This is a genomic window from Synechococcus sp. MIT S1220, from assembly GCF_047303025.1.
Lineage (GTDB): Bacteria > Cyanobacteriota > Cyanobacteriia > PCC-6307 > Cyanobiaceae > Parasynechococcus.
Genome location: NZ_CP138939.1, coordinates 1,856,675 through 2,084,201 on the forward strand (window position 1 = coordinate 1,856,675; position 227,527 = coordinate 2,084,201).

The window sequence follows — 227,527 nt, forward strand, 5'->3', positions numbered from 1 at the left end:
CGATGTCGGGCAGCACTGGTGAACGAGTGGTTAGGGCCGGATCAGTGAAAAGCGATTGCTGGGTCGGGGTGTACCCCCTCTCCATGAACCGTTCGCGCTGCGCACTTTCCGAGGTGAGAAAGCGGATCGCTTCAACCGTCGCATCCTGGTGAGGTGACCCCTTCAGCAACGACAAACCCCAGCTTCCCAAGGTTGCTCTTGGTTGTTGCCCAGGCTCGGCCACCATCGTTGTAATCCCGACCTTCCCTCGAACTGAGCTGTCATCCTTCTGCAGCTCGGCAAATGCATAGGGCCAGTTGCGCATCAAGGCAGCGTCTCCGGATTTGAAGGCCTGCAGCGTTTCTGACTCGGCAAAGTTGGTCACAGCCCTTGGGCTGATGCCCTTGGCCAGGAGAGATTCCATCCATTGAGCCGCCTGGTTCGCGGCTGCACTGTCGAGTTCCGGTTGACCCGTCACCGAATTCAACCAGTGCCCTCCATATCCACTGATGATTTCCAGGAAGTCGCAGCTAAGCCCCTCGTACTGGCGTCCCTGCCAGACGAATCCGTACTTTGCAGAACCATCGGCCTGTAATCGCTCGCTGATTTCAATCAGTTGATCAGGCGTGGTGGGTGGTTCCTCCATCAGGTCCGTTCGCCAATACAGCATCCCCACATCAGCCACAAGAGGCCAGCGGTAGAGATGGTCCTTGTAGCTGTTGCCCAGCCGTGCCCCTTTGATCAGGGCGTCTTCATCGCCACTGTCAAACCAGCGATCCAAAGGTTCAAGCCAACCCGCCTCGGCATATTTGGGAAGCCATGTGACATCCATCAGCAGACTGTCAAAAGGAGGGTCCCCGAGCAGCAGGCTGCTGATCGCTAGATCACTGATCGATTCCGTTTCGAGTGGGCCCCGCGTGATCGACAAATGGATCCGATCTTGATGATCGACGTTGAAGCGTTCCACAAGTGATGCCGTCGCATCAACAAACGGGGCAGGCATCAGGATCCTGACGTCTTCAACTGCTTGGCCACGGCTCCATCCCACCCCGAAACCAAGAACCATCAAAACAGTGAGAACCATGATCAGGAGCCGTCGCCCGATCGTCATGGGGCCACGGGCTCCTGAAGGCCAGTCATCTGTTCTTCCGCCCAGTCTTTGACGGTGTATCGCTCAACGGCTGTTGTCATCAGCCCCATGCGATCCCTCTGTTCATCCTCTGACATGGCCAGAGCACCCTCAATGGCCTCATCCATGCGCCGATTGGAATAAGGATTGGTGAGAACCGCACCATCGAGAACAACGGACGCCCCAGTGAATTCAGAGAGGACGAGGACACCCCCCCTGTTTCGTCTTGCAGCTGCGTATTCCTTCGCGACGAGATTCAAACCGTCTCTCAACGGAGTGATCCAGCAGATATCCGCGTGACAGAACCAGGCAACCATTTCGTCATAGGGAATTCGCCGTGTGGAGAAGCGCACAGGGACCCAATCGATCTGGCTGAAGCGTCCATTAATTCGACCCGCCATTTCTTCGATGGTTCTTTGGGTTTCCTCGTAGATCTTCATGCCGCTGGCAGCTGCGACGCAGGCCAACATCAGGACGACTTCACCATGAAGATCTTTTCGACGTTCCAGGAGACGTTCAAAGGCCAGAAGCAGGGCTTCGTTGCCCTTGGTGTAATCAACTCGGCTGGCGGAGAGGATCAATTTCCTGCCTTTTTTCGTGTCCTGCACGATCAGCTCACCGTGACTCTCAACGGAGGCGCTCCAGGAAAGTTCCTGGATCACGTCGGGTGAGGTTCCCACCGGGGAACTCAGTAGCTCAACTTTCTGATCCTTGTACTGCAGCCATTCCGTCACAGTTGCTTCACAAAGCGCAGATCCAACCGTGATGAACTTTGTGTCGACAGGTTGTTTGGGACCACGCTTCGCTCCGATCAATGTGCTTGCTGCACGAGCAAAGTTTTCGGTGTACCGGGGAATATGAAATCCGACGACATCACAACAAAGAAGACTTTCAAGGATCTGCTCCCGCCAGGGGAGAATCGCGAAAACGTCGTTGCTGGGGAAAGGGGTGTGATGGAAGAACGCAATCTTTAGATCGGGACGTTGTGCACGCAGATAACCAGGAGCAAGCCAAAGATTGTAATCGTGGACCCAAACTGTGGCTCCGGGTGCAGCCTCTCGGCAGGCAGCTTCTGCAAAACGACGGTTGACCTCCTCGAAGATCCCCCAGTCAGCATTGTTGACATTGAAGTGGGTTGGAAATGTATGGAGGATCGGCCAAAAAGATTCTTTCGAAGTAACGTGATAAAAGCTATTAATTTGATGTTCGTGTAATGGAATACGACGTAACGTAAACTCTGACGGGTTATCCATTGTAATCCTTTCGTCTTCAACGTTATCGGGCTCATCCACACGGCGCCAGGCAATCCACGTTCCATCCTTTGCTGTGCGGAAAAGATTTCTCAGCGTTGGGATAATGCCATTTGGGCTTTTCTGATCCATCCAGATCCGCTGCCCATGCTCACCTTTTCCCTCATCGAAAGGGGTTCGGTGATAAAGAATGATGAATGAGCTGCGCCCCTCGTCTACTGCCATTCAGTCCTGGAGCTGCAAGCTCAATCCACCCTTCACGAGTGGAGCGCATTTGTCAAATTGAGGTGTCGCTCTGCAGATTCCTCAGTGAGTCCATCACTTCCTGGGCGTGACCCGACGGTCGAACGGCCACCCAGCGCTCTTGCAGCACTCCCTCTGGGTCAATCAAGAAGGTATGACGCAATGAGTAAGGAGCCATCCACGATCCGTACTGTTTGCTCACATTGCCATCGGGATCGGAGAGCAATGGAAAACTCAGCTGTTCGCTGGAACAAAAAGATTCGTGATCGTCAACACTGTCAGCGCTGATTCCTACCACTTCAGCATTGATGGAGAGAAAATCCTCATGCGTGCTCTCGAAGCCCCTGGCTTCGATGGTGCATCCACCTGTGAAATCTCTCGGATAAAAATAGAGAACAAGCCACTTGCCGCGGAAATCGTCAAGAGTCCAGTGATTTTGTTCTGGATTGGTTCGGCTTGACCCAGGGAGGTCAAAGCTTGGCACCATGCGACCTGTTTCGAGGACAGGGCCGCCAAGGGCACTCAGTTGGTTTGGCCTGAACGTCAGGGCAGCGAGTAACCCGGCGGATCGGATCAGAAGGTCGCGTCGCTGCATGCGTCTGGATGGATCAGAGTTTGGCGAGATTGATGCCGAGGGACTTGGCATAGGCGCCAAGACCTTTCTTTTGAATCGTTTTGAGAGCCCGTGTGGTGACGCGAAGGTTGACCCAGCGTTTTCCTTCAGCCCACCAAAGGCGACGCTGTTGCAGGTTGGCTTGCTGCAGCTTCTTTGTGCGGATGTGGGAATGGCTCACGGCCATGCCGTTGTTGGCGCGAGTCCCCGTGAGCTGACACACCCGTGACATGACGTCGTCCTGTTTCTTGTGTAGTTGCTTGGTTCTTCAAGGAAGAGCCAAACAACGAGCTTAACAAAGCTGGGTCCTTTTCTTAGAGCGAACGCTTCATGAGTTCCCCCATCAATTCAGCACTGCGGGTTTGAAAGCCTGCCAGTTCGTTGGGCTCAAGCCCACCGACTCCTAAACGGGCCATGTCATAGAGGTGTCTGCTGAGATCCATGGCCAGCTGCTCGCTCGGTGACGCTGCACTCGTGCCAACCAGAACAGCCCCGGACTTCAGCTTGAGAAGGCCCTCCACCAGTGGATGACGTCGGTTGATCAGCAGAACATGGTGGTCTGGGAGTCCTGGAAGGCGTTGCTCCATCAGAGCACCCATATCGTTCAACCGTCTCATCTGCTCCGGCAGAAGAATCATGGCCGGTGGCGCATTGTCTGCTTTCAGGGATTGAACCTGAATGGTGACCTTGTCATTGGACAGAGCCGTTTTCACCAGGGTTCGCAAGGTTTCAGATTGCGTTTCGCCATCCTGATCGGCAAGTTCGGTCGGTTCATCTTTAAAGCTGTCATCAAGCTCGGCATCAACCCGTTGGAATTTCAGCTCCTCATGGCGATGCTCCAACCATGAAATGAATTGCGTGTCGATCACCGTCTCCAGTTTTAGAACTTCCGAGCCCTGGGATGTCCAGAGATTCAATGCGTTGGCCTGGGCGACATCATCAGTGCTGTAAAGAATGCGGCTGCTATTTTCCGAAGAAAGCCTCGAGCGATACCCCTCCAAGGTTGTGTAGGCCTTGCCTGCAGTTCCGATCGGGTCCGGAGAATCCTTATCTTCACGGGGTTCAGCCGTGGTGCCGAACAGAATCAATTCAGCAACCTGGTCGGCAAATTTTTCATCTTCCATGGCTCCGATCTTCACAAAAGGTGCCAATGCATCCCACGCTTCTGCGTAGGAGGCTGGATTGTCTTGCTTTAAGTTGCGCAAACGGTCGGCAACCTTCTTGGCAACGAAATTACCGATCGAGCGCACGCGTCGATCGGTCTGCAACGCACTCCTGCTGACATTCAAAGGTATATCTGGGGAGTCAATGACTCCACGAAGGGGCAAGAGATAGCGCGGAACGACCTCTTTGATGGAATCACTCACAAACACCTGATTGCAATAAAGTTTGATTTCGCCTTTTTCCCAATCGGCACGACCTGATTGCTTTGGAAAAAATAAAATTCCTTGCAAATTGTACGGATAATCTGTGTTGAGATGAACCCAAAGTAAGGGATCTCCCTGAAATGGATAGAGATAATGGTAAAGATCGATGTAGTCTTTGTCTGACAAATCGCGAGCGCTTTTGCGCCATGGTGCTTCGCGTTTATTAACTGTTTCGCCTTCGAGCTGCACCGGTACTGCCATGAAATCGCAGTAGGTATTAATCAGAGTACGGATCCGTGTCGGTTCTATGTATTCAAGCTCCTCCTCCATTAAGTGCAGAATGACATCAGTGCCCGGTTGTTCACGCTCTGCTCCACTCAGGTTGAAATTTGGTGAACCATCACAACTCCAGCGAACAGCTTCCGTATCCTGTTTGGCTGAACGGCTGATCAGTTCGACCCGCTCAGCCACCATGAAGCTTGAATAGAAACCAAGACCGAAGTGGCCGATGATGGCATCGTCTTCCTGCTTGTATTTCTCAAGAAAATCTTCAGCACTTGAAAAGGCGACCTGGTTGATGTAGCGCTTCACTTCATCGGCCGTCATTCCGATGCCGTTGTCGGAAATGGTGAGTGTTTTTGCTTCGCGGTCGATGCGGATGCTGATGGCGCCCTCCTCTCCTTCGCTGCAGTCACCGGCCATGGCGGCCATGCGTCGCTTGCTAATCGCATCAACACCGTTGCTGACCAGTTCCCGCAGGAACACTTCGTGGCCGGAGTAAACGGCCTTTTTGATAATTGGAAAAATATTTTCGGTGTGGATCTGAATCTGACCCTGCTCGTCCAGCACCGGCATGTCTGCAACTTGAAAGTACTGACCTTAGGAATGAAAGTGTGTCTTCCTCAATGGCGGGATCAGGGGGGGTCTCCGTACCTCAGTTGAACGGCCTGAACATTGCGATCAGAATGATGAATGATGCTATGGGCTAGTACAGATGAAACTTCAGGGATCGGCGATCACAACTTCGGTTGTTGTTCTTGTCCTTGCGTTTCTTGCGATTCACTTTGCAGTATCCGGCTGGAGTGCAGCCTCAATCACGAGCGGTATCGATGCCACCGGTCGATCATCTCTCATCCTTTTTTCGATCGCGTTCATCGCTTCCAGCGTTCATCGCCTTTGGCGATCTCCTCTCACCACCTGGACACTGCAAAACAGACGCTGGATCGGCCTGAGTTTCGCCGGCTCTCACTTCATCCACCTTGCGCTGATCCTGGCCATCTCCATCGGCTTCCCGGAACCATTTTTGAGTGAGCAGTCCATGGGCAAGTGGCTGTTCGGCGGTCTTGGTTATGCCTTTGTGCTGTTGATGGCTGTGACATCAACAAATGCAGCCCAGCGCTGGATGGGAATGAAAAGCTGGAAACGGCTGCATCTCGTCGGCAGTTACTGGCTCTGGGCTCAGTTCGTTCTGACCTATGTCCAACACACCAAAGAGGGGCCAAAGGGTTTTTACCTGCCGTTTCTCGTGTTCACACTCCTTCTTTTGGTAATTCGTCTTGTCGGTCATCGCGCTCAGAAGACTTCCCTTGCGGGGACGGCTCTGAGTTAACGCTCAAGCTGCTTTTTGAAGATCTGGCCTCTCTTCCGGCATGATCGCCCCGTCAACCGGGCAGACCTGAAGACAGATCCCGCAATCGATGCACGTGTCGAAATTGATCCAGTAGAAATCCGTCCCTTTTTTGTTTTTTCCAGATCCCTGATCAATGCATGCCACGGGGCATGCATCAACACAATCGGCAATGCCTTCGCAGACGTCCGTGACGATGGTGTGAGGCATTCCCTAAAACCTGGTTCCCGGATCCTACGGATTGATCCAGTCGAGCTGGAAGACACCACGCGCTTCAGCCATTTTTTCCGCCTCCGTTTTGCTTTCCAAAGGAGACAGTTCCACCATCGCGCGCATGCCTCGGGCATGCCATGTTCTCTGTCTCTGAAGGGCAACCTCCAAGGCGGTCCCTTTGGCAAAGGCCACCATCACGGCTGGATGCCGATCAACATCCTCGGCCGGATCCGTCAGTAATTCGCGGATCGGATCGATGGCCAAGCTGAATCCAACCCCTGCCGCTGCGCTGCCTTTGGCGCCGCAACGGCCGACGAGATCGTCGTAGCGCCCCCCACGGGCAATCACCACTGGTGCAGATTTCCCCTGGCAGACCAACTGGAACACCAAACCCGTATAGAGCTCAAAGACAGGTTGAAACGTTGGATCGAGCTGAAGGAGCACCCCCTGTTCAGAAGCTGAGGGCGCCAGGAGATCATTGAGCCGTTTCAGATCGGAGAACACCGGATGGGGTCCGAAACGCTCCTCCAACCTGCGCACTTCGTGTTCCGGTTCTCCCCGACTGTCCAGGAGCTGAAGCAAGCCGTCTCTCTCCATGTCCGCCAGTTCCATCTGTTCGATGGCGAGGCGATCGAATCGGGTCAGCGCTGAACGAATCGTGTTTTGTGTCTGCTGATCGAAGGACTGCAGTGCCAGGTTCATCAGCGCTGTATGCCCGATCAGCAATTTGGGTGGCTGACCATCCCCAAGCCTCAGCGTTTCTACGGCAGCGAGAAGAAGGGAGAGGAGCTCCATTTCAGCTTCAATCCCTTTCACACCAAAGAGTTCAACGCCGCTGTGGAGGTTCTCTTCGATCGACAGGCCTCCTTCATCGGCCGAGCGGCTCTGAAACACGGTTCCTGAGGCCCAAAGCCTCAGAGGTCGTGGTCTGGATGCCAGTCGGGTGCAGGCTGCCCGGGCAATGGAGGCGGTCATCTCTGGTCGCAGCCCGAGCGGTTCATCGGCCACCAGTCGGACCACATCCCCGCTGTCGATTGCCCCACCAGCCATCAGTGTGTCCAGACGTTCGACCCGTGGAGGAGACACCTCGTCGTATCCCCAGAGTCGATAAACGGTGGCCAGACGCTCACTCAAACGGCGATTGTTCTCGACTTGACGAGGATTCAGATCCCTTGCGCCAGCTGCAGGTTGCAGCGCCATATCAAGTAGTTGTCGTCCTTGATCAGGATCCCATGGCCGTGATCTCTGGGGCCCCGAAACAGTCTCCACTCAGGGGTCTGACATGGGCGAGCTCCTTCACCAGTTTTGGATGAAGATCTGGACCACTGGCCAAGACCCGGCCCGAGCTGATCGTGAACGGTCCGCCCCCATACCCCGTCACGACTCCCCCTGCCAATTCCACCAGGGCAACCCCTGCCGCCAGATCCCAGGGGGCCAGCCCCCTTTCCCAATAACCGTCCTGTCGTCCTGCGGCGACGAAGGCCAGATCTACCGCAGCTGCGCCACCTCGACGCACGCCGTGGGTTCGGTGCGTAAGCCAGCAGAATTCGGCGTAATTGTTGTCCAGGCGGGTCTGTCGGTCGTAGGCGAACCCGGTGACGAGCAAGGCTTCATCAAGGCTGCTGCATGCACTCACCTTGATCGGTGTGTCGTTGAGATGGGCCCCGAGTCCCGGTGCACCCCAATAGGTTTCCCGGAGAAATGGAACTGCGATGGCGCCGAGAATCGGCTGTTGTCGCCAAGTCAGCCCGATAGAGGTGGCGAAAAAAGGGTACCCATGGGCGAAGTTGGTGGTTCCGTCGAGGGGATCGACACACCAGCGCAGACCTTCCTGTTCGCCTTCTGGACCACTTTCTTCGGCCAATACAGCGACCTCCGGCGTGAGGCTTTTCAACCGCTCCAGAATCAATGCTTCTGCGGAGAGGTCGGCATTGGTCACCAGGTCTCCGACAGGACCCTTGTTATTGATCGAGGACACCCTGCCGTAGTGCCGCATTAATTCGGCTCCGCCGAGATCAGCCGTTGACCGAGCAATTTCGATCAGCTGGGCAATGCGGTCTTGGTTTAAACCCGCTGCCGCAGCGGCTGCTGCACAGGTTGTGGTATTCATCGTCACTCTTCATCGAGGGGGAGGCCAGATCGAACCGAACCACGGCCGAAGTGCCGTCCGAACTGCAGTTCATACACCTCGTCCTCATCCTGTGTCTCTGCTTCGAGTGGGCCTGTGGCTCTGGCTACACAGAGGAGGCCGTAGCCCTGGCGACGCAGTTCACGTGACAGGCCCATCGCCTCGCGCTGATCAATCGACCCATCCAGCACGCGAACCGCACAACTCGTGCAACAACCGTTTCGGCAGGAGAAGGGCAGAGGATCTCCTTGCAATTCAAAACTCCGCAGGATGTAGTCCCCCTCGGGCACGTCATGGCTGATCGTGCGGTTCTCCTGGCGCCAGTGAATGGTGATCCTGTGCCTGGGACGCATGCCGGCCTGATGGAAACGCCCTGCTACATTCGCATCTGCCCCACGTCCGCCGCTGGAGAGGTGGCCGAGTGGTCGAAGGCGCAGCACTGGAAATGCTGTATAGGGGCAACTCTATCGAGGGTTCGAATCCCTCCCTCTCCGTTAGCTAACTCCAAACCCCCCTGCATTGCAGGGGGGTTTTTATTATGAATAATGGCTGATGACGCACCCATCGAACCAGTTGTGCAGTTGAATTTTGAAGTGCCTTAGATTTTAATGATCACCCTCATTAGTACAATTTTTGAATGAGATCTGAGGCCATGGTTTGAAGTCGAAATGCTGACTTGATGGTCAAGGATTTATGACTGGTATGTCTAGATTGCGACCATAAAAAGAATTGCTCTTAAGACCAAGCGACCAATTGGTTCGTACTTCTGGCATGAACTCTCCTTTATAATTGCGCTGCTAGATCACAAAGTTTTGGGGTAGATTGTCATTCATCTGTTGAGCAAAATGCAACATTTTGATCGAGCTTTGATCATTGCCTTGTGAGGGGCTGGGGAGTGCATTGTTCAACAGGCAGGCGAGAACCGCTGAAGTTGCCACCATGCATCTGATCATTGTTCCCCGTGGTCCGTACATCACATTCAACTGCGGTCTGACCACGCGAGGTATGACCAAGTTGTTTTCATTTGTGACAGTCCGTGTCTCGTGATCGAGATGCTTTTGCAGGTTTGTCCTTAAACGTTGCCAGGTTGTGTCTACCTGCCATTATCATTTGATCCAGAGTGGCAAAGCTGAATAGTTGAACACCTCCGAGGTTGCTGAACGGTGACCGGCAATCGGTTCGTGGAGAACTTCAACGGCTGTAAACATCGATCAATATTCAACTCATTACTCGATGGCATGCCATCATTTCTCTCGGGGAAACTGTTTTGACAACGCCTCTTGATATTCCTGCAATTTTGCTCGTTCTGGCCACTCTTTTTGGTGCCCTGAACTACTGGTTCATCAAACTGCCGCACACCATTGGGCTGATGGTGATTGCATTGGTTGCCAGTTTGGGGCTGGTAGGGCTTGATCTCATTAATCCGACTTTAGGTTTAAGCGACTTAGTGAATAACTTTTTAGCAAATATTGATTTTAATGTCACGCTTATGCAAGGCATGTTGTCTTTCCTGTTGTTTGCAGGTGCTTTGCATGTTGATCTTGCTCAGCTGTTATCCCGCAAATGGATCATTCTGATATTAGCGAGTGTGGGTGTTCTTCTTTCAACAGCGGTGATTGGCACTGGTTTTTGGTTTGTAACGGGGGCCATTGGTCTATCTATTCCGATTCCGGTGTGTCTCCTGCTTGGAGTGATGGTGTCGCCCACGGATCCCGTTGCCGTTCTGGGAATCTTGAAAACTCTGCGGGTTCCAGCTGATTTGAAGGCAAAAATTGCAGGTGAGAGTCTGTTTAATGATGGTGTTGCTGTTGTTTTATTCAGCGTTCTTGCATCTTTGGCCTTCAGTAGTGGCGGCAATGCCGATCCTGTTGGATTTCAACTTTCGTCAGTTGGTGTTTTGCTTGTAAAGGAGGCTTTTGGTGGTGCATTGCTTGGACTGGCAGGTGGATTCGCTGCGTTCTGGCTGCTTCAGCAGATCGATGATTATGTCTTGGAGGTTTTGATCACTCTGGCTCTTGTTACGGGAGCCTATGCAGTGGCGCTTCATCTCCATCTCTCTGGCCCCATCGCCATGGTGATTGCGGGTCTACTGATTGGTAACCAAGGCACCTCGTTGGCGATGTCGGAAAAAACCCGTGAGCATGTTGAAACCTTCTGGGAATTAATTGATGAGATTCTCAATTCCGTGTTGTTTCTGCTGATTGGTTTGAAACTGGTTTTTGTGCTTCAGCACTCATCGAGTGATCTGCCCTTTAGCCATGTTTTTATTTTATTGGTTGCAACAACCTTCCTTTCGATCTTCGCTCGTTTTGCAGCTATCTCCTTGCCATTGCAAATTCAAGCAACCATGGCTGATGTTACCCCCGGAACAGTCCCGATTCTCACCTGGGCTGGAATACGTGGTGGTGTTTCGGTTGCTTTAGCCCTATCGCTGCCGAATACACCGGAAAGCAATATGCTTCTATTAGTCACATATTTTGTTGTCCTTTTTTCTGTCATTGTTCAGGGACTCACAATTGAACGTGTCATCAAGAAATATTTTCCTTAGTTGCATAGTTCTTAAAAAAAATCGGTCTGCGCTATATTTCTCGTTGCAAGGTTGATAATTCATCGGGGATGAAATCATCAACCTTGCATTAATCATAATTTAACACCAGTTTCCTGCCTTTAATTTGATTCTTAAGCGACATATGGCTTTCGGGTAATGTAATTCGTTGATTCTTGGATGGTCATTAAGGAGCCGTAGTATATTAAGCAATCATTCATGCGATCTATCAACGAATGCTGCATGGATTTGGGTGATTCCTTTAAGGTCGATATTCAGAATTCTTGGTGTTGATTAAAAATCGGTAGATATATGAAATCTGAATTCTCTTCTTGGCGTTCATTGATTCTGATTTATGTGTACATGTTTAGAGGCTGGAGGTCAGGAACTATTTATTGACTATTGGTCATCCCGCTCCAGCGGCTTAATGTTTCTAGGCTTTGCAGCCCCTCGAGGCGACGTCCATTGGGATGTAGCCAGGTTGGGATTGAGCGAATGTTCGCAGCTCGGCATGCAGTTAAGTCGTCAGGGCGTTCCTTCGGTTTGTCACACTCGACGTAGGGGAGCCTTGCCGCCTCCAGGCCGAATAAAATCTTTTGTTGTTTGCAGGCGGGGCACCAGTGGGTTCCAAAAAATTGGATGCCAACACGGTTCAGATGGCTGACCAAGCTTTTCGCATTGATCGATGATGCCTGAGCGAGTTGTGTTGATGTACTTGCGGCAATGGGAGAGGGAATGATCGTTGCTGTAAACAGGGTGCAACTCAAAAGAAAACTAATTTTGAAGCGTTCACTGTTGGTCATCATCTTACTTCAAACGATATAAATCCTAAAGCATCTCTATTGGAAGTGACATGTCATAACGAAGTTTCTGTTTGAAGCCATGATTTGACTCCTTGCTTACAAGCTGATGCAATGGTGTTAGCCAAACCTGCCTGATACATAATCTTGCGTCGCCTGTTGTTGTGGGTCATTGAAGATTTTTTCTGTTTGATTGAACTCAACTAAGTAGCCAACCTTGCCGTTGCCTCCATCCACTTCTTCAGCGTTGTAAAAGGCGGTCATATCACTCACGCGCAGGGCTTGTTGCATATTGTGTGTCACGATTACAATCGTGAAGCTTTTTTTAAGCTCATGCATTGTCTCTTCAATTTTTAAGGTGGATATAGGATCCAGAGCCGAACAAGGCTCATCCATCAAAATGACTTCAGGCTGAATGGCGATGGTTCTGGCAATGCACAAGCGCTGTTGTTGTCCGCCAGATAGTGAATAACCGCTATCATTCAATTTGTCTTTACACTCATCCCATACGGCTGCCTTGCGAAGCGAACGTTCAACAAGCTCATCCATATTCCCTCTGAATCCGTTGATTCTGGCGCCAAATGCGATGTTTTCGTAGATGCTTTTGGGAAATGGATTGGGCTGTTGAAAGACCATCCCTATCCTTCGCCTTACTTCAACCGGATCAACATTGGAACCGTACAGGTCAACGCCATCGAATAGTATTTTTCCTTGTAATGAACAGCCTTCGATCAAATCATTCATGCGATTCATCGAGCGAAGGACTGTTGATTTCCCGCAGCCAGATGGACCGATAAACGCAGTGACTTTGCCTTTTGGTATCTCACAATAGATATTTTTGACAGCCTCGTAGCCACCATATTTAATCGTGACATTCTGCATCGAAATGCATGTCTCTGTTTCTTTCTTGATGTCTTGACCCTTGAAGAAGCTTGCCATTGATTTAATTGAAGTGAATGGGGATCTGTAAGGTGAAAGCAAGAACACTTGGTCTTAAAGAATCATCAGCGTGTTGTTAATCTTGCTAGCCAGCGTGCGACAAGGTTAAGAATTAGAATCATAATTACCAACACAAAAGATGCCACCCACGCCAATTCCTGTTGCAGGTCATAGGGCATTCCGGCAAAGTTATAGATAAGAACAGAGAGAGATGAAATAGGCGACAACAAGCCTTCCGACCAGAAGTCACCAAATGATCGGGCAGGCCAAAAGTAGGAGAAGGAAGCTGTGAAAATTAATGGGGCGGTTTCGCCTGCAGCACGCGCAATTCCAAGCACAATTCCTGTAGCAATTGATGGAAATGCAGATGGTAATGTGATTCTCATCACTGTTATGAAACGCGATGCTCCGACGCCAAACGCTCCACGTCTAAGGTCTTCGGGAACCAACTTGAGCCCTTCATCAGTTGTTTTGATGATTGTAGGTATCATCAAAATAGATAAAGCCAATCCGCCGGCGATTGCACTGAATGACCGCTGGAACAACCAGTTTGATAGAACAACAACGGTTCCGTAAATGAAAACTCCCGAAATAATGGAAGGAACACCCGATAAGACATTGGTGCCGAATCGTACAAATTGTGAGAATCTTTTTCCTCTTGAATATTCTGCAAGATAAATACCTCCACCTACGCCAACTGGAATCGCCACCAATGCTGCGATGACGGTCAAGATCAATGTTCCCATTAATGCGCTACCGATACCTCCTCCCTCCAGTCCGGGCGGCGGGGGCGTTTCAAGGAACAGTTGAAGACTCAGCTTTGAGCCGCCTTTGATTATGATGTATGAAAGGACGAGAAATAATGGTAAGACGCTGATTATGGCAAAAAATCCTACTGAAATTGTTAGCAATCGACTTGTGATATTCCGTGAAATATTTGGCTTATAGCTTAGATCTGGCTGTCCAGAATCTGTTAGCGAGCGGGATAGATAGCCCATGGTTCAGTACTTTAATCTCAGACGCTTCACCATCAATTGAGCAAGTATATTTACTACCAATGTAAGGATGATAAGGACAAATGCTGCATACATCAGTGACGATACTTGAGAACCATCGGCTTCGCCGAATTGATTGGCAAGCATGGATGAAATCGTGTTTCCTGGTGCCAGGAGTGAAAAGCTGAAATTATTTGAATTGCCAATGATCATCGTGACTGCCATCGTCTCTCCCATCGCGCGACCCAGTGCAAGCATGATGCCTCCCACGATTCCTGAGATTGCTGCTGGAAGGATGATGTTTAGGATGGTCCCCCATCGTGTGGTGCCGACTCCATAAGCAGCTTGACGCAGACTTGTTGGAACCTGATGAAGTGCATCTCTTGAAATTGCCGTGATGATGGGGAGGATCATCACCACAAGAATTAGAACTGCGGGCAATGTGCCTGGACCCATCGGTGCTGTACTGAATATCGGTAGAAATCCAAGACGTTGATGAAGAATTTCCAGAAGCGGTCGGATGAAGGGCTCCATCACAAAGATGGCCCACAATCCAAGAACAACAGAAGGAATTGCTGCTAAAAGCTCCACCATCAGTCCAATAAGATTTCGAATCTTCAGAGGGATGATGTTTTCTGTGATGAATATTGCTGTTCCAACCCCAAGTGGCACGGCAATTGTGAGTGATAATAGTGAAGTAATTAGCGTTCCATATATTGCAGCTCCTGCACCATATTCGTCATCGACGGGATTCCAGCTTGAGGTCACCAGAAATCCCCATCCGTAACGTCCCATTGAGTCCAGTCCTCCCATGAACACCACGTAGAGGACAGCGAACAGCAGCAGAGCCACCACAGCCGCAAGGATGGTGAACAGATTTTTGAAACCGACGTCCAGAAATCGTTCAGACGGTCGTCGTCTTCTGAGTTCATAAAGCTTGTCCGATTTCGGGGACATGCTCCAGTGATCCAGGCATCGATAGGGTATTCGCCAAGCTCCCTCAGTTCACTAAGAGCCCATTAACGCTTTTGGGTGAGGCTTCAGGGCTGGAACATGCCGGTAGCGTGGGTCTCGAAAGAGTTCGGTTATGGGGCGGATCGTTGGGATCGACCTTGGTACGACAAATTCTGTCGTGGCCGTACTCGAGGCGGGTCGCCCCCACGTGATCGCCAACGCAGAGGGCAGTCGTACCACCCCATCCGTGGTTGGTTACAGCAAAGATCAGGAGTTGCTTGTCGGGCAACTTGCCCGTCGTCAACTTGTGCTCAGCCCGCGGAACACCTTTTCAAATCTCAAACGCTTCGTCGGACGCGACTGGGATGAACTCGATGACAGCACGCTGACGGTTCCCTACACCGTTCGCGCCAATGATCGCGGCCAGGTCCGCGTCCCCTGTCCAGTGACCGAACGGGAATATGCCCCAGAAGAGTTGGTGGCAAGCATCATTCGCAAGCTTGTCGACGATGCCTCCACTTACCTGGGTGAGCAGGTTGAGGCCGCCGTCATCACTGTGCCGGCCTACTTCAATGACGCCCAGCGGCAGGCAACGCGAGACGCCGGACGACTGGCGGGAATCTCTGTTGAGCGAATCCTGAATGAGCCGACGTCAGCAGCCCTGGCCTACGGTTTCGACCGCAGCGCCGTGCGACGCGTTCTTGTCTTTGATTTGGGTGGCGGCACATTCGACGTATCGCTGCTCCGCATCGCCAATGGCGTCTTTGACGTCAAGGCCACCAACGGAGATACGCAACTAGGCGGCAACGACTTTGATCAACGCATCGTTAACTGGCTCGCAGATGCCTTCCAGAGTGAGCACGAGGTGGATCTGCGTCGGGATCGCCAGGCGCTGCAACGGCTGACCGAGGCCGCTGAAAAAGCCAAGCAGGAACTCTCCGGGGTCTTGAGCACACCGATTTCTCTTCCCTTTATCGCCACGGGCAGTGATGGTCCTCTCCATATCGAAACGAACCTCAGCCGTGCAACCTTCGAGTCCCTGTGCCCGGATCTGCTGGACCGTTTGCTGAGTCCCGTTCAGACAGCCTTGCGTGATTCCGGGTGGGCCGCTGATGACATCGATGATGTGGTTCTCGTTGGTGGTGCGACGCGCATGCCGATGGTGCAACAGCTGGTTCGCACCTTGGTGCCCATGGACCCATGCCAGTCTGTCAATCCGGATGAGGTTGTGGCGATTGGTGCTGCCGTGCAGGCGGGCATTCTCACCGGTGAACTGCGAGATCTTCTTTTAAACGACGTCACGCCTCTGTCCCTAGGACTGGAGACGGTGGGCGGTTTGATGAAGGTGTTGATTCCGCGCAACACCCCGATTCCGGTGCGCCAGTCCGATGTTTTCAGCACCTCAGAAGCCAACCAGTCCTCAGTTGAAATTCACGTTTGGCAAGGGGAACGCCAGATGGCATCGGACAACAAATCCCTCGGCAAGTTCCGTTTATCCGGTATTCCTCCGGCACCAAGGGGTGTGCCCCAGGTTCAAGTGGCCTTCGACATCGATGCCAATGGTCTGTTGCAGGTGAGCGCCACAGATCGAACCACCGGCCGCAAGCAGTCCGTTTCGATTCAAGGGGGATCCAACCTCAATCAGGACGAGATTCAGGCCCTGCTGGCTGAGGCGGAAGCGCGTGCAGATGAAGACAGGCGCAAGCGAAATCAGATCGAGCGCCGACATCGAGCGCAGACGCTGGTTGCGCAAGCCGAGCGCCGACTCCGTGATGCTGCCCTCGAACTCGGTCCTTACGGTGCGGAACGCCAGCAGCGCGCTGTGGAAATGGCCATGCGTGATGTTCAGGATTGTTTGGATCAGGGGGATTTGCATGAGATCGACATGGCTGCAAGCAGCCTCGAGGAGGCTCTTTTCGGCCTCAATCGCCGCCTGTCTGCAGAACGACAAGGCGATGGCAGTCCCCTACAGGGGATCCGCAACACCCTTGGATCCCTCAAGGATGAACTCTTTTCCGATGATGACTGGGACGATGATCCCTGGGGAAACCCTGGTCGACCACCAGCCCGCAGTCCTGGCATGAGCCGACGCGACTTTGATCCCTGGGACGATGAATTCCGTCGCTGAACCGGATTACTGGTCGCTCCTTGGGCTGGACCCTGAGAGTGATGACCAACAGTTGAAACGGGCGTTTCGGCGCGAGGCGCGCCGCTGGCACCCTGATCTCAATGGCAACGATTCGGTTGCTGAAGAGCGTTTCAAACTTGTCAACGAAGCGTATGCGGTTCTCAGCGACCCCCGTCGTCGCTCCGCTTGGGAACGGGGTGAAGCTGCTCAACGGCAGATCCATGACCCGTTCGCCAGTGGATTTCCTTCTTTTGAGGATTATCTATACGTTGTTCTTGGCCGTGTCGAATCACCCCGTGATCAGACCCCCGCTGCAAGGGCCGTGGAGGATCACAGCCCTGTTCAGGAGTCACCGGCGACACAATCCACCAATCCACCACCCGTGCGTGCGGATCAGGATCTGGAATCTCTGGTGGAGCTCACGCCGGAGCAGGCGTTGGAAGGCACCCGTGTGGAGCTCAATCTCGATGACGGCACAGTGGTCGAATTGGACACCCCTCCCTTCGCTGGTGATGGTTGGCGGCTTCGACTGGAGGGTGTCGCGCCTGGAGGACGTGATCACTTCCTGCAGTTGCGTGTGGTAACTCCTGAGGGTCTGCGTATTGACGGACTCCGTGTCCATTACCGCCTTGAGCTGTTCCCTCCGGATGCAGCTCTTGGTTGCGCTGTCGATGTGCCGACCCTGGATGGCCCCGTCACCCTTCAGGTCCCGCCAGGGTCCTCCAGCGGCAGGTTGCTGCGTCTGCGGGAGCGTGGCTTGAGCTGGGATGACCGTCGTGGAGACCAGCTGGTTGAAATCGTGATTGTGATTCCTGCGGCACTGGGGGAGGCTGAGCAAGCGCTCTATCGACGTCTGCAGGAACTGGCACTCGAGGACGATGCGCTCTGATGCAGATCGATGAGAGACTCCACTGGTCGATGACGTCGGGATGAAGGTTCACGTTCTCCTCTTTGACGCCGGCAGTGACAGCGAGGGCATCCACTCGCTTGAGATGGCGGGTAAGACCGTCGTGCTGCTTTTCGAAAATCCGGACGACGCCGAACGGTACGCAGGGCTTCTGGAAGCTCAGGATTTTCCGGTGCCGAGTGTTGAGACCATGGCCCGTGATGATGTTGAGCTGTTCTGCAGAGATGCTGGCTATGAAGCCCGGTTTATCGAGTCAGGCTTCGTTCCCAGCTCGAAGGAGGAGCGGCAGTTTATCGCTCCTCCCGAAGCCAACCTGGATGTGACCAACTGGAAGACTGATGAAGCGATTTCTGAGGGGTCAACAACGCAGTCCGATCCAGAAGCCGCCCCATCCCCTTCCACGGCTGAATCCAGTGAAGAGTTGGACGCCCTCCGGAAGCGACTCGAGGGCCTGCTCTAAACATGGGCAGCTTTTCAGGTGATCTCCAACCATCCAACGACCGTGGCCATCTCCTGACGGAGCAACCAAATCCCCGCAGTTCTGAGCTCGACCAACTCCAAACAGACGATCTCGTCGGTCTGTTTATCGAGGAGGATCGCCGGCCACAGCAAGCTGTGGAGGGCGCCAGTCGAGAACTGACTGTTGCAGTCGATGGGATTGCGTCCCGCCTCCGCCGCGGTGGCCGCCTTTACTACCTCGGTGCGGGGACCTCCGGCCGCCTCGGAGTGCTCGACGCTGCCGAATGTCCTCCCACGTTCTGCAGCGACCCGGAAATGGTGCAGGGGGTTCTTGCCGGAGGTGCCCCTGCACTTCTACGCAGTTCCGAGGGATTGGAGGATCTCGAAACGGCGGGGCGGGATGATCTCGATGCCCTTGGCTTTTGTGCTGAGGATTGCCTTGTCGGGATCGCTGCTGGTGGAACAACGCCTTATGTGCGTGGAGGCTTGGCGTATGCCAAGGCGATCGGCGCGCTAGCAATCGCGATGGCCTGCGTTCCATCCGATCAGGCTCCGCTCCCCTGTGATATCGACATCCGACTGCTCACCGGACCTGAATTGCTGACGGGATCAACGCGCCTGAAAGCCGGAACGGCCACAAAGATGGCCCTCAACATTCTCTCGACAGCCGTCATGGTCCGGTTGGGCAAGGTTTACGGCAACCGCATGGTTGATGTGTCTGCCAGCAACAGCAAGCTTGTGGATCGATCACTAAGGATTCTTCGCGATCTGGCCGGTGTTGAGCGGGATGCAGGTCTTACGTTGCTGAAGCAATCCGATGGATCGGTGAAATTGGCGTTGCTGATGGCTGCTGGCCAATTGGGTGTAGACGATGCCGTTTCCCTGCTGCAGGCCCATGACCAGCAGCTGAGAGCAGCGCTGAGAGCCTGTGGGAGCGAGCTTCAGGTTGGGTTGTAGGGTCCCCAATAAGGCATGGTGAATAGTTCCAGACGCCGGCGCGTCTCCATTGGCACAACGGCTGCTGGTGTGATCAACGCATCGGAGAGGGCCGTGTGTGCAAGGGAGGTTGGCCGTTTCTCCTGAAGCAGCTGGATCAGGTGGCTGAGGATTGGTTCTGTGGCTTCGGCATTGGCCCTCAGATGGCCGATGACCAGCTCCACGCTGACATCGTCGTGCTCGTTGTGCCAGCAGTCGTAATCGGTCACCATGCTCAAAGATGAATACGCCATCTCGGCTTCCCGCGCCAAACGAGCTTCAGTGAGGTTGGTCATGCCGATCACCGCGCAGCCCCAGCTTCGATGAAGAGCGCTTTCGGCCCTGGTGGAAAAAGCGGGACCCTCCATGCACAGATAGGTTCCACCCCTGTGCACTTGACGGCTAGCAGGGAGACTGGATGCCGTCGCATCGGCCAACAGAGTGTTCAGCGCAGGACAGGTGGGATCGGCGAGGCTCACATGGGCAACACAGCCGTCGCCGAAGAACGTCTGGGGGCGCTGATGCGTGCGATCGATGAACTGATCCGGTACGACCATGTCCCGGGGGCGGATGCTGTCCTGGAGGGATCCCACCGCTGAAACGGACACCAGCCAGCGCACGCCGAGTTTGCGCATCGCCCACAGGTTCGCTCGATAAGGAATCTCACTTGGCAGCAAATGGTGCTGACGACCGTGGCGAGCCAGGAACACGATCTCCATCCCATGCAAACGACCCAAGCGCAGGGTGTCTGAGGTGCTTCCGAAGGGCGTGGGAAGCTCGATCTCTTCCAGGGGCGTCAAGCCAGGCATGGCATACAGACCGCTTCCGCCGATCACGCCCACGCGTGCTGGCAGCAGATCGGGTGTTTCGGTCATCAAATGCTTCATCCCTAAACTTCAGTTTTGCTCGCGCAGCGATGACCACGGCCTTGATGGACACGGAAGCAGGCCTGATCGAGCTCGAGCTGTTCGAGACCGATGCTCCGAACACCACTGCCAATTTCGTCAAATTGGTGAAGGAGGGGTTCTATGACGGTCTTGCCTTCCACCGGGTGATTCCAGGCTTCATGGCCCAGGGTGGATGCCCCAACACAAGAGCTGGAGCCAAAGGCATGCCGGGCACTGGCGGCCCCGGGTACATGATCGATTGTGAGATCAACAGCCAGAAACATCAGGCTGGGACCTTGGCCATGGCCCATGCCGGCAAAAACACCGGTGGATCCCAGTTCTACATCTGCTTTGAGCCTCAACCGCATCTCGATGGCGTCCATACCGTCTTCGGCCTGGCCGGAAGCATGGATGTCGTGATGAAGCTCAAGAACGGGTCCAAGATCAACAAAGTGACGATTCAGGACAGCTGAAAAGTCAGGCCGTCCCCCAGTGAATCAGGAATGGTGCGTTGGCTAACGCACCATTTGCTTCGTCATCGAGGAGCTCAGAAAGCTTGCGTTCGCTGCGTTCCAAGGTCTGCGGTGGATGCATTGCCATCTGCTCGTTGATGACCCGAAGCAAGCCCAGGCGGTTGGTTTCGTCCCAGGAGGCGATGGTCTTCAGCAGAAGCATCGGATCCCGTTCCCCCGGTTCGAGCTTCCAGACGAACTGAGGGCGCTCCCACAACGCCAGCAAGCGGGGTGCATGGAGGGAGACCAGCTCAAATCCATGATCTGCGGCAGTTTGTTCTGCTCTCCGTCGAAGCGATGACCATTCACCACTCTCCGTTTCGACAGCCAGTGCCAAAACGGTGCAAGGACCGGGTTGGTTGAACATATGGCCAAGCTTGTCGCGCTTGGTGGCCAGGTAGTCCGCGTTGTGGTCGCCGGCGTCCATGATCAATGGAACGCGCTCCTCAACCCTCAGGCCGTAGCCCCCAAGACCAGCGATTTTTCTCGGATTGTTGGTGAGCAGTCGAAGGTGATGAATGCCGAGATCGGACAAGATCTGAGCACCGACGCCGTAGTTGCGGAGATCAGCCGCGAAGCCCAGACGTTCGTTCGCTTCCACGGTGTCGAGCCCTCCGTCCTGGAGGCTGTAGGCCTTGAGTTTGTTGATCAGGCCGATTCCTCGTCCTTCCTGTCTGAGGTAAACAACAACACCCTCCCCTTCACGTTCGATTTGACGCAGCGCTGCTTCAAGTTGCGGTCTGCAATCGCATCGCAAGGATCCGAACGCATCTCCGGTGAGGCATTCCGAATGCATGCGCACCAGAACCGGCTCCTGCAGCGCAGAGGGATCTCCCTTGACCAGAGCAATGTGCTCTGAGCCATCCAGTTCGTTGCGGTAGCCGATCGCCTGGAATGAACCGAACTGGCTTGGCAAAACGGCATGCGCTTGGCGTTTGACGAAGCGTTCGTTCGCTAGCCGGTAGCTGATCAGATCAGCGATGCTGATCAGCTTCAATCCCCACTGTGTGGCGTACTCGCGCAGTTCCGGAAGGCGCGACATCGAGCCGTCGGTGTTTTGAATCTCACAGATCACTCCAGCGGGATTCAAGCCTGCGAGCTCGGCTAGATCGACGGCGGCTTCCGTGTGACCTGCCCGTTTGAGCACACCTCCCTTGCGAGCACGCAAGGGGAAGATGTGACCGGGACGGCGTAGATCCGCTGGCCGGGTGTTGGCATTGAGGGCGACCTGGATGGTTCGAGCCCGGTCGTCTGCTGAGATTCCCGTGCTGACCCCGTGCTCCCGTCCTGCATCGATGCTCACCGTGAAGGCGGTTTCGTTGACATCGGTATTGCGATCCACCATCAGGGGCAGATCCAGCTCATCCAGGCGCTGCCCCTCCATGGCGAGGCAGATGAGACCACGGGCCTCGGTCGCCATGAAATTGATCGCTTCCGCTGTTGCGAATTGCGCTGCACAGATCAGATCTCCCTCGTTCTCCCGTTGTTCGTCATCAACCACCACCACACAATCGCCATTGCGAATTGCGGCCAGGGCATCGGGGATGGTGTCGAAAGCGATCGGTTCCTGGTCGCTTGCTGGTTTTGAACTCTCCAGGGCTCCAGTCAAAAGTTGAGATTCCGTCATTATCGATACCTGTACGATCAGCCGCGGTTGTCGCCGCCCCCATGGAGAGCCGCAAGCCATCGATTTTGGCCGACATGGCAGCAGGTGGGCCCGCACGGGTTGCCGTGATTGGTGCCTCTGGATACGGCGGTCTGCAAACCATTCGGCTTCTGCGAGATCATCCTCGATTAGCAGTCAGTTTTCTGGGAGGTGAACGCAGCGCCGGACAGCGTTGGAGTGCCATCTGTCCGTTTCTGCCACTTCCAGACGATCCGCTCGTTGAAGCTGTGGATGCGGGTCGGATCGCTGAAGCGGCCGATTTTGCAGTTCTCAGCCTTCCGAACGGTCTTGCCTGTCAGCTGGCGCCCCAGCTGCTGAACCGTGGTGTGCGGGTGGTGGATCTCTCCGCTGACTTCCGTTACCGCTCCCTCGAGCAATGGAGTCAGGTCTACGCCCAGGAAGCCCGTTCTCTCGAACGGGATGACGCGACGCTTTGCCGCAGCGCTGTTTATGGCTTGCCCGAATGGCATGGCCCTGCCATCGCGGAGGCTCCGTTGATCGCGGCACCAGGATGTTTCCCCACGGCAAGCCTCCTGCCGATCCTCCCGTTTCTCAAGCAGGGATTAATCGAGACCGACGGAATCATCATCGATGCCAAAACGGGGACCTCTGGAGGGGGGAGGATTCCCAAGCAGGCAATGCTGCTAGCCGAGGCGTCCGAGTCGATCGCGCCCTATGGAGTCGTCGGTCATCGACACACCTCCGAAATCGAGCAGATGGCCGAGGAGGTCGCTGGTCGGAATGTGCATCTTCAGTTCACTCCCCACCTTGTGCCGATGGTGCGCGGCCTGCTGGCAACGGTGTATGCACGCTTACGGGATCCCGGCTTAACGGCAGAAGACTGCACAACGGTTCTCGATGCCGTCTACCGGCATCACCCGTGTGTTGACGTCCTTCCGGTTGGTACGTATCCGGCCACGAAATGGGTCCGACACACCAACAAAGCTGTGCTGTCCGTCCAGGTGGACACAAGAACGGGTCAGTTGGTCTTGATGAGCGCGATCGACAATCTGGTGAAAGGTCAGGCGGGACAAGGCGTTCAATGCCTCAATCTGATGGCTGGTCTCCCCCCTGACACAGGTTTGCCACTTCAGGCCTTCTATCCCTGACGCCAGCGTTGGCCGATGTGCATGAGGGCGATGGGCAGCAAGCGATGCTCCTCGCGATGGATTCGCTCCGCAAGGCTTGTTCGAGTGTCGTCAGCCATGACGGGGACCGCAGCCTGGGCCACGATCGGCCCCGCATCCAGATCCTCCGTAACGAGATGAACCGTGCAGCCACTGATCTGCACGCCCGCTTGCAGCGCTTGGCCAACCCCATCCAATCCCCGAAAACTCGGCAGGAGAGATGGATGAATGTTCAACAAACGGTTGGGATACGCCTGGATCAGATCGTCCGTCACGATGCGCATCCATCCCGCCATCACGATCGCTTCCGCGCCGGCGTCTTGGAAGCGTCGCACCAGCTCCAGATCAAGTTCACGGCGATCCTGATGAAGTCGGTGATCCATAACACTGCAGGGAATCCCGAGCCGTTCTGCCCTCCGCTGGGCTCCACAGCCAGGGTTGTTGACGACAAGCAATCGGATCGTTGCAGAGAGATCTCCACGCCTGATCGCCATTTCCATCGCCTCGAAATTGCTTCCGTTTCCGGAGGCCATCACGCCAAGTTGGAGAGGAGGATCGAAGCCTTGTCCATTCCATCCTGCTGGTTGCAACAAGGCCTGCTCAGAAGGGTCTTGCTGGCTAAGGTCTGAAAAAGCGGGCATCCGGTTCATGTCCCATCTGTCCATCCTGCCGACCGTCTTCACACGGCTCGATCTCCTCGAACAATCGCTTCGCGACGAAGGCTTTGAAGTGCGGGTGAATGCATGTCTCAACGACGTGACCGGTCCACCCCGTCCTGTTGACCTTCTGGCGCACTGGTCCGATTGCCGTCCGATTGGTTGGGTCACTGGTTCGGATGGAACCGTTGTGATGCATGGAGATCTACAGCGAATCAGTCTTTACGGGGGGCTGTCCCACCGTCTTCAGCGTGTGTCACGTCGCTACGCCCTTCTGCAGGCACTCGACGACGTTCAGCAGTTGTCACTCCCCACAGGTCAGGTGTCTGTGAGCTCGCTCTGACGTGACCGACCCTGTCTGCATCCAGCTTGACCTGCAGCACAACGACCGCCAGGTCATTCAGGTGCGTCAGTGCTGGTCGCCCACGTCACGACGCCTCAGCTTTCAGCTTCCTGTTTGGACCCCTGGGTCTTACACGGTTCGCGATCACGTTCAGCATCTGCACAGCCTGGGGCTCCTGTCGGGGACCAACCCTGTGGCTGTGAAACGAACGGGCCCATCGGCATGGTCAGCCGATCTTCCCGATCTCACGCCTCTCACCCTCACCTATTGCCTTGAGGCGAGGGATCTGACTGTCAGGACCTGCTACGTCGATTCCAGTTTTGCGTCTCTCTGCATGGCAGCAGTGGCGATGCATGTTGACGATCAGCGCTGGCATCCCCACCATCTCCAGGTGCTGGCCCCAGAACCCTGGAACGTGCACGTTCCGCTTGAGAGGGGGACCGATGGCTGGTTGGCAAGTGATTTCGATGCATTGGTCGACAGCCCGCTCCATGCGGGAGAGTTTGATCTGGAAGGTTTTGAAGTGGAGGGGCATCGGCATGATCTGCTGTTGATTGGCACTCCGCCGGGTGGATGGCCGGACCAACTCAGCTCTGATGTTGCTTCGGTGTGTTCGGGTGTCTGTCGATTAATGGGAACAGCTCCCCCAGCAGGTGACCGATACCAGTTGGTGATTCAGATGCTGGAACAGGGCTATGGCGGCTTGGAGCATGACCACAGTGCTGTTCTTCAGTTCAACTGGCAGGCTCTGGCCAAACCCGATGGACGGCGTCAGTTGCTTCAGTTGGTCGGTCATGAATATCTGCACCAGTGGAATGTGAGACGACTCCGTCCGGTGGAGTACCGCCCCTATGACTACGCTCGTCCAGTGGTCAGTGAAGGTCTCTGGTTTGCTGAGGGGATCACCAGTTATTTCGATCTGGCCACAACTCTGATCGCTGGTTTCAGTGACCGCTCCACATTCCTAAAGGATCTCGGCCAAGAGCTTTCGCGGGTGTTGATGACACCGGGACGATCACTACAAAGCCTTTCGGACAGTGCCAAGGAAGCATGGGTCAAGCTCTACAAGGCAACCCCCGCCTCCCGCGACTCGCAGGTGAGCTACTACGGGCTCGGTGCAGCCACAGCTTTTTGCCTTGATGTACGGCTTCGACAAGCCGATTCCTCTTTGGCGGAAGTCCTGCGTGAACTCTGGTTCAGCCATGGACCTCAGGGGCGTGGCTACAGCAGGCAACACATTCACGCCGCACTGGATGGTCATACCCCAGCATTGGCTGCTGAACTGACCACCTGGCTGGATCAACCAGCATCCTTGCCCTTGAAAGCAGTGGTTGCAGATCTTGGGCTTCGCCTCGATTCGGTTCCAACCGATCGTCCCCACCATGGACTGACCCTCAAGGATGAGCAGGGACAGGTGCTGGTGAAGCGTGTGGCCTCCGACGGTCCAGGTGCTGATTCTGCGTTGGTTCCTGGTGATGAACTTCTCGCGGTGAATGGTTATCGCCTCCGACGTGCAGCGGACCTCGCTCTCCTTCTTCAGTCTCGATCGGCCGCCTGCATCACCTATGTCCGTCGTGGCCGTCTCGCTGAGACTCATCTGAATCCTGACAAAGGTGTGGACCACTGGCTCTTGGATTGGGACCCTGGGGCGAATGCCGATCAACGAGCGCTGCGGGATCGATGGTTCCAGATTCTCTGAAGCAGGGTTTGCAATCGGGCTGGAGCTCGATGAGGCGTCATCCGCTGGTGTTGATCACGGCCATGTCTGCCGGGTCGCTCACCATGTTGTTTCTGGGGTGGGTCCTCTCCGATCAGCAGGGCTATTCCCATGCCAGCTCGCGCCGTTCCCTGTTGGAACTGCTGGATGAAGTCAGCGAGGAAAGCGGCAGGGCTCCTGAAAACAACCCAACAGGGGTGCCTCTTAAACCACCCAGGGCACGCTCATGGTCGTCCCCCCTGGCCCGACAGTGTTCAGGTCTCGATTCCAAGGTGCGTCAGCGGCTTCTCTCTCTTCAAAACAGCCAGGATTCTTGGCGCAAGGATCGGCCGATTGACCCAACCAACTTCGGTGAGCGGCATCGTCAGGATGCCTTTGGACGGACCCTCGACATCAACCCCCGTGTTGTTGTGATGCACGAGACCGTCTACTCGATGCAGTCGGCGGTCAATACCTTCATGACGCCTCACCCACGCGATGAAGATCAGGTCAGTTATCACACCCTGGTTGGTCTTGATGGAGCCGTTCTCGATCTGGTGCCACCCATCAACAGGGCCTATGGCTCCGGCAACTCTTCTTTTTTAGGTGAGTGGGCAGTCACCAACAAGAATTTGAAGGGCTCAGTGAATAATTTCGCGCTGCACATCAGTCTGGAAACCCCTTCCGATGGAGCCAACGCCAACAGTCGCCATAGCGGTTACACGGCAAATCAGTACGACGCGTTGGCTCTGGTGTTGTCGGGCTGGATTCGACGCTTTGATCTAGCTCCTGCTGCCATTACCACCCATCTCCATGTTGACAACGGAGGAGAGCGCAGTGATCCGCGCAGTTTTGACTGGTCAGCTCTTCAGATTCGTCTGGCGGCCTTGGGAGATCTTTGTGTGTCTTAACGCGGTGTGCTGATCACGGAGAATTTTTGATTGAGCTCTGATCCATTTCCAAAATTTTTCCCTTTGGATTGGATATCTCCCATCCATCACTTGATCAGTTTGGAGTAAACTTCGTCAGCATATTTCGGTTGTTCTGGTCTTCACTATTGATCGATCATGCCACAGATTATTGCTCAAATTTACAGCTCTTCCCTGTTGTCGTAAGTTAGATGATTTTCCCTTTCCAAAGGGATGATTTAAAGCGATTACAGAGGCCATCGCGTGGGTGCGGCAAGTTGATCTGGTGTATTGGTCGACGCTATTCTGTATGGGAATGATTCGATCGGGCGGCGAATCAAATCAACGGCGATTGAAATCATCCAGAATCAAATCAACGCAGAATCAGATTAAGATTGAGCTTGGTGTTGTCTGCGTGCTGTAGATGACTCCGTGCAGTTCAGGATCTTGCATATACCGCATTATGCGCGCTGGATAGTCAAGTTTGCCGTTATGCAGATACGCAAGGGTGGCGATTGCTTTGGCGTCGAAATAGCTTCGGCTCGCCTGGAGGGCTGAATCATTTGGCAATCCAAGTGCTCGTTTGAGGCGATGGATTTTTCCGCCCAAGATGATCACATTTTCGATTGGATCCAGAAGAATGTCCCTCGCCCAGGCGATGTCTTCATCGCTTGGATTTTCGGGAAGCATGTTCTGATGAATCAATTCAGTGATTCCGATCTGCGCTGGACCGTGGGTTTTAACGAAGCCAGAGTGAACGATGAAGGGAAGGTCTTCTCCGGGTTTTGAATGTTGAATTTCATCGAACAGAATTGCGGTCAACAGCATCGGATTCAGATGGCGCTGTCTTGCTTCGCGGACGATCACAGGTTTCAGAGCCCTGAGTTTGTTGAGCGTTTGCCTGCGTAGCGGCCGCAGCTGATCCACGCCGCGGGTGACCAGCTGGGCGATCGGTGTCTGGGGTCCGTGCACACCGAAACGTTGCTGCAGAAGGCGCAATTCCTCAGGGGAAAAAGCCGTGGGGTCAGCCTTGGAGCTCAGCGCCTTGGATCTCTCGGCGGGCAGGGTTTCGGTCTGGCCCTGAAGCTTCGGTGCGTCAGGCTTCACCAACACACCAAGAACAATCGCCAGGCCGAGGGCGGCGATGCTCTGGGTGGCGAGGATGCGCAGACCCTCAGGCATAAACCGATGTGGTTGAACAAGGTTTGACGACTGAACCTAACCGCAGTGCCGCCAACAATGGGCAACCCTCAAGAACATGGATAGTTTCGGCAGGAATGGTCCCTCCATCAACGATGAGCTTCCCGGATTTCAACGGCAGTGATGCTCAGGTTCAGTGGCAGCGTTTTTGTGACCTGATCTGGTATCACGACGATCTTGGGATCTGGCTGGATGTCAGTCGAATGCATGTCAACACCTCACACCTTGAGGCATTGCAACCGGGTTTCGAGAAGGCGTTTGCCGCGATGCAGGATCTTGAATCCGGATCCGTCGCGAATGCAGACGAGCAGCGGCAAGTTGGCCATTACTGGTTGCGGGCTCCCCAACTCGCCCCCTCGGAGCCGGTTCGTGAGCACATTTCCCAGGAAGTCGACCGGATTGAGCAGTTTGGAAAAGATCTGATTGGTGGTCGGATCAGGACGCCGAGTGGAGAGGCTTTTACCGACGTGTTGTGGATCGGCATCGGTGGCAGCGGTCTGGGACCGAAGCTGATGATCGAGGCCCTCCAGAACTCCGGACAGGGCCTGCCGTTTCACTTCTTTGACAATGTCGATCCAAATGGCATGAGCACCGTGCTTGCTCAGCTCGGTGAAACGCTGAAGACCACCTTGGTGGTGACGGTGAGCAAATCCGGGGGTACTCCAGAACCTCATCTCGGGATGGAACAGGCTCGCCATCGTCTTGAAGCCAACGGAGGCCAATGGGCTGGCCAGGCTGTTGCCGTCACCATGCTGGACAGCAAACTCGATCAGCAGGCCCAGCGTGAGGGCTGGCTTGATCGTTTTGACATGTTCGACTGGGTTGGAGGACGAACGAGCATCACCAGTGCCGTTGGTCTCTTGCCTGGTGCTCTGATCGGTTCTGATATCAGATCGTTTCTGGCTGGAGCGGCGCAAATGGATGAAGCCACGCGGGTGACGGACTTGCGCAGGAATCCTGCTGCGCTGATGGCCGCATCCTGGTTTTTGGCCGGAGAGGGCAAGGGCAGGCGCGACATGGTTGTGCTTCCTTATCGGGATCGCCTCGAAGTCTTTAGTCGTTACCTTCAGCAGTTGGTGATGGAGTCCCTTGGAAAACGCCTGGATCGTGACGGCAACACAGTGAATCAAGGCATTGCTGTGTATGGAAACAAAGGTTCAACAGATCAGCACGCTTATGTTCAACAATTGAGGGACGGAGTTGACAACTTCTTTGCAACATTCATCGAGGTTCTTCAAGACGCCGGTGATATTCCCGTTATCCAATCCGAACGTCCGGGTGACTTTCTTGATGGGTTTCTGCAGGGCACCCGATCGGCATTGACGGAAGGTGGCAGGCAGAGCATCAGCATTTCGATGCGTCGATTTGATGCCCGTCGATTGGGAGCTTTGATCGGGTTGTTTGAGCGCGCTGTTGGTTTGTATGGCGAATTAATCAACATCAATGCGTATCACCAACCCGGCGTTGAGGCCGGCAAAAAGGCTGCTGCTGCGGTTCTCGATTTGCAGAGCAGGGTGGAAGCGGTGCTCAATGACGGAGCCTCTCGCTCTGTCTCGGAAATTCGCCAGGCCTTGGGCGATGGAACCGACGAATCCGTGTTTTGGATCATGCGCCATCTCACGGGAAACGAGCGTGGCTACAGCGCGGTTGGAGATTGGTCCAGCCCTGCAACGATGCGGTTCAGCAAGGGTTGAGTTGGTGAATCGCCGCTTGTTTCGCTCTGAACGGCTGCCGCGTATCGGATCTTGCTGCATCGGCCGCGCCCAATTTCGATCCTCATGTCTTTGTTCTGGACATCGGCAAGGAGGCTGCTGTGATCTACTGCAACGGCTCCGACCTGAAAAGTTTCATGGAGGAGGAACGTTTCAGGCTTGATGCCGTGATGCCGTGATGCCGATCCGATATCCGTCTTGAACGATTTGGACCTTTCTCAGCACGACCAGAGTTTGAGGCTGCACAACGGATGTCTCGATCCCGTTGTTGATGCCTGTTCTCGACGAGTGAAGTGCATCATCCGGAAGTTTGCGCTGACGGTGCCCAGCCGCTCACAAAACGGCAATCAGGGAACGAGGTTGACCAATTTTCCCGGCACAACAATCACCCGTTTCGGTGCTGCTCCGTTTAACCACTTTTTGGCCACATCACTCGCCAGAGCGAGCTGCTCCAGCTCGGTTTTATCTGCGTTGGCGGGTACCTGCAATTTGCCGCGCACCTTGCCCTTCACCTGAATCACCAGCTCAACGCTGTCCAGAACCAGAGCCGTTGGATCGAGTTCTGGCCAAGGCTGTTGATGCACGCTGCCCGTCCCACCGAGACGACTCCAGAACTCTTCGGCTAAGTGCGGAGCAAATGGTGCAAGCAGACGGATGAGGCCTGAGAGGGCTTCTTGAAGCACTGCCGGATGCAGTGCATGAATGTCCGCTGCATTGATGGCATTGGACAGTTTCATCAGCTCGGAAATCGCTGTGTTTAGTTGAATTTCGCCGTTGAGGTCTTCACTGATCGCTTCAATTGCCAGATGGAGAGCACGGCGCACGCCACCATCCGCATCGCTCAGATTCACTCCCCGATCGATCGGGTCCATGGTGTTCAACTTCACCGACGCTGCGTCCACCAGTCGCCAGAGGCGCTGGAGAAAGCGGAACTGACCTTCCACATCAGCGTCATCCCATTCCAGATCCTTCTCCGGAGGGGCTTTGAACAGGATGAACATCCTCGCCGTGTCGGCGCCGTAGCGATCGATCACCGCAGCGGGGTCAACGCCGTTGTACTTCGACTTCGACATCTTCTCGAAAAGCACGTCTAGCGGTGCTCCGGTCGAAGGATCACGGGGGTTCTCAGGATCGCTTACATCTACCGGCGCCACGTATTTGCCGGTCTCAGGGTTGCGGTAGGTCACCCCTTGAACCATCCCTTGGGTGAGCAGCTGCTCGAACGGTTCGTCTACATCAATCAGGCCACGATCCTTCAGGGCCTTGGTGAAAAAGCGGGCATACAGCAAATGCAGGATGGCGTGTTCGATTCCACCCACGTACTGCTTTACCGGTAACCAGCGGTTGATTGCCTCTTTGCTGAAGGGCAGCGCGTTGTTGTGGGGGTCGGCGAAACGCAGGTAGTACCAGGACGAACACATGAACGTGTCCATGGTGTCCGTCTCCCGCTTGGCGGGTTTGCCGCAGTTCGGGCAAGGCACGTTCACCCAGTCGGATTTCTGGCCAAGGGGAGATCCCCCTTTGCCGGAAAGATCAATGCCTCTGGGAAGTTCCACCGGGAGTTGATCGCGGGGCACGGCCACGGCCCCACAGTCCGGACAATGAACGATCGGAATCGGGCAGCCCCAATAGCGTTGACGTGAAATCAGCCAGTCCCGCAGGCGATAGGTGACCTTGCTTCGGGCCCAACCAGCAGATTCACCATGCTCGGTGATGCTTGCTTTCGCTTCTGTGGACGGGGTGCCGTCAAAGGACCCAGAATTCACAAGCGTTCCGGCTTCAGTCCAGGCGTTGCCATTGGCGATTGCTTCCCTTGCCCCATCTCCATCAATGACCTGTTGGATCGGGAGGGCGTTGGTTCGGGCAAATTGAATGTCGCGCTGGTCATGGGCCGGTACACCCATCACGGCGCCGGTGCCGTACTCCGCCAGGACGTAGTCGGCAATCCAGATCGGCAGCGTCTCTCCGTTGAGAGGGTTGGTGACGTGGGTACCAATGGGCACACCACGCTTGGGCCTGTCGTCGCTGGTGCGTTCGATGGCGCTCAGGCGCCCGACCTCTTGTCGAAACAATCGAACCGCGTCGGCCTGTTCAGATGTGGTCAGCCCGTCCACCAGGGCATGCTCCGGGGCAAGCACCACGTAGCTGGCTCCCGCCAGGGTGTCGGGTCGTGTTGTGAAGACGGTGATTCTCTGATCCGTGGTTGTTTGATCTGTCGATTCCTTGACCTGAAACGTGATTTCAGCTCCTTCCGAGCGGCCAATCCAGTTGGCCTGCATCGTTCGCACCCGTTCGGGCCAGCCCTGAAGTTTGTCTAGATCGTCCAACAAAGCCTGGGCATAGTCAGTGATGCGCAGGAACCACTGATTCAGCTGGCGTTGTTCCACCAGGGCACCGGAGCGCCATGAACGACCATCGGCATCGACCTGCTCATTGGCCAGAACGGTCTGATCAATCGGATCCCAGTTGACGGTTGCGTTCTTGCGATAAGCGAGGCCGCCATCAAACAGTTCGAGAAAGAGCCACTGGGTCCAGCGGTAATAGTCGCCATGGCAGGTGGCCTGTTCCCTGTCCCAGTCGATGGACAGCCCGAGTTTGTCGAGCTGAGCGCGCATCTGGCTGATGTTGTGATCCGTCCAATCACCGGGGTCGACATTGCGCTCAATCGCCGCATTCTCAGCCGGTAATCCAAAGGCATCCCATCCCATGGGATGCAGGACGGCGTGGCCGCGCATCCGCTGAACGCGTGCAATCACATCCGTGATCACATAGTTGCGCACATGACCCATGTGCAGGCTCCCTGAGGGATAAGGGAACATCGACAGGGCGTAGAAGGCAGGTTTGCTGCTGTTCTCATCCGTGGCATCGAGCCCAACGCTGCGCCAATGGCTCTGCCAGCGCCCCTCCAACGCTGTGGGCTCATAACGACTTGGCTGTGCACCGTTGTCGGACGGAGAAGAGGCAGCGTTCACAGAACAGGCGCACAGCGAGGCAGCGATCGTGCCACATGCCTTGCTTTCATCCGAGTGTTCGAATCACGATGACGTGACGACGGCTGACAAGAACGGGTCGAACGGCCCCGGGTCGTTCGACGGCCAGAAATTCCGAGTCCTGCCAGACTAGCCGTCCTTCGATGCGCTCATTGCTCACCAGATCGATGCTGAGCGGCAACTGCTCCCTGATCCAGCTCTGCAACACCCTTACGCCGGGCAGGCTGGGATCGAGCGGAGTGGTCTCCATAGGGTCGGGTGGTCGACTGGACCCTCGCAGCAGTGCCGCATCAGGGTTTTCCTCACCCGAGCGTAGCCGGCACAATGACTGACCTCAGACCGGTGATCCCTTCTGGAGGTCCTGAAGTCGTGAGGTCTCGTTACCAGCAATGGGTGTTCATGTTGCGGTGATCGGAGACGCTGTTGAGGGTTGGATCCGAGCCATTGCCGGCGTGGTCATGGCTCGGTTTCAACGGCAACCAGAAAGGAGGATTTGACGGGTTTCGTAGCACACCAAACCAATTAATCCGCTTTGCTCTGTTCTGCGATCCGATTCACGATTGACAGGACGTGCAATCATTCGTTGATTGGCAAACTTCAGCCCTGAGAAAGAAACAATTGATTCATTTTTAAAATTAAATTTAGATGCAGATAATCCAAATATAGGACGTGTGAAATGAGGCGTCGTTCTCACTTCTTTGTTGCTGCGTCCTGGCAGAGTTGACAGCTTCCTGTCAGTTTTGCAGAGAAGCTCCTCCATGTTGTGTTGAAGAATTTTTCCTGGTTTGCTTCGGTTTTTGTGTTGCTGCTGTGCACCACAGTTTCGTTTCGACCGGTCCATGCACGCCAGCCCAAGATTGTTGAAGTGCCGGCCGGTCCGGCTTTTGTAAAACTGCCTGGCAGCTCTGAGACGAATGCGCTCAGTGGTCAGGCGTTGCAGGTCAACACCCTATTAAGGACGACCAAGCCGGGGCGCATGCAGGTGATGCTCGGAGACGGACGCCAGTTCAGAATGGGTGGGGATGCCGAACTGCGTCTCGGACGATCCACTGTTGAGCTTCTGAAGGGATCCATGATCGGTTGGATCAAGCCAGGAACACCGCAAAGCAGCCCTCTCAAAATCCGCACACGGTTGGCAACGGCATCGATTCAGGGAACGACAGTATTGGTTGAGTTAAACGACGAACAATTTGAGGTTTTCAGTTGGGAAGGGACTGTTCGAGTGGACACAGCGGATGGTCAACGCTTTACCTTGACCAGTGGACAGCAGTTGCTGCTTGACCTAAAGCGCCAAATGGATGATGTGAAGGGACAACTTGACAATCTAGAGGCTGTTCTTGGTCAGCTTGGAGCTAACAGTCCTCTTGTGCTGACTGATGAAGACAGGGTTGAAGGGCGTCGACCTTCCGGGAAGAATCAGTCACCTCAATGGGAACCACCCGAGCCTGTCTCAACGCAGGATGCGGAACGCCGGCTGCAGAAGAGTCTTCTCATCAATGGATTTTCCACGCCTCTGGAGACTCTTCCAGAAATTGAACGTGAACTTGGTGCTTACGAACCAGTTCTTTGACTGATGAATCCAAACTGCAAATGCGTTGATCATCTCGAATCAGATCTCCCCAAACTGGTTAGGAAAAATAATGATTCCGATGACTATGTTTATCGATTAATTTTTTGCTTATTAAGCGGAAATCTATGGTTAGTCAACAAAGAAATACTTGTTATTGGTGACGATTGCCGCAGAGCATATATGCAAAGTTTTTCTAACTTTATTTCCTTTTTTGGGTCAACGTCTAAAGGCTTAGCGACTAAAATTTGTTGTTTGAAACATTTTGCTTGCCCCGATCAGACTTTGCGGCAAGCATTACTAGATTATATAGCTTCATTGCATTTTTTTCTAGTGCTTTGAAATAGTTCAATCGATTGATGTTAAACGGGCTTGAAGTATCTGAACTCCTTTTGTATGCATTGTTAGATAAGGCTGCTGTGGTCTCTTCAAGCTCCTTGGTCGACAGCTCAAAGTCGTCATTTTCGTCTTGCATCGCATTGATGAATTCAACTAATAATGAATTTTACATGTTGGAGCACATCTCGGCTGTCAGGAAATATTAAGTTGATCAATATTTTGTTTATCTAAAGGATTTCATCAAAAATTTTTTTGAGCTGACGTTTTTTTGATTTCTGCAAATGTTCGTTTGGGTTGTTGCGAATGCGTTTATTTTTTAGTCTTTTGTTATTGTTTTGGATTGATGAAGAGCAAAGCTCCAGATGGCTGAATCAAAGCTGTTCTGGTGCTTTATTTAACCATTTCAGCCTTGCTTTTCGTCGTTTTGTGGATTCACTTGATTTTTGACGTGCAATGGAAGGATGCTGATCTTGTTGGATTTCGCATTTGCTTGATTGCAGTATTGCGCAATTGCGCGTTGCTGCTTAGGCACATATATTAATAGCGAGCTTGATAAATAACATTTTTTAAACCTTATTTGCCTTGTGTTCTGTGAGATGATGCGCCCCATATAGTTTTTCTATGAATAATTTGATTGTTTCTTATGATCCAAGTCAATATCGATTTCATGATTGGGCTTCCAGAGTGCTTGGCGTGGCATGCTTGGGGGTTGCCCATGAGTCGAGCGAAGTAAAAAAGCTGAATCGGAGCCCAACGATCAATCAATTGGCTTCATCTTTTTCAGACATCTTAGAAACTTACAAATTGTTTGTACTGAATGTTGTAGCCAAGGAGTTTGAAGGGATCTCGACTTATCAATGTCCGCCATCCTTCCGCTTCCACTATTGTGGAAGCGGAAGTAGTGTCTTTCATCGTGATCGTGATTTTGGTGTCGAGGATGGAAGAATTAATGTTTGGGTGCCATTGACCCAGGTTTGGGGAGATAACAGTCTTTGGATAGAAAGTGAAATCGGTTCCAATGATTACACTCCACTCAGTTTGGATCTTGGCCAAGCTTTGATTTTTGATGGTGTCAACCTTGGCCATGGATCAAAAATCAACACAACAGCTTCGACGCGCGTAAGCTTTGATTTTCGTTTTCAGCCAGGACCTGGCCCAGCCAAGCGATCCTCCTATTAACTTGACGGACTCTTTCATTTGCATGGGTTGACGTTGCGAGTATTTCAGGTTGATTGGTTGTAATTGTATGCATGCTTATTGATGTATTTAGTGGTATTGTTCAAACAATATGCCCATCACGGTTTGGTTCCAATATTATTCAATTCTTTTTTATTCGATCCAATTGGGGATGAGGGTGAAAGAGTTTTTAGCTTGCTAAAAGCATCAATCGATTCGCTCCTAATGCTGCTTTTGGTGAATGGTTTATTTGCGCATTTCAAGGACTATGTGTTTTAATTTATGGTCTAGATTGTCCAATACTCTTTCATCCATTGTGTATTCTATTGTTGCATTATGATTTATTTGATTCTGCTGAAATTCGATTCCCATTGCCGCAGATTTTTATAATTCCTTTACCGTCTAACCCGCTATTTGGAAATATAATTTGAAGCATAGACTGCATTTTGTGCCATTATTTCTACGCCACGGATCAACGCCCAGTCTCTTTTTGGGGCTGTTAAGTCAAGGATTAGGTCAATAAGTTTGAGTCATGGGTGATTTCTTGGTCTGTTCATGAAAATACCATTCTTTCTGTTTTCATCCTCTAGTGTACCTCTCAGCGTTTATGATGATTCAACGGAACTGATGCCAAATTCGAATGTGAGTATCACTTGTTAACGCTGTTAATGCTTTGAAGCGTTGCTTTAGTTGTAGGGACATTGTCTGGAATTGCAACCTTGTCTGCCAGTTAAATTCAATTTTTTGTTTTGCGAAGGATTCATGATTGAGGAATTCGGTTCTAATCTTTAATGCCTAATTTAATATGATGTGACCCGGCAAAATGATCTATTCTGCGAAGTTGTTGATCAACAAATCATAGGTTTGTCAGACTTAGTTTTTTTGGCCTCTACCACTGCAATTGCTAACATATTCAACGTTTAAGGCTTTTATGCGGTTCGGCTCACATGCTCGCATTCAGTAAGTATCAGGGGCTGGGGAACGACTTTCTCATTCTGGAAGGGCGCCAGGGTCAACTTCCTCGTTCAGTCTCTGAGCCTGATGCTGAATGGGTGCGTCTGATCTGCGACAGGCGTTTTGGCGTGGGTGGAGATGGGCTGATCCTGGCGCTCCCACCCGATGCGCAGGGAGATTTGCGGATGCGCATTTTCAACGCAGACGGAACGGAGGCCGAAATGTGCGGCAACGGCATTCGTTGTCTGGCGCGCTTTCTGGCGGATAGTGATGGTGACGCCCCTGGCCGTCGTTGGGCGATTGAAACTCTGGCGGGGATGATCCGACCCGAACTGATGCGTGATGGACAGTTGCGGGTTGATATGGGCAAGCCCTTCCTCGAGCCGTCAAGCATTCCCACCACTCTCAATGTGGTGGATGGTCTGCCTCAAGGGGTGTTGGAGCTTGCGAGTGACCAACTGAACGTGGCCTCAGTTGGCATGGGGAATCCCCATGTGGTGATCCCTGTCGAGGATCTCACCACGATTCCCTTCGAGGCCTGGGGCGCAGCTCTGGAGGTGCATCCGGTTTTCCCAGCCAAAACCAACGTTCATTTCCTTCAGGTCCATGGAAGCCGCCGCCTGGAAATCCGTGTCTGGGAGCGTGGTGCGGGCCCAACCCTGGCCTGTGGCACAGGGGCCTGCGCCACCCTTGTGGCCGCCGTGCTGCTGGGGTTGGCTGATACCAGCGCTGAAGTGATGTTGCCGGGTGGTCCGCTTCAGATTGAATGGAGTGATCGCAACGGTCCAGTCCTGATGACCGGTCCGGCTGAAGCTGTGTTCGATGGGGTGCTGACGCCTGAATTGATGCCTTCACGTCCCTCCCAGGACCGAATGACACGTGTTCAAGTTGTTGAGCTCGATTCATCAGCTGAGTCGAGTAGTCCTTCGGCGGACCCCAGCCCTGAGGAGGAGGCAGCTGCTCTTGAGAAGGTTCAGGACTTTTTGAACAACACCTCGCTCGATTCATTGCTCAATCTCGCCAGTGAGTCCCTTGAGCAGCGCACCAGAGCTCGGTTTGAGCGTGGCGGTGGGCTCTGAGCTTTATCTCGATGCCGCTGCCACAACACCGCCTTTGCCAGCGGTGCTTGATGCCATGCAATCGATTCAACAAAGGGCTTGGGCCAACCCCAGCAGCCTGCACGGGTATGGATTGCTTGCCGCAGAGGCCTTGGAACGCGCCCGGTTTGCCATTGCGACCCTGCTGACGGCAGCGCCGGACGATTTGATCGTCACCTCGGGTGCCACGGAATCGATCCATCTCGCTCTGCTGGGAAGTGCTGCGGTTCTGCCCGCTGGGCGGCTGGTGATTTCCAGCGTTGAACATCCCGCAGTCAATGCTGCTGCTCAACGGCTCGTCGGGCTTGGCTGGGAGCTCGAGTTTTGGCCCGTTGATGCTCAGGGAGTGATTCGTCTTGATCAACTCAAACGATTGATCGCCCCTCCAACGCAACTTGTCTCCCTGATCTGGGGACAGAGTGAAGTGGGAGCACTTCAACCGTTACTCCCGATCGCCCATGCCTGCCGGCAACGTGGAATTCGTTTCCACACGGATGCCACGCAGTTGATCCCTCAGGGTCGGGTCAATTGGGCCGATTTGCCGGTGGATCTGCTCTCGTTCTCAGCCCACAAATTTCAGGGCCCTCGTGGTGTCGGTTTCCTGCTCACCAGAGATGGCTTGCCATTGCGTGCCCTGCAGGGTGGGGGTGGTCAGGAACAGGGGTTCCGCAGTGGCACCGAACCCGTTGCCTTGGTTGCCGGATGTGCTGAAGCCATGGGCTCTCTCCCCCCTTTTGATGCTCTGAACAATCGTGTCCCCCCAGGTTCATGCGACTGGATCCGGCCCTGTCGTGATCTTTTACTCGAGCGGTTGTTGGCGATTCCCGGTGTCCGAGCGGTCGGACCGAACAGCGCAGCGCGCCTCCCCCATCACATCAGCCTCCTGATCGGCACGCCTGATGGGCGACCGCTTTCCGGGCGGGCCGTCGTGCGAGAGCTGGCCAGAACGGGAGTGGCCGCCAGCAGTGGAACGGCCTGCAGATCTGGAACGTCCACGGACAGCGCTGTGCTCGGTGCGATGCAGGTGCCTTCGATTTGGCGACAGTCTGGATTGCGTTTCAGCCTTGGTTCCTGGTTGTCGGATGCCGATCTCGGACCTGTGCCGCAGTTGCTGGAGCGGGCCATCCACCATGTCCAAAACGATTCCTGAGATGCTGGCGCGATGACCACCACCGAACCAGCTGTCCAGCCGCTCCCCTCGGATCTCGCTGCTGCAGAGCAAGCCATGCATGCCTCGCTCCTCGCAGCCCTTGATTCAGGCGATGGCAGTCGTTGGGGTGCGGCTCTGAAATTTGAAAATTTGCGCTTGTTGCCCGTTGCCCTTCGTTTGGCACGGGCCCTGATGGCTGGAGAACGCCCAGTCACTGTGCTCTGGCCCGATGCAGGGGCAGCAGCCCTGGCCCGTCGCGATGCTTCAGACCTGGCAGATTGCATCCTTGATTTTCGCCAGTGGATGAGGCGTTCGGCTGAGGAGCCCTCTGACGAACTGCTTCTGGCCGTGATGCCGACGCCTGCGGATTACGAGGAATTTCTTGGTATCTGCGAAGCCCATCACGGACAGGTGGCCATGTTGAACGGCCGGTTGGAGGATGCCGCTGTCGGCATCGGTAGTGTGGCCCGCGAACGACGCCGAGGTTTCGTCTCCTCCTGGAAGCAGGCCTATTGGCTTGAACCTCTGGACGGTGGCGCGCTGATGCGCTGTTTTCCTGCGGATTGGCGAATTTATCGGTCCGATCCGGATGGGTATCGCCAGGTTGCCGTTTTTGAAAGTCGTCCTGATCCAGACACCATCGCAACCTCGTTGGCGGGAGAGGCAGGAGATGGACTGAAGCAGCAGCTGAATCAGGTGGATCGGTTTATTGACGGTTTGCGCAACTAGGGGTTTGTTTCTTGATCACAGATCAAACAGTCCGTAAGGTTCGTGTCCGAGGTTGGGTTCCATGCAGCGTCCCCCATGGTTGCGACGGTTATCACCGGTTGATGGCATTGCCTCTTTGCTCGCCGTGACGGCGTTGGCTGGAGTGATTTGGTCCCCGAAGCTCAGCAACGCTGTCGCACGGGCAACCGGCTCCGTTCAGCCCGTTCAACTGACGGTGGATGTCCGGCACCTTGTCGCTGCAGACTCAGCCGTTTTGCTTAATTCGATTCGAGACGAGGGAGGGCTCAACTTCGTGATCCGGAACCAGCCTGCTGGTCGCGTTCGAGTTCTCGATGTTCAAAATGTCACTCAAAAATTGGTGGCTGTTCAGCCTGACGGCCGGGTTGTTTCGGCTGAGAACCCCTACCCAGGGACGTTGTTTCACATCCGTTTCTCCCTTGAAGCTGACGCAGAGGCGGGCCCTTCCGGCGTCGTCATTGGCGGCACCAAGCTCAAAATTGGTGTGCCAGTGGAATTGGAAGGTCGTCTGTACAGGCTGAACGGCGTCGTGAGTGGGGTGTCGCAGTCGTGATCAAAGTTCTGACCGGTCTGTTGCTCAGTGTCAACAGCCTGCAACCCTCCCTCGCTGCTGAGCCTCAACCAGCTCTGATCTCCCCACCTCCTCCGGTTGAACGCCAGGGACTGCCCAACCTCCAGTTCGGTCGGGTCTGTCCCGAGCTTCAACAGGCCATTAAAGGAGCTGTGGGCGGGCAGAGCTCCGCATGGAGCATCAGCGTTGTTGATGATCGCGGACAGCTGCTGGCCGATCTGAATGGGGGTTCACCCCGTGTTCCGGCCTCAAACCAAAAGCTGATCAGCAGTGCATTCGCTCTTGATCGTCTCGGGCCGGATTTCCGGCTTCGCACCCAGTTGCTTCGCCATGCCGATGGGTCCATGGAAATTGTCGGGGAAGGAGACCCTGACCTGAGCATCGTTGAGATGCAGAGATTTGCCATGGTCGTTCTCGGCCAGGGCGGCGCCAGGACTGCTCAGACGGCTGCAGGTCCAGTGCGTTTGATGGTGCGTGAAGAGCCACGCCAGCGATGGTGGCCAAACGATTGGCATCCTGCCGATCGCAGTTACGCCTATGGAGCCCCGATCACGCGCCTGGCTCTGACGAGCAATGCGCTTCATATGGCCGTGATGGATCCGGCGGCACGTCTGCAGCGGGTGTTGAAAACAAGTGTTCAGAAGCAGGGCGGCCAGATCCAGATGGTGATGGTGGATAACGAGGGACGTGAGGCCACCCTGGCCAGCAGTGAAGAGGAACCCCTTGTTCTTCACAGTGAAGACTCTGCACCGATGCATGCTCTGCTGAGCCTGGCCAACACAGAGAGCCACAACTTCACTGCCGAGGTGCTGCTGCGGGCTGCCGCTGATGACTGGGACGTGGGACGTGCCTCTCTGGCAAATACACGCTGGATGCAGGCGCAAGGATTGCCGATCACTGGAATGAAGATCCGCGACGGCAGTGGGCTTTCACGGGGGAACCGGGTCACCAGCCGCACGATTGCGGCTTTGTTGCTCCGCATGAGTCGTCACCCGCTTTCCTCCTACTACCAGGCCTCGATGGCGATCGCAGGCCAACGGGGAACGCTGCGTTATCTGTACCGGGGAACACCACTACAAGGCCGTTTCTGGGGCAAGACCGGCACACTCACGGGTGTCCGCTCGATTTCTGGGATCCTTGACACTCCAGACGGTCGGCGTTTCGTCAGCATGATTTCCAATGGAGCGTCAGCACCCAACTCGGTGATGGGTCAGGTGCTGACATCGGCTCAACGACTCAGCCGGTGCCCTTCATGGAGCGCAGGCGAGATGCAGCCCGGCGTGCCCGGTTGATCGGAACGGTCTTGGTGGTTTCAGCACTCGCAACGGGACGTTCGTCCTCGTGGCGAATCGTCTGAATTTTGACGAGTTCCTGCCGGCCGGCCATCACCACCTGAGCCATCTCCTTGAGACGCACTTCCAGTTCACCCAGGGTCTGTTCGGCGTAGCGGTTGGCACCCTCTTGGACGCTGCCGGCTTCCTGACGGCTTCGCTGGATTAGTCCCTCACATTGCTGTTGCGTTTGTTGCCGGAATTGCAGAGCATCGTTGTGCACGCGCTCGGCTTCCTCGCGAGCTTCCTTTTGCAGCCGCAGCCCTTCACGGCGTATCGACTCAAGTTCCTGCAGACCCTGTTGCCGATTGCCCTCGTGCTGCTCCAGGTATTGACGCTTAAGTTCGACCGCTTCCTGCTCGAGCTGTTGACGCCGTTGCAGAGCTTCTTGTTCCAGCTGCTGACGACGGGAAGCAAATTGCTGCTCCTGCTGAACGATCTTGGCCTGCATCTCCTGCTCCATAGACGCGCTTTTCTGGCGCGTGTTCTGCAGCAACTTCTCGCATTGCTGACGGGTTTGCTCTCGCAGCTCATTCACCTGGCGCTCGGCTTCTTGCCGGATCGCTGCATTGTTGACCAGCTGCTCGCGCTGCTGTTTGGCTTGTTGAACAATCTCTTCAGCCTGTTGCCGAGCGGTGTTGATGAAGTCATCACGCCGCTGCAGCAGCTGATCTGCACGCTCAACCTCTTTTGGCAGGGCATCACGAACAGCGTCGAGAACTTCGACAGCTTCACCTTCATTCACCAGGCGTCCCCCTGTGAAGGGAACCCGACTCCCTTCGAGAACGATCTCTTCCAGCTGATCCAGTTGATCGAGCACGGTGAACCGAGCTTCGCTCATGGCTGCAAGGGAGTTAAAGCCGAATTGAATAACCTGTTGAGGTCTTCCGCAACCTTTGCGGGGACCATGTGATCAATCGGCCCACCGAAACGTGCCACTTCCTTGACAACGGAACTGCTCAGAAAACTGTGATGGGCGGAGGCGGCCATGAAGATCGTTTCGAGCTCAGTCGCCAGTGACCGGTTGGTGTTTGCAATCTGAAGTTCATATTCAAAATCGCTCATTGCACGCAGGCCGCGAATGATCAAACCGGCATCATGCGTTGCTGCACAGTGGACGGTTAGCCCGTCAAAACTGACCACATCAATCCCTTCGAGATGGGCCGTTGCTGTTCGGATCTGGCTGATGCGTTGCTCGACAGAAAAAGCAGCTTTTTTGTTCGGATTGCAGAGAACCGCAACCACCACTTCACCGAACAGGGATGACGCCCGTTCGATCAGGTCCAGATGTCCATTTGTGAGTGGGTCAAAACTCCCCGGGTAAAGCGCCCGCATCACACATCAGGCAACAGCTCAATCCTATGCAGCGGACCCTGCCTAGATTTCATGGAAACCTCGAATCTTCCCCATGAGCCTGGATCTCGATGCCAAGAAGACCCTTCTGCGCAAGATCCCCCATGGGCTGTTTGTCTGTGGGGTGCGAGAAGGCGACGAGGTGAATGGTTTCACCGCCAGCTGGGTGACCCAGGGCTCCTTCGAACCCCCCTTGGTGGTGATGTCCGTTCGTTCGGACAGTGCCAGCCACGCCATCATCGAACGAACAGGCCGCTTCTCACTCAACGTTCTGCGTGCCGATCAGAAGGATTTGGCAGCAGTGTTCTTCAAACCTCAGAAGGCGATGGGAGGACGGTTTGAAGCGGCGCCGTTCCAGGAAGGTGAGCTTGGCCTCCCCCTCCTGGACGACGCTGTCGGTGGTGTTGAGTGCGAGCTGGCGGGCACTGTGAAACATGGCGATCACACCGTTTTCGTTGGGGAGGTCAAATCAGCACGGCTGATCGCCGATGGCGATGCGCTGAACCTGGCCAGCACCGGCTGGAATTACGGCGGTTGAGCGCATCTTGGCGTCTTCAGGATCGGGCGCTCCGCTGCTGACGCAGCCGGATCGCCTTGAACAGCGGCTGAAGGATATTCCCGCTGAGCCGGGTTGTTATCTGATGCGTGACGGGCAAGACCGCATTCTCTACGTCGGTAAATCAAAAAGCCTGCGAAGTCGTGTTCGCAGCTACTTCCGTAGCCGCCATGACCTTTCCCCGCGGATTCGCTTGATGACGAGGCAGGTCTGTGACATTGAATTCATCGTCACCGACAGTGAAGCGGAAGCGCTCGCGTTGGAATCCAACCTGATCAAGAACCATCAGCCCCACTTCAATGTGTTGCTGAAGGACGACAAAAAATATCCCTATCTCTGCATTACCTGGAGTGAGGCCTATCCACGCATCTTCATAACCCGCAGGCGCCGGTTTCGCAGTCCCCTGGATCGTTTTTACGGACCTTATGTCGATGTGGGTTTGCTTCGACGCACCCTGTTTCTCGTCAAACGGGTCTTCCCATTGCGTCAGCGTCCCCGACCGATGTATCCCGATCGCACCTGTCTGAATTTCAGCATCGGACGCTGTCCTGGGGTTTGTCAGGAAAGGATCAGTTCCGAGGACTATCACCGCACGCTGCGCAAAGTGGCGATGGTGTTTCAGGGGCGCAGTGATGAACTGCAGACCCTTCTTCACGAGCAGATGGGCCGTTACGCGGAACGGCTGGATTTTGAGTCCGCTGCACGGGTGCGTGATCAACTCCAGGGGCTGGATCAGCTGACGGCGGATCAGAAGATGAGTCTCCCGGATTCTTCGATCAGTCGAGACGTGTTGGCGTTGGCGATGGATGAGCGGGTGGCGGCCGTTCAGTTGTTTCAAATGCGTGCCGGCAAGCTTGTGGGCCGCCTCGGATACACAGCCGATGCGTCCGGCCTGGAGCCTGGGTTGATTCTTCAACGGGTGATCGAAGAGCACTACAGCCAGGTGGATGCCGTGGAGGTCCCTCCTGAATTGCTGGTGCAACACGCTTTACCCCAACAAAATCTGCTCGAGGAGTGGCTTGGTGAACAGCGAGAGCGCAAGGTGCACATTCATTGCCCGAAACAACGTCAGAAAGCGGACCTGATCGAGCTGGTGCAGCGCAATGCTGAATTCGAACTTCTCCGCGCAAAACAAGGCCAGGAGCAGCAGGCCCTGGCAACGGAAGATCTGGCGCAATTGTTGGAGCTTCCGATTCCTCCTCGGCGAATCGAGGGCTACGACATCAGTCATATCCAGGGGAGTGACGCTGTTGCCTCTCAGGTTGTGTTCATCGACGGTTTGCCCGCGAAGCAGCACTACCGCAAATACAAAATTCGAAGCAGCAGCATCCGTTCAGGACACAGCGATGACTTCATGGCCATGGCGGAGATCATGCGCCGGCGCTTCCGTCGCTGGGCTCGGGCCAAAGCAGAGGGTATCGACGTGGGTGCTCTTCGCCAGAAGGGAGGCAGTGCACTGCAGACCGATGGCCTGAATGATTGGCCTGACGTGGTGATGATCGATGGCGGGAAGGGTCAGTTATCGGCCGTGATGGAGGCGCTGCGTGAATTGGATCTCCATGAGGATCTGAATGTGTGTTCGCTGGCCAAACAGCGTGAGGAGATTTTTCTGCCGGGGGAGCGACAACCGCTCGACAGTGAGCCGGATCAGCTGGGCGTCGCCCTGCTGCGGCGGCTGCGGGATGAAGCCCACCGCTTTGCGGTGACCTTCCATCGACAGCAGCGGGGCGAGCGGATGAAACGGTCTCGCCTAAGTGATATTCCAGGTGTTGGCCCGAAACGGGTCAAGGATCTTCTCGCTCACTTCCACTCGATCGATGCCATCCAGCTGGCGAGTGTCGAGCGGTTAAGTGAAGCGCCTGGTGTGGGTCCGTCGATGGCACAGCAGATCCACGATTTCTTCCATCCCGAAGACGACCCTGCACTCGATCAGGAGCCATCCCAGGATGGATTCACGCCATCAGACCAGGCGATGACCTCACTGGAGGCGTCATGAGCGCACAATCCTGTCCCATGACCGTTCGCTTTGATTGCGGAGTCGATTGAGATGTGCATCTGGAGCCAGGCCGACGCGACGTTCTCCACCCATCCACGACGCGTTCAGGTGCGGAACCAGCGTGGCAAGGCCGTCGAACGTCGCGTCAAACAGGTGGATTACATCTGGGATCTTGATGACGGTGCGCCGGGGTTTTTGAAACAGACAAGGCGTGACCGCTTGAAGTTGTACGTGGATACTGATCGCAATGGCCTGTTCACCCGGGGAGATGTTCTGCTGGGCAAAACGAAGATCACCCGTCGGCATCGTCTTGACGTCGTAGCCGATCTTTTGCCCGATGAACAGGTCGGTCAGATTATTGCGTTCAACGCTGTCGAGTCAAACGCTGCAGATACCTCGCCGCTTCGGGACAAACCGCCTGGATCGTCAAATGGATCGAAGGATCACATCGATCTGCTTGCCGGGGTTGGGTTGCGCTTCATGCACCCCGATGGCTCGGTTGTTGCTGTGTTCGGTGATTTATCGATTTGATGCTTGAAGCGACAGTCTTAATCAAATGAGCTCAGGGCGCGTTTGTATGAATGGACGATGTCGTTACACGTTCGTATTCCTAAAAATTTAAATGTTTGGCTCAGTCATTGGAAACATGTCTTTGCTGCAAGTTGATTGCATTGTCGCTATAGTGATAAATATTCTAATTTTTTCCAATGACAGCTCTTGATTTTGGACCTTATCAATCAACATTAGGAACCAATAAAAAGGATGTCGAGGAGGTTGAGGGTGGATTTGGCTTTTATGCAGGTTCAGGCAAAGACATCTTGACCAATGGCAGCTATCAGATTGAAGACGACTCGGCTTCTGGAGGCTTTGCAACAGTTCCTTCCGTCCTGTCCGGAGGCCCAGGGAATGATCGTTATATGTTCATGACAGACCAGGAGTGGGGCTTTGTCGCTGATGCAGGCAGCGGCAAAGATATTATACAATTTTCGAAAAACAACATTCTCAACCCCAAGTTCAAAACTAGCGATTCCGCTATCAGCACTATCCTCATTAATGATCGTGACGTGATGATCGCTACCACCAATCTCGACACTGGCGTAAGGGATTTTGGTGTCCTATTCTCAGACCCTTTTGGATCCGAATATTCCGAAAATAAGCTTGAAAAAGTTAAATTCGGCAAGAAGAAATATTCGTTCAAAAAGTTCTACAAAATCCTCCAGAAAAACGCTGAACAAATGCCTGAAATTTTTTCATTCGATACGGCTACTTTTGCCGACTTGGGTGAGGCCGGCTTGCTGAACCTGACCGGCTTTCCCGACACGGACGTTCTCGACAGTGGTGAATATATTCAAATTGCTCTCTACAACAATTCGCTGCTTGCCTAATTTCTTCCTGGCCAATCGCAGTTGTACACACGTTGTCAAATAATTAGTCTATTTCATCGGCTTGCAAACTATTGCAGGCCGTATTTTGTTGGATCCTTTTTTTGGAAGATCTCATTACGTGGATCTCATGAGCCGTCATTCGTTCTCAGGTTGAGAAGACAAGGCGTCGTGCAATTCGTGTATTCCATTTCTGGCGACGCAGTTCAGCAGCACTGCTTTCACAAATTGGCGATGTTCCAGCCAGAGTGCGGAGCTTGACACGCGGAAGACATGGCTCGGTTTCTGATCAGCACGGTCGTCCTGATCTCGATGATCTTCATCCCCTCTGCAGTTGCTGCGCCGGGGCTTTGCACGGGGCCTGTCTGTGCTGACGGGATCACCCGAAGCGCCAAGAACCACTGGCAGCTTGTGCTGCGTCTCGATGACCAACAGGGGCATCGAGAAAAGGTGGTGATGGACTGTCGAGCGGGTGTGCTCAGCCCTCGTGCGGGACTAGTGGATCGCGGCTACGCCACGGCGCTTGGCCAGCGGGCTTGTCGACTTGCCGGTGAAACCGGTTGATCGCCATGCAGATCACGCTTGTCTATCCGCATCAGCTGTTCGCCAGCCATCCGGCTGTTCAACCGGGACGTGATGTTGCACTGATCGAAGACCCTCTGTTCTTTGGAACGGACCCGCAGTGGCCGCAACGCGTGCACTGGCGAAAGCTTTTGCTGCATCGCGCTTCGATGCAGGCCTATGCCGATCGGTTGCGGTCGGCGGGTTGCACGGTTCTGGTGCAACGTCATCACGAAGCGGCGGATACGACCGGCCATCTGGAATTGCTTTTGAGAGCCGGGTATCGAAGCTTCCATCTCTCCGATCCCGTGGATGACGTCCTCGAACGGAGGCTTCGTGCTGCGATCACATCCCATCAGGCCGTGCTCCAAGTGGTGCCGACCCCGATGCTCCTGACGCCCCTCGACGTTATCGACGAGCAGGTCGCGACCGGCAAAAAACCGTCCATGGCGCGTTTTTATGAAATGCAGCGCCGTCGTCTCGGGTTGCTTCTCGATCCGGACGGCGGGCCGCTCGGAGGCCGCTGGAGTTTTGATGCAGACAATCGCAAGAAACTGCCAAAGGGCATTGCAGTGCCGGCAGAACCTGGGCTCCCACTGACGGATGACCTCCAATCCCATCAGCGAGACCTGCTTGGCGAGGGCCTGCCAGGAATCGGGTCAACGGACGTTTTTGCCTATCCCGTCACCCATGAGCAGGCGGAGAGCTGGCTGGATGATTTCCTCGAAAAGCGACTCGTTGATTTTGGTGCCTACGAAGATGCGATCAGCCAAACCCATCGTGTGATGTGGCATGGCGTGCTCACACCGATGCTGAATATTGGCCTGCTCACGCCCCAGCAGGTTCTTGATCGAACCCTTCAGCGTGCCGATGCCGGTGATGTTCCTCTGAATTCGCTCGAAGGATTTGTACGGCAGATCGTGGGATGGCGTGAATTCATGGCCGTCATGTATCGCCGTTTTGGCGGCCGCATGCGCACCAGTAATTTCTGGAATTTTGATGATCAACCGATTCCAAACGCTTTCTACACAGCCACAACAGGTCTGGCACCGATTGACGATGCGATCGCCCATGCGTTGCAAACCGGTTACTGCCATCACATCGAACGGCTGATGTTGCTCGGCAATCTGATGTTGCTCTGTGGTTTCCACCCCAACCGAGTCTATCTCTGGTTTATGGAACTGTTTGTGGACGCCTACGACTGGGTGATGGTGCCAAATGTTTATGGAATGAGTCAGTTTGCTGATGGCGGCATTTTCACAACCAAGCCCTATCTATCCGGCTCGAATTATGTGCGAAAAATGTCTGATTATCGGAAGGGTGATTGGTGCAGCACCTGGGATGCCCTTTTCTGGTCGTTTATCAAACGCCACGAAACATTTTTCCGGGGTCAGTATCGACTGGCGATGATGGCGCGCAATCTGGATCGGATGGCACCGGAAACGCTTGATGCCCACCTGAAGCGCAGTCGAGAGTTTCTTGACGGCCTGGGATGAGCGCTTCGTAGGGTCGAGAGGGATCGACATTCGTCATGGCGCTAACTGCTGAGGCCTATCTCTGGTTCAAGACGCTGCACATCGTTGGTGTGGTGGTCTGGTTCGCCGGCTTGTTCTATCTCGTTCGCCTGTTCATCTACCACGTGGAAGTGGAGGAGCTTGATGCCGCTGTTCAGGGACCCTTTCGAGACCAATACGCCTTGATGGAGCGCCGTTTGGCGAACATCATCACCACCCCCGGCATGGCGGTTGCTGTGAGCATGGCCGTCGGATTGTTGGTCTGCCAGCCAGGCTGGCTTCAACAGGGTTGGATGCATGTGAAGCTCGCACTGGTGGCGGGATTGTTGGCTTATCACTGGCTTTGTTATCGCCTGATGGGGCAGCTGCAGCGTGGCGAATGTCAATGGTCGGGGCGGCAATTGCGTGCGTTGAATGAACTGCCGACGTTGATGCTCGTGCTTGTGGTGATGCTGGTGGTGTTCAAAAATCAGTTCCCCACTGGAGCAGCGACCTGGTTCATGGTGGCTCTGGTGGTGTTCATGGCGGGTTCGATTCAGTTCTATGCCCGTTGGCGACGCCTGAGGCGTGAAGCCGCTGCAGGAACTTGAAATGGGATCCTCCAAACACCCCCTTGCTGCAGTGTTGGAACAGGTCGGACCCCTTAGCTGTCCTGCCGACTTCAACTTTCACTGCCACACCGTCTGCAGCGACGGCAGCCTTGAGCCCCTCGAACTCATTGAACAGGCCTCAGACCGTGGCCTGAGTCATCTCGCCGTCACGGACCATCACAGTGTGCTGGCCCATGCTCCGATGCATGCCTGGTTGAAGCAGCGCAGGGATAACGGTGACAAGGTGCCCACCCTTTGGAGTGGGATGGAGATCAGTTGTCTCCTTTCAGGATGTCTGGTTCATGTTCTGGCCCTTGGCTTTGAGCTCAACCACCCAGCGCTCCAGTCCTATGGCCGAGGTGATGCGCCGGTTGGAGAGGCCTTGCGGATTGAGGCGGTGGTCTCCGCAATTCATCGCGCTGGCGGTCTGGCGGTGTTGGCCCATCCCGCCCGCTACAGGCTCGGCCATGCAGAACTGATCGCTGCTGCTGCCGATCTTGGTATCGACGGTGGTGAAGCCTGGTATGACTACGACATGCATCCCAGCTGGCGACCGAGTCCGTTGATCTGCGAAGCGATCGATTCACAACTTGCCGATCTTGGCCTTTTACGTACTTGTGGCACGGACAGCCACGGAATGGATCTGGGTGGCCGCTAAATTCAACCCACGATGTAACCGATCGGCATGGCCCTCTTTGATCGACTCCTCAACAAATTGATGAAGGGTTCTGAGAAGTCTTCGCCGATCCAGCCACGGAGTTCCAAGGAGGAGAAGCCTGAAGCGTTCTTCCTCGACGCTGATTCCTCCTCCAGCATGGGGAATGTCGATTACATGCGGGAATCAAAGACGATCCGCCGCACTTTCCCTGGTACAGCTGATTCCCCAGGCACGAAGGAACGGGTAATTGAGGTTGATGCTGAAACCCAACAGCTCACTCGCCGCACTGATGGCCTCGGAGGTGCGGTTCAGAAGGATGTGACGACATCCGTCACGGGTGGCGTTCCCAAGCCCGTGAAGAAGACCTTCGCGGAGCAGGTCAGCACCGCCGAGATGAAACAGCGTTTAAAGGGGGGTGCGGTCAGCGGTGTGAACGTTCCGATGCAGGCCAATGCAGCACCAATGGCTCGGAAAGAGGAACTGAAGCCTAAGCAAGCTCCCACATCCAATACATCCACGACCGCAAGATCCTCAGCCCCTGGTTCGATTGATCCATTCCGCGACATGGTGAAGGATCTCAACAGCTGAGGCCGCCCCGCTCAATCCGGGCTTCGCTGTCCTGCACTAGTTCGCGCAGACGCAGACATTGTTCGTTACTGGCCCCGGTCCATAAGCCGCGGCCACTCGCTTCGAGCAGGCGTTCGGCCATATCCCGCAGCACCCACGGGTTGTTGTTGATCAGAAACTCCAGGGTGACTGGATTGTTGAGCCAGATTTCGCAGAGTGCCCCGTAACACCAGTCGGGAACACGATCTGTTGCAGCGTCGTAGGCAAACAGGTAATCGAGGCTGGCGCCCATTTCAAACGCTCCCTTGTACCCATGTTGCTGCATTCCATCGATCCAGCGCGGGTTGAGCAGCCTGCTTCGCATCACCTTGTCGAGTTCCTTTTCGAGGCGATGCAGACGCGGCCGCTCGCGCCGGGAATGATCGCCAAACCAAAGGGCGGGTTTCGATCCTGAACTCTTCTCAACGGCTGCAGAAAGGCCACCCTGGAATTGGTAGTAGTCGTCGGAATCGAGCAAATCGTGTTCGCGGTTGTCCTGGTTGTGCAAGACGACCTGCACCGGTTTGAGCGCTGCTTCAAGCCCATGTCGGTCAGCTTTCGGCTCCGCTTCGCTGTCATAACGCCAGGCGCTCCAGCACAGGAAAGCTTCACCCAGATCGTCCCGGCTGTCCCAGGCACCACTGTCGATCAGGGCCTGTAGGCCGGCGCCATAAGCCCCAGGGGCGGATCCAAAAATCCTTCCCTGAGGGCCCTGCTCACGGGTGAGTGCGGCCAGAGGATTGAGCGAAGCGTCCTCTGGTTGTGCCGCCACCCGTTGCTGCGCCTGATCCACCCAGCCCACCAACTGGGGGAAGGCATCGCGAAACAAGCCGGAAATGCGCAGCACCACATCCACCCGAGGCCGGCCCAGCAGGCTCAGGGGAATCACCTCGAGATCCACCATCCGCCGCGTCGGGCCATCCCACACAGGGTGAATGCCCATCAAGGCAAGCAGCTGGGCAATGTCTTCGCCGCCGTTGCGCATCGTTGCGGTCCCCCAAACCGAAAGAGCAAGGTGGCGCAGCGGTTCTCCCTCCTCCAGCAGGTGAAGATCAAGCAGTTGCTCCGCGGAGCGGCGGCCCAGATCCCACGCGGCTTCGGTGGGCAAGCCCCTTAAGTCGACCGAATAGAAATTGCGCCCGGTGGGCAGCACATCTGGTCGCCCACGGCTTGGTGCTCCGGATGGACCTGCGGGGAGTCGGCCAGCGCCGGCCACCTTGAGAAACCCCTGGCGTTCCGCCTCAGCGCAGCGGCTCAGTGCTGGCCAAAGCTCCTTCTGGAGTTTTTCTAGCGAAGGATCCTGCGGTGCTTGCTGGATCCAATCCTGCAGCTCTTGATGTAGTTCGGCTGGATCCGACGTTGAGCCCAGCAGGGCTTCAACCAGAAGTAGAGCCTGCTCCTCCAGCCAGGCGGTGCCATCGCCGATGCGGCGGGTCTTTGGGCAGCCCAGTTGTTGCAGCCGTTGCTGATCTGCCTGGTCAAGCGGTTCGCCGTCTTCCTGCTGCCAGGGATCGAAGCCAAGCCCGAGTGCTGCGGCCATCGCCTGGGTTAGCCCGGCAGTTTCGCCCACCGGTGGCCGGGCCAGAGCGATCAGTAATTCTTGTTCCGCCTTGGGTTCTGGCCGTTGGCCCAAACGGTGCAGCCCGGTTCGTATCTGGGCTTCCTTGAGTTCACAGAGGTAGGTCTCCGCCGCATCAAGGCAGGCCTGACGCTGGTCTGGGCGTGCATCCAAGCCTTCCAGGGCGGGTAGCCCTGGCCAGTTCATCGACTGCAGTGTTTCGAGGATCTGCCGTTCCAACAACGCGGATCGCTGGCCACCCAACTCGCGCGCCTCCACCAGTTCATCCAGGAGTGCTTCAAGCTGTTGCAGCGGGCCGTGCAGTCCGGCTCGACCCAGCGGAGGCGTGAGGTGATCGAGGATCACGGCCTGACCACGCCGTTTCGCCTGGGATCCTTCGCCTGGGTCGTTAACGATGAACGGATACAGGTGAGGGATCGCTCCCAACGCCAGCTGTGGGCCGCACCCCGCACTGAGTCCTACCCCTTTGCCGGGCAACCACTCAGCGCTGCCATGTTTTCCCACGTGCACCAGCAGCTGCGTTCCATGGATCTCTCGCAGCCAGCGGTACTGGGCGAGGTAGCGATGCGGTGGTGGCAGATCGGGCGAATGTAGGTCGGCGATCTGATCAGGGTCGTAGCCCCGGTCGGGCTGAATCAGAACCACCACGCGTCCGAACCGCAAGCCGTGGATCGGAAAGCCCTGTGGATCACGATCACAGGCCTGATCGGGCGATCCCCAGCGGGCTTCGATCCGCGTGCGGGCCTGCAGCGGAACGCTTGTCCACCAGTGGTTGTAGGTGTCGACCGGAAGATGAGCCAGGGGTTTGCGATAGAAGCTTTCGGGATCGTTGGTGCGTCCGCTGAGCAGCTGTTGCATCAGCTCAGCTCCGTTTGCCGGTAAGAGCTCCTCGCCGAGATCGTGACCGGACGCTTGAAGCCAGTGCAGGATCGAGATGCAGCTGGCGGGTGTGTCGAGCCCCACGCCGTTGGCCAGGCGTCCATCACGGACGGGATAGTTGGCCAGCACCAGGGCCATGGATCGTTGGCCGGTTGGCGTCTGCTCCAGATCGACCCACCGTTCGCAGTGCTCCACCAGCCATTCGATGCCGATGGGGTCGGGCTCCAGCTGCGGCACGGCTGTCGACAACTGCATCTGGTCCGAGCGCCGTTGGCGAAAGCCGCAGGGCCGTGTGGTGATGCGTCCATCCAGTTCTGGCATCACTACCTGAAGCGAGAGATCCAGGGGATCCAGTCCGCGGCTGCTGGCGTGCCAACGCTCGCGCGGTTGGGAGCTGGTGAGCATTTGCAGCACGGGCCGATCAAGCTTCTCCCAGAGCGGGCTGCCGAGCCCAGCCTCCTGTTGGCGTACGGAGGCAAAGGACGTCCCCGCGATCACCACGCTGACCTGTTCAGCCTGCAGCAGGTCCGCAACACCTGACTGCACGGCAGGGTCGCGCAGGCTGCTGACCCAGAGCAGGCGCGGACAGAGGCCGTGGGCACGCAACGCCTGAACCAGGGCATGGGCCAGATGTTGATCGCCCGATTGGAGCAGGGCGCGATAGAGCACGACGCCAATCCGAGGGCCCGGATCGCGTTGCCAGTCCCAGGGAAGGGGGTCAGCCAGGCGATGCAGGCCCACTGCTTCGGGCTGGGGCTCCACCCCGCTCAGGAGCTGCTCGAGTGCGATCAGCAGTTCGCCCATGTTTTGTTCACCGCCTTCCCGAAGCAGGGCCGCCAGACGATCCGCCAGGGGAATGCTGATGGACCCGAGGCCATGCAGAACAGCGTTCTGATCACTGGTCCCGGCCAGAACCAGCAGGTGGCGTTTCGGTTGAGCCCTCTGCCACGCCTGAAGACGTTCGAATCCATAACTCCAGTGGCCTCGACTGCCGAGCAGGCGCACAACGATCAGCCGGGACTGCTGCGCGGTGCTGCGCAGATAGTGATCCACCTGGGCGGGGTGGCTGAGCTGTGGCAACTCCAATGCCCGGATGCGATCGACCCAGGCGTGATGCCGCGGTTCTTGCAGACAACTTTCCAGGGTGCTGAGGTCGGTGCCGGCGCTAGAGAGCAGCAACACGTCAGCAGGCGGTTGCTCGATGAGCACCACATCCTCTGGAGGGTCAAGCCCTGGGCAACTGGCGAGGCGGTGCATGCCGCCATTCTCCCCATCACGGGTCTGGCTGGCCGGACACACCTTGCCAATAACAGCTTGCTGAGGGCTCTCTGCACTGTTTCAAACTTGGTTGTTGCTGTAGTGAAAAATGGCCTTGTTTTGCTGTTCTCAAGTAGTGCTTCAGGCGTTGTTCAGCAGGATCAGTGCTGACGATGACCAGGTTCAATGCTTTGTTCGCTGATGCTTGACGGGTTTGCATCAGTGATCAGACATGTCAGCTTCAATTGGAAGTCTCTTGTCATTTGGAAGCACCTCTTCATCATCAATATCAAAATCCTGTTTGTTGATGGTTTGGTGATTGATGACTTGTCCGGTCACACCCGGATCAATTAAATGATGGGTAGGCGGATGGGTTTTCGTCGTTCCAAGGTTTTCGTCGTTCCAATTTAAGGAATTCTTGCTTGAAGACTTTGTATTCACTTTTAGGGGATGCTTGTTAGATTTGGTGGCAGTATTTTTTATGAGATACCTGTTTTTTGAGCCGGCTGCCAGTTGATCAATTCGTGATTCGATACCGATGATCTATTGGCTCTTAGCTTTGATTTCAAGCTTTTAGGTTCAAATGAACTGATTTGTAGTATTATTAAGACAATAGATAAACGTCGATGGCCCTTGTTCGCCAGGCAGCAGGATCTACATCTTCAAATTCAATTCCCAAAGCCTATCAGGCTTCTGTTTTTGAGTATGCATCGGCAACCTATGCCGTCGTTACCAAATATCAAACAGATCAGGCCTCAGGAGGATTTGTTGTTGTTGACATCTCTAATCCGAGCAGCCCAACTAAAATTGTCGAAAAAACTGATCTTCAGACTGGTGATAATGACAATCCTTCCAGTAACTGGGAATTACTAAACGGTTCTTTTGATGTCGCAACGGCAGTTGTCGGTTCTGTTCCCTATGCGGTGATTTCTCAAAACCTTGGTACTGTCAATAGCAAGGGCGGGATCACGATTGTCAAGCTTACAAACAACGATGGAAATATCACGGCCACATCCCCCAGCGTAATTCTGCAGATTCAGGATGGGGATGATTCTTTTCACGGTTCTAACAAAACACAATTTAAAAACGCGAGAGGCCTTGCTTTACAGCAGTTAGGTGAAAAAACGTATTTATTTACAACTGGTAATCGCAATACTGACGACAAAGGATTTCTGCAAGTTTATGACTTCGACAATCTCATTGATGGCAACAATGGAAACGATACATCTGCGCTGGTCTCCGAGATTGAGGATAGTGGTAATACCAACAAATTGAGCGATGCTTGGGACATCAAAACATTCTCTGAGAGTGGTAAGGCCTATGCTCTTGTTACATCGCAAGAAGCTGAAAGTGCTTGCAGTGGAACCTCAACATGGTATCAGCCCTTTGAATTTAATCCTTCAGAAAATTCACTTCAGAAAGCAAACAACCCAAATTGTTGGCCTGGGCGTGTAGCTTCAGGGGTTGCTGTTGGAACCTTAGGTACGAAGCGGTATGTGGCTGTTGTATCAACAGATGATGACCCCGGTCACACGCAGTCCCAACCTGCCCTTGCAATTTATGACTACACGGACCCTTCCAATCCTTCTGATTATCTGGATGCTTTGTTGCCGGATGACAGCAATTCGTTTCTTGAAGGGGTTAGTCAGATTGCGCTTACTGAGGTTGATGGCAAATATTATGTGATTCTACCCAACAGCAAAAGTGGATCGAACCGCGTTGAATTTGTTGAATTCAAACCAACAGAATTGAATCCTGGTACAGGACGATTAGGGAAATTTTATTATGACAGCAGCATTGCTGATGGCAGTCAGGATTTAGAAGGCGCGACCTTTTCAAGACTTGCCACAGCTGTTGATGCCATTCCGTTCACCATCGATTCGAAATCCTATGCGCTGATCACGTCCAATGGTGATCAAGCAATTCAGATCATTCAGTTATCGCAACCCGTTCCAACTCCCGCTCCCTCGCCAACACCAACACCATCTGGTGATGACGATGCTGATTCCACCCCTCCCGAGCTCCGATCCGCTGTTGTCTCCAGCGATGCTCTCTCCTTAATTCTCAAATTCAATGAACCCTTGGCTTCCACTTCAAGGCATGTATCAGCTGCCTTTGTTGTTGATGTGGATGGTCAATCCATTCCTGTTATCGATGCCACAACCCGTGGCGGCGAACTCACCCTCAGCCTGACGCGCAGCATCAGCAACGATCAAACCGTTGCTCTCGCCTACACCGATCGCTCCAGCAACAACGATCGCAATGAGCTGAGCATTGGGGATGCCTCCGGCAACGATCTCGCCTCCTTTGCACGCTTCCCCGTTCAGAACCGCTCCACGCTTCCCGGCACGCCACCATCGATCAACGCTGCGGTGACATCTGCTGATGGGCGGGTTGTCTCCCTCAGCTACGACCACACCCTCTCTCCTCTTGCTCCTCCCGCTTCCGCGTTTTCACTCGCGGTGGATGGGGTGCGCTCCGCTTTCTCCTCCCTCTCCCTAGCTGGCAGCACCGCACGCCTGGGCCTCTCTGCTCCCTTGTTTCATGGCCAAGCGCTTCTGCTCAATTACCGCGATCCCACCGTTGCCGATGACCGCTTCGCCATTCAAGACATCCATGGCAACGATGCCATCGCCATTCAAGGGCTGATCGTCGAGAACAACTCCACCGTGATCGATCCAGCCACGCTGCTGCCCGCTCCACTCCCAACACCAACACCAACACCAACAACAACACCCATTCCCGCTCCGCTCTCACCGGGTGCCGTTGCAGCCCTGAGCCAACCAACCAAGGAATCTCCCCGACCCACACCTGAACCAACAACACCAACACCACTACCAGCCCCAGCGGCGCGACCCGGCTCCGCCTGTGACCCCGAGGCAGGCAACGCCATCAGCGAATCCCAGCGCGATCGCTTCACGCTGCTGCTTGGTAGCTCCTGTTCCGATCAAATCATCGGCAGCCCAGCAGACGACATCCTCAAAGGTGTCGATGGTGATGACACCCTGCGGGGATTGGCCGGCGATGATCGCCTCCGCGGTGGCTCAGGCGCTGATCGCCTCAAGGGTGGCCTGGATCACGACAGCCTCAGTGGCGGCAGCGGCGATGATCGCCTCAAAGGACGCTCCGGCAATGACCAGCTCCTTGGCGGTCCGCAGCGCGACAGCCTCGATGGCGGCAAGGGCGACGACAGCCTCAGTGGCGGCAGCGGTGCCGATCTGTTCAGGCTTTCATCCGGCAACGATCAGATCCTGGATTTCAATCTGCTCGACGCTGATCGCATCACGCTGCCACCCACCAGCTCAGCAAAACGCACGATCAAGCTCAGCATCAGCCAGCCCCAGCCCGATCAATTGCTCCTCCTGGATCCCAGCAACGGCATCAACACCACTCTCCTCAACACCGACATCACACCAGAGCAATTGCTTGATGCACTCCCGAAGCTGGGATCTGAATAATCGGTCCATCGCTTCGGATCCTGTTTTTTGGTTTGATCCGCTGTTGCCCACGGTTCATGATCTCTTAGATCCCTTGCTACAACTGATGTTTACCCCCTGGTCTCTTATCCTCTGAAGCACAGAGCCACTGGGCCCGTCTGCGATGCATCAGTTCCTGCCCTACGCCTGGTTCCAGGGCCAGTGCGTTCCGTTTGAGGACGCCAGGATCTCGATTGCCACCCATGCTCTCCACTACGGCACCGGAGCCTTTGGGGGCATGCGAGCCATCCCCGACCCGCAGCACGACGACACCATGCTGCTGTTCAGAGCTGATCGTCATGCTCGACGTCTCAGTCAGAGCGCTCGGTTGTTGCTGACCGATCTGAGCGAAGTCACAATCCTTGAAGCGCTCACCTCAATGCTGAGGGCGAACAAGCCGGATCAGCCGATTTATCTCAGACCGTTCGTTTACACCAGTGATCTCGGGATTGCGCCCCGACTTCATCAGATTGAGACGGATTTCCTCATCTACGGCCTACCCCTGGGTGACTATCTCTCCCCCGAGGGTGTCAGTTGCCGAATCAGCAGCTGGACCAGACAGGAAGATCGTTCCTTGCCATTGCGCGGCAAGATCTCCGGGGCGTACATCACTAGTTCGCTTGCCAAAACAGAAGCTGTCCAGAGCGGTTTCGATGAAGCGCTGTTGCTGAACAGTCGCGGAAAGATCAGCGAAGCCAGCGGTATGAATCTGTTCATCGTCCGGGATGGAGAGTTGATCACCCCGGGTGTTGATCAGGACATCCTTGAAGGAATCACCCGTGCCAGCGTGATCGAGCTGGCCAAGGCGATGGATATTTCAGTGGTGGAACGGCCCGTGGACAAAACTGAGCTCTTCATCGCCGATGAGGTGTTTCTCACGGGCACGGCCGCCAAGATCACCCCAATTCGTCAGATCGAATCAACGGTGTTGAACAGCACTCGCCCCATGATGAAAGCCCTGAAGGAGCGGCTGGTGGCGATTACAGAAGGCCGTGATTCGGCTTATGAACACTGGGTGACGCGCGTTCCACTGAACTGAAGTTCAGTTTGAGCTTTTCTTAGGATTGGAGGACAGCTCGAGCTCAGGGTATTCATGACGGTGACGCAGTCGAAGGCACAGGTCACCGCCTCACGCTTTCTCGACTATCTCCATAGTCCGAAGCGACCCGTGCTCGTGTTTGACGGTGCGACGGGGACCAGCCTTCAAGGCCTGGAGTTGAGCGCCGACGATTTTGGGGGTGCTGATCTCGAGGGCTGCAACGAGAACCTTGCTGTTACTAAGCCCGATGCCGTAAAGGCGGTTCACAGGCAGTTTCTGGAAGTGGGTTGTGATGTGATCGAAACCGACACCTTCGGTGCCGCATCGATTGTTTTGGCGGAATACGGGCTCGAGGCCGATGCCTTCGAACTGAACAGACGGGCGGCGGAACTGGCTCGTGAAATGGCAGATGAGTACAGCACACCCGATAAACCGCGTTTTGTGGCGGGTTCGATGGGTCCCACCACCAAGTTGCCCACCCTGGGACACATCGATTTCGACACGATGCGCGCCTCCTTCCGCGAACAGGCGGAGGGATTGCTGGCAGGAGACGTCGATCTCTTCATCGTTGAAACCTGTCAGGACGTTTTGCAGATCAAGGCAGCGCTGCAGGGGATTGAAGAGGCTTTTGCGGTTGCAGGAGAACGCCGGCCCTTGATGGTGTCGGTGACGATGGAAACCACCGGCACCATGCTCGTCGGCACCGACATTGCAGCCGTGGTGTCGATCCTCGAACCGTTTCCGATCGACATCCTCGGCCTGAACTGCGCGACCGGCCCGGAGCAGATGAAGGAACACATTCGCTATCTCTCCGAGCATTCACCATTCACGGTGAGTTGCATCCCTAACGCCGGCCTGCCTGAGAACGTCGGGGGTGTGGCTCATTACCGGCTCACACCAATCGAGCTGAAGATGCAGCTGATGCACTTTGTTGAAGATCTCGGTGTGCAGGTGATCGGTGGTTGCTGCGGCACAACGCCGGCCCACATCGGAGCCCTGGCGGAGCTGGCCTCTGAACTCACCCCGGCGGAACGCTCCGCCAGGCGCCTGGCCGAGGCCGAAACAGTGCGGCCTTCACTGAACTATGAACCCGCCGCCGCCTCCATTTACGGCGTCACCCCCTACCAGCAGGACAATTCGTTCCTGATCATCGGTGAACGGCTCAATGCCAGTGGAAGCCGAAAGGTGCGCGAATTGCTTGCCGAGGAGGACTGGGATGGCCTGGTGTCTGTGGCCCGTGGTCAGGTGAAAGAGAACGCCCACGTGCTCGATGTGAATGTCGACTACGTGGGTCGTGACGGTGAGCAGGACATGCACAACCTTGTGAGTCGTTTGGTCACGAACGTCAATTTGCCGCTCATGCTTGATTCCACCGAGTGGCAGAAGATGGAAGCGGGCCTCAAGGTGGCCGGTGGCAAGTGCATCCTCAATTCAACCAATTACGAGGACGGCGACGAGCGTTTTTTCAAGGTTCTGGAATTGGCGCGCCGTTATGGCGCGGGCGTTGTGGTGGGCACCATTGATGAGGATGGGATGGCCCGCACAGCGGAGAAAAAGTTCGCGATCGCTCAGCGGGCCTATCGCGATGCACTGGAGTTCGGCATCCCGGCCCGTGAAATCTTTTACGACCCACTCGCTTTGCCCATCTCCACCGGCATTGAGGAGGATCGCCTTAACGGCAAGGCGACCGTTGATGCCATCCGGATGATTCGCGACAACCTCCCCGGTGTGCATGTGGTCCTGGGGGTGAGCAATGTGAGCTTCGGTCTTTCACCCGCAGCGCGGATCACTCTGAACTCGGTCTTCCTGCATGACTGTTGCGAGGCCGGCATGGATGCAGCGATTGTCAGTCCGGCCAAGATCTTGCCGCTGATCAAAATCAGTGACGACCATCAGAAAGTATGTCGTGACCTGATCAATGACAACCGTGGTTTTGACGATGGGATCTGCACCTATGACCCGCTCACTGAACTGACCAAACTGTTCGAGGGGGTCAGCACCAAAGAGGCTCGTGCATCAGGTCCTTCACTGGCTGATATGCCGATTGAGGAGCGCCTCAAGCAACACATTATCGACGGTGAACGCATCGGGCTTGAACCTGCTCTCGATGAAGGTCTCCAAACCCATCAACCGTTGGAGATCGTTAACACCTTCCTGCTCGATGGCATGAAGGTGGTGGGTGAGCTGTTTGGCAGTGGCCAGATGCAGCTTCCCTTCGTGCTGCAGAGCGCAGAGACCATGAAATCAGCGGTGGCTTATCTGGAACCGCACATGGAGAAGATGGAGGGGGAGAGCAGCAGCAAGGGCAAGTTCTTAATCGCCACCGTGAAAGGCGATGTCCATGACATCGGCAAGAACTTGGTCGACATTATCCTCACCAATAATGGATACGAGGTCGTCAATCTCGGTATCAAGCAGAGTTGTGACGCGATCATTGAGGCGCAGCATGAGCATCAGGCGGATTGCATCGCCATGAGTGGTCTGCTCGTGAAATCCACGGCTTTCATGAAGGACAACCTAGGAGCCTTCAACGATGCCGGGATTGATGTGCCGGTGATTCTTGGTGGTGCCGCCCTGACCCCCCGCTTTGTACAGAAGGATTGTCGAGCCGCCTACAACGGCAAGGTGGTCTATGGCCGGGATGCCTTCGCGGATCTTCGCTTCATGGATGCCCTGATGGAGGCCAAGAACCAGGACAGCTGGAGCAATCAGGCTGGTTTTCTGAACGGCGCACCCGCTGGTGTCGGGCTCGATGACGATCATGAGCCCAGCTCTCCAGATAACGACGCCAAGGGAGACGTCGCCGCCGCAGCACCGCCAACGGTGCCCGCTGTTGTGAGCACAGAACGCTCTGAAGCTGTGCCGGCTGAGCCGGCTGTCGTCCCACCCTTCCTTGGAGCAGCTCTGTTGGACGAGAAAGAGATTGCCCTCGATCAGGTGTTCCCCTATCTCGATCGCAATGCTCTGTTCGCCGGTCAGTGGCAGATCCGCAAGACGCAGAAGCAATCCCGGGACGACTACCAGGCCCTACTGGAGGAAAAGGCTGAGCCCGTCCTGCAGCAATGGATTGACAGGTGTCTCTCGGAGCGGTTACTCACCCCAAGGGTTGCCTATGGCTACTTCCCAGTCGGCCGTGATGGAAATTCCCTGCGCGTGTTCGATCTTCAAGGCTCCACGCAACTCGGTCGCTTTGATCTCCCGCGCCAACGCGCGGGGAATCGCTATTGCATCGCTGATTTCTTCCAGGACTTACCGGCTGACGATCGTCCGACCGATGTGCTGCCCATGCAGGCTGTGACGATGGGAGATAAGGCCAGTGAGGTAGCTCAGGAGCTGTTCAAATCCGATCAGTACAGCGATTACCTTTATTTCCATGGCCTAGCGGTCCAGATGGCAGAAGCGCTGGCGGAGTGGGTGCATGCACGGATCCGCCGGGAGCTTGGCTTCGCCGATCCTGCTGAGATGTCGCTTCGCGACGTTCTGGCCCAGCGCTATCGCGGCAGCCGCTATTCCTTCGGGTATCCAGCCTGTCCGAACGTGGCGGATTCTCGTCAGCAACTGGATTGGCTGGATGCAGGACGCATCGGTCTGACAATGGATGCCAGTGATCAACTCTCCCCAGAGCAGAGCACAACCGCATTGGTCGCCATCCACAGCAAGGCCCGTTACTTCAGCGCTTGATCGATTCTCAGTGCGGCATCCAGGCGCCATAGCCTGGTCGGTTTCAAAGGCTGTACATGGCGATTGCTGGACCCGACGGTGTTGATTCCGCCATTCAATCGGGGGTCGACCTTGATGGCTCTCCGATTCCTGCAGACAAGCTGGCCCTCTACAGGGAGGTGATGGAACTGGAGAGTCAGCGGGCTCGAAGCGGCGTTCTGAAATCAATGCGCAACAGAGTCGTTAAGACCGGCGCTAAGCACTTCGACCAGGCCACGCTGAACCAACGCTTGATTGAAGCCGGCTGGGACGGCCTCAAGGACAAAGAGATCGCCTTTTATTTCAGCTAACCCCGATGGAGAAGTTCTGCCTGTCAGTCCTGGCAGAGCTTCTCCATGGTTTCAATCACTTCCTGCTGAAACGATTCCAGTGCGCTGGATTCGCTGAGATCGAGGCCTTCTCCAGCCGCGTTCTGCGCCAGATCCTGGAAATGAAAGGCCCCTTCACCGTTGGCTAGGAACTCGATCGCTGACGTTTCGCCGCTCTCGCGAAACGCGTCGCAGAGCGCCAGAAAAGCGGCGTCTTCCGTGAACTCCCAATCCATCGGGGGGACATAACTCACTGACCTTTAACGCCTTCCCCTAGGGGTCCGTCAACCATCTGTCGTCAAAATGTGCCACTCCTTCGGCAGACTCCCCTGGATTTAGGCCTTCAGGATGACCAGCATTAATCAGGTCAGCGCCACCGCTCGCAACGTTTTCGGTGAGCCTCTTTTGGTGTGTGGATGTAAACCAATGACCGGTTGGCATCGCGATGGTTTTTGCGAAACGGACGCCGCTGATCGCGGCCAGCACAGCATCTGCTGCGTGATGACTGAAGCCTTTCTCCGCTACAGCAAGGCGCAGGGAAACGATCTCTCCACCCCCATGCCCGCTTTCCAATTTCCAGGGCTGAAACCAGGAGACCATTGGTGTGTTTGCGCACCTCGCTGGAAGCAGGCCTATGAGGACGGCATGGCGCCGAAGGTTCGGCTGGAGGCAACAGAAGACACGGCCTTGCTGGTCGTGACCCTGGAACAGCTCAGGGAACACGCTTACCAGGGAATCTCCTGACCATCCCAGGCCAGAAACCGACCTGTTTGCGCAGGCGTCTGCTCCAGGAGCAGATCAACCAGCTGGGTTGCGGCTCGGTCCGGGCTGAAGAGTTGTTCCGGAGCCACAAAGGATTGAAACGGCTTTGACAGGGCTGTATCCGTTGTTCCCGGGTGAAACAAGGTGACCGTGGCCGACGGCCAACGGCGTGCCCATTCGATGCTGAGGCAGCGAATCAGCTGATTCTGTGCGGCCTTTGCAGCGCGATACCCGTACCAGCCGCCACTGCGATTGTCCGAGATGCTGCCCACCCTGGCGCTCAGGCTGGCGAAGTGAAAAGCCTCGTGGCGGTTCAACATCGGTTCAATCGCCTTGGCCAGCAGCAGTGGTGCGATTGCATTGATTGAGAACTGCTCTTCAAGCTGACGACGGTTCACCTGCTGCAACCGCTTTTCCGGTTGCAGGCCTGGTCCATGAAGGCGACCGCTGCAGTTGAACACAAGGCGCAAAGGGCGAGCCTGTTGCCTGACGGCTTCGCAGAAGCGCGCAAGCGATTCGTCGTTTTCGACGTTCAGGGTCAAATCCTGATCTGGAGCTCCCCCGCGCCCACAGGTCAGAACCTGGAGAGCCGGGCAGCGTTGGGCCAGTTGTGTAGCAATGGCTGAGCCGATGCCACCAGCTCCAACGATTAGAGCCAACCCCTCCCATGACGCCTTGATGGTTGACGGTCTTGTCGGTGCCGTCATCGTTGATCTGCCACTTTGATCGGAGCTTTCGCCTCTGACTCCGTCATGATTCGGCGAGTTTGGACCTGATGTCGGTGGTTCCACCCCATCGTCGAGCTGTTGTTTTGCTTCTGGCGAGTCTGGCGACAACCGCTGTCCTTCTGGCGTCTCGTCGACCAAGTCCTGAGCTCCAGCTGGCGACCACTGCTGAATCACTCACGCTCCAGGAACTTCTTCAGGACACGCACTCGGATTCGGTTTCAGCTGATTCTTCTTCACCGGACGCAGAGGCCCGATTAGCGCAACCGCAGCCGTCCAGCGTCGGAGCGGTTGCACCGAAGGCGCTGGTTCCGATCATTCCTCCGGAAGCTGAGTCCGTGCCTCTTTCCGTTCGCGTGGCTCTCTTCAGCAAGGCGCCGGTCCAGACGGTTCGCGTTGCTCCAGGGACCACCTGTCGCCAGCTGAACGGTCCAGAGATTCCAAAAATGCGACTCCCTCTCGTGTTGCGTTCTCAGCCTCGCAGACCCATCCGTTGTCGGGGCGGATGGGTTCAGATCAATGGTTCCACCTATAGACAGGATGTTGATCTAATTCCCGCCGATCAGGGCTGGCTGGCGGTGAACCAACTCGATCTGGAACACTATGTGGCCTCCGTGGTTGGAGCGGAAATGCCCAGCAGCTGGGACCTTGAAGCTCTGAAGGCCCAGGCGGTTGCGACCCGCTCCTACGCGATGGCCCATCTCGCCAGGCCTGCATCCAGGGACTACCACCTGGGTGACACAACCCGCTGGCAGGTTTTTGGTGGCGAAGCAAGTCGAAGTCAGCGCACCCTGGAGGCCGCAACCTCGACCCGTGGCATCATCCTGAGTTACAGGGGCGGAATCGTGGAAAGCCTTTACGCAGCGAACAGCCAGATCAGCGCTGAAGCCCACGGCCATCTCGGTGCCAGCATGAGTCAGCAGGGCGCGCAGGATCTGGCCGCCAAGGGCCTGCGTTTCAATGAAATTCTGGGGCGCTACTACAGGGGTGCTTCCTTGGCACGACTGCGGCCTGATGGGGACTGAGCGTTTCTGGCAACAAGCGTTGGCTCAGAGCGAAGCAGCCCTGGCTGCATCAGCTCTCGTTCCGCTCGCTACACGGCTTGAATCGTTGAATGGAGAGGCGGGAGTGATCTTTGAGATCCGTCATCTCACGGGAGTTCCCCCCCGTCATCTGCGCGCTGCAGGGCCGAGGCTGAATCCTTTTCGGCCCTGGGATCTCAGGCTTCAGGTGGACCAGATCGACAAACATCATGTCTTGATCCTGAACAAATATCCCGTTCAGATCGGTCACATGCTGTTGATCAGCAGGGATTGGGCGCCTCAGATCGGCTGGTTGGGTCGAGTCGATTGGCAAGCGGTGGCACACGTCGATCAGGACACCAGCGGTCTGTGGTTTTTCAACAGCGGTCCCACCGCTGGCGCCAGTCAACCCCATCGCCATCTTCAGCTTCTGCCCCGTCGCGCAGATGAACCGATCTGTCCAAGGGCGAAATGGTTCCTGGAGCATTCCGGTCCGTCCGCAGATCGTGATCGCGACCCTCTGAGAGCAAGTTGTGTCGTGCAGGCCTTGCCGGGATCCATGCTGACGGCCGAGTGTCTTGGTGATGCTTACAGGAGTCTCTGCTCGAGGGCAGGACTTGGCACGCCGGAGCTGCTCGACCAACCCGCACGCCCTTACAACATCCTGTTCAACCGACAGTGGATGGCGTTGATCCTTCGCTCACAGGAGGGGGTCCACGGCTTCAGTGTCAACGCTCTTGGCTTTGCGGGGTACCTGCTGAGTACCAGCGTGTCGGATCTGCCGTGGCTTGAACAGGCGGGGCCAGAGGCTCTGCTCAGAGAGGTTGTACCCCTGATTCCGTGATTTTCCGGATGCAGGACGCAGTTCTGTCAGTCATCGCTTGTTAGAGGGCACAACTCTTTCGCCCCGATCAAGCCATGACCACAAACAACCTCTCGCAGCGAAATGCTCGCATCCGTCAACACCTGGAGCTCGTGCGACCGATCGCGTTGCGGTTTGCCCAACGCACTGGCCATGACGCTGACGATCTGCTCCAGGTCGGAATGCTGGGATTGATCAAAGCAGCACAGCGATTTCGGAACATGGAGGGGGTCCGTTTCTCAACGTTTGCAAAGCCTCACATCCGAGGCGCAATCCTGCACTACCTGCGTGATCACGTCGGACTTGTTCGACTTCCGCGTCGTGTCCAGGAGGAGGCTCAAGGCTTGATCCGTCGTACGGAAATGCTGAATTCAGCCGTTAGTTCTGATCAGGAATCGTTGCTTCTGGATTACAGAAACAAAAATCGCTGGGTTCCTCTGACAGACGAACTGCATGGAGAGGAACCCAACAACCTCGAGTTTGTGCAACAGCGTGAACGAGCTTCAGCTGTTCGGCATGCCCTCTCTGGATTGCCAGATCGGGAAAAGGAGGCGGTTCAGCACGTCATCCTCGAGGGGAGAAGTTTGAGACAGGCAGCAAACAGACTCAATACCTCTGCCATGACCGTGCAACGACGCCTGAAGCAGGGCTTACAACGGCTTGCTCCTGCGTTGGCGTCGTATCAACCAGCTGCATGAGAATCACGTTCGATTTGTTGTTCGAGCGTGCTGATTGCTGCATTGATGGCTGACAGCTGGCGTTCCAGACCATCGCGCCAGAACGTGAGCATGGCCATTTTGCGCTTCTGATGATGCTGTTTACGGCTATTGAGATCGCCAGTTTCGGAGCAGCAGAAGGGAGGAAGCATGAAGATGGGATCCAAGAATCCAATCCTGGCGAATTCTTCGTACCGCTGCGTCAGCTGGTGGTTTTGCTTGGCGCATTGAAAGGCGGCGATTAGGTTTGGAACTTGAAAGGGATTTCAAATCCAGTCGTCCGCAGCGACAGACCCACAGCCGCTCATGACGCGCAGCAGAGTCCCAATTCTGGTCCTGGCTGGAGTCTCGGTTGTTGCCGCCGAGATGGTGATCGCCCCCACAGCGTCGGCCTACGTCGCGCTGATGGCTGGTCAACGTGCGAGAGCTCTCAACGGCAACTTCAATAACGTTCCTGTCCTTCATTCCAATCAGCCGGAAATCGTCACTGGACCAGGAATCCTCGTGAATACCGCTGCAGGATCAGCAATTGCTGCAGAAACCAAGCGCCCCCTTAGAAATCCTGGTTACACCTTCAATGGTGAGTTTGGGGTGCATATGCACCACAAGTACTACCCAGACGACCGCAGCAAACTGGGTGGACGTCGGGCGCGGGGCCTGCTCACCCTGGCTCTGATTGCCAGCAACCCTGGTGGAAGCCCCGTCACCTTGAAATTTGACCGGGGTTCAGTCAAGAACAGCTTTCAGGCTCCCTATCACCCCAACAACCTCATGGGGGTGAAGCCCCTTGGGAAGCGTCCCTGGAACACCGGTCCCGGTGACGCTACGGCTGTTCAGATGCTTCGTAATGAGTTGGATCGTCAGCTCCCATCCAGTGTTGTCATCCCGCCCGGTGGACGGAAAGTTGTGGTGAGCACCGTGCTCCCTGCGCGCGGCATCGCCAATGGATTGTTGCGTGGCCGAAGTGATGGGCCCTTCTCCCTAGCGGTGGTTGCAGCGGAGGAAACCAAGAATGAAGCCGAACTTTTTTCGGTTCTTAATGCTGGACGACTGGCTCCAGGACGGATCTATTTAAACCGAATCCGTGAAATCCAGATGGGGCGTGTGTTTTCAAGAGTGGCTGGGGTGGCTCTTGGCGATGCGTATCGCGCCTCGATCAGCCACGATCTGCAGCAAGGTGCACTGCATGTGCCGTTGACCAGCACTGCACGACACAATTTCGGCACCCGTGATGTTCAGGTAAATCAGCTGGCTACACGCATGGTGGATTCAGCGTTGAACAACATCGGGACCTATGGCGTTCGTTACGACGTCACTCTCAACCTTGTCGGCTCTGGTGCGCACCAACTGGTTATGAGTCATCCTGTGGTGTCAGGAAAGAAGACCTTCACCGCTTTTCGAGGTTCGATCAGGATTGAAACTAAGGAGGGCTACCGCGAGGTACATGTTGGACTCCGCTCCGGTGAAAGCCTGGCATTAACCGATTTGAATCTGGTCCCTGGGCAGACCAATGCCGTCAAAGTGAGTCTGGTCTACCCAGCTGATGCCACCCCTGGACATCTCCTCAGCGTGGTTCCCGTTCAGCAGTTGGCAATGCTGCACCGCAGAAAAGAGCAGCAACGAGAAGCGCGCGAGCGCCTGGATCAACAGAAGGATCGCACGGTGCAACCCAAGACGCCGCCGCCGCCGATCAAGTCCGTTCCTGCATTAACTATCGCTCCGCCCGCTGCGGGCACGTCCACGATGCGGACAACACCACCGCCACCGCTGCTGCCCGTCATTCCCCAGCAGAACCAAGGTTATGACAATGCCATTCGTCGGCAACAAGAGTGGTTACGTCAGTTGCAAGGTCGATAATCTGCTGGCAGCGACGCAGTCCGATTGTCAGGCGAGGGCTCTAAAAAACGTCAGACATCGCTGACTCTGTCGGATGACCTGATCAGCGCGTTGGATGGCCTAAAGCCTGAATACGGTGTCCGTTCCCGTGGAGCGGTCATTGAGCATCTGTTGAGATATCTGCTTGAACCTGAGGAGGATGACAGTGACGAACAGCCTGAATCGGATCCGGTCTCCGTCAATCCCCAGGCAAGTGTCCATGAAGCCAGCAGCCTGGTTCTGATCAAGACGAAAGACAGTCGATCCGCTGAGGCCTCCGATCCTTCCGCATCACTGCCTGCGGGCCCTAGCGCAGACTCAGGAGGGGGGATCGATCTGCCCGGCTTCGTGCGTCGTCGCAGCAAAACGCTCAAACAGACTCTTCAAGCAGGATCATCTGTTCAAGCGTCGGAATCTGATCCGGTGGTTTCGGTGGTGTGTCATCAGGACCTTGTAGAAGCTGAACGTGCAGCCGACGCTCACTGGACTTCGCTCTACGGTCAACAACCCGGCAACACGGTTGTGGAGGCAGCGATCACCTGGCTTTCGCGGGATCTGTGGCCCAGCGTGGAGGCCAGTGAAGGGGAACCCTTCACGTGGACCGGAGCGAATTCGGCTGTTCAGCGACTCTGCTCGGAGTGGGGAATGGATCAGCCCAGTCTCGGTCGCGTGATGGTGGTTGCAGGAACGCTTGAGGATCCGTTTGCCACGAGCACCCTGGCCGAACGGATGCCAACGATGGTTCGACGGTTCGTGAATCGGTTCCGCCGCAGCAAGAAAGTCACCTCGTTTGAGACGCTTGAATCCACCATGACCGTGTTGGGCGCTCTGAAATTGTTAGGGATTTCCACCCAGCCAGGTGCTGAGGTGACCCTGAAATCCATCAAGGATGCATTTAAAACAGCTGCAAAAAATGCTCATCCTGATACTGGTGGTTCTCAGGAATCAATGCGTCGCGTCTCTGAGGCTTACCAATTGCTGAGCGGGGTGTACCGCCAGGGTTAATTCATTGGTCTCAGGCGAGACGCAGGCCAGGTCTCATCTTGCGTCTTGCATTGTTCAGTTGACTTGCATGTTGTTCTGTCCTGATCTTCCGACTTCATCGGCAAGGCTCTCGAAACTCACAAGCGTCTGTTGCTGCTTCAAGTCGCATTGAAACCGGATGAGACCTTAATTAAGTCTTTTTTTGCGTCTCATCCTGGGCGTGTGATTGTTTTGTTCGAATTGCTGTGTGGTGCTGTGGCTCCGCACAATTAACCATGCACTCAGCGCCAAGAGGGCGACACAGGTACAGAGGGTCAGCATCTCGGTGGTATTTTCCACCGGGAAGCCAATCATTTTCTTGAACGCTGAGACGATCAAGGCCACCACAATCACGTTGGTGAGGTTGTGTTTGAGGCTTTCAAGGCTTCCGACGGAAAGAAGATTGCGGTGTTGCTCCAGCTCCCCTTCATGGCGTGGATCAATGTCAGAGATCACGAGTTCGTAAATGCCGTAGCCAAAAATCAATAAGGCGATGCCGATGACGAAATAATCCACTCCACCAACGATTTGGGCGACACTTTTCTCGAGGGCGGTCTCATGTGCCTGGGCCGATGTGTGGAAGAGCAATTCATCGAGGGCCTGCAGGATTTCCCGCGCCCCGACGAGGAAACATCCAACACTCCCCATCAGACTGAGCAGAACTGGAACAATGCTGACCAGGCGAAAACGCCAGATCAGCCGTTCGAAGCGTCGCTCAAGGACGCTGTTGCTTGGCATGGAGTGGAATCAGATGTTTCGACCGTAAACCGAGGCATGGGAGATTCTGTCTTGCAAGTCTCGGCTGGCTCCAGGCTTAAGACCTAGAATTAGTCTCATACGAGACACTTGCACCATTCTCTTTTGTTGTTGGGGGCGATTTGCTGATGCCTCTTGATTGTTTGCCTTGATTGGCTCCCAGGCAGAGGCGGATCGATGGAAGATTCTTAGAGAGCTTGGCCTAGTCTTATGACTAGAATTGTTTTCGGTCTAATTTGCGATTTTTTAGAATATTAAATTGGCAATTTTTGATGTTTTTAATTGTGGGAAGCGCGTGTGGGGGGTGGGGGTTCGGCTTCCGTTTTGTCAGCATCAAATCAGTTAAAAAGCAGGATTGCGCTGTCCAGGTCCAGTCCAGAAGCATGGCATTGCAGTTGGACGACAGTCCTGGAAATGATTCTGCCCTTTGCGTACCTGTCTTAAACACAGGTACGCAACTTTATTGAAGCCTTCGATCGCTTTGTCTTGCTAGTCTTATCTGAATCTATTGATGTGTCTCATTTTGGTTCATGCGTGAGGCATCTGGGAAGGATTTCGCGGCTTGGTGTTGATTGAAAGCGGTGAGCCGATGCAGTTCATGATTTCAAGCTCCACAAACGGTGATCGGCTGATTGAGGCGATGTCGTACAAGAATTTGCAGCAAAGGCATCGGTTCGCGCGGCAAGCAGCCATCGTTCAGAAGTTTTTCTAGCTCCTCTGCTCGTTCCAGAACAGCGAGGAACGCTCGCCTGTGATCCTCTGGCTTCAGGTTGGATACATAAACTTCAGCCCGAGCGTTGTGCATCAATGTGGCGTCTTTTTTGAGGCCTAATCCTTGTCGAAAAAGTTTGGCGCTATACATGCCAAGCCCGGCAAGCATGCCCACCGCATCGGCCAGCAGTTCGTCGAAGAGATTGATGCGCATTTCTCCCACCAGTCGCTGGCATGCAATGTGGGTGAGTTCATGGGCTAGTCGCCATTGTTGCGATTGCTCAATCCATGTCGCCGCATCTGGTTCACCAGGAACCTGGTCTGCAGGGATGGAGCTGTAAGGGGCTCGATGTAGGAGCAGAATCTGGCAGCGACACTTGGAGTCGATTTCTCTTATCAAGCCCCAGTGGGGCAAGCCGCTAATGGCCTGGGAGTGAACCGTTGCTGGCAGATTGACGTCCTCACAACGGAAGGCCAGGCATCGCAGGGCCAACTTGAAATCGTCCTGCTTGTTGAAGCTGAGGACGGGCACCGTCCCCCAGGGTTGACTTGCCAGAAACATGTTGAATCCTCTGGGGTCTGCCAGCAGGGGGGCACATTCCCGATCGGCTGTATTTGGTTGTTTGCCTTGCAAGACAAGCCTCTTGTACCTCTCAGTTCGTCGCGTGTTGCGACCAGGTTGGATCCTGAGTTGAGGCAAATGTTTTTGAAGCTTCGACCAGCGCTGTTGTACCGGTGTTTGCTCCATCCATTTGACCCACCAGGTTTCGCGTCGATCGAGAGGGAGTGGAAGGGATGGCCAGGTTGTGTCTGCCCCCTTAAAACCTTTGCAATAAGAATCGAAGTTTTGATTCGACAAAACGATGTCCCCTGTCGCAGACCGCGCTCTCAGAGTTGTAGATCAGCGTTAGGCCATCCATCGTGCAACGAGCAACCAGAGACGTGCAGAAGTGTGGTCATAGTCTCTGGCAAGACTCGAAGTAAGACCAAGAGTGAGCCCTGCCTGGGTCAATGGATTCAAATTGACTTGCTTTTGCCGATTTGTTTAACGACGGGAAGCAAGGCCCTAGAAGCAATCCGATCAAGGGTCTTGCTTGAGACGCTGGATTGGACTCTTTAAGCGTCTCAATTGAGACGTTTGGTCAGGTGGGGGTCTGCATTCCTCGGATCAGGAAATCAAAGTACGGCGATGCCACTTTCACCTGTTGGTCGGAGAGAAGGGCAAGAGCAGCTGTTTTCATCGCCTTCATCGCTTCGACCATCCCAGGCATCGGGACGCCGAGGCTGTTGTACATCTCGCGAGCACCGATCAGACCGATGTCCTGGATCATCTCGGTGCTGCCTGCCAGAACTCCGTAGGTCACCAATCGGAGGTACCAGCTGTAATCGCGGAGGCATTGAGCCCTCTGTCGTTGTCCGTAGGCGTTGCCACCCGGAGCGACGTATTCAGGCTTGCGACTGAACAACTGCTTTGCGGATTCATCGATGATCTTCTTTTCGTTCTCCGTCAGCACCTTCACAACGGAGACACGCATGGCACCCTGATCGAGGAAATCGACCATGGTGCGAAGTTCACCACTGGTGGGATACCGCAGATCATCATCGGCCTGAAGGATGAGATCCCGGACGACACTCATGGAACTGGGCAGGCTTTGACGACTGTAGTGCTCATATGGGGTGGAGCCGCTTTGAGTAGCACCTGCTGTTACGCCATTGCAATGCCGAGACGGCGAATCCATGACCTCGATCACGTCAGCGACCGACGCGGCACCAAGACCAGGCCGGCTGATCGAGGTGGAAGCCGTGGATCTCGATCGAGATGGTCGCGGCTTAGCCCGATGGATGGGTTGGGTGATCGTTGTTCCGGATCTGCTCCCTGGCGAAAAGGCTCAGGTTCAGCTTCAGCAGCGTCAACGTTCGCGCTGGTTGAGCCGTCGCGTTCGTCTGATCAACCCCTCGGATGCCCGTCGCCGGCCGCCTTGCATCCTCGCGGCTGACTGCGGAGGCTGCACACTTCAGCATCTGGACGACCCGTCTCAGGCGCGATGGAAACATGCTTCCCTCGCTGAGACACTGCGCCGTCTCGGCCAGATCTGCACCGATCCGGAGCCCGTTCTCAGCGATCTGCATCGGTCGTTCGGGTACAGGAATCGGGCCCTAATCCCGCTCAATCGCGCAGCTGATGGTCGCCTGCGTCTCGGTTATTTCAAACGCGGAAGCCATCGCATCGTCAACCTGAATCGTTGTCCTGTCCTCGATCCGCGCCTCGATGCGCTGATTCAGCCACTCAAAAACGATTTGCAGGCCACCGGATGGCCCGCTGACCATGACTTGCAGACGGGCACTGGACTGCGGCACTTGGGTCTGCGGTTGGCCCATCATTCCGGTGAGCTGTTGATCACACTGGTTAGCAGCCATGAGGCTCTACCGGGTCTGAAGTCTCTCGCTGACCGATGGATGGCCCGATGGTCGGAGCTCCGCGGCGTGACACTCAACCTGCAGCCCAAACGGAGCAACCTGATTCTCGGGACGGAAACGCGGCTGGTCGCAGGATGCGAGACGGTTGAGGAACGCATTTGCGGTCAACGGCTCCAGCTGGCCACAACAACCTTCTTCCAGGTCAACACACTTCAGGCTGAGGCGATCGTGACCGTCTTGCGCCAGTGGTTTCTGCAGACCATTGGCAGCGGAAGGCTGGTCGATGCTTACTGCGGCGTCGGCACCATCAGTCTTCCCTTGGCTGCGGTTGGGTTTGATGTGTTGGGCATCGAACTGCATGCCTCTTCCGTCGATCAGGCTGTGTCCAATGCTGCGTTGAACGGTTTGGCCCAACGCTGTCGTTTCATCGCGGGAGACGTCGCCGATCAACTGGCGCAGGCGTTGCCAGGCACAGACGCTCTTGTCCTGGATCCGCCTCGGCGTGGACTGGACCAACGCGTCGTGGAGACCATTCTGGGCAGCCCTCCTCCCTTTCTGGCGTATCTCAGTTGCGATCCCGCAACCCAGGCAAGGGACCTCAAGGCCCTGATGGGCCCAGAGGGTGCTTACCGGTTGCATCGCCTTCAGCCGGTGGATTTTTTTCCTCAGACCACCCATCTGGAGTCACTGGCTCTGCTGGAGCGAATTAGCTGCGGAGTTCAGCCTTGAACTGCTTCACAAGCGCCGTCCTCACCTTGTCATGAACAGGTTGGACGTCCTCATCCTTAAGGGTGCTTTCGCCGCGGTAGCGGAGACGAAAGGCCTGACTGACTTTGTTCTCCCCCAGTTGTGCCCCTTCAAAGCGATCCAGCAGATCGACGTGCTCGAGCAGTGGTTTACCGGCTTTGCGGATTGCCTGCATCAACAAAGCTGAAGGACAGTTGCGGTCGACGACGACAGCCAGATCCCGTTCACTGGCAGGAACTGTCGCAAAAGGTTTGAACGCTGGGATCCAGCGGTTGCTCCGTGTTGCCGCCTCCAGCAACCGTTGAAAATCGAGCTCAAACAGATAGGTGGCTTCGGGGAGATCTCGCTGTTCGGCAATGGAGGGGTGCAACTGACCGAAAGAGCCGAGAGGACGGCCTTCGAGCACAAGGGTTGCAGCCCTGCCTGGGTGCAGCCGCTCATCATCATTGAGGACACGATCGCTGATCTCCAGATGCAGTCCTTGCATCACTTGGGTCAGGCAGCCACGGGCGTCGTAATAGGTTGGCAGCGCTGGTTTTCCACTGCTCGTCCAACGCTCCAGTCGACGTTCGGCGCAGATCATTCCCGACAGAACGGCATGCTGCGTTACGGCTGAAGATGTTCCCGCGTAGGTCTGGCCAATTTCAAAAATCCAGCAGCCGGGGCGTGAAGCCTGAATATTGCGGGCACAGATCTGGAGGTGTTCCTCCCAGAGATTGGTTCGGAGGTGGCTGGTTTCCGCGAGAAGTGGATTGCTGATCGCTATGCGATCCGGATCCTGATCTGAAGCGCCGACAAGGGAGAGCGTTGTGACTTCCTGCAGGCCGCTGGCGCAGAGAAGGCGTCTGAGTTGCCGTTCAGCCTGCTGTTTGGCGGTCAGGGCGCCTGGCTCAAGCGGAGCGGGCAGATGAGCGCCGAACTGATCAAAGCCAGTAAGTCGCGCTACCTCCTCAATCAGGTCAACCTCCCGATGAAGATCCTGGCGCCTGGAGGGTGGTGGCACCACCTGCCAACCTTCATCACATGGAGTGAGCTGGCAGCCCAACGCTGTCAGGGATTGTTCGATGGCCTGGTCGTTGAGTGTCTCTGGTCCCTGCTCGGTGGCGAGCGGCCCGAGCAGTCGCTGAAGCGCGTTCCGGCGAAGCCTGACAGGTGCGAGATCCGTCGGCACGTCTCCACAGACCCAACGTCCCTGTTCCGACCCCTCAAATTCATCGCAGAGCAAGCCGGAAGCCCGCGCTGAGCAGGGAAGGGTGAGATCCACCGGAAGTCCTTTCTCGAAACGGGCACTTGCATCTGTGCGAAGACCCACGGCCCGAGCGGTGTTGCGAACGGAAGCGGGGCTGAACATCGCCGCCTCAAGCCAGATTCGTCGAGTGGATGCAGTAACGGAGCTGGCCAGACTTCCTATCACCCCTGCCAAGGCGATCGGGAGGTCATGGCAGGTGACGAGCTGGCAGCGGTTGGTCAGCTTGAGTTCACGGCCGTCAAGCCCGGTGAAGGCTTCCCCATCACGGGCCAGCCGGACTCCGAAATCATCGGCAGATACTGATTCCCCCGTCAATGATTCGAGGGCATCGGCATCGAAGGCGTGTAGGGGCTGCCCTTGCTCGAGCATCACCAGATTGGTGATGTCCACAACAGCATTGACACTGTTAACTCCTGCTCGCTCCAGGGTTTGTCTGGTTGCTGGCGGTGAAGGCCTGGATCCGTCAACGCCTTCAATCAAGGTCAGGCTGTAGAGGCCGCCCTTTCGAATGGTTCTCGCACTCTCCTGATCACAGTTGAGTCCGTCGTGCGAAGGCCTCATGTTTAGCTCAGGCAGGGTGAGCGTTCCCCCCGTTAAGGCGGCGACCTCCCGAGCGATTCCGACCATCGACAGGCCATCGGGCCGGTTGGCGGTGATGGCCAGTTCCAACACCGCATCGTCCAGTCCCAGCATGGCTGCGACAGGCGTCCCAAGCTCCGGCATGGTCTCGGTCATCGTGTTGAGTTCGGCGATGCCTTCGGAATCGTTGGCGAGGCCGAGTTCGGACAAGGAACAGATCATTCCTTCGCTGGCCACGCCCCGGAGAGCGCCGGCCTTGATGGTGAGTCCGACAGCCGAAAGAACAGCGCCCACCGTTGCCACTGGGACATGCAGGCCGCTTCTGACGTTGGGGGCACCGCAGACGATCTGGAGCGGTGTTCCATCTCCAACATCCACCTTGCAGACGCTCAGCTTGTCCGCATCCGGATGTCTGTTTCTCTCCTGGACATATCCCACAACCACCCCCTGGGCCCGGCTGTTCAGATCGTCGACCTCCTCAACCTCGAAGCCCGCCATGGACAGCTGGTCGGCAAGCGTGTCCACATCGCTATCCAGCTGCACCAGTCTCTTCAGCCAGGAGAGGGACACCCGCATGGGTTGGTCGCGTTAAAAACAGGAGATCTTACGAACATCCATCGCACCCAAGTGCGTTTGCGGGAGCAATCTGCTCCAGAAGGTAAGATTGTTGTTTGTCAATTCGCTTCGCAACTGCGGCGCTACGTCCTTCATGGCTAAGAACAAGGGCGTCCGGATCGTTGTCACACTTGAGTGCACCGAATGCCGGTCCGTTCCCGCTTCCGAAAAACGCTCTCCCGGTGTGTCTCGTTACACCACTGAGAAGAACCGTCGGAACACCACTGAAAGGTTGGAACTGATGAAGTTCTGCCCACAGCTCAACAAGATGACTCTTCACAAAGAGATCAAGTGAGCCGTCACTGAATTCAGCCGACCAACCCTTTCTAAGCATTATGTCCAGCTCCTTTTTCAAGAAGCGCCTTTCTCCGATCAAGCCCGGGGATCCCATCGATTACAAGGATGTCGATCTCCTCAAGAAGTTCATTACCGAACGCGGCAAGATTCTTCCCCGTCGCCTGACCGGTCTCACCGCCAAACAACAGCGGGATCTCACCAACGCCGTGAAACGTGCTCGCATCGTTGCACTGCTTCCCTTTGTGAACCCCGAAGGCTGATCGGAACTTCTCAGAAATCTGGTTTCAACCCCCAGGATGTCGTAGGTGTTGTTCTGAAGGGACAGCCAATCCTTGGCAAAGTCAAATCCGTCAAGGGCAACCGGGTTGTCGTCGGTTTTGCCGGCTCCCGTCAGGACCAGGATGTTCCCGCAAGGGAGCTTTACCATTTTGCAGCGCTGAGTGATGACACCAAAGGCGATGTCTTGCCTGCGGTGGAAGTGCTTCAGGCCTACGCATTACCCGAACGTGATCTGGCAGCTGCCTGGTGGCTTTTCGCCTCAGACCTGAAGGCCTCTGCAACCCCAGATGAAAGTCCTGTCCTCTCTGTGGAGGATCTTGCTGAGCTCCTGCTCGATCAGGTTGGTTTGGTCGAGCTTGCGGCGCTATGGCGTTGGCTGCATGGGGAGCAGCAATGGTTCCGCTTGCGTCGTGACAAAACAGTTCAGCCTCGCAATCGCAACGACATTCGCCGTGATCGACAGAAGCAGCGGCACGCTCAACTGGCCAAGCAGGCAGCTCAGCACCAGCTTGACCTTCTTGCTAACGAAGGCCCGATCAGTGTCGATCGCTTGGCACAGCTGACGCCCCGGTGGCGGCAGACCCTGGAGCAGTGTCTTGATCTGGCGTGTCTTGACGACGCCAGCATTCGAGCCGATACGGAGATTCAGGACGATCTCAAGGCACTGGGGATTCGTCCGGAGCGTGGTGCTCTGCGTCAGTGGCTGATCAAGCGAGCCTTGTTGGACCCCCATCAACCCGCCGGGTTGCGAGGCAGCGTCTGGTCCGCAGGCTTTTCAGATGACCTCTGTGCTGAAGCAGACCGGTTGATTGAACACTCATTGCAGCTCTGCGACGGCGATGGGCTGCGCCTGGATCTGACTGGTCACAGCGTCTACACCGTCGATGACGCCGATACCAGGGAAATCGACGATGGCCTGTCGCTGGAAGTCGCCAACGATGGCCTCTGGATCTGGATTCACATCGCTGACCCTGCGCGGTTGATCGCCCCAGGCAGCCCGCTGGATGTCGAAGCCAGACGACGTGCCACAAGCCTTTACCTGGCTGATGGAACCCAACCGATGCTGCCGATGGCGCTCGCTGCGGGTGTGCTCAGCCTTCGGGCAGGTCACCGATGCGCTGCCCTGAGTGTTGCTGTTCGCCTCGATGATCACGGCGCCATCGCGGACCAGCGCCTGGAACGCACCTGGATCAAGCCTCGCTATGGACTGACCTACGAGGATGCCGACGACTTGATCGAGCTTGCCCCGCCTGGGGATGACGCGCTCTCTCGTCTGGCGTCCTTGCTTCAACATCGACAACGCTGGCGGGAATCCCAGGGGGCGTTGCTTTTTGATCGTTCTGAAGGACGCCTTCGGCGCAAGGACGACCAGCTGGACATTCAGATCATCGACCCGTGTCCGTCCCGCCTGATGGTGAGTGAGGCCATGTTGTTGATGGGGGCTGCTGTTGCTGAATTCGGCCGTGATTCCGATCTGCCGCTCCCCTTTCGGAGCCAGGCGCCGGCAGAACTTCCTTCAGCGGAGGAATTGCAGCGGATTCCTGAAGGACCAGCTCGGGACACCGCGGTTAAACGCTGTCTGAGTCGCGGTGTGCAGGGCACCACCCCCATGGCCCACTTCAGTCTTGGTCTCTCTGCTTATGTGCAGGCCACCTCACCAATCCGCCGCTATGCCGATCTGCTTGTGCACAGACAACTGATTGCCTGTTTGGACGAGACGCCAGCCATGACGGAAAGTCAGCTGAGTGAATGCATCAGCGATCTCGAGAATCCTTTGCGGCAATCGATTCAGATCAGTCGCGAAGATCAACGCCACTGGCAACGAATCTGGTTTTCTGAGCGCATGGACCAGCTCTGGTCGACGCAGTTTCTGCGTTGGTTACGCCCTCAGGATCGTCTTGCCCTCGTTCACGTGGATGCCATGGCGATGGCCCTTGTCGGGATTCTCGAAGAGGCTGATCCGATTGCCGGCGACGCCTTGTCCCTGCGTGTCATCGCCGATGGGGATGAGTCAGAGCAATTGCGCTTGATTGTCAGCTGAGAATCCGAAGCACCCGCAGCCACGGTCCCCAGGGATTGTGAGCAGCCAGGAGAGTGAGGGCTTGGCCGTCTCGGGTGTCCTGGAGTGAAGCCTGGACTCCCGGTTCGAGCGTGATCAAGGGGAGTGAAGCTTTCGTTGTATCGAGTGTCCAACTGCCCTCGGCAGTTGTGCGTAGCCGTCCCTTCACTGTCTCTGCGCGCGGCGAAGATGGCCCCTGATCTGGTGCTGGGAGCCTCAGTCCGGCCGCCAGTTCATGACTAATTTCCCCTTCATCCGTCAGCCCTTCTGGATCTCTGCAGGCCCGCAGTTGAGCGTCTCGCCAATCGGCATGCCAGGTGGGCCAGCTCCAAATCGGCATCACGGCGGCGGGCGCCTGCGGCTCCTGAATCAACGCCTCCTGAAGTGGTCGGATCGGCAGATCTGAAACCGCCATGCGCTGATCCACTGCCATGGCAGCAGCCAATCCAGCAGCTTGGCCGATGTTCATGATCAATGGTTGCAGCCGCGTTGCGCCATTGGCCATGTGGCTGACGCTGAAGGCTTTGTCCGCGATCAGAAGGTTGGCGGTGGATGGGCTGATCAGCGCCTTGTAGGGAATGCAAAAGGGGGTGCCGGTCCAACGCCCTCCCCAGCGGCAGCTTTTCGGTGCAAGGGGCCAGTTATCGCCTGGGTAGTGATGGTCATTGACGTAGGTGCCCACAGCGATGCTTGTGCACAGTCCACCTGCATCCAGGGGCAGGGGGCCACGTTTTGCCTGAGGGTGCAGCGGCAGGATGTCGCGTTCCGACACCACCTCCAGCCCTTTCAGTCGCCGGCCCTCACGCCAGTAGGGCATCAAGGCGAGTTCAGGATTCTTGCCTGGGAAGCCCTGGCCTGGCTGCAGCCAACCGCCACTGCAACTCTGCAAGGTGTTCAGAAAAGAGTTGCTGTGGGCTTGCATTTCGGCGTCAAGGTCAGCCCTGCGGTCGGGTTCGGCTGCGATGCAACGCTCCAAACCTTGATGCCAGTCATTGCCATCGATCGGCCAGTTCAGCATCACCAGACCACCGGGAAGGCGGCCGTAGGTGAGCATGCGTTCCAGACCGAATCCATCGAAGCAGTGTTCGAAGGGACCTTGAGGCGGGTGCAGAGGGTGCTCCGGTGCGTGTCCTTGACTGCATTGGCCCATCACAACCCAGGTTGGAGATTGAATCGGTTGGGCCTTGAAGAAAGGGTCCCGCTCCAGCCGGTGCTGCGATGGAGCGCTGGGTTCGTCCCAGACCTCCTGAGCTTCCCAGCCAAAACGAAAGGGAACCTCCGCCAGAGCCATCAGGTCGCCGAGGTCGCTGCCATCGATCAGCACATCAGCCCTCAGTTGGGTTGTGACCCCGTCGCGGCAAACGACCACTGCCTCGATGCGATCTTGGCTTCGCACCACGTCCAGCAGCTGGGTGCTGTTCCACCAACAGAGCTTCGTCTCACGATCCACCCAGTCCTGGAGGACCGCTTCCGCCTGATCGGGTCTGAAACCAAAACAGCTCACCCAGTTCTGGTCAAGGCCTTCGGGAACACGTCGATCCAGCTCCCTGAGCAAGGCCCCCCAAAGACCGCTTTGCCAGCAGCTGAGTTCATGTCCATCAGGAGCGCTGACACCTGCGGCACTGAGCATTCCCCCTAGCCAGATCCCTGGCGTGAGCAGCAGGGTCGCTGCCCCCGATCTGGCGGACTGGAGCGCTGCGGCGATGCCTCCGGATCCACCTCCCCAGACGATGACATCCCATGGCATGAGCCGATCCTTTCCTGACGACCGAGTGGAAATCCTGAAGGTTTCTCTGTTCTGCCGGCCTGATTCTTGACGTGTAAAGAGACAGCCAACGGTTGGGAAGAAAGTTGGTCGTTAGGATCCGGCGTCGCGCGGAGCTGTGGAGAGACCACATTCAGGATGACCTACACACTCACAACTCCGCTGTATTACGTCAATGCCAGTCCACATCTGGGAAGTACGTACACAACAATCGCCTGTGATGCCTTAGCGCGATTTCAGCGGCTGGAAAGCCAGCAGGTGGTCTTCATCACAGGTGTTGATGAGCATGGCCAAAAGATTCAGCGCACAGCGGAAGACCAGGGGGTCGGTCCCCAGGAACACTGTGATCGGATCAGTGCCACTTACCAGGACCTCTGGAGCCGCTGGCAAATCAGTCAGGACCGGTTTGTGCGCACAACGAACCCACGTCATCTGGAACTGGTCCAACAGTTTTACGGCCGCGTTCAGGCCTCCGGAGATGTGATCAAGGGACGGCAGACCGGTTGGTACTGCGTTGGTTGTGAGGAGTACAAAGACGATGCGGCAGATGCTGTCGAGCCGAACTGTCCGATCCATCAACGCCCACTGGAGTGGCGAGATGAGGAGAACCTGTTTTTCCGGCTGTCTCGTTATCAAAAGCAGATTGAGGAGCTCGTTGCCCGAGACGATTTCATCGCTCCGCCAAGCCGTCGCCAGGAAGTGCGCAATTTCGTTGCCCAGGGGCTGCGTGATTTCTCCATTTCAAGAGCGAATGTGACCTGGGGGCTTCCAGTGCCTGATCAGCCCGGTCATACGTTCTACGTCTGGTTTGATGCGTTGCTTGGTTACCTCAGTGCTCTCCTCGACGATGGGGGAACCGTGGATTTGGATCGACTCGTGCAGGCGGGCTGGCCGGCTTCGGTCCACGTGATCGGAAAAGACATCCTGCGATTTCATGCGGTGTACTGGCCAGCGATGTTGCTCTCAGCAGGATTGCCATTGCCGGAGAGGGTTTTCGGTCATGGCTTCCTGACCCGTGAGGGGCAGAAGATGGGCAAATCTCTTGGAAACGTGCTGGATCCACAAACGCTGTTGCAACGTTGTGGTCCCGATGCCGTTCGTTGGTACCTGCTTCGTGACATCCAGTTCGGCGATGACGGTGATTTTCAGCAGCAGCGTTTTGTAGATCTTGTGAACAATGATCTTGCCAACACGATCGGAAACCTTCTCAATCGCACGTCGTCGATGGCGAGAAAGTGGTTCGACGATGCTGTGCCCCCCTGCAGCGATGCTGCTCTCAATGGACATCCTCTCGCTGTGAGGGCTGATGACACCATCCAGCTTGTTCGCGATCGCCTCAATCAGCTTGCCTTCAAACCCGCGGCTGAGGCGATTCTGCAACTGGCGATCGCGGCCAATGGCCATCTGAATGAAACGGCACCTTGGAGTCGCATGAAACAACCCGGCCAGGAATTGGAGGTTGCCGATGATCTTTATGTTGTCCTGGAGGCGGCTCGCGTCGTGGGTGTTCTCCTGGCTCCACTTCTTCCCGATCTGAGTGGCCGAATTCTTTCGCAGCTCGGCTTTCAATCCAGCTCAGGCCCCTGGAGCGATCAGCTTGTCTGGGGAGTGCTCCAATCCGGTTCCGCTCTGCCAAAACCCAGCCCCGTAATGCAGCGTCTCGAGCTGGAGGAACCACTCTGAGATTCATGCTGTCTCCCTCCCCACGTCTGGCTCTGTTCTGCATTGCACTTGCACTTGCACTGACAGCCTGCCGCGATGGTCCACCTCAGCCCGTTGAGGCCCCCCGACCGTTTGTGCTGCGCGCCCTTGATCTCAATCAGCGTCATCCAGATGGAACGAAGGACTGGGATCTGAAGAGTCCAGAGGCCCGTTACGACTTGAACAGCCGCACGGTCCGCGCCCGGCAACCGAGTGGCGTGTTGTATCGCGACAACAAACCTGCTTATCGGATTCGTGCTGATCTGGCGGTTGTTCTCGATGACGGAGCCCTCGTTGTTCTCGAGGGTGGGGTGCGCCTGCAACAACTAAACCAGCGCAAGGTTTTGATCACTGGCGACCGTCTTGTCTGGACCCCATCAAATTCAAAGATGGTGATTGATCAGCGCCCGGGAGCCGTTGATCGCGATTCAAGCCTGATGGTGAACCACCTCACCTTCCATCAGGACAAGGACAAACTCGTTTTTCGTGGCCCAACCCAACTGAAACGGTGGTTGAAAGAACGAAAGCCAGATCTCCCTCCGCAAACTGTCGTTCGCAGTGGCGACGGCTCCTGGAATCTCGAGGATGGAAGGCTTGTGGCCTCTGGGCCGGTCCAGGCTGACCAGGATGATGGTCAGGTCGTGACGGCCTCCAGGATTGCCGGCAATACTCGTAATGGCTACATCGATCTGTTTGCTCCTGTGCGGATGACCCTGAGCGAGGGGAAGGGTCAAATTTCAGCCGGAACAACACGATGGAATTACGTGAAGCAGCAACTCAAATCCGATTCGCCCTTTGAAGCTGCGTTGAAGAAGGGTCGGGCGACTGGAACCGGCTTCGTCGTGAATCAGTTGAACAGCAACGTGATTGTTCCTGAGGACTGTTTCATTGAGCAGCCCGGCGAACAGCTGAAGGCCCGACGATGCAGCTGGAACTGGAGCAACGACCAGGTTATTGCCGATGGTGATGTAACTCTTCGCCGCGATGCTTTTAATCAAACAACCCAAGCTGGTCGGTTGGAGGGTCGGATCGGAGAGAACGGAGCACTCAGTTTTGGAACACCCGGCCAACGAGTGCAGTCAAGAATCAAGCTGGAGGAGAATTCAACCGGGGAGAAGCGGGATCAGCCTCGAGTGTCGTTCTGAGACGTTCGCTCCATCCCTGAAGCCAAAGCTCATCGGATCGACTGAAGCATCGTTCGGACCAGCCGCCGATGATCACGAGTCCCATCGATCCTGCCGGACAGACGATGACTGAAGGGAGATCCGGTAGGACTGGATCAAATTCCACTCGACCAGGGAAAAGTCCTGTATTGACTAATGAAATGAGCTTCTGCTGATCCAGAACTCGGCGACTGATCGGTCCTGGTTTGAACTCGCCTGTGCCAAGCAGACCTCGGCGGAGCACAATCTGGCCTTTCCATTGGACAAGAACCGTCGCTGCCGGTGTCGCCGTGAGAAGCATGTGGCTGCCCCAGGCCAGTTCCTGACGCTGGAGTGCGTCCAGATTCTCAGCCAGCTGCAGACCTTGCTCCCCTTTCAACTCCCGCCGTTCAGCACTACGAGGGTTGGCACGTGTCCAGAGGACAGACACCAACATCAGTCCAACTGCGGCTAGTCCGCTGAGCACTTCAGCCCGTTGCAGTTCAGGACTGATCGCCGAGGCCAAGGCGGCGTTCAGGATCGTGAGCACCAGGATCAACAGGGCAACGCCGAGTACAACGCGGGCAGGTCCTGGCATCAGATTTGATGGCTGTCAGATCGGACACATCCTGCTCAAATGTGAAAAAGAGGGGGTTGATCATGGATCGGAAGGAAGCTTTTGCGGCCGTTGCATTGGCTGCTGTGGCTTGTGATGGCACGTTGGGGCGCGATGAAGCCCATGCGCTTCGCCGTCAGCTGGAGTTTCGTTCGCTGTACAGCGCGTCGAGCGAGGCGGACATGGGAGATCTCTTCGATTTGCTTCTGCGCCGTCTACGTGAACACGGTGTGGATGGGTTGGTGAGTGAAGCTCTGCCTGTATTGACAGGGATTCAGAAGGAATCCGCATTGGCAGTTGCAGCCCAACTGGTCCACGCCGATCGAAAAGTGATGGCTGCTGAAGCGGAGTTTCTCCAGAAGCTGGCCAACCAACTTGATCTTGCCGATGGTCAGGCCCAGGCCATTCTTCGAGCAATCGAGGCTTTGAATCGCGACAGCCTGGACGAGTGAAGGCAAACTGGGGCTCATGTTCTGTGGATTAGCTCTCGATGTTCCTGAACCGCTTCAAACCGATCCTGCTGTCTCTGGTAGCTCTTGGGCTTGCACTGGGTTTGGGTGTTCAGGCTGCAATGGCGATCGCACCGGCCGACTTCTCTGCCCAACGCCCTGAAAATCGCATCGTTGACGAGGCTGACGTTCTGAGTCGCTCCAGTCGTGCGGAACTTGAACGGCGCCTTGAGGACTTCGGTGCTTACCGCCTCGATGCACGATTGGTGACGTTGAGACGGCTTGATTACGGGTTCACGTTGGATGGATTCGGTCGTGATCTGATCGATCAGTGGACTGTTGATGGTGATCCAAGCAACCCTCTGCTGCTTTTGCTGATTGAAACTCAGAACAAACGTGCCGTTGTTGTGGCCGATCCGACGTTGAAGACACAGCTGCCCGATTCGCTTCTGTCCAGCACAGGTCGCACAACGATGGCCATCCCGTTGCGTGAGGGTGAACGGTTTCGTCAGTCCTCCCTCGATGGTCTCAATCGCCTCTCAACCGTGCTGAACGGTGGTGAAGATCCAGGCCCTCCAGAAGACATGGTGCGGCCAACGATCCCCACCAATATTCCGACACAGGAGGAAACCCAGAGCAGTAATGCCACCACATGGATCATCGTTTTGCTCGTGTTGGGAACCATCATTCCGATGGCCACCTGGTGGGTGTTCTCCCGCTGATTGAGCCCACGCCATGAGTCGTCGCAACTGGATTGGATTTTTCGCGGACAGCCAGGCGTTCGACCTCACCAATGAACTGGAACGGGGATATGAAGCGGCGTTGTTGATTCAGAGCCTCGAACTTGAGTTTTACGACGATCGACCGATTCGTCCGGATCTTGAACTCACTGTGCCCCGCTCGGTTCAAGCCACAATCCTGAGGAGGTTTCGAACGGCACTGAAGATCTGCAGATCAGTCAGTGTGATTGTGGAGCCCAATCGCGGCCAACTCGACCCGCAAGAGTTGCGTCAGCTTCAGTTGATTGAAGCTGTGGTCCAGCGTTATTCCCCTGAGCGCATAGCCAATAGCCCAAAGCTCAGTCGGCCTCCTAACCCATTACCCCGTTCCTTGTTGGGGCTGTTCGATTCCGTTCGCAGTCAACTGGACCCAACCTCGGAAGAGACTTTGGTGGCTGGGTTCAGAAGACGTAGGGATTCCACTTTGGTGTCTCTGCGAATCCTGCTTCTACTTATTCTGATCCCTCTTCTTGTTCAACAGATTTCCCATACATATGTCTTTTCACCACTTGTGAATCGACTTTCCCCTGAGCTCACATTTCTGAGTTATCCGCAACCAAACCTTCAGGACAAAGCTGTTCAAAAACTTAGTTTATACAAGCAAGAAATTGAATTTGAGGCCCTCTTGCAGGGAAGCGCACCTCCGACGCAGGAGGAGTTGCGTTCCAAATTAAGCGTCAAGGCGGAAGAGTTAAAGAAGACATCAGAAGATGAGAGCTTGCATGCCGTTAAGAATGTGCTTTCGGACCTTGCAGCATTTTTTGCCTTTGTCTTTGTTTGCCTATTCAGTCGAGATGATTTAAGGGTCCTGCGTGGCTTTATTGACGAAGCTGTTTATGGATTGAGTGATTCGGCTAAGGCATTCGCAATTATTTTATTTACCGATATCTTTGTTGGATACCATAGTCCGGAAGGTTGGACTGTTTTATTGGAGGGAATTGCGCATCACATTGGTATACCAGCACAGCAGGGTTTCATCATGCTGTTTATCGCCACATTTCCTGTGATTCTGGCAACAATATTCAAATACTGGATTTTCCGCTACCTCAATCGTGTGTCGCCTTCTTCGGTGGCCACTCTCAAGGGGATGAATGGCGGAGGTTGATCACAAACCTCTCTGCGGTTCACTCGTACTCGTGAGTGGGCCGAGCCGCAGTGGGAAAAGCCGATGGGCTGAACATCTTGTTCATGGGGATCCCTATGTGACCTATGTCGCCACATTGCCCAACAGGCCTGATGATGTGTCTTGGCAGGAACGGATTGACCAACACCGCCGCCGCCGTCCAGAGCATTGGTGTCTCCTGGAGGCTGATCAAAACCTGACCTCCGCACTGACCAGCATTGAGCGGAAACACTCCGTTCTCCTGGATGCTGTTGGGGGGTTTGTGGCCTCCTGCCTGGATCAACCAACGGGTCAATGGCTCGACACCGCTGACACGTTCATTCACCAACTCCAGGCAATGCCTCAAACCCGTGTGCTGGTGGCTGAGGAGACGGGTTGGGGGGTCGTGCCTGCCACGGCTCTGGGAGGCCTGTTCCGTGATCGTCTTGGTGAACTCACGCAACGCATTCAGTCCATCGCCGATGACAGCTGGCTGGTTGTGCAAGGTCGTGCAATCAATCTTCGGGATCTCGGTCACGCCGTGCCATGAGCTTGCCTTGTCCTGAATCCCCTCTGAGGGTGGCGCTCTATGAGCCGAGGATTCCTCCCAATACGGGCAACATTGCAAGAACCTGCGCTGCTTTTCAGGTTCCACTCGCACTTGTTGAACCCCTCGGTTTCAGCATCGATGATCGTCACTTGCGTCGCGCTGGTCTTGATTACTGGCCTCATGTTCAGCTCTCGACCCATAGCGATTTCAGTGATCTGTGTGGGCAGCTGCCCGCCAGAAGCAGGATCATTGGCTGCAGCCGGTATGGAGGCATAGCGCTTCCCAGCTTTGATTTCCAAGCAGGGGATGTCCTCCTGTTCGGGCGTGAAGACACCGGATTACCAGATCCAGTCCGTGAACGTTGCTCGGAACTGCTCACGATTCCGATGCCGGGGGCTGCAAATGCTTACGGACAGGGAGGGGTCAGAAGCCTCAATCTCTCTGTTGCCTGCGCCATTGCGGTCTTCTCGGCTGGGTCTCGCCTTGGGATGTGGTGATCCCTTGACTGCCCCAGCTCGGCTTGCACCTGAGTGTTCTTGTCGTTACTTTTTGCCCGACTGAATTTGTTGGACTCATTCAGTTCGCACGTCGTGGTCTTTGTATGCAGCCTTCGCTGACCCTGGTTACTGCAGCCACTCCTCTTTTGGTGCTTTCCCTCTGGAGTGCTCTGCCAGGCCAGGCTGATCATCGTCGGCTTCAGATCGCCCAACTTCCTCCGCTTCCAGAGCTTTCCTCCCTCCCTGCCACTAATCCTGAACCTGTCTGGATCAAAGCCAGCGATCGTGTCGCCCTCGCTTCAATCGCACGGCGGCTTGAGTTGCCTGTATCTGATCTTGCTGCGACGAATAAAACAAGTGAGGGACGAGTCTTCAAGCGTGGTGAGTGGATCCAGTTGCTTGTTTCCGACCAGCAGATCGATCTGAATATCGCTGGTTTGGATGCCTCATCACTCCGGGATACAGCGCCTGTCGCACCCTTGCCCCCGCTCGAAGACAACGCCGAATTTCAAGCACAGGACACCCTTCATTCCTTTTTGAAGCGACACGGCATCACCGGTACTGAGCTTCGTGCTTTCAATCCAGGTCTTGATCTCGCGACCATGACGGCTGGACGGGAAGTCCGCATCACAAAGGCGTCCTCCACTCAGAAACTTCTTGCGATCCGCCCTTCCTTCAGTGGCGGTGCCAGCTGGCCCGACACGCTTCAGTTCCCGGGTGCTCCTCAATTGGATCGTCTCACTGACACCTATGTGTGGCCAACCAAAGGTGTGTTCACGTCTGGCTATGGCTGGCGATGGGGTCGCATGCATAAGGGAATCGACATCGCCAACAACACAGGTACTCCGATCCATGCTGCGAGGGATGGAATCGTGAGTTATGCCGGCTGGAGCAGTGGTTATGGTTATTTGGTTGAAATCGCCCACCTCGATGGTGAATCAACTCGTTACGCCCACAACAGTCGACTGCTTGTCAAGAAAGGCCAGCCGATTGCGCAAGGCACTCGTATTTCTCTAATGGGCAGTACTGGACGCAGTACTGGACCACACCTTCATTTTGAGATTCGTCGTTCCGGTGGTGCAGCCGTCAATCCTCTCAGCAAATTGCCTGCCCGAAAAGTCTGAACCCTGGTCGAGCGATCGTCTAAAATTTCGTGGTCTTAAGGCTCGGTAGCTCAGCTGGTTAGAGCGTGGGATTCATAACCCCAAGGTCGGGAGTTCAAGTCTCCCCCGAGCCATTTTTTAATCTGGATGTACAGGTGTCTTCAACACACCGATGACTTTATCTAGCGCATTTCAATGGCATCAAGGCGCTCTCTAAATGTTCTTGGACTCTCCTTGACGGATTCGGTCTGAGTTCTGGTTGTCTGCTCAATCCGCATTGCAGTGACTGGAGGGTTGATCTGTCGTGGGCTGCTAATCCGTGCAGGCCTGCCGGAGCCCGATACTCGAAGTTTTCCAGTCTGAGAATCACGATCCAGAGGCTTTTTGCGGAGATCACCTTTCAGCTGATTCAGGAGCCTGAAGTGACCTGTTGTACTGAACTTTCGCAGCAATGTGGGTTCCCAGTTCATTGTTGTCTTTGGCTGTGGCCAGTTTATGGGGTCGGCTGGTTGAGTATGTGATAAATTGAATTACTCAACTGGAAGTCGGTCCGACTACGTATAAGTCGCGCTCTGATTTCGGTTGATCACTACCGCTTCCTGAACATGCCTGAAAACGGTTGCCTGCGTGTGGGCCAGATGGCTCCCGATTTCACAGCCACTGCCGTGGTCGATCAGGAGTTCAAGGAGATCAGTCTGTCCCAATATCGGGGCAAGTACGTCGTCCTGTTCTTCTATCCGCTGGATTTTACTTTCGTATGCCCAACTGAGATCACTGCATTCAGTGATCGGATGTCAGATTTTTCCAGCAAGAACACGGAAGTTCTGGCGGTTTCCGTTGACAGCAAGTACAGCCACCTCGCCTGGATCCAGACGCCTCGCAATCAGGGCGGCATCGGTGACATCGATTATCCCCTCGTCTCTGACCTGAAGAAGGAGATCTGTGCTGCTTACAACGTCCTGAATGAGGATGGTGAAGCAGATCGTGGATTGTTCATCATCAATCCCCAGGGAATGGTGATGCATATGACGGTCAACAAGGCTCCTGTGGGACGCAACGTTGATGAGACCCTGCGCATTCTTCAGGCTTATCAATATGTTGAGTCGAACCCTGACGAAGTTTGCCCAGCTAACTGGACCCCTGGTGATAAGACCATGAAGGAAGACCCCGTTGGTAGCAAGGAATATTTCTCAGCTATTGGCTAGAACTCTTTAGGAATTAATCCATTTGAGCCCTCGTCCGACGCTTCCGTCGACGAGGGCTTTTTTAATAAATTGGCGATAGCCTCACGTAATGTTGTCCCCATCGTGATATCTCGTCCGTCACTGACAACGATGCGAGCCAGTGAAGGCAAACCGCCTTTTTCTGCCGTCAGATAGACAGGTTCGACATAGAGAAGACTGCGACCAACAGGAACAACCAAAAGGTTCCCTTGAAGAACTTCTGATCCTGCACGATCCCATAAACCAAACAATCGACTGATCTCAGGTTCTTGATTAATCAGGGCCTGAACCTGTTCTGGTCCGAGAATGGCTGTATCCCGTGGAAATTCAATCAGCAGAAGTTCTCCGTAATGATCGCCATCATTACGAGCTGCAAGCCAAGCATTCAGATTGGGTCGTGCCAGTGGTGTTAAAGGTTGAAGCAGTAAAAACTCAGAATCCTCACGACCTTCAACTTGTGCTGTGATGTGATACGGCTTAACAGGAACACGTTCACGTCCATACGTTTCTATTGGAACCTGCCACACATCATCACCACTGTAAAATTTTCTAGGCTCAGTAACGTGATACCTTTGCAATTGGTTGACTTGAACGTTGAAAAGATCCACTGGCACTCTTAAGTGTTCTCGCAAAGCAAACGGCATTGCATCAATTGGCTCAAACATTTGAGGAAAGACTTTGGCCCAGCCTTGAATTAGTGGATCATCGGGTTCACTGATATAGAAGTGTACGCTTCCGTTGTATGCATCCACTACGATTTTGACTGCATTCCGCAGATAACGCTCTGACTCACCCTCCTCAACAACCGAGCTGTAGGGGTAAGACGTTGAATTTGTGTAGCCTTCAACAATCCAAAATTGGCTTTGAGATGGTTCATATCCACGAACATCATCGTTCATTGGCACTGAAACAAGATACGGATCACCTCTAAGATCAAGAAAAGGTGCCAAAGCATGTACTCTCTGCCTCACCTCACGACGCATTAACAATTTGGTTTCTGCTTTGATCGCTGGTGTGGTTAACAACCTCGGCTCAAACAGATAGGTCGCGGCAGCTAGCCTCTGCCAGATCGAACCCACTGGAATTCCCCCTGATCCGTCATAGCGGCTATAAACATTGTCATCACCCTCGGGGTAGTCAAACTCAGCGACTTCTGTTGGGGCAACAATATAGGGCGATCGCAATGTTCCGAAGTACAGTGCGGATCGATCGACAGGAATAGCTGCTTTAACATCCTCTGTGGTGATCCCTAAGGTTTTGTTCCCTTCAATTGTGGTTGCAGAGCCTAGATCGCTGATGAAGTAAGCCGGTAATCCATCAGAGCTGAAAGCATTAACGGGGCTGACTGTGAATCCGTAACCATGGGAAAAGACAAAATGCCGATTTAACCATGATCGTGAACGCCATGGTAGTTCTGATTGATCCATCTCACGTGCAGCCAGGATCACTTGTTGTGACGTGCGTTCGTCTGGACGAAGCGGATATCGATCGACGGCTGCATTGGAAAATTTATAGAAGACCCGCAACTGTTGCAATTGACTATTGCTTTCCAGAAGGGGTTGCGTGTCCCATAGTCGTACATTGAGCAGTGTGCTTGCTCCTTTAAATAGATCATTTCTAGTGATTTCTTGGGATGGATTTTGAGTATTTTTGACAATCTTATCCAACTGAAAGGCGTGCCTTGTCGAGCGAATTGCTTCTTCTATGTAAGGGGTCTGCAGCGTTAATTCTTGAGGCCGAAGCCAAAGCCAGTTGATCAATGGAGTCATGGTGTACTCCAATGTGATCAGAACAGCAATACTGATTGGAATTGCTTTTTTTAAGCCTCTTACTCGCAATCCATAACTACTTGCCAAAAGATAACCTGCGATCGCTAAACACAAATAACTCCAGAATGTTCGAAAGGGCAATGTCAAATGCGTTTGAAGCCAACCCGCACCAGCGAGAACATCATTAGCGGTCCAGAGCAGTTGATGGCGCGATAACCAGATCCATCCTGCGCCCAGAATCAGGATTGTGGCTGACCAACGGCGCAGCTGATTGACATTTTCAGGTCCGAAGCCGTTAACACGCCAATCAGTGAGTGCATTGCGACCCGTCAGGTGCTCCCAAACTGCTGCTGAAAGATTGAAGACAACCAGCAACAAAATCAGTTCGACGGCAAGGCGCAAGGCTGCGAATTGTGCGAGCGCAAAGCTGGAGTCGGAGTGCAGCACTTCATCCCTGAAACCAGACGCAGGGATGTTCATGGCCAAGGCCCAAAGCCCCCAAGCCCTCGCCACGATGACGATCATCGCTAGACCGACGCTGGTGCCAAGCCAGCGCATTGATCTCCGTTGCAGAACCGCCATGGTGCAGAGCAGCCCACAAATAGGGATGACCAGATGCATTCCTGATTCGGGAACGGCGATGGCCTGATGCCAGTGTTCCAAGGCAAAAGGATCACTGATTGCCAAGAACATCAGGCATGCCATCAGCACACAGCTGCCGACCATCGCCGTAAAGCACACCAGCAGGACCACGCTGAAGCGTTTACCGGAAAGCCAAGGATGGCTCTGGGGATTCTCTGCATCGTTCCGACAAAGTTGCTCTCGGCAACGTTGAGCAATCCAAACAGGTAGGAGAGCGATAAACCCGAACAGCAATTGCAGCAGCCACCTGTCCAGAACAACTGCTTCCCATTCGAATTGGCTGAACCACATCCACTCCACCGTCATGCGTGCCGTCAGGTAAATGAGCGGCAGCAGGAAGAGGAGTGCCCGGTTCATGTGAGCCCGGCAAGAGCCATGAACCGGTCGCCCTGCAAGGTTTCCTCCTCGATCAATGCATCGACGAGACGGTCCATTTCATCCCGCCTCGATTGAAGAAGATCCACGGCCTGTTGCAGTGATTGTGAGGCAAGCTGCCGAACCTGTTGATCGATCTCCTGCCCAGTTGTTTCGGCGTAGGCCGGCTTCTGGTTGAACCAGTCGCGTCCAAGAAACACCTCACCACCACCGCCTGATTCCAGTGCGACGGGCCCCAGGGTCGAAAAACCGAATCGGGTCACCATTTCTCTGGCCAGTTGGGCCACCATTTGGAGGTCACCACTTGCACCTTGCGTGACCTCCTCCTTGCCGAACACCACAAGTTCGGCAGCGCGACCACCGAGGGTGACGACGAGTCTGGCCATCAGCATAGCTTTGGTCATCAGGCCTGAATCGAGCACTTCTTCATCGGGCCAGAGGCGCGTAAACCCACCAACACCGCCACTGCGAGGAAGAAGAGTCACCTTGTCCACGCGATCAGCGTCAGGAAGTAGGGCTGCCACAAGGGCGTGACCCACCTCGTGGTAAGCGATCAGTCTTTTTTTGGCACTGTCTTGAAGCGGGGCCGCAGTCAGCCCCATGGTGATGCGTTCAAGAGCAGCCTCGATATGAGAATTTTCGATAGCAACTTTTGATTGACGGGCTGTGAGGATCGCGGCCTCATTGATCAGATTGGATAGATCGGCACCTGAAAACCCAGGGGTGCGTTGGGCCCAATCCTCAAGGTTCACGCTGTCATCGAGAGGTCTTGTGCGTGCATGCACCGACAGAATTTCGCAACGACCGCGACGGTCTGGCAGGCCGACTTCGATGCGACGGTCGAACCGTCCTGGCCTTGTTAGAGCGGCATCCAGCACGTCAACTCTGTTGGTTGCCGCCAGAAGGATGACGCCTGAATTGTCTTCAAATCCATCCATCTCCGTCAGCAACTGATTCAACGTTTGCTCACGTTCATCGTTTCCGCCTCCAATTCCCGCACCGCGTTGGCGCCCTACGGCATCGATTTCGTCAATGAACACAATGCAAGGTGCTTTTTCCTTTGCCTTCTTGAATAGATCTCTGACGCGACTGGCACCGACTCCCACAAATAATTCGACGAATTCAGATGCGGCCATGGAAAAGAATGGAACCCCTGCTTCGCCGGCAATGGCTCGAGCAAGCAGGGTTTTACCGGTACCAGGAGGACCAATCAGCAGAACACCGCGAGGAATCTTGGCTCCGAGGCGGATGAATGACTCCGGTTGCTTCAGGAAGGTAACGATCTCCTGAAGTTCTGTTTTGGCCTGGTTGATCCCGGCAACATCCTCAAAACGGAAATGAAGGTCATCCTGTGGTTTGACCCTTGGCTGGCTGCGTCCAAACCCGAGGGCTCGATTGGCGACCTGTGCCGATCGCCGAACCAGAAATGTCAACCCAACAATGATCAGGAGGATCAACGCGAGGTTGCCAATCATTCCGGCCATCGCCTGTTCCTGGCGGATGTCCTTGGAGGTCAGGGGAATATTCGATTCCTCCGCTGCCCTCAGAATCTGCTGGGGTGTGATGTAGTACGGCACCGTTACGGAACTTCCGTCCTGATACACGGCCTTGACCTCCCTGCGTTGAGGGATCAGCTCAAGTGAACGTATTTTTTCGTCTTCGATCTGTCGAAGAAGCGTTGAATAGCTCGGTGGTTCCTTTCGTTTCTGCATTGGCAGCAAAAACGAAGGAGTTGCCTCGGGTTGGGCGGAAGTGTTCGAACCGTCGGTGCCTGAACTCACAACAACGCTGCTCTGCAGTGAGCCTAGCGATTTGACGCAAGGCCCATTCGGACGAGACAATCAGCGTTTGCAAATGTCGTAGCCGCAATGGCCGTCCCGAAGAAGAAAACCTCCAAGGCCAAGCGCAATCAGCGGCACGCGGTTTGGAAGGCGAAAGCTGCGGATGCAGCAAACCGAGCGATGTCTATCGGCAAATCCGTGCTGAGTGGCCGTGCCCAGGGCTTTGTCTATCCGGTTGCAGAGAGTGAGGACGCTGAATCCTGAATCAGCTCCTGACTTGGAGTTGCCGTAATCGACGCTCCAGGTCAACCGAGATCACAACATCGGCCTGATCGATCCGGAAGCAGTTCGCCGGAATCGATGCTGTGATCATCCGTATGAATCCTTTCAGTTCCTGATCCGGAAGGCCGACGCCCCGATCGGTTTTCTGGGTTTCGTTCTGTTGTCTCTTCCACAGAACGGGAGCATTCAGATCAGGTGCTGCCAGCTGCCAGAGCGTATCGATTGCATTCCAGATCGGTTTGTAATCGTGCAGTCGCGCCTGAACAATTTTTCGGTAATCGCGCTCATCAGTATTCAGTTCAGGATTGAGATGCTCAGAACCCGTGTCCAATGCTGAACCTTCGCTTAGTGGGTTGCAACCAAGGAACCAGCCTTCCAGCACAAGACACTCGGAATCACAGCGCCGCCAGCCACACCGATCTCCTTGACCATTGCGGAGAGTTTTGTCGAACATCGGTAGCTCAACACACTGTCCAGATTTCCAAGCCGCGATTCGATCCTGCATCAACTGGAGATCGTGACTTCCTGGCAGTGCTCTGGGTACAGACCATGGATTTCCCGCCATGGCAGGCTCCATCGCTGCTGCTTCTAGATAAAAGTCGTCGATTGAGACCACCGACAGGGAGATGCCAAAGCGGACAGCAGCAGCCTCCAACCAGTTGCCAAGCGTTGTTTTGCCACAGCCAGGCAGGGCACTTAGTCCGATCAACTGACGTTGTCCCAATGGTTGGGCTTGCGCGGACGAGAGCAGGGGCAAAGCGAGACACCACAGCCAGTCCGCCGCTGTGCCTTCTGCCCACAGATCACGACCGATCTCGGCTGCCCCTAGATCGCTCCAGCCAGTTTTCCAACGATCAAACTCATCGAGTTCCAAATAGTTGAGAAGAGCATCCAGCTCCGCTTTTGAAAGATCAAGGCAACGATCAGGATCCAACCTTGAAAGCCTCCAGCACCACGGAGTAGACGAACCCAACCCGGATGTTGTCCATCACCTGCCAGTGAAGGGGAAGGGGAACACGATCAACACGCGAGCGAAGTCGAACGAACATTTCAAAGAAGGTCACCAGGTAAAGCGCCACAATCGTTCTCACACTGGCTTGACTCAGCAGGTGAACCGTCGTGGTTTCACCAAGAAAGAATCCGGCCAACAAGGCAATCAAAACAGCACTTCGATGGGCCCAGGGACCAGAAATGCCTAGACGGAGGCGTTGCCCGACCCGTGTTTGAACACGTGCCAATCGTGTGTCCTGAACGGATCTCACCTGGTCAACTCTGGAAGCAACAACTTCAGATACTCCAGCGTCACTTTTCTCCCCGGGCAAGGGGGCCCTGACAACAACGCCGCGGGTTGAGACGGTTCGCCGAGATGGTCAAAGGCCGCTGCAGCCTTGGAAAGCAGCGGCTTCAGATCACCGTCCCACGGGGAAGGTGTCAACAGACAACGGATCGAGGCAGCGCAAGCTGCCAGAAGGCCCGCCGCCGAATCCTCAATCGCCAGGACGTTTTCGGGATCGCAGCAGCTCAGTTCTAACGCTCTGAAATATCCGTCAGGGGCGGGTTTTCCCTGGCGGACATCATCGGAGCTCACGATTCCATTGAAGCTTGGACGTTCGGCGCGACCGGCGTCCAGAAGCGCTGAGACCGATGCCTTCCCGCTGGAGGTGACAATCCACTGTTGAATGCCGTTGTCGCGCAGTTCGCGGAGCAGGCGCAGAACGCCTGGTCTCCAGCCGACGTGGCCGTCACGGACCCGCCGCAGGTAATGAAACCGTTTGCGATCTCTGAGCTCCAACAACTTGGATTCAGAGATGGTCAGCCCTAGTTGTGCGGCATGGGTACGGACGCGACGCAGTCCGCCGGGAATCGAAAGGAGCTCTGAATACAGCTTCGGATCCCAGACGATCGGTAGGCCGAGTTCGGCGAAGGCTGCGTTGAATGACGGCCGATGACCGTCCATTTCGGTGTCCGCAAGTGTTCCATCCACATCCCAAAACACGGCCCGAAGCTCCGCCATCGCTGATCAGACAACCGAATCGAGCCACAATGCTTGATTCCACTGTGCAATTGAAGCTTCCGATGCGTGGGCTCCTTGCTTGATCTCACCACCCGCTGGTCCTGGTCCCTGCCGAGGGTGTTGCACCACGATCCTTTGCCTGGGCTCGATCTTGCTCTCCCTTTGCGATGCCTGCTTTCGCGACGCGGGATCGCAACGACTGAGGCTGCGCTAACGCTGCTCGAGCCTGATGACCTTCCGGAGCCAAGTACACAATTTCCTGACCTGACCACCGCTGTCAAACGCGTTTGTCAGGCCTGTCACGAGCGTGAGTCGGTCGCCATCTGCGGGGATTACGACGCCGACGGCATGACCAGCACCGCTTTGCTGTTGCGTGCGCTCACCCCCCTTGGAGCAAACCCCATCGCCGCGATTCCATCCCGGATGGAGGACGGCTATGGCCTCAATCCGGGGATGGTTCAGGACCTCTTTGATCAGGGCATCCGCCTACTGATCACAGTTGACAACGGCGTCGCTGCCTGGGATGCCCTGGAGCTGGCCAAGCAGCTTGGCTTGGAAGTGATCGTCACGGATCACCACTCCATCCCGGATCCACGACCTCCGATGACGGCCCTGTTGCATCCGGCGGAAACGCCGGTGGAATCTCCATTTCGTGGGTTGGCAGGTGTGGGGTTGGCCTATGTGCTGGCACGAGCCGTCGCTGAGCAGCTGGAGCAGCCGGATGCGATTGCTGCAGCGAGAGATTTGTTTTGCATTGGAACCGTTGCCGACATGGCTCCCCTGAGCGGTGCCAATAGGCTCTGGTTACTGGAGGGGCTCCAGCAACTGCATCGAAGTGAGTGCGAAGGTCTGCGCGCACTGCAACGGCTGTCGGGTCTTGGTCAACACCCCTTGCGTGCGGAGGACATCGGTTTTCAACTCGCCCCGCGCATCAATGCCGTCGGCCGGTTGGGAGAGCCTCAACTGATTGTCGATCTGCTCACGGTTCAGGATTCGGAGGAAGCGATGCTTCTGGCGCGGCGTTGTGATGATTTCAATCGCCAGAGGCGTGATCTCTGCGATGCCATCGAGGCCGAAGCAATCGCGCTTGTTGAAGCGGATGAACAGGCATTGCCACCCTTCTTACTGCTGGCCCAGGGGCACTGGCATCACGGTGTGATCGGGATTGTTGCCGCAAGGCTTGTCGAGAAGTATCACCGACCCACAGCACTGCTCGCCGGCGAGGGCAATGGACGGATGCGTGCCTCGGTTCGCGCTCCCAACGGCTTTGCAGTTGATACTGCCCTTAAGCAGTGTGGGGATCTGCTCGATCGTTATGGGGGCCACCCTGCAGCGGGCGGGTTCACCGTCGATGCACCACAGGTGCATCGGTTGCATGAACGGTTGAACACCCTCGCGCTCTCATGGCTGTCGCAACAGGGTGACGGCATTCCTGTGCAGCCTGAAGTCTTGATCCGATTAAGCGATGTCAACTGGGACTTCTGGCATGATCTCGCTCGTCTTGAGCCCTTCGGTGCTGGCCACGCACAACCGTTGTTCTGGTGTCGGGATTGTCAAATTGTTGAATCCAGGCTCCTGAAGGGTCGGCACCTTTCCATCACCCTTCTGCAGGATGCGGAACAACGGCGTGCCATCGCATGGCGATGGCCGATGCATCAACCGGTGCCAGAACGCTGTGATGTCGCCTTTCAGATCGGGATGAACCGCTGGCAGGGAGAGAATCGTCTTCAGCTGGATGTGAAGGCGCTGCGTCAGCACAGCAGCAGTGTGGCGCTGCAGAGGGGACAGCAAAGTTATGTGGCCCAACGACTTGGCCCATCAGGGCTGAAGCTACGAAATGGCGACGGAGACGAACTCGAAGCGCAGCTGATGAACAACGGGCAATTGATCTGCAGCGACACGAAGGCGAACCATCCCCAGGTCAGACAGCTGCTGGAAGAAGCCTGTCTGGGGCTGGGCCTGCGTTCCTGACGATGGGTTCAGAGAGCTCCGCGCCGATAGAAAAGAATGAAAATGACAGCTGGACCAGCGATGGTGATCAGCGCCAGGGCGGCGAAATTGGCGATCAGATGGATGTCGAAGCCCATGGAAGTACGGCGCTCTCAGAAGGAGAATGGACCTACAGGCTACGGGGCTCTGATCCCTTCATGAACCATGCTCCTCAACCAATGTGACCGCTTGTTACAGCACCCGTGATGAATCATGCCCAGCAACACTGGCATTGCATCAGCCATTGCGGTGCCTGCTGTCGTTTATGTCCTGAAGAACGGCAGGAAGCCCTGCAGGCCCTGACTGACATTCAGCGGGCAAGATATCTATCAATGGTGGGTGAGGATGGTTGGTGCATCCATTACGACAGCGGCGGACGTCGTTGCCGGATCTATGAGGACCGGCCTGAGTTCTGCGATGTGAGTCAGCTCGGTGCTCTCTTTGCGGTGCCTGATTCCGAGCTTGATGCCTTTGCGATCAGCTGTTGCCGCCAGCAAATCCGCTCCCTTTATGGCGGTCGCAGCCTCGTGATGCGTAGGTTCAACCGTGCCCAGCGCCCTCCGTCGTGACGTCCACCGGTGCCGAAGAACGACCGGCCTTCACAGCCGTTCTGTTCAGCACGTTCACCACTGTTTTCGTTGCCGAACTGGGTGACAAGACCCAATTGGCCACTCTTCTCCTTTCGGCTCAGTCAGGTACTCCATGGCTCGTCTTCCTTGGCGCGGCAACCGCACTGATCGCATCAAGCCTTGTGGGCGTCCTTGTTGGACGCTGGCTGGCCAAGGTGCTTCCACCTGAACGCCTAGAGACCATGGCCGGCGTGCTGATGATCGGGCTGGGAATCTGGCTAGGGCTCCAGGCTGGTCGTTCGCTGCTGATCTCATCCACGGCAGCTTGAGGCATGGATTTCGCTCTTCTTCTCTCCACATTCGTCACCGTTTTCCTCGCCGAACTGGGTGATAAAACACAACTGGCCACTGTGGCCCTGAGTGGAACATCCGACCGACCCTTCGCCGTGTTTCTGGGATCGTCCTCAGCGCTGGTGCTCGCCAGCTTGATCGGGGCTCTTGCGGGTGGTTCGATGTCCACGGTCATCCCCTCAGATTTCCTGCAACTGGCTGCTTCCGTCGGATTTCTGATCATTGGTGCACGACTGCTGAGGCCTCTTTGGAGCACCAGGGAGGAATCGTCAGAATCCGACTGACTGCGCACTCCTAAAGTTTCAGAAGGAACGGAGTTCTCTACAGGTCCGCGGCATTGGTTCCGGATGCCTTCGTTCTCGGTTTCCCCCGATCTTGAAGATCGATTCCGCCCTCTACTCAAATGAAATTTACGGTTGCCGACCTGTTGGATCAGCTGTCCATCGATGCACCGACGAGCACAGCAACGCTGGCCAAAACGCTGAAACTTTCCAACAACAATGAAAAACAGACCCTTGATCTAGCCCTCAACGCATTGCAACGGCTTGGGGTCATCGACCATCAGGAAGACGACGGAATCAGGCTTGGTGGTCATCCCGACCTGATCGAAGCGCGTTTGCGATGCAGCAGCAAAGGGTTCTGTTTCGCTATCCGGGATGACGGCGGAGATGACATCTACATCCGCGACCATCAGTTGAATCACGCCTGGAACGGAGATCGTGTTCTTGTGCGGATCACCCGGGATGGTGGGCGGCGCCGTTCACCTGAAGGTGGCGTTCAATGCATTCTTGAGCGCTCCACTACAACCCTGATTGGACAGGTGGAACGACAGGACAATCAACTCTTGGCAATCCCACTCGATGATCGGTTGCTGACCACGATTCGGTTACCGGATCAAGATGCGGAACATCTCCCTGAGGACCCGCCCACATCCCTGGTGGAGGTCCGGGTCGACCGTTATCCGGTGGCGCAGTATGCCGCGGAGGGCCATGTGGCGCGTCCACTGCCTCTCAATGGTGGTGCAGCAGCTGATCGGGATCTGCTGCTGACCAAAGCAGGTCTGCATGACCGACCAGCTGCCCCAAGATCATCAGGTAAGGCACCCTCAGCCAAGGGACGGGTCAATCTCACATCGCAGCCCGCATTGATCCTGCGCAGCTGGTCGGTCATGGATGCCCCCGAATTGCCAGCGATCCACGTTGAAGCGCATGCGGGTGGGAGTCGATTGTGGGTTCATGCTCCAGCGGTCTCTGAACGCATCGGCGCTGGTAACAGTCTTGACCTCTGGCTCCGTGATCGTGGTGAAGCGATTTGTCTTGGTGAAACCTGGCAGCCTTTGCTGAGCGCCTCTGTCAACAAGGCATCCCGTTTTGGTGTTGGCAATTCTTCGGATGCCGTCAGCGTCCGGATGGATATCTCCGCTGAGGGAGACCTGACGGACTGGGAGTTCATGCTGAGCACGATTCAGCCGGCCGCTTCCATCCAACCGGATCACCTCAAGGCTGTTGCTCAACGCAAGCCGAAAGCCCGCACCGTTCCCGCTGTTCTCAAACCGATCAAGGATCAGCTCAGTCAGATCGAGACGGTTCTGTTTTGTGCCCGTTGTCTGACTGAGGGTGAGAAGCGCCGTGGTGCCATTCAGCTCAACCTGAAACCACCCGCCCTGGATGCATTGGGAGATTTGGTCTGGTCCGACCCTTCCGGGCTCCGGCATCGCTGGCTGGATGAGCTTGACGTCGCAGATCCACAGTCAATTCTCCAACCACTCCTGCGAGCCGCCCATCGAGCCTGGGGCCTCCATGCAACATCACTGGATTTACCCGCAATTCAACTTTTGCGAGGGCAACCGGATGATTCGGTTCTCACGGATGTGGCTAAAACAGCCGTTGCCCTCGACCTTCCCCTTGAACTGGATGACGACGGAAGTCCATCCGCAATTGAACTGCTGGACGTGATCGCCAAGGCTGATCATCGACGCGTTCTCGAACAACAGCTCAGTCATGCTTTCCCTGACAACTCTTTCGTCTCCGTTTCAGAGAAAGTTGCGGTTTCCGAGGATTCAGACAACGCCCCTGAGCCTCAGGAAGCAACGGAAGCAGTGTTAACAACAGCATCACAAACTCCCCTTACACCTTGGACTTGCGCTGCCCTTCGCTATGTCGATCTGATCAATCAACAGGTGCTTGTCTCACTACTGCAGGATGGCAAGGATCGTCCCACGGTGCGCCATAAGAACCGGTTGGCTCTCGGTCAGCATGGCTGTGCTGACAATCTGACTTGGCCATTGTTCACAGCCAGCCAGGAGGACAAGCTTCGGAGCGTCTGCACCGATCGTTTTGTTCAACGTCTCAATAGTCGTCGTCGTCAGGGGCAGGAACTGGAGCGCGATCTGATTGCGATGGTGAAGGCTCGCTCGGCTGAACCTCTCGTCAACAGTGAAGTCATGGGTCAGATCAGCGGTGTGCAGAGCTATGGCTTTTTCGTGGAGGTTGGTGACACCTCTGTGGAAGGTCTGGTTCATGTCAGTTCTCTCAACGACGACTGGTACGAATATCGATCGCGCCAGAATCGACTGGTCGGTCGAAAGAACCGCAGGACTTACCAATTGGGTGACGCGGTTCGGGTCAAGGTGATCAAGGTCGACGTGCTGCGCAATCAGATCGATCTCGAGGTTCTGCCAGATCTGACGTCTACTGATGCTGCCGGCGCCGACGGCCATGCACCAATCACCGTCATGCTCAGCGATTCGATCTAATGCGCCCCTATGTCCTGGGGGTTACTGGAGCTTCCGCTCAGCCACTCGCGGAGCGTGCTCTTCAATTGCTTCTCAATCGTGGTCGCACGGTTCACCTTGTTTTGAGTCGTGGCGCCCATGAAGTGTTCCGGGCTGAGCAGGGGCTTCGCATCCCTGTCGATCCCCTAACCCAGCAGATGTTTTGGAGGGAGCATCTTGGAGTAACACACGGAGAGTTGATCTGCCATCGCTGGAATGACCAGAGCGCCTGTATCGCCAGTGGCAGTTTTCGTTCCAAGGCAATGGTGATCGTGCCCTGCAGCATGGGAACGGTCGGTCGCATCAATGCTGGCCTTGCATCGGATCTAATCGAGCGCAGCGCCGATGTTCACCTCAAGGAGGGAAGGCCCCTACTCATCGTGCCCAGGGAGATGCCCTTCAGCCTGATTCACCTACGGAATCTCACTGCGCTGGCCGAGGCGGGGGCGTCGATCGCCGCACCGATTCCAGCCTGGTACACCCAACCCAAATCCCTCGATGAGATGGTGACCTTCATGGTGGTTCGGATCTTTGACGGCCTTGAAGAGGATCTGGCTCCGTTGGACCGTTGGACAGGTCCGCTCCTATGACGCTGCGTCAACTCTTACTAATCCCTTGCCTGGCACCAGTTCTTGCCGTGTTGATCCTCTCTGGGATCAACCCGGGACGATCGATTTCGATTCAGATTTTGATCTGGAAATCACCATTGTTGCCCCTGGGCGTCTGGACTGCGCTTGCCGTCTCCGCGGGAGCCTCGATCGGTGCGGGTACATCACTTCTCTTAGCCCCATCCGGCAAGTCGCTCCGACGCACACTCCGCCAACCCGTCGATTCAACGCCTGAAACCGATACCCCGCTCCCTCAACAATCGGATCCAAATCTTTTGCAGCGTGATATCAGGGATCCGGCTCCCACCGTTGCAGTCCCTTTTCGGATCATTCACCAACCCCGTGCCACTGCGTCGCGGCATCCATCCAGATCATCGGCCAGCTCGTCCGAACAAGTACGGCAGCCCGGGACTGAAAGCGATGACTGGGGGAATGACATCGATCAGGATTGGTGAATATGTGCTGGATCTGCGTACAGTTTGGGCAGAAAGCTAAAGCCAGTGAGCGAACCCCCTGCAGAGGTGTCGAAAGACCCCAAGCCTCAGGCAGAGGCGGAGCCAAAACCGAAGCCCAAGGCGAAACCCAAACCCCCCAAGCCTGAGGACAAACCCTTTGATCAATTCATGGCTGAAGAGTTTCTGCCGAGCATTGCCAAGGAGTTCAAGGGGCATGGATTAACAGCAGACCGTCTCGAGCTCTTGCAAGGTGAGCGGCCCGTAGTCGGAGGGCCATGCCCGATGGTGGTGGGAGAGCTGCCTGGCGGGCGACGCTTTTGGCTTTGTTTTGCCAAAGATGACATCGCCAGCGGCAAAACCATCACCCTTGCCGATCCAGGCAGTGAACCCACCCTGTTGGAATCGTTTCTGATCGATGAAAAGCGGATATCGCTTGCCTTGCTGGTCTCGCGCCTAATGCAACGATTAAACGGTCAGAAGTGGCTGGGGGGCAACTAAAGCCATCAAAACTCGAGGTGTCAGTCCTACATTAGTTGGCACCGTGAAACCGGAGCTGATGGTCCCTCCCACCGCCGTGGCCAATCAGACAGCAGGAAATGCTGTTTCCATCAAGGATCCCGTCAAGGACACGATCCTCACACCACGCTTCTACACGACCGATTTCGACGCCATGGCTGCCATGGATCTTCGTCCGAATGAGGCAGAACTGGAAGCCATCTGTGAAGAATTTCGTAAGGATTACAACCGTCACCATTTCGTCCGCAACGAGGAGTTTGACGGTGCTGCCGATAAGTTAGATCCCGAGACACGCAGGGTTTTCGTCGAATTCCTTGAGCAAAGCTGCACGTCGGAATTTTCTGGATTTCTGCTTTACAAGGAGTTGAGTCGAAGGATCAAACAAAAAAATCCTCTTCTTGCAGAGTGTTTTGCACATATGGCACGTGATGAAGCGCGCCATGCAGGATTTCTCAACAAGTCGATGAGCGACTTTGGAGTTCAGCTTGATCTGGGCTTTCTGACAGCCAATAAAAAATATACTTTCTTCAAGCCTAAATTCATCTTTTATGCCACATACCTTTCAGAAAAAATTGGTTACTGGCGTTATATAGCCATTTATCGTCATCTTGAGCAAAATCCAGACAGCAAGATATTTCCGATCTTCAATTTCTTCGAAAATTGGTGCCAAGACGAAAATCGTCATGGTGATTTCTTTGATGCTCTGATGAAGGCTCAGCCCAGCACAGTTCGCGGGCCCATTGCCAAATTGTGGTGTCGGTTCTTCCTGCTCGCTGTGTTCGCCACTATGTATGTGCGCGATGTGGCACGCAAGGAGTTCTACGAGTCATTGGGACTCGACGCTCGGACCTACGACCGGATGGTCATTGACAAGACAAACGAAACATCAGCCCGAGTTTTTCCGGTTGTTCTTGATGTTCGTAACGACAAGTTCTGGGACCGTTTGGAACGACTTGTCAGCAACAACGCTGCCCTCAGTGAGACCGATGCGAGTAACGCACCAGCCCCTATAAAGCTTGTTCGCAAACTTCCACATTGGCTTGGGAATGTTTCCATCATGGCCAAACTCTTTTTCATGGCTCCAATACCAAGCGACAAGTTTCAACCCGCTGTCCGCTGAGACGGATTTTCACCAGGAGATCTCTTGACTGCCTCGTTTACGTCGAATTGGAAGGATCTCCTGGAGGATCTTCTCCAGCGCGGATCCTGTGCCGGAGCAGACCTTGTTGAGGTCTTTCTCGAACGCACGGATCATCTCGGTCTCCTCGCTGAGCAAGACCGCATCACAAGTGTGAATCCGGCCTTTTCGCGTGGGGCAGGTTTGAGGGTGTTCCTCCACGGTCGTGATGGTTTTGTTAGCACCAATGATCTCAGTCGGGATGGGTTGACCCGTGCCCTTGATCAGGCCCTTGCCATGCTGGGGCTCGAGTCCCAGGCACTGCAGCAATCCGAAGCTTTCTCAGGTTTGCAGGCTCTCAACGATTACGGCTTGAGCAAGCAGGATTGGCTGCAGCGATGTCCCGATCTTGCATCGGCAAGTCTTCGCATGCTGGAAGGGACCGATCAGCTGCAACGGCTCGGTCAGCACCTGCAAGTGCGTCGGGGTAGTTACTCAAGGGACTGGCAGGAGGTGATGGTGGCCGCCTCGGATGGAACGTTCGCCCGCGATATCCGCTTGCATCAGTCCACCGGACTGTCTGTGCTGGCAGCCGATGGAGATCATCGATCCAGTGTCGGCCGACGGTACGGAAGCACAGACCGCCCCGATGACCTGGCCAACTGGAATTGTCAGGCCAGTGCTGCGGAGGTTTGTGAAAGCGCAGGAACCATGCTCCGTGCCGACTATGTCGATGCAGGACAGATGCCCGCTGTGCTGGCGAATCGCTTCGGTGGCGTGATTTTCCATGAAGCCTGTGGTCATCTTCTGGAAACCACCCAGATCGAACGAGGAACGACACCCTTCGCCGAAAGCGTCGGCAGCCTGATTGCGCATCCAGCTGTGACCGCGATCGATGAAGGCCTTAGTGGCGGTGCCTTCGGATCGTTATCGATGGATGATGAAGGAATGGCCCCGGAACGCACTGTCCTCATCAAAGATGGTGTTTTAGAGCGGTTTATCAGCGACCGTGCTGGGGAGCTACGGACCGGTCATCAGCGAACGGGAAGTGGACGACGTCAAAGCCATGCGTTTGCTGCTGCCAGCCGCATGCGCAACACCTACATCGATGCTGGCCCCCATCAACCGGAAGAGCTGATTGCTTCGGTGGACCGAGGTTTGTATTGCAAAGCAATGGGTGGTGGAAGTGTTGGACCGACAGGTCAATTCAATTTCGCCGTGGAGGAGGGCTACCTCATCGAAAACGGCAACCTCACTAAACCTGTCAAGGGAGCAACGTTGATCGGTGATGCCAAAGAAGTGATGCCACGCATCTCCATGTGCGCAAATGATCTTGAACTCGCTGCGGGATTCTGTGGATCGGTCAGCGGCAGCATTTTCGTCACCGTTGGACAACCCCACATCAAGGTGGATTCGATCACGGTCGGAGGCCGTTGAAAATGAGCAACACCAATTCACTTGATGCTGCAGCCCTAAGAGACCGTCTCCAGCTTCTGGCCAACCAGCAAGGCATCAAGCAATGGGATCTTGGTGCTGCCTGCAGTGATGACTGTTCTGTTCAGGTCGATCGGGGCGAAGCAAAGCAGATGAAGGCTGCCCAAAGAAGTTCAATCACCGTGAGAGTTTGGAACAGCGACGGACTTGTGGGCATCACCAGCACCACAGATCTTTCGAACGATGGACTGGAACAGGCTCTGGTGGGTGCCCATGAGGCAAGTCGTTTCGGTAACCCAGATGAGATCCCAGCTTTCTCCCCTCTGGCGACAGCACCACTGCCAGCGTTGGATCGCCCTCTCAAACAACGTCAAGGGATCCTGCCCCTTCTTGAAACACTGCGAGAAGCTGAAGCTGATCTGCTTGGACGCCATGACGCCATTCAGACCGTTCCCTACAACGGTTTAGCCGAATCACTGTCCCAAAGCCTCTATCTCAATAGTGAAGGGGCTTTGCGGCAAATGGAACGAACCCAGGCGAGCCTGTATCTGTACGCCCGGGCTGAACAGTCCGGGCGCAAACCAAGAAGTTCAGGGGCCGTTCGTCTCGCATTGGGCAGTTCCGATCTCGATGTACAGGGCTGCATTCAGGAAGCCGCCGATCGCACCATTAGTCACCTTGATTATCGCCCGATTGAAACGGGAACTTATCGGGTGTGTTTCACTCCTGAAGCATTCCTCTCCTTAATTGGAGCCTTCAGCAGCATGTTGAATGCACGAGCGGTACTTGATGGTGTCAGTTTGAGCCAGCGTGACTCCGTGGGATCAAAAGTGGCAGTTCCATTTTTCTCACTCCATGATGATGGACTTCATCCTGGAAATATCGGAGCCGCTGCATTCGATGGTGAAGGAACGCCGACTCAGAAGTTGTGTTTGATTGAGGGAGGAATTCTCAGCAGTTTCCTTCATTCAGAAGCAACTGCAAGAGCTTTCAATGTCAAACCTACCGGCCATGCCGGGCTCGGTGCAAAAGTGTCTGTGGGTGCGGATTGGTTTGTGGTTAGCACTACTGAAGGCACAACAAGTGGCTCTGATCTCGATCACCACACTGCAAGCGATTCTTTTGTTCTGGTCGAAGATCTCAGTGCGCTGCATGCAGGAGTCAAGGCTAGTCAGGGTTCGTTTTCCTTACCCTTTGACGGTTGGCTTGTTAAAGATGGAGTGAAATCGTCAGTTGAAGCGGCCACTGTTGCCGGTGACATCAGAACTCTTCTCAACACTATTCTTCAGCTTGAATCCGAATCAGAAGTTACAACCCGTGGTGTTTGTCCACATGTTTGGGTTGAAGGTTTGTCGATTACGGGCGAGGCGTGAGGATTCTCTTTTGGGGAACTCCACACTATGCAGTGCCAACTTTAGAGGAGCTACATCGAGCTGATCATCAGATCATTGGGGTTGTTACTCAGCCTGACAGGAGACGCGGTCGAGGCAAGCAGTTGGTTCCATCAGCGGTCAAGGTCGCAGCTGAACAACTCGGATGTCCAATCTTCACACCTAAAAAGATTCGCACTGATGCTGCTGTTTGCTCTCATCTAGCTTCTCTGGAGGCGGATCTTTCAGTTGTTGTGGCATTTGGTCAGATTCTCCCGAAAGAGATTCTCCAACAACCACCCTTCGGTTGTTGGAACGGACATGGCTCACTTCTACCGCGATGGCGAGGGGCCGGTCCAATTCAATGGTGTCTTTTGGAAGGAGATTCTGAAACAGGTGTTGGTGTGATGGCGATGGAAGAAGGTCTCGACACCGGCCCTGTTTTGATGGAGCGTCGAATCAAAATCGGTCTTCTGGATAATGCACAACAGCTCTCTGATCAATTAAGCAAGCTGACGGCTCAGTTGATGGTGGAAGCCATGCCAATCATTGAGGCCGCTGGACAAGGTCCTGAATCCGATCGGCTTACGCGTCTTAATGTGAAACCTCAGGCAGGAGAGTGTTCCTATGCGCGACTACTTAAGAAAGAGGACTTCACCATTGACTGGTCAGCATCAGCGCTGAAAATTCACCGCAAAGTGATGGGACTGTTTCCTGGTGTTGCCACCTTTTACCAAAAAAAACGTTTCAAAATACTGGATACTGAGCCATTAATAGAACGATTTAAAGACCAGTTGAGTCAAGATGTTATTTCTCTTGTGGGTCGTTGGGGTACTGGTACACATCAACCAGGACAAATTCTTCAAGTTATACATAATCTTGGTATTGTCGTCAGTACATCCGGATGCCCAATTTTGATCCGCGAAGGACAGCTAGAAGGCAAGAAACGAAGCCGAGGCCACTCCCTCGTCCAACAATTGACTCCTCAGATCGGTGAGGTATTAGGAGCTTGAGCCTAAAAGATAGCCAGGACATGTAAAACCCTTAGAAGTGATCTCAAAAACCAAGATTGATACTTAATTTGATTGCGCTGATCAACTCACAAAAGCCCTTCTATCGATTCGGCTTTTTATATCATTGCACGTATTTATCTTGGAATTATAATATTGAATTCTGTGCGAATATTCCACTCGCCAAGAAGTTGTTCCTCCATTGTCGACGGTCTCTTTGCATTGTAATAAGCCTGTATGGAAGCATTGACACGCGTCAAACCCATTCTGAATCTTCTGCCGACTCCACCGCCAAGCGGAAGCAACCATCCTTCCCCGCTTGGTTTCGTCCAATCGTTTGTGATTAAGGGGGAAGAGATGAGAAACCAATTTTTGTTGAGTCCATACTGAATATGGGGCCTTACAATCAATAGATTGACAGCATTCAGTTCTTGATTTCCTGCAAAAGACCACATGTTGTGTACACGCGCACCAACGAACCATCGTTCCTTTTGAAAAGCCGCGAACAGGGCAGGTCCAATGCTCCATTGTTCTGTACTGAGTGGGTACTTTCCTATTGGCGCAGAGAAGGATGGGCCGATACCCAAAACAAGGTTTGGCCCGGTCATCGGCGAGAGTACGAATGTAGGGCTGATGCTTGATAACCCTGTGCGAGTGGCTGGGTACCAGCCACTAAGGACCGGAACACCTGCTGGGCCCAGTGAAACCTCAGGTTCACCCCAGGGACGAGAAATGAAATTTAAAACTGTATAATTAAGAAGCGTCCAGTTATTGTTCAGTTTTATTGGAATAAAAGGTTTGACTTTGAGCGAGAAATAGTTTCTATTATGTCGTGCATATGGATCAACATTACGAGGCGCCCATTGTGTATCTGGGAACGCATTGAATTCAATTGGCATTCGTATGTTTTCGAGAATTTTATTGGTTTTATTCTGCTGTTCCTGCTGATCATGTGACGCAGGATCGCTCGCCATCACTTTTGGATGAGCGCACAAGGCGAGTCCCAGCAAGATATTTGTTGTTAACTTCAGTGGCACGTCAATTAATAATGACAATTTATTTTAACATTAAAAAACATTTGCGTCTTAAAGCAGTGATGCTGGTCAACCGTCTTGCTGTCAGGAATGATGATCACTGTGCTGATCTTCAACTCTCCGTGTACAGATTCCGTGCTTGATCCCACACCGAATTCAAGTCATTATCAGAGAGAGCAAGAAATTGAGGAGCCATATTAAACAGCCACTTCCGTTTTGTTAGACCTGATGTTTCCAAAAAAAATTGCTCTTGCGATGCCAACACTCGGAATTTCAAAAACTCTAGTAGCTGAAGACGTAGTCGAACACTGTCAACCAGCTGAAGGCGATTCTGAGGATCCATGATTTCGATGAACTCACCTGTCTGAACTCCCTCCAGATAGGGAGCCAGCAATTCAACCATGGTGTCTGGTTGCCAGTGCCGCTGTTTGGTTTCAGGGTGTGGTCTGTAGATCCATCCTGGGATGTTTTGCGAATCGCGAAAGCGCAATTGAATTTTCCAAAACGAAAATGTTTCAGGTGGATGAAGGTCTGTCCAGTGCAGTTGTTTGATGCAATGGTCTGGATGAGTGAGGCGGACTTCAAAAGGTGAAAAACTCAGATTGATGGTTCCATGCCAGCAATTGTGCAGATTGATTCCAGCAGCAGCAAAAAAAGGCTTCTGCATCTCAATGCTTCCAACTGGATATGGCGATTGATTCGAACGTCCAGAAGCCACTCCATGGCCGCGTTGAACAACACCCTTCAGAATCACCATCGTTCTCTCAGCGAGGCTCACGATGGCTGCATCGGTCGCAGGGGCCTGCAGGCAGAACCGCACAGCGAAGCAATGGGCTCCTTGCGTTGAAACGACAATTCGGATCCCCGATCACCCATCTCTGTCCCCACACCACAGCATCTTCGGGACGCCTCTGCCGCTTTACAAGCAGCGTGATCGAGGCCATCTGATATCGACCACCACGCAGCTGGTAGCGATGTCGCCTTTGAAGCACCAAGTAGCTCTCACCCTCAACAGTTATCCAACGTCCAGGCTGGGGTGGATCCTCAATCTGAACACGGTTCAGCAGTACAAGGCTTTCAGCCTGCCGAAGTTCAACCAGCATGTTCTGTATCTAGAGATGGGGCCAATCGCATCGAAAACCCCCAACTGAACAGAAAGGCAACGACCACCAAGATCACCCAATCCGGTTGCTGAAGTCCAGGCAAGACCACATGGATCATCAGTCGTAACCCTACAAATGCAACGGCTAAAAATCCGGCCCGTTCTAGCCGAGGAAAGATTTCAAGCCAACGGATAAACAATTCAGAGGTGAATCGCAAGGCAATGATTCCGATGACGGCACCAGTGGAGACCAGAATGATTTGATCGCTGATGGCCACCGCCGCGGCGACACTATCGATTGAGAACGCGAGATCTGTCAGGGCTAACAGAACAACCGTACGAATCAGAGACACGGCTGGTGCTGCGTCTTCCTGCTCAGAAAGCCCCGGCTGGAGCTCAGTGAGTTGTTTGGGTCGCACATGATCGATAAACAACCAGAGCAGATAGGAACCAGCCACCAATTGGATCAGAGGGTTTTTGAGAACCCACTGAGCCACAACGATCAATCCGATTCGGAGCACGAGCGCCAAGCTGATACCGATCGACAAAGCTTGGCGCTCCTTGTTGGCGGCTTTGCAGTTGCGGGCAAGGGCTGCCAACGCAATGGCGTTGTCAGCAGAAAGCACCAATTCCAACAGCACCAGTACAGGCAGAAGTGTCAACACTTCTCCCCACTGGTCAACGCCCTCAAACAGATCGCTGATCGAGGGCAATGTCGTGACGTCCATCATGGCAGCCTAGAAAGTGCAGAGCTGAGCCATGGCTATGCAGATCCAGGCCGTGCTTTGTCATGTCGACACGCTGAGATGTGTTGTCCGCGTGGAAGGCTGGGATGGGAACAAGAGCCTTGGTAGCGCTCTGGGTGAGGATCAGACCTGTGAAGCAGCTGAGGATCGCGCGATCAGACGCTTGAAGGCCCGTCTCGGCAGCGTGCACAACGACCAAGGGCATCGTCCTGATCATCCTTCCCCTGTGGTGAAGGCTCCACAGACGTCAACGGAACAGGAAGCGACAAGCTCTGACTCCTTTGTGCGGCCTACTGCTGAAGTGGCCCCTACAAGTTCTGCACCCAATGCAGGTACTCAACCATCATCAGATCTGCCGTCTTCAGAGGCCACTGAGCCGGATCTGCCCTCGGAAGCCCCAACGGATCCGGAGGACTGGAGTGAGGAACTGACGGCCATTGATCTTGAACTCCGCCGAATCGGATGGGACCGTTCGCTCGAACGCCTTTATCTCGAACGGGCCTTCGGGCATGGCAGTCGACACCGGCTAACCCGTTACGCCGATCTTGTGGCATTTCTGCGTCAGTTGCGCCAGATCGAGCCAGGAGAAAAACCTGAAACTGCATCGGTGCCGATACGACGCAGTGATCTCATCCAGCAGGGTGATCAGATGTTGCATCAGCTGCAATGGACGAGGGAACAGGCTCGGGATTTTCTGTTGAAACACCAACAGGCCAATAGCCGCCAACAATTAAGCGATGAACAGCTCCTGCAATTTAATATCCTGCTCGAAGACCAGCTGAACGCCAGTTAGACGTGATCAAACAATTTTGATAAATAAGTGTTGATCGCATCGACTAGCCAGGTTATCCGAATCGTTCTGTGTTGATCGCTTCACATTCACTTGTTGTTCAGCCGATTCATTACAGAATTAAATTGTAGAAATGTGCTGAATCAAGCTTGAGAACTCGTCATCGGCGATTGAATGTTCTAAGGCATGTATTTTCCGTACCAATCTATTCATTTCATATCACTTCTTCGCAGCTCCCACCATGCAGCATTACTTGATTGTCTGGACGTTCCCAACGGTAGAAGGTGCCTGGAATTCATCCTCTGGTTTTACGGAGTACATCAATGCTGGCTGTCCTGGTGATCGTTTTGAAGGATTTGAACTGAAATATCGCGTCTGTGAACCGATCAGTGGCAGTGGAGTTGCGATCGCCTGTGCGACCGATATTGGCAAGGTTTGGGCTCATCTTGCGCCTTGGATCAAGGGATTTGGCATTCAGTTTGAGGTAACGGCAGTTGTTTCTGATCAGGAATTTGCCGCCATGTGGCCGTCTGTGGAGGCCGCTGGCAGGTTGGATGAATAATTAACAACGAATCAACAGTCCACGTTTGGTTAAGGGCCCTGAATTGAGAATACTTAAGTTGCCTTGATATTTGCCGATCACACCGCGCTCTCGCAGCTTCTTGAAGACACGGCTTGTCGTTTCAGGTGACACCCCAGCCAGAAGCCCAATTTCTTGCTGGGCAATATCTGGAAGAGATGTACATTCTCCTTCCACTTGATCTCCTGACTTATTAGCGATATATGCAATAGCGTCCAAAATTCTTGTCAGCGCATCCTCCGTTCGCAGTGAAAATCTTCTGTTTAGATCGCGAAGCCTGCCAGCCTCAAGCTTTGCAATTTCCAGTGCCAAGTCTGGATTGGAATGCATCATATTCATTAGCATCTGACCTGGGAATTTGATGAGAGAGATTCCTGTTAAAGCGACGACATCTGCCGATCTTGCATGTCCATCGAGGAATGACATTTCACCAAAAATGTCTCCCGCACCAAGCAGACAAAAAACCCGCTCATCACCCTGCTCGGAATACGATCTGACCTTCGCAAATCCACTAAAAATAAGGTAAATGCAATCCCCCCAATCTTGTTCCATTGCAAGAAGTTGATCCTTGTCGTGATCTGATCGGTACACGCGGGTTGTTAAACAGTCTGCTTCTTGATCTGATAACGACTGAAAAAGCGGAATCGATTGCAATTCCTCACGCGTTAGAAAATGCATGATCTGCAAGGGTTAATAGCTCCCAATGGATCCTGATTGTTATCAGAATCACTGAATGCTTTGAGGTTGACATCCAAAGCATTCCGCATTCTCAGGTATTTCTCATTGTTGCGAGACACAATCATCTGTGACGCTGCTCACATCACACGATGGAGTCAGTTGTTGGTTGCTGGTCAGGCTCCGGAGCTGGACTCGGCACCATCAGACTTGGAAATGATGAAAGGACAAGAACGGTTCCCACACCCAGCAAAACAAGCAAGGGGATCAACCGAACCGTCGGTTGTTTTTCGAGCGGAGTGTGGCACTGGGCACAGATCGGCACTGCGCCCGGGGGTGGTCGTAAAACGATCGCTGGTCCACAACAACACGACGGACAGCGGTATCGCGGCATCTGTTCAAACGCGGTTTTTTGATTATGCCGATCACCACTGACGTTGGTGCATTGTCACAGTTTATTCCGGACTCTTTTCAACAGAACTCTATAGGCCTCCAGTCCATCAATCACTCTTTAGCCCTAAGCATCGAATCAATCCTTTGCATTGATTCGATGAGCATCTAAAAGTTCTCTTCGAGCTGTGCTCGTCACTCTAAAAGTTGTTTGAACTCTTCGGCACTGCGTTCAACGAGCCACAATCAACCATCGATTCCAACAACCTGCAGCTGATCATTGGCGAGATCCACTTGGGTGTGCAATGAGCTTGGGGTCTGGTGGCTTGTTGATCCGCTGTTTGAGCTCGATCATTTGCAGCGCTTCACAGTCGTTCGTCGGCGCTGCAAGGATCAGGGACTGCAGAACCGGACTGGATGCCGTTTAGATCCCTCGTCAAGAAACTCCAGGATTCCCCTCTGACTGGAGAGCTTCTTGAGCGATCGGGTCGTTCAGATCGTCTGATCTTGCGAGGTGCCGGTCGGGCAGCGAGAGCCTTGATCGCCAGTGCCCTGTCCCGGCGGGACGGTCGTCCGATTCTGATTGTGGTGCCAACCCTGGAGGAAGCGGGGCGATGGACCGCACTACTGGAGTTGATGGGGTGGAAGAACACCAGCCTCTACCCCACCAGCGAAGGGTCTCCCTACGAGCCTTTCGACCCCACTAGTGAAATCATCTGGGGTCAACTTCAGGTGCTCAGTGATCTGCTCTCCGATCCAAGCTGCGCCGACCGCGCCATTGTTGCGACAGAACGCTGTCTGCAACCCCATCTCCCACCTTCGGAAGTCCTCGCTGAACAATGCAAGACCCTGAAGAAAGGGGACGTCATCGATCTCGAGAAGCTGGCGGAACGACTGGCGCACCTGGGGTATGAACGCGTGTCCACCATCGATCAGGAAGGAACCTGGAGTCGTCGCGGAGACATTGTCGATATCTATCCGGTGAGCAGTGAACTGCCGGTGCGTCTTGAATTTTTCGGGGAGGAGCTGGACAAGCTGCGGGAATTTGATCCAGCCAGTCAACGTTCCCTTGACGGCGTTGATCAGCTTCGTCTGACCCCTACGGGGTTCAGCCCACTGATTGCCGACAGCCTGCGTGAGCGCATGCCTGAAGGCCTTGAACTACTTCTCAGCGATCAGGCTACCGACGAATTGCTGAATGGGGGAACGCCTGAGGGCATGCGTCGCCTGATGGGTCTGGCTTGGGATGAGCCCTCAAGCCTTTTGGATTACCTGCCATCAAGCTGCTGTGTCGTTGTCGACGAACGCCGGCAGGGTTTGGCCCACGGTCAGCAATGGCTGGATCATGCCCGCGACCATCACCTCGAAATGGCTTCTGAGCTCGGGCTATCAGAAGTGGAACGGGATCAATTCTGGCCGCCGCTGCTGCATCGGGAGATCGACGTGGCGTATGCCGCTGCAGCAACCTTCAAGGGTTTCGATCTGGCGGAACTGCTTGAAGAGGATCAGCATCCCAACAGCTTTGACCTGGCGAGTCGGCCGGTACCGTCCCATCCGAATCAGTTCGGAAAACTTGGCGAACTGATCAAGGGATGGCAGAAGGATCGCATTGCGGTGTGGCTGGTTTCAGCGCAGCCCAGCAGGGCTGTTGCGCTACTGGAAGAACACGACTGCATCAGTCGATTCGTACCCAATGCGGCGGATTCCCCTGCGATCAGCCGCCTGATTGAACAGAACACCCCCGTGGCGTTGAAGGCCGGCGGCACAGCGGAACTGGAAGGCCTGCAACTTCCGGCATGGCGCATCGCTCTGGTGACCGACCGCGAGTTCTTCGGACAACAAACACTTGGCTCCAGCGGCTATGTGCGGCGTCGCCGCAAAGCCGCCAGCAGAACGGTCGATCCCAACAAGATGCGTCCTGGCGATTACGTGGTGCATCGCAACCATGGAATTGGCCGGTTCAAGGCGATGGAAAAACTGGCAATTTCCGGGGATGTGCGCGATTACCTCGCCGTTCAGTACGCCGATGGCATCCTGCGCGTGGCCGCCGACCAGCTCGGAAGCCTCGGCCGGTATCGCGCCACCACTGAAAAACCTCCTCAGCTCAGCAAGATGGGAGGAACAGCCTGGTCGAAAGCCAAGGAGCGAACCCGTAAAGCGGTCCGCAAGGTCGCCCTTGATCTGGTGAAGCTTTATGCCCAGAGGCAGCAAGCGAATGGTTATGCCTTCCCAGGTGATGGTCCATGGCAGGGAGAATTGGAGGATTCATTCCCATATGAGCCCACGCCGGATCAACTGAAAGCAACCTCGGAGGTGAAACGGGATATGGAGAAAGCCGAGCCAATGGATCGGCTCGTCTGTGGTGATGTGGGTTTTGGGAAAACAGAAGTGGCCATTCGCGCCATTTTCAAAGCGATCACGGCGGGGAAACAGGTCGCGATGCTGGCCCCAACTACTGTTCTTGCCCAACAACACTGGCGAACCCTCTCGGAGCGTTTTGCGCCCTATCCGATCAAGGTGGCCCTGCTGAATCGATTTCGAACCGCCACGGAGCGAAAAAGCATCCTTGATGGCTTGAAGGCCGGCACCATCGATGCCGTTGTCGGCACCCACCAATTGCTAAGTAAGGGTGATGCCTTCGATCAACTGGGCCTTCTGGTTGTTGATGAAGAACAACGATTCGGTGTGAATCAAAAGGAGAAGATCAAGGTGCTTCGCAAGGACGTTGATGTTCTGACCCTTTCAGCAACACCGATTCCAAGAACCCTTTACATGAGTTTGTCGGGGGTACGTGAAATGAGTTTGATCACGACTCCACCCCCTCTGCGCCGTCCGATCAAAACCCATTTAGCGGCCCTTGATCCCGAAGCGGTTCGCAGTGCAATTCGCCAGGAGTTGGACCGCGGTGGCCAGGTGTTCTATGTGGTGCCGAGGGTGGAGGGCATTGAAGATGTGGCAGCGCAGTTGCGCGAGATGTTGCCCGGTTTGAAACTCTTGGTGGCCCATGGGCAGATGGCCGAGGGCGAATTGGAAAGCGCGATGGTGGCGTTCAATGCCGGCGAAGCGGATGTGATGTTGTGCACCACGATTGTGGAGAGCGGCCTCGACATCCCCCGCGTTAACACCATTTTGATTGAGGACTCCCATCGCTTCGGCCTTGCGCAGCTTTACCAGCTGCGCGGACGCGTGGGACGCAGCGGCATCCAAGCCCATGCCTGGCTCTTCTATCCCGGCAATGCTTCCTTAAGCGATAACGCACGGCAACGGTTGCGGGCGATTCAGGAATTTGCCCAGCTGGGAAGTGGCTATCAGCTCGCGATGCGAGACATGGAAATTCGCGGTGTCGGCAACTTGCTGGGGGTGGAGCAGAGCGGCCAGATGGAGACGATCGGATTCGACTTGTACATGGAAATGCTGCAGGAGTCCTTGGCCGAAATCCAAGGACAAGACATCCCCAGCGTTGATGACACCCAGGTTGATCTGCAGGTGACTGCCTTTGTCCCAGCAGACTGGATCACCGACCCCGACGAGAAGATCGCCGCCTACCGTGCTGCTGCCGATTGCGGCACAGCCGAGGCGCTCGTGGAACTGGCCGCTGGCTGGGCAGATCGCTACGGCGCCCTACCTGCCGCTGTGCAGTCGTTGCTGCAGCTGATGGAGTTGAAATTGATGGCGAAGCGCTGCGGCTTCTCAAGGATCAAGCCTGAAAAACCAAACATCGTGCTGGAAACACCGATGGAGGAGCCCGCCTTCCGCCTGCTGCGACAGGGCCTGCCGCAGCATCTTCATGGCCGTTTGATTTACCAGGCTGGCAATGGAATCCAGCACAAGGTGATGGCCCGCGGGCTCGGCGTGTTGCCGATGGAGAAGCAACTGGAACAACTGATGGACTGGCTGCGGCTGATGGTCGCCCAGATCCCAGATCCCGACGGAACAACCCAGTCCCAGAGGGAGGAGACGCAGAAGCAAAAGAATGCTGAGGTGCTGCGGGTGTGACTGCGTACTCTCATTTCTGAGAATTTTCCAACAGCGGCGCAATTCTTCGTTACATTGGTCCTAGTCATCGGGCGCGCATGGGTGAATTCATTGAGGTCAGCGCAGGTCCCAGCCTGTTCAACCTGATCAGTGGTGTGTTCTGTGTTGGAGCGTTGGGCCTGTTTGCCCTATTCCAAACCGACCAGAGTGATGACGATGATTCCAACGGCGGTGGTGGAGGTGGGTTGATGCAACCAATCAGCTGATGAAAAGAATGTTGACTTGAACGAATCAAATTATTATTTAGAATTACTCCAGCGAATTTTTTGCTTACCTTCTATAACGTTCTATTTTGTCTTTTATAATTTCAACTTTTCAATTTTTTTCTTTGTTTCAGTGTGCTTTTTTTGATTATTTCAAGTTTCATTAATAGTGTCAAAGCAATCACTTGTTGAACATTGTTCATCATGAATCATGTTTACTCCATTGCTATTTGCTGCAGAAAAAATCCAAAATCTTTGCAGCTGATTAAAAAGCAATTTGCCGATGCAATACCCATTAGAAAGTATTCATAGCGATAACCTCTCCTCGATAACATTGCATATATATCGTTGTCCTTCGATTTGCCACGTTCCATCCTGAAATCTCAATGCCAAATCCATCGCCTCAACATCCCCTTCTCGGGTTTTAAAGCATCCCTTTTTGTTCAATAATGTATCTAACGAATCCAATAATTCATCACATAAATCTGGATCATCATTGCTAGAACCGTCTCTCCAATACAGGGTTAATCCACGATTCGCCGTGTACTCCACCTCTAGGTCAGCAGGGTCTGCGTTGATGGCTTCAAGGATTTCAAGCAGACTGCGTTTCTCACCATGATTATGGACAGGCGGCCCTTGCTGAGAAGGGATCTGCCATGCTTCTAGTAGAGCCTGGTAATAAGGAAAGTAATCAGGAGTGCCATCTTGCTTGGAATAACCCGCCGCCAAGGTCATTTCTTCCTTGGAGACATGATTGAGTTCGGTAATCAAAGTAATAAGATCCTGACCTGTATGTCGATGTGTTGATGTGAATGTCATGAATGTCTTTGCCTATGGTTGATTGATTCAAAACGATTAATGCATTAATACTAAGTCGAGAATTTGACTGGATTCTGAGAATAACTGAAGGATTACCTGAGAAGTTGGAAAATAGGGCAAAAACGTGGTGCCCGCCTTGCCTTTATGCCTCCTCAGAGATGGACCAGACTTTAATCGTTTCATTCACCTCGTAATTTGGTGGTCATTGCATCCAAAAGATAGGAATTTGCTTAAAGTTATTCATTATTTTCGATTAATTGAGTTGCGATGAATGAATCTTGATAGGCCCTCACTTGCACAATTTTTCCGTCTTTCCATCGAACCAGCCAACAATAGCAATTAGTAAAGGGTACGTTATTATTCGCGACCGCCGTTGACTTCAGCTCAACAACAGCCCAATCACCAGAAATTAGAATATTTGTTGTCTTCAACTGAAGTGAGCCATGTACCAATTTACTAACACGCCTTATTGTATGGTTTAGGAATTCTTCTTTTGACGTGTAGTGACCCGCTGTTGGATGTGTTGGCATCACCAACCAATCAACATCATCAGCTACGGCATCGAAAAAACGATCTCCTTGCCCTGTCTCAAGATAAGAAAACAATTCCATTGCCTGCTGTTGAGTGACCGTCATGCTTCATTGGAGACACGAATTGCATTTTATATTCTTCTCAAGATTTTGCAGATACAAATCATTCATTCATTATAATACATAAAATCCTATGATATTTCAAGATCAATTTAAATGCACTCTGTTGTGAAAAGCTGTTTTGAGGATTATCTATTCCTATTATTTCATTTTGATTGCCACATGGATCTTGGTGAAAGCATTCGGGTATTACCATTCAGACTCAACAAGGATTTCACTTAGACATGTTCGAATTTATGCCCAAGTAAATGATTCTCATGATCGAGTATGGAGGTTGGGTTCATGTTTGGTCACACCTCTACAACACTTTAGTGATGAGTCTTGCGAAAGTTAAATGGATAGTGAGTACAGCTAATCAATTCATGATGCGAGTTGGGTATGCCTTGTTGTTTCTAATTATGGCCACCCTTTCGAACGGTGCAAAAGCAGGAACATGGTCGGATGTTGATGCACTTCGAGAACGGCTGGAACAAAACGGTGTTCGCGTCACGCAGCGTGATTGCCAAAGGGGTTTGCAAGGGGCCTACGACGCACGACGGAACAACCTCATTGTTTGTCGATCCCATCGCACCCCCAGGCAAGTTTGGAACACGTTGGCCCATGAAGCAGCGCATCGGATGCAGGATTGCGCAGGTGGAATGATTTCCAGGCCCGAACACCTGCAATCCATGGTCAGGACCCTCGCTAAATATTCTCCTGAAGACATCGCTTCACTCAGAGCCTATCCACGCTCCCAGCACAACATTGAAATCGAAGCCCGATACACCGCCAAATTACCGCCCAATCAAGTCCTGCAGCTCTTTGATCGCTATTGCGAAGGAATGCAACGTGCCTGACAATTTCAAATCAACGTTTTTTAATTGTGATCAACATCACAGCTTTTGACGACCAGCATCTCAATCGTGAAGGTCAAGCAGTGACATCATTGAACGATCTGGGTTCATCCCCCTTCCCTTTACTTTTTTAAAGACATGGAATTCATGATTCAAGAGTGGTCTCTCCACGTCGTTTTGATCGGCAGTGTTGCCGTCCTGGAAGCTGTCCGTGGGCCTGAACGGATCAGCACCGATCTCAATCCCTTGGACTCTCCCCGTGAGATTGCCTACCAGTTGATTGATCAGCCCAGTTGTTCATTGAGATGTCATTAATCTGCATGCCTTGATATTGCCTAAGCTAGTTCATCTTGACCGATCGCCTTAAGTTTGTCGACTGTCACTCAGTTTGATTTGGTCATAGGTCTGTTGCAGCTGATTTGCATAAGACGCAATTCCTGATGTCAGACTTTTTCGGTAATTTAAACCACGAGAACACTTATTATGGAATCACTGTTACTCCAAATTGCGATGGTAGCGATGAGTCAATTTGGGGGAGTGATGCACGCGCCAATGGCGATGAATCCTGGTCTTCCAAGTCGTCCTGCCATACCTATTCGGTACCCACAAGTCCCTGTTATGTCTGCTCCAAGGCCAAGGATCCCTGCATATCCGCAACAATCATCGACGATGCAAGCAGGCACTCTTGCTGCGACAACATGTTTGTTACGGTCTGGCCAGATTGATCGCGGACAGGCCATTTCAATTCTGAACCGTCAAGGTCAGCGTTTGGGTTGGTCTCCAAATTGGGGTCGCAACATTCCTCTCCAGGTGGTTGATCGGACGATTGCATCATCAGGGGGATGTGCAGCACTCTTAGATCGAGTTCAGGGGGAAGCGACAAGTGGAATAACTCAAATTTCCGGCACGTCTGTTAGTCGTAGTGAACAGGAAGGATTTGGGCTTTATCCCTACCGTTGAACGGTTGAGATCGTCGGCAGTTAATGCCTTTAGACCTTTGGCTTGAAAGCTTTCTGAACGCTTATTAAGTGAACGACTCCACTCGTATCAAGATCCATCAAGAGATATCAACTCATTGATGCAAAGTGGTAAAGAGTATAAACATCAACTGTTTCTGCCAGGTAATCACGACAAACTATGGCAGGGCTTGCAATGCCCTGCTTTGCCGGGTGATCGGGACCTCGGCTCTAACCCTCTCTTGCGGGAGAGGGCTTTATTGTTCTTTGGCATACAGGGGGTCTGGCCTGTTGCGAGACAAATTTGCAGTCAGCGTGGCATCTTGATTCCGACATTTTTGTTTCGTGCATTAGGATCCGGATTGGATCAGACCAACGGACTTCTGTTGATTGATTTAATGTTATCTAAAACGTTCATACATTGGCTCTTCGATGACGACCGAGCTGTTTAATTCATTGGCCAATTGAATATCAAGATTGGTTCTTATTAATGAGAGCCGAATTTATGTTGCTTGACTTGGGGTTATAAGTTTGTGCTGAATTTGCCTTGCGCAAAACATTGATCAGTGTTACTTCAGCGACACGATATTGGCTGTCTTTACCAGTGCCAAGATCATCTGCTGTGATCGAGCGAATTTCCTCTTCACTCATCTCAGCTTGAACGTCTGGCTCAATGCCGTTCTTGTGGATGTCGCGACCACTGGGTGTGAGGTATTTTGCAATGGTGACCGTTAATCCAGAACCATCAGCCAGACCCCGCACGGATTGCACAAGACCCTTCCCAAAGGTTTTCTTGCCGACTAGCTGAGCTCGATCATTGTCCTGAAGTGCCCCAGAAAGAATCTCACTGGCACTTGCAGATCCTTCATTCACCAAAACAACCATTGGCTTATCCGTGATCGCGCTGCCGGTGGCACGTCGAACATCGCGAATCCCTTCACGCGTTCTGGTGCTAACAATGGTGCCCTCATTTAGCCATTGACGAGCAATATCGACGCTGGCTTCTAGCAAACCGCCAGGATTACTTCTTAAATCGAGCACATAACCCTGCGCTCCCTGCTCCTCCAACTCACGAATTGCATCACGCATTTCACGCGCAGCATTGGCATTGAATTGTTTGAGTCGGATATACCCAACCTTCCGCCCATTTGGAGCAGAATTAAGGGAGGTTTCAACAGCATTGATCTCAATGCGTGCCCGCACCAACGGCACGTCCAACAACACACCTTTCCGCCGGAGCCCAAGCACCACTTTTGTGCCCTCTGGACCACGAATGAGCTTGACCGCATCGGCCGTAGTCATTCCCTTTGTGCTTTCTCCGTCGATGCTGACTATCACATCCTGAGGTTGAACACCCGCCTTCGATGCTGGTGTCCCCTCAATCGGAGAAACAACGGTGAGTTCTTTGGTGTCTTTGTCCAGACTCAATTGAATGCCGACACCCCGCAGTTCTCCGGAGGTATCGATCTGCATCTCTTTGAATTCCTTTGGATCCAAAAAGCGTGTGTATGGATCTTTCAGGCTGGCGAGCATGCCACGTATTGCTTCGTAGGATTCACCCGTTCCCGCATAAGATTTTGATAACAAATCTCGCCGTAATTGTTTCCAATTGTCTGGGGTGTAACTTCCGTTTGAGTCAAGAAAGTCACGATAAACGATTTGCCAGACTTGATCAATGACTTCTTTTGGACTGTCAGTGATTGATCCACCCGATGCACTCGGAAGACTCAGGCTGGGCTGAACAATGTTGAAGGCTGTAGCAACACCTCCGATCCCTAGGAAGAGAAGCAGAGGACCCGACCGCAGAATGGAACGCAACTGGAACGGTCTGGGCATGAGCCCTCAGCAATGTCTTTACATTAACGACATCAAGCTGGATCGACCCAGCGACCGTCATCCTTGATCAACTGGATCAGGGCTTCGACTCCTTCCGACTCCGGCACACGCCGAATCTCCTCTCGCCCCCTGTACAGAGAAATCACTCCCGGTGCACCTCCCACATAGCCGTAATCCGCATCGGCCATCTCTCCTGGCCCATTGACGATGCAGCCCATCACGGCAATGTCGAGACCAGTGAGGTGATCCGTGGCGATGCGCACCTGCTTGAGCACCTCCTCGAGGTTGAACAGCGTTCGTCCACAGCTGGGGCATGCCACATACTCCACCATGGTTTTGCGGAGTCCCAATGCTTGGAGAATCGAGTAGCAAACCGGAATTTCTTGTTCAGGTGCTTCCGTCAATGAAACCCGAATCGTGTCCCCCAGGCCCTCGGACAGAAGCGTGGCGATTCCAGCTGTACTTTTGATCCGTCCGTAATCACCATCACCCGCTTCAGTGACCCCGAGATGGAGTGGGTAATTGAATCCTTCGCGATCAAGTGTGTCAGCCATCATGCGATAAGCGGCCATCATCACCGGGGCCCGCGATGCCTTCATTGAAATCACGATGTTGTGATAATCCAACTCATCACAGATCCGTACAAATTCCATGGCGGATTCGACCATCCCCCAAGGTGTATCTCCATAGGTGAACAACATGCGCTCAGCCAAGGAGCCATGATTCACTCCAATTCTCAAGGCCTTGTTCTGGTCGCGCAACACAGTGACCAGCGGCGCAAATGTTTCACGAATTTTCAGACCGATCGAATCAAATTCTTCCTTTGAAAATTCCTGGCGATCCGGATCTGGCTTTCCAAAGACAAACAAGCCAGGATTAATTCTGACCTTGTCAACGTGTTTTGCCACTTCGATGGCGATCTTCACCCCGTTGTGATGCACATCTGCGACGAGTGGAACATCACAGCCTTCCGCCCGAAGCCGCTCACGGATCTGACCCATGGCCACGGCATGGGATCTGGATGGCGCCGTAACACGCACAATTTCACAGCCTGCATCGGCCAGGCGTCTGATCCCTGCAACAGCTCCGTCGATATCGAGCGTGTCTTCATTGATCATCGATTGCACGACCACTGGATGGTCACTGCCGATCGGCACCTTCCCTACCCAGACGGTCCGCGTCCGGCGTCGATGAATCTGCGTGTCGTAACGACGGTTGAGATCAGCCTGAGTGGTCTGAAGAGTGGCCGTCATGGCGTGTGGCGACGCAATCGAGTCAACGTTCGCACAGGCGCCGTCGAACGGTGGCCAGGTCATGTCGGGTCAGATCCCATGGACCGCCCTTCGCATCAGGGGAGTGGCGGAGCAGATAGGAGGGGTGAAAGATCGGCATCACCAGCCGGTTCTGCCACGTCGTCCACGTTCCACGCAACATCGTCATTCCACCTTTCAAGCCAAGGATGGCTTCCACCGCTGTCGCCCCGGCGAGCACGATCACCTGCGGGTCCACCTGAGCAAGTTGCAGATCCAACCAGCGTCGACAGGCTGAAAGCTCACCGCGTTTGGGGCGTCTGTTGCCAGGCGGCCTGCACTTGACGGCATTGCAGATATACAGATCACGATCGAGCTGAAAGCCAACGTCCTGCAACAGCCGATCGAGGGTCTTCCCTGAACGCCCCACGAAGGGTTGCCCCAGAGCATCCTCCTTCGCGCCTGGGGCTTCACCGATCAACATCAAACGGGCCTCTGGGTTCCCTCGTGAAATCACAACGTTCTGACGTGTATCCGCAAGGGGACAGGCGGTGCAGTCGCGGCACTGTTTCAGCTGTTCAGGATCCATGCCTATCCATTGCGATACCGGAGCTGGGCACAACGATCAGGAACGGGTTCTCTTCTGGATCAAGAAGCCAGGCCTCTGCACCGAAGGGTTCGGAGCGTGGTGCTTCCAGCACCGTTGCGCCTTTCGCTCGGAGATCAGTCACGACAGTCTGGAGTTGTTTGATGGGTTCTTCGTGTTCTTGAAGCCTCAGACAGGGTGCTAAGCAACGACCTTTCGAAGGGAACGGACGCGTCCTTGAGGGCCTGTAGAACTCGATCCGAAGGTCTTGCGAAATGGTGAGGATCCAATGGTGTTGCGCCAAACCCTGATGCGGCTGACCCGCCAACAGCTCCGCGTAAAAAAGGACCAACTGCGCTGGATTGTGTGATGCAAGGACCCAGCTGAACTGCGTTGTAGACATCCTGAAAGCATGAACACAGGTTGTGCGGGGCACCAGGCAAGGCAGGATGAGATTTTTAAGCGCACCTGGGGTGGTGCGTCGCCGATGCCCCGTCTGCCTGTTCTCTCAGATCGCGCCAACGCCCTCAAGCCATCCTTGACGCTCGAGATCTCGGCTCGGGCCAGAGTCCTTCAGAACCAGGGGCATGACATCTGCAGTCTCAGCGCTGGTGAACCGGATTTCAATACTCCAAATTTCATTATCGAGGCCGCTCAGAATGCACTGCGTGATGGGGTGACCCGCTACGGACCAGCAGCGGGAGCGCCAGAGCTTCGGGCGGCAGTGGCTGAAAAGTTGACTCGGGAAAACGGAATTCCGACCCAGCCCACTCAGGTGCTGATCACCAACGGTGGCAAACAGGCGATCTACAACCTCTTTCAGGTCCTGCTGAATCCTGGGGATGAGGTTCTGCTGCCAGCTCCTTACTGGTTGAGTTATCCCGAAATGGCTCGTCTCGCCGGAGCCAAGGTGAATGTGATTCCGACCTCATCAGCGGATGGGTTTCGCCTGGATCTTTCTCTGCTTGAAGAGCACATCACAGAGAAAAGCAAACTGCTGATCCTCAATTCCCCTGGCAATCCCACCGGCCATGTGATGTCACGTGCTGATCTGGAGGGTGTCGTTGCACTGATGCATCGCTATCCGCAGGTCGATGTCATGAGTGATGAGATCTATGAATATTTGCTGGCAGATGGTCAGGAACATTGCAGCTTTGCCTCCATTGATGACGATCTTCTCGAGCGCTGTTACACCGTTAACGGATTCGCCAAGGGATGGGCGATGACCGGTTGGCGGCTCGGATATCTCGCTGGTTCTGAGCCAGTGATCAAAGCAGCTGCTGCATTGCAGAGTCAAAGCACGAGCAATGTCTGCAGCTTTGCCCAGCGAGGGGCCCTGGCGGCCCTTCAGGGATCCAGGGATTGCGTCAGAGCGATGGCCGAGACCTACAACGTCCGTCGCAAATTGCTCAGTAAGGGTTTGCGTTCCATTGATGGGATCACGCTGTCTGAGCCACAAGGTGCCTTCTACGCGTTCCCTGAGCTCCCCGATATCAAAGGTGGATCAATGGAGTTCTGCCGACGGGCCCTCGATGAAAAAGGATTGGCTGTGATTCCTGGGATTGCTTTCGGCAATGACAGGTGCATCAGGCTCTCCTGCGCTGTCTCGCATGAGACGATCAGCGAAGGCCTTGAACGTCTGAGTGATTTCCTCAGAACGTATTGATTTGGCCCAAGTCATTACAAAACGCGATGCCCATTCGAGAAAACAAGGCCGCAGTTGTCGCTGGACTTCTCCTCAGCCTTGCAACCGCGGCCACACCAACCCCTGCAGCACCAGTCCTGCGGGTCGGTGCGATTCCTGACCAAAATCCAGAAAAGCTCAACAGGCTCTACGGGGCGCTCTCCAGCGAGTTAGGTGAACAACTCAAGGTCAAGGTGCGTTACGTACCGGTTAGTAATTACACCGCAGCGGTCAGCGCTTTTCGAGCCGGGAGCCTCGACCTTGTCTGGTTCGGTGGCTTGACCGGAGTCCAGGCGCGCCTGCAAACACCTGGTGCCCGTGTTCTTGCCCAGCGCGATATCGATGCTCGGTTCACGAGTGTGTTCATCGCCAATGGCAGCAGTGGTTTACGCCCTTTGAGCAGCCAGGATCAGCTCATCCAGTTGAAAGGAAAACGATTCACGTTCGGCTCTGAGAGTTCGACCTCAGGTCGCCTGATGCCTCAATATTTCATGCAACAGGTTGGTGTTCTGCCAAGCCAATTCGCAGGCGGTCGCCCTGGATTCAGTGGAAGCCACGACGCCACCATTGCCCTGGTTCAGAGCGGTGCTTATCAGGTTGGTGCTCTCAACGAACAGGTCTGGAAGAGCAACGTCAAAAATGGCCGTATCGATCCAGCCAAAGTGCGTGTGATTTGGCGAACACCTTCCTACGTCGATTACCACTGGGTCGCACGACCTGGCCTTGATCAGCGGTTTGGGGCTGGGTTCACCCAACGGATTCAGACCACTCTGATCGGGTTAGAACCCGACACAAGCCGACGTGAGCTTGTGTTGTCACTGTTTGGTGCCAAGCGATTCATTCCAGCGAACGCCAACGACTACGCAGCAATCGAGAAGGTGGGCCGTCAGCTAGGAAAGATCCGTTGATCGGTGTTCTCGAGTTGGAGGAGGTGGCCTTCACAGGCCGTCTCCGTCCACTCAGTCTCCGAATCAATCCGGGAGAACACATCTGCCTGCTCGGCCGCAGCGGCGCTGGCAAGAGCACTCTGCTGCGGTTGGCCAATGGCAGTCTCAAGCCAGATCACGGCCTAGTCCGTTGGAACGGTACTGCGCTTCCACAGCTCTCGCGACGACGACGATGTGACATCGGCACCCTGTGGCAGGACCTGCTGCTTGTCGAAGAACTCAATGTCGTTCAGAACATCAACGCAGGGGCGCTGGGGCGGCATTCCCTGTTCTGGGCGCTTCGCAATCTTGTGGGCACTCTGAATGAGGGCGCCTGCCACGAGGTGATGCTCCAAGTTGGATTGGAGAGCGATCTGCTGTTCACGTCTGTGGCTGCGCTGTCGGGGGGGCAACGCCAGAGGGTTGCCCTCGCGAGGTTGCTCCGCCAGGAACCATCGTTGGTTCTCGCTGATGAACCCTTATCAGCCTTGGATCCAGCGCTCAGTGAGCTGGTTCTCGACCGACTCCTGATCCAGAGCAGCTGCCTCGTGAGTCTGCATCGTCCCGACCTTGCTTGCCGCTTCGATCGGGTGATTGGCCTGGTCGATGGAGAGCTGGTGTTGGACGAACCGGCAACGGGACTCAACCCGGACGATCTGACATGGCTTTACACAACGATCTGAGGCCAGCACTGCCATTGCTGCCGCTTTTGCCAGGAGTGGTCATACCAGTGCTCGCAGGGAAGGTCGCCCTGGATCTGCATGGAGGTGGACTGGATCTGCTTGCTGGTTTTTTCGGCGCAGCGCTGCACCCTTCATGGGATCTGACTCTGATCGAAGCCCTGTGGCGCGGGCTTCAAATCACCGTCTTCACGGCGATGTTGTCCTGGAGCGGGAGCTGCTTGTTCGGCTGCGTTCTCGGCTTCCTCAGTTCCGAAAAAATCTGCACATTGTTGATCAGCTCAGCCGCGCCTTCCCGATGGCTTCGGCGGGTTCTCGCTCCACTGCGATCGCTTCATGAACTGATCTGGGGATTGCTGCTGCTGCAGCTGTGTGGATTGAACGCCTGGGTTGCAGTTGCCGCCATCGCCCTCCCCTACACATCGTTAATGGCAAGGGTTGTTGCTGATCAGATCGACAGCCACGACACCCCAACACTGATGGCGCTTCAGTGCATGGGAGCCGGCTCTCTTGCCAACCTGCTGACAGCGCTCTGGCCTGCCGTCAGCACGTCTCTCGGTCATCACATGGACCATCGACTGGAGTGCGCGTTGCGCTCGGCACTGTTGTTGGGTGTTTTCGGCTTGGGGGGCCTGGGAACAGACCTGAAACTCAGCCTCCAGTCGCTGCAATTCCGTGAACTCTGGAGTGGACTCTGGTTGCTGGCGATTGTGATGGCGATGCTCGAACTGCTGGTGCACCGCAGCCGCTCGAAGCTTGTTCTACCGGCGATGGGCCTCGCACCCCTCATCGCCATCCCCTGGGGACGATCCCTGGATCTGGATCTTGCGATTCCAACGATCCTGCTGCCAGCGAATCCGCTGTTCACTGGCACGGTTCGAGAGTCCCTCGCTTCGGCACTGGCTTCCGCGCCCTGGGCTGATCTCATGCTGTCCACGCTCGGACTGACCCTGCTGGCCAGCGCCATCGCGATTGCTGGCCCCCCCCTGGGCTTGTTGCTCCTCCCAGGACGCTTGAGCAACATCACACAACGATTCGTCTGGGGCGGCCTGCGTTTGCTCCCCCCCCCACTGACGGCTTTGCTTTTGCTTCTACTGGCCAAACCCAGTCTCAGCCTTGCTGCCCTCGCTCTTGGTCTGCACCATTTGGGAATGATGGGGCGGGTCCTCCAAGATGATCTGGACTGCTCAACCGATCAGAATCATCTCGCCGTTCAGGCGATGGGGGCGGGGCCTCGCATCGCATGGCTCTACGGAAAACTGGCGATGAGCTGTCGCAGCTATCTGGCTTATTCCGCATACCGGGCCGATGTCATCCTGCGCGACACGGCGGTTGTGGGAATGGTTGGAGGTGCAGGACTCGGTTGGCAACTGATCGAATCACTAACGTCTTTTCATTGGGCGATGGTGTTCTGGCTGGTAATCGCCTACGCCTGCCTGACCAGTCTTGGTGAAGGACTGAGTCATTGGATGCTGGAGCGATGGGCCTGCAAAGCTGGCCAGCTGCAACAGGGGTCGAGTCGATGGCGATAGCTCCCAAGCAACTGGTGGTCCTGGGAGACAGTGGTGTCCACGGATGGGGAGATCGCGAAAGAGGTGGTTGGTGCGAGCGTCTCAGGCTGGATTGGATGGGGACGCCAAAAGGACCGGTGGTTTACGGCTTAGGTGTCCGTGGTGATGGTCTTGAGCGTGTTGCTGCCCGTTGGGAGCAGGAATGGACCTGTCGTGGTGAACTACGGCGCAAAACACCCGATGGGGTGATCCTGAGCATCGGATTGAACGACAGTGCCCGTGTCGGTCGTCCTGACGGCCGACCCCAGCTGAACCTCGATGGCTACAGCTTCGGAATGGGGCAGCTCCTTGACGAAATCAAGAGCCAGACCTCCGTTTTGGTGCTTGGACTGACACCGGTTGATGAACATGTGATGCCCTTTGCGGACTGTCTCTGGTACAGCAATCAGGAGGTTGCCGCTTACGAAAGGGCTCTTGGAGAGGTCTGCCAGGAGGTCGACGTTCCGTTTCTGGCCCTCCACGAATCGATGCGTGCACAGTCGGAGTGGCTCAGCTGGATCGAACCGGATGGGATCCATCTCAATGCCAGTGGCCATCACTGGATTCATCAACAGTTGGTTCAATGGGATGCCCTGCTTGGCTGGGCAGGACTGGAGCCACTCGCTAATGTGTGTGTTTCCTGATAATGGCCGACGGTATGGGACCGGAGCAAACCCCACAACCAACGAATCGCCAGGTCCCCGCACAGCGCAAAACGACGCTCAAATGGGATGCGAACGGCGAGCTAACAGCGGTTGATATGGCGAGGATCATTGATCGGCTCACCCATCCCGACTTGAACCGCTGTGATCTCGAATCAGCCTGATTCCCCTTTGTGGAGCTTGCTTTGATTCATGACATCGGAGGTCTAACAATCTCCAGTGAAACTTTTTCACTGATCTTGTCCGCAGCGCTGGTGTGAGTGGGTCACGACACGACACCTTGGTGTCGCTCAATGACACCTGAGTGTCCTGGCAAAACAACAGGAACAAAGCAACTTGTGGGGGTCATGCAGAACCCCCTTATGAGCGCAAAGAACGACCAAAAAACACATGAAAAGCACCGGAGATTGCCCGAATCAATTCGACGTCGCAACATCACATTTCTCGACCACCTTGGTTTGGTCCATCTGGTGGCACAACGTCAGCTTCAAAAGAGCACAGACTCCTATGACGATCTGGTGCAGGAATCGGCGTTGGGTGCACTGGCTGCTGTCGAACGATTTGATGAAGAACGAGGTTGTCGACCAAGCACCTACATCGTCAGTCGAGCCAATGGACAAATTCTTCACTATCGCCGCGATCGTTCCTCAATCATCAAGGTGCCATGGCGACATCGTGATCTCGCGATCAAAGCTGAAAGGCTTCAAAAACAGCAGACAGTCCGTGGCTTACCAGCCTTGAGTGAGGCGGAATTAGCCATGCATCTAGGTGTGGGTCTTGAGAAATTGCAAGCTTGTTGCCGAGGCGTTCAGAACTGCAAAACCTTGAGCCTTGACCAACCCCAACACCGGGGAAATCACGAGGTTGATGATCCACTCATGGGGTGCATCAAGACAGGCGATCAAAGCCATGATGATGAACACGCCTGGCTGATCTCAGCCCTAAAGAAACTTGACCCTTTCGCTCAACACTGGCTACTGGCTCACTATGTGGATGGATGTTCACTCCGTGATCTAGCGGGTCATTGCGGGATGAATACAGGACAGATGCGCATCCTGCTACGTGATGCCGTTCAACTTTTGAAAGCATGGGCTAAGCGAGATGGAGTCCTGAAGCCAATGCCATTGCCAGGAGTGCCGCGAAAAGGGTCTGAATCCCATTCACCGCTTCATTGCTGAGCCAATTGATCCGATGTTGCGCTAGTGCTCCCAGCAAGCTTTCGGCCAAGGTGGCAATCAAACCAACCACACTGATCAACAACAATTCAGATGTCGTTGTGATCAATCCGAAGAGCAACATCACCATTGACATCACCACACTTCCAACGGCACTCGCCAATGTTCCTTCCAGACTGATGGCTCCTTCGGTCCCTGCGGGTACGGGTTGAAGCGTTGTGATCAGCAATGTGGTCCGGCCCCAGCGTTGCCCGATTTCACTACCAAACGTATCTGCCAGTTTTGCCGCGAAACTGGCAGCAAATCCAATCATTAGCAACTTTGCGGGCTGGAGACCGCCTGCGACCATCAGAGCTAGCCCTGCGCCCACAGCTGCAGAACCCCAAACATTCTCTGGGCCGCGTCGTCCCCCACGACCTTCCTCCAAACCCCGCTGCTGCTTCACGGCCCAACCGAGTTTGGTCACAAGACTTCCCAGAACGAGATAAGCGACAACGGCACTCCAGCCCTGCCATCCCAGGGATCCCCAAAGAACAGTGCCCAAAATTCCAGCATTCACCCAACCTGCTGGAGTCAGCAGTGGAATCCGCTGTGCAAGCCCAATCAGCACTGCATTGACAAGAAATGCCGTTACCCAGATCACGGGAGTTGCGCTGCAACGGTGAGACTAAGAGAATGATCAATCATCCAAGAGGCCAGTGATCAAATTGAGGTCAACAATGAAGGAAGGGTCAAATCAAAGCTGTTATGTATCTGATTTTTCCCGTTTCAATTTAGAAAAGATGCTTGCTTCAAAAAAACTGAAACCCAGAAACAGAATTACAGGGTAAATCGGTGGAATCGAACACGAACCTCCCCAGACAAGGGGCAACCAGATCGCGGTCGACACCATAAAAAAACATGCCTTAACCAACAAGCTTCGTCGCAATTGACTGACATGAGAGGAGAGTGTCTGCGGTTGGCCGATACAAAAATGGATGTACATCAGAAAATACATGGCACTGATTAACAGAAAGGCCATGATCCAGTACAAATAATGCAAATTGGCCCACTCCATAATCACGGAATGAAATCCACTTATTCCCTTGCGACCATTCATTTCACCATTCATCATTTGAGCAAACGTTCCTGACTTCACCTTGATGATTAAGATGACATCTCCAGCCCCTAGGCATGTAAACGCCAAAAGCAATCCATTAATAAAATTCTGCAGCTGACGGTTCAATCCCCCGATTTTTATGATGCATTTTTGAGTCGACCAAAGCTCATAAAGAACCATAAAAGTAATGACATAGGCAGCAAATAAATATGCAATCACAATGACTTTCATCGAGACATCGATGGCTCCTGGGGGAACACTTACCAATTTGTTGACAAGTTCTGGCAGCTCAACCGCGATCAATGTCATCGCAACGGCATAAACGGCATCGATTAGTCCCATCCAGGCATCTGAATTTTCACTCTGGAGGTGATGAACCGAATGCCGTAATGCCATCTCAGAGGTGGAGAGAAGCCTGTCGTGGTTCTAGCTTGAATGCGATGCACAATCGAGCGCCTGACACGGTTTGAGCGATCCAATCGCTGCTTGTAATGAAGACAACAGAGCGTTCCCTATTCGTGTGGGCACCTCTTCGGCTGCGGGGTCACCCGCCGTTCGATCGATCGACACGCCTTCCTCATGTTGCACTCCCCTAAGGAAGGCTCAGCTGCGCGGCGTTGCACGAGAGAATTCAACCTATATGCAGTGCAGGCAACGTCATGGTGTTCAGCAGTAAGAGAAACAAATTCTTCCTGGTGCTTGAGAAGAGCGGCGCAACTACTCCCGTCGATCTCAAGCCAGAGGGAGATGCACCCTCCGTTGCTGAGCAGGCCAGTTCATCAGAACAAGCTGAATCGAAGCCGCCCGTTCTCCTGATTTCGGCACCAGCCTCAGGCCAAACCATTTCCTCAACCGAAACCAGCACCCCAGCCACCACATCGGTCGATCCTTCACCAGACGAGGTGAACACTGCAGCAACCACCGCCACCGGGGCAGAGTCAGTCCCAGCAGGGGCAGAGCCAGCAGAGCCAGCACCAAGTGTGGTGATAACCACCGCTGAATCGATCGCTGCCGAGCTCGCTGCTGCAGAGGCCGAACGCCCTGCGCTCACCTTCACCACATTCGCTCCTGAGAATCTGCTGCCAGGGCAAGCCCTGGTTCAACGGCGCAGACGGCCTGGCGCCAGCATGAAATCGTTCAGCGGGATGGCCGAAGAACTCTTCAAGAGCTGAGTGAGCGCCAACTCACCAAACTCACGGCAGCCCGAACTGCTGCTGTTGAAGTCCTGAGGATGGTCTGCCCCATCGCCACAGGTTCCCAACCTTTGTTGAGGGCTCGGTCTACTTCTGTTTCGGTCCATCCACCTTCCGGTCCCACCACCAACCAGGTCTCAAGGGGATCCTGGGACTTCAACAACCATTCATCCAAACGCTGTCTTGCGGCTGCCCGCGACACCGCAAACCCGATGCGCACGGATGGTCCAGGATCCCAGTGCTCCAGCGGGCAAGCGACCCTCAGTTCGGGCTTCCACAATCGCTCACACTGTTCGGTGGCTTCTCGGACCACGGTCTGCCAACGCTTTGGACGTAGTTCGGCCTGGGACGTGCAGCGATCCGCATGAAGCGGTTGAAAAACATCAACGCCTAGCTCAGTGGCCATCCTGAGCCAATCGTCCGTGCCTCGCCGGACAAGAGCCACAGCAAGCCCCAGCTTGGGACTTGGCATCGGCTCCTGATCGCGTGGATTCTCAACATCATCGGAGAGTCGCAGCGCTTGGCCTCGCACAAGCTGGGCGTGCCAGAGGTGCCCCCGCCCATCGATCAAGGCAACTGAATCCCCCACTCGCTTTCGCAATACCCTTCTTAGGTAGTGACCTTCCTCCTGATCAAGGGGCAACAGCTGCTCGTCGGATCTCAAATCCTCCAAACGGGCTGGGTCAACCAACAGACGACGCAGTTCAGCCACTTGGGGGAAAAATGCTGTCGGGATGGTCTTCCACCGGCCAGTCGGTGTTAACACCTCCCACAACCAGTTCCTCGATCTGGACAACATCCGTATCGAGCTGCCGCAGGGCATTGATCAACACATCAATCGCCACTCCATCGCTGGTCCCAAGATCCAACCAGCAACGTGCCCAATCCCCCTGGTATTCGAGCTGCCCCATGTTGTGCATCAGGGCAGGTATCACAGACTCTGCCTCTTCGTTGTCGTATCCCATCCAGCTGAGATCAGCACCTTCATCGTGAACCTGAAGGTTTTCAGCATTGAAACCCCCAAGGCGACCAATCACGTACCAACTGTCGAAGACTCCATCGACGTAATTGCGTTCACCTTGACTCGGAACTTCGGAGAAACGAAGCCACAACCAGCAGTTGAACGGATCGACTTCGCGGAATCGGACGTCCATGGGACCAAGGGTCAGCCTTCATCATGAGTCAAGCTGAAACACATGCTTCAACTCCAGCAGATCCACTACGCACCGGCCACTGCCAGCGAGCCCATTCTCCGCGGGATCGAGTTGTATGCAGCGCCGGGACGGCCCGTCCTTGTGGCCGGTGAAAGTGGATCCGGTAAATCCAGTCTGCTGGAGGTGATCAGCGGGTTGGCATCCAACAAGTCGGGCACAATCCGCTGGAACGGTTCCATCCTTAATCAACGCCAGAGACGGGCCTTGTGCGGAATGGTGTTCCAATTTCCCGAGCGATATTTTCTGGGATTAACCATTACTCAGGAACTGAAATTGGGGCATCGTCGTCTTTCAACCGACAGGATCAATCAGATTTTGTGCCGCGTCGGTCTTGAACAGATTGATCGAACCATGGCTCCAGAACGCCTGAGCGGTGGACAACAACGACGCCTATCCCTTGCCGTTCAACTGCTACGTGGTGCCCAGGTTCTGCTGCTGGATGAACCCACTGCAGGCCTCGACTGGTCGGTTCGAGACGATGTGTTGTCTTTACTGGCGGATCTGGCCCGCGATCAGGTGCTGATTGTTGTTACTCATGAGCCTGAACTGTTCCAGCGCTGGGCCTGTGATCGTCATCGTCTTGAGGCCGGCCAACTGACCTCTCTGACTACATTGCCCTGAAGAAGCAAATCAACGATGGCCGATCGGCTGGTCAGGGCAACGGCAGCCGGCGGTGGGATCCGTCTTGTTGCAGTCTCCACGACAGCTTCAGTGCAGGAAGCCAGAGACCGTCATGGGCTCTCGTACATCACAACAGTGATGCTTGGACGTGCCATGAGTGCCGGACTGATGTTGGCCAGTTCGATGAAAGTTCACCATGGCCGCGTGAACCTGCGCGTGGGGTCCGATGGCCCCCTTGGTGGGCTCATGGTGGACGCAGGACGAGACGGCTCGGTACGCGGTTACGTGGGAAAACCCGATCTGGAATTGGATCCGGTCGCCGATGATCTCGGGAACTACTGCTTTGATTTCCAGGCCGCTGCGGGGACCGGATACCTTCACATCGTCCGGGATGATGGTCAGGGCGAGCCCTTTACCAGCACGGTTGAACTGGTGAGTGGGGGTATTGGTGAGGACGTGGCGTCCTATCTGCTCCATTCTGAGCAGACACCATCCGGTGTGTTCGTTGGCGAGCAGATCAGCAGCACGAACCTGAGCTGCTCGGGTGGACTTCTGGTTCAGATTCTTCCCAAGGCGGCCGAAGAACCGGCGCTCGTGGCATTGATCGAGGAACGCTGCAGGGAGATCCAGGATTTCAGCACTCGACTCAGAGATTGTCAGGGGAATCTGGAAACGCTTCTGATGGATGTTTTTCCTGATCTAGATCCACAACCCCTCGAAGATGCTGATGCAAGCCAGTCAGTCAAGTTTCATTGTCCTTGCACGCGTAAGCGCAGCATTAATGCTTTGAAGATGCTGGGACCGACCGAATTAACCGACATGCTGGAAGTGGATGGAGGTGCTGAATTGACCTGCCATTTCTGCAACACGCAATATCAAATATCAGCAGAAGAATTGCAAGATCTGATCGCCGAATTTCCAAGCGTAGCCTGACTTAGCAGTCTGACTTAGAAAAGTTTAAGCAAGAAAAAGGATCGATATCCAGAGCAGCAGCAATGCAGGCAGAGCCTGAATTTGATCAGAACCAAGGTAAATCGGTGGAAGGGACACCGATGCGGTGATGGACGTACAAATCACCCCGATTAAGAGACCGGCAACCAAGAAGAACAGGCTCCAGCCCAGGGCAGGAAGGGCACGGCGTCCTCGGCGGACACTGCTGATGAAAGCTCCGATCACCGCCAATGACAGGATCAATTCCGTACTGCCTCTGGTGAAGACCAGAAAGAGCAGGCCAAGGGAGCCGCCAATCAGTCGAACGATCAGGCCCTGACCTTCGGCAAGACTCCATTGGGGGGTCAGCCCTGTGAACGACTGGGTCGGATCCGGCAGCTTGGCCCGAAGGCGCTGAACCACCCCAACTCCTGGAAGCCCCTGCGCAGGTCCTGGCTCAACCGGAGCCACCTCTTCTCTGGCCGATGCCCGTGCTGCCGCCTGGCTGAGCTGCCCGTCCTGCCGGTCCCGGAGCCGAGACATCAGGACAGCGTCATAGGCCGCCTCAATCTTCGCTTGAAGTTGCGGATCACCTCCCGCCTCAGTGATGCACCGCTCGCGGGCATCTTGAACCGCTTCAAAGCTCGCACCAGGCTTCAAACCAAGCCGCTGATAAGGGTCGTTGGCCCCAGACTCTGGACTCGGCTCGCTCACCGCAGCCATTGAGGTTCAAGAACAAACTTCAGTAGAGCGTATCGACGACAGTTCAAAAGAGGGGGGTGCCATGACAAAAACCCTCCGAACTTTCCAATCTGAGCCTGCAGCTGATTGCATCCTTCTCGTTCACCCAGCGACGTCTCTTCAGCAATGGCATCTGGGGTGGGAGGTGATAGGCCTCGATGATCTCGATCGGGTCTCCTCCGCCACGAAAGCAGACGTAGTCCGTGCCACCGTCTGATCGCGTTCGATGCAGCCAGAGAGTGTCCACAAAACGTCCTATTTCTTAATCCATCTTGGCGAGGCCCTGCTGCAGGCGCGAGGAAAAGCGTGTGTTGATGCGAACAGACATCCGGACTTCACAGCCCGAAAGGTGAGGCTTGACAGGGTTTAAGAAGAGGTTAAAGGTGGGTTATCGGGAGCTGAATGATGAAAACGATTCATGCATTGGTGGATCTCCTGCGCACTGAGGAGCAGGCTCGGACCTGCCTCACACGCAAAGATGCTCAGGAATGCATCCGACATGCCGAGCAAATGCGTCGACAGATCTGGGGACCGAATCGGCCCATGAGTTTTGTGAGCAACTGACCCCCGATGCCAACGGGTCAGTTTTTGGCCTGTTCCGGAGCACAGCTCATCATCAGAGGCTGATGGGTTCCACTCCGCTCACCACCGGTGCAACGTTGCTGAGTTTCAGTTCGGGGTGGTCCTCCTTGAGTTGATTGAGATTCCATTCGTTCTTGAACAGCAACACCGGTCGGTTCCAGGCATCACGCACTGTTTTGCAGTTGAAAATTCGACCAACCTTGTCGAGGCAAGACCAGCCACCTGACACCCACCGTGCCACCTGAAAACCAAGGGGTTCGAGGCGTGTTTCGACGCCGTACTCGTTTTCAAGCCGGTGCTGGACCACTTCAAGTTGAAGCTGTCCGACCGCAGCGAGGATGGGATCCCGTTTGCTTTCGTCGGTGTCGTAAAGAATCTGCACGGCACCTTCTTCGCGCAATTCGTTGACACCCTTGCGGAAGTTCTTAAACGCCGAGGGATTGGGATTCCGAAGCCAACTGAAGATTTCAGGACTGAAGCAGGGGATGCCTTCGTATTCCACCTTTGGACCCACATAAAGGGTGTCGCCGATCGCAAACATCCCTGGATTGTTCAGTCCAATCACATCCCCGGGATAGGCATCTTCAACCACGGCTCGATCTTGTCCGAACAACTTCTGGGGACGGGAGAGACGAATCGCTTTGCCTGTGCGGGCGTGCTTGACCGTCATGTCCTTCTCGAAACGACCGCTGCAGACCCGAACAAAGGCAACGCGGTCCCGATGGCGAGGATCCATATTGGCCTGCAGTTTGAACACAAATCCGCTGAATCCCTCGCGCAGCGGATCAACGAGCCCCTCAATGCTGGAGCGAGCTATCGGGCGCTGTGCCATCTCTAGGAAAGCATCAAGGAAGGGACGCACACCGAAATTGGTCATCGCTGAACCAAAGAACACCGGCGTGAGTTCGCCGGCATGAACCATCTCGAGATCCAATTCAGCACCCGCGGCCTCCAGCAGGTCCATCTCCTCAACAGCCAGATCCAGCAGGTCCTCTTCAACAAGGTCCCGAAGAGCTGGATCATCGAGGCAAAGACGCTGTTCGCTGGCCTGCTTGCCACGCTCCGCTCTGCTGAACAACACCACCTCTCGTGTGCGTCGATCGATCACGCCACGGAACTGCTCACCGCTACCGATCGGCCAGTTCACGGCCCAAGGGGTTAGATCTAGCTCCGATTCGATTTCATCGAGCAAAGCAAGCGGTTCCCGCCCAGGCCGATCCATCTTGTTGATGAACGTGAAGATCGGAATCTTTCGCATCCTGCAGACCTCGAACAACTTGCGTGTCTGCGGTTCAAGGCCTTTGGCGGCATCCTCAAGCATCACCGCGTTATCGGCGGCGGCGAGGGTTCTGTAGGTGTCCTCAGAGAAATCCTGGTGACCTGGTGTATCCAGAAGGTTGATTGTCGTGGTGTCGTAGTCGAACTGGAGAACGGTTGAGGTGATGGAAATACCGCGCTGTTTCTCAAGTTCCATCCAATCGGATGTCACCTTGCGCTGTTCACCTCTTGCCTTGACCGCACCAGCCTGCTGAATGGCACCGCCGTAGAGCAACAATTTTTCGGTCAGTGTCGTTTTGCCCGCATCTGGGTGGGAAATGATCGCGAAGTTTCGGCGGCTATCGACCGCGGCAGCCACGACCTGGGCCAGGTCAGTTTCCTTTGCTGTTGAACTGCCGCTCATCAGTCGTCCTCAATCCACCAAGCCTGACACCACCAGATAACGATCTCCCTCCTCCTCGACGGAGAGGGAGGGGAGCCCGCACTGCTGAAGTTGTTGCTTCACTTCCTCCGCGGTGAATGCCGCCACGAGCGAGGCCAAGAAATCACGGATCAGAACATCCGGTGCGTCGGGGAGATGACGCTGCTGAAGTTGATGGGCATTCGCCATGCTGCACGGACGTCTGAGGTCGCGATGCAGGGTCAGACATCCAGGTGCGGCGAGATGGCGTGTGACCCGCCAGAGCAATTCAGGTTCGTGCAGATGATGCAGCAGGCTGTTGCTGATCACCACATCGGCCCTGTGTTGAAGATCGGAGCACGGTCCGCGGTCCAGACAATCCTGCAGCCTTAGAACGCGGAAATCAAAACGGCTGTTGCCCTGGCCAGCCTTCGCACGAGCACGCTGGATCATTGGAGCCGAGCCGTCGATCCCCACAATGCGGGCCTGGTCGAATTGACTGGCTAAGCGCAGGGCAATGTTTCCAGGACCACAACCGAGATCAACGATGCAGAGATCGGATCGTTGTTGAAATTCGGAACTCAACATGGACATCACCAGGTCCACCAGATGGGCATCTCCCTCGTTGAAATCCGCTTCGGCATAGGCCTGCACCTGGATCTGATCATTCATCAGCTCGGGTTCTGGCTGCCGCTGCATCGAAAGCTGCTGTCTGGACCATCAGTCTGAACAAAGCGCTGCCGATAGTGGGAATGAAACCTTGCTGACCCCATCTATGGCGTTAGGGTTCGGTCAATCCCTGTGCCCAGCCGCACGTGACCCTGACACCGAGTCGCACTGAGGTCGCCGCCAACGACCGCGCCCGTTTCGGCGATTTTCCGATTACTGCACCAGCAGCCAACCCGGTGTTCTACCGGACCTACAGCCGCCGCACTCCCGAGGGCAGAGAAAGCTGGTCACAGGTCGGTGAGCGCAATCTGAATGGCTTGCGCCGACTGGGCCATCTCAACGACGAGGAAGTCGCTTTTCTGGCTCGGATGCAGGCAACAAAAACCGCCTTGCCCTCCGGCCGCTGGCTCTGGATCGGGGGCACGGATTGGATTGAACAACCCATCAATTTTTCAGGCGCTTACAACTGCACCTCAACCAATCTTGTCGATTGGGATGCTTTTGGTCTGATGATGGACCTGGCGATGATGGGGTGTGGCACCGGCGCCATCATCGAACCGCATCTGATTGATCGGCTGCCGCAGATCAGGAATCCGATCACGGTGTTGAACGTGTCGGACATCGGCGTTACCCCAGCCGGCTCCCGTCAGGATGCCTGCACGCACTCAATCGAAGGCAACCAGGTCAAGATCAAGGTCGGCGATACCCGGCGCGGTTGGGTGGACAGCTATCAGCTAATGCTGGAGCTGAGCAGCGATGCGCGATTCAAGGGACAAACCGTCGAAGTTGAGGTGGATCTCTCCGACGTGCGGCCCGTGGGAGAGACCCTCAAGGGTTTTGGCGGGATGGCCAATCCCGTGAAACTGAAGGATCTCTATCACCGGGTCTCAAAGCTGCTGAACAAAGCGGTTGGGCGACAGCTGAGCTCAGTGGAGTGCTGCCTTCTGATCGATGAGGCAGCGGTCACAATCGTTGCAGGCAACATCCGCCGAAGCGCGGGAATGCGTCAGTTCGCTGCCGATGACCAGGCAGCGTCTTCGGCGAAGGACAATTTGTGGCAGCAGGATGATCAGGGCAACTGGCGGATCGATCCCGACCGCGATGCCCTGCGAATGGCCAACCACACCCGTGTGTATCACACGCGACCCTGTAAAGAGGTTGTGCTCGCGGCGGTCACCAAACAGTTCCATTCCGGCGAGGGGGCCATCCAATTCGCCCCCGAAGCGATTGCCAGATCGAATGCAGACCTGCTGTCGACAGCGGAGTTACGTCGGGAATTCATCGAGATCTACTGCGATCAGGGGCGAGAAGAAGCTGGTCGCTGGTTGCAGCTGAATCACGGCCCCATGGATGAGGCCGAGCTGGCGCACCGGCTCGGGCGCTACGGGCTCAATCCCTGTGGGGAGATTCTCGGTGCGGACTTCCACTGCAACCTTGCGGAAATTCACCTCAACCAAATCGACCCGAGTGATCATCAAGCACAGGACGATGCCTTCCGAGCCGGTGCATTGTCCGTGGCGTGCTTACTGAACCACCGCTTCGAGGTCGAACGCTATCGCCAGAGCCGTGCCTGGGATCCAATCGTTGGAGTGAGCTTCACAGGCCTCTTTGACTTCTTCGTCCATGCCTTTGGCAGCGATTGGTTGCGTTGGTGGGAAGCGGGTCGGCCTGACACCGCGCAAGGCCAGAAGTTCAAGGAACAAGAGGCCTCCTATCTGAGCCGCTGGAAGACGGTGGTCAACGAAACAGTGTGGGATTACTGCGACCGGCATGGCCTGCGTCGACCCAACCGGTGCACCACAGTTCAGCCGGCGGGGACGAAAAGCTTGCTAACCGGAGCCGCTCCTGGCTGGCACCCACCAAAGGCCCAGCGCTTCATTCGTCGGATCACCTTTCGTAAAAATGACCCTGTAGCGATGGCCTGTATGGACTACGGCTACACAATTGTGCCGTCTCAATCCGATAAGGATGACGAAGGTCGTCTGCTGAACGATCCGTTCGACCCACGCTGCACCGAATGGCTGGTGGAAATTCCCACAGAAGTGAGCTGGGCCAATCTTCCAGGAGCAGACGCAGTCGATATCAATGGCTTTTCAGCCATGGCGCAATTCGACTTCTACATGCAGGTGCAAAGCCACTACACAGCCCACAACACCTCGGCCACCATCGAATTTCGTGAGCATGAGATCGAGCCACTCGCCGATGCCCTTCACAAGGCCATGGACGATGGTGAGGGCTATATCTCGGCTGCACTGCTGGCGCGTTTCGACGCCAATGCGACGTTCCCACGCCTGCCATTCGAGCCCATTGATGCAGAAACCTATGAACAGCTTCAGGCGGACGTTGTCAAACGGCGTGTCAGCAACGAATTCTTCGACGCCTTGAAGCGTTACGACCAAGGAGAACTCACAGAAGCCGGTCCGGCCGGCTGCGACTCAGACAAGTGTCTGCTGCCACTGGCAAAACCGGAAAGCTGATCGAAGCAGGGGCCCTGGATTAGATTGGCCCAGGTTCAACAAGGTTGGGCCTGGACCCCCTGGAGAGGTGGTCGAGTGGTTTATGGCTCTGGTCTTGAAAACCAGCGTGGGTGCAAGCCCACCGTCGGTTCGAATCCGACCCTCTCCGCTTTCTAAAATCAGTCACCGACTTAAAGCCCTGTCTCTGACGGGGTTTTTTATTGTTTGCGCTGGGACGTGGAGTTGCGCAGCCCTTGGCGGCATTGCAAGATCTGGCAAGGCTTTGGACCCCAAAACGGTCCACTTTCGGTCCACCGGTCCACCTGCCTGATGACCCTCGATCTATTGATCACTGCAACCAATGCCAGCCTCAAGGCAAGAGGGATTCGCTTGGTGGTTGAGCAGCGCAAGGAGTCACTCTGCCTGCGTGGGACATGGACTGATGGCACTGGCATTCGTAAACGGCAGCGCCTGCCTCTCGGAATTGCTGCAACCCCGAAAGGGGTAACCGAAGCAGATGCAGCCGCAGCAAAGGCATGGGTCGCGATCACTGCAGGAGTTGATCCAATCAACGTGTTGACACCAGTGGTGAAAGCTGGCCCAGGGGGTGAAGGTCCAGACCGGTCCACCGTTGCGGAGGTGGTGGACCGTTTTGAGCAGGACTTCTGGTCATCGAGGGCGAGGACCGCAGCAGCCGAACAGACCTGGCAACGGATCAGGAATGAACTCCAGCGCCTGCCGGCCCAGGCAGCACTGACAATTGAACTCCTCGAAGCGACGGCATCAGCAAAAACCGAGCCCGACACGCGGAGCCGCCTCGAAGCTTGCAAGGTTTATAAGCGACTGGCCGTATTCGCAGGGATAGGGGAGACAACACGTCTCGATCGACTCCGGGGTACTTACGAACCCGAGGAACGTGAGCTGCCGAGTGACGAGCAATTGATCGCGCTTTTGGATGAAGTGCGAGACAGCAAGTGGGGCTGGGTGATGTGTGCGGCGGCCACCTTCGGGGTGCGGCCGGCCGAAGTGCCCTCACTGGAGCTGAATGGGGATGGGACAGCTTCGGCAATCACCCTGAAACGTCACGGGCGAAAGCCAACACTCCGGACTTGCATGGCCTTGCCGGGCGATTGGGTGGAGCGGTGGAATCTGCAAAACGTCGACATCCCCGGTGAAGCCCGCTGGATCAGGCCGGAGCACTACAGCAGCGATGAAGGCCGCCGCTGGGTCAGTGCCTGGAGGCATGGATTGCGCACGAAGAAGAACCAGGCGTTACTTCAAGAGCACCTCACGGAGGGATTTGACAACGTGACCCTGCGGCACTGCTGGGCGGTGAGGTCGATTAAGGCCGGGCTGCCGGTGTCATTGGCAGCGAAGGCGATGGGACACGCCATTCAGGTTCATGAGCGGCAATATCACCGTTGGCTTCAAGCAACTGACCTGCGTGAAGCGATGGCACGCCTGGCCTTGTGACAGTTGGGTCTAGTTCAACCACTGAGTGGTGGTGAAAAAGCTTCGCGAATAATGCAAAAAGCATGCCGATAGGCGAAGGATGTGTAGCAACTGCGAACGAAAGTATCTTGTTTGGGTCAGTTCTTGTCTCATTAGTGAAAAAGTTGTGATCACAGTCACTCAGGCAGGGTAACAATTAGTGGCACAAAGATATTGTCAGCAATTGCAATGTCGCCGTACGTTGTGGTCATGCGGTGATCCGCAGAACACTTTTTTCAAAAACACATGACCCCCACCGAAAAGGGTGCGGCGGGAAGTTCTGTCTTGATGCAGCTTCTTTTATCGCGCATGGAATCAATGGAGGCGGCGATGAGAGATCTCGCCAGAAAAGTCACACCTCCAGGCAAAACATGGATGGATCCGTGTGAGTTTGCTGCAATCATGGGAGTGACAACGCAAACCATCCGGGAATGGGTGGCAAAGGGACGTTTCTCTGAGCGTTCCCATCGCACCCACATCACATCGGGTGGGAAGAAGATCAATCAATTCCACTCCCTCCACGCACCCGCAGAAGTTGGAGGCGGGCAGTGACACCCGGACAGATCCATCAGCACGCGGAGGCGATTGCAGAGCAGTTGGCTGAGGCGAGGGAAAAGCTGGATCAGGCAAGCGATGAGCTCTGGCTGCTCAGACGGATTGCGCTGGATCAGACCCAGGCGAAGTCAGCAATACATAAGAGGCGTAAATAGATGGGGCAAGATATACGCTCAGCGCATAATCGCTATCCGTTGTGGTTAGCCGGCGTTAGGTTTCTATGTATCCACCTAGAGCGCAAAAATGATGGCGACGGCTTCTCTCATCCCTGGCAAGTTGCTTGATACCGAGGCCGGGCGTTTTTGCTTTAAAGCGCAAACACGCCTGGGAAGGAATGAAACGCAGCTGCTGGATTCTTTGGCGGCTGAGTTTGGGATCAGCAGGTCGCATCTCGTGCGGCGACTGTTGGTGGAGCGGTTGCTTGAACTGAAGCGATTTGGCCACTGATTAATAGGCACAAAAAAAGCCTGGACGGACGCCACTCCGAACCCGGCTAAGTGAAAAACACTTTCTGAGGACATTTTAATGGCAAGCGCTGCGAAGAAAGGGAGAGGTGGATCCACGGCCGAGTTGATTGAATGGCCATTGGCTTTTCGCTTCTTTGATCAGATCGGAAGAGCCGATGACCACGTAGTTCTGGTGGTCTTTCCTCCAGACCAAGGTCCCTGCATCCACTTCCCCATCGAGGTGATGGAGGACTTTAAAACCATGCGCCCTTACCTCGCAGAGGTAAAGAGGGCTCTGCGAAACAACCCAGACCACGGTCTGGGAGTCATTGTGAACCCAGCAGGTCCACGGCCTAAGGGGTGGGGAAGGCTTCCTGAGCAGCAAACGAAGAGAGGAAAGCCCAAGGCTTGGGGAGCTTCCAATGCTCACATCTCTGGATGTGTTGCTGTGTTCGGTGAATGTGATGGAGCTTTGTCCATGGAGGAGCAGCAGGAGCTGCCCCTCAAAGTTGGACTGCCTCCGGCGTCGTTCTCCGTCACGACTTCAAACCGGTCCCTTCATCACTACTGGCTGGTCAAGGGGGAGCGGCTAAGGCCAAATGAATTTCGCACGCTCAATCGCCGTATTGCTCGCTATTTGGGGAAGGTGGAAGAAGCGGGCGCGGATCGGTCCATTTGCAATCCAAGCCGTGTGATGCGATTGCCGGGATCACTTCATCCCAAGTCTGGGGGGCGCGTTGAGATCTATCAGAATGGTGGACCTCATTACACCGCAGCTGAATTACTGGAGGCCATAAAGCCACTTGATGAGGAGTTGGCAAAACCGCAGCTGCTGGAGGGGGAACAAAAACATGAAGGGTGGTTTGGACGACTGTCGCTCGATCAACAGCGGATTTTGGCTGTGGAGATGGTGCAGAAACTTCCTTTACGAACTCAAGAGGGGAAGGGGTTGTATCACCCCTCGCAGAAAACTCTCGCCGGAATGGTTCACCACTTCGGAGCAGAGCTGGCCGTTGAAATTTGTCTGGAAGCTGGCTGGGTAGATCCAGAACATTGGCGAGTGGAAGAGATTGCTGCCTCCATTACCGATCACGGTGATGAAGCGGCGGGTATTGGCTCTCTTATCCATTGGGCGAGGCAGAACGGCTGGCGGCATCCCGATGAGGAATGGGAAGCATCTCTGGAGGAGATGATCAAAAAAATTGGGAGCACTGCAGGTGGGGGGTCCGTTCTTAATGCGCTGGAGCAGGAAGATGCTGAGGAGTTGCAGCGGCGGTTTAAGGAGCTGAGGGACAACATCAGCACAAAGTTGGATCTCAAAACTGTGTTGCCGCTGCAGGTCGCTGAGCTTCTTGAGGAGACGGCTGAGGCGATGGAGGTGGATCCGGTTGGTTTCGTAGGGCCGTTGCTTACAGCCGTTGCTTCGATCGCTGGAACAAGGGCTGAGGTGAGAGTCAAGAAAGGGTGGTCTGAACCATTGGTGTTGTGGCTCGCGAATCTCATGCCGGCGGGCTCGATGAAGTCACCGATCGCAGCTGTGGTGACAAAAGCACTGCAGTCAATGGAAAGGGATTGGCGTGAGGAGTGGGAACAAGCGAAACGGGAACAGGAGACTTTTGAGGCTGGGGATCCGAATGATCCAGGTCTTCAGCAGCTCCCCCCCGCTAGGCGGGCGATGGTGGTTGATTGCACTTATGAAAAGTTGCTCGCTATTCACAACCAGCCAAATGTGGATGGGCTGCTGTCGATGCGGGATGAATTGGGGGGGATGTTCTCCCAGTTGGAGAGAGATCCCAATTTGCGGGCGAATTGGTTGAGTCTTTGGTCTGGTGGTGTGGGGACAGTGGATCGGAAGGTGGCGGAGTCGACTTATGTACCGAAGACGGGGGTTTCACTGTTCGGGAATTTGCAGCCGGACCGGTTGGAGACGCTGCTTCGCGAAGAAAAGGGCGAACAAGGACAGGGGGGTGATGGATTGTGGTCTCGCTTCCTTTGGTGCAGACCTGAATGCCGTCCATGGAAGTTCAATCGCTTGGAGGTGGATGCGACACCACAGGTGAAGGAGCTGCTGGTCCGGGTTGATCGAGAATTAGGGAAGGGGGGTCTGCAGCTCCAGGTGGATTTGGATTTGATGGAGGAGCATGTCGCTCCCATGTTGGAAGATTTCGCAGTGTTGGCTGAGAAGGAAGGGGGAACGCGGGCGGCCTTCCTTCAGAAGTTGAGGGGGTATTACGTCCGGTTTATGGGGGTGCTCACCCTGCTGGATTTCGCGACAGCTGCAGAGAAGAAGGATTCTTGGCAGTGGCTGCAAACATCCGAGGCAGAGCTTATTGAAGAGTTCCCGAGTACATACAACGTGGATTTGCGGGTGATGCTGCGGGCGGTGACGTTGACGCGTTTCTATCTGGCTCAGTGGGACTTCACCCATGAAGAAGTTGCACCGGGGGCGGGGATTCCGAAATGGGTGACGACGTTCCTCAAAAAGGTGGGGGATAAGAAGTTGGAGAAGGTGAGCCCAAGAGACTTGGTCAGCTGGAAACTGCGGGGCATCAAGACCTCACGGCAGGCGTTGGGCGCTTTGAAGGAGCTGCAAGAGAAGTGGGGATATGGGGAGGTGCAGCAGGGCAAACGGAAGGATCAGTTCTTCTGGGTGCCAGGGGAGTGCTGAAAATTCAGCAGTTGCGCGAGTGACTGCTGAAGCCAAGATCGACTGCGCTGCAGGCGATTTGCCCTAGTGCTGAAACTGCTGAGTGCTGAAAGGGCCCTATGGGGATATTGAAGGAATACACATCAGCAGGTCCCGGTTTTGTCTTGTGCATTTGAAAGGGGTGGGGGGTGTCAGCAGTTTCAGCAGTAGATAGATATATGTATATATATATATAAACCCTTACTACTACTGGGATTTGGGCCGAGAGGGAACTGCTGAAAACAAGTGCTGACGAACTGCTGAAAAAGAGGCTTTTCAGCACTTGCAGGGGGTGAGAGCTGCGAGAGGGACCTGCTGTGGATGGTTGAGCCCTTTCCAGCCTCGGCAAAATTGAGGGGTGGTAGCAATAAGAAGGAGTGAGCCCGTTAATCAACCAGGCAAACCGCTTGTCGGCAGATGAAAGACGGTCCGAAGCCATCATTCTTCGAAGGTCTGTCTGACGCTTCAGGCAATTGCCGACAAGCTCGGTGTCTCCTATGCGCTGATTCAGCGAGACATCGCGAAATACATGAAACGCCTGGATCAGGAGAATATGCAGGGCGTTGCTGCAATCCGAGCGGCAGAGTTTGAGCGCTTAGAGCGGATGTCTGCTCATCTCGATCAGCAGATTTTTGAGGAGGGGGAGACCGGCCGGATCGATTCCGCCCTCAAGGTTTCAGCTGAAAAGCGACGGCTTTACGCCGTCGACGTTCAGCCGGTCAAAAAGGCAGAGGTGGTGCATCGAAAGGAGGTGGCGGTTCAGCTGATCACCACCCTCCGCACCGAACTCCAACCATCCACATTCTCGGAAGTTCTCAATGTCCTCACGCGCAGCCAAGAATTCAACTATCTGGGCGGAGCTGTTGAGGGAGGCAGCGAAACAGGAGATCCGCCGGATCGAGCGCTCCTCAACGGATACAGCGATTCGCAGAGCACTGAGCAGGGTTGATCTAAAGACCTATCGCAGCACAGAAGAGCAGCCGCTAATTGAGTGGCGGCCATCAGATGAGGCGGAGTTTTGGGCCTGGCATCGGAAGCCGGCACCACCTACCCGGCGATGGGATGAAGCGACAGGCTTTGAAATGTGGGAGCCGGGGCAGGAATTTCTGCTGCTGACCGAGGGTGAGCTGCTCTCGATGTTTGTCCCGATTAATGGTTGCAGTGTGCGGCCGAGGTGGCTGGGCTTCACGCCTGGAAGTGGCAGGTTGCGGTTGGATCAGTTGACGACCCGCAATCCGCGAGAGGTATGGCATGACCCTTGGCTCCTCCAGCTCGCCAATGCCTTGGTAAAGGCTGATCGAGGTGACCCGGCATACGCCTGGCTGAAGCCAGGGCTGGACCCGGCCAAGCCCAAGAACTTGGGGTTGATCGGGGTGTTGTGTGATGCGCTTTCGGAGCTGCGGTGACGCCGCTCCGGCCCATAAAGCAATATTTGCTGCGTGTCTGTGATCGAGACAGTTACGCAAGTAACGGATGTGCCGGTTTAGCTAGTAGCGGTAGGGATCTAGTTGTCTCAGAAGCTGAGAATCAAGCTCGCACCGCGTCCAGAAATGCGCGTGTCTCAGTCCAAGACCGTTCTCTGTTTTGACGGTGTGCCAGTTGAGTTGGCCTGGGCCTGCCTTCGTTCTGAGACTGCTGAAAAGAGCCTTGGGGTGGGGCGCACGGGTAGACCCTTCAGGATCAGCGCCTGTCTGAGCGGCTTCTAGGAGGCTCTCAGCGCGCTTTTGAATCGATCTACCGGATTCCGTGGGGTACAACATTTCTTAGATCGAAGAACTGATTGGTAGTTTGTTCAGTCAGGGGCGCATCTAAGTAATAGAGTGAAATTTAAGTAACACTTTGTTTAACAATTAATCTCGTGACCGAAAACCTTTTTGATCAGCAAAGTATCAACAGTTACACAACTAAGCAGAACTTAGAGTTAATTAGCAGTGACTCTTGGATCGAGGGCCTTTACGATGCATTTGGTCGCGAAAAAACTATAAAATATTATGTTCTTAGCGATGAATTGCTAAGAGCTACTGGAGACCAACGAAGGTTTCTTGCTAACAGCTCGGAGATGAAAGATGCGCTAAAAGTATGGACAGAGAAGTCTCTAATTCCTGAAAAATGGCAATTAAATTTTATTAAAAAAACATTTAATTTTCTCAAATCTGTTATTGATTTAGATTTCAAAAAAGTCAACAAACTTGAAAAAGCCGACATGCCAATAGTAATCACCGGAATCCCTAATTCAAGCTCAGTTTCTGGCAAAAACGACAAGATTAGAGACCATGTTCTGTTTATGTCGTACCAAGATGGATTGCCCTCCCCTTATCACAATAGAGAAGCTTATAGCTACAATCACGATGCTATTAGTAAGAAAGCATGGAATAAAACATTGATGCATGAAGTTGCACATTTCATAGGCCTTGAGCACCCCTGGGACAAAAATGATGGCGACAAAGATTTTGCCAAAAACTATACTGAAGATACGATAAATGAAAATGCTCCATTTAAAACCATAATGGGATACAACAACGGATACGGAAAATATGATACGGATGAATATATTGATATTTTTGAATCATATCAAGACAGGGATATAGCTGCTTTGCAGCAAATCTGGGGCACTAATTCAAGACCAAATCAAACAATAGACAACATAATAGGCACAAAAGAAATCATAGGTTCAACTAAAAATAACGTATTGAAGGGGGGCGATATAGCTGCTCATCTCAAAGGAATGAGCGGCAACGACAAATTAATCGGAAGCATTAAAGACGACATCCTTGACGGGGGTGATGGGAATGATGTCTTGACTGGGAAGAAAGGTGCAGATAACTATATTCTTTCATCTGGCAAAGACAAAATCCTTGGCTTCAAGCTAAAAGAAGGCGACACTATCGAGATTGATTCCGATATTGTTTATACACTTGTACAAAAAAAGAAACACACACTCATCCAGCACGATTATGGGATGACAACTGTGCTCAAAGTCAATAAATACGAGCTAGCTGGCGTAATTGAAATGGTCTAACGGCAATATAAAAAGCCAAAGTCAACTATTTAGGGGATCGACGCGGAGCTTTTGAATACTGGGCGCATCGAAGACATAGATGCCTCTGGAGCCTTGTCCAAGGCGTCAGGCGGCAATGTCATGCCATTCATTCGTCTACACCGGTGCTGTTGGAACGGTGGGCGTGGTTTGATTTCAGATTTTGGGATGAACTGCCTTCTTTCACGGGTCGCCCTGCTGGAGCGAAGCAACGTGCAGCGTGGTGGTGCGAGATTCCGCGAGAGACCAGCGGAGATAGTCAGGTCAAGTTGCGGTTTCGTTCAATGACGCCCGGCATTGATTACCGCCTGGCCCACGGCCGGTTCACCAAGGCAGAGGAGGCAGCAACGGCATACTGGGTGCTGTGGAACCGTGACCCCATCGTTGAGCTGGGACGGCTGCAGTGATTCGAGTCAGAGGCCCAAACCCAGATCGACAAAATCGCGGAGGAGCAATTGGAGCTTCGTCGGCTTCGTCGTGCTGGTGATCTGAACCAGCGTGATTTCGAGGCCGACGAGCGCGACAGCTACATGCGGTTGGAGGGCTGGCAGGAGATGCAAGCTGCCGTGAGAACTCGATGGGATGAGCTGCTGGCGGAGATGGTGGCCTCCTTGCCCCGCCCTCGTCGTGATGAGCTGAAGCCTCGGATCGTGATGCTGGCTGATCGACTGCAAAGCGACAGCAGGCAGCTACAGAAATGGCATGACGACCACTGGGTAGACAACAACCATGAGTGGCGGGTCTGATGGTGCAACGCAGAGAGGTGCTGCCTTGTTCTGAGAGCCCCAAAAGTCAGTTGTGAACAGCGATCTGGATGGCACTGTCCATGCTGTCGGTGTGCTCCTTAACCAAAGTCATAAGGCGTTACGAGAGATTTTCGGGATTCATAAAATGACCAAATGATCCGTTGCGGATCGCTTTGCTTCGGCCCATATTTGTCCTACGCGGATATGGGGAGTTCTTCCACACGCGACGGCTTCGGGAGAGCGACCCGACGGCTGGCAGAACCCCTGTCTCCTGCGTGAGCGATCGCGGGAGACAGGGGTTCTGCGACAAAAAATCAGTAGAAATTTGGTGTGTTTGCCGAAGATTTCTGTTTCGTGGCAAACGTGCAATTACAGAGATCGCATCGCTCGGGAAGAACAGCGTTCTTCTCGCGGTCCTGTAGCTCCCTTCTCGCGAGTCGTTAGACCGCCAAGAAGGTGCTGCCTAGAGAGATACTAATTTCATGGGTCGTCCATAGAGCTTCAACGCACAGGTGGTGAGCAGCGTTCCCAACCCGTCTTGAGCATCGTCTCCCATGCCTCGATGGCGTTATGCCGCACTGGTAGGCGCGGCGGAGCGCTCAAAGCATGAATGTCATTTGGACAAAACGGTTGTCGGCTGCCCTTGGCTACCTGCATAAAACACACTGAGCTCAACATCTTCAGATCCCACAGCCTTACCTGCGTGGACTGTATTAACAACTTCGATCAGAGCCTCACCTGGCCCAAAAGCCTTCGTCATCCCATCCTTTGAATAAAGCTCTAATCGGCCTTTGAGGATGACTGCCGCATTTATAACAGGGTGAAAGTGCCATGGCAGTGTCACACCTGCAGGGATCTTGATGCGCAATACTTTGATTTCCGGAAGGCCAGCTGGGTAAGAAGGAAGAGATTGTCCGTCCCATTCTTTCGTTGAATTCACTAATTCTTTAATCGTGACACCAAGTTTCTCAGCCCCATGACCGTCATCAGCACGGACTTCTAGCGGACTTAAAGGCAAAGCCAAGAGCATATGAAAAGTCAATGCGACTTGCTTCATAGGGCTCCAGAAAGATGATTCACACCCTCAAAATAATGAAAGCATTTCAACGTCAACTCACCCACAACGCCACACGCGAAGCCTTAACAGGCGAGGCATGCCTAGTGACCATCAGGATTACCGGCCGATAGGCATGAGCTCGGACCCACCAAGGGCACTTCCTTTGGTCGCTAAATCGTACATTTCCTGGTGAATATTCTCCGATTCCTTACTAAACCAGTTGGCTAACTCTGGCTGCATAATTATTTTTGGGCCAAGGTCAACGAATGAATACTCAAGCGTAATAAAGTCACTTCCAACAGTTCGATAACCAAGCTCAAGAAGAACCTGGCCGCTTATAAATGGTATATCAATCTGTGCTTTTGTTGCGTTGGGGCCGAGTTCCACCACCTTTGTAGCAACAGTGCCATCACCGGATGCATCTCTGATTCTGATCATCAACGCTGCTTCTTTACTTTGGCTCAGCAAGACCTGAGTTTGCTTCCTTAGGCCCCATTGGCACGCGATGGCATTTGAGCAAACCGAGGTCTTAAAAAACGAGAGATCTTGCTTCAGGAGCTGGGTCTTCTTGTCCTGTCTGAGCAAACCAAGTTTCGAAAACAGCCATTTCATCGCATTGATTTCAAACGAGATTGTTGATAATCCATTTTTGGGCTGGCATGAGAGATTCTTCTTAACGCTTAATCCGAGTATCTGTTAATACCACGGAGCTTGAGCGGTTCTTCCTGCTCAACCATGCGGCTGGGCTAATGAGCGAGAGACATGTTTGGCAATACGACTTGCCGCTAATTATTGCTGGGTTGTGAGTTGGGAAGCCTGATGCCAAAGCAGAGCGGCTGAGAGTTATACAAAACCCGCAAGGGAAAGACAGGGCAGTTTGATTGTGCTGATCGATCTCCCGACAAAACCTCACGCACTCCACCCCGTCAGCAATGGCGGAGGTTGTACTCTCTGGCGAGACAGCACCGTTCACTGTGCATCACGGTGATTGGAAAGGCACAACCAACACACCGCCTTGCCTGTCTTTGACAACCAAACCAAGACTGGGAACAAGATTGGCGCTGACCGGTTCTGATGATTGACGACCATTTCGGTCTGTCAGGTAAACGCGCTGTTGTTCGATGCTGTAACTGTTTTTATTGCCGTTGATGTAAACATTCCAGTTCAGGGCGTTGATTGTGTGCTCCACTGTGCAGGAGATTGGGGTGCCGTTCCACAGGCAGTCCACTGTTTTTTGAGCGTGCACCGATGCAGAAGCTGACATCAGCAGGGCTGTTGCCGCTGTGAAGAGTGCTGTTCTCATGTTCGGGTGATTCCTGCGTTGATGCGTCGTATCAGTGTGACGAGCGTTGGCTTTGTGGCGGGGTTCAAGACCTTGGGAAGCCTGCAGTGGAGGAGCTGCTTCTGGACTGGCTTGCCCCGTTTCTGACTGAAACAGAGAAGGACAGGCTGATTGCTTGGCACTTGGGGGTGAGCCTTTAGTTCTATTGGGGGATTGGGATAAAAGAAATAATCCCCCGAACGGGTGATGTGATCTGAAGGAAGAACGGCGATTGTGTATTTGTCCGGGGGCTCTAGCCGCACACATCGAACGCATCAAATGGTTGTAAGTGACTCCGTTACTAAATCTCCAATGGGCTATAGCCCACGTTCAAATCAATTCTGCTGGATTACATGGCTGTCTCCATACCTGTCTGGAGACAGGCACTGCCTAATGTATCTGCATCAAAAGATTAATTATCAAACCCCTAGGGCATCAGCAGATTTTAGTAGCTGGATTGAAGAACATAGTAGGCTTGTCAATAAGATAAGTAGCGAGTATCAAGATGAAGGAGGCACAGTAACAGTAGAAGATGAAAACTCTTTCAAGTTTAACTCGAAGACGGGTATTTGCCTAAGCGGTAAGTGTGACGTTGTCGTTGGCCAAGATAGATCTGGGCATGAAGTTGGTTTAGTGATTGATGTAAAAACAGGGGCAAGAAAACCTAAAGATCGGACTCAGGTCATGCTTTATATGGCATTACTTCCTTCGATCAAAGATATTCCTCACATTTCTCGTACACCTATAGGGATTGTGCAATACAAGGATGGCACTACTCACGAAATAGATCCTGAAGAAATTACGCCTGAATTCAAGGAGCAAGTAGGGAATCTTTAGTCTCTAGTATCTGGCCCTCTACCAGAACCAACACCTTCATTTCAAGAGTGCAGGTTTTGCGATTTAAAAGACGATTGCCCATGCGCCCAGACCATGGCTCCATCAAGCAATGAGGTTGATTGGCTCTAATCAAAATTTATGTCGGGGAGCCTGAAGCTAATTGACTGAGAGCTACAGCCTCCCGCAAGGAAAAGACAAAAGCCTTTGACGACCTCTATCTATCCTCCAACACAAAAGGACAAACACAACGTTCACCTCACCTAAATCAAAATGAACTCCTTTGCCAACGAAAAATTACATCAAGCGTTTGAGCTAATCACGGATATTGATAAAGAAAAAGTCAGGAATGCCGTAAAAAACGCTCGAATGGCAAATCCCTTAATGAGTGATTTGGAGCTAGCCACCAATTTCTTTGATCAGTCCAGGCTGAAAGCAGCCGCTGCAGGTTTTGGGCTTGGGGTAGCAGGCAACCCTTTAGCAATCGTTCCTTCCGCCATTGCTGATATAACAATAACAACAAAAACAGAAGTTTTTGCTGCAGCATGTGCAGCCGAAACCTTCCACGAAGGTTTCCTTGACAGTGAGACCGCAAGGATGGAATTGCTCGTTCCTGTCTTTGGTATGGGAGCAATGGATCAGCTCGCCGCAGAGCTCGGCATTAGGGCAGGCAAAGAACTAACCAAGGACTTGATAAAGAAGCATCTATCGAAGGAAACACTTAAGCAATTCAAGAAAATAATGTTGAAGTATTTTGGCATAAAGGCCACTCAGAAAGGTATTATTACCAAGACATTGCCGATAGTGGGCGGATTCATAGGCGCCAGCTGGAACGCAATTGAAGTCAGTGTGATGAAAAACAGAGTGATTAAATACCTCCAGGCCGACTCCCAAGAAGTTGAGGTAGTTTCAGTTGTGGAAGAGCCAAATTGACAATTTATTGTTCAACGCTTTTACAAAAGACATTCGTATAAATCCTCTTCTTTACATCAGTCAGTAGCACCTCATCAAAGTAGTGACCTCCCGGATACCTTCATTCAGGCAATGGGAGTAAAAAGTCTCAAGATGCGGGTATCAGGTTGAATTTGACCTCATACCGATAGAAATCGATGCCTTGAGCAACCTGTAGTGCTCTTCTAATCCGCTTGTCATCGTCCAAAGCGATGATCACGCCTCGCACCCGCTGGTGGTCTTCAGCAACGTCCTCTTTGACATAACCCATATATCGCTGGATCTGTCCAACCACCGCATCGCTCGCACGTCCCTTCTTCAACTCCACAACAAGCAACTCCTGCTTGTCCTTGCTGATGGCGAGTAGGTCAATCGGACCAGTATCTGTTGGGAACTGCTGTCCACTCGATTCCTCTGTTTCATAGAGGTCATGAGTCTGTCCAAGAGGCGTGCTGGACCAGTTGGCAACGAGGAAGTCCTCAAGGTGCTTCTCCAGAGCAAAGACAGTGGCGTCCTCAACTGTTGGGTCCTGACTAACGAGCACCTGGGTCTTCACCTCTCCCTTGATCAGTTGCTCTAATTCCTCCCTGTATTTGGAGATGTTGCTGACCGTTCCGATCGACCCTGCGGAGTGCCGCAGCGATTCACTCATGTCGGATCGATCAACGAGTTCCTCATGCCAGGAGACAGACCGTTGATGCGGTTGGTCGCTACCAGGGACGAAGCGGTATTCACCCGTCACTTCACCGACGAAATAACGCCCCTGCCCGTTTGGGGACAACACGATGTCGCCTACCTGTATCCCCTTTGAGATCGTGTGGAGAGCACCACAACTGAGACCTGCTGCGATCTTGCTCTTACTCGGATTCACCTCCAGAAAATTCGGGATGAATTTCTGGTTGAACTCACGCCAATTTTCAGGGAGAGAGTTGCTCAGGTCTTGCTTGATGTCGAACCCAGCGCCGATAAACCCCTGCTGTCGACAGACATCGGCATACATGCTTCCTCTGCCCAGCATCACTCTGTAGTACTTCCTCATGCCGCCTCTACTAGCTCTTCTCCCAAGGTCTCTGCCTGTTGAAGCACTAGATCAATGGCAGTGACCTGCTGATCTGGCGGGTACTTATATCGCTTGAGCAGAGTCTTGATCTTGAGGCGGAGTTTCGCCCTGACGTTCTCCTTGAACTGCCAGTCGATGGTGGCGTCACGTCTAAGCATCTCCGCCAGTTCCCTTGCCATGGTCGCCAGCACGTCTTCCTTCATCAATTCCTGTGCTGAGGGGTTGTCTGCCAGGGCGTCGTAGAAGGCAACCTCGGCATCGGTCAGACCGAGGGCTACGCCACGCTCCAGTTCCTCTCGGAACTTCTTCGCCATCTCGATCAGTTCAGCGATCACCTGTGCCGCCTCAACAGCACGGTTGGAGTATTTGTTCAGCGATGCCGTCAGCAGTTCACTGAACCGCTTCTGCTTGACGACATTGGTCTTGAACTTGGTCTTCAGTTCGTCCTTGATCAGGCGCTGGAGCAGTTCCACCGCCAGGTTCTTCTGGGGGATCTTGGCAACCTCTGCCAGGAACTGGTCCGACATGATGCTGATGTCGGGGTTCTTCAGACCAGCGACCTTGAAGACATCCATGACGCCCTCTGCCACCAGCGACTCAGAAAGCAGTTGCTGGAGTTCGTAGTTCACGTCCGTGACACGACCAGGACCATCACCCTTGATCAGGGGTGCTCTCACTGCCTGAAGAAACGCCACTTCATCCATAACTTCGACCGCTTCATCAGTCGTGCCACAGAGAGCGAATGCCTTGGTCACCTTCAGAACGGTGTCACAGAAACGCTGCTTGCCATCGGCAATGCCAAGGATGTGGTCGAGGCAGTTGGAGATCAGTTCAAGTGCTTTGCCCTTCTCCCTGAACCCGCTCCAATCCACGGGGTGAAGGATGTCCTTGGCGATCTGGAGTTGCTCCTTGAGGATCCGAATTGCCTCGCTGGTGTCGAGGGTGGGTTTGCCTTTGCCCTTCGCTGCTGTGTAGGTCGCCAATGCCTCCTTCAGTTGAGGAGCGATGCCGATGTAATCGACGATCAGACCGCCTGGTTTGTCCTTGAAAACCCTGTTCACACGGGCGATTGCCTGGGCAAGGTTCGCCCCCTTCATGGGTTTGTCGACATACATGGTCGCCATACACGGGGCATCGAATCCCGTTAACCACATGTCCCTGACGATCACGATCTTCAAGGGATCGGCAGGGTCCTTGAACCGCTTCTCCAGATCCTTCTTCTGCTGCTTGCTGGTGTGGTGAGGTTGGAGGTGCTGCTCGTCTGATGCCGATGCCGTCATCACGACCTTGATGGCACCTCTGCTCGTATCGGTGTCGTGCCAATCAGGGCGTAGAGCAACGATGGCGTCATAGAGACGGGCACAGATATCCCGACTCATCGCCACAACCATTGCCTTGCCTGGTTGGGTCTTGGATCTCTGCTCGTAATGAGAGACCAGATCTGCTGCCACTTGCTTCAGGCGAGGTTCAGCACCCACCAGTGCCTCCAAAGCTGCCCAACGACTCTTCGCTCGCTCAGCAGCAGGGATGTCGTCCTCATCGCTGAAGAGTTCATCGACTTGGTCGTCTACGCCAGAGAGGACGCTTTCCTTCAACCCCAACTTCGCCAATCGGGACTCGTAGTAGATCGGCACCGTGGCACCGTCTTCCACTGCCTGCTGGATGTCGTAGACGGAGACGTAATGCCCAAAGACCGCCTGGGTGTCACGGTCGTCTTGGGAGATGGGTGTTCCCGTGAAGGCAAGGAAGGTTGCTTCAGGAAGGGCGTCCCTTAGTGCCTTTGCCAGTCCGTATTTGATCTCCCCCGTCTTGTTGTCGAGGCGACCCTTGAATCCGTATTGGGTCCTGTGTGCCTCGTCACAGATGACTACGACGTTGTGGCGGTCGCTCAGGGTTGGGAACTTGTCTTCCCCGTCTTCGGTGCCGAACTTCTGGATCGTGGTGAAGATGATGCCGCCGCTGGGTCGGTTGGCGAGCAGGTCCCGTAGTTCCTGCCTGCTATCTGCTTGTTGAGGGTTCTCACCCAGCAGATCTCCTGCTCCAGCAAAGACCCCAAATAACTGCCCATCAAGGTCCTGGCGGTCGGTGACCATCACCAGCGTTGGGTTCTGGAGACGCTGGTCGGCGAGCAACTTGCCTGCCAGACATGCCATCTCGATGCTCTTGCCAGCACCTTGTGTGTGCCAAACCACGCCACCCTTTCGGTCGCCGCCTGGTTTGCTTGCTTCTGCCACCCGCTCCACTGCCGCTCTTACGGCGTGGAACTGGTGATAGGCAGCGATCTTCTTGATGATCTTGGCGTCGTCCTCAAACAGGCAGAAGTAGCGGATGAAGTCGAGTAGGCGCTTCTGATCGAAGAGACCACGGATCAAGGTCTCCAGTTCACGGAACTTGCCGAGAGGGTCCAGGTCCTGCTCGGCATCGATCACTCGCCACTGCTGGAAGCGTTCCTTTGAGGCGGATAGCGACCCCACACGGGCATAGGTGCCATCACTGATCACCATCAGCACGTTGGAGGTGAACAGGTCTGGGATGTTGTCCTTGTAGGTCTGGAGTTGGTTGAACGCTGCCCAGATATCTGCCTTCTCGTCGGCAGGGTTTTTCAGTTCCAGGACTGCTATCGGGAGACCATTCAGATAGACGACAACGTCAGGACGGCGCTCATGCTTTGGACCTTTAACGGTTAGCTGGTTGACCACCAACCAGTCGTTGGATTTCGGGTCATCAAACCCGATCACCTTGAGGCGGATACCGACCTCTTGGTTCCCATCCATGTAGGTGATGGGCAGACCCGTCGTCATCCAGCGGTGGAACTGACGGTTGGACGCCAGCAAACCAGGGGTGTTGGGGTTCGCCAGTTGGAGCACTGCCGACTCGATGGTTGCCGCTGGCACCCCTGGGTTGAGTTTCGTCAGTGCCGAACGAAGACGACCAGTGAGCACCACCTGGCGGAAGTCATCCCGCTCAGGCGTCTCTCCATCAGGAGCAAGTAGTGGTCCATGGATGAAGGTGTATCCGATCTCCTGGAACCACTCCAGGGTCATCTGCTCCAGATCGTCTTCTGAGATGAATGCCATCAGATGCCAACCTCCTCAAGCATCTTCTCGGCATCAAGGACTCTTAGTTCGCCTGAGATGAGGCGGGGTAGAAGGACATCTCTAAGTTCTCCAAGAGAAAGTATTTCCTTTTGAATGCTTTGGATTCTGCCGAAAATAGGTCGAACCATTTCGCCGAACAGGCAAAGGAGTTTTTCGTCAGCAAGTGGAAGTTGGATCATATTCATCCTCCCTTGAGACAACTTCAACTGGACAGCACCAGTCACATAAGGAGTCACCCGAGCAAACTGAAAAAAGCAATAAAGAAACTCGGTTGTAACAGGCAATACACCTTCAAGAACATGGGCATGGTTATTCACCCAGATCTTCCCAGAGACATACTGAGAAAAAGCAGTTCCATCCTCCTTGGCGACGGATCCATCCTCCCCGATCAACAGATAGTCGCCATCGAAGAGGAAATCGTCAACATAATCAAAAACGCCAGTTGCCCCGTAATAAGGAAATGACCCCTGCTTTTCACTTCTCTGCTTTTTTGAGAGAGGGACTCGTAATCGATCAAGATTTTTACTTATTTCCCCAACGGAGGATGGTGACCACCCAGTCGGAATCTCACCCAGTTCCGACTCCTCAAAAGAATCTGGGAACAAATCACTGATTTCATTAGGCAATCCAGTCGGTCGCCCTTCTGCCTTTGCTCTTACAGGATCAAAGTCCACAAACCAGGACTTGAACAGCGCCTTCGCTGTGTCTTCAAGGGTTTCATTGGTCTTTCGGTTGAGTTCGATCTTGTCATCAAGGGCAGAGGCAAGTCCACAAATACGGTCTTGCTCACTTATTGGTGGCAGAGGGAATACGAGACCCTGAAGGAATGGGGTATCTAACTTCCCCGCCCCGATTCCCGTAAACTCAACCGAAGAAAGCAAAAGATTTTCGCTCCCCTTCAAGAGGTGGTAAAGATAATCTTGTTTCAGATTCTCAGTGCTCGTTCTGATCGCTTTGACGTCTTGGTTGAAGGCAACTTGGCAATCAGCAACACCTATGGGAATCCTTTTGTGAAGTTCGCTGCCTCTCACTAAAAGCAAGACATCACCTTTCTGACAGAGACGCCCCCCGTTGACAACTCCCTCCTCAGTGAGCATCTCGTCGGACGAGGTGAGTGCTTTTTGCTTCATTGAAGAGGCACTGATCCAGGGGACTGTTCCACCCCAAAAGGACTCATTCTTCTTTGATGGGGTTGATCCAGAGGACCAAGAAGTGAGGTCTCCGAGGCGGAAATCTTTCCATTCAGAATCCATATCCAATCCTCCTCAGATTTTCAGAAATCTGCTGATCTAACTTCGCCCCTTCTTCCTTCTGCTGCTTGAGCAGAGAAGTGAGACGCTTCATCTTCTGATCAAAGGGTTCATCGTCTTCTTCCTGATCTGCTGCTCCCACATAGCGACCAGGAGTCAATACAAAACTGTTCTTTTCAATCTCGTCGAACTTGGCGGAGTAGCAGAACCCAGAGACATCCTCATAGGGGTTCTCAACCTCGCCATCACTACGCCAGGCATGAACCGTGTCAGCAACCTTGGCGATGTCCTCATCGGTCAGCACCCGCTCCACACGACTGACCATCGAACCCATCTGACGGGCATCGATGAACAAGGTTTCACCTCTCCTGTCCCGACCACGTTGTGTCTTGTCATTCGTCAAGAACCAAAGGCAAACGGGGATCTGAGTGTTTAAGAACAACTGTCCAGGCAATGCCACCATCACCTCCACTACATCGCCACGAACCATCGCCTCACGGATCTGCCCTTCACCGCTTTGGTTGGAACTCATCGATCCATTGGCGAGCACCACACCTGCTTCACCACCAGGGCGAAGTTTCCAGAGCATGTGCTGTAACCAGGCGTAGTTGGCATTCCCGGCAGGAGGACGCCCAAAGGTCCAGCGGGGGTCGCTGTCGTATTTCTCGCCGCCCCAATCGGAGATGTTGAACGGTGGGTTGGCAAGGATGTAGTCGAACTTCTGGTCGGGATGCTGATCACGGGCAAAGGTGTCAGCAGGTTCCTGTCCGAGGTCAGCAGCAAACCCACGGATCGCCAGGTTCATCGCTGCCAACCGCCAGGTGGTGGGGTTGCTTTCTTGCCCGTAGATCGAGATGTCGTCACGACGCCCGCCGTGACTTTCGACGAACCGCTCGCTCTGGACGAACATGCCGCCCGATCCACAGCAGGGGTCATAAACACGACCCTTATGAGGTGCCAGCACAGCAACCAGGGTCTTCACCACATGGGCAGGCGTATAGAACTGCCCGCCCTTCTTGCCCTCAGCACTGGCGAACTGACCGAGGAAATATTCGTAGACCTCACCCAGGACATCGCCTGACTTCTTGCCCTCGTCGAATCCGATTCGTGAGATGAGGTCCACCAATTCACCCATCCGTCCTGGTTCCAATTGGGCAGCACCAAACCGCTTGTCCAACTTCCCCCGAAGCGTGGGGTTCTCGTTCTCGATCGCGACCAGTGCTCGGTCGATCAGTTGTCCGATGTCGGGTTGCTTTGCCTGGTTCCTCAGGGATTCCCAGCGGGCATCAGCAGGCACCCAGAACACATTCTCCTGGGTGTAGTAGTCCCGATCTTCCAGTGCTTCCTGATGATCTGCTGGGTCATCGCCCAGGTAGTAGTCGGACTCTGGGTTGCTCACCGTCGCCAGCACCTTCTGCTGCTGCTCCACGAAGGTGTCGGAGATGTATTTGAGGAAGATCAGTCCAAGGACCAGATGCTTATATTCAGCGGCATCCATCTGGGCACGGAGTTTGTCCGCTGATGCCCAGAGCACTGCTTTGAAGTCCTTGGCGGGTGCCTCTTTCTTCTTGCGTCCTCGCTTCTTGGGTTGCTCGTCTTCGCCTGAGATGACGGATGCCAGCAAGTCATCCAGACCAGCAGGTGCTTGGTCTGCATCGTTAATCAGTGGGGTATTGGCCGAAGACGTCACTGGTGCATATCGCCTAAATGGATTTTGCGGCGGATTGGTGTTGTTCGCCTCCCCCAAGCGAGGGAACTCAACGGGCAATTAGCGAGCGCTGGATCCATGAGCTCGACATACCAATGGCTCAGTATCCAAGGCATAAAACGGTCCACTACTGGTCCACCCGTCTTTGCCTAAACCCGCAGAAGCCTTATCAGGACTAGAGAGAGCCTGGGTCTTGAAAACCAGCGTGGGTGCAAGCCCACCGTCGGTTCGAATCCGACCCTCTCCGTTCATTCAATGGGCCACTTCCCGACACCCCGTCTACGGCGGGGTTTTTTGTTGGAACAGCATCAAGACAAGTAAGGGCGATGCCCGTCCCCGATGAAGAGCATCCAGCACAGTGAGCGATAGAACTTCAATCTTTCACAGGAATTCCGATCGTGCCTGCTTGACGAATTCGAGGACAGCTTGAGGAGCAGCTGCATCCCGGCTTCCAGAGGCAACGTCTCGATAGAGATCAGCAACCTTCCATGCGGTTGTTGCTGCATCACTGCCAAAACGCGGGATGAGATGAACATGGAGGTGAGGCGCACCCTCGCCAAATGCAATCGTGTAAACACGATCACAACCTGTTCTGCGCCGAACAAGATCGCAGGCGTCCTTCAGCGCTCGACCCCAGTCCGCCATCTCACGATCAGTGAACTCCCATGGGCCGGCACAATGACGGACGGAATCAAGAAGAAGCCAACCGAGTAGTGGCGCAGGATTGCTGTGATGCCGAATCATCCAACAATCTGAGTGCAAGATCACATGGTCCTGACACTGAATTGGGTCTTGATGCAGTGCACAGATCGCACATTCGCTGAAGGAATCGAAAGCCACAGAAAGCCGATCAAGTTCTAGAGAGTGAATCGAAAACAATAAAAAGGCTTAAACTCATGCCATTTCCCCGCATCCTGAAGAGCAGTGATACGTGAATCGCATCCAATGCCATCAGTCGAAGCACAATGATCTGGCGCTTTGCGATAACAATAGCAATCAGTTGGTTCGGCACCATTTTACCGATATTAATGCTCGGATTGATCAAAAACTTAAGTTGGGCAATCCGTTTAGTTCTACCAAACTGGATTGTAAATGGATCATTAGTTGTTATTTTAATCCTATGGATCGCTGTCGTGTTAACTGCGATTCAGAGAGTCTGGTCCTTCGAAAAGAGAAATATAACCAGGAGTCTCGAAGATCAGCGCTTGGCCAAACCCCGTCCGTTCCCAATTAAGCCCAGGTCAATAATGACACCAATGGCAAGAATCAACATTCCACTAAAGTTTGATAAACCACCAAAAGATGCCGACGCCCAACAATAAGCAAGTGTTGTTGTTGGCAAAAAAATCAAACCAAGAATTGGTGCGACAGGGCTGGGTAGATCCAATCCATTGAATGGCAAGAATACAAAACCGCTGTTAAAAATCCAAGCCAAGATCAATACAAGTCGGGGCGCAAGCAAACCAACCGCAGCAAAAAGACACACAAGACGATGGCAGCAGCGTATTTTTAGCAATCTAAACAGCGCTAGCCAATATTCATGAAGTTGCTTGAACAAGCTGGAGAAAATCTATTGCCAAGTGGTCTTCTTGGACAAGCAGGTCTAATAAATAGAAAATTGGATTGATGGAATGCTGTCAACACAGACGCGCCTTCGTCTGCAAAACATCCTCCAGCGCTTGGCAGCTGGGAAAACTGTTAGTTTAAAAGAAAGAATCGAACTTCAAAAATATTCAGACCACGATCCGACGGTCGCTGCATGGTTGCGACGGGCAAGGCGACAACAGCGCAAAGAACGGGAAAAGCACGCCGGAGATCCCTTGCTGAGCGCTCTAGACCTGGATCCCAGTGAACCCCATTCCGAATATTGTCCGGATCAGGATGATCTCGGGGACTGGTTCCAAGGTGCCCCTTACTGGTTAAGACGGAGTTGATTGACTGCGACTACACCGTCTCGAGCCCGCAATTGAGCTTGATCTCAAAGGGCACTGAGGAATTCGGAAGACCCAGAAGGTTACTGGCAAGAGTTGCGATCTCCTCTGGCTGACTCATCGCAACGGGATTGACGGAGCTGATCGATCGTGCCATCTCCGTATTGACCCAACTGGGACAAATCGCTGTCACGCGAAGACCTGAGGACCAACCTTCATTTCGCATGGACTGACACAACCCCATCAGGGCAAATTTGCTGGCGGAATAACCAGCAAGCCGTCCCTTCACCCGTTGACCACTCATCGAGACCAAGACCTGTATGCGGCCGTGGCCGCTCTGGCAGAGCTGAGGCCATGCTGCACGTGTTAACCACCAAGGTCCCATTACATTGATTCTCCAAAGATCATCAAGTTCGGAGACCTGTTCATCACGAAATAGAAGAGGTGTTGTTCGAAGAATGCCCGCACAGTGAATCAGTGTGTCCACTGTTTCAGCCCAGTCAAGTGTTGAAGCAACCCACCTCTCCCCAGACTGAGGATCCGCAGCTTCGTAAGAATGCAGGAGTGCCAGATCCGAAGCCTGAAACGCAGAACTGGCCACAGAGGAGCGAAATTTATGAGGATCACGCATTCCAAGACTGATGCGGTGGCCATCGTTCAACAGCTGACGCGCAATTGCGTAGCCAATACCGCGGTTCGCACCACTAATCATCACGACGCGCTTTGACACTGGATGGGTAGTGGAAAGTGAAGCTGAATCTATCGAATCTGTTGATCAAAGTGGACGCACAACCAAAAAAATTGAAAGTAGAGGGAAATTTCAAAGTTGACAACGATAATAAAGACAAAACATTTGACTCTGCATTGGAATCCTCTCCAGTGTTATTGAATTAAATTTATCCTTATAAGAATAAGTGGGAATGATTCTCTATCCTGGGTTCAACAGGGGCGGCAAAAGCGTCGATCCAATCAATCAGTTGGAACGCAATTAAGTTGGTGCATGGCGCTCTGCTAATCAACGATCCAGATTTTGGACATTATTGCTCTAAGATCAATGGGTGAGCCAAGTCTTCCCTCATACCAATTCACTCGCGTCGATTCTGAAAGCATGGTGGCCGCACACAACAATCTCACACTCGAATTGGTGGATATCAATTCCATTGGTGATCAAGCAGCTGGCCTGAATGAACCTTCAGGCCTAACATTGGATGCTGAGGGCAGGTCGCTGTTTACGGTTAGCGATGATACAAAAGCTATTTTCCGCATCGATCTCAAGGGGAAGTTATTGATCACTGACTGCTTCTTTGTTGAAGTGAGTGATCTTGAAGGCATTGCATGTTCCCCCGACGGAAGCGAATTATTAGTTGTTGAAGAAGGAACGAACGCAATCATCTGTATTGATCCAAAGCGTCGTCTATCACTCCGACACTGCCCACTCTCCGGTATGAAAAATTATAAAGAGATAAAAAAATACTTTTCAGATGGCATCACGAATAAAGGCCTCGAAGGGATAACCATTGATCCGCTGAGCCTCAAAGTCTACGTCGTAAAGGAGGGACAGCCAGGTTTGATCATCGAAGTATCGGCAGATCTAAAGACCATTCTCGACGCAAGAGTCTTGGATCAATCTAACGGATTTGAGCATCCTAAACTAACGGAAAAGAAATTAGATTACTCTGGCTTAAGCTTTGATTGCTCTCGGAATTTGATCTGGATTGCCAGTGATAAGGGTGAATGCATTTATCTCTATGACTGGATACAAAATCGCGTTGTACAACGTATTGACCTGCAGAGGAGCTTGCAAAGCAAAAAGAAACTAATACGAAAAATAGAAGGTGTTGCCGTGGATTGGAAGGGTGAATATCTCTATGCAGTAAGTGAACGCGATTGCACGCTCTACTCCTACAAAATAACCTAAAGTAATTACCAAAATGAAGACTATTCTGATCACAGGTGCGAGTTCCGGAATTGGACTTCAATCGGCATGCAGCTTGGGTCGATTGGGCCACCATCTGATCCTGACGTGTCGTTCAGAACAACGAGCCCATCAAACAAATTTGGCCTTAACACAAGCTGGAATTGATGGTCGAAAGCTCAGAATCCTAGTGATGGACCAAGCAGATTTGACGAGTGTCGATCGTTGCTGCATGACAATCATGAACTCAGATGATGTGATTAGCCATATCATTTTAAATACTGGAATGCAGTATGCAGGCTTAAAAAAACCACTTTTTTCTAATCAGGGATATGAATTAACTTTCGCTGTAAATCATCTTTCCCATCAATTGATCCTTATGAGATTAATGTCGCTATGGACCAAAGACCATGACTTAAGGGTGATCATCACAGCTTCCGATGTCCACAATCCCAGCAGTGGAGGGGGAAGAGTCGGCCGAGCCGCTGGATTGGGAACCATGCAGGGATTACGAACAACCGATTCTGAACCCATGGTTGATGGCACAACACCGTTTGATCCTGATAAAGCCTACAAAGACAGCAAGCTCTGCAATGTGCTCTTGGCCAAGCAGTTATCAACGCGTTTGAAAACCATTAATCCTCGAATTCCCGTTATCGCTTGGAGCCCTGGTCTTGTGATACCTCGCTCTGGCGAAGGTTTTTTTCGGACCAGTCGACAACAAAATCCACTTGGCATGATGCTTTTTGCATTCTTTGCCCGTGACCTGCTGCGAGTGACAGAATCTCTGAAGACTGCTGGACAATTGCTGGTCGATCTAACTCTTGACGACAAATATAATTGTGCTGGATTTAGATATTATAGCAACCAGTTGGTACGCCCTGGCTTGCATCAATTTGAGGAAATATCGCCAAGTGATGAAGCTTTAGACGACTCTAAAGCCAGGGATTTATGGGATTTATGTGAAAACCTAATTGAGCATTCACTGAATCAACGCCTGGAGACACCCTTCTTGGAGAATCCCTCCCAGGAGGTTTCCGAGAAAGCTGCTGATTGAAAGCAAAAACGTCGATTTGGAATAACACTTATAGTTAAGATCACATCGTGCCGGACAGACTGTTTCGACCTGTCTGGCCTGTGACAACAGAACGGCGCATTAACCTGCCATCTGATACGACAAGCCAATAAAAGAGATTGAGAATTGGATCCAGCAAAGGTACAACAACCATCGCTCTAATGGTCACTGCTGTGCTATTTGAACTCAGCTTGAAGGTGGCAATGATTGACAAACTGATCAACAGATCAAAACATTCAAAAGATGGGCATGATAATGCGATGCGCTTTTTGCAGAGCAGAATTTTTGAAAGTTTTTTCAAAATTCAGCTTCCATTGCCTCAAAATCATCTCAAAGAGGTCCAGAACAAAGTTGTTCATGCGCGATAACACCCAACGCAATTCGTTGAGTCCTCTTCGACAGAATTACAGAATTCAAACGCTCATACCATGACAGGTGTTTTAGCGGCCCTGGGGGCAGCGATTGCTTGGACTGCCGCCAGTGGGTTGTGGCGGTCTCTATCGACTGTCGGACCTGCATGGTTGCTGAATATCCTGAAAAACAGCCTGGCAACCCTGTGTTTCCTGCCCGTGTTGCTCTCAATTCCCTGGGGAGGATCCGGCTCTGGGTTGATCTGGCTTCTCTTGAGTGGCGCTGTTGGGATAGCCGTCGGAGACACGTTTTATCTTTTGGCACTACGCAGGCTTGGCACCCGCCGCACCCTTACCGTCGAAGCGATCGGTCCCGTCCTCGCGAGCATCGGTTCGGTCAGCTTGATGGGAGAGGTCCTCGAACCCTCAGCCTGGGTTGGAGCTTGTTGCGTCACAGCCGCTGTGTTGTTGGTCGCCAAGAACGGAGCATCGATGGGTCCAGCCGACCCGACTGGATTGATCTGCAGTTGTTTGGCTGTGTTGTGTGGCCTGGCTGGTGCCTTCCTGGCGCGTCACGTCTTGACCAGCAGCTCGCTCTTACCGGTGCAATCAGCGGCCGTGCGTCTGCTCGGCGGTTGGTTATGCCTTTTGCCCTTCTGCGGCCGAGCGCTTAATCAGCTCCGGCTGACAAACCGGATGCAAGGCGGTGCTGTAGTCGCTGCGGTTTTACTTGGCACCAATCTCGGCATTGTGCTCCAACAGATTGTCTTCAAGTCCTTGCCGGTTGGCCTGGGGGTCAGTTTGATGAGCACGGCGCCAGTGTTTGCACTGCTCATTTCACCGATTGAGCGTGAAAAGATTCAGATTCTCGACGCATGTGCTGCGGCTCTCGCTGTCACTGGTGTGGCGTTGACCGTGATGGCTGGTTCCACCGGCGCCTAAACAAGCTCCAACAACAAGAAACCTGGGTCATTTCAATTCCAGCTGATCTCGGTCAGAGGTCAACAGCGCACAGCTTGCATCAGAGGACTGAGGCTTTGTTCAAGTTGCTCGGCTGCATCGGGTTGAAAAGAAAGAACAACCAAATCCAAGCCCTGAGCTTGGCTTGGCCTCCAGGCGGAATTGGGAGCTGATTCAAACCAACTGTTCAAACGAGGACCGACCATCTGGATTTGCAGAGGAAGACTCTTGTCTGGCAACCAGACCCGACCTTTCAGACGCACCACCTGAAGCCGTTGGATCAGTTGCGGGAGCTGCAACTCGAGTTCAGTGCGATCAAACAGACCCTCCAGCTGCACCACGCCACTGGCGATGTCCACATGCGTGTGGTCGTGATGGTGGTCATGGTCCTGACTGTGGTCATGGCCGTGGTGTTGGACATGATCGTGGTCTTGCTCTGAGCCCTCAGGTGACGGATGGTCCAGCCCGAGCACCACATCCGCATCCACAGAACCTGCGGCGATCGGAAGCAGTGCAGTCCCTTCGCGAATTTGCGCTTTCAAGGACGTGGCCACAGCATCGATCGCGCTCTCCGACAACAGATCAGCCCGACTGATCAAGACAAGATCGGCTGCCTGCAGTTGGTCCCGGAAGAGATCAGTGACGGCCGTGAGGTGGTCGAGGCTCGGATCATTCCGGCGTTGTTCTTCAAGAGCTTGCGGATCGCTCACAGGACTCCCTTGGGACAGGGCCTCCCCATCAACGAGGGTGACCACACCATTGACGTGAACACGTCGGCGGATTTCAGGCCAGCTCAGGGCGTCAAGCAACGGCTCCGGCAGTGCAAGACCACTCGTCTCCACCACAATTCCATCGAGACGATCACTACGTTCGAGCAATTGCTCCATCGTCGGCAGGAAATCGTCCTGAACGGTGCAACACAGACAGCCGTTGTTCAGCTCAACCAGGCGACCATCAAGCTCGTCGTCGGGACAAAACCCGCAACTGCGGATCAGATCTCCATCGAGGCCGACACTGCCGAACTCATTGACCATCACCGCCAGCCTTTGCCCACTGCTTTTCAGCAGGTGTCGCAGAACGGTTGTCTTGCCGGAACCCAGAAATCCGGTGATCACTGTCACTGGCAGGCGTTTCTGCATTGACATCAGGGGCGACAGCCCAGGCTCTCTCGGGTGATAGCACCGCTGTGAGGATTGACACCGTCGGCAGTGGCGCAAAGAGCCCGCTGCTGGGGAAGATCGAGAACGGCATCGGTGAAATCAGCGCCTTCGATGCGCGCATCCGTGAACCGGCTCTGCATCAACATCGCATTGGTGAAGACGGCCCCTCTCAGGTCAGCCCTGTCAAAGCGACTGGCGAATCCAACAACATCGGACAGATCGGCATCACGCAGATCAGCACCTTGCAACGAAGAGGTGTTGATCACTGCTCCCCTCAAATCGGTGCCGCTGAGGTTGACATCGCGAAGATCGGCTTTGAGGAACTCTTTCTCTTTGAGATCCAAACCGTGCATGTCGGCCGTGATCTCCTGAACAGCCCGCTGTCCTCGCAATTCGGGCGCAGTGATGGCACTGACCGATTCGGAGAGACCGCAGACCGCCAGAAACAAAAACGTCAAACACACCAGAAAAGAAGCAAGACCTGCTCTAGATCGCATCAGGGAACTGAACACCGACGGTTAATTTGTCCGCTCACGATATGGCAGCTGCCAGCGGAGCGAGTTCCATGGCCATGAGCCTGAGGGTGGTCGTCCCCCCCCACCCCTTGATTGGACATTGGCTCACAGTCCTGCGGCAGCGGCAGACCCCATCAGCCATATACGCCACTGCTTTTCAGGAACTGGGGAAGTGGCTGACCTATGAGGCCCTGAGGGACTGGCTCCCACACCAACAACAAACCGTTGATTCCGAACAGGGACCGACGCAAGGGACGGTGATCGCACAGGGCATCCCATTGATCAACATTCCTCTGCTCCCCACCGCCCTCGACCTCTGGCAGGGGGCGAGAGGACTTGTGCCGAACGCCATCCTTTGCCTCGAGGGTGTCCCCGATCAGATCGAAGCCAATGCAGGTGTTCTGGTGTACATCGACCAGATCACCGATGGAAAACGGCTCCAATCGGTTCTCATTCAACTGCAGGAGAAGGAACTGGATGGTCGACGCCTGAGGGTGATCTGCGCTGTTGCATCGAATCCAGGACTCAAAGTTCTGGGTGAATCCTTTCCGGATCTGACGGTCTACACCGCATGCATCGACGCAGATTTGACGGCATCTGGACTGATCAGTCCTGGGATTGGTGACCCGATGCAACGTCTTGATTTCAGATCTACAGCTCGTAACTAGCATCAAGACAGGGATTTCGTCACAGATGGGCCAGCATCACGACACCGCTCCCGCCACCCTGGTCACCTTGATCACCGGTGCAGTGATTGGTGCAACAGGACTTGCATGGTGGCTGCTGAATGAGACGGAACGGCGCAGACGTCTGGGGAAGCAGCGGGCCATGCTCTACGCACCCCGGATGCAGGACGGCTCTGAGGTTCTCGAACCACACCCCAACGGAGATCACCGCGACAAACAACTTGAAGAGCGGGTCGAAAAACTCAACGCAGCGATTGCTGATGTCAGGCGTCAACTGGAGAGCATGGGGGGAGGCAGCTGAGCGAGGGGGGATCGGTAGGTTGGCAGCTACGCACCAGAGGCTGATCGAACCATGCTTCGTTCCGATGCTGTGACGAAAGGGATCCAGCGTTCACCCAACCGAGCGATGTTGAGAGCCGTCGGTTTTGGTGATGCGGATTTCGGCAAGCCCATCGTCGGTATCGCCAACGGTTACAGCACAATCACACCCTGCAATGTTGGTCTGAACGATCTCGCTCGTCGCGCCGAGGACGCTGCACGACAAGCAGGTGGCATGCCGCAGATGTTTGGAACCATCACCGTGAGCGATGGAATTTCGATGGGCACGGAAGGGATGAAGTACTCGCTGGTGAGTCGCGAGGTGATCGCCGATGCAATTGAGACGGCGTGCAACGGCCAGAGCATGGATGGTGTGCTGGCGGTGGGTGGCTGTGACAAGAACATGCCGGGGGCCATGTTGGCCATGGCGCGTATGAACATCCCATCCGTCTTCGTCTATGGCGGGACGATCAAACCTGGAAAGCTCGGAGGTTGTGATCTCACTGTCGTTAGTGCCTTCGAAGCTGTCGGTCAGCTCACAAGTGGAAAAATCGATGTGGAGCAGCTGACGGCCGTTGAAAAAAATGCCTGTCCAGGAGCAGGAAGTTGCGGAGGGATGTTTACAGCCAACACGATGAGCGCGGCCATTGAAACCATGGGCCTAAGCCTGCCCTACAGCTCAACAATGGCAGCGGAGGATGAAGAGAAAGCCGACAGTGCTGCTCGGTCTGCTGAAGTCTTGGTGAATGCTGTTCAAGCCAATATCCGGCCCTTGGACCTGCTCACAAAAGAAGCCTTTGAAAATGCTGTAAGCGTGATCATGGCGGTGGGAGGTTCAACGAATGCAGTCCTGCATTTGTTGGCCATCGCCCGTACAGCGGGAGTGGAACTCAGCATTGATGACTTTGAACGAATCAGGCAGCGTGTTCCCGTGATTTGTGACCTCAAACCAAGTGGGCGTTACGTCACGGTTGACCTGCACAATGCCGGCGGCATACCCCAAGTCATGAAGTTGTTGCTGAAGGCTGGCTTGCTGCATGGGGAATGCCGAACTGTTGAGGGTAAAACTCTGCGAGAGGTTCTGGCCGATGTGCCCTCAGCACCTCCGGCAGATCAGGATGTAATTCGAACAATGGACAAACCGCTCTATTCAAAAGGGCACCTGGCCATTTTGAAAGGAAATTTGGCAATCGAGGGTGGGGTGGCGAAGATCAGTGGAGTCAAAAAGCCTGTTCTCACCGGACCAGCCAGGGTTTTTGAGAGTGAGGAGGATTGTCTCGCTGCAATTTTGGACAAACAGATCAACGCAGGAGACGTGGTGGTGGTCCGCTACGAAGGACCTGTTGGGGGACCAGGAATGCGTGAAATGCTGGCACCGACCTCAGCGATCGTTGGTCAGGGACTTGGAGACAAAGTGGCATTGATCACTGATGGACGTTTCAGTGGTGGTACCTATGGATTAGTAGTAGGCCACGTGGCTCCCGAAGCAGCGGTCGGAGGCAACATCGGACTTGTCGAAGAAGGTGACAGCATTACTGTCGATGCCAATCAGTTGTTGTTGCAATTGAATGTGAATGAAGTGGAGTTAGTCCGCAGGCGTGCAAAGTGGGTCAAGCCAAAACCTCGTTATCGGACGGGGATCCTTGGCAAATATTCACGTTTGGTTGCCAGCGCAAGTCGTGGTGCCGTCACTGATCAACCTGATTGAAACCATGAAAAACTGGATTAACTTCAAACAAAAACAATATTCTTCAGCAATAGCTCTAATGCCTGCAAATAACAAAAATCACTGTGTCAAATCTGGCTAAAATTACTAAAAAATATCCAAAGAATTTGCATTATCGGATCAATGGCCAACAACCAAAGGAAAATTACGAAACAAGCCCAGCAATCTATACTTCAACCTAAAATTGCATGGTGCAAATTATCTCAATGAATAATAATCAGAAACAAGTAGGCTCGCTGCTGGCGCGAGAGAGAAGAAATGGAGAACAACAAACGTCAAATTAATCGAATATTTTCTGCTTAAACAACTGCATAGTTCAATAACTTACGGGATTTTTTTGAAACAAAAAACAGACAAAGTAGTCACAGAGCATCTCTACCTGCAATCACCAAGGTGAATTCGAAGAACAAATAATATATGTTTGCAATGCAACAGCAACCTTGACGACACTGCTGGCAGGGTTAGAATAATAAGATCAAGAGTAATGCATGGACTTGGCTCCGGAAAAAATTCAACTTATCCCAATCTTTATATTGATGGTTATTGGCTGCTTTGGGCTTTTAACTTCAAAGTCCATTTTGCGTTCATTGTTCGCGCTTGATGTTATTGATACTGCGACAATCAGCATCTTTGTGTTAATCGCAGCCAGCAATGGCACGCAAACTCCAATTATTTCTGAGAATTTGTATAGCAACTATGCAGACCCATACCCACAGGCGATAATACTAACTGCCATCGTTATCGGTTTCGCGACTCAAGCATTACTATGTGCCATTGCATTAAGGCTTGGCAGAGTCTCACCAATGCTTCGATACCGCGATTTAGAGAAATAAGATGAATGAAGCGATTATTCTTGGGTTTCTGATTTTTCTACCCGCAACACTTGGATTCATTGGCTGTGTTTTCCCAAAAATAACGTTCCCTCTGAGCATTACGATGCTCGCAGGGTATGCATTGTCTTCTTTGTATGCATTGAACCACGATATAAATTATGCGTTCACACTGATTGGCGAAGGTGGCATACAATTTTCAATTGACCGCTACAGTTTTCCACTTATCTTTGGAAGCTCACTAACACTTTTAATCGTATTTGGTTTGTTCTCCAAGAGGTTTTCTCACTATTACTATCAAGTATGCCTGGTGCTGCTTACAGCATTATTGGTATCTTTTAGCACTGTTGATTTAATTAGTTTGTTCATTGCCCTTGAACTGCTGGGCTTTACGGCTTTTTTACTTATTGCAGATAAAAACGACAAGAGAGCTTTGTTCCTATCTTTCCAGTATTTAATCGGTGGCGGCCTAGCCATGCTGATTTACTTGATAGGTGTTATTCAAGCATTCACATTTACAGGTACTTTTTTAATTGCTGATCTTGGTAATGCACCTGAGACAGCCTTGTGTTTGATCATCGCTGGACTACTTACGAAGGCAGGCGTCTTTATTTGCGGTCTATGGGTCCCCAACGTCTATTCCCATGCCAACTGTCAATCAGCAGCTGTTTTATCAGGGTGCGTGACATGCGCAGCAATCGCTCCGATTGAAAGAATGAGTGTCACACTGGCGCCGATTGGTGAAACATTAAGTGTTCTGGGTGTCTTGAGCGCGGTAATCGCAGCAATTTATGCAGTGTTTGAACGTGATAGTGGTCGTGCACTTGGATGGAGTTCAGTATCACAACTTGGCATCGCAATACTTAGCCCAACTTACGGATGTCTTTATGCCATGCAACATGGAATCTGTAAAACGCTTCTTTTTTCAACCTTGCATAACGATATTGATGAGGCCCAAATAACGAAAAGTGATGGGGCAAGGAATAATATTAGAAACCATGAGGAAACAACAAGAGAAATTGTGAGGGTCTTAACATTTATCATGGCAAGCTTATCAATCATGGGATTCCCACTCTTAGCAGGATTTGTTACAAAAGCATGGATTAAAAATGATTTGGCAGATGAAGCAAAAATCATCTTTACAACAAGCGCACTATTGACATCGACCGTATACGCAAGATTGATATTTGACAGAGTCAATACACTTAGAACAAACTATGATCTACCAAATTACTTCGCCAGCCTCAAATTACCGAATGAGCTAAAAATGAGCATCTCTGCATCGAGATCGTTGATACTAATATTTTCGATAATCATGCTTGTGATTACTTCTTTATCACAAATTGATTTATACACAAGTTACAGTATTCGCTCAGCCATTTTGTCAGCGTTTTTGGGCGGGATCCTCTTCACATCAGTTGTTGGGATCCAAGCCGACCAATGGGTGAAACCAGTCACTCGAACACTTGATTTAGTTGGAGCACCATTTCTCGTTGCAGCTCTACTGCTCGCAAACCTCCTCTATTTTAAAATCTAGTGAAAAATCTTATCCGGCTTTTTATTATTATCTCATTCAGGCTCCTATTATGGTGCCTAATGACATCATCATTTGATGCAAAAAATATTGGTTTTGGGTTAATTATCAGCTGCCTTATTCCATTTGGCCAATATAAAAACTTGCAGCTGCGATCTGTTTTACCAGAACTATTGTTGACACTAAAGCTACCGATAGATATGCTGATAGAAAGTATAAAAGTGATGGCCATCAAGAATCCTCGTGATAAATTTACAACCATAGAAATCAGTCCGATGGCAAAGAAAAATTCACAATTATCCATTTTCATGGATATATTTCGAATAACGTTTACGCCGATGAGCATGGTCGTAGGACGTGCTGATGATGATCATTGGAAAATTCATACTATTGTCTCATCTAAATCTGATCAATATGGAGAACATAAATGATTGAATTCCACACACCAGAATGGTACACCTATGTATTCATCTATGTGATGTTAGTGATTAGCCTTGTGCCTATTATTGCAATTTCAAGATCGAATGATCCTGCTGCAAGAATTGCTTTCGCAGCCAGTTTCAGTACAAAACTTGCATGTTTAATTATTGCAGCAGGCATTTTCAGGCAGGACTGGATGATCGGCTGTATTGGAGCCTTTATTTTAATTGTTGGTGATGCAGGCATGCTTTTACTATCACTCTTGGAAATGAAGTTAAGATCATGATTATATTATCTAATTTTCTCATTATTCTTGGTCTTTTATTCTGGCTGTGGGGTACTTTGCCAATCGTAAACAAACAGCATTCACTCTTGTACAAATTGCATACTTTAACAGTGTCTGATAGTGTTGGATCATTGATTCTTCTCTTCGGATTATTATGTCGTGTTCCAGACTACTGGCCACTTCTTGTTGTAACTGCGATTTCACTATCAATTTGGAACACAATTTTTAGTTACATAATCGCAAATATTGCGGAGAAAAAGCTTTGAATCAATCACTTTTATCTACTGGTTTTTTGCTTCCATTTGAAGTTCTACTTCCCGTTTTGGGAGTTTTATTAATTCGATCAGTTTCACCGATTAATACATTAATTTATAGATCTTTTCTTGGAAGTATTGCAGCATTGCTCTATGCATTGGTTGGTGCCCCCGACGTAGCTTTAACAGAAGTCATGGTGGGAACATTACTTTCTTCGCTGCTTTATATCGTAACGATTCGATCATGCTATACAGTTGTGGTTATACGCGACAAAAGAAGTCAGCCTGAAGATAAAACTGATGAAGCACTGAAAAATATTTTTGAAGAACTAAATTTAAGTATTGATTTTCAGCTAGAACAACTCTCATCAAATATTTTACAGGATATTAAATTCTTACATTCATCATCAATGTCTGGATCACCACATGCGATTCTGTTGGATAAGAATTTGTATGTTGAAGTTGAAAGTTTAAAGCAAGACATCATTAATACAAAAACCTATATCTCTTCAGATCAATCAATTACTGTCAGTCTTATTCCCGATCATCAACAATCGTCACAACCGATTTCATCATGAAGCCATCTTTAAAGCTCACAATTAATTCAGATGTTGCCAAATCTGCGGTCTATCTGGTGGCAATTAGCGTTGTTATGTTAATGGTTTTATTTACAAGATCAGATTCATTCGCGCGTGATACAAATCTGATTGTTAGTCAACTCAGCGAATACACTAAGATACCAAATGTAGTAACTTCTGTAATACTTGGTACGCGACTTTTTGACACCATTGGCGAGGTAACGGTCTTTACAGTAGCTGGCTTAGGAGTAAAAATATTACTTGGCCACGAACAAACGGAAGCTGAACAATTCGGAATTAAAGACCAATCGATTCGTATTCTATTAAACTTTGCAGCTCTTTTAAGCTTTATTCTTGCAATAGATCTAGCACTCAAAGGGCACCTCACTCCTGGCGGGGGTTTTGCTTCAGGTGTTGCCGGAGCCACTGCTGTGACGATCTTGATGCTTACGGGAGAGCTGCAACGTATTGAGCGGCTTTACTTCCAGGCAAACGCTGCAGCAATGGAAAAATTTGCTGTTGTTTGTTTTGTTATCGTTGCATTTACAACCTTCGCATCATTTTTAATCCCTGACTCGATTGCTGCATCAATATCACCACGTGTTTATATCCCCTTACTTAATGTTGTTGCGGCATTTAAGGTGACAATTGGATCTTGGTCGATCCTGCGATTGTATATCCTTAAGAGAGGGGTGATTTAGTCGAGTATCACGAGAAAAAAATTACACATGCAATACAAAAAAATTATCTGTAAATTCATACGATCAAATATAATTTATTGGAAATTGCTTTTGTTACCAATTCAATTCAACCCTATAAGGAAGCAAAAAATAACAACTTTGCAAACTTGCCATTAGGGATAGGAAATGAGAAGGTAGTAATGAGAAAATCTCAATAGGATGATAAAGATGGATAAGTTCAGAATTCTCCTTTACGATAATGGCACTTGTCATCATGCTGAATGAACGGGGACTGCCTCCATGCAGTGAGTCGTATGGCAATCTTCAGGTGGTTGCTTGGTTGCCTAATTATCTGCACCTTCCTATTGATATATCCGAGCATGAGCATGGCCGTTGAAAATAATTTTATAAATGGAATTCAGGAACGAGGATACATTAAAATAGGATTGCCACCCTATAACACTCCGCCAGCTTATTATATTGATCCGAAAACAAAGGAACTGAGTGGTTATGACGTCGATTTCGCACGAAAACTAGCCAGCGAACTAGAAGTTGATGTTAAGTTTTATCGAAACTCTAAAGATTTTAATGATCTTGTCAGACGTGTAGGAGCTAAAGAATTTGACCTCGCGATGGGCAAGTTAGGTACAACTTATGAACGCTTGTTCAATGCGTTTCCAGTACAGTATATGAAACTTCGACATGCGATTCTGGCGAACCGTCAGTCGCTTGAAAAGAATGATTTGAGGAGTGGGCTTCCAGATTTTGGAGACAGGCTCAAAAACTCGTCAATTCGAATCGGTAGAATGGGTGGTTCAATTTGGGATACGGAAGTAAGGCGTGTATTTCCAAATGCTAAAATTATCAAATTTAAAGATTGGGGGGAAGTTAAGGAAGCATTATTTGAGGGTCGTGTTGATGCAATTTATAGAGATGCAACTGAAATCAAGGCCATTGTTTACCAAGACCCCAACCTTGCGATTCAATATGTACCTATACTTTTTGAGGATGAATTAACAATGACATCGATATTTATGTCTGAATCTGGGAAATTTGGCTTTAGCGATTTTCTAAAATTTTTTATTGATAGAGAATGGGGTGAAATTAAAAATGACAGCGCAATCTTTGAAGAGTTTCAAGATTACTACAACTCGCTTTCTAAATTTCAACCATGAATTACATTTCAATTGTCTTCAATTGGCTAATCGCAACCCTACCTAAGCTTCGTAGACCCAAAAATTTCTTTTTAATTATTCTGCCACTTTCCCTACTTTTGGGAAGACTTGCATCTGACTATTCGGTTCTACTTAATGAAATTAGTGAAGGATTAATCAATTTAATTGCATTCCCCGCTATACCTCTTGTACTTTCAGCAGTGATGGTATCAATTGCAAATATTTTTAGTGTTGAAGAACGTTCGAAACCAGATCGATTCAAATTTGCCAGCAGATTTGGAGTGGCATTGACCTGCGTTGTTCTTTTTATATCAATCCTTGCTCTTCTTCTCTCGATATATCAATCACCTGGAATATTATCTCCTGAAGGCAGACTAAATATTGGCCGTTTTATGCTTGATGAATTAGATATTCGTATTGGTGGTTCAATTGTAGAAAGCGAGCCAACATATTGGTTTGACAGCATCATTCCTACCAACATTCTATTTGACGCGTCAAATAATAACACACTGAAAGTAATTAGTGGTTCAATAATTGCAGGTTTGGCGATGTCACGTCTCAGCTCTGAGAAAGTTAAACCTCTAATCAATCTGCTTCGGAGTATTAATTCGATTTCGGTTCAAGTTTTAAACATTGTCTTGAATCTTGCGCCATTGGTGCTGATTTTCGTGATTGCATCGGCCGTAACAAAAATAAATTCTCAAATAATAGTCACTTTATTAAATTTCTCAATCTGTGTTTTCTTTACAGCTGTTATATCCCTTGGTATTTCGAGACTGATATTCAAACGTTTTACGACTAGAGATGAGCGTCTTTTGTTTGCTACGAATCCCATCGACAAAATCTTCTTGCTGGCTTTGTCTACAGGAAGCAGTATGTCAGCCTACTCATTGATATTCGATACATTAATGAAATTAAAAAGAGATCAAGCTGAGGTTGAAGCATCAGTCTCTTTAAGTTTGCTAGTCGCGAGACTTGGCAATGTCACCTACAATGTTATTGCAATCATGTTCGCACTTAATTTATACGAAGTCCAGTTGAATCCCTTGATCATGATTGAGGTTCTATTTTTCGGAATTGCAACAGGTTTCTCAACCGCAGGCTTAACAGGAGTAACAACAATACGGACAATCAGTCTGGCATTGTCGAGTTTCCAAGTACCAACGCAACCTGTAATACCACTTCTCATGGTGATCGATCCCATACTTTCACTTCCAAGGGCTGCGACAACAGCTGTACTTGCCACAGCAATCGGATTGATCGCATCTGTAGGCTCGACACGGGCTGGGGAAACCGTCGACGCAGGAGAACAGATTCATCCCATCGGGCTGGATCCAGGCATCATTGGGGCGGACTGAAATTAATTAAGGCACATCGACTTTGAAGGCGATTAGAGCAATGATTCTTGCTGAGTGGCACTGATGACTCCCTTCCATAGAGCCCCATCAAGATCGACCATCCGTCGTTGTTGAGTTGCTAGTGCAATTGGAACATGTGTGAAGAAGTTGTTCCAATGTCCAATCACAACATCGGTCTTTCCTGCCATTCCAGCATGAACAGCATGTTCAGCAAGTAAATAGCAAAATACAGCATCAGCCGCATTAGCCTTCACACTACGAATATGATAACTTGGGTCAATATATTTCATCGTAACGCTCTGATTCATCCGACTAAATCTGGAACTAATTTCGTCTTTTAGAAAAACTCCGATATCGTCTTTTAAAATATTGCCAGACGGGTCTGTCTTCTGAACACGTTCGTTAAACAACCTCTGTCCTGCTCCTTCTGCTACAACGATGACAGCATGCTGGTTGTGTTCAAGCTTTTGTGTTAAAGCTGATATCAACCCTTTCTCTCCATCCAATTGAAAATCTATTTCTGGTATCAAGCAAAAATCAACAACGGAGTTGGCCAAGGAAGCAGTTGCAGCAATGAAGCCAGAATCACGACCCATCACTTTGACAATACCAATCCCACGATCCGCACCCTCTGCTTCACAATGTGCTGATGTAATGATTTCAGAAGCAACCTGAACTGAAGTTTCGAATCCAAACGTCTTCTCAATAAAACCTAAATCATTATCAATCGTTTTCGGGATTCCAATCACGCTGATCGGCAACTGGCGCTGCTCGATTTCTGAAGCGATAGCACTCGCTCCTCGTAGGGTTCCATCACCGCCAATACAGAACAATAGATTGATCTTATTCTTCACCAATTGATCAACCATTTCTTTTGGGTCTTGATTACCACGGGAAGAACCAAGAATTGTTCCACCCCGAGTATGGAGCTGATCAACAGCCTGAGAGTTTAAGCTAAAGGGCCGATGAGCAGCCTCCGCTGTTAAACCTTTATATCCATAGCGAATTCCATCGATGTGCTTTACCCCGTAGTCGCCTTCTAACGTTCGTACAACTCCCTTAATCACATTGTTCAATCCTGGACATAGTCCACCACAGGTAATAATGGCAGCTCTAGATTCAGCTGGATTGTGAAAGATTGACTGCCTGGGGCCGGCCTTTTCGAAGCTTGGAAAAGTGTTACAGCTTTCAATTTGCTGAAAAATATTGTGAACCTGACTGGAAAAGGCGATCCGATCTGAATCAGAAACAAACTGATGATTTATTCCAGGTGCTTTCAGTAGGGAGGGTCCAAGATTTTTGATGTTGAAGTCAAAATCATCTGGACGACTGAGAACATTTTCATAAATCATTGAGATTGAGCAATAAAGCAGAGTTCATTTTAGTAGTGTGATGGATTAAGGTAATCAGATTAGACTCTATTCATTGAACGAAATAAATCGTTTTAAGTCAATAAAGACTCCTTGATCAAGTGAACTTAAAACAGCGGTTTAATGCTCGGATTTAAAAAAGAAAAGTACATTTTAAATCAATTACAATGCCTTCAAAGAAAAAACATCAGTCGCATTATCAACCACATCGCTGCTTAGAGATTGTTTGTTGCTTCCGCATCTGCAAGAACCACGATCTCTTTGCTTGAATTAACAAGTTTTGCTGGGGTGCGATCCGGTGATTCATCGGGATCTAACAGCCTTTTCAGGGCAACCTGTTTCGCTGCGCCACTAACCAAAAACACAACCTGTCTGGCAGCACTCAGCACAGGAGCTGTCAGCGTGATCCGATCCAACCCTTTGCCCCGTCCAACGGTGACCCAGCGGTCCGTGGTTTTAGCTGCCTGCGTTCCAGGAAACAACGAAGCAGTATGTCCATCGTCTCCCAAACCCAGCAGCATCAGATCAAAGATCGGTGGTTCTCCTTCGCAAAGCTCCGCAACGGATCGACCAAAGGCATCAGCACTCGCCTCAGCATTGGCCAACTCCACGGTGGGAACCGGATGAAATGCTGCCCTTGAACCAGGTTCAGCCGCAAGAAGCGTTGTTCGAAGCATTCTGGCGTTGCTGGATGCATCATCAGGATCCACCCAGCGCTCATCACCCAGCATCACGTCAACTCTGTCCCAGGGAAGACGTTCCTTCCCCAGGAGCGCGTAAGCCCGGGCTGGAGTGCTGCCTCCCGAGAGTGCGATTTGGCAACGCTCACGTTGATCGAGCGTCAAGCTGATCTGAGATGCAATGAAATCAGATGTCTTTCGAGCGAGATCATCTGGATCACTTGCTCGATTAATGCGATAAGTTGTCATTTCTTATTGTGAATTAAGCAAGCCATTCAGTGTGGAACGATCCTTCTTTATCAACACGTTTGTAGGTATGTGATCCGAAGCAATCACGCATGGCCTGGACCAGGTTCTGAGGTAACCGACCGGTGCGATAGCTGTTGATGTAATCCAGTGTGCTGCTGAAGCATGGCACTGGAATACCTGACTGGGCTGCCCCTGCAACGACCTGAGCCAACCCTGGCAGCCTTCGATTGATTTGATCCGCAAACCAAGGATCAACCATCAGGTTCTCAAGCTGTGGATTCAGGTTGTAGGCATCTTGAATCCTCTTCAATAGTTTTGCGCGAATAATGCAACCTCCTTTCCAAATCTGGGCGATCGACGGCATGTGCAGCTCATAATCAAGATCTTGGGAAGCAATACGCAGTAATTCCATCCCTTGGGCATAGCTGGCGACACAGCTCAAGACCACTGCATCCATGAGCGGTGACATGGCGTCAGAAGGGGTGCCCAGGTCGAAATCTTTGATGGCAGGTCCTTTCAGAATCGATTCAGCTGCTACACGTTGCTCTTTCATGGAACTCATCACCCGTCCATTCAAGGAGGCATAAATCGTCGGAACAGACGCTCCCATCTGGAGTGCGGTGACAACCGTCCAAAGACCTGTGCCTTTCTGCCCTGCCTGATCCATGATCTTTTCAACCAGATCAGCACCATCGTCCGGATCTTTTGTCCTCAGACAGACTTCCGTGATTTCGACGAGGTAAGAAGACAGCTCCTCTGTGGCATTCCATTGAGCAAGGACATCGGCCATCTGTTCTCCGGACATCCCCTTGACGCGCTTCATCAGGTCATAGGACTCGGCCAGGATCTGTTCGATGCCATATTCGATGCCGTTATGAACCGTCTTGACGAGGTGGCCTGATCCACCAGGACCGATGTAGGTGACACAGGGGCCGTCCTCAACCTGGGCCGCCATTTTGTTGACCAGACTCTCGATCGCCTCGTAAGAGGTTTTGGTACCACCCGGCATCATGCTGGGTCCCTCCAAAGCGCCCTTGGCTCCGCCTGATACGCCCATGCCGATGAAACCAAAACTCTTGCTTTCCAGTTGCTTCACCCGGCGCTCGGTGTCGTGATAGTCGGAGTTGCCCCCATCAATGAGAAGATCCCCCTCATCGAGGTAAGGAGAAATCTGGTCGACGACAGCGTCAACAGCCGGCCCAGCCTTCACCATCATCAGAATGCGTCGCGGACGCTCAAGTTTTCCAACGAAATCTTTGAGATCGGTTGCGCCTTGAATGTTTTTTCCCTGGCCACGACCATTCAAAAAGTCTTCTGTTTTGGCGTAGGTGCGGTTGTAGACAACACTTGAAAAGCCATTGCGTTCTGCGTTCAGGACAAGGTTTTCGCCCATTACACCGAGACCGATCAGACCGAAGTGAGACTTAGACATGGTCGACAGGACCACCAACAACTGACGTCAGTGTGCGCATAACAACGGCATCCGTCCGCAAACAACACGAATCTGTCAGGAATGAAGGATGCCGTGAGCGTGAAGCATCAGTGCGCGTGAGATTGAATCAGATCACCATTCCATCAGGGATCGTTGCATTCTTCACAACAACAACGATGCCATTTCGGATGTAGAAGCCTTGATCTGCACGATCAGCTTCTTCAACGTTGTCTTTATTGACGATCGTCACATTCGAACCAATCCGAGCATTCTTATCGAGGATGGCGCGCTTGACCGTTGTTCCCTGGCCAACACCAACAGGTGTCCCTCCACGCTCGCGCAAAAGTGCGCGCTCGTCACTTGATTCAAAGAAATCAGCACCCATTAATAAGGTGTCCTGCAGGACAACATCCATTTCGACTCTGCTACGCACTCCGAGAACGCAGTGGTGAATACTGCAAGATTTGAGGATTGATCCTTCACCGATGACAGAATTCGTGATCTGAGCATCGACGAGTTTGCTGGGTGGAAGATAACGAGGCCGAGTATAGATTGGAAACTTCTCGTCGTAAAAACTAAATGCTGGCTTTGGTTGCTGGGTTAAGGCGAGATTGGCCTCATAGAAGGCACCAATCGTTCCAATATCCTCCCAATAATCGTCGAATACATAACTTTGAAGTTTGTCACCGCGTGCAAGAGCGTCCGGAATAACTTCTTTCCCAAAATCCTTGAAGCCTGGGTTTTTATCAAGAAGATCGAATAATGTGTCTCGACTGAAAACATAGATACCCATTGAAGCAAGATAGGGTCTCTCCTTTGCCGATTCAGCACTGAGTCCAAATCGTGAAGTATCAACGGCCATTTCCAACAAGGAGTCACCCTTGGGCTTCTCGCGAAATTCGAGAATATTGGCGTCGCCATCGGTTCGCATCAGGCCGAAGGCTTCCGCCTGGGCAGGATCAACTGGCAGAGCAGCCACAGACAAATCGGCACCCGAGCGACGGTGATGTTCGATAAATAAACTATAATCCATTCGATAAAGTTGATCACCTGACAAAATCAGATATTCATCAACATCCCATTCCTGAAAGAGCCATTGGTATTTACGAACAGCATCAGCAGTTCCCTCAAACCATGACGGACTGTCGGGAGTTTGCTGGGCGGCGAGGACTTCTACGAAGCCCTGTCCAAAGGAGGCGCTGAGATTGTATGTCTGACTTAGATGACGGTTTAAGGACGCGCTATTGAACTGCGTCATCACGTACATCTTGTTGATGTTCGAGTTAATGCAATTGCTGATCGGAATATCGATCAGACGATATTTACCTGCAAGAGGGACAGCCGGTTTGGCCCTCATTTTTGTGAGTGGATAGAGCCTTGTACCAGCTCCGCCACCAAGAATGATGGCTAAAACACGCTTCATGCCGCTGACCGATTTCGGCGTTGCCGAAAGAACTTACTGGACTTTGCGTCCCCGCCAGCGAATTCCGATCAGATCCGACGAGATTGCTGCGAATCAGAACGCGACAGATCTTCAACCATCCGCTTGAGGATCAAGGCTGAACAGCCGTTCGACTGTCCTGAGGGACTGTTGACGTTCCTGTCGTCCCTGCGGCGCCCTGAGTTGCGTCACGGGGGTGTGGAGGATCTTGTTGATGATTCCTTTGCTGAGGGCCTCCACAACCTTGCGTTCCCTGGCGGAAAAATCGGGTCCCATCCGACTCAGAGCCTTCTGTAGCTCCTCATGGCGAATCGCTTCCATGGAGGAGCGAAGCCGGTTGATCGTTGGAACCGCTTCAAGGCTGTCCCACCAATCAAGGAACTGCTGCGCCTCGTTCCTGAGAAGCTCTTCAGCTTCCCGTGCAATCGCCTGTCGAGCTTCCTGATTCCGGGCGACAACCTCCTGCAGATCATCGACGTCGTAGGACTCGACACCGTCGACGTCGCCCACATCTGCGGCAATATTTCGAGGAACTCCGATATCGATCAGTCGCAGACAGCTGCGACGATTCAGTGGAGAGAGCCTTGCAGCCGTGATGATGGGGTCATCAGTGGCCGTGCTCGTAAAGACCAGAGAGCACGTACTCAGAAACTGATCGAGATCGCCCAGTGGACGACACTGCACTGGAAGTTCGGGGAAGTCGGCTGCCAATTGTTCAGCGCGAGCCACTGTGCGGTTCAACAGAACAACCCCGGCAGCACCCTTAGCTTGTAAGTGCTGAAGCAGCAATCTGCTCATCCGCCCGGCGCCGACAACCGCTATTTGCTCACTGTCCAGGCTGACAAGCTGATCCAAACCTCTGGACTGACCTAACTTCAGTTGAGCCAGTTCAACGGCAGCTGAACTGATCGAGACGGCACCAGTACCGAGGTTCGTTTCACTCCTAACCCGCTTACCGGTGCTGACAGCCTGGGTCAACAATCTGTTCAAGATGGGGCCGAGTGACTTGTGCTCTTGGCCCAGGCGCATCATTTTCTTCACTTGAGAAAGGATCTGTCCTTCCCCAAGAACGAGGCTGTCGAGCCCCGCTGAGACGCGCATCAGATGGTCGACCGCGTCTTCGTGGTGGTAACTAAAGAGATGGGGAGAAAGTTCACGCGTCTCCAAACCGGAGTGGCCGCTTAGGAAATCACTGACAGCGGAGACACCAAGATCGGGATTTCTGACCAAGGTATAGATCTCAAGACGATTACAGGTGCTGAGGATGGAGGCCTCAAGCACCTGTTCATTGCCCTTCAAGGACTGAAGGGACGTCTCCATCGTCTGCTCAGGGATACTGAGTCGCTCCCGGATTTCGACCGGTGCCGTGCGATGACTGAGGCCGACGACGGCAATGTGCATGGAGACGTTCCTCTAGACCTGTGAATAACGATCAGCTCAAAGCAATGCTCTGAGCACCGTCCTTGATGTGCACGGTGTTGGTGAAGCGGCAGGTGTTGTCCAGGTTGCTGATCACCAAGCTGCTTGTGCGGGTGCAGTCCTGCTCGAACTTAACTCCATCGAAGAGAAGGCCATCAGTGATGCCGCTTCCTGCAAAGACAACATGTTGCCCACAAGCAAGCTCAGCAGCTTCATAGACCTTGTCCGGATCAGAGATACCCATTTCAGCAAGCCGAGCAAGGTTGCCTTCCTTGGTCAGATCAGCCCACTCCTTGGTTTGGGCAACAGCAGGGTCATAGACCAGCTGACCTTGGAAGTGACCGCCCAAAGCCCGCATAGCGGCAGCGGAAATGACGCCTTCAGGAGCTGCACCAATGCCCATGAGGCAGTGGGTTCCTGAGCCGGCAAATCCACAGGCGATGGCTGCTTGGACATCACCATCGGAGATCGGCTGAATACGTGCACCCGTAGCCCGAATTTCAGCAATCAAGTCCTTGTGGCGAGCACGATCCATGACAACGATCGTGAGTTCATCGGCCGAAAGGCCCAGACAATCGCTGAGAATCTTGATGTTTTCGGTAGCACTTTTGCGGATATCAACCTTGCCCTTGGCTGCTGGTGGTGCAGCCAGCTTTTTCATATAGAAGTCAGGTGCGTTGAACAATCCACCACGGTCGGATGCTGCAAGGACGGCCATGGAACCGCGCTGGCTGAAGGCACAAAGATTGGTGCCTTCGCAGGGGTCAACGGCGAAGTCAACTCCGGGACCAGTTCCACTTCCCACCTCTTCACCGATGTAGAGCATCGGTGCCTCATCGCGCTCGCCTTCGCCAATCACGATGCGACCTTGCATCTGGATCTGACCCATACGCTTACGCATGGCTTCCACAGCAGCGGCGTCTGCCTCGTTCTTCAGGCCTTTGCCGGAGAGCTTGGCGGAAGCGATAGCAGCTTGTTCGACAACCTCGAGAATTTCTTGAATGAGGGTCTGATCCACGGGACTCCGGTTGTGGGGTGAAGGGGTATGCAAGTCCATCAGGGAGGGCAGTCTGCCCTTGCCGCAGTGGATCTCGACGACTGAGCGCGGCTAAGTGTATCAGTGTCATCTGGTCATCCCAAGCCAACAGGGCTTCACTAAAATTCTGCGGTTTATTTGGACTCGTATGGCAGGGCCTCATCGTCCGATTCAGATCATTCCATCAGTCCTTCCAGCGGACTGGGCGGCCATGGGGCAATGCGTCAAAGATCTCGAAAATGCAGGGGTTGACCGTATTCAATTCGATGTCATGGATGGGAATTTTGTACCCAACCTCACCTTTGGCCCCGAACTCATCAAAGCGTGCAGGCGCTATTGCAGCGTTCCGTTCGAAACGCAGCTCATGGTGAGTCAGTACAACTGCGAAACCATGCTCGAGGATTACGTCGAGGCCACCAAAGGGGCGAACGGTGAACCAGGTGTCGTGATCGCACACGTTGAAGCCAACACCCATCTGCATCGGGTGCTCGGACGAATCCGGCAACTAGGGGGCAGTCCATCGGTGGCCATGAACCCACACACACCAATGGAAATGGTGAAAAATGTCCTCGACATGGTGGACCATGTTTTGGTGATGACCGTCAATCCAGGATTTGGAGGTCAGGCTTACATTCCGACCATGCTGGACAAGATTTCAGAGCTGAGAACAGCAATCATTGAACGGAATCTCGATGTTGATATCGAAGTTGATGGGGGGATTAAGGCTAACTGGACCATTTCCCAGTGTTGTGCTGCAGGGGCCAATTGCTTCATCGCCGGCAGTGGCATGTTCGCGTACCCAACCTTGAAAGAGGGATGTGACGACTTACGCCGAGTCGCAACGGAAGCGCAAGCAGGAACAGTTCTGCCAACACCGAACTGATCGGTGTAACGGATGTAACATCACGGAGTCATCAACCAATGGTCCGTGATGTCAGATCGCTCGCTAGTCGTATCACCATCCATCCTGTCAGCGGATTTCTCGCGCTTGGGGGAAGAGGTTAAAGCTGTTGATGAGGCAGGGGCAGACTGGATACACGTCGACGTCATGGATGGACGGTTTGTACCCAATATCACGATTGGCCCCCTGATTGTTGAAGCACTACGCCCCGTGACTAAAAAACCACTGGACGTACATCTGATGATCGTTGAGCCAGAAAAATATGTAGAAAACTTCGCAAATGCAGGCGCTGATATTATTTCAGTACAAGTAGAGGCTTGTCCTCACCTGCACCGCAACATTGCACAAATCAAAGATCTTGGCAAAAAAGCCGGAGCAGTGTTGAACCCTGGAACACCTCTAGACACACTTGAATATTGCCTCGAATTGTGTGATTTAGTCTTAATTATGAGTGTCAATCCTGGCTTCGGCGGACAGAGCTTTATTGAAAATCAAATTAAGAAAATCAGAGATCTACGCAAGATTTGTAACGAAAGGGGACTCGATCCTTGGATAGAGGTTGATGGAGGGATTAAAGCCAATAATGCATGGAAAGTGATTGAAGCAGGTGCAAATGCAATTGTAAGCGGCTCAGGCGTCTTTAATCAGCCGAATTATGCGGAGGCGATCAGAGGAATAAGGAACAGTAGCGCTAACAAAGCAATACTTGTTTAAGCGGAAAACAAGTCAAACCAGACAACAGAGACAAGTCTGCAAAACTAAATCGAGAAAAACATAAGGTATCAGATAGACAAACAAGAGTGATACGATTGTTCGCCATGACGGCAACAAATAGAAGCTGTTACCGCAAAACGATAAAATAAAACCCAAAAGAATTAATCATCTCTGAAAGTTGGCCTGACAAACAGAAAAACACGTAATTATTGAGAAAAGAAACAAAGCCAAAGCGGGTCAACACACGCTTAGAGAGCAATTCAGCACTCTAAAAGGATGAGTGCAAAAATAGCTTGTGCCGAGAATCATAGAATAGACATCAAAAAACATCACAGCGAACGAATTAAAGAAGAAAGATAGGGCATTGTGCTCACAATCAATGCAAGAGCAAACATGCTGATTCTGCATTTTTTTGGATTTGGCGATTCTCTGAGACAATTTGAACTAGAACAATTCACAGGCCTGAGTATTTCAGGATTTAGACCACTCGGCCTAGACGACATGCTTGGATGGTCTCATCAAATAGCCGAAAAAAAACAGTGGAATAAACTAGATGTGAATAGGATCATCATTCGAAGCTGGGTTAAACAAGCAGAGGAGATTCATCGCTGGCAAAATACATTAAGAACAATGCCAGAAGAAATGGGCTTGGTCGCAGGGATAGGTGATCGATTGCAATGGCAGAATCACTTGGAATCGATGTTACGTCAACAGGGAAGGGACAGAGACGAAGAGGCATAAAATAGAATTACGATATGAGCCAAATAATTAAAAACTAGATAGGAAAATCGAAGTGACAATTTCAACCAATTGCGACAAAAACCAATAAGTTATATATCTTCTTGCAATATGAGAAAGAAAATAACAGAAGTCCCAAAAACAATACTGCAGCTTCAGGGATGTACAAATTGATCGTGATCAGCAAGAATAGAGATCAAACCGATCAGGCAAGGCAATTGACGAAGTGGGAGTACACACAGCTGAGGTTTGTTCCACGTGGCAAGTCCTGGACAGGGGAAATCGAAGAGCTATGGCTCGATGATCAGCAGATTATCTCAAGACGACACCCGCAACGCAGCGTCACTCTCGTGGGGCTGATGAATGAGCTTGGCTCACAAGGGTGGGAACTAGCAACTTATGCTCAGCCATTTACCGGATACCACGGTGGCTGCTACACATTCAAACGGCTGAAGTCGGAGTAATAAAAATAACATTATTGCAACAATTGCGACCCAAAATACAATCTAAAACTCTGAAAAAGCATTTAAAATTCAATTGAGACAATAGACGACCCTGCCTTAAGAACCACCAGCGCATAAATCCAAAAAAGAAATAAAAAGTGAAAAGAAATAGTATCAAAAAATTGATATAAACAATATGGGACTATGAACGCTTCAATTCATTTGAGTAAACACCCGTTAGACCCATGACTCCCATAGCAGATGGATGATATTCATTCAAAGTCGTTAAAACTGAAGCGATGAACATCGTAATCGCAAGTGAATTTTCATTATTAGAATTTTCCGTGAATTCAGGAACAACAATTTGATCAAGAATTGACTGACTTTTCAGTAAAGCATATTCTTTTTCCTGCTTGTCATCAGGAATATTGGTAGTAAATTTTGATGCAAGGTCAAAGATAAAGGCCGACCTTTCAGGATCGAGAGTTTGAAGATGACACAACAATGCGTTTATAACAAGGTATAGCTGGGGTCGTTGAAGAGTTCGGGTTGAATCGCCTGCTAATTCATTGATCAGCTTGACATTTAGCATAGAAACCAAAACATAGGCCATCAAAAAGAAATCTAGTGAAATTCAGTGAAACGTCAAGCAGAGATAGGCAAAAGCGTGAATTGCTCAGGATTGAAGTGATCTGATTCGTAGATGAAAGAAAATCATTCATAAGCGATGAGTGTAACGTTAAAAGCAACGTGAAAATAAAACAGAGCCTAAAACAATCGGCATCAAAACCACAGGCTCAGATAAAAAAAGAAAGAGTGAAGGATTTGAATATATTGCCGAATCGGAAAAGTAAAGTTCTAATGCCTAACAATTTTCGGAAGGGGAACAAAGAAACCCATGTAGAAGTATGTATAAAAAATTACTTTGCTTAAGCTGGTCGTATAGGGTAGTGGAGTCGAGCTGTGTCATCCCATCTACTGAGAGGAGGTACCCAATGGAGCTCAACGATGATTTGAGGCAACGTGTTCGAGAATTAATGCGACAAAAATGGGACCAACATCCGCAGATGAAAAGACTTCAGTTTCAGGGAAGACATCCACATTTGTATCCATCTCTTACACAACATCCTCATCCTCTGGTTTAGATAAAGTAGAGAGAATAAATTACCAATAGAAAAAATAATGTTGAAATCAGACTATATCTATTGCGCAAAAATATTTTACTAAATCCACAAGAAAGAGTAAAGCCGAGCAAAAACAATCAAACCAAAGTCATTGACACAACGAAATAATAGAGAGACTTTGAATTGTTATGCAGATGATATATCGCTACAGGCCAGATGATCTAGATAAGTAAATATATAACAGCAAGAAAGAATTCAATTACTCATAAATATTGAGACATAAAATCGATATGATCACAAAAAATTTGAAGTTACTCCTTGAAGCGATCTATCAACCAAGAAACAAGAATCAAAAAAGGAGGGTGGGACGAAGGGTCGTCCTGTAGACGCCGTCCAAATATCACAGTGGTATGGTGCATTAGGACGCCAGACAAACGTAATAATCTGTTACAACATACATGTTCCGAAATTTTCTCATGGACAACGCAAAATTCGGTTTTTCCTCTTTCGCTGAACAATGGAATGGCCGCTTGGCCATGATGGGATTTGTGATCGGTTTAGGAACCGAACTCTTAACGGGCCAAGGCATCTTGTCTCAGGTTGGTCTGGGGTGACATCGAAGTCAGAACAAGACCTCTGGGTCCCTGAAGACAAGAGTGGGTATGCTTCGCTCTTTTATCTTGGATTAATGATGGCTGCCCTAGGGATTGGTGGAAACATTGCTATTCAATCCCTGTGGGAGACCCTCCAAGATTTGACCGAATTGATCTGACTTTGACACTGCGGATTGGTCAATTAGATGCATCTTATTTAATGACGAAACCATCAATGGCACAACACCATGTAACATTCTTCATTCAAATATGATTAGCATCATCTTAAATACCCACGATTTGTTCGGTTAATCCCCACAAATCCCCGATGACAGGGCAACAGGAGGGAGACCTCCTGTTTTTTTGCGTAAATTCAAATTTAAGAAGAATCACAGCAAAACAGATTAAAAACATTCAATAAGCACATCATTCAATATCCTATGCTTATTGAAAGGGAAGAGGAACAATTTAATCCTGACCTCTAGCAAGAATCTTCAATACACAGATTCGTAAAATAAAATCAAAGAGAAGGTCGAAGCCAGAAGATGATTGGTTAGATCGACTAATAATCAAATGAATTATTATGAGCTAACAACCTTTGACAAAAAATTCCTTAACTTATGCTGTTGTGTTATACACTTTGCAGATAATTTATCGCATTTAAAAGAATTACAAGGAGTAATTAGATTTCTAAATAAAAGACCTCTATCGGAAGTTTACTCATTTGCAAGAAGAGTTGAAAATCTACTAATTCCATCCCTATTGATAGAAGACGAAACCTGGAAGGTTGACAGCTTGGCCTGGAAAAAATTGCTTGTAATAATGGAGACATACACCTCATTCCATTAAAAATAGAGAAAGGAGTTATAGACAATTGATATATAGGGCCTAAATATGAGAGAATAAACTGGCATTAACAACACAAAATAGACAAGTGGACAAAAGAGAATAAGGTCATACATGAACATCAGTTGTAGCGGATATTTGGACACTGATGTAGGCGAAAATCCCTAAAGAATGATCAACAAAAAACATAAAAATTAGTTTTATAACTAAATACAATTAGACAGCCCTAATCAATTGAGAAAAATAAAGTTGAAAGGGTATGGATTAGAAGAAAACAAAAGAATACAGGTGATTGAAGTTTTTCAGCCACACAACTTCAACTGATCTGTTATAACCTATGAGGCTGCAATTCAATTGTAGTCAAAAATTCGTAACGAGTAAAAACGATGATTCAAGTACGTGCTCCAAAAAGATCCCTAATAGGAATCGTAATGGCAATTTTTGGCACGCTAGGGCTCGCCGGATCTGGTATTTTATGGAACTTCCAGGGAAGGGAATATGGCCTAACCGGCACAATAACTTCCATTTTGGCTTTGGTTTTTGGTTTCTTGTTTCTTTGGCCGCTTCAGCAAGCTGTAGTCAAAACTCAGACTTTATCAAATAATACTGACAAGGATACAGATAACATTCAAGAAGATAATGAAGTTAACGATGAACTATCGATGAATGATGAGGATATGGCGAAGAATAAAATAGAGGAAACAACTGCGGAGTCGATAGCAAGAGAGCTACAGGAAAGTCTTAAATCAATGCCGGCTGTTGAATTAACTAATTTTTCATGCACACATCTTCTGCCTGGGCAAACGATTAACACGAAACTGAGGAAACCAGGTCCGTCAATTCAGAAGTATCGTACTATGGTTAAAGATATCTTTTAACATCTACATGACATAACCCATTCTCTTGTCGTAGAGAATCGACTCTAGAAATTCTTTGCGTAAGAACGACAAGTTGTAACACAGTATTATTCTTATGATAGGAAATACCCTCTCCAGTCTTTATCCGAAAGCAATGTTTTAATGCGATTTAATATATCCGATTTTGGTTGACTTAAACCATCATTACTGATACTTAGCAGATACTCATGTTGACGACCATCTCCCCTTGGGCGCGAGCAGATAATTGTTATATCATCGTATGTGATTGGGAAACAATCAATCAATGATTGTTCGAGGACATGTTCAGATATGAACAAAAGAAAATCTAAAATAACAGGATTGAAATACTCCTCAGAAATACTTAAAGCACCAGATCTTATCATTTTCTCGCGCGTCTGTGGAGTGTAGGTAACAAATGAATAACAACTACGATAAGCAGTAAGGTGTAAATACAGTCCTTTAAATTCTTTTCTCGTCATCTAGGAAACAATGAATAACATTTGAGCTAAGAATAGGTATTTTCAAAGAGATTAATACAACTTACTATACAGTAAGCCAGTAAAGACGTTAAATGATAAATTTAGTTATGACAGACCACTACAAGATCAAGCGCAGTTATGGAGCTAGAAACGAGTAATGGCATTCTCGGCTTACTTATCACATCAGGGCTTTTCATGGCATTGCAAATCTGGTGGATCACGTCCCTCTTACATAGAAATAGGCGACAGACATTCGGGCAACCACTGAACTCCAAAGAGTTTCGTAAAGAGCTGGAGCGAATCATTAATCGATAAAATCTACAATCTAACAATTAAACATTAAAATCAAAAATGACTAAAATAATTCCAGCCTTGACCTTTAAATACTGCATAAGAATAGAAAAGATAGGCCACCGCCAATGATGCATATAGACTAAATTGATAGGACAAAATTGCTAGTAGCACTTGATTGCTGGAAAGGGTCAAGAACTAGGCATAAATAAACCAAGCTTGATAATAGAGACAGCAATAGTCTCGGGAGGATAAACGGAAGTATTCTAGAATAGCCGTTTAAATCAGTCGAAACAAAAAGTATTGGATAAAAGAAATATGTATAACAAAATAGAAAACGCGAGTTTAAACCGAATCAAAAGCGAAAAATAGTCTTTTACAAACGAAAAAGTGTTATTGTAAAAAGGAGTAAAAATGTGTTGTTCTATCAATGTCATTCATTCTCTCAAAAGGAAAATCATTACATGGAAGTCTCCAGCCTGGAGACAACCAGCAAATATTTCAAATCGACAAAAAACCTGGGCATTTTTTTTCGATTAAATTGAGGTCAAGGAGCATCTCGCCAAGAATCACAGTAGAGAACAGTACAGAAATTGTTGAACAATCGACATGCTATAGCAATCAATGCAAAACAGGAACAATTGATGGTGAGCGCTATAGAGAAGATTCCCTGGTCGCAAAAGTATTAACAATGAGTGGCGGAGGTGATTACAAGATCAAAATGATTGATCATGGCGATCTTGATGACATCACCTCGAATGTTATACGCTTCACGAATCGGATGAGACGACGAAATGATGTCAAACCTCTGAAGAGAAGTCAATTGTTGACCAAAGCGGCGCAGGCGCATGTCGATGATATGGATACGGTGGGCCGCTATCTCGGACATGACAGCAGTGATGGTCGAGAACTACGGGACCGAATTAATCAAGTGGGGTACAAATGGACTTACATTGCTGAGAATGCTGCCTCAGGCCAGGGTTCACCAAAAGATGTTGTTAAGTCCTGGATGAACAGCACAGGACACCGTGCCAATCTACTGAATAAAGAGATAAGTGAAATTGGAGTAGGTTATGCAATCGATGATTTATCTGGAGCCACATATTGGATTCAGAAATTTGCAGCTCCTGCTTGAAACTTACGAAAAGAGCTAGTAATTATTTTAATTAATACAAATAAGTATTGAAATTTAAGCATCTCGATCAATCAAAAACACAGCGAAGAAAAACAAAGGGTTGATCTATGTTCCCCTTACATTCATTGCATAACATGTTAGAATGATGTACTTATAATTTCACACATGAAATTTGAATTAGATAGTCGTTTAATTGAACCAAATAGAAGAAAAATAAAAGAGGCCTTAGTGGGCAAACGTGTTTACGTCTGCATGGGGAACTACTTACTCCTTAACGCATTCTGTCTATCTCGAGCTATAAATGATCGATTAGTCGGCCATTCGACGACTGAACAGGAATGTATATCCGACTTAGTAAATTTAAAACCAGATTTATTATTTATAACGGAATATTTAGAGTCAGGGTGTGCGGCTTCATTGGTAGAAAAAGCAAAATCTATTCTGCCTGGCTTGAAAACACTCGTATTCATTGATAGTAAAAATGTTGGATTGGTCGATAAGTGTGTTGACGCAGGCTCAGAGGGTATAATATTTACAACATCTATCGGCACAATTAATGGTAATTATGTAGAAGCAATAGTGAATATATCTGAAGGCAATACCTATTTTCCTATAGATGTGCGGCAGGAAATTACACCTGATAATGCGGAACGATTGAATATAAGTGAATTATCGCAGCTAGAGTTAGATGTTTTGAAATTAGTGACAGAGGGGAATTCAGATATACAAATAGCAAAAGTACTCTCATTGAGAGAGGCCTCTATCAAAAAGCATATAATAAATATACTTCAAAAGCTTGGTATAAAACACAAAACTCAATTGATGGTTGCACGTTTAAAAAATAAGATTCATTTTGAAACCACAAGTTAATAAAACACAGTGACAATTGAAAAATAAATCAGCTTAATGAATAAGATCATCCACCATTTTCTCAGAGTATAGGAGAGTACTTATATATTATCGGTACTAACAATACTGAAAATGCACACTCTATTAAGAATCAACCAACACCTTTCGTCGCTAGCTACGAAAATACATGTCATGACGACGCTCAAGGGAGACATTTCTATCGTTTATCTTTCACTCAGATCATTTGGCCATTAGCTATGCTCACAATATAAAACAATGGACATGGATGAGTTGATATTAACGATGAACTCTTCTGAAATATTTGGTTTCGCAGCGGCGACTCTTTCAACAATTGCATTTGTACCGCAAGTCATCAAAACATGGAGGTCGCAATCAGCAGATGATGTTTCTTATGCTCTTCTCTTAACATTCAGCACAGGATGCCTTTGTTGGGTGGTCTATGGATATCAGGTGGATGCAAGACCGGTAATGATCGCAAACACATTCACCTTGGCACTAAATCTAGCGATACTGGCTATGAAAAAGGTTTTTGAAAAAGAGCTATAAATCATTCATTATTTAGTCAACAATTGTTTTTTATGATTAGAGGTAAATCCTCAAAATTGTCAATCTGGAAAGGTCCGCTTTGATTGTTGATGAAGATAACTTCAAAGCCGTCCCAATTTTTAATTAGATCAATTTCTATAAATTCATCATCCATTGTCATCCTAATATTCACACCCCAATCAGCAGAATCAACCAGCAGACCCTGTACGAAGCCAAGCTCCGCATTTTCGATCAGTTGACGAATTTTAGCTTCCATTAACACGTTGACTCCAGTAATATTCTAATTTAAATAAACTGCTAGTCAAATGATATTTAATCACATAAAAAGAGGGCATTTGATTCACTCTTTACTAGCGTTTGATTCACCATATGCCAATCTCTCTGCAGGGCGTAGAATATAGTTAAAAAAAGACATCTTAGTAAGTATACTCTAAAGAACGATAAAAGCAAGATTGATAGAATATTTATTTTGTTCAATATGAAAAATAGTTCAATGGAGTAACGGTGATGTTTAAGATAAATCGAAACTTTCAAATTAAAATCGTTGAGAATTTTACCAAGAAGAAAGTTGTTATTATTACTCAGTGTGGGAGTGATCTCATCAACCAACTCTCATACACGAAAAATAAAAGAAAGAAGGCAATGATTCCAACAACAAGGAGTTTGCCACTCATTCCGTACCTTGATGCTAGAACGTCTCCTAAATACTTTAGCTCGATCAAGAGAAAATTCCATGTCTTATCAACAGATCACAACCAATAACAAGATATTGTTATATAGGGGAACGTCATTCCGTTGTTATTGAAAAAACAACCTGATGATGAAAGATGAATAGATACCTAAAGAATAGCTATTATGTTTAATCAAAAATCTACGGTCTCTTGAGTGAATCTATCAGTTGCTTGCGCTCTAACAGTTGTGCTCCTCATTCTTTCATCTATTGAAAACACATATTAGACGGTGAAGGTTGTAGAAAGGAGACACTCCTCGGTGGCAGCTGGGATGATGGAGTTTCCAACGGAAAAGCATCTATTGACTTGGACTTAGAGAGGATGATGTGAAACAAATTGAGCTCATTCCATGGTTTAGATCTTCGAACTTCTATCGGTCATCAACCGGATAAACTCAGGAAAACCACGAACCATGAACAAAATCATTTAATATAACTCAACAATTTTCTAAACTACCATGCTTTCAAGTCTATTCCCTTTGATCTATACCGCTGGCATTGTCTTGACGGTGATCAAGGTCATCCAATGGATGGCTTCTCATGGCCATGGTACCTCCACAGCCAAGAACAGAGACGTTGACAGAACAGGGCTGAAAACAATTCACCCTGAGCTCCTTGATGAGAACGGAGTTGTAACCGAGGAGGAGCTATGGGCAGTACGTTTTGAGGACTTGGATGGCTTCTCCATCAAAACCAAGGTCTAACCAACCCGCATAAGCCAGCATTAAAAGCCTCCATTGATTCCAGTGCGAGTGGATTGGCCAGTATGTAGATCAGGAACTACCTGCAATCAAATCGAACATTCGTTTCCCGCAGTGCATACCGAACGTTTCTCCCGATCGATCACGAGAAACGTGCCCATAACATCATGAACATCACCAGTGGTAGCTGAGAGACCATCGTTCATAAGACAGTTAACGACGAGTGGGATTATTAATAGGAACTTCATCCCTGAATCATCATTGTTTAGAGACAGCGTGATTCCATGCTGCAATTACGTCTAAGGGCCCTCTCAACGCTAGCTGAAAACTCTATGAGAGCAGCATCTGGATCCTTTAAGCAGCGAAGGCATTGTCCCCCTCAACCGACCTGATATGTGTTCCTTAGAGATTGGGATTACTCCCATACCGAGATCAATGAACAGACAGAAGCGTTCTCAGATAATTCCAAGTCTTTTTCATGCTAACGCTTTAATACCCGCTTGACAAAACAATTAAACCAGATCAAGACAGATCTTTTTCGTATGACACGCTTTATTTTTCGCCAACCCAAGCGGCACATGAAGATCAGTCACTGGTTTGCTGTTGTCACAGGAATGTTGACAGCATCGCTCTGTTTGGAATTTCAATCTGGAATGAAGCCTGAACCGCAGAAAAGTCATGCACATTACTCCTATATCAAAAGCTGATTTGAAAAGCAAAAATTTGACTCGACAGCACTGAAGAAGCTGAGCATTTGAATAAATAAAAAAATCGCATCGTCTTCATAATTATTTGATAGGATTGAATTTAGTTACATATCATTTATGAAAAACCAATCACTATTTATTCTGCTAATTGGAGCCGTGGCAATTGGCAATCTTCCCGTACATGCCCTATCTGATCAACAACGCTTTGATCTTTGTCGATCGGTAATGGAAAATAGACCGCACAATCCAAGCCAAGACGGTCCTTATGCTAAATCCACGAATTCGATCGGCTATGGAGCCTATCCACCAACTGATCAGAAGGGAATTTGGATTGAAATGAAGTGCTGGGAAATACCGGGCATCTACGACCCTTTCTGATAAAGCAATACTGAACACAAAAAAATCAACCATTAGGATCAGCTCAAATATGTGAATCATTTGAATGGCGACTTGAGTAATACATCTTTAATATGCACTAAAGATGGCGGAGAAGATGATTGCTTGTGTTCACACTATTGAACATGATTGGTTTTCATGAGCACGGGAAAAAACGCACTGAATATTTTGAAAACCCAATGCACATCAAGCTTGAGGATCAGGAAAATACTAGAATGAATATGAGGTTGACCCTGAGTTCTGCTAGTAACTAAAATAGCTTAATGAAGTCTTTGGTCTGTCTGCAGATCATTTTCGTATTTGAGTGGACTGACATCCTGACAGGGCCTTCCTGATAGACATAGGTTCTCTTAGGTTGGTGTGGTGCGATGAGTCAACCAAACCACATCCAGCTCTAAAGGTATTCTTGGCACAATTGATTTACATTATTTGCAGCTGTTTCAGCAGCGTTGTGAGTCATCCCAAGCTTTGAGCGAAGGTCCCGAGGCATCGAGGAGTAAAACTTCTCCCATAGTGTTGTTGGAGTCCAGAGCTGGGCTGCCATTTTCCAATCAGTACAGGCTCTCATTGGATTATTATCCATCGCTTTTTTGGAAATCCCTCGCCAGTAATAGGCTTCGAATAGTCGAGGGTTGATTTCAATTGCAATTGAATAGTCATCAATAGCAGCTTGAAATTTGTCTGATTGATGATTGACTTGTCCACGGCCCAAAAAGGCATCGGCCTTATAAGGTTCAAGCTTAAGTGCCTTATCAAAGTCAGAAATTGAAGAATTTAAAATTGCTTGATTCAAGACTGCAATTGCAGGATTATTTTCATCATTATATTGAGTTGAATTGGCCTTTGCGTGGCCACGTTGCACGTAAGCTGTAACATTACCAGGATCATTCTCAATTATTTTCGTGTAATCAACAATTGCACCTTCATGATCATAATCATTGACTTTATATCTTGCCAAGATAAAATAATAAGAATTTGATATCGGCGTGCAGCCCAATGTAGCCAAACAAACCAATACTATAACCAATCCCGACATTGCCCTGTTGATCGACATTCGCATTCGAATTTGGGAATCAATGGAACTGTTAGATGTGTAGCATAGAAAGATTTCTGACAAAAATCAAAGGGTTAGGCGTACTGGTCAAGAGGGCATAAGTGTCAGTTGTAGGCGGTTCATCTTATTTATCAAGTGGATTGGTATAAGTTCGGAAGTGTGAGGAGTTTCTTTTACTGATAAGAAGTGAATGGTTTGAATTCTCCTGAGGCAAATCAAAAATTTTCTGCATCCACAAGGTTGACAACTGCCCCAAGAAACGAAAATGTGATCTGAACTCTCCTGTTTTATCGCGAATCTTGCAGTTAAACAGGTTGGTTGTAAATATTTAAAAGAGCAGATCCATGGAATCACTGGTTTTCAAAGAAACCAACCGTAACTATGTAAACCGATACCGAGTAAATTAACGCCGATGTAGCAGATAGCAATTACAGCAAGGCCAATCACAGCGACAAACGCAGGTCGTCGACCCTGCCAACCGCGACTGAGACGACTATGAAGGTACGCCGCATAGACGAGCCAACAAATCAAAGCCCACGTTTCTTTTGGATCCCAACTCCAGTAACTTCCCCATGCTTCATTCGCCCAAACTGCACCGCTGATAATGCCAACAGTCAACAGCAGAAATCCCACAGTGATGGTGCGATAACTAAGGCTGTCGAGCTGCTCTACCGGACTTAGTTGGATCGATTTGAGATTGAGAATCCCCACATCACCCATGGCCGTTGCTTGTCGGTAACCGCCGGTTCCGATCGAACTACTCCGCAATTGCAGTGCTTCGCCTCGATCCGTGAGCAGAACAGCCAACGACAATAAAGATCCAACAAGCAGAGCGGCATAACTCACCATGATCACGCTCACATGCATCACCAACCAACTTGAACGCAGGGCCGGAACGAGGGGCGCTGCGCTCTGAAGCGTGTCGGGTAAAGCAAAGCTTGCGAAAGCGATGCAACCAAGACCCATAGGAGTAGCTGCCGCCGCAACATGGGGAGATGGCCAGCTCCGTTCCACAAGAAGCTGGGTGAGAGTGCAGGCCCAGGCGAGAAAACAAAGCGACTCATACAAGTTGCTGATTGGGAAATGGCCGGATTGCCACCAGCGCAAGACCAGTTGAGCTGTAAGGAGAAGGTTGGCCATAGCGACCAGGCTCCTCACCGCCGTTGACGTTTCACGACTGGACACCGACCAGAACGCCACGGGCATCGCCAGAAGCAACAGGACGAAGGCCGTGAAACCAAGGGTGGTCACCACGTTGGCGGCGTCAATCAACACGGCATCCGTCCAGTCCATACAACCCAATTCTGCCTGGCTGAATCACCGACTGGCTTGACACAGCAGAGCACTACCACCGCCAATGCCAATCAAAACCGGGAGCCAAGCCGCGACAACTGGAGGGAGGGTGCCCTTGACGCCCAATGAACTGAAACTGAAACTGATGACGTAATAAACAACAATGATTCCAAGAGTTAACACAAATGCAAAACTACGACTGGTTCGATAGCTGGGTTGAGCACCGAGTGTTGCACCGAACAACCCGAACACAACACAGGCCAAGGGAAACGTAAATTTCTCTTGTATTCGAACACGAATTTTGCGTGCGTCTTTGTTATTTCCTGCTTCTACATAAAGCCGTTCGGCTTGCCTTGCCTCCGCAACCGTCATGTTGACCGCATCTTTCTGTATTCGCGTTAACCGCAGTGGGCCCGAGCCAAGAGGATAAACATAACGGTCAAATTCAACTTTTGTTGAACTGCCATTAGGACTCAAAGTTAAATTCTGGCCATCAAAAAAATCCCATTGAGCCTGCGCTTCATTCCAGATTGCTTTTTCTGCAACAAGCATCTGAGTAAAACCAACGCGAGAGAAATCCAAGACTGTGACATTCAGCATCTCTCCATTGGCAAAACTGCGCGCATAAAACAGCTGTGTTAAACCGCGTCTAGACTCCTCATCAGCATCAGAACTTAAACGTCCAAATTGTGGATAAATGATATCTTCTCCCTTCTCTGTTGCCAGAGAACGCCCCAAAGCGCGTTGCAACGTCACCTCAGCAAAGCGGTTGCTTCTTGGAACAACAACATCGTTCAAAAAGAAGGTAAAACCCGTCATCACGATCGAGAGGACCATGGCAGCCGTGATCATTCGGATTGTCGTAACCCCAAGACTGCGCAGAGCTGTCAGTTCACTATTGGCAGATAAACGGGTAAAAACAAACAGGCAGGCCATCAATGTTCCCATCGGAACAGAAAACGCCAACCATCGCGGCATGCTGAATAGAAGAACCTGTACTGCAATTGCAAGTGGAAGATTCTTATCCACCATCTGGCGTACCAGCTCAAACATCACGCCGCCAGTGAGCAGGAGAAGCGTGAACAGCGCGATAAAAAACAGCAAAGGACCAATCACTTCGACCACCATCCACCTGTCCAACAGGGGCAACCGCATCCACGTCAATCGCTTCAGTTGTTTCATCACAGCTGGAATGCCTCTCCGAGGTAATGGCGTCGAACCAGGGGATCGGCAGCCACCTCATCGGACCGACCGGAGGCCAAAATTGCACCATCGTTAAGGATGTAAGCCCGATCAGTGATCGCGAGTGTTTCGCGAACATTGTGGTCCGTGATCAGAATTCCCATGCCACGGGACCGTAAATCCTGTACAAGTCCCTGGAGGTCTGCAACGGCAAGCGGATCGACGCCGGCGAAAGGCTCATCAAGCAGGAGATAACGCGGGCCATTGGCACCAACTGCAAGGGCCCGCGCCACTTCGCAGCGCCGCCTCTCTCCTCCGGAGAGTTGAAAGCCAAGCCGGTCCATGAATGCCGTCAAATGGAAATCGTCGATGAGCTGATCCCGCCGGTCACGCCGTTCAACCGAACTCAGTGTTGTTTGATCCAGGGCGAGTTCAAGATTTTCTCGAACGGTGAGATGGCGAAACACACTGGGCTCTTGAGGTAAGTAGCCCATACCAAGACGGGCCCGTTGCGGCATGGACAAGCCTGCGACATCGAGATCGTCGAGCAGGACCTGGCCGGAATCCGGACGGAGCAAACCGATCACCAGATTGAACGTGGTGGTTTTACCAGCGCCGTTCGGCCCGAGTAGACCAACGATTTCTCCAGGAGGCAACTGAAGCGAGACACCCTTGACAAGCAACCGGCCACCCAGGCCGATCGAGACCTCATCCAGCGAAAGACTCATGGAAGAGTTTGCTCTGAGCCGGTGGTTTCAAGCTCCAACTGCCATCGACTGAACACCTGAGCACCCTCCTCGGGTGTTGCAACCGCACGCTCATCATCAAGATTGTATGTCACACGATCTGCGCGCAACAAATTTCCATTCTCCTGCACAACATCAACATCGCCGCTGAGAACAATCCTGGCTTCTTTCGTAAAATATTGGGCCTGGCGACTGGTTGCCACCACGCCACGATCAGCGTGAACGAGTCGAACATTCCCGCTGGCTGTCACCACCCCTGTGACATTGTCCGCGGATTGAACATCAGACTCAATGGTAATTAATCCATCCGAGGATGGATCGGCAGCTTGGGCTTCAGCTGAACCCAGCACAACAGTGGCCAACACTGTTAGTAACAATCCAAAACGGCGGATTACCGGCAGCACATTCGCGGCCACAGACAGCCTTGCATCATTTGAAGCGGACCCTACTGCCATCTCAATCAACGACACGAAGGCCTGGGACAGTGCAGGACTCGGGATCTTGTTCTGATTGAAGGCAACGAAGTCGATCGCCGACGCTCTGACAAAGGAAATCAAGATCCAGCCCTAGATCTGGCGTGCCTGGTCTTTTCAGCCGACCAAGAGCCTCACCGAAAAGGATCGTTGCGCCACGCCTGTTGCCCCTCTGCAAATGCAATTGAGCCACAGCAACCTGAAGAATTCCCTGCAGACTGCGACGCTCTGGGTCGGCCGTTTCATGCCATAGCTCTTCAAAAACATCATGGGCGGCGTACCACTCAGCTGAATTGAAAAGATCTACAGCCTGCTGGAAGCGGGGATCCCCCTCAACCATCAGCGTTTTGCCATTTTCTTGGCAGGAAGTTTGCGCAGGCGAATCGATTCGGGAGTGACCTCCAACATCTCATCCGGTCCGATGTACTCCAGAGCCCTCTCAAGGGTCATCTGAATAGGAGATTGAAGCGTGTCTAATTCATCGGCACCAGCAGAACGCATATTGGTGAGCTGCTTCGACTTACAAACGTTGATTTCAAGATCCTGGGGGCGATTGTTTTCGCCAATGATCATCCCCTTGTAAACCTTCGTTCCAGGTGTGATGAAGAACTGACCACGATCCTCAGCATTCTTAAGCGCATAGAACGTTGCTGTGCCTTCTTCAAAGGCAATCAGAACACCATTGCGCCTTGTATCGAAATCACCTGTCATTGGGCGGTATTCGAAAAAGGAATGGCTCATGATGCCCTCACCGCGGGTTGCGCGGATGAATTCACCTCGAAAGCCAATCAACCCACGGGCAGGAACAATAAATTCCAACTGGGTGCGTCCATCCTGACCGGTTTCCATGTTCTGCATCTCACCCTTCCGAGACCCCAGTTTTTCGATGCAGGCACCGACAGCCTCCTCAGGAACATCCATCACGAGAGTTTCAACGGGCTCACAGGGCGTTCCATCAATGGTGCGGAAAATCACCTGAGGCTGGGAGACCTGAAATTCGTAACCCTCGCGGCGCATCGTTTCGATCAGGATGCCCAGATGCAGCTCACCACGGCCACTCACGGCAAAACGATCAGGCGAATCGGTTTCCTCAACGCGTAGTGCCACGTTGGTCAGCAATTCACGTTCAAGACGATCACGCACCTGGCGACTGGTGACAAATTTGCCCTCCTTTCCAGCGAATGGAGAGTCGTTCACCACGAAAGTCATCTGCAACGTGGGTTCATCCACCTTGATCAGAGGCAACGCCGTGGGCTCGTCAGGGCAAGCGATCGTCTCACCGATGTTGACGTCATCAAATCCCGCGACAGCAACAAGATCACCAGCACTGGCGTCTGCGATTTCCACACGCTGGAGTCCTTCAAAACCAAGAAGTTTGCTGATTCGTCCGCGTTTTATCGTTCCGTCATCTTTAATCAGGGAAGCATTTTGACCCTGACGGATCATACCGTTATGCACACGGCCAATAATGATGCGTCCGAGGAAATCTGAATAATCAAGCGTTGTGATCTGTAGTTGAAGCGGCTTCTCCGCATCACCAACCGGGGGCGGCACATGACGGAGAATGGCATCAAATAGCGGACGCATATTGTCGCTATCTGTCTTCATATCAGGTTTGGCAAACCCGCCAAGACCACTGCCGAAGAGATAAGGGAAGTCGCATTGGTCGTCATCGGCCCCGAGCTCGATGAATAGATCCAAAACCTTGTCCACGGCTGTTTCAGGATCAACACGAGCACGGTCAATCTTGTTGACGAACACAATCGGACGAAGGCCCTGTTCCAATGCCTTCTTGAGAACAAAACGCGTCTGAGGCATTGGGCCCTCGTTGGCATCAACGATCAAAAGGCAACCATCAACCATGCCTAGAACCCGCTCGACCTCCCCCCCAAAATCAGCGTGTCCAGGAGTGTCAACAATGTTGATCCGGGTGTCGTTGTAGGTGACAGCGGTATTTTTCGAAAGAATTGTGATTCCACGCTCGCGCTCCAGGTCGTTGGAGTCCAACACGCAGGTTGGAACGGCCTCGTTGTCCCGAAAGATGCCGGATTGCGCCAACAGAGCGTCGACCAGGGTGGTTTTGCCATGGTCAACGTGAGCGATGATCGCGATGTTGCGAATCGCCTTTTGCTGGGCGCTCATGCGGGCTGACCGTTTGAAATTGTGAAGAACGCCATAGGCGCAGTGCGAAAGGATATCTCAACGTGAGAATTGGCTGGTTCGTTCCGGACCCTTCACGCGCAAGCTACCTCGCGTCACACCAAGTTGATGGTTGATGCTCTCCTGCCGCCAAACGTCGTCCGATGGCCGCCGACCCTGCAGAGCATCCACATACAGACGCACACGGCGAATGGCATCCTCTGGGCCTTCATCAAGCAATTCGAGCCTGAATGATCGGATTCCGGAACGGAGGAGAGAAGGCAAGCCCTCAACACCCGTCTGAGCCGTTCCGTTGAACAGCGTGTTGCGGCAACCCAGATCAGCCCGGAGTGGATGCTCCACTCCACTCCGATCCTTCAGGGTGACTGTGTGACGCTCACAGGGCCGACCGCAATCGGTATGGTCATAGCCATCTGAAAGAAAGGCACAGAACAGGCAATACTCCATATGGAACAAAGGCATGTGCTGATGGACGGTCACCTCAAGAAGGGATGGATCGACTGCGCAGGCCAGATCCAGCAATTGTTGAAGGTTGAGGTCATAACTCGCGGTCAGTCGCTCAAGACCCCAACGCCGGCAATACCAATGAACACTGAGCGGATTGGCGGTGTTCATGGAAAAGTCTCCCATGCAGGGCGCTAGTCCTGACAGGATTTCCAGTTGGTCGGCATTGCGGACCAGATAGCCGTCAGGCCGGGTCCGGATCAACGGTTCGAGGGTCCAGCGTTCGTCTGGGCGGGTGATACGCGGACCGGTGAGCCAGATCCCCTCCGGCCAGTGGCCCTGTCCAAGCGCCACGGCCTCCCGCAACTGACGTGGCTGGTCGAGATCCGCAACAACGGAGCGGATCGGCAGACCGTCAAGCCCTGGGGTAGTGAGCGCCCGCAGCTGCTCAAGGCTGCGCACAAGCACCACAAGCCCAGGTTCCGGCGTCACCTGGGCAGGTTGAACATCACCGAGAATCCCTTGCAAAACTTCAGTGATCTTTGGAGGAATTTCAACGACAGATGAAGGTTGATTCAGGCCTGCATGAGCGGCCTGCAAACGCTCGAGCAGTTCACGGCGCAACCGATTCAGCTCCGCTACAGGCAGAAAAAGATCACCGATCAGATCAAGCTCAAGCTGTTCAAGGGTCCAGCCGGTTCCGCCCAGGCGACCAAGCTGGTCTTCAAGTTTCTGACGATCCAGAGGCCTCCGTGAAGCAGGCTCCAGCGGCATGGTGCTGCGCAGATGCACTCCAGCTGCCTTTGGCACCACCGGTTCCAGCTCCAGGGACGCACCCAACCGCCCCCGGACCCGAAGCCTGAGCGGCCGGGGCGAGGCGACAGTCGTGCGCCGAGACGCCTTCTGCCATTGGCTCTCCCAATCGGGATCACTGGTCAGCCAAACGGAGGCACCGGTGGCAAGCGCTCGGGTGTCGATCCGGCCAGGCCCCAGCCGTAGTTTCAGCTGGTCACGATCAATGCGCTCCAGATCCATCACCCGGCCGCCAATCTCCAGCGGAGGGGTCAAGGGATCGTCACCATGGACTTCGAGAACGAGGCCCTGACCACGAAGCAATGGTTCCCTACTGCGGAGTAGCAACCAACCACCGCGGTTGACCCGCTGCAGCGATCCCACCAGGGGGCCGCGCTTTTTGCTCCACCGTCCATGAACGAGTCTCCTGTGATTAACACCCTTCAGCCAACCGCTGGATAAGCCACGGGAGAAAGCGAGTTCCAGCTGACGCTGCACCGTTGGTTTTCGATCCGCAGGTTTTGAACATGGTGTTTTTAAACCCAGTTTTTTGAACCCAATGTTTTTGAAGACGGTGTTTTTGAACCCGTCATGGGTGAGCCGTCCCCGTCACCCTGCCCCTGCCCATTCGCCGTCAGCCTCTGCCGATAGGCACTAATGACAGCTGCCACATAGGTCGCATCCTTGAGACGACCCTCGATCTTGAGACTGGCAACCCCAAGCTCCTGGAGCTGAGGCAGGAGCTCCCACGCAGCGAGATCCTGCGGAGACAGCAGATATCGCTGATCCCCCAGGTCGATGGGATCCCCGTCAACGACCATCTGATAGGGAAGGCGGCAAGCCTGGGCACATTCACCCCGGTTGGCGCTGCGCTGACCCAGGGACTCACTTGGAAGGCACTGGCCGGAATAAGCCACGCAGAGAGCACCGTGAACGAACACTTCCAGCGGCATGAAGAGATGCCGCTCAGTCAGTTGACGCTGCAAGCGTTCGAGGTCCTTCAAAGCGAGTTCCCGAGCAAGCACCACCCGCTGACAACCGAGGGCAGCGGCCTGGGCAACACCAGCCGCTGCAGTGATCGACATCTGCGTGGAGGCATGAAGAACAAGGTTCGGAACGAGCTGCCGCGCCAACGTGCAGAGTCCAACGTCTTGAACAATCACCGCATCAACACCGGCCCGATCCGCGGCTAGGAGCAGCTCAGCGGCCCGTTCCAGCTCATCGCTGAACACGAGCACGTTGAAGGTGAGAAATGTGAGAAATCCCCGTACCTCACGGTGATGCAGCCAACGCATCACATCCGCGAGTTCCTCGAGTTCAAAATTGTCGGCACGCTGACGAGCATTGAACGCCTTGACACCGAAGTAAACAGCGTCAGCACCATTGGCCACGGCGGCCTGCACGCCTCCCAATCTCCCGCGGGTGCGAGCAGTTCAGGCCGTTTCAAGGGCGACGCTGCACTAGACGTCGTGCAGGTTCAAACAGACGAAGAGCGCTGGCAGAGCCCTCGTATCGCCAATGCCACGGCTCATAGCTCACCCCTTGCGGATTGCCCTCAGGAAAGGAAAGGATGAAGTGATATCGAGCGGCGTGATCTTGCAGCCAACGGAACGCGGGAGTTTGTTCAAAGTCCGGTGAGAGATGGGTTTCCGGCGCCTCACCGTCGCCGATGTCAAGGGCGTATCCGGTGCTGTGTTCGGAATAACCAGGTGGCGCTGACACCATCGCCCTTTCTTCAGCTGTCTGATTCCGTTCAGAGGCCACATCAAAAAAAATTGATTCCTGAAGATCGTGGGATCGGTATCCACTCAGGAGCCGGAGATCCAGCCCATCAGCGGCTGCAGCTTGACGCATGGCATCAAAAGCGTTCGCCGCATCTTCATGAAGCTCGATTCCCGGCTCGACAACAATCAGCCGCGAATCCATTACCTCGTCATAGGGAAAGTGTCCTAGAAGACGGCCGTCTAAAGCTGGACGCTGATCGAACCCTGATAGCTGATCGAACCCTGAAACAAGTTCTGCTTCAACGTCATTTGTATTCAGACGAGCCAGCAACTCAGGTCCGAACAGCACACCTGCAACACTTCCTCCACAGACAACCACGCAAGAAAGAAACAGCCCAAAACCGCCACGGGATCGTCGCGGTGCCGGTCTTGATCGACGAGCAACAGGGATGTCATCTCTCTGAGCACGTCGAGCGGGAGCAGCCCGGGCCACATCGGTGATGCGTGTTGTATCAATCGTAAGGGCGGGTGCCAGTGGTCTCCTCAATCAGCATCTGCTCAGTGGTAGTTTCAAAAAACAATCCATCGGAGATTGGTTTAGATGTTGCGTGTCGCGGTTGTTGGCGGCGGTCCAAGTGGATCCTGTGCCGCTGAAGTGCTTGCCAAGGCAGGAATAGAGACTTGGCTCTTTGAACGCAAACTGGACAATGCAAAACCCTGCGGCGGAGCCATCCCCCTCTGCATGGTTGAGGAATTCGACCTTCCGGACAGCATCATCGACCGCAAGGTGCGGAACATGAAAATGATCTCCCCTTCCAATCGGGAAGTGGATATTCGACTGGATCCGTTGGGATATGACGACAACGCCTTCATCGGCATGTGTCGTCGTGAAGTGTTTGATGCCTTTCTCCGCAACCGAGCAGCCGATCTCGGCACAACCCTTGTGAACGGGCTTGTGCAGAAAATCGACACGGGCAAGAACCGCCAGGGGCCTTACACCCTCCATTACGCGGACTACAGCGGTGGAGGCCCCACCGGCGAGCAGAAAACCCTTGAGGTTGATCTGATCATCGGCGCCGATGGGGCCAATTCCCGAGTTGCCAAAGCGATGGATGCCGGCGACTACAACGTCGCCATTGCCTTCCAGGAACGGATCAAACTCCCTGCCGAGGAGATGACCTATTACGAGGATCTCGCGGAGATGTACGTCGGAACTGACGTTTCCCCCGATTTCTACGCCTGGGTGTTCCCGAAATACGACCACGTTGCGGTGGGAACCGGAACAATGCAGCAAAACCAAAGCCTGATCAAAGGCCTGCAGAAGGGAATACGCGAGCGGGCCAACAAACGACTCTTCAAGGGAGAGGTCATCAAGGTGGAAGCGCATCCGATTCCAGAGCATCCCCGGCCTAGACGCGTGGTCGGACGGATGGCTCTCGTTGGCGATGCAGCTGGTTACGTCACAAAGAGTTCGGGAGAAGGCATTTACTTCGCTGCCAAGAGTGGACGGATGTGCGCTGAGGCGATTGTTGAAATCAGCAAAAGTGGGACGAAAATTCCCAACGAAAAAGAGATTAAATCCACCTATCTCAAACGCTGGGATCGCAAATACGGCGCAACTTATGCCGTTCTAGACATTCTCCAGAGAATCTTCTACCGCAATGACGCGGCCAGAGAAGCCTTTGTGGAGATGTGTGATGACAAGGACGTTCAGAAGCTGACCTTTGACAGCTACCTCTACAAACGGGTCGTGATGATGAACCCCTGGCAGCAGATCAAACTGACACTGCGCACCCTGGGAAGTCTGATTCGCGGCGAAGCACTCGCACCCACCCAATACGACCCTGTGCCGTCGGCGGTGGGGCGGTCCGATGGTGATTTTTTAGCGGAAGAAGCTTCTCAGGCGGTCAAGGCACAGGCCAAAGGAAAGGACAAGGAGACCGCGTCGATCAGCTGAGCGATTCGGCATAGAGGGGTCACTACTGACGCGACTCAATCGCTGTACCGACCCCTTCCTTAACCCGTTCGATTCCCTGCTGATGATTTTTTCCAGGAGCTGGTTCCTTCTTGGTCGTCGACCAGACATTCACGGGATAAATCACAGCACCTGCAACAGTCAAGGCGGCCAGAACCAATCCCAGACCATTTCCACCTTGTTTGATCACCACGGGTGCCGTGCATTGGTGGATTGCTCAATTGACGGACTCATCAGCTGACTTCCACAGACTCGACCCCCCTGGCTAGCCAAGGGGGTCGAGTCTTTCCAACGCTTCAAGACTGAATCAGATCGAACCGAGCCAGAGCTGAGGCCTGGTTGCGAAGCACACCAAGCAAATTGAGACGATTCCGCCGCAGGGCTGGATCGTCGGCCATCACCATCACACTGGTGTCTCCATCAAAGAAGGCTTCCAACACCGGTGTGGCCTCAACAAGGGCGGCAGCAAGATCCGGATAAGCTCTTGAAGTGGCTAATGGCTCGAGCATTACTACCACTGCGTGCATCCCGTTCTCACTCGGAGAGGCGAACAACGAGGGATCCACAACATCGGAGGGAGAAAGATTGTCCACAGAAAGATCACCTTTCTCAGCCAATCGTGCCGCACGTTGAACAACCGCCTGCAAGGCGGCAAGCCCGCCCTGGTCGCGCAGCTTGGTCAACAATTTGATTCGATCCTGAACATCCACAGGATCACGCAGCAAACGCTGATCCGAAATGGCTGCACCGGCAACAGCCTGAACAAGATCCGGTGCATTGCCGTCCTCCTCCAACTGAGACACGATTCGCTGCCGCAGCAGAAGCATCAAATCCCCACAAAGGGTCTGCTGATCAACGTTGAAAGCGGGAAAGAGCTCAGACCAGACCGTTACAACATCACTGAGCAGAGCGACAAAATCGATGCGCCAACTCTTGTCCCAAAGAAGACGAAGCACCCCGTTCCCGGCCCGGCGCAATGCATAGGGATCGGATGATCCACTGGGCCGTTCTCCCTTCGCGTAGATGCTCAGCAGCAATTCCAGACGTTCAGCCAGAGCCACCACCGCTCCGGCTTCGGTGGAAGGGAGCTCATCACCCGCACCTTTGGGAAGGTAATGCTCCACAACAGCGAGGGCCACACCCCTCGGTTCACCCTCCTCAAGCAGATATTTCCCGCCGATCAAGCCTTGCAGTTCAGGAAACTCGCCGACCATCTGGCTGACCAGATCGTGTTTGCAAAACCGAGCGGCTTTGCAGGCGGTCGAGGCGACCTCTGGTGAAACAGGTAAGGACTGGATCAACTGATCGGTGAGACGTTCGATGCGATCGGATCGATCCCGAAGGCTGCCAAGGCCATCCGCAAACGTGACCCGCTGAAGGGCATCGCGCCTTGAAGCGCTCGACTGACGCCGATCAACACCAAGAAAGAATTCAGCATCGGCAAGACGCGCGCTCAGCACCCGTTCGTTGCCGCGAATGATCAGCTCAGAGGCCTGCTTCAAGCCATTGCCGACGAGAAGGAATTCAGGGCGCAGAACCGCAACGGCCTCCAAACGCAATGGATCGGACTGCACTCCAGGAACGTCCAGAGGGATGTAGCGCTGGTGAGCCTGCATCACAGTGCTGATTACCTCGGGGGGCAGCTTGAGAAAGCGATCGGCAATCCGTCCCCTTAGGACCTGTGGGTCTTCCACCAGATCAACCAATTCCTCGAACAGAGCGGAAGGACAGTTGGGAATCCCTTCAAGCGCTTGAGATTCCGTCTCAATGGCAGAGCGAATGCTGCGTGAGCGCTCCTCGCGGTTCACCACCACCCCAGCGGCAACGAGGGTGGCTTCATAGCTGTCGCTGTCTTGAATCGCTAGGGGCTGATCACCGTGAAGACGGTGGCCTCGGCTGAACTGAGCACTTCTGACCTGAGGATCTCCATCCTGAAGATCCACCTGGATCAGATCAGAACCCTGAAGAGCAAGCAGCCAGCGAATCGGTCGGCTGAACCGCTGCGTGCCTTGACCCCAACGCATGAAACGACGGCCCTGCAAACCATCAATCCAGCGAGGAATCATCTCCTGAAGCAGGGTCTGACTGCTTTGGCCTGGTGTACAAACCGTGGCAAAGACACATGGTCCCTTCGGCGTCTCCCGCACGTTGAGGTCCGCCGGGTCGACGCCGCATCGTTTCGCAAATCCGATCGCGGCTTGGCCGGGGACACCATCCTTGAATGCCTGCGCAGTCGGGGGACCCTTGCGCTCTTCGGTGAGATCCTCCTGCCGCTCCTGAAGCGCATCGACACGCACTACAAGACGGCGAGGGGTGCTCGTAGAGGTGACGGCCGCATGATCAAGACGATTCTCACGCAGATCCCGGCGCACCATCCGATCAAGCTGGCCCAGGGCAAGACGTGCGAAATCGGCAGGCAGCTCTTCTGTGCCGATCTCGAGAAGAAAGGTTGAATTCACGCCGCCGTCAGTGCCGTAGGAGACTTTATGGGAAGCCCCTTAGCTAGTTTCAAATGAAACATCAATCGGACTCGTGAGCGACGGCCAGGTTGCAGTGATTGCCATGGACAAGGCCTCAAGCGAGGTCTTGGTCTTGGATGGACCTTCACCGCCGACCGAATCGATCGATACGGCGCTCTCTAAAGCAGAGAAACGCAAGCTGTACAGCGGTCATCTAAGGGAACCGCTTGCCACAGAGCTCAAGAATGAAGAGATCAAATTCAGCGAGGATTCAGTTCAGCTGTTGAAGTTTCATGGCAGCTACCAACAGAATCACCGGGAGCTGAGAAAGACGGACAAGGTCCGCTGCTGGCAGATGATGCTCCGCCTGCGCAGTCCGGGTGGACGGATCCCTGCGCAACTGTTCATGGCTCTCGACGAGCTTTCGAATCGCCTCGGGGATGGAACCTTACGGGCCACCACCCGCCAGGCATTTCAGATGCACGGCATCGCCAAGGCCGATCTGAAAGAGGTGATCGGCACAATTGTGCGCAACCTTGGCTCCACGCTGGCGGCCTGTGGTGATATCAACCGCAATGTCATGGCTCCTCCAGCGCCATTTGAGAAGGGTGGTTACCCCGTGGCACGGCAGCTGGCCGACGAGATTGCCGATCTGCTCAGCCCTGAAGCCGCAGAGTGCTCCTATCTCGATCTGTGGGTTGACGGTGATCTGAGTTATCGATTCAAACCGAGTCGTCCAGTTCGCAAGGCCCGACAACGACAGATTGATACGGGGGTGTTTTCCAACAGTGCAGACGAACCGCTTTACGGAGACACCTATCTGCCGAGAAAGTTCAAGGTCGCCGTCACGGTTCCAGGAGACAACTCCGTCGATCTGCTCACCCAGGACATTGGACTGGTGGTGTTCACCGATCCCTCTGGAGTGCTTCGGGGTTGCAACGTCTACGTCGGCGGTGGCATGGGAAGAACCCACAACAAGGAGGAAACCTTCGCCCGTGTCGCTGATCCCCTCGGCTACGTCGATGCCGATGGCATTTTTGATCTCGTTCAATCGATCATGGCCTTGCAAAGGGACTTCGGTGATCGGGAGGTCCGCAAGCACGCCCGTTTGAAATACCTCCTGCACGACAAGGGAATTCAGTGGTTCCGGAGCATGCTCAAAGAGCGCTATTTCAAAGGCCAACTGAAAGGCTTGCGCAATGAACCGAAGGCCAAGTTGATGGACTACCTCGGCTGGCACCGCCAACGCGCCGGCTGTTGGTTCGTGGGCCTTCCCCTGATGTGCGGTCGCCTCAGCGGTGAGATGAAAGCCGGGCTCCGTCGCCTTGTTGAGACCTATCAGCTTGAGATTCGCCTCACCGCCAACCAGGATCTGCTCCTCTGCAACATCGGCACGCCTCAACGGGCAACAATCCGAGACAAACTCTCCGCACTTGGGTTCGACGTTCCCGAGGCTCCAGCGCCTCTTGCCCGTCATGCGATCGCCTGCCCTGCCCTGCCCACCTGCGGACTGGCGATCACAGAAGCAGAACGGATCCTCCCCAGCGTGCTTGAACGGCTGGATGAACTGCTGCGACGCCTCGACATTGAAAAATCGATCCTGGTGCGAATGACCGGCTGTCCGAATGGTTGTGCACGCCCCTACATGGCTGAACTGGGGTTGGTCGGCAGTGGAGTCAACCAATATCAGCTGTGGCTTGGGGGCACCCCCAACCTGCAGCGCCTGGCACAGCCGTTCATCGAGAGGATGCCCCTCGATCAGCTCGAAGCGACACTTGAGCCCCTCCTCCGCAGTTGGAGGGATGCTGGCGGTCGCCGCAGCCTGGGTGACCACGTCAACAAGCTTGGGGCTCAGGCGGTGACGGAGCTGCTGGGAGTCGCTGCGTAAATCGCTCGAGCGGCTCCACTGCGCCAGGCCCAGAGCTGGTCTCCATGGCTGAAATGCCACCACTCGTTCGGATGTTGTTCGAACCCGAATGCGGTCATCACCTGGCGCAACAGAATTCGTCGTCCATGCCAGACCGCCGCGGAAGACAGCGGTTGGTGATCCGCCTGATCCCTGTAGTGATCCGGTTCGGAGATTGAACCGATCGCATCGATGGCTCCTCCCATGTCAAGAGGAGACCCATCGGATGCCGATGCAAGGGTCAGGTCGACTGCAGCCCCGGTGCTGTGGGGAGGTGGTGTAGCAGGATCATCACTCGGTGGTGCCCAGAAACGGCCAACATCGGCCACTACACTCTTCAGATCCTGGGCTTGGGCTGGATCCAGGCGATCCACACCACGGCGATTGCACTCCTCGCTGATGGCATGGGCCACCATGTAGGACTGAACGGGAATAGGCCGCCAGGCATCGAAAACAGCAAGGCGGAGCTCCGGATGACGGGCTTTTAACTGGTCCTCAGCGCCGAGCAACCGTGCAATCACCCCGGAACGGAGACGAAAGGGGTCTGCCCCTGCTCCATAGGGCGCACCGACGCTGACATAGGGGTGAGGCTCCAGTCGCAGCAAGGCATCCGGCAGAGGTTCCAGGGGTTCCTGACAATCGACGATCGGCCGATCACTCCAAGGCCTCACATCCAGTGGCGCAGAGTCAACCCTTCATAACAAGGGACGATCTTCAATTCAGCGGCGTGCCACCTGCCAGTCGTCGCTGTTGGTCCGCGAGCAATTGAAGCAGGGTGGGGTGTTGCCCTAGGTCAGGGTCGTCCGTAAGAATGCTCTCCCCAGCGGCCCGAGCGTCGTCCAAGACAGCCGCATCGTCGGCCAGGCTGGCCAGGGCAAGATCGGGCAAACCAGACTGGCGTGTTCCAAGAACCTGTCCTGGACCACGCAATCTCAGATCCATTTCAGCGATTTCGAAGCCATCGGTCGAGCGCACCAACACATCCAGACGCTGCCTGGCCTGGGGGTTCGAGCTGCCATTGATCAGGATGCAGTGGGAGGCAGCGGCACCGCGCCCAACGCGACCCCGCAGCTGATGCAACTGGGCGAGTCCGAAGCGATCCGCATGATCAATCACCATCACGCTGGCTTCGGGAACATCCACCCCCACTTCAACGACGGTTGTGGACACAAGAACCTGAAGTTCACCCGAAGCAAAGGCTCGCAGCACCTGCTGTTTCTCCGCACTGCTGAGCCGACCATGCAGCAGGCCGACCCCGAGATCGGAGAAGACCCCTGACATCAATTCATCGTGCACATCCACAGCGGATCGCAGATCGAGTTTTTCAGACTCGTCCACAAGCGGCAGCACCACATAGGCCCGCTGACCCTGATCAACCTGAGAGCGAATCAACTCCCAGGCCTGATCGCGCTGTGAAGCGGAGAGCATCGCGGTACGAATTGGCGTCCGACCTGGGGGCAACTCATCGATCTGACTGACATCCAAATCCCCGTGCAACGACAGCGCCAGGGTGCGGGGGATCGGAGTTGCCGTCATGGTCAATAGGTGCGGTTGCAATCCCTTGTTGAGCAGGCGATCCCGCTGGTGCACGCCGAAACGATGCTGTTCATCAACCACCACCAGACCAAGACGGGAGAACAGAACTGGATCCTCCAGCAGGGCATGGGTACCCACCAGGACCTGCAGCGATCCGTTGATGAGATCCTCCAACAGCCGGCGACGCCGGGGCTTGGGAGTGGACCCCGTGAGCAGCTCGACGCTCACATGCAGCTGGGGCAGCCAGCCACAGAGATTCCGGTAGTGCTGCTCGGCCAAAACCTCGGTAGGAGCCATGAATGCCCCCTGCCAGCCAGCTTGAACGGTGCTGAGCAGAGCAGCGATGGCCACCACTGTTTTCCCGGAGCCAACATCACCCTGCACCAAACGTGCCATGGGCTCTGGGCGCTGAAGGTCGGCCTCAATTTCAGCCTGGACACGACGCTGAGCCCCCGTGAAAGCAAAGGGAAGCAGCTCCATAAAATGGCCCACCAAGCCATCGCGCGCTCCGGAGAGCCCCAAGGCCGGGGCGGGCTTGGCGCGAAGAATGCGACGACGGGTCAGCAGACTCAGCTGCAGCAACAGGAATTCATCGAAGACAAGTCTGCGACGCGCGAGATCAAGTCCAAGACGATCGACGGGTCGATGCAAACCCTGCAGGGCTTCTGCCAGGGGAATCAGATCGAAGCGACGGCGCTCCTCCGCGCTGAGCGGATCCGGCCATTGGCCCGCCAGGGGAAGCACTTGCTCGACCAAACCACGGAACCGATCCGCAGCGATCCCTTCCGTGAGTGGATACACCGCAAGCAGGCGCCCGATCCGATCCGACTTCACCGGAGCGTTGGCACTTTCCAGCACCTCGATCAACGGATCTTGAAAAGACAATCCATAGGCGCCATCCTTGACAAGTCCACTGACGGCAACAGTGGCTCCCGGGGGAAAGAGCCTCTGTTGCCCTTTCAGATATGCCGTTGAACTGAAGCGTTTGCCAGCCAGGAACCGACTGACCTTGAGCCTGCCTGTCGCATCCTGAAGCTGCAATTCCAGGATCGCCAGATTCGGATTGCGAGGGCTCACAAAGCCGCTGCAACGGCGGATGGTGGCGACGATTGTTGCCGTTTCACCTGCCACCAATGCATTGATCCGGCGCATCGCGGAGTAATCAACGTGGTCGCGGGGGTAATGGCGCAACAAATCGCGCACCAGCAACAGCCCCATCGATGCAAGCCGTGCAGCCAATTTGGGGCCAACGCCTGACAAAGCGGAGAGGGGACTATCGAGATTCAGGGGTTCCCGGCTTGGCCGATCTCGAGAACGATCAGAGACGAGCTTCAATGTCGGGGGAGCCATCGGCGCCGAAGGCTCAAGACGAGAACGGAGACCGTGCAGCCACTGACGGGTTTCCGTGATCAGCCGTCGACGTTCAGCCCGTTCAAGACCCGGATAGCTTCCAAAGCGTTGTTGAAGGGTCTCCAGGCGTTCAGGGCTGCCCTCGGGAAAGGGAAGGGCCGGAGGCTGAGCAAGCTGCTGTTCCAGAAATTGATGAAACCGTTGCTGACGTCCCTGAACGTCGGAACAATCACGTTCGATCTCCAGGGTCAGAGCCTGCTGCAGTGGACGAAGCCACCCCAGGAGCTGCTGCAACTGGTGCTGGGTCAGCCCCCTGGTGCCTGAGGTGGTTTCGGATCGGTCGAGCTCTGCCAAAGAATTCTCGCCTCGTGATCGAGGTATCGGCGCTGCCAATGCCGCTGCTGTCGCACCATTGTGTTCAGTTCCTGCTGATGCTGGCGAAGTCGACGCCGACATCGACGCAAACGATGGCTGTCAAATTCCAGTTCGCCGGATCGCAGCAAAAGACAGAACACATCAACGCCCTGTTCCAAATCACCGACGGCCATGGGAAGGCGCAGGCGGAGCAGATTTGATGCCGCTGAATGGGTTTCAACCTGTCCGTTCAACACAGCCTCCAACAACGTGACCGGCAGCAGGGTGCTGGCCAGACCGCAACGCAACATTTGCACGTTGATGGCGTGGGAGAGATTGCGAAGGCGACGGCTGAGCGCCTGATCCAGCGCCTCCATCCAGTAAAGAAGGCCATCCGGCATGTCGGGCATCATGCCCTTGTTGGCTGAATCGCTCCCGGCAACGGCAAGTGACGTCAACTCATCTTCAGCCATGCCAGCTGAATGATCGAGCGCCTCCCCCGCCAACTGAAAAAGCGAACGGAGCACACCCAGGTCGCCGCTGTCCGGACTGTCATCCGTTGGCGGCTGAGCTGCCGCTGCTTCGCGTCTGTCGCGACGCGGTTGCAGCGCCCCATACCGCTGGGGCTCGCTGAGGGGCAGATCGAAACTGAGATTGACCGATCCTGTCGGCTCCTGGGACGACATCTCCGTTGAGCTTTGCGTCAGCTGTTCCTGCTGCTGTGCCAATCCATTCAGCAATTCCCGATTCGCTCGCGCCTGGTGGCGACGCGCTTCTTCCTCCATCTGGCCAACCAGGTGGACCAGCTGTTCAATGGTGAGCAAAACAGAACAGCGGCTCCCGAGCTCTTCAACAGCGACGTGAAATTGCTGACGGGTTGACTCAGGAAGGTTTGCGAAACGGCCTGGATCAACATCACTGACCAGGCGATACAGGGCCTGACGGATCCTGCTCGGCAACTCGTCGCGAAGGATCTGAAGATAGAGGGCCTCATCCCTATACAACGACGCCGAACGTTGCTGACAAAGCCATTGAAGCTTTGCCAGCTGTTCAGATGGATCGTGAACGTTGTGTGGTTCCGCTTCGGGCACCAGGTTCAGCCGGCGTTTTGCATCGAAGCCACCTCTGCGGCAAAGTCGTTTTCAGCGACCTCAATGCCTTCTCCAAGGGTGTAACGCGTGAATCGGCGAACCTGAACGTTCTCACCAATCTTGCCGGCGGTCTGTTTGACGAGTTCAGCCACAGTGATTGAACTGTCCTTGATGAAGGGTTGCTCCAGGAGGACCAATTCCTTCAAGCGTTTACCAATGCGACCCTCAACGATTTTCTCCTTCATCTTGTCGGGCTTGCCATCGAGATCATCGCGTCCCATCTCAATTTCCTTCTCACGGGCAACAATCGAATCGGGGATCTGATCCGTCGTGACATATTCCACATTCGGACAGGCAGCGACCTGCATGGCGACGTCACGCACGAGTTCCTGAAACATGTCACCGCGTGCTACGAAATCGGTCTCGCAATTCATTTCGAGCAGGACACCGACGCGTGCACCGGTGTGGATGTAGCTGCCGACTGCGCCTTCTGCAGCGGTGCGGCCTGATTTCTTCTCAGCACTCGCGATTCCTTTCTGACGCAACCATTCGACTGCTTTTGTTGTGTCCCCGTCTGTAGCAGAGAGGGCTTTCTTGCAGTCCATCATTCCCGCGCCAGTCTTGTCGCGCAGGTCTTTGACAAGCTTGGCGGATACGGCAGCCATCTGAGAAAGGGAAGAAAGTGGAACGTGAAGAGCCACCGTCAAGCTGAAGCAGGACGGCGGCGCGAACTTAGCGTTTAGGGCGATCGAGGAGCTCAGCCCTCGATGTCGTCACCGCCGCGTTGATCATTTGATCCGTGGCGACCTTCATTGATCGCATCAGCTAAACGACCGAGAACAAGCTGCACCGAACGGACAGCGTCGTCGTTGCAGGGGATCGGGACCTCGCAAAGATCAGGATCGCAGTTGGTATCCAACATGGAGACCAGTGGGATATCGAGTTTGCGAGCCTCGAGGACGGCATTGGATTCACGGCGCTGGTCAACCAGCACCACAACATCGGGAAGCCGACGCATGGTTTTCAATCCTCCGAGATATTTCTGCAGACGTTCAAGTTCACGACGAAGCACTGCCCCCTCTTTCTTCGGGCGCATGGCAATGGCGCCGCTGGCTTCCATCCGTTCGAGGTCCTTGAGACGGTCGATCCTGGCCTTCATTGTTGTCCAGTTGGTGAGCATGCCACCCAGCCAACGCTGATTGACGTAGGCAGCACCGCAACGGGCAGCTTCAAGGGCCACCACTTCAGACGCCTGCTTCTTCGTGCCGACAAAAAGGAAGCGTTTGCCGCTGCGGGCTGCAGAGCGCGTCCACTTGTAGGCATTGTTCATGCAGACAGCAGTCTGCACAAGATCGATGATGTGAACTCCATTACGCGCGCAGTAGATGTAGCGCGACATCTTGGGATTCCAACGACGAGTCTGGTGCCCAAAATGGGCACCGGCCTCCATCATCTCGGAGAGTGTGACAACAGCCATGGTTCGAGGGTTTCGGGTTCGCCTCCACCTGCTAGGGACGGATCGGTGATCTGCCTGGTGGCATGAGCTCCGATCGCATTCACCCGAAACGAGCAGGTGTGCGGTTTGAAAGGACTAGTAGAAGTTATCAAAGCAAGGGGCAGTTGATTCCAGATGCCTTGGCCTCCCTGAAGAGAACCCTCACACCAATGCGATTCAACGGCAACCGCAGCAACTCCATCGCGGTGCCCGAATGGCCTCGGCGAATCAACCAGCGCAAGATGGGCCGGAGGTTCTGTTCATTGATCAAGCCACCCAGAGTGAGAAGTTCCCAGAGGATCCGATGGAGCCAGGTGAACTGAATAATGAAGCGCACGCGCCGGGTTGGATGTTTTCGGTAAAACACCAGTCCCATCCGGGCCCGTTCACCTTCCACACGGATCAGATTTGGGATCTGATCCAGACTCAAAGCTGGATGCCAGTGGTATCCAACAGCTTCTGGACATTTAATTAATTCCACACCCATGCGACGTAGCCGCTCGCCCAGCTCAAGATCTTCCCAGCCGTAGAGCCTGAATCCAACATCAAAGAGTCCTGATGATTCGAGCACATGGCGATCAATCGCCACATTCCCCGTAGCGAAATAGGCCCAGGAAAGGTCACGTAATTTGTGTCGCTCTCCAGTGGGGTTATCGAAATCCGCTGTGTTAATGACAGCCCCATAGGTGAAAGAGAGCCTGGCGTCGTTTCCTTTCCAGGCCCGCTTCAGCGCCCTGCCATGACAGGCAAGAAACGTGGGGGTCACCACCAGATCACTGTCAATGAACACAATCACGTCGCCTAGCGCCCGTCGGACCCCGTTGTTGCGTCCTTCAGCGGGACCGCCATGGTCCTGTTCAAACAAACGAACATGGGGGAAACGCTTTGCTTTGGCGCGCAACCAGTCCGGAGTGCCGTCCGTTGAGCCGTCATCGATGACGACTACCTCATACTTTTCCAGAACGCCACCTAGATCCTGAGCCTCAAGAGCCTCCAGGCACTTCTCCAGGATCGGCTTCCGGTTGTAGGTCGGAATCACGACACTGGCAAACATCACAACAACCTCAATAATCAGAGCTGATTGGAAAGCCTGAACGCATACAAAAGGGGGCTCCTCGGCCCCCTTTCATCGATGGATCGAAAAGGCTGGTCCCTAGTCGGCAGCGCCGCCGTTGTTGGCAGTTCCCGTGACACCATTGCCAGCACCCTCTCCACGTCCGTCATTGCGCAGTTTGCGCTTCTTGAACTTGCGGGCGTAGGCGCGATTTCGCTCTTGCTTTTCTTTCTTGAGATTCCGGCGCTTCGCCATTCGATGAAATCAATGAAACGTCAATAATGATTCTACTCTCCAGCTTCCAGCAAGCATCCATCTTCCATCCGCAACAACCGATCGGCCATGTCGAGAATGCGTGGATCGTGGGTGACCATCAGAACAGCGCAGGCCTGCTCACGGGCCAATTTATTCAGCAACTCCACCACGGAACGCCCAGAAACACTGTCCAATGAAGCCGTGGGTTCATCCGCAAGCAGCAACTGAGGTTCCGCTGCCAGGGCACGTGCAATCGCCACACGCTGACGCTGACCACCGGAGAGCTGGTCGACCCTTTTTATCTCGTGACCCTCTAAACCCACAGCACGCAACCATTCCCTGGAGCGAGCGCGTCTTGCTGCAAATGACAGCCCCGGCAACAGATCCGCACCCATTTGCACGTTTTCTTCAGCCGTGAGGCATTTCAACAAATTGTGCCCTTGAAAAATCATGCCAATTCGTCGTCGAAGCCGCTGACGACGACGACGACCCGCACCTCTCAATTCCTGACCAAGAACATTGACCGATCCAGAACGGGTGGTGCGTAGAGCACCAATCAGAGTCAATAAAGTGGTTTTGCCGCAACCCGAAGGGCCGGTGAGGATGACAACTTCACCTGCGGAGATATTGAGAGAAACGCCACGGAGAACTTCACGGTATGTCGATCCATGCCCAAAACTGTGGACCAGTGAATCAATTTTGACGGTATCGGTTGTCATCAGAAAATCTCCGCCGGATCAGCATCAGCCAGCTTGCGCATGGCAAGCACAGAGGAAGCGAGGCACATCGAAAAAATCATCACCAGAACAGTGATGGCCCGCTCTGGAGTCATTAACACAGGCAGCCGAGTCGCATCGCGCACCAGCCAATACAGTCCTTCTCCTGCAAGATAAGCAGGGAGATAGCCCATCACAGCCAGGTAAAAACCTTCACGGATCACAACTGCCAGCAACTGGCCCAGTGGATAACCCATAGCCATGAGCGTGGCATATTCAGGCAGATGATCAGTGACGTCAGAATAAAGAACTTGATAGACAATCACGCAGCCAACAACAAATCCCATCGCGGCTCCAAGCGTAAAAATAAAACCGATTGAAGTTCCACTACGCCAATGATCCTGCTCGAAGTCAATGAATTCCTGTTTGGTTAAAACGCGAACATCGCCTGGTAGTAACTTTTGCAAAGACTGCTTCGTTTTATCAACATCAGCATCGTCGTAAAGCCTTATCAGTCCAACTTCTATGGACCCCGGACTCTTATTTGGCATCAAATCAAGGAACGTTTCTGTTCCCGTAACAAGATTACCGTCCGCACCAAAGCTCGTCCCAATCTTAACGAGACCGGCAACCCGAACACGATTCCCAGCAATTTCAGTTTCCACCAACTTTCCCTCACGATATTCTTCAGGAATCGGCCCGAATTCTGGTCGGGACAATTCATCAAATAAAACTCGGCCCTTGAGCTTCAATTGGTCATTTTCTGTCTCAAAATCGGGATCGAGAAAAACAGGGTCGTCTGGGTTGTACCCAAGGGCCAACAAAGAACGTGTACCGCGCGATTCAGGATTCCTCCAAAGCATGAGGCCCCAGTGCACGGGCGAGATGCCTTGGACTCTCGAATCAGCCAGCGTCTGGACCAGACGCCGGCGTGGGAATCCCTCCATTTGAACCGAATTCACCGAACTTGGGCTGATCAAAACGAGATCTGCGTCAAAGAGACGGTGGACGGTGACGCTAGCTTCAAACAAACCATCACGAAATCCGAATTGCATGAACATCAAAATCCCAGCAAAACTGATCCCAGCCAGAGCAATTAACAAACGTACTGGTTGACGTGTAAGCATCAACCATGAGAGAGAAATGCGTTTTTGTCTTAAAAGACCAAACATCATTTAGACTCAAAGCGTGCGATTACCTTCGATCCTGAGAGATGGCTTACTTTGGCAGAATCCTTTGGTTCAAGTGATACAAGTACTTCAACAATTCGCGCATCGGCATCAGCAGTCGGGTCCGTTGAAAGTACCTCCCGTTGCAGTACCTGCGGAGTGATCAATATCACCTTTCCTGTCAGAGAACCACTAAAACCACCATTTTCACTT

The 227,527-nt window shown here is 53.1% G+C and carries 231 protein-coding genes, 3 tRNA genes and 2 pseudogenes (2 of these 236 cut by a window edge); 133 read left to right on the forward strand and 103 right to left on the reverse strand.

Going from position 1 to position 227,527, the window contains the following annotated elements; genetic code table 11:
• The 5 genes from SIB64_RS09520 to htpG form a co-directional block, all read right to left on the reverse strand.
• On the reverse strand, positions 1-1,090 hold the 5' portion of the coding sequence (locus SIB64_RS09520; RefSeq protein WP_413439996.1) for an ABC transporter substrate-binding protein. It extends 179 nt beyond the left edge of the window; only the first 1,090 of its 1,269 coding nucleotides appear in the window; the start codon lies at positions 1,088-1,090; its stop codon lies off the left edge, out of view.
• Positions 1,087-2,583, reverse strand: a complete 1,497-nt coding sequence (gene ggpS, locus SIB64_RS09525; RefSeq protein ID WP_413439997.1) for a glucosylglycerol-phosphate synthase — start codon at positions 2,581-2,583, stop codon at positions 1,087-1,089. The genes SIB64_RS09520 and ggpS overlap by 4 nt, the downstream gene beginning before the upstream one ends.
• A 52-nt stretch (positions 2,584-2,635) precedes the next feature.
• Positions 2,636-3,196, reverse strand: a complete 561-nt coding sequence (locus SIB64_RS09530; protein WP_413439998.1) for a peroxiredoxin — start codon at positions 3,194-3,196, stop codon at positions 2,636-2,638.
• 13 nt (positions 3,197-3,209) lie between these two features.
• Positions 3,210-3,446, reverse strand: coding sequence for a 50S ribosomal protein L28 (gene rpmB / locus SIB64_RS09535; RefSeq protein ID WP_413439999.1), 237 nt, complete (start codon positions 3,444-3,446; stop codon positions 3,210-3,212).
• Between the two features lie 82 nt (positions 3,447-3,528).
• Positions 3,529-5,436, reverse strand: coding sequence for a molecular chaperone HtpG (gene htpG / locus SIB64_RS09540; protein WP_413440000.1), 1,908 nt, complete (start codon positions 5,434-5,436; stop codon positions 3,529-3,531).
• Positions 5,437-5,575: 139 nt separating this feature from the next.
• On the opposite strand from htpG, the gene SIB64_RS09545 reads away from it, so the two are divergent.
• The gene (locus tag SIB64_RS09545) at positions 5,576-6,190 is read left to right on the forward strand and encodes a hypothetical protein (protein ID WP_413440001.1); all 615 of its coding nucleotides are present in this window, start codon (positions 5,576-5,578) and stop codon (positions 6,188-6,190) included.
• A gap of 3 nt (positions 6,191-6,193) precedes the next feature.
• Here the strand turns inward: SIB64_RS09545 and SIB64_RS09550 are convergent, their stop codons facing one another.
• The 4 genes from SIB64_RS09550 to SIB64_RS09565 are packed head-to-tail and all read right to left on the reverse strand — an operon-like array spanning position 6,194 to position 8,902.
• Complete coding sequence (locus SIB64_RS09550) at positions 6,194-6,418, reverse strand: indolepyruvate ferredoxin oxidoreductase subunit alpha (protein ID WP_413440002.1); 225 nt, start codon at positions 6,416-6,418, stop codon at positions 6,194-6,196.
• Between the two features lie 24 nt (positions 6,419-6,442).
• The gene (locus SIB64_RS09555; RefSeq protein WP_413440003.1) at positions 6,443-7,621 is read right to left on the reverse strand and encodes an ATP phosphoribosyltransferase regulatory subunit; all 1,179 of its coding nucleotides are present in this window, start codon (positions 7,619-7,621) and stop codon (positions 6,443-6,445) included.
• Positions 7,622-7,643: 22 nt separating this feature from the next.
• On the reverse strand, positions 7,644-8,531 hold the full coding sequence (locus tag SIB64_RS09560) for an inositol monophosphatase family protein (protein ID WP_413440004.1): 888 nt from the start codon (positions 8,529-8,531) through the stop codon (positions 7,644-7,646).
• 2 nt (positions 8,532-8,533) lie between these two features.
• On the reverse strand, positions 8,534-8,902 hold the full coding sequence (locus tag SIB64_RS09565; RefSeq protein ID WP_413442966.1) for a 2Fe-2S iron-sulfur cluster-binding protein: 369 nt from the start codon (positions 8,900-8,902) through the stop codon (positions 8,534-8,536).
• Between the two features lie 54 nt (positions 8,903-8,956).
• On the opposite strand from SIB64_RS09565, the gene SIB64_RS09570 reads away from it, so the two are divergent.
• Together SIB64_RS09570 and SIB64_RS09575 are read left to right on the forward strand one after the other, a co-directional pair.
• Positions 8,957-9,043: transfer RNA gene (locus SIB64_RS09570), tRNA-Ser, on the forward strand.
• A gap of 773 nt (positions 9,044-9,816) precedes the next feature.
• Positions 9,817-11,097 carry a cation:proton antiporter gene (locus tag SIB64_RS09575; protein ID WP_413440005.1) on the forward strand — a complete coding sequence of 427 codons (1,281 nt, stop codon included), beginning with the start codon at positions 9,817-9,819 and terminating at the stop codon, positions 11,095-11,097.
• 389 nt (positions 11,098-11,486) lie between these two features.
• On the opposite strand, the gene SIB64_RS09580 is transcribed toward SIB64_RS09575, so the two are convergent.
• The 4 genes from SIB64_RS09580 to pstC form a co-directional block, all read right to left on the reverse strand.
• Positions 11,487-11,900: a hypothetical protein gene (locus tag SIB64_RS09580; protein ID WP_413440006.1), complete on the reverse strand. Its 414-nt coding sequence runs from the start codon at positions 11,898-11,900 to the stop codon at positions 11,487-11,489.
• Between the two features lie 114 nt (positions 11,901-12,014).
• A complete protein-coding gene (gene pstB, locus SIB64_RS09585; RefSeq protein WP_413440007.1) occupies positions 12,015-12,833 on the reverse strand; it encodes a phosphate ABC transporter ATP-binding protein PstB in 819 nt (272 codons plus the stop codon).
• 65 nt (positions 12,834-12,898) lie between these two features.
• A complete protein-coding gene (gene pstA / locus SIB64_RS09590; protein ID WP_413440008.1) occupies positions 12,899-13,831 on the reverse strand; it encodes a phosphate ABC transporter permease PstA in 933 nt (310 codons plus the stop codon).
• 3 nt (positions 13,832-13,834) lie between these two features.
• A complete protein-coding gene (gene pstC / locus SIB64_RS09595) occupies positions 13,835-14,785 on the reverse strand; it encodes a phosphate ABC transporter permease subunit PstC (RefSeq protein WP_413440009.1) in 951 nt (316 codons plus the stop codon).
• Positions 14,786-14,915: 130 nt separating this feature from the next.
• Between pstC and dnaK the strand changes: the two genes are divergently transcribed.
• From dnaK to murQ, 4 genes are read left to right on the forward strand one after another with little or no spacing between them, the layout of a single operon-like run.
• A complete protein-coding gene (dnaK, locus tag SIB64_RS09600) occupies positions 14,916-16,910 on the forward strand; it encodes a molecular chaperone DnaK (RefSeq protein WP_413440010.1) in 1,995 nt (664 codons plus the stop codon).
• Positions 16,894-17,799: a DnaJ domain-containing protein gene (locus SIB64_RS09605; protein WP_413440011.1), complete on the forward strand. Its 906-nt coding sequence runs from the start codon at positions 16,894-16,896 to the stop codon at positions 17,797-17,799. The genes dnaK and SIB64_RS09605 overlap by 17 nt, the downstream gene beginning before the upstream one ends.
• Before the next feature lie 40 nt (positions 17,800-17,839).
• Positions 17,840-18,277: a DUF3110 domain-containing protein gene (locus SIB64_RS09610; protein WP_413440012.1), complete on the forward strand. Its 438-nt coding sequence runs from the start codon at positions 17,840-17,842 to the stop codon at positions 18,275-18,277.
• A gap of 2 nt (positions 18,278-18,279) precedes the next feature.
• A complete protein-coding gene (gene murQ, locus SIB64_RS09615; RefSeq protein WP_413440013.1) occupies positions 18,280-19,233 on the forward strand; it encodes an N-acetylmuramic acid 6-phosphate etherase in 954 nt (317 codons plus the stop codon).
• Here murQ and mtnP read toward each other — a convergent pair.
• Complete coding sequence (gene mtnP / locus SIB64_RS09620; protein ID WP_413440014.1) at positions 19,218-20,126, reverse strand: S-methyl-5'-thioadenosine phosphorylase; 909 nt, start codon at positions 20,124-20,126, stop codon at positions 19,218-19,220. The two genes, murQ and mtnP, sit on opposite strands and share 16 nt — an antisense overlap.
• A gap of 41 nt (positions 20,127-20,167) precedes the next feature.
• On the opposite strand from mtnP, the gene SIB64_RS09625 reads away from it, so the two are divergent.
• Positions 20,168-20,611, forward strand: coding sequence for a peptidylprolyl isomerase (locus SIB64_RS09625; protein WP_413440015.1), 444 nt, complete (start codon positions 20,168-20,170; stop codon positions 20,609-20,611).
• A gap of 4 nt (positions 20,612-20,615) precedes the next feature.
• Here the strand turns inward: SIB64_RS09625 and ribBA are convergent, their stop codons facing one another.
• Positions 20,616-22,277 (reverse strand): bifunctional 3,4-dihydroxy-2-butanone-4-phosphate synthase/GTP cyclohydrolase II, encoded by a 1,662-nt coding sequence (gene ribBA, locus SIB64_RS09630; RefSeq protein ID WP_413440016.1) that lies wholly within the window; start codon positions 22,275-22,277, stop codon positions 20,616-20,618.
• Positions 22,278-22,351: 74 nt separating this feature from the next.
• Between ribBA and argC the strand changes: the two genes are divergently transcribed.
• On the forward strand, positions 22,352-23,425 hold the full coding sequence (gene argC, locus SIB64_RS09635; RefSeq protein WP_413442967.1) for an N-acetyl-gamma-glutamyl-phosphate reductase: 1,074 nt from the start codon (positions 22,352-22,354) through the stop codon (positions 23,423-23,425).
• On the opposite strand, the gene purN is transcribed toward argC, so the two are convergent.
• Positions 23,416-24,084: a phosphoribosylglycinamide formyltransferase gene (purN, locus tag SIB64_RS09640; RefSeq protein WP_413442968.1), complete on the reverse strand. Its 669-nt coding sequence runs from the start codon at positions 24,082-24,084 to the stop codon at positions 23,416-23,418. The two genes, argC and purN, sit on opposite strands and share 10 nt — an antisense overlap.
• A gap of 7 nt (positions 24,085-24,091) precedes the next feature.
• Here purN and SIB64_RS09645 point away from each other — a divergent pair, with 7 nt between their 5' ends.
• Genes SIB64_RS09645 through SIB64_RS09655 form a run of 3 tightly spaced genes read left to right on the forward strand, consistent with a single transcriptional unit; the run spans position 24,092 to position 27,049 of the window.
• Positions 24,092-24,442 (forward strand): DUF1257 domain-containing protein, encoded by a 351-nt coding sequence (locus SIB64_RS09645; RefSeq protein WP_413440017.1) that lies wholly within the window; start codon positions 24,092-24,094, stop codon positions 24,440-24,442.
• 1 nt (position 24,443) lies between these two features.
• The gene (locus SIB64_RS09650; protein ID WP_413440018.1) at positions 24,444-26,141 is read left to right on the forward strand and encodes a signal protein PDZ; all 1,698 of its coding nucleotides are present in this window, start codon (positions 24,444-24,446) and stop codon (positions 26,139-26,141) included.
• Positions 26,123-27,049: an N-acetylmuramoyl-L-alanine amidase gene (locus SIB64_RS09655; protein WP_413440019.1), complete on the forward strand. Its 927-nt coding sequence runs from the start codon at positions 26,123-26,125 to the stop codon at positions 27,047-27,049. Before SIB64_RS09650 ends, SIB64_RS09655 begins: the two co-directional genes overlap by 19 nt.
• 381 nt (positions 27,050-27,430) lie before the next feature.
• On the opposite strand, the gene SIB64_RS09660 is transcribed toward SIB64_RS09655, so the two are convergent.
• Complete coding sequence (locus SIB64_RS09660; RefSeq protein ID WP_413440020.1) at positions 27,431-28,228, reverse strand: helicase DnaB; 798 nt, start codon at positions 28,226-28,228, stop codon at positions 27,431-27,433.
• 113 nt (positions 28,229-28,341) lie between these two features.
• On the opposite strand from SIB64_RS09660, the gene SIB64_RS09665 reads away from it, so the two are divergent.
• Entirely contained in the window at positions 28,342-29,940 is a 1,599-nt protein-coding gene (locus tag SIB64_RS09665) for a glucose-6-phosphate isomerase (RefSeq protein WP_413440021.1), read from the forward strand.
• A 365-nt stretch (positions 29,941-30,305) separates the two neighbouring features.
• On the opposite strand, the gene leuS is transcribed toward SIB64_RS09665, so the two are convergent.
• From leuS to SIB64_RS09680, 3 genes are all read right to left on the reverse strand, one after another.
• Positions 30,306-32,945 carry a leucine--tRNA ligase gene (gene leuS / locus SIB64_RS09670; protein ID WP_413442969.1) on the reverse strand — a complete coding sequence of 880 codons (2,640 nt, stop codon included), beginning with the start codon at positions 32,943-32,945 and terminating at the stop codon, positions 30,306-30,308.
• 31 nt (positions 32,946-32,976) lie between these two features.
• A complete protein-coding gene (locus SIB64_RS09675; protein WP_413440022.1) occupies positions 32,977-33,273 on the reverse strand; it encodes an Hfq-related RNA-binding protein in 297 nt (98 codons plus the stop codon).
• Positions 33,274-33,417: 144 nt separating this feature from the next.
• Positions 33,418-33,708, reverse strand: coding sequence for a hypothetical protein (locus tag SIB64_RS09680; protein WP_413440023.1), 291 nt, complete (start codon positions 33,706-33,708; stop codon positions 33,418-33,420).
• Between the two features lie 6 nt (positions 33,709-33,714).
• Between SIB64_RS09680 and SIB64_RS09685 the strand changes: the two genes are divergently transcribed.
• The gene (locus SIB64_RS09685) at positions 33,715-34,518 is read left to right on the forward strand and encodes a FecR domain-containing protein (protein ID WP_413440024.1); all 804 of its coding nucleotides are present in this window, start codon (positions 33,715-33,717) and stop codon (positions 34,516-34,518) included.
• 238 nt (positions 34,519-34,756) lie between these two features.
• On the opposite strand, the gene SIB64_RS09690 is transcribed toward SIB64_RS09685, so the two are convergent.
• Positions 34,757-34,990, reverse strand: a complete 234-nt coding sequence (locus SIB64_RS09690) for a hypothetical protein (protein WP_413440025.1) — start codon at positions 34,988-34,990, stop codon at positions 34,757-34,759.
• Between the two features lie 485 nt (positions 34,991-35,475).
• Between SIB64_RS09690 and SIB64_RS09695 the strand changes: the two genes are divergently transcribed.
• From SIB64_RS09695 to dacB, 6 genes are all read left to right on the forward strand, one after another.
• Positions 35,476-36,033 (forward strand): hypothetical protein, encoded by a 558-nt coding sequence (locus SIB64_RS09695; protein WP_413440026.1) that lies wholly within the window; start codon positions 35,476-35,478, stop codon positions 36,031-36,033.
• Positions 36,034-36,977: 944 nt separating this feature from the next.
• Positions 36,978-38,063, forward strand: a complete 1,086-nt coding sequence (gene dapF, locus SIB64_RS09700) for a diaminopimelate epimerase (protein ID WP_413440027.1) — start codon at positions 36,978-36,980, stop codon at positions 38,061-38,063.
• Positions 38,017-39,231: a cysteine desulfurase family protein gene (locus SIB64_RS09705; RefSeq protein WP_413440028.1), complete on the forward strand. Its 1,215-nt coding sequence runs from the start codon at positions 38,017-38,019 to the stop codon at positions 39,229-39,231. Before dapF ends, SIB64_RS09705 begins: the two co-directional genes overlap by 47 nt.
• A 12-nt stretch (positions 39,232-39,243) precedes the next feature.
• The gene (locus SIB64_RS09710; RefSeq protein WP_413440029.1) at positions 39,244-39,960 is read left to right on the forward strand and encodes a DUF1995 family protein; all 717 of its coding nucleotides are present in this window, start codon (positions 39,244-39,246) and stop codon (positions 39,958-39,960) included.
• A gap of 61 nt (positions 39,961-40,021) precedes the next feature.
• Entirely contained in the window at positions 40,022-40,531 is a 510-nt protein-coding gene (locus SIB64_RS09715) for a DUF4330 domain-containing protein (RefSeq protein WP_413440030.1), read from the forward strand.
• Complete coding sequence (gene dacB / locus SIB64_RS09720) at positions 40,531-41,841, forward strand: D-alanyl-D-alanine carboxypeptidase/D-alanyl-D-alanine-endopeptidase (protein ID WP_413442970.1); 1,311 nt, start codon at positions 40,531-40,533, stop codon at positions 41,839-41,841. Before SIB64_RS09715 ends, dacB begins: the two co-directional genes overlap by 1 nt.
• On the opposite strand, the gene SIB64_RS09725 is transcribed toward dacB, so the two are convergent.
• On the reverse strand, positions 41,786-42,721 hold the full coding sequence (locus tag SIB64_RS09725) for a hypothetical protein (RefSeq protein ID WP_413440031.1): 936 nt from the start codon (positions 42,719-42,721) through the stop codon (positions 41,786-41,788). The genes dacB and SIB64_RS09725 overlap by 56 nt on opposite strands.
• Positions 42,718-43,215: a pantetheine-phosphate adenylyltransferase gene (gene coaD / locus SIB64_RS09730; RefSeq protein WP_413440032.1), complete on the reverse strand. Its 498-nt coding sequence runs from the start codon at positions 43,213-43,215 to the stop codon at positions 42,718-42,720. Before coaD ends, SIB64_RS09725 begins: the two co-directional genes overlap by 4 nt.
• Positions 43,216-43,288: 73 nt before the next feature.
• On the opposite strand from coaD, the gene SIB64_RS09735 reads away from it, so the two are divergent.
• The 9 genes from SIB64_RS09735 to SIB64_RS09775 all read left to right on the forward strand — a co-directional run bounded on the left by SIB64_RS09735 (position 43,289) and on the right by SIB64_RS09775 (position 51,078).
• Entirely contained in the window at positions 43,289-43,771 is a 483-nt protein-coding gene (locus SIB64_RS09735) for a flavin reductase family protein (RefSeq protein ID WP_413440033.1), read from the forward strand.
• 7 nt (positions 43,772-43,778) lie between these two features.
• Positions 43,779-45,785, forward strand: a complete 2,007-nt coding sequence (gene uvrC, locus SIB64_RS09740) for an excinuclease ABC subunit UvrC (protein WP_413440034.1) — start codon at positions 43,779-43,781, stop codon at positions 45,783-45,785.
• A 51-nt stretch (positions 45,786-45,836) separates the two neighbouring features.
• Complete coding sequence (locus SIB64_RS09745; RefSeq protein ID WP_413440035.1) at positions 45,837-46,316, forward strand: hypothetical protein; 480 nt, start codon at positions 45,837-45,839, stop codon at positions 46,314-46,316.
• Positions 46,317-46,492: 176 nt separating this feature from the next.
• Positions 46,493-47,170, forward strand: coding sequence for a hypothetical protein (locus SIB64_RS09750; RefSeq protein WP_413440036.1), 678 nt, complete (start codon positions 46,493-46,495; stop codon positions 47,168-47,170).
• 270 nt (positions 47,171-47,440) lie between these two features.
• Entirely contained in the window at positions 47,441-47,731 is a 291-nt protein-coding gene (locus SIB64_RS09755) for a hypothetical protein (RefSeq protein ID WP_413440037.1), read from the forward strand.
• Between the two features lie 5 nt (positions 47,732-47,736).
• Positions 47,737-49,224 (forward strand): cryptochrome/photolyase family protein, encoded by a 1,488-nt coding sequence (locus tag SIB64_RS09760; protein WP_413440038.1) that lies wholly within the window; start codon positions 47,737-47,739, stop codon positions 49,222-49,224.
• Between the two features lie 35 nt (positions 49,225-49,259).
• Positions 49,260-49,832, forward strand: coding sequence for a protoporphyrinogen oxidase HemJ (gene hemJ, locus SIB64_RS09765; RefSeq protein WP_413440039.1), 573 nt, complete (start codon positions 49,260-49,262; stop codon positions 49,830-49,832).
• Position 49,833: 1 nt separating this feature from the next.
• Positions 49,834-50,490, forward strand: a complete 657-nt coding sequence (locus SIB64_RS09770; RefSeq protein WP_413442971.1) for a PHP domain-containing protein — start codon at positions 49,834-49,836, stop codon at positions 50,488-50,490.
• A gap of 27 nt (positions 50,491-50,517) precedes the next feature.
• Complete coding sequence (locus SIB64_RS09775; RefSeq protein ID WP_413440040.1) at positions 50,518-51,078, forward strand: hypothetical protein; 561 nt, start codon at positions 50,518-50,520, stop codon at positions 51,076-51,078.
• Here the strand turns inward: SIB64_RS09775 and cobN are convergent.
• Together cobN and SIB64_RS09785 are read right to left on the reverse strand one after the other, a co-directional pair.
• The gene (gene cobN / locus SIB64_RS09780; RefSeq protein WP_413442972.1) at positions 51,068-54,811 is read right to left on the reverse strand and encodes a cobaltochelatase subunit CobN; all 3,744 of its coding nucleotides are present in this window, start codon (positions 54,809-54,811) and stop codon (positions 51,068-51,070) included. The genes SIB64_RS09775 and cobN overlap by 11 nt on opposite strands.
• A gap of 219 nt (positions 54,812-55,030) precedes the next feature.
• Positions 55,031-55,252, reverse strand: coding sequence for a hypothetical protein (locus tag SIB64_RS09785; RefSeq protein WP_413440041.1), 222 nt, complete (start codon positions 55,250-55,252; stop codon positions 55,031-55,033).
• A gap of 185 nt (positions 55,253-55,437) precedes the next feature.
• On the opposite strand from SIB64_RS09785, the pseudogene SIB64_RS09790 reads away from it, so the two are divergent.
• From SIB64_RS09790 to SIB64_RS09810, 5 genes and pseudogenes are all read left to right on the forward strand, one after another.
• Positions 55,438-55,614: pseudogene (locus SIB64_RS09790) on the forward strand (hypothetical protein); the annotation flags it as partial.
• Between the two features lie 693 nt (positions 55,615-56,307).
• Positions 56,308-58,269: a SwmB domain-containing protein gene (locus tag SIB64_RS09795; protein ID WP_413442973.1), complete on the forward strand. Its 1,962-nt coding sequence runs from the start codon at positions 56,308-56,310 to the stop codon at positions 58,267-58,269.
• A 142-nt stretch (positions 58,270-58,411) separates the two neighbouring features.
• Positions 58,412-59,326: a branched-chain amino acid transaminase gene (locus SIB64_RS09800; protein WP_413440042.1), complete on the forward strand. Its 915-nt coding sequence runs from the start codon at positions 58,412-58,414 to the stop codon at positions 59,324-59,326.
• A gap of 54 nt (positions 59,327-59,380) precedes the next feature.
• Complete coding sequence (gene metH / locus SIB64_RS09805) at positions 59,381-63,007, forward strand: methionine synthase (RefSeq protein ID WP_413440043.1); 3,627 nt, start codon at positions 59,381-59,383, stop codon at positions 63,005-63,007.
• A gap of 56 nt (positions 63,008-63,063) precedes the next feature.
• Positions 63,064-63,336, forward strand: coding sequence for a DUF4090 family protein (locus tag SIB64_RS09810; RefSeq protein WP_413440044.1), 273 nt, complete (start codon positions 63,064-63,066; stop codon positions 63,334-63,336).
• Positions 63,337-63,359: 23 nt separating this feature from the next.
• Here SIB64_RS09810 and SIB64_RS09815 read toward each other — a convergent pair whose 3' ends face one another.
• Complete coding sequence (locus SIB64_RS09815; RefSeq protein ID WP_413440045.1) at positions 63,360-63,590, reverse strand: hypothetical protein; 231 nt, start codon at positions 63,588-63,590, stop codon at positions 63,360-63,362.
• A 112-nt stretch (positions 63,591-63,702) separates the two neighbouring features.
• Between SIB64_RS09815 and SIB64_RS09820 the strand changes: the two genes are divergently transcribed.
• Entirely contained in the window at positions 63,703-64,098 is a 396-nt protein-coding gene (locus SIB64_RS09820) for a DUF2237 family protein (protein ID WP_413440046.1), read from the forward strand.
• On the opposite strand, the gene SIB64_RS09825 is transcribed toward SIB64_RS09820, so the two are convergent.
• A complete protein-coding gene (locus SIB64_RS09825; protein ID WP_413440047.1) occupies positions 64,080-64,823 on the reverse strand; it encodes an SDR family NAD(P)-dependent oxidoreductase in 744 nt (247 codons plus the stop codon). The genes SIB64_RS09820 and SIB64_RS09825 overlap by 19 nt on opposite strands.
• A 68-nt stretch (positions 64,824-64,891) precedes the next feature.
• On the opposite strand from SIB64_RS09825, the gene SIB64_RS09830 reads away from it, so the two are divergent.
• From SIB64_RS09830 to SIB64_RS09855, 6 genes are all read left to right on the forward strand, one after another.
• Positions 64,892-65,866: a SpoIID/LytB domain-containing protein gene (locus SIB64_RS09830; RefSeq protein ID WP_413440048.1), complete on the forward strand. Its 975-nt coding sequence runs from the start codon at positions 64,892-64,894 to the stop codon at positions 65,864-65,866.
• On the forward strand, positions 65,856-66,707 hold the full coding sequence (locus tag SIB64_RS09835) for an ATP adenylyltransferase (protein ID WP_413440049.1): 852 nt from the start codon (positions 65,856-65,858) through the stop codon (positions 66,705-66,707). Before SIB64_RS09830 ends, SIB64_RS09835 begins: the two co-directional genes overlap by 11 nt.
• 74 nt (positions 66,708-66,781) lie before the next feature.
• Positions 66,782-67,423 (forward strand): sigma-70 family RNA polymerase sigma factor, encoded by a 642-nt coding sequence (locus tag SIB64_RS09840; protein WP_413440050.1) that lies wholly within the window; start codon positions 66,782-66,784, stop codon positions 67,421-67,423.
• Between the two features lie 110 nt (positions 67,424-67,533).
• Positions 67,534-67,686, forward strand: a complete 153-nt coding sequence (locus SIB64_RS09845; protein ID WP_413440051.1) for a hypothetical protein — start codon at positions 67,534-67,536, stop codon at positions 67,684-67,686.
• Between the two features lie 61 nt (positions 67,687-67,747).
• Positions 67,748-69,298, forward strand: a complete 1,551-nt coding sequence (locus tag SIB64_RS09850; RefSeq protein ID WP_413440052.1) for a DUF3370 family protein — start codon at positions 67,748-67,750, stop codon at positions 69,296-69,298.
• A 24-nt stretch (positions 69,299-69,322) separates the two neighbouring features.
• Positions 69,323-70,321, forward strand: coding sequence for a molecular chaperone DnaJ (locus tag SIB64_RS09855; RefSeq protein WP_413440053.1), 999 nt, complete (start codon positions 69,323-69,325; stop codon positions 70,319-70,321).
• A gap of 165 nt (positions 70,322-70,486) precedes the next feature.
• Here the strand turns inward: SIB64_RS09855 and SIB64_RS09860 are convergent, their stop codons facing one another.
• The 3 genes from SIB64_RS09860 to apcD all read right to left on the reverse strand — a co-directional run bounded on the left by SIB64_RS09860 (position 70,487) and on the right by apcD (position 73,443).
• On the reverse strand, positions 70,487-71,077 hold the full coding sequence (locus SIB64_RS09860; protein WP_413440054.1) for a YqhA family protein: 591 nt from the start codon (positions 71,075-71,077) through the stop codon (positions 70,487-70,489).
• 622 nt (positions 71,078-71,699) lie between these two features.
• Positions 71,700-72,665 (reverse strand): DUF7005 family protein, encoded by a 966-nt coding sequence (locus tag SIB64_RS09865; protein ID WP_413440055.1) that lies wholly within the window; start codon positions 72,663-72,665, stop codon positions 71,700-71,702.
• A 283-nt stretch (positions 72,666-72,948) separates the two neighbouring features.
• Positions 72,949-73,443 carry an allophycocyanin subunit alpha-B gene (apcD, locus tag SIB64_RS09870; RefSeq protein ID WP_413442974.1) on the reverse strand — a complete coding sequence of 165 codons (495 nt, stop codon included), beginning with the start codon at positions 73,441-73,443 and terminating at the stop codon, positions 72,949-72,951.
• A gap of 109 nt (positions 73,444-73,552) precedes the next feature.
• Here apcD and rlmD point away from each other — a divergent pair, with 109 nt between their 5' ends.
• Positions 73,553-74,953, forward strand: a complete 1,401-nt coding sequence (rlmD, locus tag SIB64_RS09875) for a 23S rRNA (uracil(1939)-C(5))-methyltransferase RlmD (protein ID WP_413442975.1) — start codon at positions 73,553-73,555, stop codon at positions 74,951-74,953.
• On the opposite strand, the gene pheT is transcribed toward rlmD, so the two are convergent.
• Positions 74,931-77,375, reverse strand: coding sequence for a phenylalanine--tRNA ligase subunit beta (gene pheT, locus SIB64_RS09880; protein WP_413440056.1), 2,445 nt, complete (start codon positions 77,373-77,375; stop codon positions 74,931-74,933). The genes rlmD and pheT overlap by 23 nt on opposite strands.
• A 133-nt stretch (positions 77,376-77,508) precedes the next feature.
• Here pheT and rpmG point away from each other — a divergent pair, with 133 nt between their 5' ends.
• The 3 genes from rpmG (at position 77,509) to SIB64_RS09895 (ending at position 80,031) form a co-directional block, all read left to right on the forward strand.
• Positions 77,509-77,709 carry a 50S ribosomal protein L33 gene (rpmG, locus tag SIB64_RS09885; RefSeq protein ID WP_028952014.1) on the forward strand — a complete coding sequence of 67 codons (201 nt, stop codon included), beginning with the start codon at positions 77,509-77,511 and terminating at the stop codon, positions 77,707-77,709.
• 40 nt (positions 77,710-77,749) lie between these two features.
• Positions 77,750-77,971 (forward strand): 30S ribosomal protein S18, encoded by a 222-nt coding sequence (gene rpsR / locus SIB64_RS09890; protein ID WP_006041316.1) that lies wholly within the window; start codon positions 77,750-77,752, stop codon positions 77,969-77,971.
• A gap of 212 nt (positions 77,972-78,183) precedes the next feature.
• Positions 78,184-80,031: a ribonuclease catalytic domain-containing protein gene (locus SIB64_RS09895; protein WP_413442976.1), complete on the forward strand. Its 1,848-nt coding sequence runs from the start codon at positions 78,184-78,186 to the stop codon at positions 80,029-80,031.
• On the opposite strand, the gene SIB64_RS09900 is transcribed toward SIB64_RS09895, so the two are convergent.
• Complete coding sequence (locus tag SIB64_RS09900; protein WP_413440057.1) at positions 80,024-81,796, reverse strand: FAD-dependent oxidoreductase; 1,773 nt, start codon at positions 81,794-81,796, stop codon at positions 80,024-80,026. The two genes, SIB64_RS09895 and SIB64_RS09900, sit on opposite strands and share 8 nt — an antisense overlap.
• Positions 81,797-81,952: 156 nt before the next feature.
• Here SIB64_RS09900 and metG point away from each other — a divergent pair, with 156 nt between their 5' ends.
• The gene (gene metG / locus SIB64_RS09905) at positions 81,953-83,497 is read left to right on the forward strand and encodes a methionine--tRNA ligase (RefSeq protein WP_413442977.1); all 1,545 of its coding nucleotides are present in this window, start codon (positions 81,953-81,955) and stop codon (positions 83,495-83,497) included.
• Positions 83,498-83,502: 5 nt separating this feature from the next.
• The gene (gene lptC / locus SIB64_RS09910; protein WP_413440058.1) at positions 83,503-84,660 is read left to right on the forward strand and encodes an LPS export ABC transporter periplasmic protein LptC; all 1,158 of its coding nucleotides are present in this window, start codon (positions 83,503-83,505) and stop codon (positions 84,658-84,660) included.
• Here the strand turns inward: lptC and SIB64_RS09915 are convergent.
• On the reverse strand, positions 84,602-85,255 hold the full coding sequence (locus SIB64_RS09915; RefSeq protein ID WP_413440059.1) for a cofactor assembly of complex C subunit B: 654 nt from the start codon (positions 85,253-85,255) through the stop codon (positions 84,602-84,604). The two genes, lptC and SIB64_RS09915, sit on opposite strands and share 59 nt — an antisense overlap.
• A 62-nt stretch (positions 85,256-85,317) precedes the next feature.
• Between SIB64_RS09915 and SIB64_RS09920 the strand changes: the two genes are divergently transcribed.
• The 8 genes from SIB64_RS09920 (at position 85,318) to SIB64_RS09955 (ending at position 90,958) form a co-directional block, all read left to right on the forward strand.
• Positions 85,318-85,725, forward strand: a complete 408-nt coding sequence (locus SIB64_RS09920) for a tellurite resistance TerB family protein (RefSeq protein ID WP_413440060.1) — start codon at positions 85,318-85,320, stop codon at positions 85,723-85,725.
• A gap of 38 nt (positions 85,726-85,763) precedes the next feature.
• On the forward strand, positions 85,764-86,444 hold the full coding sequence (psb32, locus tag SIB64_RS09925) for a photosystem II repair protein Psb32 (RefSeq protein ID WP_413440061.1): 681 nt from the start codon (positions 85,764-85,766) through the stop codon (positions 86,442-86,444).
• Positions 86,445-86,457: 13 nt separating this feature from the next.
• Positions 86,458-87,606 carry a proton extrusion protein PcxA gene (pxcA, locus tag SIB64_RS09930; protein ID WP_413440062.1) on the forward strand — a complete coding sequence of 383 codons (1,149 nt, stop codon included), beginning with the start codon at positions 86,458-86,460 and terminating at the stop codon, positions 87,604-87,606.
• Positions 87,593-88,153: a bifunctional adenosylcobinamide kinase/adenosylcobinamide-phosphate guanylyltransferase gene (gene cobU / locus SIB64_RS09935; RefSeq protein ID WP_413440063.1), complete on the forward strand. Its 561-nt coding sequence runs from the start codon at positions 87,593-87,595 to the stop codon at positions 88,151-88,153. Before pxcA ends, cobU begins: the two co-directional genes overlap by 14 nt.
• Positions 88,150-88,650 (forward strand): tRNA (cytidine(34)-2'-O)-methyltransferase, encoded by a 501-nt coding sequence (locus SIB64_RS09940; RefSeq protein WP_413440064.1) that lies wholly within the window; start codon positions 88,150-88,152, stop codon positions 88,648-88,650. The genes cobU and SIB64_RS09940 overlap by 4 nt, the downstream gene beginning before the upstream one ends.
• A gap of 104 nt (positions 88,651-88,754) precedes the next feature.
• Positions 88,755-89,774 (forward strand): M23 family metallopeptidase, encoded by a 1,020-nt coding sequence (locus SIB64_RS09945; protein WP_413440065.1) that lies wholly within the window; start codon positions 88,755-88,757, stop codon positions 89,772-89,774.
• Between the two features lie 39 nt (positions 89,775-89,813).
• Positions 89,814-89,887 (forward strand) — tRNA-Met (locus tag SIB64_RS09950).
• 471 nt (positions 89,888-90,358) lie between these two features.
• Positions 90,359-90,958, forward strand: coding sequence for a peroxiredoxin (locus tag SIB64_RS09955; protein WP_413440066.1), 600 nt, complete (start codon positions 90,359-90,361; stop codon positions 90,956-90,958).
• Here the strand turns inward: SIB64_RS09955 and SIB64_RS09960 are convergent.
• Both SIB64_RS09960 and ftsH read right to left on the reverse strand, forming a co-directional pair.
• Positions 90,955-93,744, reverse strand: a complete 2,790-nt coding sequence (locus tag SIB64_RS09960) for a UPF0182 family protein (protein WP_413440067.1) — start codon at positions 93,742-93,744, stop codon at positions 90,955-90,957. The two genes, SIB64_RS09955 and SIB64_RS09960, sit on opposite strands and share 4 nt — an antisense overlap.
• On the reverse strand, positions 93,741-95,474 hold the full coding sequence (gene ftsH, locus SIB64_RS09965; RefSeq protein WP_413440068.1) for an ATP-dependent zinc metalloprotease FtsH: 1,734 nt from the start codon (positions 95,472-95,474) through the stop codon (positions 93,741-93,743). Before ftsH ends, SIB64_RS09960 begins: the two co-directional genes overlap by 4 nt.
• Before the next feature lie 156 nt (positions 95,475-95,630).
• Here ftsH and rpmF point away from each other — a divergent pair, with 156 nt between their 5' ends.
• Positions 95,631-95,807: a 50S ribosomal protein L32 gene (gene rpmF / locus SIB64_RS09970; protein WP_413440069.1), complete on the forward strand. Its 177-nt coding sequence runs from the start codon at positions 95,631-95,633 to the stop codon at positions 95,805-95,807.
• A 1-nt stretch (position 95,808) separates the two neighbouring features.
• Here rpmF and SIB64_RS09975 read toward each other — a convergent pair whose 3' ends face one another.
• Genes SIB64_RS09975 through SIB64_RS09985 form a run of 3 tightly spaced genes read right to left on the reverse strand, consistent with a single transcriptional unit; the run spans position 95,809 to position 97,839 of the window.
• Positions 95,809-96,759: a phosphoribulokinase gene (locus SIB64_RS09975; protein WP_413440070.1), complete on the reverse strand. Its 951-nt coding sequence runs from the start codon at positions 96,757-96,759 to the stop codon at positions 95,809-95,811.
• Complete coding sequence (locus tag SIB64_RS09980) at positions 96,749-97,087, reverse strand: DUF565 domain-containing protein (RefSeq protein WP_413440071.1); 339 nt, start codon at positions 97,085-97,087, stop codon at positions 96,749-96,751. The genes SIB64_RS09975 and SIB64_RS09980 overlap by 11 nt, the downstream gene beginning before the upstream one ends.
• Positions 97,084-97,839 carry an HAD-IA family hydrolase gene (locus SIB64_RS09985; protein ID WP_413440072.1) on the reverse strand — a complete coding sequence of 252 codons (756 nt, stop codon included), beginning with the start codon at positions 97,837-97,839 and terminating at the stop codon, positions 97,084-97,086. The genes SIB64_RS09980 and SIB64_RS09985 overlap by 4 nt, the downstream gene beginning before the upstream one ends.
• Before the next feature lie 75 nt (positions 97,840-97,914).
• Here SIB64_RS09985 and recJ point away from each other — a divergent pair, with 75 nt between their 5' ends.
• Positions 97,915-99,810: a single-stranded-DNA-specific exonuclease RecJ gene (gene recJ, locus SIB64_RS09990; RefSeq protein ID WP_413442978.1), complete on the forward strand. Its 1,896-nt coding sequence runs from the start codon at positions 97,915-97,917 to the stop codon at positions 99,808-99,810.
• 8 nt (positions 99,811-99,818) lie between these two features.
• Here the strand turns inward: recJ and psb30 are convergent, their stop codons facing one another.
• Positions 99,819-99,926 carry a photosystem II reaction center protein Ycf12/Psb30 gene (psb30, locus tag SIB64_RS09995; RefSeq protein WP_115023138.1) on the reverse strand — a complete coding sequence of 36 codons (108 nt, stop codon included), beginning with the start codon at positions 99,924-99,926 and terminating at the stop codon, positions 99,819-99,821.
• A gap of 108 nt (positions 99,927-100,034) precedes the next feature.
• Between psb30 and SIB64_RS10000 the strand changes: the two genes are divergently transcribed.
• The 11 genes from SIB64_RS10000 (at position 100,035) to fmt (ending at position 110,034) form a co-directional block, all read left to right on the forward strand.
• Positions 100,035-100,397, forward strand: coding sequence for a YkgJ family cysteine cluster protein (locus tag SIB64_RS10000; RefSeq protein ID WP_413440073.1), 363 nt, complete (start codon positions 100,035-100,037; stop codon positions 100,395-100,397).
• Positions 100,394-100,726 carry a TMEM165/GDT1 family protein gene (locus tag SIB64_RS10005; RefSeq protein ID WP_413440074.1) on the forward strand — a complete coding sequence of 111 codons (333 nt, stop codon included), beginning with the start codon at positions 100,394-100,396 and terminating at the stop codon, positions 100,724-100,726. Before SIB64_RS10000 ends, SIB64_RS10005 begins: the two co-directional genes overlap by 4 nt.
• A 3-nt stretch (positions 100,727-100,729) precedes the next feature.
• On the forward strand, positions 100,730-101,032 hold the full coding sequence (locus tag SIB64_RS10010; protein WP_413440075.1) for a TMEM165/GDT1 family protein: 303 nt from the start codon (positions 100,730-100,732) through the stop codon (positions 101,030-101,032).
• A 119-nt stretch (positions 101,033-101,151) separates the two neighbouring features.
• Positions 101,152-103,503 carry an RNB domain-containing ribonuclease gene (locus tag SIB64_RS10015; RefSeq protein ID WP_413440076.1) on the forward strand — a complete coding sequence of 784 codons (2,352 nt, stop codon included), beginning with the start codon at positions 101,152-101,154 and terminating at the stop codon, positions 103,501-103,503.
• Positions 103,503-104,111: a flavin prenyltransferase UbiX gene (locus SIB64_RS10020; protein WP_413440077.1), complete on the forward strand. Its 609-nt coding sequence runs from the start codon at positions 103,503-103,505 to the stop codon at positions 104,109-104,111. Before SIB64_RS10015 ends, SIB64_RS10020 begins: the two co-directional genes overlap by 1 nt.
• Positions 104,108-104,584: a hypothetical protein gene (locus SIB64_RS10025; RefSeq protein WP_413440078.1), complete on the forward strand. Its 477-nt coding sequence runs from the start codon at positions 104,108-104,110 to the stop codon at positions 104,582-104,584. Before SIB64_RS10020 ends, SIB64_RS10025 begins: the two co-directional genes overlap by 4 nt.
• A gap of 45 nt (positions 104,585-104,629) precedes the next feature.
• Complete coding sequence (locus SIB64_RS10030; RefSeq protein ID WP_413440079.1) at positions 104,630-105,082, forward strand: DUF2996 domain-containing protein; 453 nt, start codon at positions 104,630-104,632, stop codon at positions 105,080-105,082.
• 58 nt (positions 105,083-105,140) lie between these two features.
• The gene (gene acsF, locus SIB64_RS10035; RefSeq protein ID WP_413440080.1) at positions 105,141-106,220 is read left to right on the forward strand and encodes a magnesium-protoporphyrin IX monomethyl ester (oxidative) cyclase; all 1,080 of its coding nucleotides are present in this window, start codon (positions 105,141-105,143) and stop codon (positions 106,218-106,220) included.
• Between the two features lie 24 nt (positions 106,221-106,244).
• Positions 106,245-107,654 (forward strand): TldD/PmbA family protein, encoded by a 1,410-nt coding sequence (locus SIB64_RS10040; protein WP_413440081.1) that lies wholly within the window; start codon positions 106,245-106,247, stop codon positions 107,652-107,654.
• A 2-nt stretch (positions 107,655-107,656) separates the two neighbouring features.
• Positions 107,657-109,024: a TldD/PmbA family protein gene (locus SIB64_RS10045; protein WP_413440082.1), complete on the forward strand. Its 1,368-nt coding sequence runs from the start codon at positions 107,657-107,659 to the stop codon at positions 109,022-109,024.
• Positions 109,021-110,034 carry a methionyl-tRNA formyltransferase gene (fmt, locus tag SIB64_RS10050; RefSeq protein ID WP_413440083.1) on the forward strand — a complete coding sequence of 338 codons (1,014 nt, stop codon included), beginning with the start codon at positions 109,021-109,023 and terminating at the stop codon, positions 110,032-110,034. Before SIB64_RS10045 ends, fmt begins: the two co-directional genes overlap by 4 nt.
• 134 nt (positions 110,035-110,168) lie before the next feature.
• Here the strand turns inward: fmt and SIB64_RS10055 are convergent, their stop codons facing one another.
• From SIB64_RS10055 to SIB64_RS10070, 4 genes are all read right to left on the reverse strand, one after another.
• Positions 110,169-111,005 (reverse strand): neuromedin U, encoded by an 837-nt coding sequence (locus tag SIB64_RS10055; protein ID WP_413440084.1) that lies wholly within the window; start codon positions 111,003-111,005, stop codon positions 110,169-110,171.
• 172 nt (positions 111,006-111,177) lie between these two features.
• The gene (locus SIB64_RS10060) at positions 111,178-111,843 is read right to left on the reverse strand and encodes a hypothetical protein (RefSeq protein ID WP_413440085.1); all 666 of its coding nucleotides are present in this window, start codon (positions 111,841-111,843) and stop codon (positions 111,178-111,180) included.
• The gene (locus SIB64_RS10065) at positions 111,830-112,168 is read right to left on the reverse strand and encodes a DUF6464 family protein (RefSeq protein ID WP_413440086.1); all 339 of its coding nucleotides are present in this window, start codon (positions 112,166-112,168) and stop codon (positions 111,830-111,832) included. Before SIB64_RS10065 ends, SIB64_RS10060 begins: the two co-directional genes overlap by 14 nt.
• Positions 112,158-112,895 (reverse strand): TerC family protein, encoded by a 738-nt coding sequence (locus SIB64_RS10070; RefSeq protein ID WP_413442979.1) that lies wholly within the window; start codon positions 112,893-112,895, stop codon positions 112,158-112,160. Before SIB64_RS10070 ends, SIB64_RS10065 begins: the two co-directional genes overlap by 11 nt.
• Positions 112,896-112,926: 31 nt before the next feature.
• On the opposite strand from SIB64_RS10070, the gene SIB64_RS10075 reads away from it, so the two are divergent.
• Both SIB64_RS10075 and SIB64_RS10080 read left to right on the forward strand, forming a co-directional pair.
• Positions 112,927-113,706 carry a hypothetical protein gene (locus SIB64_RS10075; protein ID WP_413440087.1) on the forward strand — a complete coding sequence of 260 codons (780 nt, stop codon included), beginning with the start codon at positions 112,927-112,929 and terminating at the stop codon, positions 113,704-113,706.
• Between the two features lie 238 nt (positions 113,707-113,944).
• Entirely contained in the window at positions 113,945-114,265 is a 321-nt protein-coding gene (locus tag SIB64_RS10080) for a DUF3303 domain-containing protein (RefSeq protein WP_413440088.1), read from the forward strand.
• Here SIB64_RS10080 and SIB64_RS10085 read toward each other — a convergent pair whose 3' ends face one another.
• The gene (locus SIB64_RS10085; RefSeq protein WP_413442980.1) at positions 114,266-114,961 is read right to left on the reverse strand and encodes a Crp/Fnr family transcriptional regulator; all 696 of its coding nucleotides are present in this window, start codon (positions 114,959-114,961) and stop codon (positions 114,266-114,268) included. It lies immediately after the preceding gene.
• Positions 114,962-115,110: 149 nt separating this feature from the next.
• On the opposite strand from SIB64_RS10085, the gene SIB64_RS10090 reads away from it, so the two are divergent.
• From SIB64_RS10090 to SIB64_RS10105, 4 genes are all read left to right on the forward strand, one after another.
• The gene (locus tag SIB64_RS10090) at positions 115,111-115,374 is read left to right on the forward strand and encodes a hypothetical protein (protein ID WP_413440089.1); all 264 of its coding nucleotides are present in this window, start codon (positions 115,111-115,113) and stop codon (positions 115,372-115,374) included.
• Between the two features lie 254 nt (positions 115,375-115,628).
• The gene (locus SIB64_RS10095; RefSeq protein ID WP_413440090.1) at positions 115,629-115,811 is read left to right on the forward strand and encodes a hypothetical protein; all 183 of its coding nucleotides are present in this window, start codon (positions 115,629-115,631) and stop codon (positions 115,809-115,811) included.
• Positions 115,766-119,344 carry a transcription-repair coupling factor gene (mfd, locus tag SIB64_RS10100; protein WP_413440091.1) on the forward strand — a complete coding sequence of 1,193 codons (3,579 nt, stop codon included), beginning with the start codon at positions 115,766-115,768 and terminating at the stop codon, positions 119,342-119,344. The genes SIB64_RS10095 and mfd overlap by 46 nt, the downstream gene beginning before the upstream one ends.
• Positions 119,345-119,421: 77 nt before the next feature.
• Positions 119,422-119,589 (forward strand): hypothetical protein, encoded by a 168-nt coding sequence (locus SIB64_RS10105; RefSeq protein ID WP_413440092.1) that lies wholly within the window; start codon positions 119,422-119,424, stop codon positions 119,587-119,589.
• A 303-nt stretch (positions 119,590-119,892) separates the two neighbouring features.
• On the opposite strand, the gene SIB64_RS10110 is transcribed toward SIB64_RS10105, so the two are convergent.
• Together SIB64_RS10110 and SIB64_RS10115 are read right to left on the reverse strand one after the other, a co-directional pair.
• Positions 119,893-120,405 carry a hypothetical protein gene (locus SIB64_RS10110; RefSeq protein WP_413440093.1) on the reverse strand — a complete coding sequence of 171 codons (513 nt, stop codon included), beginning with the start codon at positions 120,403-120,405 and terminating at the stop codon, positions 119,893-119,895.
• Positions 120,406-120,641: 236 nt separating this feature from the next.
• Positions 120,642-121,040, reverse strand: coding sequence for a nuclear transport factor 2 family protein (locus SIB64_RS10115; protein WP_413440094.1), 399 nt, complete (start codon positions 121,038-121,040; stop codon positions 120,642-120,644).
• Positions 121,041-121,453: 413 nt separating this feature from the next.
• Between SIB64_RS10115 and SIB64_RS10120 the strand changes: the two genes are divergently transcribed.
• Positions 121,454-121,891 (forward strand): hypothetical protein, encoded by a 438-nt coding sequence (locus SIB64_RS10120; RefSeq protein ID WP_413440095.1) that lies wholly within the window; start codon positions 121,454-121,456, stop codon positions 121,889-121,891.
• Between the two features lie 135 nt (positions 121,892-122,026).
• A complete protein-coding gene (locus tag SIB64_RS10125) occupies positions 122,027-122,203 on the forward strand; it encodes a hypothetical protein (RefSeq protein WP_413440096.1) in 177 nt (58 codons plus the stop codon).
• A 301-nt stretch (positions 122,204-122,504) separates the two neighbouring features.
• Here the strand turns inward: SIB64_RS10125 and SIB64_RS10130 are convergent, their stop codons facing one another.
• From SIB64_RS10130 to SIB64_RS10150, 5 genes are all read right to left on the reverse strand, one after another.
• Positions 122,505-122,771, reverse strand: coding sequence for a hypothetical protein (locus SIB64_RS10130; protein WP_413440097.1), 267 nt, complete (start codon positions 122,769-122,771; stop codon positions 122,505-122,507).
• A 544-nt stretch (positions 122,772-123,315) separates the two neighbouring features.
• Entirely contained in the window at positions 123,316-124,680 is a 1,365-nt protein-coding gene (locus SIB64_RS10135; protein WP_413440098.1) for a S41 family peptidase, read from the reverse strand.
• 32 nt (positions 124,681-124,712) lie between these two features.
• Positions 124,713-125,933, reverse strand: a complete 1,221-nt coding sequence (ispG, locus tag SIB64_RS10140; protein WP_413442981.1) for a (E)-4-hydroxy-3-methylbut-2-enyl-diphosphate synthase — start codon at positions 125,931-125,933, stop codon at positions 124,713-124,715.
• 22 nt (positions 125,934-125,955) lie between these two features.
• Positions 125,956-126,519 carry a uracil-DNA glycosylase gene (locus SIB64_RS10145; RefSeq protein WP_413440099.1) on the reverse strand — a complete coding sequence of 188 codons (564 nt, stop codon included), beginning with the start codon at positions 126,517-126,519 and terminating at the stop codon, positions 125,956-125,958.
• Positions 126,509-126,919, reverse strand: a complete 411-nt coding sequence (locus SIB64_RS10150) for a VOC family protein (protein WP_413440100.1) — start codon at positions 126,917-126,919, stop codon at positions 126,509-126,511. The genes SIB64_RS10145 and SIB64_RS10150 overlap by 11 nt, the downstream gene beginning before the upstream one ends.
• An 84-nt stretch (positions 126,920-127,003) precedes the next feature.
• Here SIB64_RS10150 and SIB64_RS10155 point away from each other — a divergent pair, with 84 nt between their 5' ends.
• From SIB64_RS10155 to SIB64_RS10185, 7 genes are all read left to right on the forward strand, one after another.
• On the forward strand, positions 127,004-128,182 hold the full coding sequence (locus SIB64_RS10155) for a pyridoxal phosphate-dependent aminotransferase (RefSeq protein WP_413442982.1): 1,179 nt from the start codon (positions 127,004-127,006) through the stop codon (positions 128,180-128,182).
• 26 nt (positions 128,183-128,208) lie between these two features.
• On the forward strand, positions 128,209-129,108 hold the full coding sequence (locus SIB64_RS10160) for a putative selenate ABC transporter substrate-binding protein (protein ID WP_413440101.1): 900 nt from the start codon (positions 128,209-128,211) through the stop codon (positions 129,106-129,108).
• Positions 129,105-129,809, forward strand: a complete 705-nt coding sequence (locus SIB64_RS10165; protein ID WP_413440102.1) for a phosphonate ABC transporter ATP-binding protein — start codon at positions 129,105-129,107, stop codon at positions 129,807-129,809. The genes SIB64_RS10160 and SIB64_RS10165 overlap by 4 nt, the downstream gene beginning before the upstream one ends.
• A complete protein-coding gene (locus tag SIB64_RS10170) occupies positions 129,788-131,338 on the forward strand; it encodes a phosphonate ABC transporter (protein ID WP_413440103.1) in 1,551 nt (516 codons plus the stop codon). Before SIB64_RS10165 ends, SIB64_RS10170 begins: the two co-directional genes overlap by 22 nt.
• Positions 131,329-132,000, forward strand: a complete 672-nt coding sequence (locus tag SIB64_RS10175; RefSeq protein WP_413440104.1) for a GDSL-type esterase/lipase family protein — start codon at positions 131,329-131,331, stop codon at positions 131,998-132,000. The genes SIB64_RS10170 and SIB64_RS10175 overlap by 10 nt, the downstream gene beginning before the upstream one ends.
• A gap of 2 nt (positions 132,001-132,002) precedes the next feature.
• A complete protein-coding gene (locus SIB64_RS10180) occupies positions 132,003-132,182 on the forward strand; it encodes a hypothetical protein (protein ID WP_413443088.1) in 180 nt (59 codons plus the stop codon).
• A gap of 243 nt (positions 132,183-132,425) precedes the next feature.
• The gene (locus SIB64_RS10185; RefSeq protein WP_413440105.1) at positions 132,426-133,196 is read left to right on the forward strand and encodes a sigma-70 family RNA polymerase sigma factor; all 771 of its coding nucleotides are present in this window, start codon (positions 132,426-132,428) and stop codon (positions 133,194-133,196) included.
• Here SIB64_RS10185 and SIB64_RS10190 read toward each other — a convergent pair.
• Together SIB64_RS10190 and SIB64_RS10195 are read right to left on the reverse strand one after the other, a co-directional pair.
• A complete protein-coding gene (locus SIB64_RS10190; RefSeq protein ID WP_413442983.1) occupies positions 133,111-133,833 on the reverse strand; it encodes a DUF92 domain-containing protein in 723 nt (240 codons plus the stop codon). The two genes, SIB64_RS10185 and SIB64_RS10190, sit on opposite strands and share 86 nt — an antisense overlap.
• Positions 133,834-133,938: 105 nt before the next feature.
• Positions 133,939-134,688 carry a TMEM175 family protein gene (locus SIB64_RS10195; protein WP_413440106.1) on the reverse strand — a complete coding sequence of 250 codons (750 nt, stop codon included), beginning with the start codon at positions 134,686-134,688 and terminating at the stop codon, positions 133,939-133,941.
• Between the two features lie 263 nt (positions 134,689-134,951).
• On the opposite strand from SIB64_RS10195, the gene SIB64_RS10200 reads away from it, so the two are divergent.
• Positions 134,952-135,464 carry a hypothetical protein gene (locus SIB64_RS10200; RefSeq protein WP_413440107.1) on the forward strand — a complete coding sequence of 171 codons (513 nt, stop codon included), beginning with the start codon at positions 134,952-134,954 and terminating at the stop codon, positions 135,462-135,464.
• Here the strand turns inward: SIB64_RS10200 and SIB64_RS10205 are convergent.
• Positions 135,454-136,197, reverse strand: a complete 744-nt coding sequence (locus tag SIB64_RS10205) for a 16S rRNA (uracil(1498)-N(3))-methyltransferase (protein ID WP_413440108.1) — start codon at positions 136,195-136,197, stop codon at positions 135,454-135,456. The genes SIB64_RS10200 and SIB64_RS10205 overlap by 11 nt on opposite strands.
• Positions 136,190-136,639, reverse strand: coding sequence for a DUF3531 family protein (locus SIB64_RS10210; protein ID WP_413440109.1), 450 nt, complete (start codon positions 136,637-136,639; stop codon positions 136,190-136,192). Before SIB64_RS10210 ends, SIB64_RS10205 begins: the two co-directional genes overlap by 8 nt.
• A 42-nt stretch (positions 136,640-136,681) precedes the next feature.
• Here SIB64_RS10210 and SIB64_RS10215 point away from each other — a divergent pair, with 42 nt between their 5' ends.
• Together SIB64_RS10215 and hslO are read left to right on the forward strand one after the other, a co-directional pair.
• Positions 136,682-137,320, forward strand: a complete 639-nt coding sequence (locus SIB64_RS10215) for an ABC transporter ATP-binding protein (protein WP_413440110.1) — start codon at positions 136,682-136,684, stop codon at positions 137,318-137,320.
• Between the two features lie 15 nt (positions 137,321-137,335).
• On the forward strand, positions 137,336-138,253 hold the full coding sequence (gene hslO / locus SIB64_RS10220) for an Hsp33 family molecular chaperone HslO (protein ID WP_413440111.1): 918 nt from the start codon (positions 137,336-137,338) through the stop codon (positions 138,251-138,253).
• A gap of 24 nt (positions 138,254-138,277) precedes the next feature.
• Here the strand turns inward: hslO and SIB64_RS10225 are convergent, their stop codons facing one another.
• Positions 138,278-138,973 (reverse strand): CPP1-like family protein, encoded by a 696-nt coding sequence (locus SIB64_RS10225; protein ID WP_413440112.1) that lies wholly within the window; start codon positions 138,971-138,973, stop codon positions 138,278-138,280.
• Between the two features lie 61 nt (positions 138,974-139,034).
• Here SIB64_RS10225 and SIB64_RS10230 point away from each other — a divergent pair, with 61 nt between their 5' ends.
• Together SIB64_RS10230 and SIB64_RS10235 are read left to right on the forward strand one after the other, a co-directional pair.
• Entirely contained in the window at positions 139,035-139,208 is a 174-nt protein-coding gene (locus SIB64_RS10230) for a hypothetical protein (protein WP_413440113.1), read from the forward strand.
• Positions 139,209-139,393: 185 nt separating this feature from the next.
• Positions 139,394-139,555 (forward strand): hypothetical protein, encoded by a 162-nt coding sequence (locus SIB64_RS10235; protein ID WP_413440114.1) that lies wholly within the window; start codon positions 139,394-139,396, stop codon positions 139,553-139,555.
• Positions 139,556-139,607: 52 nt separating this feature from the next.
• Here the strand turns inward: SIB64_RS10235 and SIB64_RS10240 are convergent, their stop codons facing one another.
• Together SIB64_RS10240 and SIB64_RS10245 are read right to left on the reverse strand one after the other, a co-directional pair.
• A complete protein-coding gene (locus SIB64_RS10240) occupies positions 139,608-141,254 on the reverse strand; it encodes a peptide chain release factor 3 (protein WP_413440115.1) in 1,647 nt (548 codons plus the stop codon).
• A 9-nt stretch (positions 141,255-141,263) separates the two neighbouring features.
• Positions 141,264-141,950: a class I SAM-dependent methyltransferase gene (locus SIB64_RS10245; protein ID WP_413440116.1), complete on the reverse strand. Its 687-nt coding sequence runs from the start codon at positions 141,948-141,950 to the stop codon at positions 141,264-141,266.
• Between the two features lie 116 nt (positions 141,951-142,066).
• Between SIB64_RS10245 and nrdJ the strand changes: the two genes are divergently transcribed.
• From nrdJ to SIB64_RS10310, 13 genes are all read left to right on the forward strand, one after another.
• Entirely contained in the window at positions 142,067-144,397 is a 2,331-nt protein-coding gene (gene nrdJ, locus SIB64_RS10250) for a ribonucleoside-triphosphate reductase, adenosylcobalamin-dependent (RefSeq protein ID WP_413440117.1), read from the forward strand.
• 61 nt (positions 144,398-144,458) lie between these two features.
• Positions 144,459-144,545, forward strand: a tRNA-Ser gene (locus tag SIB64_RS10255).
• Between the two features lie 68 nt (positions 144,546-144,613).
• Positions 144,614-145,849, forward strand: coding sequence for a hypothetical protein (locus SIB64_RS10260; RefSeq protein WP_413440118.1), 1,236 nt, complete (start codon positions 144,614-144,616; stop codon positions 145,847-145,849).
• A gap of 264 nt (positions 145,850-146,113) precedes the next feature.
• The gene (locus tag SIB64_RS10265) at positions 146,114-146,419 is read left to right on the forward strand and encodes a hypothetical protein (RefSeq protein ID WP_413440119.1); all 306 of its coding nucleotides are present in this window, start codon (positions 146,114-146,116) and stop codon (positions 146,417-146,419) included.
• On the forward strand, positions 146,416-146,577 hold the full coding sequence (locus SIB64_RS10270; protein ID WP_413440120.1) for a hypothetical protein: 162 nt from the start codon (positions 146,416-146,418) through the stop codon (positions 146,575-146,577). The genes SIB64_RS10265 and SIB64_RS10270 overlap by 4 nt, the downstream gene beginning before the upstream one ends.
• An 88-nt stretch (positions 146,578-146,665) precedes the next feature.
• On the forward strand, positions 146,666-146,869 hold the full coding sequence (locus tag SIB64_RS10275; RefSeq protein ID WP_413440121.1) for a hypothetical protein: 204 nt from the start codon (positions 146,666-146,668) through the stop codon (positions 146,867-146,869).
• Between the two features lie 78 nt (positions 146,870-146,947).
• The gene (locus SIB64_RS10280) at positions 146,948-149,536 is read left to right on the forward strand and encodes a DUF3987 domain-containing protein (protein ID WP_413440122.1); all 2,589 of its coding nucleotides are present in this window, start codon (positions 146,948-146,950) and stop codon (positions 149,534-149,536) included.
• Positions 149,537-150,083: 547 nt separating this feature from the next.
• Positions 150,084-150,503 (forward strand): hypothetical protein, encoded by a 420-nt coding sequence (locus SIB64_RS10285; RefSeq protein ID WP_413440123.1) that lies wholly within the window; start codon positions 150,084-150,086, stop codon positions 150,501-150,503.
• Positions 150,418-150,960: a hypothetical protein gene (locus SIB64_RS10290; RefSeq protein WP_413440124.1), complete on the forward strand. Its 543-nt coding sequence runs from the start codon at positions 150,418-150,420 to the stop codon at positions 150,958-150,960. Before SIB64_RS10285 ends, SIB64_RS10290 begins: the two co-directional genes overlap by 86 nt.
• Before the next feature lie 150 nt (positions 150,961-151,110).
• A complete protein-coding gene (locus SIB64_RS10295; protein ID WP_413440125.1) occupies positions 151,111-151,260 on the forward strand; it encodes a hypothetical protein in 150 nt (49 codons plus the stop codon).
• Between the two features lie 152 nt (positions 151,261-151,412).
• On the forward strand, positions 151,413-152,573 hold the full coding sequence (locus SIB64_RS10300; RefSeq protein WP_413440126.1) for a matrixin family metalloprotease: 1,161 nt from the start codon (positions 151,413-151,415) through the stop codon (positions 152,571-152,573).
• Between the two features lie 149 nt (positions 152,574-152,722).
• Positions 152,723-152,998: a hypothetical protein gene (locus SIB64_RS10305; protein WP_413440127.1), complete on the forward strand. Its 276-nt coding sequence runs from the start codon at positions 152,723-152,725 to the stop codon at positions 152,996-152,998.
• A 48-nt stretch (positions 152,999-153,046) separates the two neighbouring features.
• Positions 153,047-153,337, forward strand: a complete 291-nt coding sequence (locus tag SIB64_RS10310) for a hypothetical protein (RefSeq protein ID WP_413440128.1) — start codon at positions 153,047-153,049, stop codon at positions 153,335-153,337.
• Positions 153,338-153,838: 501 nt separating this feature from the next.
• Here SIB64_RS10310 and SIB64_RS10315 read toward each other — a convergent pair.
• The 5 genes from SIB64_RS10315 to SIB64_RS10335 all read right to left on the reverse strand — a co-directional run bounded on the left by SIB64_RS10315 (position 153,839) and on the right by SIB64_RS10335 (position 155,978).
• Positions 153,839-153,940, reverse strand: a complete 102-nt coding sequence (locus SIB64_RS10315) for a DUF1651 domain-containing protein (RefSeq protein ID WP_413440129.1) — start codon at positions 153,938-153,940, stop codon at positions 153,839-153,841.
• 10 nt (positions 153,941-153,950) lie between these two features.
• Positions 153,951-154,394: a cupin domain-containing protein gene (locus tag SIB64_RS10320; protein ID WP_413440130.1), complete on the reverse strand. Its 444-nt coding sequence runs from the start codon at positions 154,392-154,394 to the stop codon at positions 153,951-153,953.
• A 117-nt stretch (positions 154,395-154,511) separates the two neighbouring features.
• Positions 154,512-155,006: a hypothetical protein gene (locus SIB64_RS10325; protein WP_413440131.1), complete on the reverse strand. Its 495-nt coding sequence runs from the start codon at positions 155,004-155,006 to the stop codon at positions 154,512-154,514.
• 367 nt (positions 155,007-155,373) lie between these two features.
• Complete coding sequence (locus SIB64_RS10330) at positions 155,374-155,697, reverse strand: hypothetical protein (RefSeq protein WP_413440132.1); 324 nt, start codon at positions 155,695-155,697, stop codon at positions 155,374-155,376.
• On the reverse strand, positions 155,694-155,978 hold the full coding sequence (locus tag SIB64_RS10335) for a hypothetical protein (RefSeq protein ID WP_413440133.1): 285 nt from the start codon (positions 155,976-155,978) through the stop codon (positions 155,694-155,696). The genes SIB64_RS10330 and SIB64_RS10335 overlap by 4 nt, the downstream gene beginning before the upstream one ends.
• Before the next feature lie 130 nt (positions 155,979-156,108).
• Between SIB64_RS10335 and SIB64_RS10340 the strand changes: the two genes are divergently transcribed.
• Both SIB64_RS10340 and SIB64_RS10345 read left to right on the forward strand, forming a co-directional pair.
• Positions 156,109-156,552: a PD-(D/E)XK nuclease family protein gene (locus SIB64_RS10340; protein ID WP_413440134.1), complete on the forward strand. Its 444-nt coding sequence runs from the start codon at positions 156,109-156,111 to the stop codon at positions 156,550-156,552.
• A gap of 270 nt (positions 156,553-156,822) precedes the next feature.
• Positions 156,823-157,482 carry a hypothetical protein gene (locus tag SIB64_RS10345; protein WP_413440135.1) on the forward strand — a complete coding sequence of 220 codons (660 nt, stop codon included), beginning with the start codon at positions 156,823-156,825 and terminating at the stop codon, positions 157,480-157,482.
• Positions 157,483-157,609: 127 nt separating this feature from the next.
• Here SIB64_RS10345 and SIB64_RS10350 read toward each other — a convergent pair whose 3' ends face one another.
• From SIB64_RS10350 to SIB64_RS10380, 7 genes are all read right to left on the reverse strand, one after another.
• Positions 157,610-158,518 (reverse strand): endonuclease NucS domain-containing protein, encoded by a 909-nt coding sequence (locus tag SIB64_RS10350; RefSeq protein WP_413442984.1) that lies wholly within the window; start codon positions 158,516-158,518, stop codon positions 157,610-157,612.
• Between the two features lie 17 nt (positions 158,519-158,535).
• The gene (locus SIB64_RS10355) at positions 158,536-161,637 is read right to left on the reverse strand and encodes a type I restriction endonuclease subunit R (RefSeq protein WP_413440136.1); all 3,102 of its coding nucleotides are present in this window, start codon (positions 161,635-161,637) and stop codon (positions 158,536-158,538) included.
• Positions 161,637-162,911 (reverse strand): restriction endonuclease subunit S, encoded by a 1,275-nt coding sequence (locus tag SIB64_RS10360; protein WP_413440137.1) that lies wholly within the window; start codon positions 162,909-162,911, stop codon positions 161,637-161,639. The genes SIB64_RS10355 and SIB64_RS10360 overlap by 1 nt, the downstream gene beginning before the upstream one ends.
• On the reverse strand, positions 162,901-164,598 hold the full coding sequence (locus tag SIB64_RS10365; RefSeq protein ID WP_413440138.1) for an N-6 DNA methylase: 1,698 nt from the start codon (positions 164,596-164,598) through the stop codon (positions 162,901-162,903). Before SIB64_RS10365 ends, SIB64_RS10360 begins: the two co-directional genes overlap by 11 nt.
• A gap of 399 nt (positions 164,599-164,997) precedes the next feature.
• The gene (locus SIB64_RS10370; RefSeq protein ID WP_413440139.1) at positions 164,998-165,360 is read right to left on the reverse strand and encodes an HIT family protein; all 363 of its coding nucleotides are present in this window, start codon (positions 165,358-165,360) and stop codon (positions 164,998-165,000) included.
• A 106-nt stretch (positions 165,361-165,466) separates the two neighbouring features.
• A complete protein-coding gene (locus SIB64_RS10375; protein WP_413440140.1) occupies positions 165,467-165,631 on the reverse strand; it encodes a hypothetical protein in 165 nt (54 codons plus the stop codon).
• A 183-nt stretch (positions 165,632-165,814) separates the two neighbouring features.
• Positions 165,815-166,102: a hypothetical protein gene (locus tag SIB64_RS10380; RefSeq protein ID WP_413442985.1), complete on the reverse strand. Its 288-nt coding sequence runs from the start codon at positions 166,100-166,102 to the stop codon at positions 165,815-165,817.
• A gap of 145 nt (positions 166,103-166,247) precedes the next feature.
• Between SIB64_RS10380 and SIB64_RS10385 the strand changes: the two genes are divergently transcribed.
• A complete protein-coding gene (locus tag SIB64_RS10385) occupies positions 166,248-166,550 on the forward strand; it encodes a hypothetical protein (protein WP_413440141.1) in 303 nt (100 codons plus the stop codon).
• A 10-nt stretch (positions 166,551-166,560) separates the two neighbouring features.
• Here SIB64_RS10385 and SIB64_RS10390 read toward each other — a convergent pair whose 3' ends face one another.
• Complete coding sequence (locus tag SIB64_RS10390) at positions 166,561-167,259, reverse strand: SDR family NAD(P)-dependent oxidoreductase (RefSeq protein ID WP_413442986.1); 699 nt, start codon at positions 167,257-167,259, stop codon at positions 166,561-166,563.
• Positions 167,260-167,655: 396 nt separating this feature from the next.
• Here SIB64_RS10390 and SIB64_RS10395 point away from each other — a divergent pair, with 396 nt between their 5' ends.
• Both SIB64_RS10395 and SIB64_RS10400 read left to right on the forward strand, forming a co-directional pair.
• On the forward strand, positions 167,656-168,465 hold the full coding sequence (locus SIB64_RS10395) for an SdiA-regulated domain-containing protein (RefSeq protein ID WP_413440142.1): 810 nt from the start codon (positions 167,656-167,658) through the stop codon (positions 168,463-168,465).
• Between the two features lie 13 nt (positions 168,466-168,478).
• Positions 168,479-169,519 carry an SDR family NAD(P)-dependent oxidoreductase gene (locus SIB64_RS10400; protein ID WP_413440143.1) on the forward strand — a complete coding sequence of 347 codons (1,041 nt, stop codon included), beginning with the start codon at positions 168,479-168,481 and terminating at the stop codon, positions 169,517-169,519.
• A 40-nt stretch (positions 169,520-169,559) separates the two neighbouring features.
• On the opposite strand, the gene SIB64_RS10405 is transcribed toward SIB64_RS10400, so the two are convergent.
• Positions 169,560-169,838, reverse strand: a complete 279-nt coding sequence (locus SIB64_RS10405) for a hypothetical protein (protein ID WP_413440144.1) — start codon at positions 169,836-169,838, stop codon at positions 169,560-169,562.
• A gap of 127 nt (positions 169,839-169,965) precedes the next feature.
• Between SIB64_RS10405 and SIB64_RS10410 the strand changes: the two genes are divergently transcribed.
• Positions 169,966-170,829, forward strand: coding sequence for a DMT family transporter (locus tag SIB64_RS10410; RefSeq protein ID WP_413440145.1), 864 nt, complete (start codon positions 169,966-169,968; stop codon positions 170,827-170,829).
• Between the two features lie 59 nt (positions 170,830-170,888).
• Here SIB64_RS10410 and cobW read toward each other — a convergent pair whose 3' ends face one another.
• The gene (cobW, locus tag SIB64_RS10415) at positions 170,889-171,986 is read right to left on the reverse strand and encodes a cobalamin biosynthesis protein CobW (protein ID WP_413440146.1); all 1,098 of its coding nucleotides are present in this window, start codon (positions 171,984-171,986) and stop codon (positions 170,889-170,891) included.
• A gap of 5 nt (positions 171,987-171,991) precedes the next feature.
• Positions 171,992-172,465 carry a pentapeptide repeat-containing protein gene (locus tag SIB64_RS10420; RefSeq protein ID WP_413440147.1) on the reverse strand — a complete coding sequence of 158 codons (474 nt, stop codon included), beginning with the start codon at positions 172,463-172,465 and terminating at the stop codon, positions 171,992-171,994.
• Between the two features lie 107 nt (positions 172,466-172,572).
• Between SIB64_RS10420 and SIB64_RS10425 the strand changes: the two genes are divergently transcribed.
• The 12 genes from SIB64_RS10425 (at position 172,573) to SIB64_RS10480 (ending at position 182,367) form a co-directional block, all read left to right on the forward strand.
• Positions 172,573-173,190, forward strand: a complete 618-nt coding sequence (locus SIB64_RS10425) for a uracil phosphoribosyltransferase (RefSeq protein ID WP_413442987.1) — start codon at positions 172,573-172,575, stop codon at positions 173,188-173,190.
• Positions 173,191-173,215: 25 nt separating this feature from the next.
• A complete protein-coding gene (locus SIB64_RS10430) occupies positions 173,216-173,509 on the forward strand; it encodes a hypothetical protein (RefSeq protein WP_413440148.1) in 294 nt (97 codons plus the stop codon).
• Between the two features lie 51 nt (positions 173,510-173,560).
• The gene (gene ilvD / locus SIB64_RS10435; protein WP_413440149.1) at positions 173,561-175,234 is read left to right on the forward strand and encodes a dihydroxy-acid dehydratase; all 1,674 of its coding nucleotides are present in this window, start codon (positions 173,561-173,563) and stop codon (positions 175,232-175,234) included.
• A gap of 506 nt (positions 175,235-175,740) precedes the next feature.
• Positions 175,741-176,085: a cation:proton antiporter subunit C gene (locus SIB64_RS10440; RefSeq protein ID WP_413440150.1), complete on the forward strand. Its 345-nt coding sequence runs from the start codon at positions 175,741-175,743 to the stop codon at positions 176,083-176,085.
• 1 nt (position 176,086) lies between these two features.
• Positions 176,087-177,619, forward strand: coding sequence for a proton-conducting transporter membrane subunit (locus SIB64_RS10445; RefSeq protein WP_413440151.1), 1,533 nt, complete (start codon positions 176,087-176,089; stop codon positions 177,617-177,619).
• Between the two features lie 59 nt (positions 177,620-177,678).
• Positions 177,679-178,047 (forward strand): hypothetical protein, encoded by a 369-nt coding sequence (locus SIB64_RS10450; protein ID WP_413440152.1) that lies wholly within the window; start codon positions 177,679-177,681, stop codon positions 178,045-178,047.
• Positions 178,044-178,322, forward strand: coding sequence for a hypothetical protein (locus tag SIB64_RS10455; RefSeq protein WP_413440153.1), 279 nt, complete (start codon positions 178,044-178,046; stop codon positions 178,320-178,322). Before SIB64_RS10450 ends, SIB64_RS10455 begins: the two co-directional genes overlap by 4 nt.
• A complete protein-coding gene (locus SIB64_RS10460) occupies positions 178,319-178,588 on the forward strand; it encodes a monovalent cation/H(+) antiporter subunit G (RefSeq protein WP_413440154.1) in 270 nt (89 codons plus the stop codon). Before SIB64_RS10455 ends, SIB64_RS10460 begins: the two co-directional genes overlap by 4 nt.
• Positions 178,585-179,154 (forward strand): hydrogenase subunit MbhD domain-containing protein, encoded by a 570-nt coding sequence (locus SIB64_RS10465; RefSeq protein WP_413440155.1) that lies wholly within the window; start codon positions 178,585-178,587, stop codon positions 179,152-179,154. The genes SIB64_RS10460 and SIB64_RS10465 overlap by 4 nt, the downstream gene beginning before the upstream one ends.
• A complete protein-coding gene (locus SIB64_RS10470) occupies positions 179,151-179,855 on the forward strand; it encodes a Na(+)/H(+) antiporter subunit B (RefSeq protein ID WP_413440156.1) in 705 nt (234 codons plus the stop codon). Before SIB64_RS10465 ends, SIB64_RS10470 begins: the two co-directional genes overlap by 4 nt.
• A gap of 365 nt (positions 179,856-180,220) precedes the next feature.
• Positions 180,221-181,009: a substrate-binding periplasmic protein gene (locus SIB64_RS10475; protein ID WP_413440157.1), complete on the forward strand. Its 789-nt coding sequence runs from the start codon at positions 180,221-180,223 to the stop codon at positions 181,007-181,009.
• Positions 181,006-182,367, forward strand: coding sequence for a dicarboxylate/amino acid:cation symporter (locus SIB64_RS10480; protein WP_413440158.1), 1,362 nt, complete (start codon positions 181,006-181,008; stop codon positions 182,365-182,367). Before SIB64_RS10475 ends, SIB64_RS10480 begins: the two co-directional genes overlap by 4 nt.
• A 32-nt stretch (positions 182,368-182,399) precedes the next feature.
• Here the strand turns inward: SIB64_RS10480 and SIB64_RS10485 are convergent, their stop codons facing one another.
• The 4 genes from SIB64_RS10485 to SIB64_RS10500 all read right to left on the reverse strand — a co-directional run bounded on the left by SIB64_RS10485 (position 182,400) and on the right by SIB64_RS10500 (position 187,521).
• Entirely contained in the window at positions 182,400-183,719 is a 1,320-nt protein-coding gene (locus tag SIB64_RS10485; RefSeq protein WP_413440159.1) for an ATP-dependent 6-phosphofructokinase, read from the reverse strand.
• 233 nt (positions 183,720-183,952) lie between these two features.
• Positions 183,953-184,666 (reverse strand): 6-phosphogluconolactonase, encoded by a 714-nt coding sequence (gene pgl, locus SIB64_RS10490; protein ID WP_413440160.1) that lies wholly within the window; start codon positions 184,664-184,666, stop codon positions 183,953-183,955.
• 13 nt (positions 184,667-184,679) lie between these two features.
• On the reverse strand, positions 184,680-186,098 hold the full coding sequence (gndA, locus tag SIB64_RS10495; RefSeq protein ID WP_413440161.1) for an NADP-dependent phosphogluconate dehydrogenase: 1,419 nt from the start codon (positions 186,096-186,098) through the stop codon (positions 184,680-184,682).
• 127 nt (positions 186,099-186,225) lie between these two features.
• Positions 186,226-187,521 (reverse strand): glucose-1-phosphate adenylyltransferase, encoded by a 1,296-nt coding sequence (locus SIB64_RS10500; protein WP_413440162.1) that lies wholly within the window; start codon positions 187,519-187,521, stop codon positions 186,226-186,228.
• On the opposite strand from SIB64_RS10500, the gene SIB64_RS10505 reads away from it, so the two are divergent.
• Complete coding sequence (locus tag SIB64_RS10505; RefSeq protein ID WP_413440163.1) at positions 187,520-187,648, forward strand: hypothetical protein; 129 nt, start codon at positions 187,520-187,522, stop codon at positions 187,646-187,648. The genes SIB64_RS10500 and SIB64_RS10505 overlap by 2 nt on opposite strands.
• Here the strand turns inward: SIB64_RS10505 and SIB64_RS10510 are convergent.
• Both SIB64_RS10510 and glpX read right to left on the reverse strand, forming a co-directional pair.
• Positions 187,633-188,940 carry a glutamyl-tRNA reductase gene (locus SIB64_RS10510; protein WP_413440164.1) on the reverse strand — a complete coding sequence of 436 codons (1,308 nt, stop codon included), beginning with the start codon at positions 188,938-188,940 and terminating at the stop codon, positions 187,633-187,635. The two genes, SIB64_RS10505 and SIB64_RS10510, sit on opposite strands and share 16 nt — an antisense overlap.
• A gap of 31 nt (positions 188,941-188,971) precedes the next feature.
• On the reverse strand, positions 188,972-189,976 hold the full coding sequence (gene glpX / locus SIB64_RS10515; RefSeq protein WP_413442988.1) for a class II fructose-bisphosphatase: 1,005 nt from the start codon (positions 189,974-189,976) through the stop codon (positions 188,972-188,974).
• Between the two features lie 166 nt (positions 189,977-190,142).
• Between glpX and rpe (SIB64_RS10520) the strand changes: the two genes are divergently transcribed.
• From rpe (SIB64_RS10520) to SIB64_RS10535, 4 genes are all read left to right on the forward strand, one after another.
• A complete protein-coding gene (rpe, locus tag SIB64_RS10520; RefSeq protein WP_413440165.1) occupies positions 190,143-190,877 on the forward strand; it encodes a ribulose-phosphate 3-epimerase in 735 nt (244 codons plus the stop codon).
• 48 nt (positions 190,878-190,925) lie between these two features.
• Positions 190,926-191,609: a ribulose-phosphate 3-epimerase gene (rpe, locus tag SIB64_RS10525; protein WP_413440166.1), complete on the forward strand. Its 684-nt coding sequence runs from the start codon at positions 190,926-190,928 to the stop codon at positions 191,607-191,609.
• A 393-nt stretch (positions 191,610-192,002) separates the two neighbouring features.
• Complete coding sequence (locus SIB64_RS10530) at positions 192,003-192,350, forward strand: hypothetical protein (protein ID WP_413440167.1); 348 nt, start codon at positions 192,003-192,005, stop codon at positions 192,348-192,350.
• 167 nt (positions 192,351-192,517) lie between these two features.
• Positions 192,518-192,811, forward strand: a complete 294-nt coding sequence (locus SIB64_RS10535) for a hypothetical protein (protein WP_413440168.1) — start codon at positions 192,518-192,520, stop codon at positions 192,809-192,811.
• Positions 192,812-192,992: 181 nt separating this feature from the next.
• Here SIB64_RS10535 and SIB64_RS10540 read toward each other — a convergent pair whose 3' ends face one another.
• Complete coding sequence (locus tag SIB64_RS10540) at positions 192,993-193,403, reverse strand: hypothetical protein (protein ID WP_413440169.1); 411 nt, start codon at positions 193,401-193,403, stop codon at positions 192,993-192,995.
• 987 nt (positions 193,404-194,390) lie between these two features.
• Here SIB64_RS10540 and SIB64_RS10545 point away from each other — a divergent pair.
• The 5 genes from SIB64_RS10545 (at position 194,391) to SIB64_RS10565 (ending at position 199,552) form a co-directional block, all read left to right on the forward strand.
• Positions 194,391-194,528: a high light inducible protein gene (locus SIB64_RS10545; protein WP_413326509.1), complete on the forward strand. Its 138-nt coding sequence runs from the start codon at positions 194,391-194,393 to the stop codon at positions 194,526-194,528.
• A gap of 1,256 nt (positions 194,529-195,784) precedes the next feature.
• Positions 195,785-196,231 (forward strand): hypothetical protein, encoded by a 447-nt coding sequence (locus SIB64_RS10550; protein ID WP_413440170.1) that lies wholly within the window; start codon positions 195,785-195,787, stop codon positions 196,229-196,231.
• Positions 196,232-197,431: 1,200 nt separating this feature from the next.
• Positions 197,432-198,136, forward strand: coding sequence for a CAP domain-containing protein (locus SIB64_RS10555; RefSeq protein ID WP_413440171.1), 705 nt, complete (start codon positions 197,432-197,434; stop codon positions 198,134-198,136).
• Positions 198,137-198,301: 165 nt separating this feature from the next.
• Positions 198,302-199,006, forward strand: a complete 705-nt coding sequence (locus tag SIB64_RS10560) for a response regulator transcription factor (protein WP_413440172.1) — start codon at positions 198,302-198,304, stop codon at positions 199,004-199,006.
• 282 nt (positions 199,007-199,288) lie between these two features.
• On the forward strand, positions 199,289-199,552 hold the full coding sequence (locus tag SIB64_RS10565; RefSeq protein WP_413440173.1) for a SemiSWEET family sugar transporter: 264 nt from the start codon (positions 199,289-199,291) through the stop codon (positions 199,550-199,552).
• 16 nt (positions 199,553-199,568) lie between these two features.
• Here the strand turns inward: SIB64_RS10565 and SIB64_RS10570 are convergent, their stop codons facing one another.
• Positions 199,569-199,808: a hypothetical protein gene (locus SIB64_RS10570; protein WP_413440174.1), complete on the reverse strand. Its 240-nt coding sequence runs from the start codon at positions 199,806-199,808 to the stop codon at positions 199,569-199,571.
• 932 nt (positions 199,809-200,740) lie between these two features.
• Here SIB64_RS10570 and SIB64_RS10575 point away from each other — a divergent pair.
• Both SIB64_RS10575 and SIB64_RS10580 read left to right on the forward strand, forming a co-directional pair.
• The gene (locus tag SIB64_RS10575) at positions 200,741-200,986 is read left to right on the forward strand and encodes a DUF2973 domain-containing protein (protein ID WP_413440175.1); all 246 of its coding nucleotides are present in this window, start codon (positions 200,741-200,743) and stop codon (positions 200,984-200,986) included.
• A gap of 860 nt (positions 200,987-201,846) precedes the next feature.
• Complete coding sequence (locus tag SIB64_RS10580; protein ID WP_413440176.1) at positions 201,847-202,068, forward strand: hypothetical protein; 222 nt, start codon at positions 201,847-201,849, stop codon at positions 202,066-202,068.
• 412 nt (positions 202,069-202,480) lie between these two features.
• Here SIB64_RS10580 and SIB64_RS10585 read toward each other — a convergent pair whose 3' ends face one another.
• The 9 genes and pseudogenes from SIB64_RS10585 to SIB64_RS10625 form a co-directional block, all read right to left on the reverse strand.
• Positions 202,481-203,140 carry a tetratricopeptide repeat protein gene (locus SIB64_RS10585; RefSeq protein ID WP_413440177.1) on the reverse strand — a complete coding sequence of 220 codons (660 nt, stop codon included), beginning with the start codon at positions 203,138-203,140 and terminating at the stop codon, positions 202,481-202,483.
• A 360-nt stretch (positions 203,141-203,500) separates the two neighbouring features.
• A complete protein-coding gene (gene ccsB, locus SIB64_RS10590) occupies positions 203,501-204,433 on the reverse strand; it encodes a c-type cytochrome biogenesis protein CcsB (RefSeq protein WP_413440178.1) in 933 nt (310 codons plus the stop codon).
• Positions 204,434-204,457: 24 nt separating this feature from the next.
• The gene (locus SIB64_RS10595; RefSeq protein ID WP_413440179.1) at positions 204,458-205,615 is read right to left on the reverse strand and encodes an LptF/LptG family permease; all 1,158 of its coding nucleotides are present in this window, start codon (positions 205,613-205,615) and stop codon (positions 204,458-204,460) included.
• Positions 205,615-206,343 (reverse strand): LPS export ABC transporter ATP-binding protein, encoded by a 729-nt coding sequence (gene lptB, locus SIB64_RS10600; protein ID WP_413440180.1) that lies wholly within the window; start codon positions 206,341-206,343, stop codon positions 205,615-205,617. Before lptB ends, SIB64_RS10595 begins: the two co-directional genes overlap by 1 nt.
• Positions 206,340-206,816, reverse strand: coding sequence for an LptA/OstA family protein (locus SIB64_RS10605; RefSeq protein WP_413440181.1), 477 nt, complete (start codon positions 206,814-206,816; stop codon positions 206,340-206,342). Before SIB64_RS10605 ends, lptB begins: the two co-directional genes overlap by 4 nt.
• A 1-nt stretch (position 206,817) precedes the next feature.
• Positions 206,818-207,174 carry a DUF309 domain-containing protein gene (locus tag SIB64_RS10610; protein WP_413440182.1) on the reverse strand — a complete coding sequence of 119 codons (357 nt, stop codon included), beginning with the start codon at positions 207,172-207,174 and terminating at the stop codon, positions 206,818-206,820.
• Positions 207,174-208,976 carry a translational GTPase TypA gene (gene typA, locus SIB64_RS10615; protein WP_413440183.1) on the reverse strand — a complete coding sequence of 601 codons (1,803 nt, stop codon included), beginning with the start codon at positions 208,974-208,976 and terminating at the stop codon, positions 207,174-207,176. Before typA ends, SIB64_RS10610 begins: the two co-directional genes overlap by 1 nt.
• A gap of 57 nt (positions 208,977-209,033) precedes the next feature.
• Positions 209,034-211,677, reverse strand: a pseudogene (locus tag SIB64_RS10620) (DUF3656 domain-containing U32 family peptidase).
• A complete protein-coding gene (locus tag SIB64_RS10625) occupies positions 211,674-212,447 on the reverse strand; it encodes a M15 family metallopeptidase (protein WP_413442989.1) in 774 nt (257 codons plus the stop codon). Before SIB64_RS10625 ends, SIB64_RS10620 begins: the two are co-directional and overlap by 4 nt.
• Positions 212,448-212,555: 108 nt before the next feature.
• On the opposite strand from SIB64_RS10625, the gene chlP reads away from it, so the two are divergent.
• Positions 212,556-213,911 carry a geranylgeranyl reductase gene (gene chlP / locus SIB64_RS10630; protein ID WP_413440184.1) on the forward strand — a complete coding sequence of 452 codons (1,356 nt, stop codon included), beginning with the start codon at positions 212,556-212,558 and terminating at the stop codon, positions 213,909-213,911.
• 22 nt (positions 213,912-213,933) lie between these two features.
• On the opposite strand, the gene SIB64_RS10635 is transcribed toward chlP, so the two are convergent.
• Both SIB64_RS10635 and glyS read right to left on the reverse strand, forming a co-directional pair.
• A complete protein-coding gene (locus tag SIB64_RS10635) occupies positions 213,934-214,122 on the reverse strand; it encodes a hypothetical protein (RefSeq protein ID WP_413440185.1) in 189 nt (62 codons plus the stop codon).
• A 103-nt stretch (positions 214,123-214,225) separates the two neighbouring features.
• A complete protein-coding gene (gene glyS / locus SIB64_RS10640) occupies positions 214,226-216,388 on the reverse strand; it encodes a glycine--tRNA ligase subunit beta (protein ID WP_413440186.1) in 2,163 nt (720 codons plus the stop codon).
• A 103-nt stretch (positions 216,389-216,491) separates the two neighbouring features.
• On the opposite strand from glyS, the gene SIB64_RS10645 reads away from it, so the two are divergent.
• On the forward strand, positions 216,492-218,276 hold the full coding sequence (locus tag SIB64_RS10645) for an NADPH-dependent assimilatory sulfite reductase hemoprotein subunit (protein ID WP_413442990.1): 1,785 nt from the start codon (positions 216,492-216,494) through the stop codon (positions 218,274-218,276).
• Here SIB64_RS10645 and SIB64_RS10650 read toward each other — a convergent pair.
• From SIB64_RS10650 to SIB64_RS10695, 10 genes are all read right to left on the reverse strand, one after another.
• The gene (locus SIB64_RS10650; RefSeq protein ID WP_413440187.1) at positions 218,240-218,965 is read right to left on the reverse strand and encodes a M15 family metallopeptidase; all 726 of its coding nucleotides are present in this window, start codon (positions 218,963-218,965) and stop codon (positions 218,240-218,242) included. The two genes, SIB64_RS10645 and SIB64_RS10650, sit on opposite strands and share 37 nt — an antisense overlap.
• Before the next feature lie 43 nt (positions 218,966-219,008).
• Positions 219,009-221,534, reverse strand: a complete 2,526-nt coding sequence (recG, locus tag SIB64_RS10655) for an ATP-dependent DNA helicase RecG (RefSeq protein ID WP_413440188.1) — start codon at positions 221,532-221,534, stop codon at positions 219,009-219,011.
• Positions 221,486-222,625: a hypothetical protein gene (locus SIB64_RS10660; protein WP_413440189.1), complete on the reverse strand. Its 1,140-nt coding sequence runs from the start codon at positions 222,623-222,625 to the stop codon at positions 221,486-221,488. The genes recG and SIB64_RS10660 overlap by 49 nt, the downstream gene beginning before the upstream one ends.
• 5 nt (positions 222,626-222,630) lie before the next feature.
• Positions 222,631-223,290: a translation elongation factor Ts gene (gene tsf, locus SIB64_RS10665; protein ID WP_413440190.1), complete on the reverse strand. Its 660-nt coding sequence runs from the start codon at positions 223,288-223,290 to the stop codon at positions 222,631-222,633.
• Between the two features lie 92 nt (positions 223,291-223,382).
• Positions 223,383-224,102 carry a 30S ribosomal protein S2 gene (rpsB, locus tag SIB64_RS10670; protein WP_413440191.1) on the reverse strand — a complete coding sequence of 240 codons (720 nt, stop codon included), beginning with the start codon at positions 224,100-224,102 and terminating at the stop codon, positions 223,383-223,385.
• Positions 224,103-224,229: 127 nt separating this feature from the next.
• Positions 224,230-225,174, reverse strand: a complete 945-nt coding sequence (locus SIB64_RS10675; protein WP_413440192.1) for a glycosyltransferase family 2 protein — start codon at positions 225,172-225,174, stop codon at positions 224,230-224,232.
• Between the two features lie 99 nt (positions 225,175-225,273).
• Positions 225,274-225,429 (reverse strand): hypothetical protein, encoded by a 156-nt coding sequence (locus SIB64_RS10680; protein ID WP_006171625.1) that lies wholly within the window; start codon positions 225,427-225,429, stop codon positions 225,274-225,276.
• Between the two features lie 32 nt (positions 225,430-225,461).
• A complete protein-coding gene (locus SIB64_RS10685; RefSeq protein WP_413440193.1) occupies positions 225,462-226,148 on the reverse strand; it encodes an ATP-binding cassette domain-containing protein in 687 nt (228 codons plus the stop codon).
• The gene (gene devC / locus SIB64_RS10690) at positions 226,148-227,317 is read right to left on the reverse strand and encodes an ABC transporter permease DevC (RefSeq protein ID WP_413442991.1); all 1,170 of its coding nucleotides are present in this window, start codon (positions 227,315-227,317) and stop codon (positions 226,148-226,150) included. Before devC ends, SIB64_RS10685 begins: the two co-directional genes overlap by 1 nt.
• Positions 227,317-227,527: the 3' end of an HlyD family efflux transporter periplasmic adaptor subunit gene (locus SIB64_RS10695; protein WP_413440194.1), read on the reverse strand. Its footprint extends 695 nt past the window's final position; only the last 211 of its 906 coding nucleotides appear in the window; its start codon lies beyond the right edge, outside the window; its stop codon occupies positions 227,317-227,319. The genes devC and SIB64_RS10695 overlap by 1 nt, the downstream gene beginning before the upstream one ends.

What these genes read in the sequence shown, in the direction of transcription:
- ggpS (WP_413439997.1), bottom strand. Translation starts at nt 2,583, where the DNA reads ATGGCAGTAGACGAGGGGCGCAGCTCATTCATCATTCTTTATCACCGA.
- SIB64_RS09530 (WP_413439998.1), bottom strand. Translation starts at nt 3,196, where the DNA reads ATGCAGCGACGCGACCTTCTGATCCGATCCGCCGGGTTACTCGCTGCC.
- rpmB (WP_413439999.1), bottom strand. Translation starts at nt 3,446, where the DNA reads ATGTCACGGGTGTGTCAGCTCACGGGGACTCGCGCCAACAACGGCATG.
- htpG (WP_413440000.1), bottom strand. Translation starts at nt 5,436, where the DNA reads ATGCCGGTGCTGGACGAGCAGGGTCAGATTCAGATCCACACCGAAAAT.
- SIB64_RS09545 (WP_413440001.1), top strand. Translation starts at nt 5,576, where the DNA reads ATGAAACTTCAGGGATCGGCGATCACAACTTCGGTTGTTGTTCTTGTC.
- SIB64_RS09550 (WP_413440002.1), bottom strand. Translation starts at nt 6,418, where the DNA reads ATGCCTCACACCATCGTCACGGACGTCTGCGAAGGCATTGCCGATTGT.
- SIB64_RS09555 (WP_413440003.1), bottom strand. Translation starts at nt 7,621, where the DNA reads ATGGCGCTGCAACCTGCAGCTGGCGCAAGGGATCTGAATCCTCGTCAA.
- SIB64_RS09560 (WP_413440004.1), bottom strand. Translation starts at nt 8,531, where the DNA reads ATGAATACCACAACCTGTGCAGCAGCCGCTGCGGCAGCGGGTTTAAAC.
- SIB64_RS09565 (WP_413442966.1), bottom strand. Translation starts at nt 8,902, where the DNA reads ATGCGTCCCAGGCACAGGATCACCATTCACTGGCGCCAGGAGAACCGC.
- SIB64_RS09580 (WP_413440006.1), bottom strand. Translation starts at nt 11,900, where the DNA reads ATGATGACCAACAGTGAACGCTTCAAAATTAGTTTTCTTTTGAGTTGC.
- pstB (WP_413440007.1), bottom strand. Translation starts at nt 12,833, where the DNA reads ATGGCAAGCTTCTTCAAGGGTCAAGACATCAAGAAAGAAACAGAGACA.
- pstA (WP_413440008.1), bottom strand. Translation starts at nt 13,831, where the DNA reads ATGGGCTATCTATCCCGCTCGCTAACAGATTCTGGACAGCCAGATCTA.
- pstC (WP_413440009.1), bottom strand. Translation starts at nt 14,785, where the DNA reads ATGTCCCCGAAATCGGACAAGCTTTATGAACTCAGAAGACGACGACCG.
- dnaK (WP_413440010.1), top strand. Translation starts at nt 14,916, where the DNA reads ATGGGGCGGATCGTTGGGATCGACCTTGGTACGACAAATTCTGTCGTG.
- SIB64_RS09605 (WP_413440011.1), top strand. Translation starts at nt 16,894, where the DNA reads ATGAATTCCGTCGCTGAACCGGATTACTGGTCGCTCCTTGGGCTGGAC.
- SIB64_RS09610 (WP_413440012.1), top strand. Translation starts at nt 17,840, where the DNA reads ATGAAGGTTCACGTTCTCCTCTTTGACGCCGGCAGTGACAGCGAGGGC.
- murQ (WP_413440013.1), top strand. Translation starts at nt 18,280, where the DNA reads ATGGGCAGCTTTTCAGGTGATCTCCAACCATCCAACGACCGTGGCCAT.
- mtnP (WP_413440014.1), bottom strand. Translation starts at nt 20,126, where the DNA reads ATGACCGAAACACCCGATCTGCTGCCAGCACGCGTGGGCGTGATCGGC.
- SIB64_RS09625 (WP_413440015.1), top strand. Translation starts at nt 20,168, where the DNA reads ATGACCACGGCCTTGATGGACACGGAAGCAGGCCTGATCGAGCTCGAG.
- ribBA (WP_413440016.1), bottom strand. Translation starts at nt 22,277, where the DNA reads ATGACGGAATCTCAACTTTTGACTGGAGCCCTGGAGAGTTCAAAACCA.
- argC (WP_413442967.1), top strand. Translation starts at nt 22,352, where the DNA reads ATGGCAGCAGGTGGGCCCGCACGGGTTGCCGTGATTGGTGCCTCTGGA.
- purN (WP_413442968.1), bottom strand. Translation starts at nt 24,084, where the DNA reads ATGCCCGCTTTTTCAGACCTTAGCCAGCAAGACCCTTCTGAGCAGGCC.
- SIB64_RS09645 (WP_413440017.1), top strand. Translation starts at nt 24,092, where the DNA reads ATGTCCCATCTGTCCATCCTGCCGACCGTCTTCACACGGCTCGATCTC.
- SIB64_RS09655 (WP_413440019.1), top strand. Translation starts at nt 26,123, where the DNA reads ATGGTTCCAGATTCTCTGAAGCAGGGTTTGCAATCGGGCTGGAGCTCG.
- SIB64_RS09660 (WP_413440020.1), bottom strand. Translation starts at nt 28,228, where the DNA reads ATGCCTGAGGGTCTGCGCATCCTCGCCACCCAGAGCATCGCCGCCCTC.
- SIB64_RS09665 (WP_413440021.1), top strand. Translation starts at nt 28,342, where the DNA reads ATGAGCTTCCCGGATTTCAACGGCAGTGATGCTCAGGTTCAGTGGCAG.
- SIB64_RS09680 (WP_413440023.1), bottom strand. Translation starts at nt 33,708, where the DNA reads ATGGAGGAGCTTCTCTGCAAAACTGACAGGAAGCTGTCAACTCTGCCA.
- SIB64_RS09690 (WP_413440025.1), bottom strand. Translation starts at nt 34,990, where the DNA reads ATGCAAGACGAAAATGACGACTTTGAGCTGTCGACCAAGGAGCTTGAA.
- SIB64_RS09695 (WP_413440026.1), top strand. Translation starts at nt 35,476, where the DNA reads ATGAATAATTTGATTGTTTCTTATGATCCAAGTCAATATCGATTTCAT.
- dapF (WP_413440027.1), top strand. Translation starts at nt 36,978, where the DNA reads ATGCTCGCATTCAGTAAGTATCAGGGGCTGGGGAACGACTTTCTCATT.
- SIB64_RS09710 (WP_413440029.1), top strand. Translation starts at nt 39,244, where the DNA reads ATGACCACCACCGAACCAGCTGTCCAGCCGCTCCCCTCGGATCTCGCT.
- SIB64_RS09715 (WP_413440030.1), top strand. Translation starts at nt 40,022, where the DNA reads ATGCAGCGTCCCCCATGGTTGCGACGGTTATCACCGGTTGATGGCATT.
- SIB64_RS09725 (WP_413440031.1), bottom strand. Translation starts at nt 42,721, where the DNA reads ATGAGCGAAGCTCGGTTCACCGTGCTCGATCAACTGGATCAGCTGGAA.
- coaD (WP_413440032.1), bottom strand. Translation starts at nt 43,215, where the DNA reads ATGCGGGCGCTTTACCCGGGGAGTTTTGACCCACTCACAAATGGACAT.
- SIB64_RS09735 (WP_413440033.1), top strand. Translation starts at nt 43,289, where the DNA reads ATGAGCCTGGATCTCGATGCCAAGAAGACCCTTCTGCGCAAGATCCCC.
- SIB64_RS09745 (WP_413440035.1), top strand. Translation starts at nt 45,837, where the DNA reads ATGTGCATCTGGAGCCAGGCCGACGCGACGTTCTCCACCCATCCACGA.
- SIB64_RS09750 (WP_413440036.1), top strand. Translation starts at nt 46,493, where the DNA reads ATGACAGCTCTTGATTTTGGACCTTATCAATCAACATTAGGAACCAAT.
- SIB64_RS09755 (WP_413440037.1), top strand. Translation starts at nt 47,441, where the DNA reads ATGGCTCGGTTTCTGATCAGCACGGTCGTCCTGATCTCGATGATCTTC.
- SIB64_RS09760 (WP_413440038.1), top strand. Translation starts at nt 47,737, where the DNA reads ATGCAGATCACGCTTGTCTATCCGCATCAGCTGTTCGCCAGCCATCCG.
- hemJ (WP_413440039.1), top strand. Translation starts at nt 49,260, where the DNA reads ATGGCGCTAACTGCTGAGGCCTATCTCTGGTTCAAGACGCTGCACATC.
- SIB64_RS09770 (WP_413442971.1), top strand. Translation starts at nt 49,834, where the DNA reads ATGGGATCCTCCAAACACCCCCTTGCTGCAGTGTTGGAACAGGTCGGA.
- SIB64_RS09775 (WP_413440040.1), top strand. Translation starts at nt 50,518, where the DNA reads ATGGCCCTCTTTGATCGACTCCTCAACAAATTGATGAAGGGTTCTGAG.
- cobN (WP_413442972.1), bottom strand. Translation starts at nt 54,811, where the DNA reads ATGCACCGCCTCGCCAGTTGCCCAGGGCTTGACCCTCCAGAGGATGTG.
- SIB64_RS09800 (WP_413440042.1), top strand. Translation starts at nt 58,412, where the DNA reads ATGCATCAGTTCCTGCCCTACGCCTGGTTCCAGGGCCAGTGCGTTCCG.
- metH (WP_413440043.1), top strand. Translation starts at nt 59,381, where the DNA reads ATGACGGTGACGCAGTCGAAGGCACAGGTCACCGCCTCACGCTTTCTC.
- SIB64_RS09810 (WP_413440044.1), top strand. Translation starts at nt 63,064, where the DNA reads ATGGCGATTGCTGGACCCGACGGTGTTGATTCCGCCATTCAATCGGGG.
- SIB64_RS09815 (WP_413440045.1), bottom strand. Translation starts at nt 63,590, where the DNA reads ATGGATTGGGAGTTCACGGAAGACGCCGCTTTTCTGGCGCTCTGCGAC.
- SIB64_RS09820 (WP_413440046.1), top strand. Translation starts at nt 63,703, where the DNA reads ATGACCAGCATTAATCAGGTCAGCGCCACCGCTCGCAACGTTTTCGGT.
- SIB64_RS09825 (WP_413440047.1), bottom strand. Translation starts at nt 64,823, where the DNA reads ATGACGGCACCGACAAGACCGTCAACCATCAAGGCGTCATGGGAGGGG.
- SIB64_RS09830 (WP_413440048.1), top strand. Translation starts at nt 64,892, where the DNA reads ATGTCGGTGGTTCCACCCCATCGTCGAGCTGTTGTTTTGCTTCTGGCG.
- SIB64_RS09835 (WP_413440049.1), top strand. Translation starts at nt 65,856, where the DNA reads ATGGGGACTGAGCGTTTCTGGCAACAAGCGTTGGCTCAGAGCGAAGCA.
- SIB64_RS09840 (WP_413440050.1), top strand. Translation starts at nt 66,782, where the DNA reads ATGACCACAAACAACCTCTCGCAGCGAAATGCTCGCATCCGTCAACAC.
- SIB64_RS09845 (WP_413440051.1), top strand. Translation starts at nt 67,534, where the DNA reads ATGATGCTGTTTACGGCTATTGAGATCGCCAGTTTCGGAGCAGCAGAA.
- SIB64_RS09850 (WP_413440052.1), top strand. Translation starts at nt 67,748, where the DNA reads ATGACGCGCAGCAGAGTCCCAATTCTGGTCCTGGCTGGAGTCTCGGTT.
- SIB64_RS09860 (WP_413440054.1), bottom strand. Translation starts at nt 71,077, where the DNA reads ATGCCAAGCAACAGCGTCCTTGAGCGACGCTTCGAACGGCTGATCTGG.
- apcD (WP_413442974.1), bottom strand. Translation starts at nt 73,443, where the DNA reads ATGAGTGTCGTCCGGGATCTCATCCTTCAGGCCGATGATGATCTGCGG.
- pheT (WP_413440056.1), bottom strand. Translation starts at nt 77,375, where the DNA reads ATGCGGGTGTCCCTCTCCTGGCTGAAGAGACTGGTGCAGCTGGATAGC.
- rpmG (WP_028952014.1), top strand. Translation starts at nt 77,509, where the DNA reads ATGGCTAAGAACAAGGGCGTCCGGATCGTTGTCACACTTGAGTGCACC.
- rpsR (WP_006041316.1), top strand. Translation starts at nt 77,750, where the DNA reads ATGTCCAGCTCCTTTTTCAAGAAGCGCCTTTCTCCGATCAAGCCCGGG.
- SIB64_RS09900 (WP_413440057.1), bottom strand. Translation starts at nt 81,796, where the DNA reads ATGCCATGGGATGTCATCGTCTGGGGAGGTGGATCCGGAGGCATCGCC.
- metG (WP_413442977.1), top strand. Translation starts at nt 81,953, where the DNA reads ATGACCTACACACTCACAACTCCGCTGTATTACGTCAATGCCAGTCCA.
- lptC (WP_413440058.1), top strand. Translation starts at nt 83,503, where the DNA reads ATGCTGTCTCCCTCCCCACGTCTGGCTCTGTTCTGCATTGCACTTGCA.
- SIB64_RS09915 (WP_413440059.1), bottom strand. Translation starts at nt 85,255, where the DNA reads ATGCCAGGACCTGCCCGCGTTGTACTCGGCGTTGCCCTGTTGATCCTG.
- SIB64_RS09920 (WP_413440060.1), top strand. Translation starts at nt 85,318, where the DNA reads ATGGATCGGAAGGAAGCTTTTGCGGCCGTTGCATTGGCTGCTGTGGCT.
- psb32 (WP_413440061.1), top strand. Translation starts at nt 85,764, where the DNA reads ATGTTCCTGAACCGCTTCAAACCGATCCTGCTGTCTCTGGTAGCTCTT.
- pxcA (WP_413440062.1), top strand. Translation starts at nt 86,458, where the DNA reads ATGAGTCGTCGCAACTGGATTGGATTTTTCGCGGACAGCCAGGCGTTC.
- cobU (WP_413440063.1), top strand. Translation starts at nt 87,593, where the DNA reads ATGGCGGAGGTTGATCACAAACCTCTCTGCGGTTCACTCGTACTCGTG.
- SIB64_RS09940 (WP_413440064.1), top strand. Translation starts at nt 88,150, where the DNA reads ATGAGCTTGCCTTGTCCTGAATCCCCTCTGAGGGTGGCGCTCTATGAG.
- SIB64_RS09945 (WP_413440065.1), top strand. Translation starts at nt 88,755, where the DNA reads ATGCAGCCTTCGCTGACCCTGGTTACTGCAGCCACTCCTCTTTTGGTG.
- SIB64_RS09955 (WP_413440066.1), top strand. Translation starts at nt 90,359, where the DNA reads ATGCCTGAAAACGGTTGCCTGCGTGTGGGCCAGATGGCTCCCGATTTC.
- SIB64_RS09960 (WP_413440067.1), bottom strand. Translation starts at nt 93,744, where the DNA reads ATGAACCGGGCACTCCTCTTCCTGCTGCCGCTCATTTACCTGACGGCA.
- ftsH (WP_413440068.1), bottom strand. Translation starts at nt 95,474, where the DNA reads ATGCAGAAACGAAAGGAACCACCGAGCTATTCAACGCTTCTTCGACAG.
- rpmF (WP_413440069.1), top strand. Translation starts at nt 95,631, where the DNA reads ATGGCCGTCCCGAAGAAGAAAACCTCCAAGGCCAAGCGCAATCAGCGG.
- SIB64_RS09985 (WP_413440072.1), bottom strand. Translation starts at nt 97,839, where the DNA reads ATGGCGGAGCTTCGGGCCGTGTTTTGGGATGTGGATGGAACACTTGCG.
- psb30 (WP_115023138.1), bottom strand. Translation starts at nt 99,926, where the DNA reads ATGGGCTTCGACATCCATCTGATCGCCAATTTCGCCGCCCTGGCGCTG.
- SIB64_RS10000 (WP_413440073.1), top strand. Translation starts at nt 100,035, where the DNA reads ATGAATCATGCCCAGCAACACTGGCATTGCATCAGCCATTGCGGTGCC.
- SIB64_RS10010 (WP_413440075.1), top strand. Translation starts at nt 100,730, where the DNA reads ATGGATTTCGCTCTTCTTCTCTCCACATTCGTCACCGTTTTCCTCGCC.
- SIB64_RS10015 (WP_413440076.1), top strand. Translation starts at nt 101,152, where the DNA reads ATGAAATTTACGGTTGCCGACCTGTTGGATCAGCTGTCCATCGATGCA.
- SIB64_RS10020 (WP_413440077.1), top strand. Translation starts at nt 103,503, where the DNA reads ATGCGCCCCTATGTCCTGGGGGTTACTGGAGCTTCCGCTCAGCCACTC.
- SIB64_RS10025 (WP_413440078.1), top strand. Translation starts at nt 104,108, where the DNA reads ATGACGCTGCGTCAACTCTTACTAATCCCTTGCCTGGCACCAGTTCTT.
- acsF (WP_413440080.1), top strand. Translation starts at nt 105,141, where the DNA reads ATGGTCCCTCCCACCGCCGTGGCCAATCAGACAGCAGGAAATGCTGTT.
- SIB64_RS10045 (WP_413440082.1), top strand. Translation starts at nt 107,657, where the DNA reads ATGAGCAACACCAATTCACTTGATGCTGCAGCCCTAAGAGACCGTCTC.
- SIB64_RS10055 (WP_413440084.1), bottom strand. Translation starts at nt 111,005, where the DNA reads ATGGCGAGCGATCCTGCGTCACATGATCAGCAGGAACAGCAGAATAAA.
- SIB64_RS10065 (WP_413440086.1), bottom strand. Translation starts at nt 112,168, where the DNA reads ATGCTGGTTGAACTTCGGCAGGCTGAAAGCCTTGTACTGCTGAACCGT.
- SIB64_RS10070 (WP_413442979.1), bottom strand. Translation starts at nt 112,895, where the DNA reads ATGGACGTCACGACATTGCCCTCGATCAGCGATCTGTTTGAGGGCGTT.
- SIB64_RS10075 (WP_413440087.1), top strand. Translation starts at nt 112,927, where the DNA reads ATGGCTATGCAGATCCAGGCCGTGCTTTGTCATGTCGACACGCTGAGA.
- SIB64_RS10080 (WP_413440088.1), top strand. Translation starts at nt 113,945, where the DNA reads ATGCAGCATTACTTGATTGTCTGGACGTTCCCAACGGTAGAAGGTGCC.
- SIB64_RS10085 (WP_413442980.1), bottom strand. Translation starts at nt 114,961, where the DNA reads ATGCATTTTCTAACGCGTGAGGAATTGCAATCGATTCCGCTTTTTCAG.
- SIB64_RS10090 (WP_413440089.1), top strand. Translation starts at nt 115,111, where the DNA reads ATGGAGTCAGTTGTTGGTTGCTGGTCAGGCTCCGGAGCTGGACTCGGC.
- mfd (WP_413440091.1), top strand. Translation starts at nt 115,766, where the DNA reads ATGCCGTTTAGATCCCTCGTCAAGAAACTCCAGGATTCCCCTCTGACT.
- SIB64_RS10105 (WP_413440092.1), top strand. Translation starts at nt 119,422, where the DNA reads ATGGGTGAATTCATTGAGGTCAGCGCAGGTCCCAGCCTGTTCAACCTG.
- SIB64_RS10110 (WP_413440093.1), bottom strand. Translation starts at nt 120,405, where the DNA reads ATGACATTCACATCAACACATCGACATACAGGTCAGGATCTTATTACT.
- SIB64_RS10115 (WP_413440094.1), bottom strand. Translation starts at nt 121,040, where the DNA reads ATGACGGTCACTCAACAGCAGGCAATGGAATTGTTTTCTTATCTTGAG.
- SIB64_RS10120 (WP_413440095.1), top strand. Translation starts at nt 121,454, where the DNA reads ATGGCCACCCTTTCGAACGGTGCAAAAGCAGGAACATGGTCGGATGTT.
- SIB64_RS10125 (WP_413440096.1), top strand. Translation starts at nt 122,027, where the DNA reads ATGGAATTCATGATTCAAGAGTGGTCTCTCCACGTCGTTTTGATCGGC.
- SIB64_RS10135 (WP_413440098.1), bottom strand. Translation starts at nt 124,680, where the DNA reads ATGCCCAGACCGTTCCAGTTGCGTTCCATTCTGCGGTCGGGTCCTCTG.
- ispG (WP_413442981.1), bottom strand. Translation starts at nt 125,933, where the DNA reads ATGACGGCCACTCTTCAGACCACTCAGGCTGATCTCAACCGTCGTTAC.
- SIB64_RS10145 (WP_413440099.1), bottom strand. Translation starts at nt 126,519, where the DNA reads ATGGATCCTGAACAGCTGAAACAGTGCCGCGACTGCACCGCCTGTCCC.
- SIB64_RS10150 (WP_413440100.1), bottom strand. Translation starts at nt 126,919, where the DNA reads ATGTCTACAACGCAGTTCAGCTGGGTCCTTGCATCACACAATCCAGCG.
- SIB64_RS10155 (WP_413442982.1), top strand. Translation starts at nt 127,004, where the DNA reads ATGCCCCGTCTGCCTGTTCTCTCAGATCGCGCCAACGCCCTCAAGCCA.
- SIB64_RS10160 (WP_413440101.1), top strand. Translation starts at nt 128,209, where the DNA reads ATGCCCATTCGAGAAAACAAGGCCGCAGTTGTCGCTGGACTTCTCCTC.
- SIB64_RS10170 (WP_413440103.1), top strand. Translation starts at nt 129,788, where the DNA reads ATGGCTTTACACAACGATCTGAGGCCAGCACTGCCATTGCTGCCGCTT.
- SIB64_RS10175 (WP_413440104.1), top strand. Translation starts at nt 131,329, where the DNA reads ATGGCGATAGCTCCCAAGCAACTGGTGGTCCTGGGAGACAGTGGTGTC.
- SIB64_RS10180 (WP_413443088.1), top strand. Translation starts at nt 132,003, where the DNA reads ATGGCCGACGGTATGGGACCGGAGCAAACCCCACAACCAACGAATCGC.
- SIB64_RS10195 (WP_413440106.1), bottom strand. Translation starts at nt 134,688, where the DNA reads ATGGCATTACGGCATTCGGTTCATCACCTCCAGAGTGAAAATTCAGAT.
- SIB64_RS10200 (WP_413440107.1), top strand. Translation starts at nt 134,952, where the DNA reads ATGGTGTTCAGCAGTAAGAGAAACAAATTCTTCCTGGTGCTTGAGAAG.
- SIB64_RS10210 (WP_413440109.1), bottom strand. Translation starts at nt 136,639, where the DNA reads ATGGACGTCCGATTCCGCGAAGTCGATCCGTTCAACTGCTGGTTGTGG.
- SIB64_RS10215 (WP_413440110.1), top strand. Translation starts at nt 136,682, where the DNA reads ATGCTTCAACTCCAGCAGATCCACTACGCACCGGCCACTGCCAGCGAG.
- hslO (WP_413440111.1), top strand. Translation starts at nt 137,336, where the DNA reads ATGGCCGATCGGCTGGTCAGGGCAACGGCAGCCGGCGGTGGGATCCGT.
- SIB64_RS10225 (WP_413440112.1), bottom strand. Translation starts at nt 138,973, where the DNA reads ATGGCTGCGGTGAGCGAGCCGAGTCCAGAGTCTGGGGCCAACGACCCT.
- SIB64_RS10230 (WP_413440113.1), top strand. Translation starts at nt 139,035, where the DNA reads ATGACAAAAACCCTCCGAACTTTCCAATCTGAGCCTGCAGCTGATTGC.
- SIB64_RS10235 (WP_413440114.1), top strand. Translation starts at nt 139,394, where the DNA reads ATGATGAAAACGATTCATGCATTGGTGGATCTCCTGCGCACTGAGGAG.
- SIB64_RS10240 (WP_413440115.1), bottom strand. Translation starts at nt 141,254, where the DNA reads ATGAGCGGCAGTTCAACAGCAAAGGAAACTGACCTGGCCCAGGTCGTG.
- SIB64_RS10245 (WP_413440116.1), bottom strand. Translation starts at nt 141,950, where the DNA reads ATGCAGCGGCAGCCAGAACCCGAGCTGATGAATGATCAGATCCAGGTG.
- SIB64_RS10265 (WP_413440119.1), top strand. Translation starts at nt 146,114, where the DNA reads ATGACCCCCACCGAAAAGGGTGCGGCGGGAAGTTCTGTCTTGATGCAG.
- SIB64_RS10275 (WP_413440121.1), top strand. Translation starts at nt 146,666, where the DNA reads ATGATGGCGACGGCTTCTCTCATCCCTGGCAAGTTGCTTGATACCGAG.
- SIB64_RS10280 (WP_413440122.1), top strand. Translation starts at nt 146,948, where the DNA reads ATGGCAAGCGCTGCGAAGAAAGGGAGAGGTGGATCCACGGCCGAGTTG.
- SIB64_RS10285 (WP_413440123.1), top strand. Translation starts at nt 150,084, where the DNA reads ATGAAACGCCTGGATCAGGAGAATATGCAGGGCGTTGCTGCAATCCGA.
- SIB64_RS10320 (WP_413440130.1), bottom strand. Translation starts at nt 154,394, where the DNA reads ATGAAGCAAGTCGCATTGACTTTTCATATGCTCTTGGCTTTGCCTTTA.
- SIB64_RS10325 (WP_413440131.1), bottom strand. Translation starts at nt 155,006, where the DNA reads ATGAAATGGCTGTTTTCGAAACTTGGTTTGCTCAGACAGGACAAGAAG.
- SIB64_RS10330 (WP_413440132.1), bottom strand. Translation starts at nt 155,697, where the DNA reads ATGAGAACAGCACTCTTCACAGCGGCAACAGCCCTGCTGATGTCAGCT.
- SIB64_RS10340 (WP_413440134.1), top strand. Translation starts at nt 156,109, where the DNA reads ATGTATCTGCATCAAAAGATTAATTATCAAACCCCTAGGGCATCAGCA.
- SIB64_RS10345 (WP_413440135.1), top strand. Translation starts at nt 156,823, where the DNA reads ATGAACTCCTTTGCCAACGAAAAATTACATCAAGCGTTTGAGCTAATC.
- SIB64_RS10350 (WP_413442984.1), bottom strand. Translation starts at nt 158,518, where the DNA reads ATGCTGGGCAGAGGAAGCATGTATGCCGATGTCTGTCGACAGCAGGGG.
- SIB64_RS10355 (WP_413440136.1), bottom strand. Translation starts at nt 161,637, where the DNA reads ATGGCATTCATCTCAGAAGACGATCTGGAGCAGATGACCCTGGAGTGG.
- SIB64_RS10360 (WP_413440137.1), bottom strand. Translation starts at nt 162,911, where the DNA reads ATGGATTCTGAATGGAAAGATTTCCGCCTCGGAGACCTCACTTCTTGG.
- SIB64_RS10370 (WP_413440139.1), bottom strand. Translation starts at nt 165,360, where the DNA reads ATGATTCGGCATCACAGCAATCCTGCGCCACTACTCGGTTGGCTTCTT.
- SIB64_RS10375 (WP_413440140.1), bottom strand. Translation starts at nt 165,631, where the DNA reads ATGGTGCCGAACCAACTGATTGCTATTGTTATCGCAAAGCGCCAGATC.
- SIB64_RS10385 (WP_413440141.1), top strand. Translation starts at nt 166,248, where the DNA reads ATGCTGTCAACACAGACGCGCCTTCGTCTGCAAAACATCCTCCAGCGC.
- SIB64_RS10390 (WP_413442986.1), bottom strand. Translation starts at nt 167,259, where the DNA reads ATGATTAGTGGTGCGAACCGCGGTATTGGCTACGCAATTGCGCGTCAG.
- SIB64_RS10395 (WP_413440142.1), top strand. Translation starts at nt 167,656, where the DNA reads ATGGTGGCCGCACACAACAATCTCACACTCGAATTGGTGGATATCAAT.
- SIB64_RS10400 (WP_413440143.1), top strand. Translation starts at nt 168,479, where the DNA reads ATGAAGACTATTCTGATCACAGGTGCGAGTTCCGGAATTGGACTTCAA.
- SIB64_RS10410 (WP_413440145.1), top strand. Translation starts at nt 169,966, where the DNA reads ATGACAGGTGTTTTAGCGGCCCTGGGGGCAGCGATTGCTTGGACTGCC.
- cobW (WP_413440146.1), bottom strand. Translation starts at nt 171,986, where the DNA reads ATGCAGAAACGCCTGCCAGTGACAGTGATCACCGGATTTCTGGGTTCC.
- SIB64_RS10425 (WP_413442987.1), top strand. Translation starts at nt 172,573, where the DNA reads ATGGCCATGAGCCTGAGGGTGGTCGTCCCCCCCCACCCCTTGATTGGA.
- SIB64_RS10430 (WP_413440148.1), top strand. Translation starts at nt 173,216, where the DNA reads ATGGGCCAGCATCACGACACCGCTCCCGCCACCCTGGTCACCTTGATC.
- ilvD (WP_413440149.1), top strand. Translation starts at nt 173,561, where the DNA reads ATGCTTCGTTCCGATGCTGTGACGAAAGGGATCCAGCGTTCACCCAAC.
- SIB64_RS10440 (WP_413440150.1), top strand. Translation starts at nt 175,741, where the DNA reads ATGGACTTGGCTCCGGAAAAAATTCAACTTATCCCAATCTTTATATTG.
- SIB64_RS10445 (WP_413440151.1), top strand. Translation starts at nt 176,087, where the DNA reads ATGAATGAAGCGATTATTCTTGGGTTTCTGATTTTTCTACCCGCAACA.
- SIB64_RS10450 (WP_413440152.1), top strand. Translation starts at nt 177,679, where the DNA reads ATGACATCATCATTTGATGCAAAAAATATTGGTTTTGGGTTAATTATC.
- SIB64_RS10455 (WP_413440153.1), top strand. Translation starts at nt 178,044, where the DNA reads ATGATTGAATTCCACACACCAGAATGGTACACCTATGTATTCATCTAT.
- SIB64_RS10460 (WP_413440154.1), top strand. Translation starts at nt 178,319, where the DNA reads ATGATTATATTATCTAATTTTCTCATTATTCTTGGTCTTTTATTCTGG.
- SIB64_RS10470 (WP_413440156.1), top strand. Translation starts at nt 179,151, where the DNA reads ATGAAGCCATCTTTAAAGCTCACAATTAATTCAGATGTTGCCAAATCT.
- SIB64_RS10475 (WP_413440157.1), top strand. Translation starts at nt 180,221, where the DNA reads ATGGCCGTTGAAAATAATTTTATAAATGGAATTCAGGAACGAGGATAC.
- SIB64_RS10480 (WP_413440158.1), top strand. Translation starts at nt 181,006, where the DNA reads ATGAATTACATTTCAATTGTCTTCAATTGGCTAATCGCAACCCTACCT.
- SIB64_RS10485 (WP_413440159.1), bottom strand. Translation starts at nt 183,719, where the DNA reads ATGATTTATGAAAATGTTCTCAGTCGTCCAGATGATTTTGACTTCAAC.
- pgl (WP_413440160.1), bottom strand. Translation starts at nt 184,666, where the DNA reads ATGACAACTTATCGCATTAATCGAGCAAGTGATCCAGATGATCTCGCT.
- gndA (WP_413440161.1), bottom strand. Translation starts at nt 186,098, where the DNA reads ATGTCTAAGTCTCACTTCGGTCTGATCGGTCTCGGTGTAATGGGCGAA.
- SIB64_RS10505 (WP_413440163.1), top strand. Translation starts at nt 187,520, where the DNA reads ATGCCGCTGACCGATTTCGGCGTTGCCGAAAGAACTTACTGGACTTTG.
- SIB64_RS10500 (WP_413440162.1), bottom strand. Translation starts at nt 187,521, where the DNA reads ATGAAGCGTGTTTTAGCCATCATTCTTGGTGGCGGAGCTGGTACAAGG.
- SIB64_RS10510 (WP_413440164.1), bottom strand. Translation starts at nt 188,940, where the DNA reads ATGCACATTGCCGTCGTCGGCCTCAGTCATCGCACGGCACCGGTCGAA.
- rpe (WP_413440165.1), top strand. Translation starts at nt 190,143, where the DNA reads ATGGCAGGGCCTCATCGTCCGATTCAGATCATTCCATCAGTCCTTCCA.
- rpe (WP_413440166.1), top strand. Translation starts at nt 190,926, where the DNA reads ATGTCAGATCGCTCGCTAGTCGTATCACCATCCATCCTGTCAGCGGAT.
- SIB64_RS10530 (WP_413440167.1), top strand. Translation starts at nt 192,003, where the DNA reads ATGCTGATTCTGCATTTTTTTGGATTTGGCGATTCTCTGAGACAATTT.
- SIB64_RS10540 (WP_413440169.1), bottom strand. Translation starts at nt 193,403, where the DNA reads ATGGCCTATGTTTTGGTTTCTATGCTAAATGTCAAGCTGATCAATGAA.
- SIB64_RS10545 (WP_413326509.1), top strand. Translation starts at nt 194,391, where the DNA reads ATGGACAACGCAAAATTCGGTTTTTCCTCTTTCGCTGAACAATGGAAT.
- SIB64_RS10550 (WP_413440170.1), top strand. Translation starts at nt 195,785, where the DNA reads ATGGCAATTTTTGGCACGCTAGGGCTCGCCGGATCTGGTATTTTATGG.
- SIB64_RS10555 (WP_413440171.1), top strand. Translation starts at nt 197,432, where the DNA reads ATGTCATTCATTCTCTCAAAAGGAAAATCATTACATGGAAGTCTCCAG.
- SIB64_RS10560 (WP_413440172.1), top strand. Translation starts at nt 198,302, where the DNA reads ATGAAATTTGAATTAGATAGTCGTTTAATTGAACCAAATAGAAGAAAA.
- SIB64_RS10565 (WP_413440173.1), top strand. Translation starts at nt 199,289, where the DNA reads ATGAACTCTTCTGAAATATTTGGTTTCGCAGCGGCGACTCTTTCAACA.
- SIB64_RS10570 (WP_413440174.1), bottom strand. Translation starts at nt 199,808, where the DNA reads ATGGAAGCTAAAATTCGTCAACTGATCGAAAATGCGGAGCTTGGCTTC.
- SIB64_RS10575 (WP_413440175.1), top strand. Translation starts at nt 200,741, where the DNA reads ATGCTTTCAAGTCTATTCCCTTTGATCTATACCGCTGGCATTGTCTTG.
- SIB64_RS10585 (WP_413440177.1), bottom strand. Translation starts at nt 203,140, where the DNA reads ATGTCGATCAACAGGGCAATGTCGGGATTGGTTATAGTATTGGTTTGT.
- ccsB (WP_413440178.1), bottom strand. Translation starts at nt 204,433, where the DNA reads ATGGACTGGACGGATGCCGTGTTGATTGACGCCGCCAACGTGGTGACC.
- SIB64_RS10595 (WP_413440179.1), bottom strand. Translation starts at nt 205,615, where the DNA reads ATGAAACAACTGAAGCGATTGACGTGGATGCGGTTGCCCCTGTTGGAC.
- lptB (WP_413440180.1), bottom strand. Translation starts at nt 206,343, where the DNA reads ATGAGTCTTTCGCTGGATGAGGTCTCGATCGGCCTGGGTGGCCGGTTG.
- SIB64_RS10605 (WP_413440181.1), bottom strand. Translation starts at nt 206,816, where the DNA reads ATGGCAGTAGGGTCCGCTTCAAATGATGCAAGGCTGTCTGTGGCCGCG.
- SIB64_RS10610 (WP_413440182.1), bottom strand. Translation starts at nt 207,174, where the DNA reads ATGGTTGAGGGGGATCCCCGCTTCCAGCAGGCTGTAGATCTTTTCAAT.
- typA (WP_413440183.1), bottom strand. Translation starts at nt 208,976, where the DNA reads ATGAGCGCCCAGCAAAAGGCGATTCGCAACATCGCGATCATCGCTCAC.
- chlP (WP_413440184.1), top strand. Translation starts at nt 212,556, where the DNA reads ATGTTGCGTGTCGCGGTTGTTGGCGGCGGTCCAAGTGGATCCTGTGCC.
- SIB64_RS10645 (WP_413442990.1), top strand. Translation starts at nt 216,492, where the DNA reads ATGGACAAGGCCTCAAGCGAGGTCTTGGTCTTGGATGGACCTTCACCG.
- tsf (WP_413440190.1), bottom strand. Translation starts at nt 223,290, where the DNA reads ATGGCTGCCGTATCCGCCAAGCTTGTCAAAGACCTGCGCGACAAGACT.
- rpsB (WP_413440191.1), bottom strand. Translation starts at nt 224,102, where the DNA reads ATGGCTGTTGTCACACTCTCCGAGATGATGGAGGCCGGTGCCCATTTT.
- SIB64_RS10675 (WP_413440192.1), bottom strand. Translation starts at nt 225,174, where the DNA reads ATGTTTGCCAGTGTCGTGATTCCGACCTACAACCGGAAGCCGATCCTG.
- SIB64_RS10680 (WP_006171625.1), bottom strand. Translation starts at nt 225,429, where the DNA reads ATGGCGAAGCGCCGGAATCTCAAGAAAGAAAAGCAAGAGCGAAATCGC.
- SIB64_RS10685 (WP_413440193.1), bottom strand. Translation starts at nt 226,148, where the DNA reads ATGACAACCGATACCGTCAAAATTGATTCACTGGTCCACAGTTTTGGG.
- devC (WP_413442991.1), bottom strand. Translation starts at nt 227,317, where the DNA reads ATGTTTGGTCTTTTAAGACAAAAACGCATTTCTCTCTCATGGTTGATG.